Here is a 230,686-nt window from a genome sequence, read left to right on the forward strand (position 1 = left end):
GGATCTATGATCAGAACTTTGGTCAATTTACCGATGGCGGCGGCGGATTCTGGTTCAATGTAACTGAGTCGATCAATGTCAAATTAGAATCTAAAACGTCGGGTGCTAACGTTATTTACACGATTACTTTTAATGAACCGGTAAGAAACTCTTATGTAATAACACCCTATGAGGGGACAACATTTACAGCAGATGAGAGCGGCGCCATTGGCATTCCTCTTCCCAAGATCGATGGCGGAGCTGCTATAGGTAATGAGCTCGGTAATTTTGTATACCAGATCAACGTTGGCGGAGTATGGATAGACCTGGATCAATCTAGCCAGAGCGGATTTACATACGCCTCGAACGGATATAACAACATGTCGGATGCCAATCAGTGGGGCTATTGGGCGGATCACATCTATGGTCTCTGGTTTCAACCCATCCAAGAGGATATGCAGATTCGAATCGGCTATCCGCTGAATGGTCAAAAAGGCGGCAATATCGGCAATAATTACGTGGTCTATACCTTTATTGGCAATCCAGATGCCCCGCGTCCAGATGTAACTGATCAAGAAGATATTGCAATTGGCACGCCAAGTAATCCTGACATTCAAGGCATGAACCTCATCTGGCGGGATGAATTTAATGGATCCGCACTTGATACAAGCAAGTGGAGCTATGAAACAGGATATTATCTTAATGATGACCCGAACACCTGGGGCTGGGGTAACTCCGAGCTGCAGCATTACACGAATAGTACACAGAATGTCTTTGTACAAGATGGGAATCTAAACATCAAAGCCTTGAACGAGCCAAAATCCTTCCCGCAAGACCCAAGTCGGTATGCACAATACTCTTCCGGTAAGATTAATACAAAGAATAAGTTCTCTCTCGAATATGGCAGAGTGGATTTTCGTGCGAAGCTGCCGACGGGGAATGGCCTATGGCCAGCCTTGTGGATGCTCCCAGAGAACAGTACTTATGGGGTATGGGCATCATCCGGTGAGATCGATGTTATGGAAGCCAGAGGACGCCTGCCGGGCTCAACCAGCGGCGCTGTGCATTTTGGCGGACAATGGCCAGCTAACCGGCATCTCTCAGGAGAGTATCACTTCCCGGAAGGCCAGACGTTCGCAAATGATTATCACGTGTATTCTGTCGTATGGGAAGAAGACAACATTAAATGGTATGTGGACGGCAAGTTCTTCTTCAAAGTGACCAGAGAGCAGTGGTACTCCACTGCTGCACCGGATAATCCGAATGCACCATTCGATGAGCCTTTCTATCTCATTATGAATCTTGCGGTTGGCGGAAGCTTTGACGGTGGACAGACACCAAATCCCGGCGATATTCCTGCCTCCATGCAGGTGGATTATGTCCGTGTCTACAAGGAAGGCAGCTCGAATCCTGACCCTACCGATCCTACAGACCCTACTGAACCCGAACCGATCTCTGTCGTTGGAGATGAGGTTAAGGGGCTAAAAATCCTAGGAGATGATTTGCAGTTCTATGTGAATGGTGCAACTTTTGCGGATTTACACTATAAAGTGAACAACGGTGGTCAATTGAACGTCGCTATGAGCTCCACAGGGAATGGCAATTACACCTACAGCGTCAATAACCTTCAGCAAGGCGATACTATTGAGTACTTCTTCACCTATAATCCCGGTGGAGGGGCGTTAGATACTCCTTGGCTCACTTACACCCATGGCGTTACCCAAGGTGTGCCAGAATAACATATCGATTCTAAGCAGGTACAGCATCCGTCATCATCATTTCAGGTCAAAGCACCTCTATAAGCTCAAAAGAAAGAAGCAGGCTCAATTCACACTGGCCTGCTTCTTTCTGTATAGTCGATCTCCGTAATCAACCGTTCTTAATTCAATGTGCTCGGCTCATCTAAGGAAACGCCGTAAACTTCCTTGTACAGCTGTACCTTATACGAATGGAACTCCGTTTCTGTCAATCGCTGAGGATAGCTCATGATACACAGGGGCAGATCCGGCTGGCCTTCACGCAGTGGCGGCTGCATATATTTGTGATCCCCTAGCTGAAAACCGAGCCGTTCGTAGAATCCGATTCTTCTTCGCTTCAGCTCATCTTCGGGAGGCTCGACTTCTAGAATTACCGGCAGAGCCGATTCCTTCATGAATTGTTCCATTAACAGCCGTCCTCTTCCTCCCCCTCGAATGACCGGTGTTACGGCGATATGCTCCACAAATCGAAAGCTCTCGAATTCCCACCCTGCGAGAAAAGCAATGACCTTCCCTTGCTCATCCTGTTGTGTCAGCAGGCGATAATACGGATTAGACAATAGCCTCTTCTGCCCTTCATAGCTCCGAAACTCAATAATTGGAAAAGAATCCTCCATAATGCTATATATTTGATCAAACTTTTCTGGGTGAATCATTCTCTCACTTCCTCATGCCTCAATCTGCTTGATTTTGTAAGCTGCAGCCAATGTGCTGCCTTGTTCAGTCTAGCACTGATCTTCAAATAAACTCAAACATACAGCTCACCCTTGATGCAATGATCAATGATGCCCCGTTACGTACAATCTATCTTATCCAACTCTTCCCATAATGATGTGGACACAACAGAAAAGCCCGGGCCTTTTGGCCTGGACTTTTCCCTTCATATGAAGTATTGAATAAATAACAGCTGAGTGACTGTCAAGCAGGTATGCCTGCTGATAAGTGAGTGGGTAGGCTGTAGCCTATTTCAAATCCACACGCGGTACTTTTTTGCCTCCATGTGATGATCGCGAGCTTCTCATCATACTGGAAACGGATGTAAACAGCTTATCCCTCGCTTTTTTATTCCTCATCAAGTAAGTGACTCCAGCGCCAATCGCTGTCATAATAATTCCTCTTTTTTTAGACATGGTAACTTCCTCCTTATAGGATAGATTTCATCGTGTCTTGCTTGAAATTTACCCTCTGCGGCGAAAACGAAACGCTAACGCTGACGATTAACTGTAATTTGCATCGTTAACCTGCTCTAATTCATATCTGCGAGGATACCGATGTCTGTGTTTTCCAAATTATAAATTTCTGGTCATCCTTGGACTGTTCCCAGGCCGTATCATACACCACTTGCACATCGGGATGCGCTGTGAAATACTCCTCTTTCACTTCAAACCTCACTTCATAAGTGCTTGTCTCTTCATTACTGGTGGCCATACTAACCTCAGGTTCAGTGAAGACCTTCTCTGCCTCGTCAGGTAATACGAACTGGACTTGATAATCCGGATTATTCGTAATTTCTGCAGTAATCCGAACTTCGCGTCCTGCGTCATTGTAGTGGGAATATTCCATATGCATCTGATCTGGTTCTGGTATCTCTTCGTATTGGGGAGTACCTGCTCCGTCCAGAAGATAATAAACTTTCTCTAATTTCGGCGCAGCTTCTTCGACCACGGCTGGTTCTGAGCAGCCTGCTGCCAGCAAGCCTGTTAAAACGGTAAATAGCATAAGTTTTGTTAGACGATTCATAGATAAAAATACTCCATTTCTTAAATGATAATTTTTTCTTATGCGAAGGAATTACATATCGATTCAGCAATAGTAACTGCTCTTAACTACCCCCATCAAAAGGAGGAGTGAAATTACCCGCCCTCTTTGTCCCGATCTGTCTTGATTGCTTGACTGTTCGTCGCTGCTTTGGCTTCGGCATCCAAATCCCGAACCGTCTTTGTCAGCCGGGTTATGGAATTGTCCAGCTTATCTAAACGCGTCCCAATCGTGCTCAGAATATACCGGAGCAAAATGACACAAACCGCCATAGGAAAGCCGATATTCGTCACTAGATAAATGATCTCTTCCAAATTAATTAACTCCATTGTAAATCCCTCCCTTATATATGGAAAGGTAATGGAATCGGACATTTTACAACCACGATCCGTATTTTTCGTGAAAAACGGTTCTTAACCGAACTCATCGCAACGCAAAGAACCGCCCGGAATTCCTGCCGGACGGTCTAAGTTCACTTCACTGAAAAGTGAATTCTCTATATCCTGTTACATTGATGTCGCTTTATTTCTGACCTTCGGAAGCCGTATCCGAAGACTTCTTAGTGCCTTTACTCTTATAAGGCTTGGGTGCACTCTTGGCGCGTCGCTCACTGGCTTGCCAGCGATTCCAGCCTTTTTTGCCTGTCCCTCTGCCTGTTCCGCCTTTACCTTTTGCCATGCTATCCTTCACCACTTTATATTCATTTCCATACTTATGGGTTAGCCTATCACTATACAGGAATGAGAGCTCAATGTACAGTATCCGCGGTTTAGGAAGAAGCTTTAAGATGCTCCTCCATGTACCTGTTTATCGAATTTTGGATAGAATCCGCATTTGTCATGTCATATTAAGAGAGCAACTGCCCCATGACTTGTGCTGCTGTCTTCTCCCCATTCAGCATACAATCAGGAATCCCTACTCCATAGTAGGAGCAGCCCGCCAGCCAAATTCCCGGGAAATAAAGTGCCATATTATGCTCCAGCGACTGAACCAGCTCATGATGCTTCATATGGTAATTTGGCATTTGCTCATGCCATTTGCGGACGTGATGTGTGATCGGCTTCGCCGAAATTCCCATTGCCTCGCGAATGTCCGTCAGCGCAACTTCGATGAGCTCCTCCTCGGATAACGGAAGAAGAGAGTCATATACCGGCTTCGTGCTTTTATAAAAAAGTCTGACCAGCAGACGGCTGTGATCCGAGGTATGCTTCCACTTTCGGCTTGTCCATGTGCAAGCATTGCACTTCAGGGCACTCGCATCCGTCGTGATGAACCCCGTCCCGTTAGCCGGCAGCTCACTGTCCGGCACATCAAAGCCCAAATAGACGCTGATCAAGGAGCTGCTCTTCAGCTGGTCAAAATCCTCCGTAAGCTCAGGCTTAGCCAGCATGCTTCCCGCTGCGGTATGAGGAACGCTGAGCACGACATAATCGGCTTCTAATACATCATCGGTCGACAGACTCAGCGCATACTTTCCATTCACAGGCTCAATGCGGGTAACGGATGTAGCTGTGCGAATATCCACCTCCGAGAGCTCCCTCTCAAACGCCTCAATGAGATCCGACATCCCTCCGGCAAAGGAGAGGAATTTCTTCTCTCCAGAGGACTTCAGCTTGGCTCGCTGCTCAGACAGTCCACGAATCAGACTTCCATATTCGTTTTTGTAGTCCAAGAGATAGGACAGTGTCGATGCCAGCGTAAGGTCATATATATTCCCCGAATATACTCCGGATATAACAGGTGCAATCTGCTTCTCTACAAATTCCTTGCCGAGAAAGGCCTCCAGAAATTCACCCAATGAATCATTTTGGGTAAACCGGTCATTCGGTGTATAAAAATCCTTAAGTGCCTCGACCTTTCCTTCAGCTGACACAAGCGTCGTGCTGGCCAGAGATTCGATGCTCATCGGTATCCCGAACATGGAATCATCCGGTATCTGCTTCAGCGCCCCATCACTGTGGACAAAAGAAGTCCCTGTCTCGTTGTAAACGACTCGATCGGTCAGCCCAAGCTGCTCAATGTATTGGAACGTATTCTTCTTGCGCGTCACAATGGAATCGGCTCCCGTCTCCATCGTAAACTCTCCATCATGCACGGTGCTGATCTTCCCGCCCAGCGCAGACTCCGCTTCTAATAACACAATTCGCACGTCTTGACCGCTTGTTCTTATTTCTTTTTGCAAATGATAGGCACAGGACAGACCTGTAATGCCTCCGCCGACGATAGCCACTGTCTTCAATGGAATCACACCTTCTATATCTATAAGTTGTTATTCTTCTTTGTGCCATACAAAATATGATACTCAAAAGTAATATTCTGCTGCCTGATAACTTCCTTCAGCTTATGTTCTGCAATCCCCCAGGTCAGGGGTGTCATATGAACCAAATGAGCCATTTCCTCCGCGTCAAGCTGAAGTGTGTAGCTCACCTTCTCCTCACGAATGATGTGGTAATGATGGGAAAAATGCTCGATTGTGCGCTTATTATCGTACGACTGCTGCGCCGTATGCTCATAGAATCGGCTTCTCAGCTCCTGCAAATACCCGCTGCCCGGAATAACCTTAATGATGATGCCATCATCTGTAAGCAGTCTGTGAAACTCTTCATAATTGGAGGGGGACAGGATATTCAGAATATAAGGAAAGCTGCTGCTCCTAAACGGCATTCTGGCCAAATCTCCGACGCACCAGAGGTTATCTGCTTCTTGCTTGGCCGCAAGCAGAATTCCTTCCTTGGAAATATCGAGCCCAGCACCGAACCATTCATGTCTCGTCAGGGAGACAAGCTTCTGCTGAATCTGAATTAATAATGATCCTTCGCCGCATCCGGCATCCAGCAGCATATTCGGTGTGGAGGTATTATTGTACCGAAATTGATCCGGTAAATGCTTCATTATTCCTACCGCGATTGCCTCAATCAGTGGTTCAAGCTTACCAGCGGAGATCAGCTGCTTGCGTGCACGGAATAATGTGCGACCATATGGGGTTTTAACCGCACGCAGCAGCAAATTAATGTAACCAAATTTCGATATATCAAAAGTATGTCCTTGTGGACAAAACAGGCTTTTTCCAGACCTTGAATCCATTACTCCGTGACACATGGGACAACGAAGCAAATGCAACATATGAGAATTCAACACGTAGTACACCCCGTTCATTCATTTATCGTAAGAATGAAAAAGGCACAGAAAAATAAACCCCTGGCTTGTAGTTTTAAAAAAAACGCCTGGGCTTACTTATAATCTGTACCTCTCATTAACGATAGCGAATGAACTGAATTATCATACGTCGTTCTCCTTAAAATAGAAAAGTGAGAACAGAAACCTCTGTTCTCACTTTATTTTACCGTGGCATGAAGCTGTAGTAAACCTTACGCCATGATTTTGCAAATATCATTCGTGAACGCGACGGGATCTTCCACCTGAAGTCCTTCAATCAGCAGCGCCTGGTTGTATAGAACACTGGTGTACACCGCGAATTTATCTTGATCGTTCTCAAACGCCTGCTTCAATGCACTGAACACATCATGATTCGCATTAATCTCCAGCACTTTGTCGGCTTTGACCTGCTGGCCGTCTGCATTCGGCATCGCATTCAGCACTTTCTCCATCTCGATGGTGATTTCACCGTCGGCGGATAGGCAAACCGGATGGGATTTGAGACGCTTGGAAGCCTTGACACTCTTCACTTTACCGCCCAAGAGCTCCTGCATTTTCTCAAACAATTCCTTGTTCTCGGATTCCTTCGCTTCCGCTTCCTCTTCGCTGCTATCTGCTTCAAATCCAAGATCACCGCTCGATACAGAACGGAACTCTTTCTCCTGGTAGCTCATCAGCATCTTGATGGCGAACTCATCCACATCGTCAGTGAAATAGAGAATTTCATAGCCTTTATCCGCCACGAGCTCGGTTTGCGGCAGACGTTCAATACGCTGCACGGACTCACCTGTTGCATAGTAAATATATTTCTGATCTTCCGGCATACGGGAGACGTATTCAGCCAGGCTGACCAGCTTCTGCTCCTTGGAGGAATAGAACAGCAGGAGATCCTGAAGATCGCCCTTGTTCATGCCATAATCGTTGTATACTCCAAATTTAAGCTGTCTGCCAAACGATTCGTAGAATTTCTCATAATTCTCACGCTCATCCTTCATCATGGATTGCAGCGCAGATTTGATCTTGTTCTTGATGTTCTTCGCGATCAGCTTCAATTGACGATCATGCTGCAGCAGCTCGCGGGAAATGTTCAAGGACAGATCCTCGGAATCGACCATCCCTTTGACAAAGCTGAAGTAATCCGGCAGCAGGTCTCCGCATTTATCCATGATCAATACGCCGTTAGAGTAGAGCTCAAGGCCTTTCTCATATTCCTTGGTGTAATAGTCGAACGGCGTTTTCTCCGGAATAAACAGAATGGCATTGTACACAACAGCACCGTCAGCACTGATATGTACGTGCTTCAGCGGCTTGTCGAAGCCGTAGCGTTTCTCGAAATAGAAGTTCTCATAGTCTTCATCTGTCAGCTCACTCTTGTTCTTGCGCCAGATCGGAACCATGCTGTTTACGGTCTGCTCTTCGGTAACTTCCTCAAACTCGTTCTCCGCATCTTCCTTCGGCTTCTGCGTCTTCACGTCCATCTTGATCGGATAACGAATGAAATCGGAATATTTCTTAATAATCGTTCTAAGACGATACTCCTCCAGGAATTCATCGTAAGAATCTTCTTCTGTATTCTCTCTAATGTGAAGAATGATATCAGTTCCTACGCTGTCTTTGTCAGCTGGATCAATCGTGTATCCATCTGCGCCTTGAGACTGCCATTTATAGGCCTGCTCGCTGCCCCAAGCCTTCGTAATCACCGTAATCTCATCTGCAACCATGAACGCAGAATAGAAGCCCACCCCGAATTGTCCAATAATGTTATGGCCGTCCTTCAGCTCATTCTCGTTCTTGAACGCAAAAGATCCGCTGTTCGCGATGATCCCCAGGTTGTTCTCCAGCTCCTCCTGCGTCATCCCGATCCCTGTGTCTGAAATGGTGAGTGTGCGGTTTTCTTTATCTGCGGTAATCTTAATGAAATAATCTTCGTTATTAAAAGTCAGCTGATCCTCAACCAATGCCTTATAGTACATCTTGTCAATCGCATCGCTGGCGTTGGAGATAAGCTCTCTTAGAAAAATTTCCTTTTGCGTGTAAATAGAGTTAACCATCATCTCCAGCAAGCGCTTGGATTCGGCCTTAAATTGCTTTGTTGCCATGATTAGTCTCCCTTCTATTCTATGAGCATCCTTGCTCAAATTTTTAGCACTCTAAAGCTTAGAGTGCTAACTCTTCTACTTATATATCATATTGGAAAAATTGATGTCAAGTTTGGATTTGAAATCAACCCAATCCGCTATAACTTCGATTAAAATAGGCTCGATCCTTCATGTAGGAGGTAAATTCATGTGAGCAATATTGAACTTGTCCTCATATATATTTTAGAAGGTGGAAGCTTCATGACCTATAAACGAGTCGACTGCCGAAGGTAACAAGCCAGCTGCAAGTGAAGAAGATGCTCCTGATTATTAAAGGACATGCCTAATATCTCTTCAATCTTATGGATGCGCTGATACAGTGTGTTGATATGAATATGAAGCTCACTTGCCGCTTGTGCCGCAGATCCGCCGCAGGCCATATAGGTAATCAGCGTTTCCTCAAGACCCCCGGCTTGCCCTTTGGCTGTTCTGAGCGGCTCAAACACCTCTGCTATAAAATCATTCAGATCCTCAGCAGGCTGCCGGATAAACAATCGATTTACTCCGATATCCATATAGCGAATTACCCCTTGCACACCACGAGCCTTTTGGTAGGCCAGCGCCTTATCCGCCTCCTGATAGCTCGTATTAATGGCATCCAGCCCTAGGCGCATTGAACCTAAGCCCCCGAACAGCTTTGTATTATTTTTGCTCTCCCATTTCGGCAAGGAGGTAATAAACTTCTCTTCAATTTCTCCAGGCCTATGGGCTTCCGATGGAACAAGCATGACGGTGATACGTCTTTCACTGCCAAATGCGATGGGCATGTTCCCCGAGGGCAGCTTCTCCCGCAAATAGGACACAAGCTGAAGTGAAAGAGTGCTGAGCATAACCGGACTTACCAGCTCCGTGAATTCAAGTAGACCAACGATAATTTGTGTACTGGGAGTAATACCGATCTCTGCAGATCTCACCCAGTATTCCTCCGAATCTTTGCTGAGCCTGAGGTCATTAAAGAATTGCTGTGTTCTTTTGAAATAAAATTCAGCGAGAGACTGCTTTCTCATCAGCTCCAGCGCGAGTACAGAGCTACCCTGCTCAAGTGCAACCAGCTGCAGCGGTGAGAGTCTTTCGTTCATACGGATAATGAGGTAGCCGAGGCATTGATTTGCGGAAGCAATGGGATATAGATACTGATTCATCTCCCCTTCTACTCCTGCAACAAAGGTCAAGTAATCAGAAGGATTCAATGATCGATATAGTTCTCTCAGACTCTCAATGCTCCATTTACTTATCGCATTTCCCCGCTTAGGAAACCATTCATTATCAATAAAGTCCACAAAGGTCAGCGGTATGCCGATAATACGCGTCAGCTCACTGACGATGGACACCACACCTTTATTTTGCAGCGATAGACGCATCAAAGAAGAATGGATCTCATCCCGTCTGACAAGTGTTTCGTTCTGTCTGCTTAAGTTGTCATACAGCCTCGCATTCGTCAGTGCAATAGATACCTGATCCGCGAAGCTCTGTAGAAGCCTCACATCTGATTCCGTAAACAGCGGCACATTTCCCCTTTGATATACAATGAGCACACATTCCGTTTGACCTTCAACCTTGATGGGAACGGAAATAATACCACAAATATCTTCAAAATCATAAGCCGTATTCAAATGACGCCTATTTTCGAGCGTCATATTGCCGAAATCATCCTCCAGCATCAGCATATTGCTATACAATTTAGGTGTGCCTCTGCTGAATGTATGCCCAATGATTCCTTCTCCTGGCTTCAGCTTCATTTGAAGCATCCCCTCGCCAAGCCCCCCTGCTCTTGCCTTAACCGTCAAGGCATCGATTTCAGGATCATATTGCCACAGAACACCAATGCATTCATAAGGAATAACAGACAGCGCACTTACAAGAATTCGGCTGAGCAGTTCATTCAGATCGAGCAGCTGAGTCACGTCCCGAATGCTGTTCATGACTTCATTCAACGCACGCTCATGCTTTGCAGCTACCGCTTCTGCATAATACGGATACAAGAGAGATGAAATCTCCACCAGTTCTTCTGCAGAAAAATCACATTTTGAAAACAGTCGGACAGATATACACACGTTGTTGTTATATGGAAGAAAAGCTAACGTAATATTTTCTTTTTCCAGCCGATACTCCGGATGATGAAGAGGGGAATTGCATCGAAATTCAGGAGCAGCTGTCTTCCTATCCCCAATCGAAGTAATTAGCCGCCAATCCGACCAATTCTCACTCATCCAGATCTCATAATCCCAATTACCTAAACGTTCATGTAAGATTTCATGCAGCACTCCGTTCAATAGCTCCGCCCCCATGTCAATGTAGGTTTTCACATAATAATAGAGCTAATTATACAAAGATATACATTGTATTAAAACCCCTTCATCCTGTAACTTTAATATAACAAACGCATAAATATAACAATTGATGAGAAAGAAGGTAACACAATGTCGAAGGTCGTACAAAGCAAAAACTTTAAGTACATTGTACTCGCTCTTTTATTTCTCGGCTGGTGTCTAGGCAATCTCGATCGGTTTGTGATGAACTATGCCATTGTAGGGATCACACAAGATCTGGGTCTCAGCGCGTCCGCCCAAGGAATCATTCTGAGCAGTTTTTTCCTCGGCTACGCTATTATGCAAATTCCGGGCGGGGCACTCGCTGACCGTTTCGGCTATCGGAAAGTCATTCTCGTCTCTGTCTTCGCCTGGTCCATCTTCACCATCTTGACCGGCTCAGCCTGGTCTCTGTTCTCACTCATCTTCGTCCGCTTCCTGTTCGGGATTGGAGAAGGCAGCTTTTTTCCATCTGGATCAAAGGCCATTGCTACCACTTTCCCGATAAATCAGAGAAGCAGTGCGATGTCAATTATGCTCGCCTCCGGTGCAATTATGGGTGTTGTAACTCCGATCCTTACGAGTCAGGCGCTTGAAACCATCGGCTGGCGGACCCTGTTCTATATCATCGGTGCCGTAGGAATTCTGGTTACAATCCTTATGTTCTTCCTATTAAAAGAGCCGGCTCAGCCTCTGCAATCGGAGGCAGTTCCTGCGCCTAAAGAAAAGGTGCCATTTAAGGTTGTTCTTAAAACCCCTATGATCTGGAACCTGTTTATCGGTTACTTCAGCATTTATGCCGTGAACTGGGGGCTGCAATCCTGGATGCCTACTTATATGGTCAATGTCAGAGGGCTGGATATGACGCAAATGGGTCTACTTTCTGCTATTCCGGCTGTCATCAGCATTTTCACCATGCTGCTCAGCGGCTATATACTTGACCGCATTCCCGCAGGTAAAGATCGGATTATTGCTTCCGTATTCGGCATATTCGTGGCCCTTTTCCTGTACTTGATGAGCACTGCCGGCAGTATCGCCATGTTCATTACCCATCAAACTATCGTTACAGCACTCGCTGGTTTCATTTCAACACTCATTATTTCAAAGTCCCTTAAAACGATGCCGGAAACGGTAGTAGCAACTGCAAATGGATTCATCAATACCGGTGCTCAGCTTGCCGGCTTCCTTACGCCAATGCTTATAGGCTTCCTGGTTGAAGCTTCAGGCGGATCTTATACTGCAGCCTTCGTGATGCTGATCGCATTTGCTGTAATCTGCTCCGCTTCACTTATGCTGTCACGCCGTTCTGACAAGATCAAACCAACCGATATTCAGCCAACCACTGTGTAAGTTGAATCATGCGGTTATGATTCAATAACCTGCTTACAATAATCAATTACTGCCAATAGAGAGGTGTATTCCTATGACAACAACGATCGATTTAAGCAAGTATGTATCTGACGCCATCGAAGGAAAAAGCGAGCTGTTCACTAATGCAAGCGACCAGGTATGGTCTTTTGCAGAAACCAGATTCGATGAATTCCAATCAGCCAAGCTTCTCATTGAAATTCTAGAAGCCGAAGGCTTCTCAATAGAGAGAGAAGTCGCTGGGCTTGAAACCGGATTTATCGCCTCCTATGGGACAGGCAGTCCAGTCATCGCCCTGTTAGGTGAATATGATGCACTGACAGATTTGAGCCAGGAGGCCGGGATTGCTGCGTTTAGTCCTGTCACTGTTCGCGGAAACGGTCATGGATGCGGGCATAATCTGCTTGGTGTCGGGGCACTTGCAGCAGCTGTCGCTGTGAAAGACTACCTTCAGGATCATCCCGGTACAAGCGGAACAGTCCGCTTCTACGGCTGTCCTGCCGAGGAAAGCGGATATGGCAAAACCTATCTTGCCCGTGAAGGTTACTTCAAGGATGTGGATGCGGCGCTGTCCTGGCATCCCCACTCCATGAACGCGGTTATGCATGGCAGCTCGAATGCTGTTATTCATGGTACTTTTACTTTCAAGGGGATCAGTGCCCATGCAGCTGCAGCCCCTCATCAAGGACGAAGCGCCTTGGATGCTGTTGAGCTCATGAACATCGGGGCGAACTATATGCGCGAGCATATGATTGACCAGGCGAGACTGCACTACGCAATAACAAATTCAGGCGGATTTTCACCAAATGTGGTACAGGCAGAGGCCGAGGTGACCTACCTGGTCCGCGCTCCTAAGACACATCAAGTACGCAGCCTGTTCGAACGGCTAATCAAAATTGCTGAGGGGGCTTCCCTCATGACCGAAACACAAATGGAATTTAAATATGAAGGTGCCTGTGCCAACCTCATTCCGAACAGTACGCTCGAAAAAGTGCTGCATAAGAATTTGACTCAATTTGGAGTCCCTGAATATGAAGAGGAAGAATATGCCTACGCCAAGGCTATTTATGAAACTTTGCCCCTTCAAAATAAACAGGAAGCAGAAGCTATGGTTGGGCCCCAGCTTGCAGGTGTGCTAACCGAGCGGCCGCTCCCCGGCTTTATCGCACCATTCTCTGACGATAAAGAAACGTTTATGAGCGGGTCAACGGATGTGGCTGATGTCAGCTGGAACGTACCGACCGCACAGTGTGTAACAACAACAATGGCGTTCGGAACCCCCCTTCATGCATGGCAGACAGTAGCGCAGGGCAAGAGCACTTATGCTCACAAAGGAATGCTGCTCGCGGCTAAAGCGATGGCGGCAACAGCGATTGAATCCATACTTGATCCAAGTATCGTCGCCGAAGCAAATAAGGAATTTAAAGAAAGATTGGGCGGCGAAGTGTACGACTGTCTTGTTCCACAGGATGTGCAGCCCCCAAAACGAGGAGCTTGATCGAATTGAGATTTAAAGACGTTTTTTCCATCATAGGTCCGGCCATGGTCGGACCGTCCAGCTCCCATACTGCGGGTGCGGCACGTATCGGACGTACAGCAAGACAACTGTTTGGAGAATGCCCGGCACATGCTGAGATCAAGATGTTCGGCTCGTTTGCGGCAACATACCGCGGGCACGGCACGGATACAGCTATCGTTGGAGGACTACTGGACATGAATACGGATGACCCAAGACTTCCTGATGCCTTTGTTCATGCAGAAGCGGCTGGAATGGACACTACCATTGGCCCCGGAACCGGACTCTATCCTCATCCCAATACAGCTGAGATTATCCTGACAAATAAAGGGGGAGACCGCCTGCTTAACTTGGTGGGTACTTCGATCGGAGGCGGGAATATCGAAATCGTTCGGATCAACGGCTATCACCTAAAGATGACGGGGCTGTATCCAACACTGATCCTTCGCCATATTGACGAGCCAGGCGTTATCGCCGTAGTTACCAGAATGCTGGTTGATGCCGGCATTAATATTGGTCATATGTCTGTCGATCGAAAAAACCGCCGCGGTGAAGCCATGATGGTCATGGAATGCGACGGTAAGATCCATTCACCCTTGGTTGAACGAATAAAGACTTTACCTGAGATTCAGGAAGTTAATCTTCTCATCTTGTAAGCAAGCCCCATTTTTCTGTATCTCATGTATAAAGGAGTCTTACGCTTATGAACTTTCGAACATTAAAACAACTGGCAGAGCTGGCGGAATCCAGAGAGCTCTCCCTTGGCAGACTCATGCTGGAGGAACAATGTCTGGAATCAGGCGAGGACCAGGATGCCGTATTTGCTCAAATGAAGGAATACTACGAAATTATGAAAAAAGCGGTCCATCAGGGACTGCATACCGATACAACCTCCAAGAGCGGGCTAACCGGAGGAGACGCTAGAAAAATGCTAAGTTATCGTGAGAACGGACAATCCATGCTCGGAGATCATGCAAGCTTGTCGATGACTTACGCTCTTGCGGTATCCGAGGTCAACGCTTCCATGGGACGGATCATTGCGACACCGACGGCCGGCTCCTGCGGCATTATTCCCGGCGTGTTCATCAGCAGCCAGGAAAGGTTCGGGTGGACGGATGAACAAATGGTTTACGGCTTGTTCGCTTCCGGAGCCATAGGTTATGTGATCGCAAATAACTCCTTTATCTCTGGAGCAGAAGGCGGTTGCCAGGCGGAAGTGGGATCCGCCATCGGTATGGCAGCAGGTGCCCTCGTCGATATTCGAGGAGGATCACCTGCTCAGGCGATTCATGCTGTAGGACTTGCCTTGAAAAATACGCTTGGCTTGATCTGCGATCCAGTGGCAGGCCTGGTCGAGATCCCATGCATCGTTCGCAACGGATTCGGCGCCATTACGGCACTCGGAGCAGCCGACATGGCACTGGCCGGGGTTCGAAGTATCATCCCTTCGGACGAAGTGGTTCAGGTCATGCTCGAAGTGGGATCGGCCATGCCTGAATCGCTGCGGGAAACAGCTGGCGGCGGCTTGGCTCAGACCCCGACAGGTCGTAAGATAACAAGAGATTTGCAGCATAACCCATATTAATTCTCACAGCTCAAGTATTAGTTTCTTGAATAATGAAATGAATAATCAACAAGTAAATGAAATTCCTTTGCATAAAAGAGGCATCTTTCCCAAGGTCTATAGACCTGAGAAGGATGCCTTTTGTTCATGATCTTTTGTTATAATCTTCCTGCGGCCTTCACCTTAACCAGCAGTGCATTCCCTGGCAGGTAAGCGAGTGGAATATCCTCGGTAAAGACGATTTGGACAGTCTCCCGGTCTGCTCCTGCCCGAACCGCCTGCTCTACCGCATAACTGCGGGCATCTTCCATTACTTCATCATAGGTCAGTTCATCGAGTGAATAGATGCGTTCCGTTTCCCCGCTCACTTCGCCAAGAGCTGCACCAATTGCATTCGCCGCACCATAATATTCTGGGCGAATAATGCGGGCCACACCCTCAAGCTCCTCCGGCACCAATATACTTCCACCGCCAACCAGAATGACATCGACTGGCGCACTACTCGACTTCATTCGGTCAATAGCATCCTCAATATCGGTCTTCATGATTTCATCTGCTTGGATACAGATTGCCTCGTCAATCCCCTCGATTTGAGCGCCTTCCCACTGTGTCCTGCCGAGCTTCACCACGACATCCGTCGCCGTCAGCGTATCTCCACCGAAGAGGGTACCCCGCTTCGTCAGCTCATAACCGACACTGTCAGGCCCTACGGTAACAATGAGCCCACTCTCGCTATCGCTTGATTTCTCCGTACGGACAATCGTTCCTCCCCCAATACCAATGGATAGAATATCCGGCATTCGGAAGTTCGTTCTTACACCACCCAGTGTTACAGCAGCAGAGGACTGCCGTGGGAAGCCTTGGCTGAGAACGCCAATGTCCGTTGTCGTACCGCCGATATCCACGACCAGTGCGTCACTCAGTCCAGATAAATGTGCAGCTCCACGGATCGAGTTGGTCGGTCCGCACGCAATCGTCAATATGGGATAACGAAGTGCATAATCACTGCGCATCAGCGTTCCGTCATTTTGACAGATATAGACACCGGCTTGAATGCCGAAGCTCTCAAGCGCTGCTTCGAATCCCTGGACTACACCCGAAATGACACCAAGAAGAGCGCCGTTCAATATAGAGGCATTCTCCCGTTCCAGGAGACCGATGCTGCCAATTTCGTGGGAGAGGGTTACTACCATGTCCTCACCGAGCACTTCTCGAACAATCTCCGCGGCCCGCTTCTCCTGTGAAGTGTTCACTGGAGAGAAGATACCGCAAATAGCAACGGATGCTACCTCACCCTTCATTCGCTCACACAGATTTCGAATTTCCTCCTCATCCATATCAACAATGGTGCGCCCGTCATATTCATAACCACCTCTGGCCATATAGGCATGATTGCCGATCACAGAGGCAAGAGTTTCATCCCAGCCCGTTAGTGGAGGAATGGTCGTTGCCGCAGGTGCTCCGATCCGAATGAGTCCGACTTTGCCCAGATTCTTTCTTTCCACGATCGCATTCGTACAGTGTGTCGTTCCCAGCATGGCATACTTGATGAATGCAGGGTTCACCGTGCTTTCTTCCAGCAGCTTGCGAACGGCTTCAACTATACCCTCATTCACATCCTTCGTGGTATGCACCTTCACCGTATGAATCGTATTCAGCCTGGAATCAAGCAGTGCCGCATCGGTATTCGTACCGCCTACATCAATACCTATGCGATATAATTCCGCACCAGTCAGCTGCACTTCTCTCTTTAAATTCATAGCTGATCCGCTCCTTTCTTCGCTGCCAGCTCTTCAATTGGCACATAAGGAACGTCATAGCCGAAATACTTCGGTCCAACGGTATCAAGGCCCTTCGGCGTTCGCCACTTCGGATCGCAAGGGAAACCGACAGCCGTGATCCGGGCACCATACTTCAGGTTCTCTGTCGTAATTGGCATACCCGTATCTTGGTCTAATAGAGATATCAAATCTGGGGTTACAGCAAGAGATTGCTCTCCTTCTACCGCCAGCAGGAATTCATTCTGGAAAAACAGCTTCATCGTCCGGCCTTTATGCTCGCCAGTACCTTCAAAGGTCGCTTCACCACGCGTGAAGCCTCCCTCCATCCGGCGGCGGATATCTGACGCCTTGCCATGGAACAAGGCATACCCGTTCAACTGCTTAAGCAGTGCTTCGATGGGATGCTGCTTCTGCTCCTTCGATTCAAACAACGTTTTGCCAATCTCATATGCAAGAGATAACGTATGTGGAATCACACTTTTCTTCATCTGTGCACCGGTTGCCGGGTAATCGCAGATCGATGCGGAGCCGCCCATCTGGATCGTGACCGCCCGGGCCATCCGTTCCTCCCATATGCCGTCAATTGCATGCATCAGCACCGCATTTCCCCGTTCATCCGCCATCGTAATCGGACTCGGGTCCATACCATCGAGATAAAAGGTAACCATTTGTGATTCCGGGAAAGCCCGGCCCATCGCATCCGCATCGAGCACAGGAATGCCCCGCTCTGCTGCCGCAATGACCGGAATAAGTGAATTGCCTCCTCCAACCTCAATCGGCATAAGAGCGGTAATCTTTCTGCCAAGCTCTTTTTCAATCAGATCTAATGGCTTACTCATCTGCTCGTGCGCCGGAATTTTCTCATTCATCACCGTTGGCGCACCAATCATAGAGAACGGCACTACTAGATCATCATCTCCGAGCTCCTCAGGAGAGACCACTGTTACCGGCCCGTATTTCTTAATGGCTCCTATAGCCATCAGTTTGCCGATATGCGGATCGCCGCCGCCCCCTGTACCGAGGACAGCTGCACCTACTGCAATATATTCAATCGCTTCTTCTGTAAGCTCTGTAAGTCTATTCATACGATTTATGCTTGTCATGTTGTCATCCTTTCTTGCTGAACACCTTAGCGACCAGCCACTGCACTACAAAAGCGAAGAGGAAGCCGTCAAGTGCAGGAACCTGCGTAAGCTGGAATAGGCCGAGCCCGTCCGGCGCTGCTGTCGTCATGTATGCAAACAGGCTGGATACGGCCCATACAATGAGTGATCGCACCATCCAATTCTTGTTCTTATCCAGACCCTCAAACGTAAATTTTGATCTGTCCACGAGTAAATATTCCGCTGTGTAAATACCGCCGATCGGGGCGATCAGCATCGTAATCAAAGTGAGAAACGAGAGAAAGCTGTCATAAATGCCGAACACCCCGAGCAGGGTTGCAACCAGACCTGCCACAATGGTAATAACGAATTTGGGTACTTTGGAGAACACAACCGAGAATCCAAGCGAAGCCGAATACAGGTTGTTCGTGTTCGTCGTCCACTGGGCCAGTGTCAGCACAATAATGGCGGGAAGTCCAAGACCGATCGTAAGGAATATCCCTGTAAGATCACTTGAATCCATCACTCGGGAGAGGAAGATTGCAATGACGGTCATGAAGCTGTTCCCTACAAAAAAACCGACAAATGCGGCCATTATCGCATGCTTTGGCGTTCTTGCCCAGCGCGCAATATCCGGTGAGAGCACCGTTCCCAGCATAAATATACCGATAACGAGTGAGATCGCTGTACCCATAGGTATTGGCTGTGCGCTGATCGGCGCCCAGATGGCAGTTGTTCCATTCATATGAAACGCCATATACAAGGCAATTAAAATAAAAATCACCAGCAGTGGCACGGACCACACGCTGAGCTTCTCAATCGCACGGTAGCCCCAGATCGCCGTAGACATCATCAGCATGCCGCCGATGAAGGACAACAGGCCAAGTGACAGGTTGACTCCCCATATTTCATGAAGTGCTGTTTGCATATTGCTGGCAAAAAATCCGGTCTGAACACCAAACCAGCCGAGCGAGGAAATACCAAGCACTACAGATATAATCCGTGCTCCCCTATTTCCAAACAAGAACCGGCTTATCATGGCTGTGGAGAGCCCCGTCTTTGCCCCTACATAAGCACACAGCGCGCCGATGAGACCCAAAATTAAGGACCCTATAAAGGTTGCGGTCAGCGAGCTGGACAATTTCATCCCTGCTCCGAGCTCTGCACCTAGAAACATAGCAGACAGGTCGATTCCAATCGCAATCCATACGAAGGCCATGGTCAGCCATTTCTTACGCAGATGCTGCGGCACCGGCTCCCGTTCAAAGTCTTCTAATATTTTTGCTTCGTTGCTGTTCTCAATTACGCTTTTTGCCTCATTCATGTCAAGATCCCCCTTGGTTGAACCGGCTCTTAAGTTGTCGTCACGTACTCTGCACTTCTCCAGAACACGTCAAAGGCATGTTCCAGCTTACGTTCAAAAACTTCCTTGGAGCCGTAATAGAAATACTGCATAGCAAGTCCGTCCATCAAAGTTAAGAAAGCATCCACCAGCGGCTGTATCTTCTGATCCGGAATGAGATTCTCCTCCATACCCTGTACCATAATGCTCTCCAGTACCTGAGTTAGCAGCTGATCTGAGTCCGCAAATGCCGCCTCCACTTCCTGTTTGAGAAATAAAGGAGGAAACAGGAGTGTCCGAATGACGAATAGATTGGTTTCCGTGCTCTCCACGTAGAACTCATACTGTCTTGCAAGTACGTTACGAAGGGTGGTCTTGGCATCCGCCCGTACCTTCGAAGTATGCAGTTCCTGAATAAACTGGTTATATGCTTGCATAGCCTCCTTAAAGGCCGAGATGAACAGATCCTCTTTATTGGCATAAAAAGCATAAATGGCCGGTGTTTTCACTCCGACTGCCTTTGCGATTTCAGATAGTGCTGTTCCGTCGTAGCCCTTCTCTCCGAACAGCCTGATGGCGGTATCTCTCAACTTATTTCTGGTCGTCAACAATGTCACATCCTAGTTTTAATTAACGTTAATTAAGTGAATTATACGTCTACGTGTATAAAAATACAACAGGTATTATTTTTATTGTATTCTCTATACCCCTTTGCGCATTTTACGTCCCAATCCTTATATTGAAGTGTTAAATCTCGAAGAAATTTGAATTTCAATTAAAAATAACGGTAATATTAGCCCTAGCAAGACATGATGCTTAATATGAAATGAATGAAGAAAGAAGGAGATAACATGAAGGGTTGGGAATTTACGACGACAAATGTGCCGCTAAAATTGGTAGAGAAGCCAGATCCCGTAGCAACTGAGGGCCGCGTTGTTATTGAAGTTAAGGCAGCGGGTCTATGTCACTCCGATGTGGGTGCATTACGTGATGAGAAGTGGCTTAATATCATTGAAAAGAAACCCATCATTATGGGCCATGAAGTGGCAGGCATTATCACTGAGGTTGGTGAAGGGGTTACGGATTTCAAGGTGGGTGATCGCGTCGGCGTCTGTCCAGTGAGTCTTGTAGGCATGGGTCCTGGATACGGATATGACGGCGGTTATGCAGATAAAGTATCCGCACCGGCAATTGACCTTGTTCCTATTCCTGACGGAGTAACCTTTGCACAAGCAGCGGCAGGAACCGACGCTGGCATGACATCCTATCATGCGATGTTTAAACGTGGCGGAGCGAAGCCAGGCATGAAAGTAGCTGTGATCGGGATCGGCGGACTTGGACAGATTGCAGCACGTGCAGCTGTTGTAGCCGGCATTGAGGTACATGCCGTAGATGTAAGTCCTAAAGCACGTGAATTGGCTGAATCCATCGGCGTGAAGGCCGTTTATCAGGATATTAAAGAGCTGGCTGACATTGCTCCTGATTTAATCGTAGACTACGCTGGTTTCGGCACAACTACAGCTGGAGCCATTGATGTGGTAGCCCCTGGTGGCACCGTTGTTCTTGTCGGTATGGGCAAACTGGAATCCACGATTAACACGGACCCATTGATTCTGAAAGCAGCGAGCCTATTAGGCAGCGTGGGCGGCGATAAGTATGATATTGCTGAAGTGTATAAGCTGATGGCATCTGGAGACATATCTCCTGCAATTACCGAAATTACCTTTGATGAGATTGGCGAAGGACTCGGCCGTCTGGAACGTCATGAAGTAACAGGGCGTCTCGTTGCCATTATGTAATAGTCAATATATAAATAGGCCTCCAAGCGTAAGGCTGAGAGGTCTATTTATATTGATATTGATATCTCATTTTCATCGGCTGGCTATAAGCCTATCCCCCTTTAAGTGAAGCACTCCGATATTCGGAAGGTGACATGCCAACCATCTTCTTGAAGACACGGCTGAAGTAATTCGGGTCCCTGTATCCGATCCTCTGACTAATATCCTTCAAAATATGGCGGGGATCACTGAGCAGCTCCCGAGCTCTTTCGATTCGAATTCCTGTCAAATAATCAATGAAGGTTATACCGCATCTCTCATGAAAAATCTTACTGAAATAATGAGGATTCAGTCCCGCATAATCAGCAACTTCCTCCAGTGACAGCTCCGTTCCGTAGTGTTCAGCAATATATACCTTTGCTTTTTCGATACTGCCTCTGTATTCATCCGCATACCATGTGTCCAGTGCATCCAGCACAAGATCCAATTGAAATAGAGCATGCCTGCGTATATCTTCGGCGTCATTCAGATCGTGAAATCCACCAAGCTTAGGAAGAGATATCCCCTTCTCCTTCAACTTGCTCAGCATTTGAGCAAACAGCTTGTTCAGATCATGCTGAACCCTTGCCGCCTGATATCTTGTCATCTCAAGCAGCTCGTTCATGTACTGGGAAAACACGACCCTTGCCTCCTCCACGTTCCCGCGTCCCACCATAAGCAGCAGCCGCTGCTCACAAGCATGAGGATAAGGGTATGATTCCTCCGTCCCAGCGGGCAGATCCTCATAGAAACAGCTGCAGAAGGCACGCGGTTCACCAGATGCGAGCACAGCCTCTTGATAAGATCTCATCCAGCCTGCCCTGCTGAGCCTCAGCATTCCGATTCCTGCCGTCATCCCGCTTGAAGGAAACATACGCTGCGCTTCCTGCAGCAGGCTTCTCGTTAGATGAGCTGCTCTTGCACGAACAGAGAGGCCGCTTCCATTATTCATCCGATCAGGAAACATCAGCAGCGGAAGATGCTGTCCGATGAACGGTCCTGCAAGACAGAAGCCATATGCCGACGTGCGTTTACGTATCCAATCCTGAATTTGAAATAAACCTTCCTGCCCCTGCTCCTGATTCAAAACAACCCTCAGTACACAGGCATATCCGGCTGAATCTGCTGAAATACCTGCTTCTTGCTGCCAACTCATAAGTTCTACACCGAGCGTTCGTGATTGACAGATGGAGGATACCCAATCGGTTTCGAGCAGTGCCTTTGTCTGTTCCGCCTGATGTCTTAGCGCATTGATGTGTGAAAGCTCTCGTCTGTCTTCATCAATATCCTTCATCACCGCTTGAATTGCGCTCACAATTTGATCTTTCTTACAAGGCTTTAGCAGGTATTCCTTCACCCCGTACTTCATCACGCTCCGCGCATACTCAAATTCATCAAATGCCGAAACCATGATCACCTTGGTGTTAGGCAGACTGCTGTACAGAACGGATACAGCTTCAATACCATCTGTCCCTGGCATTTTAATGTCCATCGTAACCAGATCAGGCAGCAGCCTTTCCGCCATCTCGATGGCCATTCTCCCATTCTCCGCTTCGCCCACGACCTCAACATCGGGCAGATTTCTCTCTACTATCATTCGGAGAGCACTGCGTTCAATCAGTTCGTCATCCACGATAAGCATCTTAAACATAGGCGGCTTTCTCCTCCTTCGTGCAGGGCAGCTTCAATCGAATAATCGTCCCCTGTCCCGGGGACGATTCAATATCCATGATGTCTTCACGCTGGTAGTACAGCCTGAGACGCTTCAGCACATTTGTAAGTCCAATACCGTTTGCAGAAGGCGGCGAGGGTACGTTCTCCGTCCACCGCTGCTCTTCCCTTCCTGCACTATATCCTTCAGTCGTTTCATGCCCAAGGGTTACTGCGGTTGTTCCATCAGGGGGCACAGATTGTCTGAGCAGCTTCGATATTTGTTCTTCTTTCATACCTATACCATTATCACGAATTTCAACAATGACAAGGTCATCCTGTCTATAGATATGCAGTGACAGCTCACCACCATCCTCATAAGACTCAATTCCATGCACAAAGCTGTTTTCGATGAGCGGCTGAATGGTCAGTGAAGGTACTACATAGCTAAGACAGGACTCATCAATCGTCTCGGAGAAGCGAATCCGCTCACCGAATCGCATTTGTTGAATGTAAAAATACTCCCTTACAATGGCGATCTCGTCCCGCAGCACAACGTCGTTATGCATTTTCTTCAAGTTATACCTCAGCAGCGCCGAAATAGAGTCCACCAGATCACTTGTCTTCTCTGCCCCTTCTACATAGGCCATTTTGGATACCATATTGAGCGTATTGAACAGAAAGTGAGGGTTGATCTGATTTTGCAGACTCCGAATCTCCATTTTCTTGACAAGGGCATCCAGCTCTGATTTCTGCTTCATTTCTGCCACGAGCTGGCGGATATTCGCACACATTCCATTAAACGTCTCCGCCAGAAACTGCAGCTCATCCCGGCTGTTCACCTTCACTTCGCTTACCGCCAGATTCCCGCGCGAGATTTGCCTTGCTGCCGCCGATAACCGGCGAATGGGATTCGTTATCCCTTCCGAGAACCAGAACGTAAACAGGGTGCATAATAGGGCAGCAGCCAAAAAAGCATACACGGCCATATTTTGCAGATGCTCATTCTTCGCGTTCATCAGGTCATAAAAGGTCTGGTAATTGGACAGCTCGCTGTTAATCAGCTTCAGCGTCGTATCCTGGATGAACCCGGCAGTCCGATCTGTTTGTGTCATTCGTTCATAGTAAGCCGCCAGATCAGTACCTCTTGCCTGATCGATGGTCTGTCTGCCCTGTTCTAAAAAGCTCGAGATCATATTGCTGTAATTCTTAACGAGCACGTAATTCATGTCATTTTCAATTTCGGGCAGTATTGTGGAGTTCAGCTGCCCCAGCTCATCTGCCTGGCGTTCATAATTCTCAAGCAGCTCAGGGTCAGAAGCAGAGCTTTGAACAAAAGCCTGAATGGAGCCGCTGACCTGCACCGTACGCTGATTGATTTCGTTGAGCAGAAAAAAGCGTTTCAATATCTGGTCATACTGAGTGAGAGAGTTGCTGTTATTTTGATACAAATACAAGGCAAGGGCGGAAATAAGAACGATCAGCACGGTGAAGAACAGCATCAGCTTTGTTTTGATGTGGATCATAGACCTCCGTCCCCTCCCTTGTACATCGGCAGATCGTCCTTTCGAATAATGCGGGCATCCGTGTTATACACACTGACAATCCGCTTGCCGCCAAGATAATCCAGCATCAGCTCCACGCCCTCCGCTCCCATTTGATAGGGCTTCTGTACAATGGATGCAGTAACAATGCCCTGGTTAATGAGCTCTATCGTTTCCGGAAGGTCATCAAATCCGAATACTCGAATATTCATTTGCTCGCTGGCTTGGGAATCCTGACTCCTGTCACTGAGCATTTGAGCGATCCCCATCGCATCCAGGGCACTGGTACCAAAAAAAGTATCCAGCGCTTCATGCTCCCTGGACATCGTATAAGCGGCGGACGCGGAACCGATCCGGTCGATATTCGATTCTTTCATGTCGAGGATACGAATGCCATCCTCCCGCTTCACCGCATCCAGAAATCCACGGACACGATCTTTTAGATTAGCCGCATGGAAGCTTCCGGTTACGATGCCGACGTTCGCATTACCGCCAGTATCCTGAATCAGTGCTTTTCCAGCCATGAACCCTGCTGCGTAATTATCAGTCCCCACATAAGCAAGACGACGGCTGTCCGGGGCATCGGAATCAATGGTGATCACCGGAATCCCCATATCCATGGCCTGACTTACAATGGAAATAAACTGCTCATCATCAAGCCCTTGGGTCAGGATGCCGTCGATTTTGGAGGCTACCGCCATTTCAATCAGTCGGATCTGCTCACTGACGCTGGCTTCCACAGGACCAATATATTCAAGTGTGGCGTTGTTTTGCTCTGCTGCACTTCTTGCGCCATGCTCAATCAGGCGCCAATAGGGATTATCGAGCTCCTGCGAAATCAGAACCAGATGGACCTCAGGATCATGTGAATGAGTGATGGAAGACATGCCGGACTCATAGTGAAGCGCTTTCAATAGATGGAACAAAGATATCGACACCGTCAATAGAAGCAGCAAGACAATCAGTATATAATGCGGCCGTATCCGTGGCTTGAACAAGCGGGAGCCCCCCTCTTAACCTGGCTAGGTATGGAATGATAAATGTAAAAAAGCCCTTATAGAGAGCCGGTTTGAGGCGGCTCCCTATGCTGAGCTTAATCATTTCCATCACAAATCGCAATCCTTGTTTTATATGAGCAAACTAACCTTTGACAGAACCAGCAAGCAGTCCCCTGATAAAATATCTTCCGAGCAAAATATAGACGATCAGCGTCGGCAATGCCGCCAGAACCGCTCCTGCCATCTGTACATTCCAGTGGACAACCTGACTACCGGACAGATTCTGCAGTGCCACCATGATCGGCTGCTGGCTCTGCGTCGTCAGTGTGACCGCAAACAGGAACTCATTCCAGATGTTCGTAAACTGCCAGATGCCGACGACGACAAAGCTCGTCACTGACAGAGGAAGAATAATATGCCTGTAAATACCGAGGAACCCCGTCCCGTCGATCTGTGCCGATTCTATAATTTCATTCGGGATACTTACATAGAAGTTGCGGAAGATCAGCGTGGATATAGGCAGACCATATATGACATGCACCAATATGAGTCCTGGCAGTGTATTGTACAGCTGAATCTGCTGCATGAATTGAATGAGCGGAATCAGAATGCTCTGGTAAGGAATAAACATGCCGAACAGAATCAGCGTAAAGATCATTTCCGAGCCTTTGAACCGCCATTTGGCGAATACATAACCGTTCAGCGACCCAAGAAGAGCGGACAGTATCGTTGCCGGAATGACGAGCAGCATACTGTTCCACAAATGCGGAGCCAGTCTTTCAAAAGCTTGGCTGTAGCCGGACAAGTCGATTCTTTTGGGAAAAGACCACATTTGATTCAGTGTGATCGCATCAATGGATTTAAAGCTGGTGATAAGTACGACATAAACCGGAACCAGAAACAGGACGGCAAACACAGCGAGCAGCGCATATACGAAAAAGCGGGAAAGTCTTCTCTGTGCCACGCTCTAATCCCCCTTTCGGCTGGAAATGAGGTAAGGTACGATGAGGAACGAGACGAACAGCAGCAGCAGAATGGCAATCGCGGACCCATTTCCGTAGAAGTTGCCGCGGAATGTCGTTTCAAACATATAAACGCCTGGCATATCGGTGACAAACATCGCTCCAGGGCCCGTCATCGAATAGACAAGGTCAAAGATTTTCAAGGAAATATGTCCAAGAATGATAACAGCACTGACGATAACAGGCTTCAACAGCGGCAAAATAATGGAGGTGAAAATCTTGCGCTCTGTAGCTCCATCTACGCGTGCAGCTTCGAATAAATCCTCCCCGATTGCCCGAAGACCGGCGAGCAGCATCGCCATGGTATAACCCGCCATCTGCCATACAGCTGCAATAATGACTGCAACCAATGCGACAGGAAAACCGAATTCAATCTGTCCCATTTTGAAAAAAGATATAATCTCTGTACTGACATACCATTTGGGAGGACTGGATACACCAAGATTTTGCAGCAAAATATTGATTCCCGAGGAAGGATTCAGCAGCCATTGCCAGACCACCCCGGTTACGATAAAGGAAACGGCCATCGGAAAAATGAAAATGTTGCGAAAAAAGCCTTCACCTTTAATTTTCGAATTCACCAGCATCGCGAGCAGCAGCCCGATCGCCAAGCACGCGAAGATGAAGAGCACGGTAAACATGATCGTATTGCGGATGTCGGATTGAAACCGGAAATCCTGGAATAGAAAAGCGAAGTTCTTGAGTCCGGCAAAGGATAAATCCTTCACAAGACTGTTCCAGTTACTAAGTGATACATATCCCGTCCAGCTGATGAAACCGTATACAAAGATGCCGATTGCAATCAGAGAGGGCATGAGCAGCAAGATCGCCCATACGGTATCAGGTATTCTTTTTTTGCGAAGAGTCGATGGTGTTCCCATTGTATTCGCTCCTTTCTATCCTGATTATAGAATCAGGGAGCTGACTGCAATGCTGGACTATCTTCAGATGATCTGGACATTTATGAGCTTACGCGATTGGCCAGATGATACAGATGGGTAGCTCCATTTGAAAAAAAACAGCCTCCCCGGATCATATGGCCGGGAGGCTGCCTGGTAGTCAATTACAATCCTTGGGAGGCTGCTGACTTCAATCCCTGCACTGCCTGCTCTACGTCTCCGCCGGTAACGAAAATATTGATGACCTGATTCGCCTGTGTCAGGAATCCTTCAGAAGCTGCAGATCCGTGCGCAAGACTTGGTGTAAGCGCACTGTTCTTGAAATCCTCTATCGTTTCCTTGCCGTACACGTCGTACTTCTCTACATCAGCATCAATACGGGCAGGAATGGATCCTTTCTCCGGATTAAATGCATCCTGTCCTTCCACAGAGCCCAGTACCTTCAGAAATTCCTTCACCGACTCGGGATCCTTCACTCCAGTTGGTAATCCGAACGTATCCGTGATCACCATGAAGCTGCCGTCTGTACCCGGTGTAGGCGCGTATCCAAAATCAACACCTACCTCAAGCTTCAGGTCCCCCGTGAAATAACCCTTTGCCCAGTCTCCCATCACGTTCATGGCAGCCTCTCCGCTGGATACGAGCTGAGAAGCGTCCTGCCAGTTGCGGGCAGCATGGTCTTCGTTGACATATGTCAGCATTCTCTTGAAGGTTTCGAGCGCTTCCTTCACCTTCGGATCGTCAAAGCTGAGGTCTCCTGTCCACAGCTGTCTGTAACCGTCAGCACCGAGTGTACCGAGAAGCACCGTCTCAAATAAATGCGTTGCCGCCCAAGGCTCCTTGTCTCCAAGTGCCAGCGGTGTAATGCCTTTTGCCTTCAATGCATCCGCTGCCGCAAAGAACTCATCGAACGTTGTCGGCACGGTTAGTCCGTTATCATCGAACACTTTCTTGTTATACCACAGCACATTGCCCCGATGGATATTAACCGGTACAGACCAGATGCTGCCATCACTGCTGACGAGATCGATCAAATCCTGAGGGAACTTATCGTTCCACCCTTCCGCTTCATACAGCTCATTCAGCGGCTCCATCTTGCCAGCCGCCACCCAGCCCGAATTGAGCTCCGAACCGCCGTGAACCTGGAATGTCCACGGAGGATCTCCCCCTTGCATCCGGCTGGCCAGCACGGCCTTCGCATTCGTTCCTGCCCCGCCGGCAACAGCAGCATTAATAACCTCAATGCTCGGTTGTTTATCCTTAAATACTTGAATCAGTGCTTTGAGGCCTGCTTCTTCTCCGGCACCCGTCCACCAGCTGAAAATTTCAACCTGCTTACTGTCCGTCGAAGCAGGCGGTGCCGTTCCTTCTCCTCCGGTGGCTTCGTCCCCGGCAGGCGCCGAGGTTGAACCCGAACTGCATGCGGATAAAGCCAGTGAACCTAGTAGTGTCAGCGTTAGCCATACTGGTGATTTCTTCACATCAACACTTCCTTTTCATTTCGTTAGGATAGATGGTTATACTTACACTCACTTGCTTGCACCTCAGATTATAAGCCTCAAAATGTAAGCGCTATACTGGATTATGTTCAGGTCATCTGGACTTTATTTAGGGGGATATCCTTGATTGCTCAATAGCTGCCACAGAAGGCAGGCCTACAATCTGCAGCCCAGTTAATCGCTAATAATAAAAAAAAAGAAGCTCCAGGCATGGGTTATCATGCATGAAGCTTCTCTAATTACGAACGACCTCTTATTCATTTAGAGAGACAGAGAGACTATTATGTTACTCAAGCTGCAAAGAACCTCACAATCTCTGGACAAGTCCCTCCAGCTTGACGGTCCAGCTGCCATCCTGCGGGAAGCCGGGAGCATCACCGTAAGGTCCGTCAATCCAGCCTGCCGCCATCAGGGCGACGGCTGCAAGGAGTCCTCCATTGCCCGGTAAATAGGCCAGCAGATCATCCCGCTGATAATTGTGCCCATTTTTCAAATACGTATTTTTCACCTGATCCATGAGCAGCATGTCTACGGCGAGGTCACCTTCGCCCAGTCTCGCCGCTGTCATCGCGGCCGTTGGGAAATCCCATCCCCATGAAGTTTCCCACCGCCACGCTTCTCTAACTCGGTGCAGAGTAGAGAGCATAACCGACCGGTCGATCAGCTTGCCGGGCAGCACACCAAGCGCTGCCAGCATGGACGGGTGATCTATATTCGCCCTTGTATACGTATCGGTGCATAACTCATGCGCCTCATATACTCCATTCACCGGCTCAGGTACCGATAAATGCTCCAAGACATGACGCCACTTGGGCTCGTCTGGCAGCCCAAGTCTCTCCCGCCACAAGAGTGCAATCTCAAGACCATGCCGCCAATATTCTAGTTCATATACGGGATTCATCGTCTCGCTGCCCCTGTGGTTCTCTTGTGCCGGGATAACGGGCGGACCGAGCACGTAACGCTGCCCCGGCTCATCCCATACCGCGAAGGAAGCCATAAATTCTGCAGTTTCCATTACCATTTCCTTGTACCGTTCGAGCACCGTTTCACTCGGATCTGCCTGATAGCAGAGATAAGCGAGATCAATCGGATGCGGCTGCTGCCAGATCAGCAGCGTAGCGACGCTGGACGGGCTCTGATTCCCTTCCGGTCCCACCATCTTCGGCCATCGGGCACCGGTATATCCTTGTGACCCTGCCAGTTCTCGTGCCTTAGGCAGAATCCTCTGGTACCAGGACAGGCTGCGCTCCAGCAGATGAATTCTTCCCCACTGGGCAAAGTGTGCGGCATGCCACCAGTGCATTTCGAGGTGGGGCTTACCAAACCAGCTGTTGTACATCAGTCCGGTCTCCTGTGGGGGAATTGTGCCTGCGGAATGCAGCGCTGTCTGATATTGAGACAAGATGATTCTGCGCTCCAGCTCGGCAGCCCGCGGATCACGGCTGCCCGCGAGCTCAATGGCCCCGCCGCTCTTCCAGAATTGCTCCCAATGTACGGTAGAGAAAGAACGGATAGCTTCGGCGTTAGCCAGTTCCTTGACCTCGTCTGCTGAAAGTGCATAACTGAACGTCAAATCGAGCTTCGATAAGGAGCTGTTCGGAACCAGGCGATAGGCATGCCGGCCGAGCTGAACAAGTTCGCCGTCAGTCCATGCGAGCTTCACTACATACTTGTCTTCGTCCATGATTCTCCGGATCTCAGCTCCATGCTGATCTGCATGATACAGCTCGCTCTTATGCCCTTCTTCGGTCTCCCAGTTCAGACCTATACTGCTGCCCCAGCCGCGGGACTGCGGGTGGGGAGCAGGAAACCGGACGGATACAAACAACCTGCCTTGCTCGATGAGCTCTGACTCTACGGTCAACCCGATCTGATCCAGCCGGTCATGGCAGCTGGTGAGAACGGTAACAGGTACTCCCTCTACACGGAACCGGCTCGTGATGATTCCGGTCCACAAATCAAGCTCTTGTTCAATGTCGCCAATGTCCTGGAGCCGGATTCGGCTCCCTTCCGAGGATAGCAGTTCAAGCCCGATGACACCGAGCTGGACTCGGTGCGGATTCTGTCTCAGCCAGTGGAACACCTCCTCCTGACCGGCAGCATCGGTTGCATATCCCACTTGGCGTCCGTGCGTTTCAAATGAACGGAGCTTTACATCCTCGTACCGATACAGATCATGCCCGCCCGTACTGTGCCATCCCCAATTGGACTGGGTTCCTAACGGAAACTTATACTCTTCAGGGAAGCTTTGCATACCGGTAATATCTACGGTGTAGGCAAACTCCCCATTCCCTACAGACAGGGGTGATAGGGTCTCGGCCTGCCGCAGCACCGGATTATGCCGGGTGACAAGCGATTTGCGATCAATTTTTTGCATAGGGCTAAAAGTCCTCCTGCTATTTTTTTGATGCCCAGCATGTTTTGCGAACCAATCAATGAGGCGGTACCTTCTCGAATCATATTAAGCGGTAAGTACTGTGCTTATGGCGGACGGCCTCATTGAATGTGAACCTGGTTGCTCCGTTATTGCTGGTAGCTCTGTACCTTCTCATACCATTCCTGTGCCCGCTTCGTGACCTCTGCTCCGCCGGAGCTGTTCCAGCGCTCCACGAACTCATCGAATTTCTCCAGCGGCCATTCACCGATTACGATCTTGGACAAATATTCCTGGAACAGCTTATGAGACTGAATATCCGGATATCCTTGGTATACAGACGAAGGCAATCCGTCTCCCGCAATACGGCGGGCATCGGCTGTTGCCACTTCGAAGATGTCCTTGACCATCTGAACCTGATCCTCCGGGAAGGTCTGTTCAATACGAACATCCATGGTCTCCTTCGTATTGTAATTCAGCATACCCAGCCCAATCGGCGTATTGTCATCCGCAGGGAGCAGCTGTTTCTTGCCGTCTACCACTTCATGGTGCACGCCTTCAATACCGAAGCGAATAAAATCCTCGTTCGCCGGATCGTAGAAGAAGTCAAGCAGCCTCAGTGATGCCTCTGCCTTGTCCTCGGATACCTTCGGAATCATCCACTCCGGCTCGCCTACACTTTTTTGGGTGACATAGCCTTCGTATCCTTCCACGGTCGGGATCGGCATTCCTTTGACGACGGCTTCTGGGGCAAGCGTCTGGATCGCGGCCAGCCGCTCCTTCAAGTTCCCGGGCAGATGATACCAGCTGCCGACCAGATTGTTGTTAATCTTCGCTGTCCAGATTTCACCTTTGTTCAGGAAGGTCTCATTATCGAGCAGCTTCTGTTCGTACAGATCACGTACAAAGACAATGGCATCCTTCATGTTCTGTGTAACACCTGCATACTGCAGCTTGCCGTCGTAAATATCCCATTCCGGCTTCCCTTCCCACATTGCCACGCCGTACATGGCGAACAGATGATCCATCCAGGTTCCGAACTCCCGGCCTGTCGTTGGAATCTCATCAGCCTGACCATTGCCGTTAGGATCCTCGTTCAGAAAAGCCTTCAATACTTCGACGTATTCTTCCTGTGTTGTCGGCATTTCGAGCCCTACAGCGTCCAGCCAGTCCTGCCGAATCATCGGTGCACGCTCTGGAATCATATAGATCTTGGGAACATAATAAATCTTACCGTCCGGTGAAGCTGAACGTACAATATCCCAAGCTTCCTGAGGAATGCGCTTCCATAAGTTCGGAGCATGCTTCGGCAGCAAATCGTCGAGCGCAAGAGCGCCATTCTGCGAGATCAGCGTCTGCTCTACGCCACCCACCGGTCTCATAATATCCGGCAGATCACCGGAAGCGATCATCACGTTCATGCTTTCCACCGGATCACCGCCTGACGAGGTTGTCTGCAGATTATACTGCACTCCCGTCCTCTCTGCGATATACTGCACATGCGCATCATCCGGCGTTGGCAGCTTGCCCTTGCTCAGGTGTGTCTTATAGACATCCACTACTACATAATCCGGATTGGTCGGCGCAGCCGAGCTGCCTGTGTCCGTATTGCCGCTGCAGCCAGCCAGCACGGTCGTCATCCCTAGCGTCAATGCCAGAACAGACCGAGTCCATCCTTTATGAGTCCACTGATTACGATTCCACAAGTGAGATCTCCCCTTTATTAATAGGTTATATGACCCGCCATTTACACCATTCGCGTAGTTCCAAATCATAAATTCATCACATGCAGTGATTCGGCCGGATGGGCTAGCCCTTTAATGAACCCAGCATCGCTCCTTTGACAAAATATTTTTGCAGGAAGGGATATACCAGAATGATCGGTGTCGCCGCAAATATAATGGTGGCCGCCTTCAGCGTTGTAATGTTGTAATCGAAGCTGCCGAGCATATCTGTCACACTCAGCATTTCCGGCGATACAATATATTCCCTCAGCTTCACTTGAAGCGGATGGAGATTCGGATCTCGGATGAACAGAATGGCCCGCTGGAATGTGTTCCAATACCCTACGGCATAGAATAAGCTGACCGTCGCAAGTACGGGCTTCGATAACGGCAGGAAGATCTGGAACAATACTCTGAAATCATGGCAGCCGTCGATCTGTGCCGAGTCAGACAATTCAGCAGGTATACCCATGAAGAAGGTACGAATAATGACCATGTTGAACGTGCCGATCAGTCCCGGAATAATCAGCGCCCAGATGGAATCCAGCATTCCGAGCGATTTGACTGTCAGATAGAACGGGATGAGCGGTGCATTGAATATCATCGTGATTACAATCCCGAACATGACATGTCTCTTGATCATGAACTTCGGATGCGCCAGCGGATAGGCGGTGAGCACGGAGAATAGGACACTAAGCAGCGTACCCACCACGGTAATGAAGATCGTGACGGCAAACGAATTCCATAAATCCTGCCGGTTCAGAATGTACTCCCACGCTCCGAATGTAAATTCGACCGGGAACAAGAATACTTTCTTAGAATCCGCCGCAATCGGCGAACTGAAGGACATGGCCAGCATTTGCACGAGCGGTGCGAGCATCGTAAAAGCAGCCAACGTCAAGAAGGTGTAATTGACGACCTTGAACACTTTTTCTCCAAATGTACTTTTCATCACCACAACCCCTGCTCTGTTTTTCTCGCAAGCCGATTAAAGATATAGAGCAAAACAAACCCAATGACGGACTGGAACAGACCAATGGCTGTTGTCATGCTGTACTGCCCCTGAAGCACCCCTGCCCTATACACATAAGTCTCGATAATATCTCCCACCGAATACGTCATGGGTGTCAGCAGGTTAAATATTTGATCAAATCCAAGCTCCAGGAAGTTACCGATATTCAGCAGGAACAGTACTGTAATGGTCGGCAGCAGAGACGGCAGCGTAATATAGATGGCCTGCTTCCATTTGCCGGCACCGTCGACGACGGCTGCTTCGTATAGATTAGGATTAATCGCCGTGAGTGCTGCAAGATAAATAATCGTTCCCCAGCCCACTTCTTTCCAAATCCCCGACAGGATGACGATTGTGCGGAAAGCTCCTTCCTGCTGCATAAACAGAACAGGCTCATACCCGAACCAGCCACGGATTACGTTCACAAGTCCGCCAGTAGCCAGCAGCTCGAATACAATACCGCCCACAACAACCCAGGACAAGAAATGCGGAAGATAAAAAATACTCTGATACGTGCGCTTCATGATTCTCCCAGCAACCTCATTGAATAACAGGGCGAGAATAATGGGCGCCGGGAAGCTGAACACAAGCTGGTAGAGCGCAATGAGCGCCGTATTACGGAGCACGTTCCAGAAATCCGGATACGTAAAGATGAACTTGAAATTATCGAAGCCGACCCAGGGACTGCCCCAGATCCCATTCATAATCTGATAATCCTGAAAGGTAATGATGCTGCCAGCCAACGGAACATATTTAAATAAGATGTAATACACAATTCCCGGCAGGATCATGAGGTAGAGCATCCAGTACTTGCGGACATTATGCAGGTAAGGACGAATGGATCCTCGTTTTGGTGTGGAATGAGACACCTCCGGTTTCGCTGTGATGTCAGCCATGTGTGTGTTCGCCCGCCTTTCCTCTTCTATAGTCGTAATGCCACGAGGGACACCCTCAATTTACGACTGAAGGGACAGATCGGCAATCGACCATTCCGCCAAAATATGGACATAAAGAGAAAAATCCACCCTTCTGCAGTATTTGCTCATAGGGTGGAGCTTCGGTTCATCATGTTTTGATCAAACAGAATATTTTTTGTATTTCATATGCTCTCTGTATTTACCGGGCGTAATATCCTTCAGCTTGCGGAATACACGGATGAAGCTGTTCTCATGCTGATAGCCGACCATTCTTGCAATCTCCGCCAGCTTGTAGTCGGTCTCGATCAGCAGCTCGCCGGCTTTTTCCACACGCAGCTTGGTAAAATAATCGTGAATCGTCTCTCCCGTCTCTTGCTTGAACAGCTGGCTCGCCAGACTGACACTGATATGAACAGAGGAAGCAATCTCCTGTACCCCTACATTCCCGTCCAAATGCCGTGTCATAAAATCAATCATCTGCTGCACCATCACAGCTTCCCTGCTGACAGCAAGCGATGCAAAATGATCTGCCAGCCTGCTCGTATATTCATAGAGAAGCTCCATCATATCCGGCAGATCAAGCGTATACAGCTGGCGAATCTGAATGACTTCCTCCGGATCGGCCCCTTCCTTGGACACCTCCAGCTTCATCAATCGCTGACGAATATGGGTGAGCATGCCCGTCACCTCCGAAGGATACCATCCTTCTGTCCTCATCTGTTCCTCCAGCTTGCTTAACATTCGAGTAGCCTGCTCCTTCGAGCCTGACTCTACCGCCTGGAGTAATCCCGAAATGATGGATTCATCCTCTACGGAATCGGTCCGCTCATGGGAGGCTACTTCTTCAAAGGTAATGACCGTCCCATACCCTTTATATAAACGGTAGCTTAGTGCATTCTCTGCTTCATAATACGCACGCTGCAGCTTCATGACGTTTTCTGCCTGATGGCTGATCCCGATCGACACTTTGGTCTGCAGAATATCCTGCAGTATCGGAAGAATCTGGCCGAGCTCTGATTCGATCGGCTCCTCCTTATCCACACTGGACTGGAGCACGAGGGCCAGCTTATCCTTGCCTAGATCCACACTGACACTGCGGTAGGATGGAGCAAGCAGCTCCTCTGCGATATTATTCATTGCATATTTATATAGAAACTGATCATTGTCACTCCATTTATCCGCCCATTCCGAATATCGATCAATGGATATCAGCACGACACGAAGCGGTCTGTTCGTCCATTCCTTAAAATATTGACTCCACCTTGCTTCCATCTCTCTCCGCCCGGACAAATTACCCATGAAAATATCCTGTACGAACTTCGATGAGGCTTCTGCCTTCGTATGACGGATCTGCTGAGACAGGTCTTCATGTGCCCGCAGCAGTCGGACGGTAATATTCTCAAGCTTGCCTAGATCGAGACTGTTCTCTTCACGTTCATAATTTTTGAGAAGGGAATGCAGCCGGCGAATGGGCTTGAAGGTCACCGCATGAAGCTGAATGATCAGCCAGGCTCCAAGCACCAGCATAATGAGGGAGACCAGCAGCACGACGCTGCGGATCTTCTTGGAATTTGCCAATATATCGTCCTGAGAAGCAACGGAAACATATCTCCAGTCGGTCAGAGGAGAAGGATTGTAGGTCAGCAGCAATGACTCCCCGTTCAGCTTAACATCATCGTATCTTTGATCTCCCAGCTGCTGTGTGTGCACATAGATATCGGAGGGCTCAGCATGGGCATCCCCGATCTGATACACCAGATTCCCTTCGCTGTCTAGAATATACTGGGCACTCTCGATCTTCGAAACAGCACTTGGTCTCATCTGCGCGAACAGCTCTGACTTGTTGAAATTCAGAGCAAGTATGCCCTTCATCTCGCCTTGGACGACAATTTTTCGAAAATAGGTAATTTCGTTCGTTCCGTTCTTGCCGCTCCCGCCTGCTGCCGTTCTCGATTTGACAAGCATGGTCTTCTCCTCAAGCTCGCTCCCTACGCTCACCCAGTCGGAATCCGGGAATGTGCTGAACCGGGAGCTGTAGCCCATGGGATACGATACAAAGCTCTCTTCATCTGCATTAAAAATGTATGCGCTTTCTATAATGGGTGAATTAATGACCACATATTTCAAATACTCAATGAGCTGCCGGATTTCCGTTTGCGTGATCTGCTCCCCCTTGGAGAGGTAGCCATATACACCCGAATGCAGTGCCATCTTGATGGCTGTGCTGTCCGTATCCTTGATATAATCCTCGATAAAATTCATCTTATCGCTGAGCAGCTGGTGATGCATCTCGCTCAGTTCACTTTGGAGCACCGACTTGGATGTGTAATAGGAAGTCAGGCTGACCGCAAGTATAATGACGAACACCGCAATGGTCAGCGCAAAAACAAGTCTCGTCTGAGTCGTTGAGAGTAATGCGCGGAGCGAGTTTGACACTTTGGACATCATTCGCCTTCCCCCATCCTTTATTCGCTTGGATATCCGTATCGTCTAATTAACATATTCTTTCCATATGTTATCACAACTTGTATGGCTGTCGTTCACAAAAATTTAAATTTTTACCTATTTGAATCCATTTCATCATACCTTTAGCCGCTTCAATTGAATCCATCTTTTAATGATTTATGAAATGGATTCGTGTGAAAAAGAAATAACCGGACTTCATAGCCCGGTTATTTAGCGAATTCGTATAGGCGGCTCCAGCATACCTCCCGTTATTGGCTGTGGACCACCGATGATTTTGCCCAATCTGTACGACGCCCCTTCAAATATTCGCGCAGCCTTAAGGACTCGATCCCCGCTAACAGCACAATACCGATGCCGTGGGTGTCATTCAGCAGCCAAGACAAACGCTCCTTGTAGTAATTCGGAGAGAAGGAGTACCCCGAGCCTCGGCAGACCCCGTATACATTCCCGTCCCGATCAATACAATGGCGTATAATGCCCTCATAGCCACGGAAGACCGCATCGGCGTATAGGTGCTGTATTCCCTCTGGAAGCCAGCCATACCTTATCCCGCGGGAAAAAGCATAGATAAACATGGAAGAGCAGGACGTCTCGCTGTAGGATTCATGATCGGTCAGCACCTGATGCCACAAGCCCTGCTCATCCTGAACTGCCAGATAGCCCTCGCACAGCTCCCTATAGAAATGAAGCAGCTCGTCATAATCCGAATGCGTTTCGGGAAGAACAGCCAGCAGCTCCGTTAGAGAAAATAATACCCAGCCGTTACCCCGTCCCCACGGCACGGTACAGCCTTTATCAAAATTCAAATTGTACACATGATGCATCATTTTCTGCTCAGGCATATACAATCTTTTCTTATACAGCAGAAACTGGGCAGCGGCATCGTCCAAATACCGGGTCTCTCCGGTAAGCTTGTAATATTGGCTAAGAAACGGGGTGCTCATGTACAGGTCATCGCACCATATCGTATTAACCATCAGCTCGCTGAAGCTGCGGTAGCGGTATAACGTACCATCAGGCAGTCGATCCTGCTCACGTGTAATATAGTCCGCAATACGATGCGCTGCCTCCTCGGCTCCTCTCAGTTTCTTCAGCTCATGAGCTCTGAGCATGGTGGCGCCGAAGGAACCACAGTCATCCAGACTATCGATCAGCGCAAGCTGATGATTTATCCCTGGGGCACCATGCCGCTTGCTATCCCACATGACCAGCTCATCCAGAGACGTACACTGTTCAATATGATCCGCAGCATATTCAATATAATCCGGGCGGGACAGCTCTCTTCCCGTCTCCAGAATGCCATACAGCGTCACACCTAGAGGATAATTCCATTTGCCATATAAACGCGATTCCAGATAAGGACGAATCCGGGCGGCCGGCTGGTCAGCTCTATAATAAGTCCGTTCTTCTCCTTCTCCAAACAGGCGGTCCATATGAGGGACGTCTTGAGGCGGAGGCACATGATCCTTAGAAAAAGGACCCAGATACAGCCAGTGTCCTGTTAAACCTTCAACCGGGTATGGCCTGGCCCAGGTTAGAGCTTCGCCTGTTTCATCCTCGGTCAGTACTTCCAGATCAAAGCCCCAGGCTTTACGGGTACGCGCTGACACAATGACAATATCATGTACACCGTAGTCCAGCTCCTTCTCCACCTCGAAGTAGCCCTGCTCCTGATCACTGGTGTACAGCAAATTCCCGTCCACATATAGCTTGAATGTTCCTTCGTGCAGCCCTTTCCATGTCACTTTCCGTTCGCTTGCGGTGCTCCGGTGATCCAGCTTGGACCATGCCAGCGCAACGGCCCCAAAGGGACATCGTACTCCATATCCATCGGATGTGACGAGTGTATCGGCGCTAGCATCGGCATCGTCACTTCTCTTGGCATCGGCGCTAACCGTCGCTTTCTCTCCAATCCCTGTCCCTGGATCAAACACTCTCCCGAAGGCACCAAGCTGCTGCTCCTCCTCGCTCCATTCTCTTCGGGGATACCATGTTAGACCTGTAGCTGCCTCTGATGCAGAGGTTTCTCCCTCAAAGATACTTGCTAGCTTAGAGTCGATCTCGTGAGAGAACACCTCCTTGGCATTGCCTGGTATCCAGCGTGTATGCTGAGGTTCGCTGTACACCCAGCCTTCCTGCCCATCACGCTCCATGGTTGGAGCAAGAAAATGGACGGGCGCGCCTTTAACAGAACCTGTGCCGAATTTGGCACCGCAGCCAGTGGGTGTTTTTTCAAAATCCAGAACAAAGAAGTTCCAGCCCTGACGCAGCTTGCCACGCAGTCCAGCCTTGCTCTCCGGCATGACGTCATCCCGATGATTCGACTCAAAGGCCAGCTGCCCGTTAATAAACACCCGTGTATGACTGTAGCAGCTGATCCGGTAGGCCTGTGTCGTTTCTTCATCAGCCCAAATTTTGGCCCAGGCATAGACGAACTGTCCATCCTGCAGCTGAGGAAGCTTCTCCACAAGGTTCATATCGTAACGGTATTCGTGATCTCTAATAAAGCCTTCCACATTAAGCACCCGGTACGTCGGCAAGGTCTTCGGGTTCGCACCGATATATCGGTTTACTACAGCCCTGAGCACATCCTCTGTTCTGTCCAGTGAAGCTCCAAAAGAACGTTCTTTGGTTACATATGGCATCGCATGCAGCGCCTCCTAACGAAGAATTGATAGGGTTAGAATAAATTCCAGTCCATGGGCAGAACAATGGCGCAAATCTCCAAACCGTATCCCAAAGCATCACATTCCTGCAAAAACGATTCGGTTTGTTCCGTGTACATTTGGTTGATTGAACCCTTATACAGCTTGTGGGCCGCCTACGGGTCTTTGAGAAAAAGAGAATTACACTGAAATAAACTGCAGCTCATTAGCTTAGTTAGTGTGTAACAAATGGGATGCAGCTCAGTGCGGATGTTTTTTTATTCATGGCAAATGTGTACAATAAAGGAGATAAAGCCGAAAGAATGGGCAGGTGCTATATATGGAAGAATTAATACATAAACTTCAGCATAGGGTTGTTGAATTAACTCAGGCACAGAGAAGAATTGCAGATTATATTGTACAAAATCCGATGGAGGTCGCTTTTTTAACCGTTGATAAATTGGCTTCAAAAGTAGGTACAAGTACGGCTACCATTATGAGATTCTCGGCTGCTGTTGGATATTCAGGTTTCTCTGAGCTTCAAAAAGAGCTTCAATTAAATATGAAGCATAAGGCTGCACCACAAACCAGACTGGAAGCTAACTTGAAGCATTCAAATAAGAGTAAGCTCCTGCATAATCATGTAGAGCTACAATTCAATAATATCCAGTATTCACTGGACAATATCACAGAGGAAACATTTCAGCACATTGTTGAGAAAATAGCGGATTCCAGGCAGGTTCTCTGTACAAGTGTCCGAAGCGGGAGGCCTGTTGGAGAGTATCTATCACTAGGAATCAATCGGCTACTCGGGAACTGTCAATATATTGATGCGGATCAGAGTGATTGGGTGGATGAATTGGTTCACTTGAACTCATCTGACCTCATTATAGCGGTCAGCTATCCACGCTATGCAAAACGTATTAAAGACATGCTGGAGGTAGCTAAGTCCTATGATGTTGAGGTTCTCTTGATTACGGATAGCTACAGCTCTCCATTAACCAAATATGCAAATTATGTATTGCCATGTTCCTCAGCGAGTATCGGCTCTCATAACTCCATCGTAGCAGCTATCTTTATTGTAGATTTCATTTTAAGTGCTTTAGCGATTAATGATCCTGAAAGGACCAAACCACGTTTAGATAAAATAAATAATATCCTAACTAAAATGAGTTATCACACGACACATTAGTGGTGTGGTCACTCATTTTTTTATTTTATATTTCATGAAAGCGATTTACTAAGTATTGGTGAGGTGATATGATCGTATAAAAGTAATAAATGTTACTTTTATATATTTAAATGTAACAAACATAACCTAAAGGGATGGTGGAGACGATGAATGCAGTTCATATATTGCCAAATGATCTAATGGATCGGGCGAAAAAATTAAACTCTTCATTATTGGCAGACGTGATGGGTGGGACTGGTGCTATGGATCATCAGATCAAACCTGTTGCAAAGGACATGAATGTGGTAGGCACTGCTTATACCGTTAGCTTACGTCCAGGGGATAATTTATTCCTTCATCAAGCCATTTATTCTGCTAAAGAAGGAGATGTCCTCATCGTTGATGGGAAAGATTATAAGAGTCATGCCTATTTAGGGATATTGATGGCTAGCGCAGCTAAGGCTGCTGGAATAGCAGGTATCGTTATTGACGGGCTTGTTCGAGATAAGGTCGATTTAGAGGAGTTAGGCTTTCCGGTATATAGTAAGGGCTTTACCCCAAATGGACCTTTTAAGGATGGACCTGGTGATTTGAATCAGATCATTTCATGCGGGGGCGTCACAGTCACACCTGGAGATCTAGTCATTGCCGATGATGACGGAGTGGTAATCGTTCCGAAGGAGGAGGCAAATACCCTGCTGACACTTGCGGAAGAGAAATTAGCGTATGAGAAGCAAAGACTACAAACCATTCAAGATTACATGAGAGAAGGAAAAAAAGACATTAGTCTGATCGCACCTGCTTGGTTGGAGAGCAAAATCAAAAAATTTCAAGAATAGGAGAATGTAATATGAAGCTAGGTTTTATCGGATATGGAGAAGCGGCATATGAGTTGTCAACAGGCTTGAAAATGGAAGGTTTAGATCAGTTTTATGCGTATGATGTGCTCTTGCAGAATGAGAAATTTGCTGGAATTATTAGAGACAAAGCAGCCAATACAGGAGTGGAATTGACAGGTAGTGCCAATGAAGTCATTGAGAAATCTGATATTGTGATTGCAGCTGTACCCGCCAGTAGAACGCTAGAAGTGGCCCAATCATTGCTCGGAAGTTTGCGAAAGAATCAATTGTACGTTGATGTATCCGCATCAACCCCAGAGATCAAAAAACAAGTAGCAAAAGAAATTGCTAAGCAAGATGCTCTTTTTGTGGATGCAGCTATGCTAGGATCTCTACCCGTAAACAAACATAAGGTACCGATTACGGCAAGCGGTAGTGGAACAGATCGGTTCATTGAAGATATGCAACAGTATGGGATGAATATCACCAAAATTAGTGACCAGCCAGGAGATGCATCCGCGTTAAAACTCATTAGAAGCATTTATATGAAAGGGATCGTTGGCTTACTGATTGAATTCTTGGAAGCTTCCAAAATATATGGAGTCGAGGATCAAGCTATATCTTCTCTAAGCCAAACGCTGGATAGCAAGAGCTTTGAAGAAACCATGAATCGCCTTGTTACAGGTAGTGCACTCCATGCCAAAAGACGGGCGGGTGAGCTGCTTGGCTCTATTGAGATGCTTGATTCCGTTCATATTGATGCCAGTATGTCTCGGGCAGCACAACAGAAGCTAGAGAAGCTGGCTGATCTCAATTTCTTCGAACGATTTGACGGAACAAAACCAGCCAGTTGGAAAGAGGTTATTGAAGTGATGCATCAAGGTTGAGTTATTTGTAAGCGTTTTACTTCATCATGAGGAGGCCAAGATATCCATGGGTTTTATTGCGTTGATTGTATTCATTGCTGTCATCATTATATGGAATGTCGTAGTGAAACGTAATATGGGAGAAGCCATGCTATTAGGTTTTATTGCAACCACATTGTTTGGCGGAGCGGAAGCATTAACACTGTTCTGGGATGGTTTATTATTTGCTTTCAATTACGAGGTGCTCTACGCAGCGGTTGCATTTGTTTTTATGGCCTATCTAATCGAGAAGCTTGAATTGATTCATGCACTCTTGCGAATCTTGAACTCCCTTGTAGGAAAGCTTCCTGGTGGAGCTGCTTATATGAGTACGTTAGGTTCCACCGTTTTAGGTGCCCTTTCAGGTTCGAACTCTGCAAATACAGCCGCTACTGGTTCCATTACTGCCTCTTGGATGATTAAATCAGGCTGGAGTCCAACACATACAGCGACAATTCTGGCAGGTAATGGCGGGCTTGGAGCCGCAATGCCTCCAAACGCTTCGATGTTTATTATGCTGGGATTTGCACCCGTTGCAGCGCTTGTATCTGAGGGTGATTTATATATTGCACTTTTAATAGGTGGACTTTATCAGGTGGTCTATCGCTTTATTCTTGTTTTTCTTCTCGTGAAGAAAAATAAGATTCAAGCTATGCCGCCAGATGATATTATCTCCTTTAAACAAGCTGTAAAAGAAGGATGGAAATCGATTTTCATTTTCTTCGGTGCCTTAATCCCTATCCTTGTTACGATCGGTCCACTCGCCAACTACTTACAGAGCAATCCAAACATTGGACCAGAAGCAATGGATCAAATTTCATTAATAACATGGATTCCGATTCTCATGATCTTAATTAGTTTAGCCATTGGAAGAAAGAAGGCGTCTGCCTTAGATTGGTCCAAGTTTTTCAAATCAGCTATTCCTAAGTTTACGACAATCGGCGCATTGATGCTGTTTGCTGTTGCTTCTAGTCAGGTGCTGGCTGATTTAGGCTTAGCAGAAGATTTAACACAAATAACGTCAGCGCTTACAATTCCCAAATGGCTCATGGTCCTCATTGTCGGGGTGCTAGTAACATTGGTTGCTGGACCATTATCTTCAACAGCTACGTTAACAGCTGTTGGACTTGTCTCCTTTTCCGCCTTAATTTCAGTCGGAGTTGATCCCGTTGTGGCTGTTGTCGCCATTCTTGCATTCTCCTCCACAGAAGGCGCTTCTCCACCGGCATCAGGTTCTATCTTTATTGCTTCTGGTCTTGCAGGGGCCAAACCGGAACAGACATTTATACCGCTGATCATTTATTATATGATTCCAATTGTAATGATTGGCTGGCTAATAGGGATGGAGCTACTTCCCGTATAGAAAGGAGAAACTTATGAGAACATTCTTGGAATTTCTATTTAAAGTGCTACTTGTCCTATTCTTAACGGCAGGAACCTTGTTGGTATTTGGTCAGATCTTAGGTATCCTTCTTCAAAAGGGGGACATCATCATTGCAAGTACGAACCTGTTCAAAACACCGACACTCGTGCTGAGCGCTGTGTTTAGTCTTGTTGGTTTCTCCCTATATTATATACCTGAAAAGAAAGACACCTCATTTGTCGATCATAATATCAGCACCAGTGGCTAATTCGCTAAAATAAGCTTTTGAAGCTAGTTTCAGTATACGGATCCAGCCGGTCCTCCTCGTCACAGAATATCCGGCAGATCATCAGAGGAGATTATCAGGTCGCTTCTATTTTCTATGCTAAATAGACCTGTTCATCCTTAATGAACCACTGATTATGATTCGAGTGCAATTTATAAAACATATCTACAAAAAAGGTATATTGCAAAAAATAATTTTGTGATACAATGCGGAGAAGCTTTAATACATTAAACTCATTTTACGAGAGAAAAAGGAGAAATCACCGTGTCCATTACTGATGTTATTGATGCACAGCTAGCCGCGTACAATGCGCGAAATATTGAAGATCTGCTCGCTACCTATCACGAGGACTGCGTCATTGAAGATGCTGTCGGCAACATTCAGAACTCTGGCAAAGAAGAAATCCGCGAGCGCTATACGGCTTTGTTCGAGATCAGCCCTGAGCTGAACGCAACCATTACGAACCGCATTGTGCACAATAACTATGTCATTGACCATGAATCCGTCACAGGACATCGCGGCAGAACAGACATACTGCTGGCTGTGCCAGTGTATCGTGTCGAGAATGGTCTGATTACACACGTAAGATTCATTGGATAATGAGGCAATATCCAAGGATTACAATTCGGAGTTATCCTATACAATAGAAGGTCTGTACCTCATAACTAGAGGGCAGGCCTTTTTTCATATTTTCGATCGATTTAGAGCTTTGACTTATCGTAAGCTTTTTTTGCGCTGTGCTTGAGAGAAAATCCATTATATACTAATATTCAGCTCGGAAAAGTAACATGCAGTGGCAGAAACATATCGTGGCAAAGCCATATTGCCCCTGTCTTGATGGAATGAGGAAGGAGAAAATTAAATGTCTATCCGCTTTCGGCTGCTGCTCTCCTTTACATCTGTTGTTGTCGTCTCCGTCATTCTGTTTGTTTCGGCCGCCTATTTATTGTCTGTAGCGGTTACGGGCGATTTTCGGAGCATCAGCAGCTTCTATAATATCCATTACTCACTCCATCCCTTGTCTGAGGAAGAAGAGAACTTGTTTCTGGATATGAAATATTTAGCTAAGCACGATCCCAAGCTGCTACTGGATAAAGAAAGACTTGAGGAATACGATCTGCAGCTGAAGATGGTCCAGGCACAGCTTGCAGTTCGACATAACGATGCCCTCATCTATTCAACGCCTACCTTGAATTCCAGAGAACTCAATCAGGTACTGCCGGATTACGAGATGGGCAATTACGCCATTCGCAGCACGCTTAATTCAGGGAACCAATTTTTCTCTTATGCCAAATTTGATTTCTACTTCGATGAAGCGAAGCAGGACATGGGAAGCATCTTTGTTCTCCGTGAGCGCAGCCCATTCGCCGAGATCGTTCGGACCCTGCTGCCGATTCTCATCATCGTATTCGTCTGTGTCCTGCTTCTGACCGGCTTTCTGCTGTACAGATACGTGACGCGCAAGATCATCTTTCCGCTGGACCGGCTTAGACAATCGGCAGAACAGATCAAGGGTGGTGATTTGAGCCAGGAGCTGAGTACGAATTCCGGCGATGAGGTGGGTCAGCTGGTTATGGCCTTTGAGGATATGCGGAGGAAACTTCACGACTCCATTCAGCTTCAGCTTCATTATGAGGACAATCGCAAGCAGCTGCTCTCGAACATATCTCATGATCTGAGGACACCCATCACGACCATCAAGGGCTATGCCGAAGGGATTCGGGACGGTGTAACGAATACGCCGGAGAAGCTTGGGCGCTATGTAGATGCTATTCATACCCGGGCTGCAGATATGGAGCATCTCGTTGACGAGCTCCTCTTCTACTCCAAGCTGGATATGAACAAAGAGCCTTTTTCCTTTGAACAGGTAGACCTTAACGGCTGTGTTCGGCAGGTTGTAAACGAGCTCACTCTTGAATTCGATAACCACGGAGTTGAGATTGTCTGGAATAACACCTTATCTGAGGAACAGCTGTATGTGCTTGCCGACCGCGAAAAGCTGAAGCGCGTCCTGCTCAATTTATTTGACAATTGCTTGAAATATATGGTGCAATCCCCGAAACAAATCACCATTCGCATAGACAAGCAGCATGAATTCGCTGTTGTGCGAATTTCCGATAACGGGCCGGGAATTCATCCGGACTCGCTGCCCCATATTTTTGAACGCTTTTATCGGGAAGAGCCTTCACGCAGTCAAGCGATTAGAGGCAGCGGCCTCGGCCTTGCCATTGCTAAGCAAATCATAGAAGGACATGGCGGACAGATTGGAGCAGACAGCGAGCCGGGTCAAGGACTCGCCTTACATTTCACACTTAAATTATTTGAGGATCGCAGGTGAAGCAGATGAAACGGATATTGATCGTAGAGGATGACCCATACATCGCCGAGTTGCAGCGCGATTATTTCCAGCTCCACGACTATGAAGCCGATTTGTCGCTTGACGGATCGGAAGGACTGAATAAAGCACTGCACGGTGGTTATGATCTTGTCATTCTGGATTTGCAGCTGCCGGGAATCGATGGCTTCGAGATATGCAGGCAGATTCGAGAGAAGCTCGATGTTCCCATCCTGATCGTATCTGCCAAAAAAGAAGAAATTGATAAAATTCGAGGATTTGGCCTCGGTGCCGATGACTTTATAACGAAGCCATTCAGCCCTAACGAACTGGTCGCAAGAGCAAAAGCCCATATGGCAAGGTACGAACGATTTACTCGTATGAAGCAGGAATTTCCGCAGGCAACGATTGATATTCGTGAGCTGTCCATCAATAAAGCTTCGCATCGTGTATTTCTTCGCGGTAAGGAAATCGGGCTGACCGTTAAGGAATTCGAAGTTCTGGTGTTTCTGGCAGAGCATCCAAACCGGGTATTTAAGAAGGAGGAGCTGTTTGAACGGATTTGGGGATTCGAATCAAACGGAGAAATTGCGACCGTTACCGTACATATTTCGCGTATTCGCGAGAAGATTGAAGCTGACCCGTCCAATCCCCAGTTTATTGAAACGGTATGGGGAGCAGGCTACCGCTTCGCCGTATAGCTATAACTATAGACGCCGGCCAATTTGCGAATTGTTATGACTCTGTTTAGAAATTGTTTATATTTCCTTATCAGCCGATTTAGAGTGGTCGTTTACCATAGAATTATCGCATAGGCGAACACCACATTAGATCGAGAGGAAGAGGAAATATGAGAAAAGCAAATCAAAAGGCGGTCATTCTAGGATTATCCACCATTATAGCCGGAGGAGCGCTGCTTCCCTATCAAGTAAGTGCAGCCTCTCTTCCTTCTGCGGTTAGACAGCAGGACGTAATCGCAAACTCGACCCAGCAGGCGATTCAGCATCTGATCGACAAAGCCGTGCTTCATGGGTATGGAAACGGTCAAATGATGGCCGATCAGCTCGTAACCAATGCAGAACTGGTAAAATTGATCGTGCTCACCTTGGAGCTGACTCCAAGCAGCCAGCCCGTTCAGCCGGGAGATAAGTGGTATGACCGATATTTGAACACGGCTTCTGAGCATGGATTGATTGATAGTGGTTCAAAGTTCTTGCCTAACAAGCCTGCAGATGGCACGCAGATGGCGAGTATGATCGCCAAGGCACTGCAGCGTGACATCAAATCGGTTCAGTACTGGATGGAACAGCTTCAGCTCGATACGTCCCATGTTACCCGCGGTGATGCAGCAAGTCTGCTCGTACAAGCAGAAAAAGCGATTCGCTCTGCATCAGCTCAGATCGTCTCGATCAAAGCACTGAATCAAATTACGTTTGAGGTTACATTCAATCAGCCGATGACCCTTGAAGATGAAGCAACAGCAGCAGCACAAGCGAATTTCAACTTTAACGAGGGCAATCTCAAGCTGGTCAACCAGCCAAGACTCAAGACCGGCTCGGTTGCTACCTATATCGTGCCCGTTCAAACGATGGAGCCTGGAGCAACCTATACGCTTCAATATAAAGGCGAGCAAACATTTGAGGTTCCAGCAAGCGATGAGAAGATCAGAATGAGCGGTACACGCCAAGTCGCGCAGGATACATTTGAAGTGGATTCGTTCCGTGAGAATGGTGTAATCGACTATGGTTACCTGATCTCCGCTTATTCAGGCGGACGGGGTGCGAACGCGATCGTGCTGGATGAGAATAACAGATGGGACGGAAATCCGATTCAGGTCATCTCTTCTCTCGCCACTCGTCAAGCAACGCTGACGCCAGAAGGCGGAGAGCCGATTACGGTAAGCTATGTAGGATTCACACAGTCGACAGACGGCAAACAGGAGCCGAAATTCCGTCTGCCGCAAGGGACTTTGCTTGAGCCAGGAGTGACATACACCGTCTCTTCCGACTGGTTCACACTGGAGAACGATTCATTTGTAGCGGATACGATTGCTCCGCTGGAGATCGCCTCCGTATCTCAAACAGATGAGATCACCTTAAAGGTGAAGCTTACTGCCGACCCGGGAGATGAGCTGTTCGCTTACCGCTCTATTCAGCTTGAGGGCTCTGACGGTACAACACTGACAGCACAATACAAGGTACAGACCCGCTTAGGAGCAGCCGGCGTATTCGAGCTGCAAAATGGAGCCAAGCTTGTACCTGGAGTCAGCTATGAAGTGTCTCCATTAGGCAATTGGGCGACTGCAGAAGCAGTACAGTTTGAAGCAAAATAAAGCGCTGGCATGCCAATCTCTTGATCAGAATTAACCTTCAAGCCTGATATCATCTCAGGTTTGGAGGTTTTTTTGAATTGGAAATTCGGATTACGTATTTAAATCCCTCCTGCTATGTTCTTCCCCACCTCTCTTATGTCATATTTTCTAACGCTTATTAATTATTTTTTACCTAAAATGGATTGTCATTTTCTCAATGCACTCACTCCATAAAACCGTATAAAAACTACGTTAAGTAAGATTTTATTCATATTTTCACTCTCGATCTCAGCTTAATTGTAACTATTTCACAATCATAAATAATATTTATTATGAAATATTTACAATGACTTCTGATTATTCATGTAATATAATATAACAAATCAGGTGATTATAATAACACGTTATGTAAGGTTTTGTTTTCTTTCATTTATCTTTAAAACATAAGAGGAGTGGGACAGCATGCATATTGAATCTAGGCCTTATCTTTTTCCGTTTGATGGTGATTTTAGAGCTGACAATACAGCACTCGTTATTATCGATATGCAGATCGATTTCTGTGGACCCGGCGGCTATGTTGACCAAATGGGCTACGATCTTTCCCTTACACGTCGTGCCATAGAACCTATACGGCAGCTCCTAGCAGAGGTCCGTGAGATCGCTGGGCTTACAGTTATCCATACAAGAGAAGGACACCGCGAGGATTTATCCGATCTCCCTGCGAACAAAAGATGGCGCAGTAAGCAGATCGGAGCAGAGATCGGCTCCGAAGGACCTGCCGGCAGAATCCTGGTACGAAATCAGCCTGGTTGGAACATCATTGAAGAGCTCGCTCCGCTTCCAGAAGAAATTGTGCTGGACAAGCCAGGCAAAGGCTGCTTCTATGCAACGGACTTGGATATGATTCTGCGGACCAAGGGGATCCGGAACCTGATTTTAACGGGGATTACAACAGATGTCTGTGTACATACGACGATGCGGGAAGCTAACGACCGTGGATATGAATGCGTCATTCTCGAAGACTGTACGGGAGCAACGGACCCTAACAACCATTTGGCGGCACTGCACATGGTCACGATGCAAGGCGGGGTATTCGGTGCCGTGTCTGATTCCAAATCTGTAATTGCTGCCCTTCAGCAACTTCGTAAATAAAGCTTACCGCAAGTGCTCTATTCATTGTGAAATCTACATTTCGAGGGGATGAAACCATATGAGTCAACATGAACATCAAATCTTAGAGGAAGAATACGAGAATTCAGCCGTCCCTGCAAAGGCTCGTAAGAGTCTGCTCTCTGTATCGCTGGTCTGGGTCGGGTTCCCCATGATTATGACAAGCGCGGTAACTGGTGCTGCAATCGTCGGCGGACTCGGCTTTTGGACAGGTATGCTGTCCATCCTGATCGGCAACCTGATCTTGTTCGGCTATGTAGGAGTTCTAGCCATGCTGTCTGCCAATAAAGGCTACAACTTCTCGCTGCAATCCGCGATCACCTTCGGCAGCAAAGGGGCACGTATCGTTTCCGGCTTGCTCTCTACTCTAGTTATCGGCTGGTTCGCGGTGCAAACCGGACTCACCGGCAGCAGCATGCATGAAGCATTTGGTACGAACGCTCTGGTTATTACACTCATCGCCGGCACCTTGTACATTGTTCTCACTCTTTTTGGCGTCAAAGCCCTCACTTATATCGGTGCTGTTTCCGCACCTTTCTTCTTTATCATTGGACTCTGGGCCGTCTACGATGCGGCTGCCGCCAGCGGCGTATCCTCCATTACCAGCTTCGAAGGTACAGGAGCGATCAGTATGGGAATCGCCATAACCATGGTTATCTCACTGTTCATCGATTCTGGAACGATGGCTGCTGACTTTAATAGGTGGTCCAAAAATAAAAAGCAGGCACTGGCCGCTACGTTTACTGCTTTTCCTCTAGCCTGCATGATCGCTATGGTATTTGGCGGACTTATCGCAGCAGCAGCCAGTCAGAATTCGGATCTATTCCAATACATCGCCAGCAAAGGCGGCGCTATTGCTCTAATCTCTATTCTTCTTCTATTCCTTAATCTAGGAAGTGTATGTGCTCATTGCTTATACAACGGTGCAGTAGGCTGGTCCAGTCTGACCGGACGCAAAATGCGGGAAACCGCCATCGTTCTCGGCGTCATCGGCACTATTTTTGCTGTATCAGGGGCTTGGAATCACTTCGCTGACTGGCTTAATCTATTAGGCATTATCGTCCCACCTATCGGCGCTGTCATTATCTGTGACCAGCTGTTCCTGCGTAAAGGAGCAGATATCAGCGAGTCAGTACGTATTCCTGCCTTTGCTGCCTGGATTATTGGCGCACTAATTGGTCTTGCCGTCGAGCAGTTCGCACCCTTCTTATCAACAGCCTTTGTATCCATGCTTGCAGGAGGAGCCGCTTATCTTCTGATCTCACTAAATACAGCCAAAGCCTCTGCAGTCAGCAGCTCGGGTGCAAGCAGATCCTGATTCACTTCAACTCTCTTTCGATAGCTCCAGAAGAAATGAGGAATGGCTATGACTTACCCGACGATCCCCCTGCTTGAAGATGCAGAATTCACTTGTGCCGATATTCTTGAGCTCTCCCATCTGAAGGGAATTCGACTCCGTGCGGGTGCGGACGGACTTCACCATCCGATTACCCGGGTCAATGTGATGGAAGTACCCGATATTACGGATTGGGTAAAAGCTGGCGAGTTCCTAATGACAACCGGCTACCCATTTCGGGATAACCCCTCCATGCTCACAGATATGATTCCACAGCTCGTCAACAAGGGTGTTGCCGCATTAGGGGTAAAGACTAAGCGCTTCCTAGATGATATACCCGAGGAGACATTAAAGCTTGGGGACGAGTATAACCTCCCTATCTTTGAGTTGCCGCCACATACCGTGTTCTCTGATGTGCAGCGGGAGACGATGGAAAGAGTGTTAGCACAGGAAACCAAGATGCTCATTAAACTCAACAACTATGTCCAGCAAATGTCCAAGCTCGTGTTGAATGGCAGCTCACTGCATGAGCTGATCGCTTACCTTGAAAGCATACTCCATAGACCTACGGTGCTGTTTGATGAAAGCAGACGGATGTATAGCTCAGACACGGCAGACGAAATGGCAGCAAATTCAGATATGGAGCCGTACACGTTCTGGATTAAGCAGCTTGAGTCTTTAACCAGCGCTTCCCGGGCGGACGCACAAGAAGCTCCCGTCCGATTAACGTCGGTTCATGGCAGCGGGAATAACCATTCCGCTTCTGTGCTGCTTACGGCAGAGAAACATGTTCCGCACTCAGAGCTCGATACTCTTATTCTTGAAAGAGCAGGCATGCTGATTGGCATGGAGCTCTCTACGATTCGCATGCGCGAAGAAATAGAGTACAAATATTTGGATCAATTTCTTCAGGACTGGCTTCTGGGTCGCATCCCACTAGAGTCGGACATCCGAATGCGAGCGGAAGCCAGCGGAATCATATTCCCGCCTTCCCAGAAGTTATCTGTTATATTAGCCCGTCCGCTAGGCAGCCATCCAGGTGAAGAGCAGCTGAAGCAGGCGGTCATGAAACTTCGGACTGCTGTTCGTTCCGAGGGACGCGGCAGAGATACCGTTGACATTCAAGCCGTGGTCATCCGCAATGAACTTCTGTTTATCGTCCCAGAATCATCAGAAGCTATTGCTGTACGACTTGTAACAGGCGAAATCAGTCGTTTGTTCCAAGGACATAACGACCCTCCATTTTCCCTATGTATCGGGAAGCCCGTATCATCGCTGGAGCTTATTCACGAGAGCTACAAAGAAGTCATTAAGATCGCCTTCATCTCAAGGCTTGTTGGAATTGATAAGCCAAGTGTCAGCATGGAGGAGCTCGGAATTTATCGCTTGTTGTATCTGCTATCCGATGAGAAGGATGCCTGCCTTTTTCGGGATACATATATCGCACCTTTGATAGAGTATGACAGCAAGCATTCTGCGTCTCTGCTTCTTACTGCCAGAACGTATCTGGAGCACAATATGAATGCCAAAAAAACAGCCTCGGCGCTCTACACACACTACAATACGATTACGCACCGGCTTGAACGAATAAAGGAGCTACTGAACATCGATTTTGATCATGCGGATGACCGGCTTCAACTGGAGATCGCGATTAAACTTCATTTCATGCGGCAGGATTAATAGAAAATATGATGATCAATCAGCTAACGGAATCAGACAACAGCAATGTATTTTTCACAGAAAGGAACGGGCGAACAATGCAATTAAACAAATACGGAGTTTCTAATGACGTTATTCCAGAGAGATTAACGATTTCTGGATTACAGCAATTATATAAAGACCAAGCCTTGACACCACGGGAAATTATGGAGACCATCACTTTACGTGCTGAGGAAGACCGTGACATGAATATATGGATTGTCCCGCCTTCCATGGAGCGTATTGCACCTTATCTAGAGAGACTCGAAACGATGGATAAGGAAGAATACCCGCTCTGGGGTATTCCCTTTGCTGTCAAAGATAATATTGATGTAAACGGGTATCCTACGACAGCCGCATGTCCTGACTTTGCCTACCCCCCTTCCGAACACGCTGCTGTTGTCCAGAAGCTGATTGATGCTGGCGCAGTCCCTGTCGGCAAAACAAATCTGGACCAGTTTGCCACAGGACTTGTCGGAACACGGAGTCCGTATGGTGACACGCATAATGCCTATAGACCGGAGCTGATCAGCGGAGGTTCAAGCTCCGGCTCCCCCGTTGCGGTAGCACGCGGTCAGGCTGCTTTTGCCTTAGGGACGGATACAGCTGGCTCCGGCAGGGTTCCTGCCGCACTTAACCGGCTGGTCGGCTGGAAGCCAAGCCTTGGCGCATGGTCCCTCCGGGGTGTTGTACCTGCGTCGGCAAGTTTGGATTGTGTTACCGTATTTACACACCGGCTGCAAGAGGCTCTTCTAATCGATGAAGTTGTACGATCTGCCGATGAGAAGGACCATTGGTCTCGATCGATCCCAATGCAGTCCTCAGCTGCACCCCTTAAGCTCCTCATTCCCGATCAGAAAGATTTATTCTACGGTCCTTTTGAAAAGGAGTACAAAGAAGCATGGGGACAAGCGAAGAACCGGCTCGCAGCACTCGGAATCCCAGTAGAACCCATAAACACCGACCTATTTATGGAAGCAGCAAAACTGCTGTATGACGATGCCTTGGTTGCTGAGCGCTGGGCAGGTCTTGGTCCGTTTATTGAAGCGCATCCCGGCAGCACCTTTCCTGTAACGGAAAAAGTTCTGCGTTCCGGGGCAGGAGATGCCTATAGTGCGAGCTCCGTATTCCAGGCCATGCACCGGCTGCAAAGCTACAAACGGCAGGCTGCTGTGCTCCTTGAGAATTCGGTCCTCGTTATGCCGACCTGCGGAGGTACATGGCGGCGTGAAGACGTAGCCCGGAATCCGATTGCAGCAAACAGGGATATGGGACGATATACCAATCACTGTAATCTGCTTGATTTATGCGCTGCTGCAGTGCCGGCTGACGATGCGGCAGACCTTCTTCCTTTTGGTATTACGTTCTTCGCCCTGTCAGGACAAGAGCACCTCATTGTTAATACAGCGGCCAAATATGAAAGCCAGACAGAGGAACCTATTGAGCATCTCCGTTCTCCCCTGACAAAAGAAGAAAGCCTTCCTGATAACTCCGGAACTACACAAGTTGCCGTATGCGGACTTCACATGAGGGGATATCCACTGGAAGTGCAAATGCAATCCGCGGGTGCAAAATTCATAAAAGAGGCACGGACCGCACCAAAGTATCAGCTAGTAAAGCTGAATACATCACCGGCTAAGCCCGGTCTGATCAAAGTGAATGAAGGAGGCGCCTCTATTCAGCTGGAAGTATGGGAAATACCGCTTGAAGCCTTTGGTGAATTTACGGCATCCATCCCTGCTCCCCTTGGTATTGGAAAGATCGAACTGGAGGACGGGACTGAAGTGCCAGGATTTATCTGCGAGGTTTATGCAGCAGAGGGTGCAGAAAATATCACCGAAGCCGGGGGCTGGCGAAAGGCGGTCCCTCTCCCATAAAGTGTTTCTTCTATTGTAAATTGACAATGAGCCCTACAACGATGAAGTTGTAGGGCTGTCTGTAGTTTTTATCACTTACTTTGTCATCGCAACAAACTCTTCAAAGGCATCCGCTTCCTCCACAAAAGGATTATGGTTGCTATATTCAAACGTTCGGAAGACTGAGCCTGGAATTAGATCTGCAATTTCCACACCATACTCGTAGGGACACTGTGCATCGTGGAGACCTGCATAAATATAGGAAGGGATCGAGAGCTCGCTTAATCGCTCACGAACGTCATAATTTCGGCAATCGACTTGTATAAAATAGTTCAAGCGAGCACCCACTGTTCTCCCACTATTCGGTATCTTTAAAGACTCTCTCAGTTTCTCTTCACGATAGTATGACATCATTGCCCATTCAAAACCAAGCGCTTGTCTTTGGTCCTGGGTCGTTTCAGGTGAATTTAAGGCGTTCATAATCTCACTAATGCGTCTAAAATTCATATTACCTTTACAGTAAATACTCTTTGGATTCTGTATGTACTCCTTACTTGCACACGTACCGCCAGCAATGATCTTCGTCAACGCTGCCGGATATTCAATAGCATAAGTTAACGCCAGCATCCCACCAGTTGAATGACCTGCAAAACCCCAGCGCTCTATTTGAAGTGATTTACGAATTGCTACCAGATCTTTAATACTCTCAAGCATTCCATATTCACTTTTTACTTTTGCTCGATCTGAGCCCCCACAGCCTTTAAGGTTCACTAAGTATACGCTGTAATGACTGGTGAAAGGATTGGCAAATGTATTTCCTCGCTCATCATATGCACTATACAAATGAGTGACGCACAATGCTGATCCCTTGCCCTTTTTAAAATATTCAAAGTATCCTCTCTCCGTTTGAATACTGCACTTCTCCCAATTCATATACGCCTGTCCCTCCTTGATTAAGAGTCGCTGCCATATCCTCTCCAAGCCTGATCTAAATCAATATATATATAGTAGAGAGTAAATTGAAGCCATATCGCAACAATAGGAGTAGTATTGAAACTAGTTTCATTTGATATAATGCTAGTAAGAAGAAGAGGGAAGGAACAATGCTCATGTTTAATCAAATTGATGCTCTTCGAACAGAAGTGGACAAGAAACGTCCCATCGACCCAAAGCTGATGAGTACCATCGCTCAGAAATTTCGTGAAGAGTGGACTTATCATACGAATGCAATTGAAGGAAATACTTTTACTTATCGTGAAACAGCATTCTTCTTAAGAGAAGGACTGACGGTCAAGGGGAAATCTTTAAGAGAGCATCTTGAAATAATAAACCATGCGGAAGCAATTGATTATCTTCACGAAGCCATTCAACAGAGAGATTTAACAGAGCGGATTATTAAAGATTTTCATGCCATTCTTTTTCAGGGAGTGAGAGATATTGACTTTTCTCCTGGTGACTACAAAGAGATGGATAATCATGTGCTCACGATTTCGGGGAATATCCATCAATATGTTCCTGCAGTCCAAGTACCTTATGAAATGGAACGCCTGATACAATGGTACACCGAAAATTCAGACATGCATCCCGTGAAGCTTGCATCATTACTTCATCATAAGCTCACAGCGATCCATCCATTTACAGATGGTAACGGGAGAGTCAGTCGGCTTGCGATGAACTTTGTGTTGCTAAAGCATGGTTATCCTCCTGCCATCATTCGTAATGAAAAGCGCCAAGATTATTACTCCGCACTGGAGCAGGCAGATAACGGGGAACTAGAACCCTTAATTGATCTCATCTCTGCTGAAGTTAAGTCTAATCTAGAACTAATGCTATCTGTCACTTAAACCTCACTTATACCATCTAGCAAAGGAGCGATACTTATGAAATATACATACCTCGGACGCAGCGGCATGCAGGTCTCTCTTCTCGGTCTTGGCACTAACTCCTTCGGCAAAAGAGCAGATGAACAGACTTCAGCCCGCATTCTTCATCATGCGATCGACAGCGGAATTAACTTTATCGATACCGCCAACATCTATGCCGGAACAGAATCCGAGCGCATTATCGGTCAAGCGCTAAAAGGAAAAAGAGACCAGGTTGTGCTTACGACCAAGGCCGGACTCGTCGCCAGAAATGACGCTCCGAATGGACGCGGCTCTTCCCGTTATCATCTGCAGCAGGAGCTGGAGAACAGCCTGAAGCGGCTGCAAACCGACTATGTGGATCTGTATCAGATTCATACATTCGATCCGAATACACCGCTGGAAGAAACACTGCGAACACTCGATGACATGGTTCGTGCAGGCAAGGTGCGCTATATCGGTGCCTCCAACTATGCGGCTTGGGAGCTGATGAAGGCACTCGGCATCAGCGATCTGAGAGGCTATGAGCGTTTTGTCTCCAATCAGGTCAGCTATTCACTGGCAGACCGAACGCCGGAGCGCGAGCTCGTTCCCATGTGCCTGGACCAAGGTGTCGGCATCATTCCTTATTTCCCACTAGCCGGCGGCATTCTTACTGGAAAATATACAGAGAAGTCCTCTGCTCCCGCCGGCTCCCGGGCAGAAACAGATCCGAATTTCAAGCGATTCTTGGAGGATCATAATGTAACACTTGGACAGCAGGTAGCTGATCTTGCCGCGGAGACCGGACATGCTCCAAGTGCATTGTCCATTGCCTGGCTCATGAACCAGCCTGCTGTATCCACCGTCATCGTCGGCGCTACTCGTACGGAGCAGCTGGATGACAACTTGAGAAGTCTCGACATCGAGATCAATACCGAGCTCGCAGAGAAGCTGGGTGAGATCAGCGAGCGATTTATCTATTCGAAACCTTTTGCCACCTACCGCATAGAATAATACAAAGGCTGGACCTTAAGCTTTACGCCCCCCGTAAGCTCATCGTCCAGCCTTCCTTATGTCTGCTTGCTCCCCAGCCTCACCGCTTGAAGCTTCAATAACGCTCAGCTTCACTCTCCACGTTCTGTGTCCATGCCTCCGAGCTGGCGATATTCATGCGGAGATACGCCCTCCAGCTCTTTAAATACACGGGAGAACTGCTTGCTGTTCTCAAAGCCCACCGCGAGGCTGATCTCCGCCATTTTCATGGTAGATTTGTTAAGCAGCAGCTCCTTGGCCCGCTGGATACGTACCTTTTTGAGATAAGACACAAAGTTGTCTCCCGTATATGCCTTGAACGCCTCGCTGAAATACGAATAATTAAGCGATACATGATTGCTGACCATCGCCATATTCAGAGGACGCTCGTAATGCTCCTGTATATAACGGATCGCCTCTTTCATATCCGCATGCTCACTATGCGCCAGCCGTATACGGGACACATAATCATTTACGCTGACCAGCAGGTATTCCAGCTTTCTGTAATACTCGTTAAAGCTCTGGAAATTGTTCAGGCTGCCGACCAGCCTATACATCTTCAGTACTTCCACCGAGGACTCCCCGTATTTCCTAAACACCTCATCGAACACATTCTCATTGATTAACCCGCTTACCTTCTCAAGATAAGTCATATCCATCTGCTTCAGATGATCCAGTTCAAAAATAGAGGCGAGCAGCCTCTTCATCTCATCCACCCTATCCGTTCCCAGCATATTTCCGAGCTTCCGCAGGCTGCCATACGGCAGTGGAGGATTCATCCGATTCGTGAGCGTTGCATCATATTCGATATAATAAGCGCTTGGATGCAAGAACGTATATCTCAGCGCAGCCTGTGCCTCAAGATATTGCTCCCGAACCTGTGCCAGATCGCTCTGCTCCGTGCTGATTCCGATCCGAAATCCGTTCCATCCCTTCTGTTCTGCCTGTCTCGCCAGTGCCTGATACCAGTCTGCGGTATTTCCTGCGAGAATAAGCCTTCCTTCTATATCCGTGAGGACAAGCTCTGGCCGAACATCCATCGAATGACTAAGCCGTTCGACCAGACGCTGAATTTCCCCTGTAGGCATAACGGACCCATCTACATATCTGCACAGCACCATCGCGACAGCATAAGAGCTTGCTGGTATAATATGAGCTGCCTGCTGGAGTTCTTCTTCCATCACAGGCCCTCTGCCAAATAGAAGCTGCCTTAAACAATTCTTGCGCTGCTCCATCTGCAGCTCATTTTTTTCCTGAGTTCGTTCCAGATTCGCGGCTTCTAATTCGCTCAGTTCCTTATCCACCCGATTCAGCATATCAAACAGCTCGGTTCGCTGAATCGGCTTCAGCAAATAATCCTTCACCTTGTACCGGATCGCCGTCTTCGCATATTCAAAATCATCATAGCCGCTCAGCAGCACGACGGCCGGCCTTCTTCCTCCCGGCTCCCGATCCAGCTCTTCCAGCAGCCGGATGCCATCGAGTACAGGCATGCGGATATCGGTTAATATCAGATCTGCACGAGATGCACGGTTCAGCTCAAGCGCCATTTGTCCATTCGAGGCCAGTTCAATATGATAGGCTGATGGATATTGCCGCTCAATCATCGTTTTAAGTCCCAGGCGAATATTCTTCTCATCATCCACGATTATGAGTTTCCTCACCTTCATCTCCCCCTGTCATGACCACTGTTGGCAAAGTAATGGTAACGATCGTACCCACACCCTGTGTACTATGGAGCATCAGACCGTATTGTGCTCCAAAAAAAAGCTGAATCCGCTGATGCACATTCATCAGCCCAATCCCAGCAGATCGATCCGATCGGCTGACCTCGTTCACTGCACTCGAAGCAGGAGCTTCTCCTGAATTCACCTTCTCGCAGCTTGAGCTGTGGAGCTGATTCCTTAGCAGCTTCAGCTCTTCCTCCGCCATGCCCGTTCCGTTATCCTGGATCCAGATTTGGCATTTGCCGCGGACTGCCTCTGCCCGGATGATAATCGTCTTATCCTTGGATCCGGTCACCTCGGCTTCCTCATACCAGCCATGCTTGACGCTGTTCTCCACAATGGGCTGAAGCGACATCTTCAGCACTTCGGCTTCCAGCATTACATTCGGTACATCTACAATCAGCGTAATCGGTGTATCGAACCGGATATTCATGACTTCAATATAATTTCGGATATGCCTCAGCTCATCTCTCAGCTTCACATAATCCCCTGACCACTTAAAGTTATATCGCATCATCCCCCCAAGTGAGGTGAGCGAATCCGCAATTTCCCGCTGATCCTCCATCTCGGCCAGCATTCGGATATTCTCCAGCGTATTGTACAGAAAATGAGAGTCAATCTGATTATGGAGTGTTCTGAGCTCGGCTTCCTTGGACATCGCTTCTTTACGGACAGCCACAGCGACCAGCTCGTTAATCTTGTTCATCAGCTTATTGAAATGAAAAGCCAGCTCGCCAATCTCCCCGCCGCCCCGGATGACGACTCCTGTATACAGCTCGCCCCGGCGTGCCTTTTTCATCGCATCCGTAAGTCTGACGAGATTCTTCAGAATGAAGGAGTTCAGTACATAAGCAATAATTGTAAAGATCACAATAAACAAAATATTGATCCCGATCGTCGTGTTACGGATCTTGGATATTTGGGCCAGCACGTCCTCCATGGACAGCACATTCAGCAAATGGGCGTTCAATCCCTCTAGCGGGACGCTCAGAAAAATATAGGATTTGCCCGCCTCCTTGTACTCCATCTGCCAAGGTTCGCCATCAGACAACGCTTGGAATTTAGCCTGAATCGCCTGCTCCATCATGGGAGCATTGCTGAGCAGTGACTGTTTCGCGCGCGAGAAGATCTCTCCTTCCTCATCAACCAGAAACAGCTGGGACTGCTCATCCTGGACCGTAAAGGTTCGGGGTGAGAATTCCGAGAGCAGCATATCAACCTGAATAATGCCGGAATGCTCTCCACTAATGACACTGATCTCACGCAGCAAAGATACCTTCGGCTCCTGCTCTACCGTTCGTTTAATAAGATCTCGGTCGGTGTGCTGAAATGACCACATCTGCAGATCGCCAAGACCATACGTATCCTTGTACCAGATCTCGTCCTTAATTCGTCGTTCATTGTAAATAATCGGCCATATTTCATAGGCATACGGATTGTCCGTGAACAGATGCAAATGCTCGATGTTCGGATTGTTGAACTGGATTCTTGTCAGATTTACAAAAGCGCTCATATTAAAATCGACCAGCTCTCCCAGAGGAGGCTCTGTCTTCCTCGTTAAATAATTCAGCACCTCTTTGTCTGAAACAGCAAGCTGCGCCGAACGCTCCATGGACTCAATCTGGTTCATGATATGCAGCTTCTCCATATCGAGAATATAGGCACTCTTGTCTACCGCATCCTTCATATAAGTCTCATTAATCGCACGAAAAGAAACGATGGATACGAGCAGGCTCGGCACCAGTATTATGGCAATATACGCTGCAATCAGACGACTCTGCAGGGATCGGTGCTCCCACCAGGAGACAAAGCCCTGCACCAGATTGCTTCCTCTTCTCATCACAATAAATCCATCCCATTTCTGCTTGTATTTGCAGGTAAAAGCTCGAAAAACCCGCAGTCTGCGGGTCATTCGAACCATCTCATTACATATTTATTCAGCTAGTCTGGACTTGTCAGCCTATTTCAAGAACTCAGCCAGCTTCGTAACGTTCTCTTCGTATTTCTTCTGCTGGAAGGCCAGAACCTCGGCAAGTCCTTCCTTCTCGCGCTTCTCTTGATATTCCGTCCAGACGGAATCAAACTCCGCTTCGGATTCTGCCATCAGGAGCTTCGGCAGCGTCTTGCCCCACAGCTGAGCAAGCTTCGTATTAATAATCCCTTCCGGCGAGTTCCCTGTCGGATTGAGCAATTCAAACTCGGAAGCGCTTACTGTTTTGCCCTTGGTCCAATCTTCCATTTGCTTGAACGGCTCAACGGACGGCGGAGTCCACTGTGCAGTAATATTCGTGTTCATCAGCATCCAGAAGGTAAATGAAGCACCGTACTCTTTGTCGAAGGCGGAACGATCCTTATTCAGCAGTTCTAAGGCTTCCGGCTTAAACTGATCCTTGCCGTCAATCGTATCGTAGGTGACACCTTTCTCACCTAGGTAGAGATCCTTGTTGCCTTCTTCACTGTTCAAGTAGCTCAGGAAGCGGATCGCACGTGCCTTATCCTTTACATTCTTGGAGATCAATGTCACCGTCCAGCCTGAAATTCCCGGTCCATCCAAGGTCGGTGTATCCAAGTTGGTGTTGGATGGTCCATCTACCGCGATGTATACAGAATTTGGATCGTTTGCATACAGCGTATTTTGCTGGGCAGCAAGGTCACTGCGCTGATAAATCATAGCAAAGTATCTTCCTTGAGCAATTTTCTCTTCCATCTGCGGACGTTTATCGATGAAGATATCCTTGGATAACAGCCCTTTTTCATTTGCCGTACGCAAGGTCTTAAGCCATCTCACATACTCAGGATCCGTTGCCCGGTCGTAGAGCTTGCCGTCCTTCTCCTTCGGAATCGCAAGGAGATTCTGAATATAACCTTCGAGAGAGTAGTTGCCGTTCTCTGTAAATTCATGCATACCGAGTGGAATGAGCGGCTGACCATTTACATCAGGGAACTTCTCTTTGGCCGCCTCAAGTGCGGCAAGGAAGCCTTCCGGAGTTCGCATATCCGGACTGCCGATCGCTTCATACATGTCTTTTCTCACGAGAAAGACCTGGTTAGATACATAAGTGTCACCATACTGCTCATAATCCTTCGGTGAGGAAGAAGCATTCGGATAAGCATATACTTTACCGTCCGGCTGTGTATACCAGGACAGCTTTGCTGCATCCGATGCAGTAAAGAAGTATGGATCATATTCTTCTGCGAGCTCATTCAGCGGAAGCACCAGCCCTCCGTCAATCATCTTCTGAACGGCATCGTCGCCTTTATCGAGCGTAATGAAATCCGGGAGTTTACCGGATGCTATTAAAGTATTCATTTTCTCGCTTTCATTTCCTGCTGGTACGATAAAATTAAGACTGACACCTGTTTTTTCTGTAATATATTTCGTGGTAGGATCTACGCCCCACTGGTTTGGAAACCAGGAGAAATTCAAGTACCAATCAAATGTAATCGGTGAAGTATCCACCTTCCAACCCGGATCATCCTTCGTCAGCTGAACGGCTGGCGTCTCTGTGTCCGGTGTCTCTGTATCGGTCTCTTCTGCTCCTCCCGAGGAAGAACATGCCGTGGTAAAGATAAGTACGAGTGAAGCCAGTAACATCAGAACTCTTTTCATGCCCCATGTTTGGTTCATGCATTTTACCCCTTTTCGGCTTATTTGTATACCGTTCCTATACTGTGCGTTACGCTTAACCCTTGATTGATCCGATCATCATCCCCTTTACGAAGTACTTTTGCAGAAATGGATATACGAACACAATCGGAAGCGTCGTGACGACCATGGTCGCCAGTTTAATCGACTGTGAAGTCACCGTCTTGGTTGCTGCCGTTCCCTGCACAGCCGCCACCATCTGATTAGAGCTCGACTGGGCAACGACTCGGTACAGATAAGTCTGTATCGGCTGCAGATCGGTATTATTGATATAGATCATCCCGGTAAAATAATCATTCCACTGATAAACACCATGGAAGAGAGAAATCGTCGCAATGACAGGCAGGGATACCGGGAGCACAATTCTCAGGAAGATCGACCAGTCATTGGCACCATCAATACGTGCAGCTTCCTCCAGTCCTTCGGGAATTTCCCGGAAGAAGGTCATAAAGATAATGAGATCGAAGAAGCTGAACATCACAGGGATGATGTAGACGAGAAAATTGTCCAGCAAATGCAAATCCCGAATGAGCAGGAAGGTCGGAATGAGTCCTCCCCCGAAGAATAAAGTGACGGTTCCCATCAGAATGTACAGCTTGCCTCCGATCAAATCCTTGCGAGAGAAGGCGTAAGCCACCATGGCGGTAAAAAAGACGTGCACTGCGGTACCAACCACGGTCTTTGCAACGGTAATCCCCATTGCTGTCATAATGCCAGGGCTGTCAAACACCGCCTTGAAATTATCGAGACTGAATTCACGAGGCCACCAGTAAATCCCGCCGCGCATGGCATCCGTTCCATCGTTGAAGGCATTTACAAGAACATACCAGATGGGATACATCGTCAGAAAACAAACAATCAGCATAATCAGGGTATTAATCGTATCAAAAGCGAACTCCCCTTTGGTTCTGCGATTAAGCGTCCACAAGGCTATAGACCCCTCCTTTCTCCTTAATAAAGGGATGTTCCGTTAATCTTCTTCGATACCTTGTTAGCAAGCAGCAGGAGAATAAGTGCGATGACCGATTTGATCAAGCCGACTGCCGTCGAATAGGAATAACGTCCGGACAAAATTCCGGTCTGGTACACATAGTAGTCGATGACATTACTTGCACTGTCGTTCAGGGAGTTGCGCAGTACGAGAATCTGGTCAAAGTTAGAATTCAGCACACCGCTCACCGCGAGAATAAACAGAATGGTAATCGTCGATTTGATGGATGGCAGCGTAACGTACCACATCTTCTGGAATCGTCCAGCGCCATCTATCGTTGCTGCCTCATACATTTCAGGTGATACGCTGGATATAGCTGCCAGATAGATAATCGCAGACCACCCAAGCTCCTTCCATATATCAGAGGCAATAATGATCGACCAGAAATATTTGGGCTCGGCCAGATAGCTGATCGGCTCTTCAATGATATTCAGTGCCATCAAAATGTTATTGATTATCCCGATATCCGACAGCCATGTCGCGAGGATCCCTCCAAGAACAACCCATGATAGAAAGTGAGGCAGGTAGGAGATCGTCTGCACCGTGCGTTTGAATTTAATGCTTCTCAGCTCATTGAGGAACAAGGCGAACAGGATCGGAAGCGGAAAACCGATGATGAGCTTGAGCAAGCTCATCCCGAGCGTGTTTCGAATCACATTGCCGAGACTATCATCATCCAGGAACTCTCTAAAGTGCTCCAGCCCTACCCAGGGCGCTTCAGATATGGAGCCGATAATGTCGTACTCCTTGAATGCGATAATAATGCCGTACATCGGGATGTAGTTGAATATGAACATCCAGACTACACCAAGCAGAGCCATTGTCTGTATGTGCTTCTGTCTAAGAAATTTCTTCCCCAGCTGGAGTGCTGCTGAAGCTCGGGGAGCCTTGGCATTCTTAGCAGAAACGGATGGTGCTTGGCGAGGTTCCATGTCCATAGAGGAGCCCCCTTCATTTTGTAATATTCATGTGTAAGCACTTACATTTGATAAATACATCATACTTTCAATTCAAGAGGTTGATAAGGTGTCAAATTTCGTTTTTGGTGCTCATTTTTCGGGTTGATCATCGTCATGTACCATGTTATGTTTATTAGAAAAATTTTCTAGGAGGAGCTGCTATGAGCAACACCAATTTCAATCCGATTCTGCTCAATTTCCCGGACAGTATAGATAGTGAAAGGCTGATCATTCGTGCACCGAGACCGGGTGACGGTACGCTAACGAACCAGGCCGTTAAAGAAAGCCTCGCCGAGCTGGCACCATGGATGCCTTGGGCCCAGACGGCCCCGACGATAGAGGAATCAGAGACACAGATCAGACAGTCCGCAATTCGCTTCGCAGAGCGCACGGATCTGCAGCTCCTGCTGTTTAAGAGGGATACCGGCAGTCTCATCGGCAGCAGCGGACTGCACCGGATCAACTGGGAGACCCGGAAGTTCGAGATCGGCTACTGGGTTCACAGCGCCTATGCCGGACAAGGCTATATCACGGAAGCGGTGCATGCCGTTACCCAGTTTGCAGTGAAGGAGTTCGGTGCGAACCGAATTGAGATCCGCTGTGATGCCCGGAATACGAACAGCGCTAATGTAGCCAAACGCGCAGGGTTTGTACTGGAAGGGACACTTCGGGGAGACAGCATTGGGGTAGACGGCACAATTCGTGATACCTGTGTGTTCTCGAAGGTTCGGGGGCAAGAGTTTTAACAAGGGTTCAAATCCTAAGAACCTTACAATAAACAGGCCGGGTCACTTCACAGCGACCCGGCCTGTTTTACTGAAATTAGTCATCATCTAAATGCTAAAAAGAGAGGAGCGTCAGCTCCCCTCTGCATGCAGCAGGCTTCGAGCCTGGTTGTTCGAGGTTGGAATTTCAATAATTACACCTGTTCCTTTTCCTACTTCACTTTCAATGTGTATGGTTCCTTGGTGATTCTGGATAATCTTATAGCTGACCATGAGACCCAGACCCGTTCCCTTATCCTTCGTTGAGTAGAACGGTTCTCCAATTCGAGCCAGCTTGGCTTCCGGTATACCTGCACCGTTATCCACGAAAGAGATTATGATATTGCCATTATCGTTCAACTTGACGGCAATATTAATTTTCCCGCCGCCCGGCATGGCTTCAATCGCATTTTTCAAGACATTAATGAATACCTGCTTCAGCTGATTCTCCACACACATGACTTTGAGATTCTGTTCATACATTACAGTGATCTCCACATTATTCATGATGGCCTGTGTCTCCAGCAGCATGATGACATCCTGAATGATCGGTTCCAGCTCATGCTCTGTGAACTCTACGGCCTGAGGCTTCGCGAGCACAAGCAGCTCGCTTACAATCTGCTCAATCCGGTTGAGTTCGGTCAGCATAATTTCGATGTAGGCATTCCCATCCTCTTTTTTAGAGAGCAGCTTGGTGAAGCCTTTCAAGGCAGTCAGCGGATTACGGATTTCATGGGCAATGCCGGCTGCAAGCTGTCCTACCGCCGAGAGCATTTCCGTCTTGCGCAGCATCTCCTCCGCATTTTTGCGTTCGCTGATGTCCTCGGATAACTTCACGAAGTGAATAATTTGGCCCTGCTTATCTGTAATCGGAATGATCTTGACCGATTCCCAGAATTCCTCTCCGTTCTTGCGGTAGCTTAAGATTTCCCCTTTCCACGTTTCACCGTCCAGAGAAGTCTTGAACACATCCTTCATTGAAAAATCACTATAGCTGTAGCAGCCTAGATCATGCCCCTTCGCTTCCTGCAAAGAGTACCCTGTCACTTCTGTGAACTTCGGATTCGCATATTCAATCTTACCTACGACATCGGTAATGATCGTCATGCTCGGACTCTGTTCAATGGCGTAAGAGAGCTTCGTCAGCTCTTCATTCACAGCCTTTAAATCTGTAATATTGACAAAAGTAAGCACGACACCGCTGGTGAAGTTATCCTCTGTCCGATAAGGCAATATTCTCATGCTGTACCAGGTGCCGTCTGTGCTTTGAATTTCCTTCTCCAGAGGCTCTAATGTCTTCAGCACATGCTGCGCATCATCCACAAGTCTCTCATATCGAAAGTGATGTGAAATATGCTGAATAGGACGTCCATAGTCCACATCCATCAGATTAATCTCCTTCGTAATTGCAGGCGTAAATCGCCGGATACACATTCGCTTGTCCAGGAAAATGGTACCGATTCGGGTGCTCCCCAGGAAATTATTCATATCATTGTTGACATCCGTAAGCTCTTGGATCTTGAATTGAAACTCGGTATTCACCGTTACCAGCTCTTCATTAACCGATTGCAGCTCTTCGTTTGCACTCTGCAGCTCCTCATTTGCAGCCACCAGCTCTTCATTAGTAGCCTGCAGCTCCTCATTGGAAGTCTCGAGCTCCTCTACCGTCGCCTGCAGCGTTTCCTCGGATCGCTGCAGCTCCTGCTCCAGCTCAAAGATACGCATCTTCAGTGTATTATCAATATGCACAGGCTCCATGACGACATCTTCAGCCTGCTTTAAATGCTGCGGATCCTCAAACAGGAGCAGTACATATTTCTCGTATGCCTTGTTCTTTCGCGAAAAAGGACGGATATGCAGATCGATCAAACGGTCCCCCTGGTTCGTCTGGATACGGAGTGCAGGGTATACCACATTTTGCATTGAATCACGCACCTTCTGAATTCCAGTGGATACGGTCACCGCGACATTCTGATCAATCATTTTGTACAGATTCCAGCTGGGTTTACCTTGAGACAGCACTAAATACTCATTTATGGCTCCAACCAAATGAATAACATCATTATGATGATTAACGACCATCCCGGGGGAGATATGCTCCTCTGCAAGCATGGTATACAGATCGCCAGATCGTTTAACATGGACCTGTTCTCTTGGCTGAACCGCAGCTGCGGCTGTTCTTCGATAGGAATGCTGGCTGGAGCTTCTTTCTTCCATAGAGAAAGACTGAGCTTCGGATTCGGGATCAGAGGACATTTTACCACTCTTGTGACAGAAGATATTCCATCTCCGGTCAAAGGCATCGAATTGATTCGCAAATCTCCCCAATGTTTCACTCGGACCCAGGAAGAGAAAGCCCTCCGGATTAAGTGCGAAATGAAATAACGATAACACCTTCACTTGCATCTCCGGCTGCAAATAAATGAGCATATTCCGGCAAGTAACCATATCTAAATTACGGAAAGGCGGGTCTTTAATAATATTTTGAGGCGCAAAAATAATCATCTTTCGAATATCCTTGCTCACATGGAACATATCATCATCTTTGATAAAGAACCGCTCAACATCCTCTTCCGACAAATGATGAATGTTGCTCTCCGAGTATATCCCTTGACTCGCATACTCTATGGATTCCTTGTCCAGATCAGTTGCAAAAATCTTTATATTATAATCATCGTCCAGCTGCTCCTCGTACTTCTTGAGAAGGATAGCCATAGAGTAAGCCTCTTCTCCAGTTGAACATCCAGCCACCCATACCCTGATTTCCTTAGAATAGCTCTTCTTCTCAAAGATACGGGGCAGCACCTGGTCATAAATAATTTGAAAGGCCTCTGCATCCCGGAAAAAGTTCGTAACGCCTATAAGCAGATCCTTTCTTAACGAAGTAAGCTCATCCCGATGCTCTTCAAGATAGGTCATGTACTCCTGAATGGAGCTGACATTGTTCATCGTCATCCGGCGTTCAATCCGGCGCAGCACACTGTTTCGCTTGTAATATGTGAAGTCAATGCCGCTCTCTTCTTTTATTTTCTCAAAAATAAGTTGAATAAATTGCTCCGTACTCATTCTTTCCTGCTCTCCTACAAGCGGGTATACTCCAAATGTGCGTATATGCTGGAGAAGCTTCTCCGACATGTCCTTGGGATTTAATATATCATCGACCTTGCCGGTCATTTTGGCAGAGCTTGGCATGCCGTCAAATTTGGCTGACTGCCTGTCCTGGACGATGACAAGACCACCTGCTTTTTTAATTTCTATGACGCCCTTGGAGCCGTCAGTTCCGGTCCCGGACAGAATAACACCAACAGCTCTGTTGCCGTATTCGGCAGCCAGAGAGACGAAGAAATCATCAATGGACAAATGAATAGCGGATTGCTTAACTGCGTCTGCCAGCTGCAATCTACCATTCCTGATGGTCATCGTCTTACGAGGAGGAATCAAGTAGACATGATTAGGCAGGATCTCCATTTCATGCTCTGCGACCCGTATGGGCATCGTCGTATACTTTGACAAAATCTCTGACATTAAGCTCTTGTAGTCCGGCGATAAATGCTGGACCACGACAAAGGACATGCCCGAATCCGGAAGCATATGATCAAAAAACACTTCTAATGCTTCAAGTCCGCCTGCAGAAGCACCAATGCCTACTACACATACCGGAGAGGAGGATTCCAATTGCTTGTGATCCCCCCCTTCATTCATCGAGATGTTCCAAGACTCTCGTTCCATGCGCTTACTCCCCTTCCATGTCCTTTCATAAGTTACGTTGTTTACGAACTGTTACGGACTATTCAATACCGGGCTCAAGCTGGGCGATTGCTGCGATCAGACAATAGCGATAGAAATCTAATGTAGGTTCGTCCAGATCTTCAAGCAAATAAAGAGACTCGGAGATATAACGAAAGTTATCTGTTAAGTGACGTGTTTGCATCCCATGAATGACAAGTATCCCGTTTAGCCATACGGCATAATCAATAAATAAGTTAGGATTACGCAGTGCAGATGCGGTATGAAGATGCTTCATATGATGGAGATTATCTTCTCTGCATTTCATGATTCCCTGTTCCCCATATCTATCCGCCAGCTCAGGCGCATTTGCATAGATCTTTGAAATGACCTCAGCTACAAGATGTTCATAGTAACGTGTTCCATCAGTCATCAATCATCACCTTATTATTTGATTAAACCGGAAGAATTTGATGTAATTAATTAGAAGTGTCATTATTCTCATATAAACGACGATATCTATCAGTATATCAGTGAGTCCCTCCATCATATAGGATATTTTTGAATATGGGTCAATTTCGACAAAAGCTTCTACCAGTCCCTTTCTTTCTCGCTAGTTCTTTCTATTCATTTATACTAAAATGAGTTACATTATACCCAATATCCGAAGAAGGTGTCATGTCATGCATATGGAAGCAGAACAATTTGCAGAAAATATGTTGCAAGGAAACACAGAGACTTGCTGGGAAAACTTACTTCAACATGTCGAGTCCGGCCGAAACAGTCTCTTCATATTTGAACAATTGCTTGCACCCGCCATGCGTTACGTGGGTTCCTTATGGGAAACGAATCAGATTACTGTAGCTGATGAACATCTAGCTTCTGGGGTATGTGACGTTCTCCTGTCCAGATATGCAGCACTCAAAAAAAAGCCTGCCACCCATGGATACCGTGCTATGCTGCTATGTGTGAAGGGTGAAGCTCATTATTTCGGGCTTAAGATGGTGAATACCATGTTCGAAGAGAACGGGTTCGATACACGCTTCTACGGACCTAATCTGCCCTTGGAATATGCGACTCTAAGCGCACTCAGCTGGAAGCCGGATGTTGTTGCTCTATCCGTCTCAATCGTCTATCATCTGCCAGCCTTGCTGGAGTACGTTGAAGCTTTTGAGAAGCTCATCCCCCAGCCTGTCATAATGATTGGCGGTCGCATCATTGAAAAATACAGTGTCCATGAGGCTGTAGATGGCAGAGCGGTCTTTCTGTCCGATATCTACGAGCTTGAGCAGTGGATCATGTCTTACAACAGATCCAATCAGCAGCAGTACGTGAGGTGAGTCTTCTTCTTGAATCTATTCAATCTATTTAATATCCCCGTCCCTTATATCGTGATCGACGCAGAGCTGAGCATCCTTTCCTGCTCCGACTCGGCATCACATATATACGAGCAAGCAGTACATTTCACAGATTGGCTGGACGAAGGTTCCATCAGCAAAGCTAAACGTTACATTTCACCCGTTCACTCTGGCACAAGAGTCGAACTCATTATGAACACCAGGAAGCAGCCCTTCTCCCTATACGATATTTATCAACAGTGGGATGAGCAAGGCAACGGGCATCTCATCTGTATAGAACAGCTCCAGAACATACAGCTCCTATCCGACAAGCTTCAGCTTCTTCATGAGGACCTGCAGCAGCTCCCATCTCCTATCCATCAGGAGGCGGACAGACCGCAGGCATCCAAGACCAGCAGGCGATCTGCCAGAGAGCGGGAGCTCCGATCCACGCTGGAAACGATCCGCGATCTGGTCGACATGCTCTACCCCAGCTTAATTGAGATCGATCGGACCATCTATGCTGACATTATCAAGAACCAGATTGAGGAGGCACTCGCTGAGCCAGCAGCAGACAATGTACACCCTATTTCCAGCAAATTCAATGATGACCGTCCGCGAAGCAAGAATTGATCAATAGAAATAGCGATGTCATATGTCAGATCTACCTACCGGTACTGCTGCTGAAGCGGTCCGGTTTTTTCGTATGATTCAACGATTTGCCTTGTTTTTCGCTTGCCGTCTTACTTTTACTCCTTCCGTTAGAGGGTAATAAAGTGTAAACCACTCTAACACAAAAGGAGGAAGGCGCATGAAGAAGCAGATAAATATCATGATATTAGTGACGGCCGCCCTTGCATTAACTTCATGCGGGAATGATCCGTCATATCGCCAGACCGGAAGCAGCAGTGCCGTAGAGCAGCAGGCCACGCTCAGTCAGAGCCCTGCATCATCAGTTAGAGAACAGAAACGTACCGGTTCAGATCATGAAGGTCAGCCGCAGCATATAACACAGACGCAGGAAGTGGATGCCACGGACATTCGTTCTATACGGATGGCAGAAGGTTTTGAGGGTAATATTTTCGTCAAGATGGAACCGAATGCAGATCGCATCACCGCTACACTTAACATTGAGCATGGGTCACAGGAGGAGCAGCCACTGCTGTTCGTTAACACGGTGGATCAGACCTTGACCACGGGAATTCGATATCCGGAAGGAACGACGAGTGAGCAATTGAATCATACTAGCGGCAATGCAGCAGTTCAAAAGAGTGCGACACTCTCCATTATTGTGCCTGAGAAGCTGTATGAAGAAATGTCACTCACGACGAAGAGCGGCTACATCACCGTGGAGCGAATGAACGCTGCATTCATGCAGGCAAAGACCGGAGCAGGAAATCTGGATATGAAGCAGGTCAATGCCGAGGAGCTGGATGTTGAGACGGGAACCGGCGATGTGTTCTTCAAGATCAGCGAGCCGAAGCATTATCAATTCATGGCCAAGACCGGGAGCGGCAAGGTCGAATTGCTGGGGGAAGTTTACGAGGATGACGGCCGCATGATCGCCAAGGGAAACGGCTTTAATGAAGCCCAATTAGTAACAAGTAAGGGAAACGTGAGGGTCTATGAGTAAACTGAGATTTGATGCTGTTAGCCCGCACAGCTCGTTAATTATTCTTTCCTTAATAGATTTAGCTGTAACCGAATGTTTTCTCCAACGTTCCAAAAAAGCAAGAAACCAGAACCTTCTGGTTTCTTGACCTATCCAATGCACTTTTGTCTGGATCGACTTTCGTTTACCCTTTACTTCCACGAATCAGATCACTGATCCTTCACAGTCGGAATGCAGACAGTCTAACACAACCTCAGGGTTTGGGAAACTCCACTAATTTGGCAAGCATTGAGCTGTATGCTCATGTAAGAAGATAAGGTTTACCGAAAGTTCAGCGTGGATTAATCCACGCATCCACATGGGATGCGACTCGTTGGTATTTCATCACCTAATGAAATCTCAATCTTTATTTCAATCCACGCATCCACGTGGGATGCGACCTCTCCGATATTGCTCATATAACGCTCTACTGTAAGATTTCAATCCACGCATCCACGTGGGATGCGACTTGAGGAGGAATCTAAAATGAGCACAATCATAAATATTTCAATCCACGCATCCACGTGGGATGCGACGCTGACCTAAACGCCACAGCCATTATGCTACTGCAATTTCAATCCACGCATCCACGTGGGATGCGCCCCCCTCAAAATGGGATGTTCTTCCTGTAATATATCATTTCAATCCACGCATCCACGTGGGATGCGACAAGCAGCCAAGTATGCCACTGATCCAGAATATGCAGAATTTCAATCCACGCATCCACGTGGGATGCGACTTAAAATGCCTCTGAGATTCGCCTGCTCGTCCAATTTCAATCCACGCATCCACGTGGGATGCGACGGTGTCAACATAAGTATTTTGGTCTTTCCACTCTTATTTCAATCCACGCATCCACGTGGGATGCGACTGTTCCGTATCGTGACCGACTCTTGAAGGAGTTGGACATTTCAATCCACGCATCCACGTGGGATGCGACGTCGAAACCTTTCGGATCGACCGCGACGTCACCGTCATTTCAATCCACGCATCCACGTGGGATGCGACTTAACATGGCAGCGGAAAATGTCCTAAAGTACACAATTTCAATCCACGCATCCACGTGGGATGCGACATAAATTCGTAAAGAATGTCCAGGTAGCTTGTAATTTCAATCCACGCATCCACGTGGGATGCGACCAGAAGATCAACCACATAGACACAAGATTTGAATAGACAATTTCAATCCACGCATCCACGTGGGATGCGACCCGTACAATCGGCGGCCTTCTTACGCACGTATTTTACATTTCAATCCACGCATCCACGTGGGATGCGACACTATCGCCTTGCCGCGTTTATACTTCGCCAGTCGCGATTTCAATCCACGCATCCACGTGGGATGCGACTTTAATAAATGTTCCATCAGCATTCTTGCTAATATTTCAATCCACGCATCCACGTGGGATGCGACGTCCATCGCCTGCTCACCTCTATAGTAATCATCAATTTCAATCCACGCATCCACGTGGGATGCGACGATAGTCCACATCATAAGAATCAACGGAGATTACTTATTTCAATCCACGCATCCACGTGGGATGCGACGAACTGCCGTAGGATCAATGACATTATTAGTAGTATTTCAATCCACGCATCCACGTGGGATGCGACGGGGATTCTTCAAACGATGAAGCAGTTAATCCTAATTTCAATCCACGCATCCACGTGGGATGCGACTCCGATTTTGGACAGAATCCTGTCGAATAATCGGGGTTTTAAAAGCATTCGGTTAAATAATTACTCGTATAACTAATATTAAATCTATAATTTGTAAAAATACCCTTTATCAGATTGATTATTACGGTGCGAATCTCCCTGTAAAATTATGTCCACTTCAGGTTCGCACTAAAAAATAATAGGACCTTCGAGATCAATCGAACTTTTGATACCAAAATGCTCTATCTTATGTTTATAACTGTTCCCTAATTGATATATTCGCAAACTATCTGTTTCATCATCAATAATTTTAAGTAATTTCTGTTTAAGAATAGTTAGTTGTGTAGCATCTAAGATGCACTCGAATACTGAATTCTGCACACGTTGCCCATAATCCTGGCAGGTCTTAGAAACTCTTCGCAATCTAGCCTGACCATTAGTCGTCTGTGTACTGACATCATAAGTAATGATAACCATCACTCGCAGCACCTACTTCCACAAAAATGGTGGATACTCATCCAGATCATTTCTCAAATAACGAGAAAGCAATAGAGAATGTACATGAGGAACCAGCCCCCAATTGATTTTCTCCCCTAGATAGGGGTGGGTTATCTTATCCTGCTTCTTGCTCTGCCAAGCAGACAAAAACTTCTTTCTGCCCTCATTCGTCATTAGAACCGCACCATTTTCTTTACGATGAAAATCAGCTGCATTCATCACTTGTTTGTTTATCAGTGAAAGAACAAACCTGTCTGCATAAATTCCGCGCAACTCCTCCATTAAATCTAAAGCAAGAGATGCTCGTCCAGGACGGTCTCGATGCAGAAATCCAACATATGCATCGAGACCTACCCCTTCCAGAGCAGACGCCGTATCGTTAGCCAATAAGGTATAGGCAAGTGATAACATCGCATTCACGTTGTCCAGTGGCGGCCTGCGTGACCGGCCATGAAAGTAGAAGTAATCTTTCTGCTGTAATATCATATCATTGAACAATTGATTATAGCTTAATGCTGCTTGCCCTTCTAATCCTCTTAATCTTTCAAGATCATCGCAATCTCTTATAACAAGCATTATAGCGGATAAGTTCAATGAAACTTCCTTAAACCTTGTGACATCGATACGAAGTGGATAATCCCTTGTCATTCGCTCAATCATCCACTTTTGGTTGTATATCTTCCCAAGAATGAAATTTCTGGCTATCTGTGCGGATTCAGTCTCATTTTCAGATCGTCGATATTGATTCTTACGCAGAATAACATTCCCTCTGCTCTCTCCTGATACTCTTGCTAGGAATCTTCCATTCATGGTCATAAACACAATTGAAATATTTCGCTCTGCACAGTATCCCATTAATGCAGGACTTGCACCGGTGTATCCGAAAGCTACAATCGAATCTAAATTGTGAAGTGGTAACCTCCCTAGTCGCTCCTGATCTTTTAACAAAACAATGTTATCACCATCCAGTGACATATACACCTCAGGTTGAGTAACATATAGGGAATTTAATAGTTTTTTCATTCTTTTAATTTCCCTTCTATGTAGCTGTGTACAGACCGCTTCGTCATCATTTCAGGAAGACATACCGTTTGAAGCGAACAATTTTTACAGAAAGAACCTGTCTTCACTTTGGGTGTATATTTTCTGTAGTAATAGTCATACATCTCTTTAACAATGAGATTTACATCAGCTTTTAGGTCTTGCGTTATCGGTATTTCAAGCCTGTGCTTAATCTCATGATAGTAGATATATCCTTTAGATATTGAACAAAGAAGCATCTCTTCCAAACAAATGGCTTGTGCAGCTAGCTGTAATACATCCGCGTCATTTAATTTCGGTTTTCCCCTCTTGTACTCTACCGGGTATGCCATATACTTGCCATTCATTCCGTTGATTTCCACACCATTATAATCCTGAATAAATTCAACGACATCACAGATACCAGATATTTTCAGCATCTCTGATTTTACAGGCATTGCTCTGACAGTAAGTTTATTGTTTCTTTTTTCGCGAATAAACGGTTGATCGGCTTTCTGATGCAAATACTGACCTTCTACGGTCTTCACATTATCTTCCCACTGCTGTTCGATATGAATTAGAGCCCACTGTCTTTTGCAAAACTTAAAATGCTGAATACCAGACAACATGAGGTAATCTTCTGTACTAGTGTCCATCAATGATCTGTACGTTAAGACCATTCAGCTCATATAATTCAATGGAATAGTCTTCAAAGGCTTGAGGATTTTCACGTTTCTTCTTGATATCTAGTGAGCGATGAACCTTAGCGGAAGAGTATTGACCTAGCATGGAACTATGTTCCCACCAGTAAACTTTATGTACTTCCATACTGCCATCAGGTCGGGCAGCAGAAGCATCATTTTCAAATAGCGTAGCTAAGGCTTCTTTTATTTTCTCTGCATCCTCATTCGTAAATCCTGTTTTTGCTGCAAGCTGAGTGTTAATGCTTCCGTAAAATACATAAAGTCCAAAATCAACACGATGCTTCATCCCCATTGTATCACTGCCCCTGTCAGCTCCTGGTTCAGAATTTACACTTTTGGTAATTTGCAGACTAGTGATATCAATCGGGTCGACACTCTTAGCAGTGTGTAACGAAACAGGACCTCGCACTCCTACAGAGACTCCTTTTCCTCCTGACGCCTTAAACGCAAACACCTGTCCGAAACTGCGGACATCGAGCCATGTCTCACACGCTACTCTTGCGAACTCTTCTTCGGAAATATTTTTGGATTTCATAATGCTGTTTAGCGCTTCATTCGCATCAGCACGTTCTCGCAAGCTGCCATATTCATCATTCTTGCGATCGTTTGACTGTACAAATATAGCCTCGCCCAAATCCTGAAGCCTGTTTCTTATTTTTCTCTTAATCGCTACATCCGAAATCTCACCGTAACCATCATAGTTTTGCCTCGGGCGATTCCCATTAAGCGGATCACCATTAGGATTTGCATTTCGAACAGATAAAACAACCGCAAAATCAATCTTATGAGTTAATGTTGACATTCTATACCACTCCTTCTTCGTCATTTTTATCTGGTGTTTCTGCTGCTTGATTTTTATCTTTTTTCTGATAAAGCTCATGTCGTTGACTGGAGAAACCTAACAAATATTTTCCTGACAGCGGCTGATTATTAAAATCTTCCAGTTTAAACTTGCTGCTAATCTCATCTATGATTCGGGTCCAAATTACAGCTTCTCTGCCGAGGCGAACTTGATAAGGCTGTAAAGCTGCATGTATTACTTTCCAGGTTCTTTCAGGGTGATTGGCAAAAGCGTTCATATAACGTATCGCATTCGTCGCCCTCTTCTCGTCACCTAACGCCCGCCGCTCCAATACATCCGCCACCGCAAGCATACGACCAAACAAATAGCTCCGGTCTTCACAATTGATATCCAGTCCCAATTGAAAACCCTCCCCTTGCTCCATTAGCATTTTATTTATCAAAGCACACGCGATACTAAGTGTCTTTTCCCATTCCCACTTGTCCATGGCTGCAGGATTTGATGCTCTTTGATAAACACTTGTCACAATGTCCCTCGGCAGCTTCATCCCATCCACAATACAAGGAAGAAGGCGTTCAATCAGTCCTTTTACGACCTTCTCACTTGCTCTCGGTCCGTACGCAGCAAACGCAATGTCTTTAGTAGCCGGTGCGCCAAAAAATTGTACAAATTCCCCATCCTCATTTTTACGATAACGATGGAGCCACGCACAAGTGGTATGCCATTTTTCGATCTTATCCAGATATAGCTCTTTCTGAAAATTTCGATAATACAGAACAGCCATACGTCCAGTCGTCGCTGAGTCCAAGACCATAATATTTACTTCGGTTCTCATAGATAGATTATATCTGTACCCATCCATTGCTTTAGCAAATTCTTTTGCGTAAGTTACATTCGTATTGGATTGTTTTCTAACCGTGACAGAACCTGGCGCAATATCAAAGCTGTCCTCCATGGGATCAGGAATATTTGAAGTTTCCTCATTCGTCCACACGAGGAATACCCGCTGATCTACCGATTTCCCTTGACGCTGAATAAGCCACTTCAGTGCATTATGTGCCTTCTGCGAGACTTCATAGCTTATACTCGCAGCATCCTTACTGTCTGTGAATCTGCCTCTAAACGTAAATCCGCTGGTGTCGTTAGCTGATATCAATTTTGCCTTATCTGCTGCATTCCTGATCTTATTCGCATGTCTCTCGGTACTGGGAAGTAATTTACCTGTCACATAACAAAGATCTTCACTGCCTAAAAGACCTTGATAATATTGAATGAAAGATTCATACACTTCAGGATCTTCCCAAACCTTTGTGAGTATGTTATTTGGTGAATACACCGTAAATCGAATAAAAGCACTCTCTAGTCCTCCAGCGATGACCCCATAGATCGGTGGTCTTTCTGAAGATAGCGCTTCATACTTCTTATCCCACTTCACAATTAGACGGTGGTTATTATCAACAAATAGTTTCTTATCTTCAATTAAATCTTGTATTAGCCTTCCTTTACTTAAATACGCGTAAATACTCTTTACCTTAGGATGACCATATGGGGAATTTGCCCAATTTCTAAGTTCTTGAATATACGTTGCAAAAGGCTCCTCACCCTTTACCTCTCCTCCATATTTCAAAAAATCACCTGCAACATAGCTCAGCTTATCGTGTAGGGGGTACGGCGCAATTACCGACCCTGCACGACTAGATGATTTCTCAGTACAAGGAATTAAAGTGCTAGCATTGGGCTTATCAATTACATGTGCAGAATGAAATTTCCCATCTTCCGTAATGTATACTTCGATATGAGCGTTTTGAGTGGTATGTGAGATGGGAAGGAGTGTATATTCCCGATTGCTGCGATTGGTTTCGGTCACACCAATCCGATCTGAATTTGATTCATACGTTTCATATAATTTAAGCATCCAGCTCATGGAGTTCCCTCCTCTTCCATCTGTTCATGCAGCACATCTACTGATACTACATTTGATTTGTCAAACAGCTTTAACTCCATATTCCGAATGACACGGACTTGTGTGCAGCTCTCTGGTCTAATAAATTTAATTACTCCTTTTTTCATCACTGGATTCCACAACCTGACCTCTAGCTGATTCCTTCCTGTTTCATCTGGATAGTTCAATCCATGCACCATATTTCCAAAATGAATTTCTCCATCATAGCTATCATAGTGGCTATCCCCGGATCCAAATTCGCATGGCTCTACATAACCTTGACATTCCCGTGTCCCCAGAAAAATATCTCTGCGTCCTCCTGCAGCCAAAGCGCGCTTTAAGATATTGTGATGCTTATGTTCATTATGATCATGCTTTAAATCCGGACGGTGCATATTAAATTCAAAATGCGCCCGTACTTGATACCGGACATTTTTCAGATACGTATAATTTGCAAGCGTATTGCCACCGCTGTAATCTATAGGACGTATCCCCTTGGACTCCATACTGATCGGATTCATTACTCTGATCTCATCTACATACATAATCAATGTAGGCTTCCAGTAAATGCTTTCGACAATCCCTTTAATAGCTTGATAAGTCGGTATTTGATAAGTGAGCTTCTCTCCCCCCAATTTGGTCAGCGGATCCGTAAAGAGAGCGTAGTCACCATATACTTCAAATTCAATGGAGTTTCTCATTTTCCTCACCTCCTTTCCCGTCAATAAAAGTTCAGTTCCAAGTTGCTTTCATTTTGCAAATTCAGACCATACTCTTCGTCATAAGCACTCTCACTCAGAATCAACACTTTACCATCTAGCAAACTTTTAAGTCCTTCATTTCTAGCGAGTATCTGCAATTCATGGTGGAATAACTGGATGGTATACTGCTGGGATTTCCTTAATAATCGTGTGAGATCACCTATTTGGGTATCACCATTCAGATCAGCAATAATATCTTTGCCTTCTTGCCCATATGGAACTATGACTGATGTTGTCATATTGTCAATTACTTCAAAATGAGCTGCTGCTGTATTGTAGCTATTGGCTAAGTACAGAGGCAGGGCTGTCTGATGTCTGGTAGCGTAATCATGAAAAAACGGGCTGTTCTTTCTAGCGGCGGTCAAAAGTCGGGAGATGGTAATGTCCGGTCCCAGTTGTGGTAAGCGGTAATTGAGATCTGAGCGAAAATGACCATACAGTTCCTCAAAATATCTCTTCATTGCTTCTGTGGATAGCAATTGACCACCATGAGCTGAAGGATCTTTCAACATATCGATAAGGATCCACTTGGTTATCTGTTTGCCTGCCTTAATTTCTGGTAATTTGTCCAATTTCTCTTCCATATGGTCGATTACATATACCTGTCTCACTCCATACTCACCGTGACGGTTACATCTTCCTGCTGCTTGAGCAATAGAGTCAAGACCTGCCAATGATCGGATTACACATTCAAAACTCACATCCACCCCAGCCTCAATTAACTGAGTACTGATACAGACAACTCTCTCTTTGTTTTTCAGATGAGTGCGTACCTTATTTAAAACGTCCTTGCGATGGGCAGCACACATGGAAGTACTCAAATGGTATATAGATACATCTTCTCTTCTATCGGAAATTAATTGTGTATATAGCCTCTTAGCCACCGTTTTGGTATTTAGAATAATCAGTACACTATTGAGTTCTTCCATCTTCTCGGTGACAAATTCTGAAAGCTGATTATTATTCATTGTTATATTTGTTGCTTTGTCTATAATCTCTACTCTTTTGAAAGCGCTAATGACTTCATTCAGGTTATCAATGATTTCACCATCTGGATTCACTTCCAGCTTATTCTCAACATAATGAAGTGCAGGCTGAGTTGCGGTACAGAGCACTATACTTGTGGAACAGTAAGTTTTCATGAAATTCAAAGCCTGATTAAATAACGACACGCATGAAACAGGGACCTTCTGCACTTCGTCAAATATGATGATAGATTCACTTAAGTTATGAAATCTTCGAATATTTCTGGACCCTTTAGCATAGATGACATTAAGAAATTGAACCATCGTCGAAAAAATAATGGGAGAATCCCAGTTATCCTTTGCCAGTTTCCATTTCTGCCGCTTATTAATCAGTCCATCCTCGAGTTCATCGTCATCATTAGAATCTTCTATAATGTTGGAATGATGCTCCAATATATTCTCATCGTCCATTAGTATCTGTCTGATTTCAGCTGTGTTTTGTTCAATAATAGTGGTATAAGGAAGGATATAAATGATTCGTTTCTTGTCATAATTCAATGCATGCCTCAGGGCATAGCGCAGACTCGCTAACGTTTTGCCCCCGCCTGTTGGTATAGATAAGGTGTAGATACCTGAGGGTTTGTCAGCAAACATCTCACATTGCTCAGACATTTGCCTTCGTAGAAGGTTAACAGGGTTATTATTTGACTCGGTTCGAAAGGATTCGATCTTCTTCATGAGGAGATCATAATAAGAAAAAAACAGGCTGCTTCTCTCAACTTCATTGATTTGTTCATTTTCTATGCCCTCTTCAAACAATCGCGTATTTGTTCGGTCAGCATCAATAAGTGCACTGAAAATAAACTTGGTTAAAAACATCAGCTTCGTCTCCAATGCGTAAGATGCTTCTTGTGCCATAAATTGGTCCAATTCTTTTGCTGCCTGAGAGACGTACTTTGAAAATTCCTCCTTTCTCATTACGATTTCAAAAAAGGCTTTTTTCGCCTGTTCATATTCAAGAAGCTCTTTGTCCCGGACGCGGTCTAAAAATCTGGATTCCAAATTAGCATCCAGGTAGTCCTGCAGATAGGAATGATGGGAAATAATCGCATTGCCAACAATTTCGGCAAGTAGGGCAGTATTCAGTTGGCGTCCTTCTTGGTGATACAACTCATATAAGAGCTTTCCACCGGCAGTCGAATGATCAACGCTGCCTCTTTTAGGTGGATGATCTGGATTTTGTACCGCTTCTAGTATGTATGTCCGAAAACGATCTGTAAATTTCCCCATGTCATGCAGTAATCCGGCCAATCCAGCAATATGAGCTACTCCTATCTTACTTCCAATAGATTCTGCCAACTTTTTTACTTCTAGAAGATGTGATTCTACCCGTTGCTGCGCTTGATCTCTCTCTCGAATATGCGCAATGAAATTCATTCGGGCCCTCCTCATTTTTATATTGTCTACATTTGGATTTCTAATCTAGTATTAATATATAGATTAAATTTGTCCACAGTCTGTCACCAAACATATGTTTCTAAAAAATGGGATATATCTTTTGACAAACTACGTTGATCTCGTAAGAGATCTTTCCCCTTATTAATTAACTCCGCCATCTCATACGGTACCATTGAAACAGTCTCTCCTCTCCGCAATCTAATTTGTTCCATATGGTTTAGATTCTCACGAGTGCAATCAAAAGAATTTTTACAAAATGGGGTGAGAGAAGTCGAAGTCGTTTCATAAAGCAATTTCTGATTACTTCGTCTTTTCCCACATGCCTTACAGACACATGTTAGGGGCTTGTTCATCGGGGAGCACTCCTCATCCATATATTCTTTAGTAAATAAATTGACCTTTAATTACATTATTATTGAAGTCCAAATTTTCCGAAAAAAATTTAGAGAATATCTTTGGAAATAAAGATAGTCACTTTAGGAAAATTCATTTTGTTTAAGAGTGGGCTAATTATAATCCATTAAAAGAAAAACTTTTGAAGTGATAATCATGGGGTAGATTACATTTTAGTACAACCAAAACGAATGTAATTCTGAGAAGAAAATATCGTGTTCCTTAATCGGGGAATAAGTCTGTAAAAAATAAGGGGCAGCTCTCACATAACTGCCCTTGATTAGTACTAATTACATTTTTATTTTTTAAATCCACGCTGACTAACCGCGACGAATATATCCTATCATATAAAATTCCTTTTTTCAATAAAAATTACAAATTATGAGAGATTCAGCTTCAGTGAATTAGGGTTATTATGCTGCATGTCTATGGTGCAGGTTGCAATCCACAAATTTCGATCCGATGAGGCTGTCAAGGATTTAATGCTCACCTTCACGTAGGATGCGACACCTACCACCTTCAAAATGATATACTTTCGGCTTAGGTTTCAATCCACACACCCACGTAGGATGCGACGCTATTATTTGGGGAGGAATACATAGTGCCTTACAGCATTTCAATCCACGCATCCACGTAGGATGCGACGGAGGAAGCCAGCGTAGCCCCACAGCCCATTGAAATTTCAATCCACGCATCCACGTAGGATGCGACATTTGAACGCGAATACGTTGGGTCAATCTTGTCTTCGATTTCAATCCACGCATCCACGTAGGATGCGACGTCCAACTATGCAGCTTATTTGCATATTGCAAGCGAATTTCAATCCACGCATCCACGTACGATGCGACTACAATATCACGCATTAGGATTGTACCCCTTTCAAATTTCAATCCACGCATCCACGTAGGATGCGACCGCCGTTAAGGACGGCAGTAAATGGTGGTAGACCACGATTTCAATCCACGCATCCACGTAGGATGCGACGTTGTGCGAACGAAAATGATGCGCGCGCAGATAGACGATTTCAATCCACGCATCCACGTAGGATGCGACTCCGATATTCTAGCAAGTATTGTCGAAATATCGATAAAAAAAGGGATGTATATGAATATTAACTACTTCCATCTCATATCACATAACATATATTATCAATAATACAAAAAAATCGTGAATAATAAAGTGCGAATCTCCCTACAAATTTATGTTCACTATACATTCGCACTTTAAATTTCTAGTACCTGTAATTAACATTACTTCTTCTTCCGATTAACTAGATAGAGTCCTAATGCACAAATTATGATCGCTGTGATGGACAGCATAACGTTGCTTGACGACATATCGGTGATGAGCAAGCCCAAGATGGCGATAAGGATCAGCACCGAATACATCATATTAATAATTGCCTTCATTAAACTCCTCTCCTCCTGCTCTAAGGTAATTTCTTACAAGTCATAAAAAGCCCTAAGCTATGTATAGATTTTGGACGATATATTTAAAGATTGAATCCATTTCATTGCTGCATAGAACGATGAATGTGATTTGGCCGATAATGTTTATCTTAACATTTTTACAAGATACCAGGCCATTATTGGAGCAACATTCTTTTGTGAACAGATAAACGCCCGAAATATTTATTTTCAATTACAGGAGGAACATGAATGACGCAAGATTTACTCGAACTACACAAAAGAAACGGTCTGCTGGTATTGCTGCTGTGGATATGCACCGTCCTTGGTATCGTATCGACAATCGATTCGCTGGATGGGGTATTGTCAATCGCCTATCCTGCCATTCCTATTTGTTTATTAAGCACCTTCCTGTATTGGAAAAAACTCTTCATACCGCAAATTAGATACTTAATGGTAATCGGTATTAACATTATCAGCTTCTCAATTATGTCGATGGGCTCAGCTGTGACCAATTCTCTCGTATTATACTTGGGACTGGCCTTCTGCTCCCTCTATATGGATCGATTCATTATGATTGTAAATGGAATCATTGGGCTGGCCTTGTTGAATTATTTTGCCGCTACTGCCTATATCAATGTGGATGTCATCAGCCTCAACACGTTCTATATCGTCGTTCTCCTGACCTTAATTGGACAGAGTACGGTCGGAACCCGAATGCTGAAAAATATGGACGTCAGCATGAAAGAGGCGAACGATGCCAAAGAACGGGTTGAAGTGCTCATTAATGAAGCAAGAACGGTTTCTACAACGCTGAATACCTCAGGCAAGGAACTGAATGAAAATGCCGTCATGGCAGGAAAGATCAACGCTGAGGTTCTGGCTGCATTTCACGAGATGTCTGCAGGTATCGAATCCCAGGCAAGCAGCGTTTCGGACATCAGCTCTGCGATGGAGAGTCTGAATGATTCGGTGCAGCGCACCTTTGCGGCCTCAGAGACAACAAGTGAAAAGGCCAACAAGGCTGCCGAGCTGACAAAGGAAGGCCAAGACCAGATTACCGATCTTGCAGCCAAAATGCATCAGGTCTCTGAGCTCGTTGATAATACAGCCGTGATCATGGATAAGGTCAATTCGGAAAATGTTAAAATTGGCGGCATCCTCTCTTCCATTGAGGAGATCGCCAAGCAGACCAATCTCCTGTCCTTCAACGCTTCGATTGAAGCGGCTCGTGCAGGAGAACACGGGAGAGGCTTCGCTGTTGTCGCCGAGGAGATCCGCCAGCTTGCTCAGCTGACACACCGTGCTTCATCAGATATTGCAGGTATTCTATCTTCGATTCAGAATAATATCAGCTCAGCTGCGGTCCGCATTTCAGAGGGCCAGACCGCTTCCCGCTCTGGTGCGGAATCAGCGGATATCATCACCGCTTTATTTCAGGAGATCAATGCAAATACGAAGGAAGTTATGGATCAGGCAGATCATCTGCTCGATCTGAATATGCAGCTCCAGTCTGCATCCACTCAAATTACGGATGAGATCGCCTCCGTATCCTCCGTTACAGAACAATCTGCCGCTTCCGTCGAGGAAGTGCTGGCAAGTGCCGAGCTGCAGCAGTATCGGGTGAACGAAATTGTGGCAAGTATTCAGAAGCTCAATGAAATCGCTCAAGCTATCGACAAGACCTTGCAGTAACGGTCACAGTAACATTGATTCTTCAGACTAACCATGCCCATTTCAGTGAACCACTCATATAAAAGGAAGCCTCCCTGCGTATTAAACGATGACCCAGATTGTGAGTCGTTTTAATGAACAGCCAGAGAAGCTTCCTTTTTCTCGTTTATGGATAGAGGGGTGCTTCCTCGTGTCAGCCTTCCTCTTGGTGAAACACAGCCCAATTCCAGCGACTTATCAAAAAAAGCTGCCGGCTCATCTCCTCGAAGGTCCAGTCCTTCCTTCCAGATCGCACATAGAATGTATAAATGATCAGGAAGAAGTGAATGGACATGATCCTGCAAGAAATTCAAGGTGCCTATGATTGCTACGTAAGCCTAGGAAGCTCATGCGAGCCGGCAGCCCACTTGCGGCGGAAAGGGCTTCGCACCTTCTCTGCCCCGCTCGACTGGTCGGTCTCCTTATCACTGACTGATGTAAATCGGCTGCTGCAGAATCGTTTCCAGGGATACATGGAGCTACCCAACATGGGACTGATCGACGGATACGCCACCTTTGTGGACAATGAGAAGGTGACACCGCTGAAATCCTATTTTGTGAAAGACCACTATTATAATGTCATATCGGTTCATGATTTCCCCGTCGTCGAGGGGCAGGCATGGACAGCAGTCTATCCCGAGTTCAAGCAAAAAATCGACATGCGCAGCCAGCGTCTTCTGGAAGTATTAAGCACGAGCAGAAGAGTGCTGTTCATCCGCTGGGGCAGCACATATGAGGAAGCGCTTCAGCTGCAAAATATACTCCGCCCCCTTACTGGCGGCAGCTATAACATTCTGATCGTGAATGGTATGGATGGACTGACATCCGTCGTCGATAACGGCTGGGCGCTTCCTGGCATCTGCTCTCTTGGCATTCCGAACCGGGCTGGCGATGATGCAACATGGGATGTTTTGCTGAACGGGTTTAGTTTGCAGACATAATGCGCCGCTGTTGTTTCCGACTGTTGTATTCATTATTTATTGTTCTTTTCCAATGGAGGGACAAATCTTCATTACCAAAAAAATAAAGGCAGCTATAGGTGAGATGATTCTCCACTATTGCTGCCTTTATGAATTGAAGGAAATTGAAAAATGGTTAAGCGCCGAAGGCGAGAGTTACAGCGCTTTTGGCTTCCATTTGGAAGCTTAGAGCTTCTTCTGTACCTGGCATCTGGACCTGTACATTATTCGCTTCCTCACTGTCATTGAAGATTACGACGGCGATGGAGCCGTCCGTATTCCTGAACGCCACGGAACGAACCGTTTCATTGCTGCTGGAGCCGATGCGCACCGCCTTCGGGCGAATATGCTTGCTGAAATGGGCAAGCGCATAATAATCAAGCGTATACGTCAGCTCGCGGGTCTCCTGATGAACCGTCACAATTCCGCGGCAGGTGCTCTTGCCAAAGCCCGGCACTGCCGGTCCATTGTTCTCATCGAGTGCCATATTCCACAGCACAAACGATTTGCTGTAATTGCGCAGAATTTCAATGCCTGTACGCATGACATTGGAGAAGGCCTGCTCAAATGGCGGAATCCATTCCCCGCCGGAGCCTTCCGTGAAATGCACCTCTTTGTCCGGGAAGGCCTGAAATACATCGGTCTGTGCGCCAGGACGGCCCCCATACCAATGCCATGCAACACCGTCCACAGCTTCCAGCGCCTGGTCAAGCACGGTCAGCGGGTACTCTGGCTTATCCCAGTTGTGATCGTAGCACAATATCTTGGTATCTATTCCATTTCTGATGAAGCTTGGCTTCAGATGCTCCTTAATGAACCGTGCCTGATCCTCCGCCGGAAATATCATTCCCGGGTAGTGACCGGGCGAATACAAGGATTCATTCTGCGGTGTAATCGCATAGACTGACAAGCCATGCTCCGCATATGCCTTAATATACCGTACAAAATATTCAGCATATACCGGATAGTATTGCTCGATCAGCTCGCCGCCGATCATGGAGCCGCTTGTCTTCATCCAGCCCGGCGGGCTCCAGGGGGAGCCCATCAGCTTGAGCTGAGGATTCAGCCGCACCGCTTCTTTCATGAGCGGAATAATGTCCGCCTCATCATGCCGGGTAGAGAATTTTTCAAGCTCTGGGTCAGTGTCTCCCTCCGGCAGATCATTATAGCTGTAGAAGTCCCGGGCATAATCCGAAGCTCCCATCGGATTCCGTATAACGGACAACCCGATCCCTTCTGCAGCGTCAAACAGCCGGCGCATCAGCTCCTCACGCTGCTCAGGCGAGAGCACCTGATGAATTAGATAGGCAGCCGAATCGGTGAAGGATGCTCCGAAGCCATCCATCTCCTGATACTGCTCGCTGTCATCGATAATAATGCTGTACGTTTGTGCCTCAGCGTCCGGCGGTGTAAGCTCTGCTCTCGTTTTGTTTACAAACAACGATTGTTCTCCATTTGATTCGTAGATGTTCAGGTCCTTCAAGTTCTGCATGCTGTTCTCCTCCGTGTCCCCGTACTTTATTCGTTCTTCGCTGTATGCTCTAAGTTCAAACTCCATTAAAGTCCAAGCTTTTCTTTATTCGCTTTCATCTTCTCACTACGGATTTCTACGATCTTCTCCCAGCTGTTCGCATCGAGGAACTGCTTGTATTCATTCAGTACGGCTTCGAATTGGGCATCGTCCTTCGACCGGATCATGCTGACCATGGAAGTGTTCCATTTCGTATTGATTGCTGTAAGAGCACGTGCTTCCGGTGTCCCTTGATCCGGGTCGATATTTTCAAGGATAAAATGCGGTACGAGCTTACCTTCACCCCATGCCTGCATCTGCTTGATCGACTCAGGGAATGCATCCTCACTCAGTGTCTTGTGCTTGTCATGTCCGAAGAACATGAATTCACCCATCCGGTATTCCTTCTTGAACTGATCTGCATTGTTCTGCTGGATTTCTTTGACCTCTGGTGTAAACTGTACGGTTCCATCCGCGTTCTTCACATAGGTCTCGCCTTCAATGCCGTAATTCATCAGCATTTGCCCTTCCTCACTGAGGAGGTAGGTGAACAGCTGCATAGATTTGGCAGGATCGGCGTTTTGCTTCGTAATGAAGCTGACCATCCAGCCGGAGATCCCGGATTGATTCAGCTTCGGCGCGTTGCCGACGGTGCTCTGCGGTCCGTCAATGGCGATATACTCCTTGCCCGGATTGGCCGTCATGAAGATCTGGAGATTGCCTCCCTGCTGCGGTGTGCCATCCAGCATAATCGTTGCATACTTGCCGGATTTTACTTTTTCCTCAAATGCCGTTCCATCATCGGCAAAGCTGTCATCGCTAATGTTGCCGTCACGATATACCAAGTTGAATGTTTTCAACCAAGTGAGATAATCCTCATCCAAATTACGGTTGTAGAAGCCGCCGTTCTCATCCTCCAGCGGTACGCCGATGAAGTCCTGCAGCACGTCGCCCAGAGATCCAGTACCTTCGCCAATCGAGTTAAAGCCGAGTGGAATAAGCTCAGGGAACTGTGCCTTAATGTCCTTCATAACAGACTGGAATTCCTCCGGTGTGCCTATGCTCGGACTGCCGAGCGCTTCATACACATCCTTGCGGATAATGAAGGCGGTCTTGGCCGGAATCGTTCCTTGATCGTAGTCCTCCTGCGTATTGGAGTAGTTCGGGTAGCCATATGTCTTGCCGTCTGCGAGCTGGAACCAGTTCAATGTATCCTGCGCAGCCACGGTGTTGAAATAAGGATCGTATTTCTCAGCGAGATCATTCAGCGGAAGCGCCCAAGTCGAAGCCTTCTGCACGACGGGGGAATTGATGCCGAAGGTCGTAATGAGATCCGGCATATCGCCGCCCGCAAAGAATGTATTCAGCTTCGTATCATCTCCTGTGATGAATTTGATGTTAATGTTCAGGTCTTCCTTGATCTTCTTCGTTACGACATCATTGCCATAATCGGTGTTCCACCAATCCGCATTCACGTACCAGGTCAGCTCTGTAGTCTCTTCCTTGGTATCAAGCTGCCAGGCCGGCTTGCTTGCATCCGGTGTATAACGATCCTCAATCGAGATCCAGTTGGCTTCCTTGGAGCCGGAGCCTCCCCCGCCGCAAGCACTGACCAGAAGCATGACGGACAGCAGCAGCGCTGTCAGCGCAAATCCTTTTTTGCCATAACCCAACGTTCTCTTTGACATATTTCATACCCTCCTCTTGATATTGAAGCGCTTACCAAAAACAGATCTTTTCAAATCTATGTTGTGCTACTTGTGATGCCGTTGTTTTGTGGTACAGGTTGCTGTAGTAATGGCAGAATGACTTGCGCTGCCGGATACCTTAAGCTTTCAAAATGTCTTAGCTGAAAAATGTCTTATAACTGAGCGGCTATTCCTTATTCCTTGACTGCCCCGAGCATCATGCCGGAGATGAAATAGCGCTGCAACAGTGGATAGATAATGACAATTGGCAGCGTGGTGATGACGATCGTCGCCAGCTGAACGCCTTTGGTCGCCGTCTCGATGACCACCGATCCTCCGATATTTTGCATGGACTGTGTCTGCGACTGCACAATAATCTCATACAGCTTCATCTGCAAGGGATACAGCGCTTCATTCGTGACATACAGCTTGGTTGTCATAAAGTCATTCCACTGCCCGACTCCGTTAAACAGCGCAATCGTCGCCATGGCCGGCATGGACAGTGGGATGAAGATTTTGAGAAACACCTTCCAGTCACCGGCTCCGTCGATCTTGGCCGATTCCTCCAGCGCTTCCGGCACACCCCGGAAGAAGTTCATCAGAATGACGACATCATAATAGCTGAGCAGCGCCGGAATGATGTACACCCAGAAGCTGTCGAGCAGGCCGAGGTCCTTGATGAGCAGGTAGGTAGGGATCATGCCGCCGGAGAAGAACATCGTAATGACACCCATGGAGACGTAGAGCTTGCGGCCGCGTACATATTTTTTACTAAGACCATAAGCGACCATCGCACAGAAGAATACATGAGTGACCACCCCAATGACGGTCTTGGAGATCGATATGAAAAATGCCTGCCAAATTGATGAATCCCGGAACACCGCCTGATAATTCTCCAGTGAGAGCTCGGACGGCCAGAAGATGAAGCCCCCCTCTGCCAACGCTCTGCTGGAAGCAAACGATGAAACGAGGACATTCCAGAGCGGAACAATGATCACTATCATCGTAATCACAAGCAGCGTGGTATTCACCGCATTAAAGATCCGGCTGTCGATGTCTCCTTTAATTGCTTTTGAGTTCACAAGTATTGCCCCCCTTATATAAAACCTTAAAGCACGGATTGATTATCGTTCAGCCTGCTCGTGATCTTGTTCGCCGTCAGCAGCAAAATAACCGAAACGATCGATACGCCAAGACCCACTGCTGTCGCGTAGGAGAAGTCCCCCTGCGTCATCCCCATCCGGTATACATAGGAGTTAATGACCTCTGCAGTTTCGCGGTTCTGTGAGTTCATGAGCACAAGTGTCTGATCCAGATTCGATCCGAGCAGTCCGCTCACGGTTAGAATCAGGTTCAAGCTGATGATCATCTTCATGTTCGGAATCGTGATGTTCCATATTTGGCGAAGCCGGTTGGCTCCATCGATCTTGGCAGCCTCATAATAGGTAGGATCGATCTTCGACATGACTGCCAGGTACAGAATCGTCCCCCAGCCCGCTTCTTTCCAGATGTCAGACAGAACGGCGATCCACCAGTACTTGCTTGGGTCGAGCAGGATGTTCTGCGGCTGTGAGATCAGACCGAGAGAGAGCAGAATCTGATTGAACAGACCTGTCGTTGACACCCAGGTGATGAGCATCCCGCCCAGCACGATCCAGGAGAGAAAGTGAGGGAGATAGGATACGGTCTGGACGAACTTTTTGAATCGACTCCCGCTTAGTTCATAGATCATGATCGCTAGAATGATAGGTACAACAAACCCGATGGCCAGCTTCAGGAAGCTGATGCCAAGTGTATTGATGACCGATTCCCAGAAATACTGATCCGTCATTATAATCTTGAAGTTGTCGAGCCCTACCCATGGTGCGCTGTCGATCGTGTCAATGACCGTGTAGCTCTTGAAGGCGATCGTGAGTCCATAGATCGGTATAAAATTGAAGATAATCATAAATAGTACGCCCGGAAGAATCATGGACTGAAGCTCCCACTGCTTCACGTAATCCACGCAGAATTCCTTGATCCGCTGCCCCATGGGCTTCTTGGCTGGCGTCTTCCTCATACGGGACGAGGCATCCGCAGGCTGGATCAGAGCTGGTTTGCTCATGTGCTTCTCTCCTTTTTGCTCCTATACTCTGGATCAGAGCAACAAAATAGTGTTCATGAAATGGATTCAGTCAATGCAGAAATTTGATATTTTCACCGAAAAATAAAAACGTTTTTATTTTTGGTCAAAAAAATATGGTTCTTTTTTAGAAGAATGACTGCTGAAATTCTGGATGTCTGCCTCAGCTAGACTGACGATCCTAATGGGCAGATAATGAACAGAGTGCAGCCCAATTTAACTGAATCCTAATTTTGTAAGCGTTTACTATTAAGCTGGACGGGAACTCCCCCTTTTATAGTAAAGCGTAAAAGGTTAGTCCCGCACCATTTTGATCTGCGTCGAGCCTCTAACGATGAGCTCTCCTGGCAGCTTCTCATGCCTTCCTTCTTCCTTCTCCTGGATCATGCGAATCAAATGGTTGACGACCAGGATTCCCTGCCTAGCAATTTGGTTGCGCACGGTAGTCAGCGAAGGTGAGAAATACTGCGCAATGTCAATATCGTCAAAGCCAACGACACTTGTATCCTGGGGAATCTCGTATCCGAGGGATTTGAGTGCCCGCATGGCCCCGATCGCACTAAGGTCATTCCCTGCGAGGAATGCATCCGGCAGCTTGCTGCCATGTACATTCACAAATGATTTGACTGCGCCGTACGAGCCTTCCTCTTCAAAATAACCTTGCAGAATATAGTCCTCGTCTGCCTTCAGCCCGTAATCCCTCAATGCCGCCAGATATCCGGCCTTCCGCTGCTCGCTGTCGAACATCGTCTCCACACCGGCGATATAGGCGATGTTCTTGTGGCCCAGACTGATCAGGTATTTCGTTGCTTCGTACGCATCCACATAGGAATCGAAGATAATACTGCCCATGTTTTCGTTCTGTATCTCGCGGTCCAGAAATACGGCCTTAATGTTGTTCTGCTCCATAATGGCGATGTCATTCTCGTCTATTCGCAGCTCTTCATAGACAATGACCCCATCGACCCTTCCGCCGAGAATGTTGCTCATAATGACCTGCTTATCCTTGGTTACGAAGATGTTCAGACCGTAGCCGTGGCGGTCACATTCCCGTGACATCGTCTCGACCAGCGTATAGAAGTACGGTCCTGACACGCTTGTGGTGAAGAAGCCCAGCATCTTCGATTTGCCCGATTTCAGCAGCTTGCCGTTGATGTTCGGGACATAGTTCAGGCGCTTCGCGATGTCTAGAATATGCGACTTCGTCTCCGGATTCAGTACGTCCACATCGTTCAGCGCATTGGAGACCGTCGAGATCGACACCCCCGCCTCCCTTGCTACATCCTTGATCGTTACCTTTCTCATCTGCTGTCTTCCTTTTTATAAAAACGTTTTTATGAACTGAATATACTATACGTGTGATTTTATGGCAACTGTTTTTTTGCAGCTTTATTTTTCTTCAGTATTGAACTTGTAGTTGTGAACCCTATATTATACAAGTAATTACACTTAGGAGAGTATACAGCTATGAAGCAATGCAACCAAGTACCAGCCTATGATCTTAAAGATTACGGTAAATCACTTACACTATTTGTTGATGCAGATACCATCTACATATGCTCCCATCATCCAACGGAATCACCGAACGGCACCTACCTTGGATCATTTCTAGATGGACCTGTTACTGAGATTTCTATCCATTCTTCTGCCGATGAGCTGCAATCTGCCTTAATGGAGGGTTTTGATCGCTGTAATCAATACTTTCTTGAGGAATTCCCCAAACAAACGGGGTTTGAGAAGCATCTGCGGGTAAGATCATGGAAAAAGGCAACCGATGAGAAGAAGTGTATTTCCGTATTGTCTAATATAGAAGGCTATCATATTGGAGCTACGGAAAGAATGAAATCAGGACGTTATTTGGGAATTCAGCAATTCTACTTAGATATCAATGAGGGAAATGAAGGCAATCAGTTAGCAGAAGAAGTCCTTAAAGCAGTCAAGATCTCATCAACTACTCTGCTGGATCGCAAAACGAAGCGTCAGCTGAAGGAAAAAGAGGATACAAAAAGCCTTTAAGGTGGTTGCTTCTACCTTAAAGGCTACATAAAGAATTTATTTAATCAATTTGTTCTACTCTTTGTCTTATTATTATACACTCATTTTCCTTGGGTTGTTCTAATACTAATAACTCCTAGACCGCTGTATAAAAATAAGAACCTTAGTGAAGCCAATGCTCCACTAAGGTTCTTTGTTTATAACATGCAATTCTTATTACCTGTTGTTCTTCGGATCAAGCGCGTCACGCAACGCGTCGCCAATGAAATTGATCGACAGTACGGTCAAAATAATGAGCACACCCGGTGGAATCCACAGCCAAGGCTGTGAAGTCAAGATGGTAAGCGACTGGGCGCTTGTCAGCATATTGCCCCAGCTTGCCGTCGGCGGTTGTACGCCGAGTCCCAGGAAGCTGAGTGCAGCTTCATCAAGAATGGCAAGTGCAACACCCGATGTCGCATAGATCAGCACCGGCGCCACTGTCACAGACATGATATGTCCGAACAGAATACGCGGCGTGCGGTAGCCGAGCGCAACAGCGGCCTTGACGTAATCCATCTGCTTCACTGCGAGTACATTTCCCCGTACAAGTCTCGTCACACCCGGCCAGCCCAGGAAGCCTAGAATTAAGATAATGTTCAGCAGGCCTGGACCAACAATGCTCGACACAACAAGAATCAGCATGATGTAAGGAAATGACATAAAGATATCGGTTATTTTCATAATCAGACTATCAATCCAGCCGCCAAAATAACCGGAAACGAGACCGAGCACGGTACCGATAATGGACGAGATCAGCACGGAAAATATACCAACCGCAAGCGATACTCTGGCTGCGTAGAGCAGCCGTGTCAGCTGATCGCGTCCGATCTGGTCTGTGCCCAGCGGATGCTGCCAGGACGGCCCTGCGCCAAAGGCATCCGTAACCGTCGTTGGCTCATACGGGGTCAGCCATGGCGCTAATATCGCACTGAGCGTCAGCAGCAGCATGAATATGACTCCTGCTACGGCGAGCTTATGCCTGCGAAAGCGCCGGAAGAACATCACCGGCCCGCTTGACGGCAGGCTTGCCGCCAGCTGCTCTGCATCCAACGTCTCCGGATCAACGGAACGTCTTCCAAAATAATGTCTCAGCAGTTTCATGATCTTGCCTCTCCCTGGTAGCTGTTTTTGATCCGAGGATCGACAAGCGCGTACACGATATCCGTCAGCAGGTTGGCCGCAATGACCACGACCGCCGCCAATAGGTTAAGCCCCATAATCGTGGAATAATCCCGGCTCATAATGGAGGACATCGTCAGCTGACCGATACCCGGCCAAGAGAAGATCTGCTCGATGACGACCGCTCCGCCGAACAGAATTGGAATTTCAAGTCCGATCACCGTAACGATGGGAATCAGTGCGTTCCGCATCGCATGGCGATTGACAACAAGTGCTTCCCTCAGCCCTTTCGCTCTGGCGGTCCGCAGAAAGTCCTGATTCAATATCTCAAGCATGCTGGAGCGGACATACCGGATATTCCGACCTGCGACCGTCAGAGTCAGTACGATCCCCGGCAGGATCATGTGCTTCAGCACATCGAGGAACCCGCCTTCGCCGCCCAGCTCCGTCATCCCGCCGGAAGGCAGCAGATTCCATTTTATCGAGAAGAAATAAATAAGAACCATCCCCAGGAAAAAGCCTGGAATCGAAATTCCGAGAAAGGAACCGGTAACCGCAATATAATCCAGCTTGGAATACTGCTTGACTGCACTAAGCACCCCGATTGGAATTGCAATGGCAATGCCGAGGATTAGTGCCGTGCCCATCAGGAGCACCGTTGGCCCGACATGCTCCCAGATCAGCTGGCCGACAGGCTCATACGTAATCATAGAGAAGCCCAGGTCGCCGTGAAGCACCAGATTCTTCAGCCAATTCCAGTATTGAATATAGACTGGATCGTTAAGTCCCAGCTCCAGCCGCTTCGCTTCCTGTGCAGCCTCCGGCAGCTTCGGACTAACGAGCATGTCCACAGGATTACCCGGTGCCATTCTCATAATGATGAAATTAATAATCGTTACGCCAAACAGAACGGGGATGGTCGTCCAGATCCGGCGCAGTATATAGTTAAACAATGTAAGCACCTCACATCAAGATGAGTAGAGAACGCCGAATGAAGAAAGTAGTTCGAAATTTAGGAATTTAGGAATGTACAAATTTACAGATTCGTCGGATTCGTCTGATCTGCTGAATTCATCGGATTTGCTGGGTTCACCGAATCCAGCACCTCATCCGTCAGTTCAATACGTTCCCTGTTTCGCCTGCGCGGGTCTGGAACCGGAAATGCATCCAGCAGCACCTTCGTATAAGGATGCTTCGGACTCCGCAGCAATTCCTTCGTATCTCCGATCTCGACGATCTTGCCTGCGTTCATGACAGCAATCCGGTCACTGATATATCTTACCGCCCCTAAACCATGGGCGATGAATAAATACGTGAGTCCCAGCTCCTTCTGCAGCTCCTTCAGCAGATTAAGCACTTGGGCTTGGATCGACACGTCCAGCGCAGAGACAGGCTCATCACATACAATGAGCTGCGGCTTCAGCGCGAGCGCTCTGGCAATCCCGATCCGCTGGCGCTGTCCGCCGGAGAATTCATGCGGGTAGCGTGATTTGCTCGTGGAAGGCAGACCTACCGTTTCGAGCAGCCGGTCCACCTCCTTCTGTACCTCCTGTCTCGGTACAATCCGGTGTACATACAGCGGCTCAGCAATCTGATCGCCGACCGTCTTGCGGGGATGCAGGGAAGAATACGGATCCTGGAACACGATCTGGAGCTTGGTTCTCAGCTGGACCATGTCCTTAGCCGATCTCCCCGCTATGTTGTCTCCTGCAAACAGGATCCTGCCATCTGTCGGCTGCTCCAGTCCAACAATACATCTGCCGAGCGTTGATTTACCGCAGCCGGACTCGCCGACGAGACCCAGCGTCTCTCCCGGATAAATGGTCAAGTCCACACCGTCCACCGCTTTGACATGGCCGGTAACACGGTTTAAGATCCCACCGTGAACCGGGTAATGCTTCTTCAGCTGGTCCAGCACGAGCAGCGGAGAGGCCGTAGCTGTATCAGGAATCTGTTCATGGTTACTCATACACGACCTCTCCTTCTCTCATATTCTCTGGACCTACTTCCCAGCAGCGTGCCAGATGCCCTTCCACCTTCGGCTCCAGCACCGGGGTTACTTCCCTGCAATGCTCTGTCGCGAGCGGGCAGCGGTTATGAAACCGGCAGCCGTTCATGAATTGATACCGGGCCGGAACGGAGCCGGGTATGGAGGCCAGCTTCGCATCATCATCCGGGTCAAGACTAGGCACCGATTGCAGCAGTCCCCGGGTGTATGGATGCATCGGCTTCTCAAACAAAGTATATACATCCGCCTCTTCAACAACTTGACCGGCGTACATGACCAGTACCCGGTCTGCCATCTCCGCTACTACACCCAAATCATGGGTGATCAGAATAATAGCGGTGCCTGCTTCCTCGCACAGCTCCTTCATTAATCGCATAATTTGCGCCTGCACGGTTACATCGAGCGCGGTTGTCGGCTCATCTGCGATCAGCACCTTCGGCTTGCAGGCGAGCGCCATCGCGATCATCACACGCTGTCTCATCCCGCCTGACAGAGCGAATGGATAAGACTTCATGATTTGCTCTGGACGGGGAAGCCCGACCTTGCGCAGCATTTCGATGGCTGCCTCACGCGCTTCCTTCTTGCCGAGCTTCACATGCAGCCGAATTGCCTCCATCAGCTGATATCCAATCGTAAATACCGGATTCAGTGAAGTCATCGGCTCTTGAAAAATCATTGAAATCTGATTGCCCCGTACTTCCCTCATTCGGGATTCATCCAGTTCAAGCAGATTTGTTCCATCAAGCACAACCGTTCCATGATCAATACGGCTGCTCTTACCGAGCAGCCGCATAATGGAGAGAGCTGTTACACTTTTGCCTGAGCCGGATTCGCCCACAATCGCGAGCGTCTCCCCGGCCTTCAGCTCAAAGCTGACGTCATCGACACTGACGACCTTCCCCTGATCCGTATCGAAAGCGGTTTGCAGATGGCTGACCTTCAGTAAGCTATTCACTTTTATCAACCATCCTTTATCTCACCAAAATTGTTCATCCTATATAAACTCTTACTGTAGCTCTGCTGTTACTCTTACTGTACGTCCCACTCATGCACGTTAATAAACATGCCAAAGTCTTGAGGTGTTGCTCCTGTTACACGCTTATTTACCGCCCCAAGCGCCTTGGTTGCATAGATCGACGGCATGGGCGCATCTTCCTTCAGGATCGCCTGAAGCTGGCTGTAGTCGTCCATAATCTTCTCTTCATCCACCTCAGCGGACAGCGAGTTCAGCAGATTGTCTACTTCTTCATTCTTATAAGCATTCGGATTGCCTTCGGACAAGAAGTATGCGATATCCGGCAGCGGATTGACCGGTGTTAGGGATACCGTCAGAATACCAAGGTCATACTCCATCTTCACGATACGATCGAGCAGTGTCGCCAGATCCAGCATTTGAATCTGAACCTTCACACCGACTGCATTCAGGTTCTCTGCCACAATGTTTGCCGCTTGCTCCAGCGTTGCATCACCGGACAGAACAGACAGAGTTAATGTCTTGCCGGAATCCCAGCCGGATTCAGCAAGCAGACTTTTTGCTTTTTCCGGATCGTATGCGACTGGCTGCTGGCTCTCATCCTTATAAGGACTGTAGCTTGTAAAGAAATCATCAACCACTTCACCAGAGCCCTTCAGCAGATTGTTCACAATCATCTCACGGTTCATTGCATACGAGATGGCTTGTCTTTGCTTCGCGTCAGGTACGGAATTCTCGTTAATGTACATAAACTGTGTAGCAATCGGTGGTCCATCTACGGTTGTCACATGCTCCAGCGCCTTCACATTCTCATAGTCGCTGATCGGAATAACACCAGCCGAAGGAATGTTCATGTCGATCTCACCGCTTTGCAGCTGTGCAGCCACTGCCGTTCCTTGAAGTACCTTAAAGTTCAATTGCTCAATCTTAGGAGCGCCCTTGAAATAGTCCGGGTTTGCTTCCATTTCTACAAAGTGATCACGGTTATAATTCACCATTTTGTAGGGACCGCTAGTAACTGTAGGTTTTTGCATAAAATCACTTGTATTAATATCCTCTGGTGCAATATCCTTCAGTGCCGCCTGTGGCAGCGTCATCAGATTACGTCCAATGGTGTCTTTAAAAATATCAAGCGTCGTCGGTGCTTTGGTCTTGATCGTTAGTGTATGGTCATCCACCTTGCTGACACCGGATATTTCATCTTCACCTTCAGGGAGATATCCTGCATCATCCAGGCCTTCAATCGTTGCAAAAATATAGGCGTAGTTGGAAGCAACCTTTACATTACTCATCAGCTTCAGCGTAAAAATAACATCGTCTGCCGTAACCGGAGTTCCGTCTGTCCACTTCGCATTTTCATTCAGTTGAATAGTAAAGGTTGTATTGTCCTCGGTCTCAATGGAATCCGCCAGCATCGGCTGATATTCCAGATTTGAATCCAGCTCGACCAGCGGCGGGAACATCAGACCTGCTACATATGTAGAAACAAGTCCCACCGGGGACAGCGGATTAATACCGCTTGGTGCATAAGTTACTCCGATATTGACGGCCTTCTTGCCGCCGTTATCCGTACTGCTGGTACCGCCTTCATTATTGTCGCCGCCACCACTGCTTCCACATGCGGATATAATGACCAGCAATGCAGTAAGCATAAACGCTAAAGCTCTTCTGTGTGTCTTCTTGATCGCCATTTGTGCACCCCTTATTCTAATTCCTATTATTCTACTCTGTTTTAATTAACTATCAGATTTTTCGAAAGTTTTGTCAATGCACAGTTTTTGTATGTTGTATAATTATTAATCTCTCCAGCTAACAGTTAATGACAAAGAGAATACTCAACAAATCATATTACTATCATTTAACGCGTCATTCAAATAAAATCTGACGTTTTTCAACGTTATTTTTTATTTTTCGATATTTAACCTCTTGATTTAGACATAAAGCGACATTTATTTGGTGGGTTGTACAAAAAAAGAAGACAGTTTTCGCTGTCTCCTTCTTCTTTATATACTAAAGAATGAGAACAGCTGGCTGTCTCCCTCTTTCTTTATATATTAAAGATTGAGAACAGCTCGCTGTCTCCTTCTTTCTTTATACATTAAAGATTGAGAACAGCTCGCTGTCTCCTTCTTTCTTTATACATTAAAGATTGAGAACAGCTCGCTGTCTCCTTCTTTCTTTATACATTAAAGATTGAGAACAGCTCGCTGTCTCCTTCTTTCATTTATACATTAAAGATTGAGAACAGCTCGCTGTCTCCTTCTTTCTTTATACATTAAAGATTGAGAACAGCTCGCTGTCTCCTTCTTTCTTTATACATTAAAGATTGAGAACAGCTCGCTGTCTCCTTCTTTCATTTATACATTAAAGATTGAGAACAGCTCGCTGTCTCCTTCTTTCTTTATACATTAAAGATTGAGAACAGCTCGCTGTCTCCTTCTTTCTTTATACATTAAAGATTGAGAACAGCTGGCTGTCTCCCTCTTCTTTTTATTATTACATTCATTTACGAAACCGCACTTGCTTCTCTCCTGCTGTAATTCGAAATGGCAAGCGGTTATGCGAAGGCGGCATAGGGCAGTTGAAATGAGGTGAAAAAGCGCACGGAGGCAGGTAAGCATAATTGAAATCCAGCTGTACCGTACCGTTCGCCTCCGGTATAACATTAACCATGCGCCCCATACCATAGGTCTCCTGCCCATTCGTCCGGTCGCCGAATACGATAACCAGCGTATCTCCAGAGGCAAACGGCGTCAGGCGATATGCTGCTCCCTCATACTCGAAGTGGATGTCACCGGGGGACTGATGCATACGCCCTGCGCCTTCCTGATCCGACACATGCGCGAAGGCTGCGGTGCGGCCTTCCTCTTCCTGAATATAGGTTCCTGTCATACACCAGCTTGGGTCATAAGGGAATACGGAGAGCCCCTCATACTGCTGCACGGCATCAGCCTTCGCATCATATACGGCCAGCAGATGATCGGAGCCCGGCTGGGACGTAGCAACAAGCGTGATCCGCTCAGACAGGCGAACAAGCGTATGATCTGCTTCGAGAATAACGGTACCGTCTACCGGCTTCCCCTCGATCGTCAATCCGTCTGCTGCGGCAGCGGTCAGCTTGAGACCCGGGGTTCCAGAAGTGAGCGGCTCCCATACCCCTGGAATGTCTTCGAAGGTCGTCGTACCTTGCACGAAATGCAGCTTAACGAGCGCTAAATCCCCTTGAAATTCAGCAACTGAACGTTCCCGCTCCGCTCTCCAAGTCAAGATATCAATCATTGCTGTTCTCCCTCGATGTTCAGAAAGGCAAGCACACGCTTCAGGAACGCTTCATTCTCTTCTACATACGGACTGTGCCCGCTGTGCTCAAATATAACGAGCTCCGAGTTCGGAATGAGCCGATGCATCTCTTCCGCCTGGGATACGGGCGTAATCCAGTCATATTTTGCCCCAACGATTAAGGTCGGCATTGTAAATGCTGGCAGCTTGTCCCGTACATCGTACTGAGGAATCAGATGCTTAAAGGTATAGTTCGCCACTTCCATGGAACCGATGGGACGGTTTCCTGTCTCACGCATGATCTTCTCGTCCTTCACATGGAAATACAGATCGTAGTTCAGATCCCACCAGCGAATAGCGTGCTCCTCATCCTCAATCCTGCCCTCGAACAGCTCCGGAATCATAGCCATTTGTTCTGGTGTCGCGATGTGGCTGGCGAATTCCAGGGCAGCGGGATAGAATTCCTTGCTTGGTGCCGTATCCACCAGCAGCAGCTTGTCCAGCGAATCCGGGTAACGGCTTGCAAATACCTGTGATACAAAGCCGCCAAAGGAATGGCCCAGCAGATTGATCCGGTCAAAGCCCAGATACACCCGTAGTGCCTCAATATCATCAGCCAGCTGCTCCAGCGTACACGTCGCCGGATCTACCCGCTCCGACTGTCCATTGCAGCGCTGATCCAGGTACACAATCTGCATATGATCAGCCAGCGGCGTAAGCCATGGCTTAAAATCCGAATGATCACTGCCCGGGCCGCCATGAATAGCGAACAGCACGGGGCGTTTTACCATTTTCTCTCCTTGTGGAACATATGCCGAACCCTCAATATCGAAATAGAGACGCGTTCCATTGATCGATGCAAACATGATATACACTTCGCTTTCTGTTAAGTCTAATGATGCTGTTAATTTCTAATTATCTCTGCTCAAAAAGATGAAGTCAAACCAAGCTTGTCCAGTGCTGTATGATTAAATGTAGAGAAACATCAAAACAGCCCAGTTTCCTGTAACAGGAGCTGAGCTGTTTTTCTTCACTATATATAGCTTATGCAGGCTCCGACTTGCTCATTCGATCCGTGATGATCGCAATCGCACCGTCACCCGTAACATTCGTTGCTGTCCCGAAGCTGTCCTGGGCAATATATAGCGCAATCATCAGAGAAGTAAGCGTCGTATCGAAGCCGAGCATGGACTCCAAGAGACCGAGTGCGGCCATGACCGCACCACCGGGAACGCCAGGCGCAGCCACCATCGTCACACCCAGCATTAAGATAAACGGAAACATAGAACCGAAGGTAATCGGCATCCCTGTCAGCACCATAACGGCCATCGAGCAGCTAACGAGCGTAATCGTACTGCCGGATAAGTGGATCGTCGCGCACAGCGGAATAACGAAATCAGCTACCTTCCCCTTGACCCCATTCAGCTTCGTCTGACGAAGCGTCACCGGAATCGTTGCAGCCGAGGACTGTGTCCCTATCGCTGTAAAGTATGCGGGAATCATATTTTTAAGCAGAGTGAATGGATTCTTACGCCCAATCTGTCCTGCCACCACATACTGTATGACCAAATATAGAATGTGCAGAACGATAATCATAACGAACACTTTCACAAATACAGACAGAATCATCGTCACTTGTCCACCATACGTCAAATTGGCAAACACACAGAAGATATGGTAAGGAAGCAGCGGAATGATCACCGAAGCGATTAACTTCTCGACAATGGCTCTAAAGTCAATCATGACATTTTGCAGAGCTTGTCCCTTAATGACCGCAGCCCCAAGCCCCAATGTGAAGGCCAGCAGCAAGGCAGTCATGACCCCGAATACAGGCGGCATATCTACGGTGAAGTAAGGCGCAAGCAGTGCCTCTTCCGGATTGCTGAATGACTGGGTAAGGCTTCCCGCCTCCAGTATATACGGGTATAGCAAGGTTGCAGCAAGAAAGGCCAGCAAGCCCCCTATAATGGAAGAAACATAAGCAAGTCCTGTCGTCATTCCAAGCAGGCGTCCTGCTCCTCTCCCCAGCTCGCCGATTCCCGGCGCTATGAATCCGATAATAATTAAAGGTATGGCAAAGCCTAAAAAATTACCAAACAATCCGCTAAAAGTGGCAAGTCCAGCAACAAGCCACTCCGGCGAGAACGAGCCCACCGCAATCCCGAGCAGAATGGCAATCAATATCTTCGGCAGCAGGCCGAGCTTCATCTTATTCATGATGTCATCACCTATTAATGTCATATTTTAATGTCCACTGCACAAGGACACTAGTCCTCTTAACGCGGAATTCTCAAAAATATATCACATAATAGTATAATTGTCATGCCCTAAATGTATGAAATTTGAGTATTATTAAATAATTTCCCTAATTTATATTTCTTTGTCTTGTGTGAAGGTATCCTTGGACCAACAGCGTCCGCTAAAAAAAGAAACCTTGACGGCAGCATGCCATTCAAGGTTATTTGTTTCTCTGGGATTATCTGATGTTTATACATTAAAAATGCCGTTTAATGATGCTGCTCAATCCACCACTAAACTTTCAGCAAACCGCGGAAGCCTCTGGCTCCATAATAGGAATCTGCCCCATTGTGGTACACAAACACCGTATCATATCGGTAATCACAAAATATCGCCCCACCCAGTTTACGAATATTCGGTGGCGTAAGGACCCAGCTTGATGTTTTGTTATCAATCTTTCCAAGCTTCTGCTGAAGCTCCCGGAATTGTTCTTCTGTCAGCATTTCAATGCCCATCTCAGCTGCCATGTTCACCGCACTGTTCTCTGGCTTATGCTGCTTCCTTGACTCCAGTGCTTCATGATCGTAACATATACTTCTACGGCCTTTTGGGCTCTCTGCGGAACAATCACAGAATGTGTATTCCCCAAGCTCTGCGTCATAACCAATTACGTCCGGTTCACCGCCGGTTCTCTCCATTTCAGATAGCGACCACAGTTTTTCCGGCTGGGTGTGCAGCCTATCTTCTATTGCGCTCCATTCGATTCCCTCATGGCGATCCATATGTTTCTCAAAACGCTTTTTTAATATCGACAGGATTTCTTCCTGCTGCTCCGGTGTTAATGTCCTCTGTTTATTTTCCATTTAAATATAACCTCCAGTGCTTGTTTTAAAATGATGGCTATCACGTACCGTCCTCGGGGATCTTTATCTGCATGTTCTATATTCTATCTTCTTATTTCTTTCCATTTCTATCAAGAGTAAGCATCATTTCGTATTGATGTCCAATCGTTTCAAATCCTACTTTATCCAAAAACAGTTTCATACCCTCACACGCATCATCTACATTAATCACTCGCAGTTGTTTGCCGTTCGAATGATTCATCAATGTGTCTACTATACTCGTCGCGATCCCTTTGCGCCTGTATACAGGATGCACCGCAATTTGCGGGACATCGCCTGTTACAGGGTCTACGATGCCGTAACCGATAATCTTCTTCTCCAGCCGTACGACTGCATAGACAAACTGCTTCTGCACAGCGCGAATGGAATCGATTGAATTTTGCCAGGAGGGGCTGAAATCCCACAACATTTGCAGTTGTTCCCATGTATCTGAATCTACTTCTGTCAGGTACTCGATGGCATAAGTCAGCTCTTTTGCATGGTAACGGCTCTGCTCCAGCTTATGGAACGAGAAGTTTCTTGTAATGGACAGCCCTTGCTTTTTGTATAGCTCAAAGGCAGCTTCATTGTTTTGAAGAACCTCGAGCAAATACTTCTCCACCTGATTCCGCTTCAGCTCTTCCCGTACCGATTGGAACATGCGGCTCGAAATCCCTTGCTGTCTATGTAAAGGTGTAACGCCGGTGCCAAGGTCGTATGCGGTTCGTGCCCCATTCCAATTTCTCAATCCATTCAGGATAAAGCCAACAAGCTCATGTCCAGGTTCTGTAAATGCACCGATCGAAATCTCCGGAGAATATCCTCTTCTTACAAGCATCTTCTGAAACGCTTCAAGTGATAGATTGATATTCACCTGATAATCGGAAAAAGCCTCTAGAAACGCGTGGTGCAAGGTTTGAGTATCTATGTTATCTAGTGTTTCGTATGTGTACATCAGCTCAGTCCTCCTATTAAATAGACACAGATAATGCAGCAGTCTTTATGTAGGCACACTGGATCAATAAACTCATAGATCATATAAAGCAAGATTTAATTTTGGCTTCAATATCTTTGTTCATTCCGTAAACTTCAAAGTATGAAGTATCAAATGGACGAATTTCCAATTCTGCTTCGTGGTTTTGTAATCCTTCACTTTCTTCTGTTTCCGGTAATAAATGAGTGTCCCAGTCTATTTTTTTACCTTTTTCAATTCCAATGAACACTCCGGAATGGAATTGCACTATTTTTTCCACTTTTTTGATGAGTTCATCTGTACTCAGGATTTCAGAGTAAGGCTTCGGAAACAACACCTCTGAGGGCTGAGTACTGCTACCAAACACATCAAAAGCAAACCAAGTAAGATTGGAAGTTTCATGCTGAATACAGGTTAATATTTGAGCAAGTTGTTTTCCTAAACAACCTATTTCATTTTCAAAGTACTCCCCACTTAATCTAAGTGTAAATGTAGGTTCCTTTAGATAAGTATCTTCCATCCCTCCTACCTCCATTCGCGATTATTCGTATACTCAGAATGCCGAAATCCTTATACGGTCATAGCTTACCAAATTCTAAAATTCAGAATCGTCGGCTACAACAGGGATTAATGGAGACAAAAATGGATCGTCTTTTTCTTGAATGCTTCCCCTCGCAAGAACGTAAACTTTAAATTCATTAAAATGTTTAGGGTGCTCATCATTAAAAACATAGAGCATTCCATATGAGCCAGGTGCAAGATCCCCTATGTTCCGCATTATTTCCACTGGATTATAATTTGAAGAAGGCTCTCGATTCCACAACCCCGTCATCCAAAGATGATATTGTCCATTTATTGCCTTCATTTCTATAACATCTACATTAGGTTGTAAACCCTCAATATACACTTTAATTGATTCCAAAATGTTTATTTCTTTTTCCTTATTCGTCTCATCGTTAGTATTTTCTAATACAACTGCCCATCCATGATATTGATACATGTTTAGCTCCTCTCTAGTCCTTTATTTTAATGAAGAGATATCGATAACAATTTCAACATTATACCTCTTTTCATATTCCTTTAATTGTCTAATTACTTTATCTGCAGGTGCAGTCTCAAAATGAAAATATGCCTTCCCACCTGTTTCAATAGAAGCTTCAATGGTAGCCTTTGCCTGTTCCCTAAATTGTGAACTCAAACTATTCATTGAAGTTTTGGTCTGACCAATATACTGTTCAGAAATCACATCAAACTCTCGACCTTTTGGATCATTATTGAATATCATTCGAGACTGTCCACCAATTTTTTTTGCAAGCAAATCTGCATTTACATCTTCCTTATTCGCTTGTTTTAGTCCACCTGAATACTGGGTATAGATACCTTTACCGCTAATGAAGTTAGAAGCAGTGTCACCCTTCCCTACAGCACTATTCTTAGAACTTCCTCCGTCACCACCTGTATCCGCTTTATGATTCGGTCCTCCCTTAATCCCAATCCTACTAACCAGGAAGGAGCCTAACATTACACCTGCCTGTTCACCAACAAAGTTAGCTTTTCCGGACTCGTTCGCTTTCATCTGAATCTCTTTTAGAAAGGCTTCACGTTCTCCTTCATCCATAACCATGTTTTTGCCCCATGCAGCGAAACCAATTACATCTTCGGCGGTCCCTACAGTTGCATTGTAAGCCATGTCCCCTAAAGCACCGATAGGATTCTTAACTATGGCTGTTCCCGTATCCTTTAATGATTCGACTACGCTTCCCAGCCCTTTTTTGAGTCCTCCTGCCAGATCCTTTGCGGTGTCTCCCACTTGATCTATGAATGATTTAGGCGGCTCGCTAATGTGATTTGTCGTACTTAGTTTAGCGAAGAGCTCCATCCGCTGTTCTCCCATAAAATCCTGCAGCTGATCCGCATCCATGAAGCGAACGGCAATTCCTTTGAGTTCTTGGCTGATCACATAAATACGCTCTATGGTTACATTCATCTGTTCATACGCTGTCTTAAAATCCGTTTGAAACGCCGTCCCTCTCTGACCATACCAATTGGACATCAGCATAAAAATTTGCCGGAGAAGGTTCTCATTGATCATCTTAAGCTGGTTCGATGCATTGTCGAATTGATCAGATACCGATAACAGCACATCGATGGGAACTTTGATTCTTGTCATAAACTACCTCTCCATTTGATAGATAGGTATAATTTTACTTATATATCACCCTGTGGAAAAGGTACGCATGTCCCTTCAATAAACACGTCGATTCGACCTTCATTAATGAGCATGAATGACAATGCGTGGTGCACGGCGGACGGAGTCAGTCAGTATACAAAAAAGAAACCTTGAAAAGCCCGCAGCCAGTCAAGGTTCAAACAATTTTAGTCCATCAGAAATTCCACATTAATTCGGTCAACCTGGAATTCTACAGCTTTGCCAATTAAATCAGGATAGTTAGCAAAATATTCGTCATCGTCGGAAATAATGATCCCTGCATCAATTGAATCTTCATTAAGAACACCACGAATATAATAATTATAGCTTGTACCGATTCGTTCAAGTTCTTTTTTACTATCACATAATTCACGAATTTCTAATCCATCTAATATCGTAAATCCTATGGAAACAGGGTATTTTTTTCCCACTTCAACTTCATAAGGGCAGATAAACGCAAAACCCGTAAACTCTATTCCTTGTACTTCGAGTGTAACTTCCTCTTCAATATGTGGGTCTAATCCTTTAACTAGAGCTATATACCTCATTATTGTTACCTCATTTCGCTAGAGTCCGTTTCGAAGAGAGCTTCTCTTTGGCCGAACCAATGCGACATGAGTAATGAAAATTCCCCGGAGCAGGCTCTCATTCACATTTCCAAGTTATGTACTATTCAGGTACTCCGATCGTAGTCATAACCAACCTCTCACGTCCTACAATGCCAAGACTTAACTTGTTAGAACTTTTCTATCTGAACATGAGATCTACTGCATCCTCTAAATTAAATTCTTCCTCACCAAGCTCTACTAAACAAGTATCATCATCTGTTGCAGGCTCAAACCCAAATCTAATTTTAGGTATGTTGAATTTATCTTTTATGACTGTAAGATATTCTAGTATTTTTTCAGCTTTTTGTCTTACCTCTAATCTTTCACCTTCGTATAGTTCATTTTCCGAAAAATTAAATGTTACATCTCCTACATCTTCATTAAAGGAGAATATAATCATTACATCATTTACTTGGCTCCCTATTTCTAACTGTTTAAGATATAAATTTCCCGTTCCAATCGGTGAGAGTACATCTGAGAAACTTTTAATTTGATAAAATTCAATATCTGAACCACTATTGTGGTCATAGAAATGGGATGACTTAACTTCAGATGAGCTAACTTTAAGTTCATTATATACTAACTTGTCTAACTCAATTTTTGGAAAGTCTTCTATAATAATCTCCAGATTCTCCAAACTATCACTCCTTTTATTGATCGATGAACCCCTTAAATGTTCCGTCTTGATTAAACCTTATTCCACGTCCTTCAGCTAATTTCTTTTCTAGGAATGTGATTCCCCTACCGTTTGTAACTTCAACGAAATCTCCTGGGGCATCATGCCTTATCCTTTTCCGTTTCTTCATCACTCATAATATATTCTATATCTTCATCTGTGAATTCGTTCCCCTCCGATACTGGATGTCCATTAGCATCTAACATACCCATTACTGCCTTATCTGGGTCTGATACTATTAGAGTATAGTCCTCAAATAAAAATGGATTAGGTTCAAGATCAACCGTTACTCTCCAAGCTGGCCGTATATCATCATTCTCTCTATCATCTGGGTTTATCTTAAATGTATAGGCTTCATCAAAGAGTAAGCTTTCTATTCGTTCATCAACCGTTCCATCTAATCCATGCTCTTGATGATATCTTTTAGCGAGATCAATGGCTTCTCTTGGGGTTAATACTGTATCTACCGTGATTTCTTCTACTTTACGATGATGTCTTGGAAAATCTTCTTCTACAAATTCAATTATCTTATCAAGCTCTTCTTTAGTTCGATTGTATTTTCTCATTTCGGTTTCTCCTTTCATCTAAAAAGGATAATTGAGCTACTGAAGAAAATGAGCTCATCCGTCAGCGAGTTCAGCGGCTTGAATAGGAGATGACATTTCAAAGGCTCACGATTCGATCCACAAACCCATTATTTAAAGAGATATATTCCAATGATTCTTAATCCAATAGAGCAAAAACATGATCTCCCGTTCTAATCTTTGAGAAATTATCTGAATCATATACGGTTACTCCAATATTTATCATCCCAGATATAGAAGTTGAGAGATCCATATTTTTCACTTTAAATTCTAATTCTTCATTTGTAGTTCTAACCATAATATGTTTTTCAGTGAGATTTGGTATATTTGTATGGCCAGAGGAGAATGATGAATCAACCCCCCCTACAATAATACAGCCTAATTTTTCATGGTTTATACTGTATCCTACTTGCATAATATGTGTATAACTCATTGTTAGATCTCCTTATCTTTCAAAAATATCAAGTGATTGTTTGACATCTCTCAATTTTATTCCTTCATTCCGTAATCGCTGAATAGCATCTCTTGCAAGCATCATTCTTTCGGCTTGGCTTAACTCGGGTGCAAAGCGTGCTGCTCTAATACTAGCTTGTGCTTCATCTAGGGCAGTATTTATTGGATTTGGAATCATTTCATTGTTAATCAAGTCAAATTAATCAAAAGCTGTTCCTTTCTTTACTGTCTCATAGTGTCCGACAATTTCATGTGCAATAGTACCTTTACCACTAATTAAAGAGTTTGGATTTCTAGTTGGTAAATTGGTTGGTAAAACATCATTGTTAATAAACAGTATTTCTCCATATGCTATGCTTGTTTGAGTGGTAGTTATCTGATCGGCGATAATAATTTGATTCTCTGGAAACCCCAATTGTTTAGCATAACTAACTACTTCATTTATTTGTTCCTGAGTAAGTGGAGTATCATTCCTAAATCCTTTTGTATCAATAAAATTTTTAGCAAGATCAGTCTTATTAAAGCTCTCTTCATAACTACTTCCATTTCTACCTGATTCAGTCTTTAACTTCGAACCTCCCTTAATTCCAACTCTACTAATTGCTGCAGAACCTAAAATAACCGCTGCCTGTTCACCTAAATAGTTAGGAACCCCCCCGGATTCCTGGATTTTGGCCTGTGTGCCGTCCCAGAATGCTTCTCGCTTCTCATCATCCATGACCATATCTTTGCCCCATACAACAGCACCTTTTATGTCTTCTGCCGTTCCTATAGTAGCGTTATATGCCATGTCACCCAGTGTCCCTATCGGATCCTCGTATAAGTTAGTTGCTGTGTCTTTTAATGAATCCCCCAGATCTCCAAGGCCCTTTTTAACCCCACTGCCAAAATCCGCTGCGACGTCTCCCGCTTTTTCCAAGAATGATCTAGGAGGCTCACTGCTGCTTGTTGTACTAAGTTTATCGAATAACTCTAACCGCTGATCACCCATAAAATCCTGCAGCTGATCCGCATCCATGAATCGAACAGCAATTCCCTTCAGTTCCTGGCTGATCACAAACATATGCTCTATGGTCACATTCATCTGCTCATAAGCTGTTTTAAAATCCGTTTGGAAGAGATCCCCTCTCTGACCATACCAATTGGACATAAGCATAAAAATTTGCCGGAGAAGGTTTTCATTGATCATCTTAAGCTGGTTCGATGCATTGTCGAATTGATCAGATACCGATAGCAGCACATCGATAGGAACTTTGATTCTTGTCATAAGCTACCTCTCCATTTGATAGATAGGTATAATTTTACTTATATATCACCCTATGGAAAAGGTACCCATGTCCCTTCAATGAACACGTCGATTCATACGGAAGACCTTCATTAATGAGCAGGATGGCAAATAACCCACAAATCTGCCCCTCGCCTGAATGGCAATGCGTGGTGCGCGACGGACGGAATCAGTCAGTAATACAAAAAAGAAACCTTGAAAAGCACCAAGGCTATCAAGGTTAGATAAATTAGTCTTCACTACATGGATAATCTGTTTAGGAACTGTTTCAACAACCAGCACTTCCGAGAGATATAACTTAAGAAGCGTATGACGTTGTGTCAGGAAAAACTCCATCTCCTTCTTTGAGTATTCTAATTAGTTTTGATGCCGCTGAAAAATAATAGAAATTACTAGTCGTGCCCGGTACTTTTTCAATCTCCTCAGGTTCTGCACTAATTTTGTTTAGCCGTAACCTCCCCAAATTATTTTTATCAGGGCCAAATTTATACACTACAAACTCTTCAGTTTCTTCTTCTTTCACCAGCAAAACGTACGTAGCCAAACCTATCTCCTCCTCAATCTTCATATATACTATCCGACCAATTATAATACTTTTGAGCTTCCGCATGTCCTTTTTCATAGGTAGCCCCATGCTTTTTCATGTAATTAGATTCAAACAATTCGTGATTGAGCAAAAGGATGTCATTCTTATTGTAGTTTCCTTGCACCATTCTTTCCCATGCCATAGCTTGTTGATAATTTGGGTCAAACAATTTTACTTGTCCATTGTCAAACTTATGTTTTTCTATGAACAAATGATTCTTAATCTGCTGAATATCAGCTTCTTTCCAACCTGTATTCTTTGCAATATCACTGATATCATTCTTCATAGTTCTAAAGCTTGCATATTTATTATTTGCAATATCTTCTTGTTTCATATACTCAGGTATAGAAGTGAGTTTCACTTTAGGTATGTCTACATTATCAATCCGTTCACCTTTAGCATTATGTGTTGGGTTTGGCGTCCCATTTGGATGAAGATCACCTGTCCCCTCATTACTGTCCTTACGGCTACCACCATCTCCACCTGTATCAGGTTTACGATTAGGGCCTCCTCCCTTAATCCCAAGCTTTCCTACCAGAATCGAACCCAACATTACTCCTGCTTGTTCGCCAACAAAGTTAGCTTTTCCGGATGCGTTGACCTCCTCCTGTATTCCTTCCAAGAATGCTTCACGTTCTCCTTCATCCATAACCATGTTTTTGCCCCATGCAGCGAAACCAATTACATCTTCGGCGGTCCCTACAGTTGCATTGTAAGCCATGTCCCCTAACGTCCCGATGGGATTCTTTACAATGGCTGTTCCTGTATCTTTTAATGATTCGACTACGCTTCCTAGACCTTTTTTGAGTCCTCCTGCCAGATCCTTTGCGGTGTCCCCGACTTGATCCATAAACGATCTAGGAGGCTCACTGCTGCTTGTTGTGCTGAGTTTAGCGAACAACTCCATCCGCTGTTCACCCATAAACTCTTGCAGCTGATCCGCATTCATAAAGCGAACAGCAATACCCTTCAGTTCCTGACTGATCACATGCATACGCTCTATGGTTACATTCATCTGTTCATACGCTGTCTTAAAATCCGTTTGAAAAGCCGTCCCTCTCTGACCATACCAATTGGACATCAGCATAAAAATTTGCCGGAGAAGGTTCTCATTGATCATCTTTAGCTGGTTAGATGCATTGTCGAATTGATCAGATACCGATAGCAGCACATCTATAGGAACTTTGATTCTTGTCATAAGCTACCTCTCCATTTGATAGATAGTTATAATTTTACTTATATATCACCCTATGGAAAAGGTACCCATGTCCTTTCATTAATCACGTCGATTCATACGGAAGACCTTCATTAATGAGCAGGATGGCAAAATAACCCACGAAGCGTGGTGCGCGACGGACGGAGTTAGTAATACAAAAAAGAAACCTTGAAAAGCCCGCAGCCAGTCAAGGTTCAAATAATTTTAGATCTTCAAAAATTCCACACTAATTCGGTCAACCTGGAACTCTACAGCTTTGCCAATTAAATCAGGATAGTTAGCAAAATATTCGTCATCGTCGGAAATAACGATCCCTGCATCAATTGAATCTTCATTAAGAATACCACGAATATAATAATTATAGCTTGTACCGATTCGTTTAAGTTCTTTTTTACTATTACATATTTCACGAATTTCTAATCCATCTAATATCATAAATCCTATGGTAACAGGGTATTCTTTTCCTACTTCAATTTCATAAGGGCATATAAACGCAAATCCCGTAAACTCTATTCCTTGTACTTCGAGTGTAACTTCCTCTTCAATATGTGGGTCTAATCCTTTAACTAGAGCTATATACCTCATTATTGTTACCTCATTTCGCTAGAGTCCGTTTCGAAGAGAGCTTCCCTTTGGCCGAACCAATGCGACATGAGTAATGAAAATTCCCCGGAGCAGGCTCTCATTCACATTTCCAAGTTATGTACTATTCAGGTACTCCGATCGTAGTCATAACCAACCTCTCACGTCCTACAATGCCAAGTCTTAACATGTTAGAACTTTTCTATCTGAACATGAGATCTACTTTATCCTCTAAATTAAATTCTTCCTCACCAAGCTCTACTAAATAAGTATCATCATCTGTTGCAGGCTCAAACCCAAATCTGATTTTTGGTATGTTGAATTTATCTTTTATGACTGCAAGATATTCTAGTGTTTTTTAACTTTTTGTCTTACCTCTAAACTTTTACCTTCGTATAGTTCATTTTCCGAAAAATTAAATGTAACACCTCCTACATCCTCATTAAAGGAGAATATAATCATTACATCATTTAATTGGCTCCCTATTTCTAACTGTTTAAGATATACATTTCCCGTTCCAATCGGTGAGAGTACATCCGAGAAACTTTTAATTTGATAAAATTTAATATCTGAACCACTATTGTGGTCATAGAAATGGGATGACTTAACTTCAGACGAGCTAACTTCAAGTTCATTATATACTAACTTGTCTAACTCAACTTTTGGAAAGTCTTCTAGTATAATCTCCATATTTTCCAAAAATATCACTCCTCTTATTGATCAATAAAACCCTTAAATGTTCCGTCTTGATTAAGCCTTACTCCACGTCCATCAGCTAACTTCTTTTCTAGGAATGTGATTCCCCTACCGTTTGTAACTTCAATGAAATCTCCTGGGGCATCATGCCTTATCCTTTTCCGCTTCTTCGCCACTCGTAATATATTCTATATCTTCGTCTGTGATTTCGTTACCATCCGATACTGGATGTCCATTAGCATCTAACATACCCATCACTGTCTTATCTGGGTCTGATACTATTAGAGTATAATCCTCAAATAAAAATGGATTAGGCTCAAGATCAACCGTCACTCTCCAAGCTGGCCGTATATCATCATTCTCTCTATCATCCGGGTTTATCCTAAATGTATAGGCTTCATCAAAGAGTAAGCTTTCTGTTCGTTCATCAACCGTTCCATCTAATCCATGCTCTTGATGATATCTTTTAGCGAGATCAATGGCTTCTCTTGGGGTTAATACGGTATTTACCGTGATTTCTTCTAGTTTACGATGATGTCTTGGAAAATCTTCTTCTACAAATTCAATTATCTTATCAAGCTCTTCTTTAGTTCGATTGTATTTTCTCATTTCGGTTTCTCCTTTCATCTAAAAAGGATAATTGAGCTACTGAAGAAAATGAGCTCATCCGTCAGCGAGTTCAGCGGCTTGAATAGGAGATGACATTTCAAAGGTTCACGATTCGATCCACAAACCCATTATTTAAAGAGATATATTCCAATGATTCTTAATCCAATAGAGCAAAAACATGATCTCCCGTTCTAATCTTTGAGAAATTATCTGAATCATATACGGTTACTCCGATATTTATCATCCCAGATATATAAGTAGAGAGATTCATATTTTTCACTTTAAATTTTAATTCTTCATTTGTAGTTCTAACCATAATATGTTTTTCAGTGAGATTCGGTATATTTGAATGGTCAGAGGAGAATGATGAATCAGCGCCCCTCCAATAATACAGCCTAATTTTTCATGGTTTATACTGTATCCTACTTGCATAATATGTGTATAACTCATTGTTAGATCTCCTTATCTTTCAAAAATATCAAGTGATTCTTTGACATCTCTCAATTTTATTCCTTCATTCCGTAATCGCTGAATAGCATCTCTTGCAAGCATCATTCTTTCGGCTTGGCTTAACTCGGGTGCAAAGCGTGCTGCTCTCAACCTGGAACTTTACAGCTTTGCCAATTAAATCAGGATAGTTAGCAAAATATTCGTCATCGTCAGAAATAACGGTCCCTGCATCAATTGAATCTTCATTAAGAACACCACGAATATAATAATTATAGCTTGTACCGATTCGTTCAAGTTCTTTTTTACTATCACATAATTCACGAATTTCTAATCCTCTTGTGGGTCTAATCCTTTAACTCGAGCTATATACCTCATTTGTATTACCTCTTTTCATATTCCGCAAGTTAATTACAGTAAATAGAGTTAATGACGAGGGAAAGAGGTTCATTTAACACTAGGTCAGCTCTTCATCAACGCTGTTGTTTGAATCGATCTCTCAACGAAGCAATCTTATCAATTTCATATTGATAATTACATTTACCTTTAAAATACTCCTCCATACTTTTAAAAAATTCCTCTGCTCCATCTAATAAGGCTACAATCAATTCATTTTTGGGAAGTACAACTTTAAAGTGGTGCCTACCCTCTAACTCATACTGCACTTTATCCCTAGATATTGATTTAATCGTAGCTTTACAGGTTGATCGGGAAAGTAAGTCTCCCCTTCTCCTAAATTCATCAAATTTTCTATAACATTTAAAATATACGCCCATAATTGGTCAACTAAATCCCATAAGGTAACATCAAGTAAAGACTCTTGGAAATACTTTAAAGTAATTGCTCCATTCAAATATTTAAAATCTAATAAATCTTCGAGATTCAATATCTCAGGAGCATTTTTAATCTGGACAAAATATTCTTCGATATTAGATTCCAAAAGTGATAGGTCGTTAATTTTTCTGTCAGGTCTACTAATAAAGGTATTTACATGAAACAATTTGCTCACCTACTATTCAGGATAAAATTGACCAACTCTGCCTTTGTTAAAACCAACTACATACTCCACTCCATGATAACATTCCTTCCAGAAAAGTTTCTCGTTCTCCTTCATCCATATGCTGCTGATATACATCGAAAATTCTACATTTATAGAAAACATTCGTTTCACCACCTTTTATCCATTCCAGCATTTTTCTGTATTCTCGCAGTTGTTGAATTGTATCTCTGGTCTCAGTTTTCGGGCCATATGCTTTTTTGAATTTAATTAGCTTTTCTTTAGCCTCAATTCCCATCTCTATCATAAAACTAATAATACTCGTCAGATTTAAATTCCTAAAATTCCTATACTGAAATTTTATATACAATGCTATTCTATGATTAGGCTGAACAATACAAAATCAAATGTAATAATCTCAATAAAACGATATAATAATAAAAAACAAATATCTTTGCTATCAAAGAAGTAACCTCTAGTGATAGAGTTCTTAAACTATAAGGAGCAATAATTTATGAATACTTCTACACAATCATTTGATCATCTGATTAGAATAATCAATAAATCTGCAGGTACTATCCAACGTAATCGTGGTACTTACTTTGAACAGTTAGTACAGATATATTTGCAAAATGAACCAATTTACAAGAATCTATATTCTGATGTTTGGCAACTAAAAGATGTACCAGAAGAATATTGTATACCTAAGAAAGATACTGGCGTGGACTTGGTTGCCAAAAACCGTAATACAGGTGAACTAACTGCAATTCAAGCCAAATTTTATCAAGGAAAAGTCGGCAAGGCTGAAATCAATTCATTCATTGCAGAACTTGGTAAAAGTTATTATAGTGCGGGCATGATTGTTTCTACTACTGATGAGTGGAATCAAAATGCACTTGATACAGTTGATTCGCAAACCAAGCAAGTACAAAAAATTGGATTGTCTGACTTACGACACTCAAAAGTTGATTGGTCTTCTGTCGATTTTGAAAAACCAAAGGAAATTATTATAAAATGTCACAAAAAAACACGTGACTATCAAGACAAAGCAATTGACCTTGCGAAAGAATACTTTAAGACTCATGATCGAGGAATGCTTGTTATGGCACCAGGAACAGGCAAAACCTTTACCTCACTGAAAATGGTAGAGCAGTTTGCTAAAAATAGTAATCAAAAAGTTTATAACGTCTTGTATCTTGTACCGAGTATTCAACTCTTAACACAAACACTGTTTGGTTGGAATGCTGATAGTTCTGACGATTTCAATCTTAATTCATTTGCTGTTACATCCGATAGGAAAGCAACAAAGAAAAAAGCGAATGACGATGATGCTGATATCTTAGCAACCGATATTGGTTTCCCAGCTACTACGAATGCGGTTGAAGTTGTAAAAAATTATCATTCTTTGAAATACAAAGGAGACAAAGTGACGTTGAACGTCATCTTCAGTACTTATCAATCAATAGATGTCATTCATCAAGCGCAAGAACTTGGCTATCCTGAATTTGACTTTATTGTGTCAGATGAAGCACACAGAACAACAGGTTTTAAGGAACAAGGTCAAGAAGATAGTACTTTTACAAAAGTTCATAGCAACGCTATCGTTCAAGGTAAACTTAGACTTTACCAAACAGCAACACCAAAAATTTATTCAGATAATGCCAAATCAAAAGGCGTTGAAAAGTCTGTTGTTATCTCCTCTATGGATGATGAATCTATTTTTGGCAAAGAAATTTTCCGTCTAGGTTTTGGTGAAGCGGTTGGACGTGGCTATCTGACTGATTACAAAGTAATGGTCTTGACTGTTGAAGAAGAAGCTATGACCAAAAATTTGCAACAAACCCTTGCTGATTCTGAGAACGGATTAAATATAGACGATGTCGGACGTATTGTAGGAGTTTGGAATGGAATGATTAAACGCGAAGGTGCCACTGGTAAAGTTAGTGGTCAACCGATGAAACGTGCCATTTCATTCATTGATACCATCGCGAACTCGAAGAAAATTGCTGAAAAATTTAATTCCGTAGTGAATGAATATCTTGGTGATAGTGCTGAAGAAAGTTTCCAAATTGATGTTCGCCACGTTGATGGTAGTTTGAATGCTTTACAAAAGAAAGAAGCACTTGATTGGCTTGCTGGTGAAATTGATAATAATGAAGCTCGTGTCTTGTCCAATGTAAAATTTTTGACTGAAGGAATTGATGTTCCAAACCTCGATGGAGTTATCTTCTTTGCACCAAAAAAATCACAAGTTGATATTGTTCAAGCTGTTGGGCGCATCATGCGTAAATTTGATGGTAAGGAATACGGCTACATCATCTTACCAATCGTTATCCCTGCTGGTGTGACGCCTGAGAATGTTCTTGATGACAATAAGACTTATGCAGCTGTTTGGCAGGTATTAAATGCTTTGCGTGCTACTGATGAACGTTTTAACGCTATTGTTAATCAGTTACAGCTTAATAAAAAGAAACCAGGAAATATCAATATCATCAATCCAGGTAAAGGACGTCCAAGAAAACCGTATGTAGAGGGTGAGGATGGACAAGGTGTCGACGTAGAGCAACCAGTTCAAACAGAGTTACAACTTTGGGATGAGATTGAAGATGCAATTTTCGGTAAAATAGTCCAGAAAGTTGGAGATAGACGCTACCTTGAAGATTGGTCAAAAGACGTTAATGAAATTGCTAAACGTTATATCAGATGGATAAATGAACGACTTATTGATAAAGACAATCCTATCAAAACTGAATTTACTAAGTTTGTTCATGGCCTACAACATAATATCAACGAAAGTATTACACAAGATTCTGCTGTTGAAATGCTGGCCCAACATTTAATTACAAAACCAGTGTTTGAAGCTCTTTTTGACGAATATAGCTTTGTCAATAATAACCCTGTATCGCAAGCGATGGAAACCATTGTTATTGAATTGCAAAAAGCTGGCTTTGAGAAAGAACAAGAAAAACTCGCACCATTTTATGAATCTGTTAAATTACGTGCGAGTGGTGTTGATAATGCAGAGGGTAAACAAAAAATCATTATCACGCTTTACGATAAATTCTTCTCAACTGGTTTCAAATCAACTACTGATCGATTAGGAATTGTCTTCACGCCGATTGAAGTGGTGGACTTCATTGTTAAATCTGTTGATGACGTACTAAAAAAACATTTTAGCAAGTCTCTTGCCAGTCAAGGTGTCCATATCTTAGACCCGTTTACTGGAACAGGAACATTTATTGTCCGCACGCTATCTTATCTCAAAACACAAATGGATAAAGGCAACATTACACTTCCGGATATTACGCGTAAATACACGCGAGAACTTCACGCCAATGAAATTGTGCTTTTGAGTTATTACATTGCAGCTATTAATATTGAAGCAACTTTTGATGATATTAAAGGGGATGAACAAGGTTATGCACCGTTTGAAGGTATTGTTTTGACCGATACTTTTGAATCGACCGAAAAAGAAGACACGCTAGATGATAGCTTTTTTGGAATTAATGATGAGCGCTTGAAACGTCAACAGGAAGTACCAATAACAGCAATTATTGGTAACCCTCCATATTCTGCTGGTCAGAATTCTGGAAATGATGATGCTCAAAATTTGAAATATCCTAAATTAGATACAGCTGTTGAACGTACTTATGCAAAAAACTCAACGGCAGTAAATAAGACATCACTATATGATTCATATATTAAAGCAATTCGATGGTCATCTGATCGATTGAATCAGAATGGTGTTATTGGCTTTGTAACCAATGGACAATTTATTGATAGTCGTGCAGCTGATGGCCTCCGTAAATCACTTTACGAAGAATTCAATCATCTGTATATCTTTAATTTACGTGGTGACCAACGTACACAAGGTGAAACCTCACGCCGTGAGGGAGGTAAAATATTTGGGTCTGGTAGTCGTACGCCAATTGCGATCAGTATCCTTGTTAAAGATGGTAGTGGTGACCATAAATTACATTATCATGATATTGGGGACTATCTTAGCCGTGATGAGAAGCTTGCTATCTTGCGTAATAACCAATCTATTTTAGGTATTGATTGGCAGACAATTGTCCCTGATAAGAATAATGACTGGATTAACCAACGCGATGAGAATTATGACAAGTATTTGTCTATTGAAGAATTTTTCATAAATCGAGCAGCTGGTATAAAGACAAACCGTGATAGTTGGACATACAATTTTTCAGACAATGCGGTTAAGTCTAACTCTGAAAAGATGATTGCAAGGTATAATTCTGAAATAGATCGTTTATCAAATATTGCTAACATTGCCGAACGTCAAAGGAAAACAAACAAAGATGAATCTTATATTAAGTGGACTCGTGCACTGTTCCAACGCTTTGATAGGTCGGAGAAAATTGTAGCTGATGGTAAAGTAGTTGTAAGTATGTATCGTCCCTTTACTAAGAAATGGTTGTACTATAAGCGAGAGATCATTGAAAGTACTGGAAATATGAATAATATATTCAATAGGGAAAATATAGGAATTATTATTCAAGGTGCCGGAGAAAAATCAAGCTTTTCTGCTTTAATTACCAATGAAATCCCAAATTTTCATTATGTTGCTACAGGCAAAGGTTTTTATCTTAAGAATAATGATTTCGCTGGTTTGATTTCGGATGAATACAACGTCAGACATAAATTCGAATTGAACTCAGAAGATACTTTTTATTATATTTATGGTGTTTTCCACTCAACAGAATATCGTAAAAAGTACGCTAATGATTTACAAAAGGCATTACCTCGTATCCCTTTACTCAAAAATAAAGAAAAATATGTTGAAATCGGACGCAAACTTGCAAATTTGCATTTAAACTATGAAAACCAACCAAGTTGGGACGGCGTTGAAGTTCAAATCACAGGTCCCGAACTAAATTATCGTGTAAAGAAAATGAAACATCCAAGGAAAGGTATTTTGGATACGATTATTTTTAATGAAAATATCACGATTAAAAATATTCCTGAGGAAGCCTATGAGTATGTCAGCAACGGCCGTCCTGCGATTGAATGGATTATTGACCAGTATCAAGTGAAGAAAGATAATAAGTCAGGTATCACTGATGATCCGAATGAATTCAGTGATGATCCAAAGTATATTTTGAATTTGTTGCTGTCTGTGATTACGGTTAGTATGAAGACGATTGATTTAGTTGATCAGTTACCTAAGTTTGAGGTGGTTGATTATAATCAAACCAATCGTGCTGAAATTTATCCAATTGGGAATAATAATGATTTACCAATGGTCGCAGAAAAAAGTGAAAAGAAATATAAATAATTTAAAAACTGACCTGCCATAATTTTGGCAGGTCAGTTTTTATAATTAAATTGGGTGAAATTGGATAATTATTAATCCAATTTCACCCAATTTTACGTTAATTTTTCGACTTTGAATCACCGTTAAGGTTTCAAAGCACTTTTTTTACCTTTTGGAATTATAGATGATTATAGTTTTTAATTTATGTTTGATATAGAATTTTCATTTTTTCTTTTGGCTCTGATTCTGTTCTCATTAAAAAATTGCAATTCTATCCGAAATTATAAAACTAAGCATTTAATTGAATGGCTAGTCGTTATATTTATTTCAACTATTTCCTAAAATACTACATATCCATTCCTTTCCGAACATATAAAAATAAATCTTTTATATTAAAGGAACTTTCAGAAAAAATTTGCTATTAACAGTGCCGGAGAAGGTCCTCATTGATCATCTTGAGCTGGTTAGATGCATTGTCGAATTGATCAGATACCGATAGCAGCACATCTATAGGAACTTTGATTCTTGTCATAAGCTACCTCTCCATTTGATAGATAGTTATAATTTTACTTATATATCACCCTATGGAAAAGGTACCCATGTCCTTTCATTAATCATGTCGATTCATACGGAAGACCTTCATTAATGAGCAGATAATTGTTCGACAAAAGGGATATCCGCTGGAGCAAATGAATATCCCCCCATCTCTCCTACTTGGATCCATCTATATTCATCATGATCTGATAACTCAATCGTCCCTCCTCGCATGTTTGCCTTATATGCAACAAGTCGTATCGTCACCGTTTCATATGCATGCTCATTTACTGCAAAAAAAGCATATGGCTCAATTTCAATCTTCATCTCTTCCTGCAGCTCTCTTACTAAGCAATCCTCGGGCGATTCACCCGCTTCAATCTTGCCACCTGGGAACTCCCATAAACCCGCTTGAGACTTCCCTTCTCGTCTACGTGCGATGAGGATACGACCATCCATGTCTTCAATTATGGCTGCAGCTACTTCGATCATGTTGATCACCGTCCTAAAATTTTAGTACTACTGATATTTTACGGTACATTAATATTCTTCGCCAAATCCTCTACCTTCCGATACTACATCTCCATTAGCATTTAATAAATTCTTTACCAACTTATAATGGCCTGCCCAGTAAAAAAACACCTTGAAAGGCACGATGCCTATCAAGGTGTTGTAATGATCAAGTCCTTACCTTGGAAGCTAAAATGGCTTCCCCTGCCTATTCATCCACCCGAATGTCTTTAACCTGCTGGGCTAAGTCCACCTGTGTATGATCCAGTTCCACCTTCACTGTACCCAGACGTCTCTTCTCCCGCCATTCTCTTAACTGTTCTTCTGTTTCCAGTCTCAGTTCAGCAATTTCGGTTGCCCGGTCAAAGATGTACTTGGAGGTATACAATAGCCTGTAGATTCCAAGTCCACCGGATACAATCGGCTCTGGTCGCTTCGTCCATTCCTCGATCATGAACTTTACATACAGCTGATTCTCCGTACCTTTGCGGGCAGGACGTTCCTTGATCTCGCCTCTTCTCAGCACTTTCCAATCCTTCACTTTTCCAACGTAATGAATCCCGGTTTCACCCGTGTCCGCAAATTTTCCTTTGGATTGATATACAGCTACGTATTCAATCTGCGTAAGGATTTTGTGATCTGAGATATTTTCTAGAGGGAGGTGGTAGTACTTGTACTTTAATGAACTCTCTAATTGAGCCACTTCTCTTAACGATCCAACGAGTACATTTTTGCCCGCAAGCTTGTTTTTATAGTACCCCTGCGTACCACGAGGTCTTGTAGACCTCTCATATGCTTTTTCCGGGCTATCCATAATAATCTCTTCCAAGAACTTATCCATCAGCTCCGTCGCATTCGGCAAGAAGGGAAAGGCCCCGACGTTTACCATTTCTATGCTCTTATAGAATTTATGCTCTTGGTAATTCTGCTCATCATGATATGGAAAAAGCACATAAGCACCAAACATACTACGCTCTAGCTCCTGCCCACCCTCACTGTAGACAATCGCATCCCGATAGCGGTGCATCGTATTAATATCCTCCTCCACCGGCCCGGGCTGCTTATACTTCTCATAATAATAGGAGCCTTCATAGGCAGGATCGATCCGGTACTTGGCATCAAAGATATACTTATACTCCATCGCGGAATCATTCTTCTTCAACGTAAGTACATTATCCGGTCTTTGGCCTAACGTCGCACTCCGGTCCCCACTTGGCAGCCTATTATAATAGAGCGTGAAGATTTCGCCATTCCTTGGGTTGCGGTACACCATCCTTGCGGACTGTGATTTGTCGAGTGTAAAAAACACGCCCGTCCGATTCACCTTAATCATGTCCTGCTTCAATAGCTCATACTTCTGACCAAGGAGCTCGTTCATCTTCAGGAAGCACCAATACTCATATAGCTGGGCTAAATCCTTCATCGACAAACGGAATAGATCACTTTGCACGCTCAGTCCCTTCATTAGCATTAGATAACTCCGATATACCTCGCGATATCCCGGCGCCATCTGTAGTACTAATGAGACCGATAGCTGCTTCATCTCACCGACCTTCAAGAAATCAAGCTGTAATAGACGCTGCAGCTGATTTTGAATCGATGTAATCTTCTTATCCAGTACGGGGTCCTGCAGTTTACCTGATCCGCTCAGCTTTCTCTTCATCTCCTGCAGCTTCTTCGATACCCGGATCAGCACCCATCTCACAAATCGATTCTCGATTGTATCGAACTCAACCTGACGCTTCGTCTCAAGTGCATGGGATGGATGCAGGCGCTGCCCCTGATGTGGGATAAATCCATGCGCTTCATGATGCGTCAACAGGTACGGACGTTTGGCGAGAAACGCGATATTTTCTTTCCCCGCCTTTTTAACCTTAGCTGCATCCACGATTTTTTGCTCTTTAACTAGGCTGTAATGAGGGCTCATGTGAATTCGTTCTACGGCTTGTCTTAGTTGATCAAACACATGCTGCAATATCGTAAAGAACTCCGTTAGACTCTGATTGCGTGTCTCCTTTAACCCTGTCAGATGATAGGTCTTTCTTAAAAAATCAAAGGATAAATTATATATCTGCCGATTAATGTCACTCAGAATCATTTGGTAATCCCTTTTGTAATCCATCTTGGAAGGATAGATCTCGATTTGCAGCTGGAATACAGGCTGCCCCTGCTGACGAAGCTCAAGCTCGGTTAACCCTACCTCGTTCTGAAAATTCAAAATACCAGAAAGAATTGATTGCCCGAGTGGCTTAACGGCTTGCCGTATATATAAGTTGTCATGGTAGAACGTTAGATCTGTTCCTTGTTTCTTCTCCACAACAAGCTCATATGACTGTGTTTCATAGAATAATGGATAGCTCTTCTCTCCCGTCTGCCATGGAACCAGCTGTCCCTGCTCAGGCGAAAAAACAAATAGGTTCTCCACCACAAGTTCACTAGAAGAGATACTCACCTGTAGCGTGTTCGAATCCATCCAAGCTCCAGCATTATCCCGATGAAGCTGTAAGGATTCTACCGTCGGATGATAGGGCTTGCCCTGAATATAGAGGTTAAAAAGATTCGTCTCAATCCGGATCAGCTCTACACTCTGATTAAGAAAGCCAATAGGAGGTGAACCCATCTTCCTCTAACCTCCGTATCATGAAGGCAAGCTTCCGTGCAGACTGTGGATACTTCACTTCCTCGGCCTGCTGCTTACTGCCATATTTTATATATAAATCAGAAGCGTCATCCAAGAGATCCCTAACAGAAATGGACTTGCCAATGGCTTCCTGCATTAAGAGGAGCAATACCTTTTTGACGGATAAGCTACTTCCTTGAATGCGAGGCAGGATCTTCTGGAGTAGCTGTCCATCAAACGCATTGTCCTCTGGTAATAGCTCAAAGCGCTGGTTATATGCCATGTAAAAGCAGATGGAGTCCCGAATCCGGAAGCCGACATGTGAATGAATCTCCTCTAAAATGTTGTTGATCTTCACCAGTTTATCTGTCGTCGAACCCACAAGCTCTGGATAGGCGCTATACATATCGGTTAGCTGCAAATATTCGCTCCGCAAGAAAGCATTATTTGTACTTGAAGATTCAAAGTCGTCTATCTCTACTCCATCAGATGGAAATTGCTCTAGATTAATATAGTTGAATTCAATCGTGTTCGCGCGATCCAGCACCTTTTTGCTAAAAGGATGTGTTGTCTCGTCCATGTTGACCGTTCCAATTACATACACATTATCCGGCAGAGTCAGGCCACCATATAGAGACTGGTCTTCATCTCTTAATGACTCCGGTCCAATGAGTGCAGAAGTAACGATTCGACTTCCCTGCCATTCTTGGGTTTCCATTACACTCAGCAGATCACTGAAATAATATTCCACGCGCGCTAGGTTCATCTCATCCAGACAGATAAAATACGGCTTGTTCTTATTCTCTGGTTTAGATGCCTCTACTAACACTTCCGTTAAACGCCCAGGTCTAAACACACCCGAAAGATCCTTATACCCTAACAGATCCGATGGATCACTCCAGTCTGGTCTTACCGGGATTAAAGTGAACTGTCCGTTCGCCATTGTTGCTCCCAAAGCTTCTGCAAAGAGCTTCACCAGCTTCGTCTTCCCTGTTCCTGATACCCCGGCTAGAATGACGAAAGGCTTGGTCTTGAGGGACAAATAGAAGTTCTCCATGAGGCTATCTGGGTAAAGAAAACCTTTATGGTGAATATATTGCTTCACTTGTTCTAGTTGCTCTCCGACATTGATGCTCACTGGAGTTATTTCCTCCTCTGGAGTAGTTTCATCTGCTCTATCTTGTAACACGATATCTACATATTGCTTGTAGTTAGACACGAGGCTCTCAAGGTCTTGTAGGAGTACTTCATCCTCCGGCAGCGAGTCTCTGTTGTATTTGATATAAGCAACCGTAGAGACTTGGTAATCTCGGCCCAGGCCGCTTTTTTCCATGAGATAAATATCCTCGTCCTTATGTAGTCCGTCTAGTGGGATAAGGCTACGGATTTCTTGAGTTTTTTGCTTGAGGTACTCGTATCCTCTGAGCTTGCCTTGCTTTAAGGGTTCAGTAACACCTTGTATGAATGTAAGGTACACTGACTGCATATCCTCGGAGAACAGGTATACGATATATTCACCCTGCTGGGTTGTCTGCGTGATTCGCTTGTCCATGAGTGCAATCCAAGGGATCGTGGCCCAGTTCCCCTGCCCAACGGAACCTTGAACCTTGTATTGCTCATTTAAAGATAATAGGTCCTTCAACTGGCTCGGTATAGAGTTTCTAACTAAGGTACCTAGCGGGTGCTGAGCAAAAGGCTCTGTTTTTGCTTGAAGATACGTATTCATGATCTGAGATAAAGCATCGTGTAAGGAAAAAGAAGACTGCGTAGTTCTATTCAGTTCTAGTTTCCTATTGTAATTGTCCAGTTCTTGCATGGCGTATTCTTTAAGCTCCTTAAGTGTTTCTTCGTTGAACCATTCTGGATTTGAGAAGGTAATCGTTTGATTAGCTGGGTCGAATGTGAGAACGGAAGATAGGGCGTCGATTGGTGTTTTTAGTAGGGATTTTGTTTGGTTTAAGGAGAATTCATTCCATCCCGAAGCACGTTGTTCTGGTGGCGAATCTACTATATTTCCTAGCTCGCTTGCGTCTCGATAGTATTTCAGGAACTTCTGGGCTAATTGATCTATTGGAGCTTGGATGGATTGGAACTCTTCATAGAAATCAATGATGGATAGGATAAGGACCATTTTGTATGATTTTTGTTTGGAACGGAATATAGTTGAAAGTGATTCTGGTAGCATGGTAACCTCCGTGAAAAAGACTAGGTAATTATAGTATAAAGAAATAAAAGCAGTTTCCAAATTGAAACTAAAGGAAACTGCTCGTTTTAATATTCGATCATACGAAACTTTTTTATTCCTCACCAGCTAGAAGCCATGCTCTTTTCAAAGGAATTTCTGCCTTTATATCTGCATCCAATGAGTCGTATGTTTCTAACAACTCATTAATGATCGCCTTTTGATCCCACAATCTCACATTAAAAAACTGTGCTGCAATTTCTTTATCAACAGAGCTTTTGAATCCGCCCCAAGATACTAGTAATCCATGACTTGCTTTATGGTTATGCATTGTTCCAATCAATTGATCTAAGGTTGGTCTGTCTACTGGAGTATCAGATGTCTTCACTTGCACACAAATTTTTGGAGTTCCAAAACCTAAACTTCCTGGAGCAGCCAAAATATCCACACCTTTGTCCGGTCCTTCTGGACTTATATAGGTGGTGAAACCTTTTGCCCTAAGAATGGCATCAATAATTCTAACCATACCGTGGCCCTTAAATTTACGAATAATATATTTAGCAATGGCATCATTTGCATATTCTTCGAGATCAAACATATTCTCGGTATCTTCTTGCGGATCTTGGCTAGGAATATTGATTTGAACTTTTGAACTGCTGGTCATCCAGTTATTCTTATGCATTGCTTTAATTCTTTCTTCTGCATCGTTTCTTGATATCCGGCAGACTGTCATAAAGGCTCCGAGTGAATATAGCAGATCTTGGTCAAAATTAGTTCTTGGGATATCTGTGGCAAACCAATTCACTTTTCGGCTGTGATAATAAGGGTTGCTATGATCCGGGTGGAACTCATAGTCTCCCATAATCTCACCGATATGGATCGCAGATTTGAGTTTACTAGGTAAAATAACCCAGTCCCCTTTTTTCATCTCGCTTACAATCTGCATTATTTGACTTGCCCAATTCCTAGCTCGGGCTAGCTTCTCTGCTTCATAATCATTCATTAGATATTCAACTAGATCAGATCTTTCTTCAAAACTTCTTAAATCGATATTTAGTTCGTCCCAAGTCAAATAGATCCTTTGATCGCTAAGAAACTTGGATTCATACTCCCCAGACCGACCTGCACGAAATAACCACAACGCCATGTTCATATCCCCCTAGGAATTGCTTGTTAGCTTCTTATTGATAGCATTCATTATAAAAAATTATTTATATAGATGAAGGGAGTTTCTTTGCCCCTATTACATGCTGCTCACGCAGTAGTGAATCTGTAATGTTCAACTCTTTCAGCTTCTCTACTATTTCTAAAATCTCAGTCTCAGAAAGGATTGGACTCTTTCCTTCCATTTTTAATCTATTAATCTTCCTCTGAATAAACTCCGAAAGCTCAACGTCATATATAATCAGCTCATTCGACTGGATCTTCCTCAGCTCCGGATCGACATTAAATCTGCAACGCATTGTAAATGAAATTATCGAAACGTAGGGAACCTTAACATCTGGGACATGTGCTTGTATCGCTTTAATATGCCCATAGTTCTGTCTCAGTGGATTATAGAGCTTAAACCGGTTGCTGACGCTCCATTCCCTGTCTTCCTTCTTCCCCTTGATCTCTCCGTTATAATTCTTCGTTTCTATTACGAAAAGAGCATACGGAGACACGACAACATGATCAATCTGAGAGTATCCAGAGCGCGACTTGGGATTCACAAGCATTAGGTCACTGATATACCTGCATTCTTGCGGAAGCTGATCCAGCTGAATATTGATCTTGTGCTCCCCAAGCTCACCAATACGCGTGGGGGCTACTTTCGGCTTTGCTTTTACTGATGTGCTCTTCTTTTCCTTCTTAACTTCGTTCTTTACTGTCTTCTTAACTTCTTGCTTCTTCTCACTCTTAAACCAGCTTAATATCTGCTTGAGAATTTTCTTCTCCTCCTCAGCTCGTGTACAACCGACTCCACTTCTCAAGCCGTTCCCTCATCACGTCCCGGTAACTCACCGGCTCCAGGATCTCGGCATCTGGACCGTACTGGCTCAGCCAGTTTAGAAACTCTCGATCGTGATTCAGCGTTACCTCGAACAAGAGACTTCCATCATTCATATCTTTCATCTTCGGACTGATAAAGAGTTCTTCTTCCTTTATGTATCTTGCTACATCGGCCGAGAACTTTACTTTGAAATGAATCTGCTGCTCTCCGCGCTCGATGGACCATGTGTTCTTCATATAACTCTTTAGATTGAAATCCCTGCGGTCGAAGTGTGTCTCTGTCATCTCCATGGAGCGAAAACGGCTTAACCGAAATGTACGGATCTCCTCCGCCTGATGACAATATCCAATGAGATAAAATCGCTGATCCCGTGGGACCAGATAATACGGAGCGATCTCTCGTTCCGTCAGCTCGTTTCGGCTCTGGGTATGGTATTGCACCTTAATCCTTTTTTCCTCCAAAATCGCCTGAATGACCTGCAGCAAATAATTCGGAGAATTCTCTCTATACGCAGGTGACCCCATCTGGATGATATCCGTGACATTCTGGAGCAGCTCTGCATCTTTTCGTTTCTTCCGATAATGAGAGGACATCACTTTGTCGTAAGCACTGTCGAATCCCGGCGGCAGGTTGGTCTGATCCACGAACGAAGGAAGCATCCTGAATACAAGTTCCTCCTCATCGGTCCAATTAAATGGAAACATTGCGAAATTGCCCGTAAAAGCATATCCCTTGCCATACCCGATATTCGTAATAGGGACCAGTGTATCCAGTGCCCGCAAATCACGGTATATCGTTCGTTCATTCGACTCGCATTTCTCAGCCAGCTCTGGTGCCGTAATACCCGGCCTGGCCTGAATCGCATGTATAATCTTAAACCAGCGAAATAACTTGTCAGACATAGAACTATACTCCCAGTCATAATAGATTTATCCAAACCACGTAATTCAAAAGATTCATTTATAGTTCATACTTCAGAACTATACTCACTATTATATAGAACAATATGGGGATATGTCATATATTTTTGCAATTAAATGAAAAAAAAGGATGAATTTTTGGTGTAGATCCTAATTTTCTTCCATTCATCCCTTCGTTATTATGAAAAAGATTACCCTCTAGGAGGTTGAACTTGTCGACATTCTTCTCTGGCTGGTCGGCTTGATCTCTTGTCAGCGTCCATTTTGTTCCTGGTTATGTCTTTTTCTTTCATTCAGCATCATGATCAGATAGCTAAGGACAATGACTGCCATAAGAATATCTATGAACAGTTTATAGTACTCCAAGCTGAAATCCAGGATCAGAAACAGGGAATTCAGGCCCGTATACCCGACTAATAGAAAAGAAAAAGCCATATTTAATGGATTTACGATAATCTGATTCCATCTCTCACTTCGTCCTCTCCCTTCCTTGAAAAATAATAAGATATTAATCAGTAAACACACGATAATCGTTATATTGGCTGAAATAAATGGTACCTCTTGCATAATCATCTCTCTCCTCTTCAATCCGTTAATTTCTGCCCATTATGGCATGACCATGTGGCATAGTTCTGTCAGCAAACAAGTGTTCTTTTTATAAAAATAAAAAAAACAGAGCTTGAGGCTCCGCTTCATTCTATAACTGTTTTTCAACTCTGTTTGATATTGAACCGTCTTGCACGAACGTATATTCTCTGACAGAATACGGACATTTCCTTCTGCTATACTCGTGCACATCATAGAAGGAGGCGTAGTGCAGCATGGTAAATTACATCGTATTGGATCTCGAGTTCATGTGCCTAAGGGGACGAAGCGGAGGGGATATTATTGAAATCGGTGCAATCAAGATGACAACAAACGAAGCCAACCAAGGTATAATCATGACGGACCTCTTTCATTCGTACGTTAAGCCTGAGCGCAACCCAAAGGTCAACGCTATGACCACGACACTGACCGGAATAACACAGGAGGATGTTGACGGAGCGCCTGGATTTAAAGATATATTGTCTGCCTTCACGAATTGGATAGGAGATGAGCCATATTATTTCATTGCATGGGGGCCTGATGATAAGTATCAGCTGGTAAGACACTGTCGTGAACGTGACCTTTCCTTGTCCTGGCTCATGAACTATAACGACTTGCAGCTGCAGTTTACGATGCTGCACGGGGAGAACTCAGGTAACCGTTTTGGACTAAAGCGAGCGCTCGAGCATTTGAACCTAGTCTTCATGGGACGTCCTCACCAAGCATTGGATGATGCCCTTAACACGGGAAGAATCTTTGCTCATGTCTATCCTAAGCTGACGCTTACAAACAATAATGCAGCGGAGGAACCTTTATATACGAGTGAACTTGTCTATTCATCTGGCAGCGGAGAAGAGAAGAATATGCCTTTCAGTGATCTCGCAAACATGTTGGGAATGGTCCTGTAGGATCATTCCTATTATTTATTTTAGATAATAGTGATTGAATTAATTGGCTCTCGCCTAATTCCGAATTTAACGATTTTACTTCATCCACAAAAGATTTTGTTTGGTTTATAATCTCATCTCTAAAGTCAGCAAAAGGGATTTCTATGTCCCTCCATCGAGGATATTCGAATCTTTTCTCATCTATAAAAAGGATATACTCGCTGTTATGCAGTGTATCCATCGCAGCACTGATTTGAACCTGGTTATCTTTCATTCTGAATTCTAACCAGCTGTCTAATGTACCTGCCTCTCTAAAGGCAGCATAGCCAAATTCATATAGCCCCTCTAAAGCAGTTAAATAAAGTTCGAACCAAGCAGTCAGCATCTCATGTCCCGTTTCACCATCTCTTAGTTCTCTATCATGATAAAATCCTTCTATTTCATTACCAATTCGGATCGAAAAAAATCCAAATATATCCGCATATTCATCGTCAAACTCTTTGCGACTAACCTTCTTAAGTTCATCCATATCATCAACTATTCTATAATAGATTTTAAACATATAATTTACTCTCCTTTCTCCGATATCTCAATGCATCTTGAGCCGCAGCTTTTTTAATCAGATAGATTCCTGACCCTTAAGAAAAATGCAAGAAAAAAGCCCTGATTTCTCAGGGCACATGGTATAATATGGGTTGTACGATACGCCTAGGTGGGCGGGTCTTCCTCCGGAAAGGAGGTGAGGCTCATGCACTTCTCTTTTGCCGATATGTTACTGTTCGCTGGCTTTATCATAGCGCTACTGACATACATCGATTCAAAAAAGAAGTGACCCCTTAGGTTTGGCAACCGGGTCACTTCTTCGCGATATAACACACATGGAGGAGTGCCCACCAAGCTATTGTGCTGAGGACGGACCGCCATCCGTCCTTATTTCTATTGTTATGATAACATAATTGGATTATACAGGCAATTTCTTTAGGGTTACATCCTACCGATTGAAGACCACAAAATGCACTGATCCATCAGATCATATGGTCTAATATGGGTTGTACAGTACGCCTAGGTGGGTGAGTCTTCCTCCAGAGAGGAGGTGAGGCTCATGCACTTCTCCTTTTCAGATATAATTATCTTCGCTGGCTTTATCATAGCGTTGCTAACATATATCGAACAAAAGAGAAAGTGACCCTCTAGGTTCGCGCCTGGGTCACTTCTTCGATACTTAGTAACACACTCGGAGGAGTTCCCACCAAGCTATTGTGCTGAGGACGGTTTAGCGGACCGTCCTTATTTCTATTGTTATGATAACATAACTGGATTATACAGGCAATTTCTTAATGCCATCGGATCTCCATGGCTACACCATCAAATCCCGCTTACGGAAGGCCGTATAGGTGATGACCAACAGGACTCCAATGAGTAGCACGGACAGAAGGACATAGATGAGATCGAATCCTCCCCCGTACATCATCTCCTTCGCCTCAAAATACTTGAACGGCGTGAAATACTTCAGACTTTCAAGTCTCTCATTCAGATCAATAGCAATCGATAAGATGAACGCAGCGAGCAAAATGCCCGAAGAGATAGAAGCCGCCTGCTTTACATGCTTGGATACGGAGGCGAGCGCCGTTCCGACGAGGAGGAAGATGATCTGTAGAATAAGCATCCCGATCATCAGAACGGCAATATCATCATTTACCTGCTCTCCGTTATTGTACAAGCTGACAATCATAACGCTCGATGCCCAAGTGACCAGGTTAAGGATGAGGATCTGCAGCAGAGCAGCTGTTATTTTGGCGGTGATGACCGCGTCTCTGGTCAAGGGCTTGGTGAATAGGAATTCTGCCGTTCTGTCCTGCTCTTCTTTGGCAATCATGCTGGCCCCGAGCGTTACGGCATGAATGGTGACGGCGAAGAACAAGTACAACATGAGCACTCCATAATACCCGCTGGCCTTCGACAGATCAAAGGCTCCCGCCCCCATCAAAGCCTGAAGGGATTCGGGCATATCCGCAATCACCTGGTTCAGCTCCCCTCCGGCAGCCGTCGCTTCGTATTTGTTCATCCCGCTCACCAATAGAAGCACAATGCCGATACACCAGAACAGCAGGGACTTCCGATAGCTCTTCATTTCTCTCCGAAATATGTTCATGAACTTCCCCTCCCGTAACGCTAGGCAGAAATATCTCTTCTTATATAAATGTAATAACAGACAGCGGTACATATCACCATGATCCCTGCTGCGGCCGTCATGTAGGGTACTTCATAGCTTGCCGTCTCCAGGACCTTTTTTGTGTCAAAATACTTGAACGGAGACAAATACCGCTTCATTCCTCCCTCGTCTCCAGCCACAAGCATCCCGAGTATATAAAAAACAAGCACGGTCGTCAGCGATACAGGAAGAATGGCTTTGATTCTCGGCAGCAGTACGGAAACGAGGAGACCGATCCCAACAAACATCAGCTGGACGAACAGAAGGGTCATCGAGAGCATAAAGTACAATTTGACATCATACGCACCCGTTTGAAGCTGTTCCGCCATAAGCCAGGCCCCCGCAAGATACAGCGCATTGGTCAGCAGAATAGATGCGACCGCAGCCAGCAGCTTGGAGGTAAGTACCTTGGTTCGCGTCACAGGCTTGGTTAGGAGAAAATCGGCGGTTCTCTCCCGGGTTTCCCGGGATACGACCGACATGCCAAGCAGCATGGCCTGGATGGCTCCGCACAGCGTAATGTACATCAATATATAAGTGTAGAACCCGAGAAACGTGCCCATACTTTCAATCTGAATACCGAACGCCTGCCTGAACGGTTCCGGATATCCCTCAAGAATGCGCGCAAAGGCATCAAACTCTCTGGTGATGGATGGAAATAAGGACAGCAGAAATACCATGATACCAATGATGGACAAGGACCAGATCAGCAGTGATTTTCGGTAAGATTTCAGTTCAAAAAGAAACATGTTCACCCCGAATCAAGCCTCCCTGTCATAGTAATGCATGAAGATTTCTTCGAGATTCGGCTCCTCGATCCATAGATTATCCATCTCAATATGGGCCAGCCTCTGCAGAATCTGATTCAAATTCCCCTTGAACAAAAACCGGGTAATGCTCCCCTCCGCCGTAATATGACTAACACCGTCTATATCCAGCTGCTGCGGGTCTAGAGGAACGGCCGTTTCAATCGCAAACTTTTTATAATTGGACTCCTTCAGTGCGCTGATCTTCTCCACGGTGACGATTCGTCCTTCTTTAATAATCGCAACCCTGTTACACAGCCGCTGAACTTCGCTCAAGATATGGGAGGAAAATAAGATCGCTGCCCCCCGTTCATTCTCCTCCTTCAGCAATTCAAAGAACGTATGCTGCATCAGCGGATCGAGTCCGCTCGTCGGCTCATCGAGAATAAGCAGCTGGGGACTATGGAGAAGCCCTTGCACGATGCCCACCTTCTTCTTGTTGCCCAGTGACAGGCTCTCAATCTTCTTGCTCAAGTCCAGGTCCATCCGCTCCGAGAGCTCCTTCATGCGTTTCGTACAATCCTTCTTGTAGAAGCTGGCCGAATATTTGAGCAGATCCACAACCCTCATATGATCGTAATAAAAGACCTCCGCAGGCAGATATCCGATCTCCTTCTTAATCTCCGCGCTGTGACGAATGCAGTCCTTGCCGAAGATGGAGGCCGTGCCGCTCGTGGGATAGATGAGAGCAAGCAGTGTCCGGATCGTTGTTGATTTGCCTGCCCCGTTTGGCCCGATAAAGCCAAAGATTTCACCTTCCTCAATCGAGAAGCTCACATCAATAATCCCTCTAGCCTTGCCGTACTGCTTGGTCAGATGCTCAATCTCCACGGCATTCATGCGCCATCCCCTCCGCTCTATTCCTGCAACTTGGTTTCTGATCAAATCATACGGGATTGCCGCAGCAGGGTAAAATCAGACAGTCAGCAAATTTGCATTGATTTTCGCCATTAGAGTAGATTTACACCTGAATTATACAGAAGGTACTGATGAATGAAAGCTATGCTTCATCTTGCTCTACTTCTCACAGGGGAATGAGATTTATTTACCTCTATCCATCCGATTCTACTTCTCTTATTCATACCGAAGCTGAGTTGTCATCTGCTTCAGTACCGATGCCACCTTCTGGTTCCCTTGCTTCTCTGCGATCTGCAGAGCCGTCTCTCCATCGGCTGTAGGACGGCTCACCTCTGCACCTTGATCGAGCAGCAGCTGAAGGATCTCTGTGCGATCCGTATGATATGCAGCCGAATGCAGTGCCGTATGGCCATCGCTGTCCACTATGTTCGGATCTGCCCCATGAGACAGGAGAAGCTTAATGACGTTAAGACTTCGTTCACCGGCAATCGTCGCATGCAGAGCCGTGTTAGACGGGATGTAAGCAATTTTGGAATGGGTCACAGCGTTGACCTCTGCCCCATGATCTAGTAATGTCTGAACTATGTCTTCAAATCCCAGATGTCCTGCATAAGCCAGTGGGATTAATCCATCTTCATTCTCAGTATTCGCGAGCTGAGGCTGCTCTGTCAGCAGTTCGGATACACGTTCCTTATCTCCTGCGATCAAAGCTTCAAATAGTGCTGTTACTTGTAGTTTAGCATTCTCCATTTCTTATCCTCCTCAGGTATTATAATCCGTGCTTTTTGCTCCATTCTTTTTCCATGACTTTCCTCGCCATCTGCTATATGATGAATACAGAATTCACTCATAAAAACCCTTACATAAGGAGTGTCCTGACATGATGTACTTCGGGAGGAATCTCTTGCTGCCTCTACTTGTTCTAATCACGAGCATACTATATATCTTCTTTATTCCGGAAGAGCCATTTGAAATTAAATTGCTCTTCAAGCTGATTCCGATGGCACTTATTATATTGTACGCCTTCCTGCGCATGCGAACTGGCCGGCGTTCGGCGCACGCTCTGCTGCTGGCCGGCTTGTTCTTCTGTATGCTGGGTGACGGCCTGCTGCCGATATGGTTCGTATACGGCCTGCTTGCTTTTCTGATCGGTCATCTATTCTATCTGACTGCATTTCTGAATCAATGGCGCTTCTCTTGGATTCGGCTGTTGAGCATCATCCCCATCGGCATCTACGCCTGGATTATGGGCGGCAAGCTTGCACAACATATTGCAATGTCAGCCGATTTGAAAGGACTGGTCATTCCCGTTATTGCGTATGTCACCGTCATTTCACTTATGCTCTGGTCTGCAGTTATGACAGGGAATGTGTGGGCCAGTATCGGAAGCCTGCTCTTTGTCATTTCGGATTCGATCCTGGCATGGAACAGGTTTGTCGAAGCTATACCTTACGCGGGTGTCCTTATTATGACAACGTACTACGCTGCCCAGTTTCTAATTGCATGCAGCATCGGTGCTGCTGCACATAGAAGAAGCTCGCTTCTCAAGGTGAACATCAAATATTAATCGAGACACCTGATGCATAAAAAATACACCTCTCCATGACTTCCATGAAGAGGTGTATTTTTCTTAGGATAACTTCAATATTATTGAGCTGTAAAGCCGCCATCGATGGGAACAACGACCCCGTTAATATATTTGGCTTGTCCATTCAGCAGGAATGCAACCAGTTCAGCAATTTCCTCCGGTTGTCCAATTCTGCGCTGCGGAATTCCGGCCACGACGTTCTCAAATACTTCCGGATGATTCTCACGATACGACTTCACCATTGGTGTTTCCGTTGTACCCGGAGCGATTGCATTAATCTGGATCCCTTCGCGTGCATATTCTGCCGCAATAGTCTTGGTGATTCCCACAATACCATGCTTCGTTGCAGAATATGTACCCACGGTTTCTTGTCCAACCACACCGGCAGTCGAGGACGTATTCACAATAGAACCGCCGCCATTTTTCAGCATGACTTCCAGCACATATTTTACACCGTAGAGCGCGCCGAGCAGGTTAATGCCCACCACCTGGTTAATTTGTTCAATTGTATTTTCCGCAAAGCGTGTGCCTGGCCCGGAAATACCAGCGTTATTGAAGAACATGTCAATGGTGCCAAAGGCTTCGACTGTCTTGTCTACGTAATTCTTCACATCTTCGGCTTTACTGACATCTGCTTTGACGAAGATGGCTTTTACACCTTTTTCCTCCACTAGCTTCACGGTTTCGTTACCCGCTGCTTCAGAAATATCAATGACACTAATGTTGACTCCCTGCTCTGCCAGCTTTAGTGCCGCCGCACGGCCCAATCCACTGCCGCCGCCTGTAATAACTGCAACTTTGCTCATGTTGATGTCTCCTCCTCTGGATGTAACTATCTAAAATTCAGTAACCATATTTTATTCTACATCTATATGTAGATGCATTCAATATTTGATAAGATCTCCAGCATCTCATCCAGCACCCGCTCGATCTTTTTGGTATCTGATCTTTCAACCAACAAGTCCAGTGCTTCCTCCTCATACCTGATTGTTGTAAACCACATGGAAGCCGCGACTGCATAAATATCATTTGCCAATTCTTGCTCTTGGATACGAAGCTGTCTTGTCTCTGTATATCCATTTAAGAAGGCATGAAATAACCGTGGACGGTCATAATCGCTTAGTCCTTCTGCCAGATCCATTTCATTTGCGACGAGAAGACCTTCTACGATCAGGTCCCCAACAAGTGTTTCGTCACCCGCAATATTGTAGTCAAAAATACCGATCTCAATGATTTCTCCGATATTTCATAAGATTCAGTTGTCCTGCCTCACCTAACTCTCTGAACCGCTCGTATCCACTCACTTCGTTATATCCGACAACATTAAAAATAGAGTCCACCCTAATATGAGCACCTTCTTTTTCCGAAATAGCATGCATCCTTCCCATTAATTGCCCCGCTTTACCTGCGATCTCTATATCTATCGTTTTAATTTCTTCCCCTAGATATTCCTCGACCGTAACATCCAGCGATAGATCATTAATTACATAAGAAATACAGTAGTGCTCTCCAGCTATGTACCTCTTGGGTGTTAAAATGCCATTCCTTCTCATAAGCTCTGAAAAAATACTTTGCTGTTCTATTATTAACCTTGGATGCTCCTCCTGCTGTACTAACTTCATGACGACGGATTTGTGATCTAGAAAATCAACACGGAGGATAAACTTGGCACGAAAAGTCGGATGATCTCTGTATTGCTCGATATAATGATGTGTATCTACGATCCGTGCGCTAATTCGATATTCAGACAAGATTTCTTGGATATGCTGTAGAGTGATTTTCATATGTTAGCCCCCAATACTCGTTATACGGATTCCCCATTAAATCAATACAAAATGAATTATCATTAGAAATCGTGCTTTTCTAAATTTTTAACAAAACATGAGGCGGATGTATACATTAGGAAGAACAATATAAAAGGTGTGAACTATAATCATGATTTGCTGGGCAACGGGACCGATCGAGAATAGGATATCCCTAGTCACAAATGAAAGAAGTACACAACGGATCACGGTACAAATTGAGAATCAAAGCACCATAAGCAGCTCTATTATTGAAATTCAAGGATATTACCTAAATGCTACACGGACTCTTTATGTCAATGATATATTCAGTATTCAGCCAAACCAAGTGATAACAAGAGATTATTTTGCTAATTTGGACGGTTTGGAGTTTATTCTTCAAGTTAATGGACCTGATGAAAAGTTGGTACAAGTTTCTATGTGGGGCAAAAATTCTTTCGGTCAAATCGTAGCTGCCCATCGGCTTGTATCATCTGAATTACTTAGAAATACAAATGAATTCAATGGCGTGACTGGAGCTGCCGGGGCAACTGGTGCCACTGGAGTTACGGGCGTCACCGGAGCTACTGGGGTGACTGGTTCCACTGGTACTACCGGAGTTACTGGTGTTACTGGTGTTACTGGTGTTACTGGAATTACCGGAACTACTGGCGATACTGGAGTCACCGGAGCTACAGGTGAAATTAGAGTTACTGGTGCCACTGGAGCTACAGGTGTCACCGGAACTACTGGCATCACCGGAGCTACGGGTGACACTGGAACATCCGGAATCACTGGTGTTACTGGTGTTACTGGAATTACCGGAACTACTGGCGATACTGGAATTACCGGAGATACTGGAGTCACCGGTGAGACTGGAGCTACGGGCGACACTGGAGCTACGGGCGACACTGGAGCTACAGGTGAAACGGGAACTACTGGTGCCACTGGAATTACTGGTGCCACTGGAGATACTGGCGTTACTGGAGATACTGGCTTTACTGGCGATACTGGTGCTACCGGAGATACTGGCGCTACCGGAGTTACCGGATCTACTGGCATCACCGGAGCTACAGGTGAGATTGGAGCTACTGGAGTCACTGGTGCCACTGGAGATACGGGCGTCACCGGAGCTACTGGAGTCACCGGAGCTACTGGAGTCACTGGTGCCGCTGGAGATACGGGCGTCACCGGAGCTACAGGTGAGATTGGAGCTACTGGAGTCACTGGTGCCACTGGCGTTACTGGTGCTACCGGAGATACTGGAGCTACTGGCGATACTGGAGTCACCGGAGCTACTGGAGTTACCGGTGAGACTGGAGCTACGGGTGACACTGGAACGACCGGAGACACTGGAATTACTGGAACCACCGGAGTTACTGGAGTTACCGGAGCTACCGGAACTACCGGAACTACTGGCATCACTGGAGCTACAGGTGCCACTGGAACAACCGGAGCTACTGGAGCCACCGGAACTGGAGCTACTGGCATCACTGGAACAACTGGAGCTACTGGAGCTACTGGAGTCACCGGCGTTACCGGTACTACTGGCACAACCGGTACTTCTCAACCTGCGATCTCTTCTTTCTTTTTCAGTAACCAAACTGCTGCAATTCCAATCCCCCTAACAGGAGAAACTACAATTCAAACGCTGAACGTACCTGTAACTGCTGGTCAAGTTTTAAAGATCGATAACAGTACCCAGATAGCCATCGTCACTACTGCGAACTGGAATGTCTCCTATTTTGTCCGGTTGCGGAATAATGGTGTGCTGATTAATGAGATTAATTTGACGAGATCTGGCAATACCGCAGGAACTGTACGTTTCTTATCCGCGAATACCTTTGCAGATACAGCAGCTGCTACAGGAACGAATGTCTATACGGTAAATATAGCATTTGCTACTGCCACTAGCGTAACAAGTGCTTCCGCTGAAGTCAGGGGTATTAATATAATCCGATTTAGTTAATTACAGAATATAAGCAGTCATCATCGAAACCTTCATATACAAAAAATTACTAACTCAAACTCAAAAGAACCTGAATTAGGAACGTTCCTAATCCAGGTTCTTCTTACTAAATATTAAATCAGCTTCCGGCTGTACCACTTCTCGCCCCGGAACCTGAGCCAGAAGATAAGGCCCCGTACGCCCCATTCAACCACCATCGCGATCCACACGCCCATGATACCGTAGCCTAGCGTAATGCCAAGCACATAGCCAAGAGCGATGCGCAGCAGCCACATGGATAGAAGTGATGTCATGGATGTAAAATTGGAATCCCCTGCCGCACGAAGCGCAGAAGGTAGAATAAAGCTTGTAGACCACAGAAATGGCTGCGCAATAGCAATCAGCAGCGTCAGGCCGAATATAATCGGCACAATCTCCTCAGGCGGCGAGAACAGCTGCACCACAAACGGGAACAACGGCAGCAAGATGGCTGCAATGACAACGAAGAAGATGCTCGACAGCCAGAGCAAAGATCTAATAAATTTGCGGGCATCCTCAGTATTCTTGTTGCCGATACATTGCCCGACGATCGTGACGATCGCGATGCTCAGCGCGCTGCCGCCGATCTGGAACACAAGTGATATCGAGCCGGCAATGGCATTCGCTGTAATGGCGAACGTCCCGAGCTGAACAATAAAGGTCTGCGTTAGCAGCTTCCCACCATTGAAGAACATCTGCTCTGCGGCGAACGGAATGCCGACGGTCATAATTTTCTTAAGAATGGAAAAATTAAGCTTCAATAAGTTCTTGATACGGAACAGCAAGGACTGATTGATCTTCACGAGATAATACAGCGAGGCTGCTGCCCCGATCACTCTTGCCGTCAGCATGGATATAATGAGGCCCATTACACCCATATCCAGCACGGTGATGAACAGAATGTTCAGCCCGAGAAAGGTCAGGTTCATGATGAGCGATAGAATAAGACACGGTCTTGTCTCCGCCACACCTCGCAGCACGCCGGTAACTGCCTGAAATATGGCTATGAAAGGATAGGACAAGCAGCTTCCGATCAGGTACAGCCTCGCATTATCAAATACAGCGGCTTCTGCTCCGCCAAATAACAGATTTAAGATGGGCGTATGAAAAGCGATCACGAGCACACATAGGAATATGGAAAGAATAGCGACAGCGGATATAGCCTGTGATGCGGATTTGGCTGCCATCTGGGAATTGCCGCTGCCCTTGTACTGGGCAACAATGACGGTTCCTCCCGTCGCAACGGCGACAAATACGTTAATGAGGAAAATATTCAGGGAATCGACCATGCTCACCGCACTGACGGCAGCGACTCCAGAGGAGCTGATCATGGCCGTATTTAACAGACTCATCAAAATAATAAAAGCTTGATCCACAAATATCGGAATAATAATCGCGATCATTTGCTTATAATCAAGCGTGTTACCAGTAAAATATTTATTCAGCAAGCCTGCTGAGGTCGATTTGGGTCGTATATAGGGTTCGGGTGAATTCAAAGCTCATCATCTCTTTTTCAGTGTATTAGAATCAATTGCCACACTATTATAGCACCTTCACAGCTCTTGCATAGTGATAACGGTCCTTTTTCTCATTTAATCTTTCTGATTGAATCAATTAATGGAATGAAGGAAATATAAATTGATTCTTGTAAATCGGTTTCCACTCCTCTATACTAATACCATCATCTTAATAGTAAACAGGTGTTCATTAATGCAAACATTAAAAGAAGAGATCAAAGACCGCATTCTTGCCGCGGCCCTCTCTGAATTCGAGCAGTATGGCTATGCTCAATCCTCGATGCGGCGAATCGCCAGCTCGGCAGGTATTACCACTGGTAATATATATCGGTATTTTAAGAATAAAGACGACCTCTTTCATGCTGTGCTTGAACCGACCTACGTCCAGTTCATCAAGTATACGATGGATATTAAGAAAGCCATTGATGGTACAAATACAATTGATGCGTTTGAAACACTCAACTGTATTCAGCTCGTAGACGATACGATCGTCGAACTGCTGAAGGAGTCGAGCATTGAGATCAAAATCTTGCTGACCCTAAGCCAGGGTTCTGCCTATGAACAGGCCAAGCAGGATTTGATCGAGATTGTTGCACAGATCCTGGAGAAGGTCATGCTGATTGCAAAGGACATTCCGGCCCTGCATGACCCGAAGGATCCATTGTCTATTCAGATGTTTGCGACGACGCTGATCGAAGGCATATGCATCATTCTGCGTGATTATGAGGACGGCAGCACCATCAAATACCTGGTAGATGAACAACTGTACGTATTCGGGGAAGGATTCGCGAAAAAATTAAACCGGTGATGTCATCATTGGTTTTTTTTGCTCGTAAAATGAACATGTGTTTACTAATCTATCTATAGAAAAAAGGAGTCAGAGAGAATGCAAAGAATCGTCAAATGGCGGGTGCTCATTCTAGTTGTGTGGCTGGCACTGGCAGGTCTATTGACCGTATTTCAGCCCGATGTGAATGCCATTCTGCATGAGAGAGGACAGGATCCGCTGACAGAGGACAGTCCTTCCAAAGTCGCCAGCGAAATGCTGAAAAAGATTGACGGCGATAAGGGAACGAGCAATATTATTGTTTTTCATAACGAAAACAAATTATCAGACACCGAGCTTACAGACATTGAAACCGGCATTAACAACATCCGTGATAACATGTCTGGCCTTGGCATTACCGAGCTCCTGGATCCGTTTGGAACACCGGAAGCGAAGTCCTCGCTCATCTCGGAGAACGAAACCACACTTATGGTCAGCTTCAGCATTGATAAGGGCGACCGTGAGGTGAAGGACATCAAGCAGGAGCTTGAATCCGAGCTGTCCGGCGTGGATACGGATTTCTACTTAAGCGGTGAAGATTTCATTCAGAACGACTACCTGGAAGCAACGATGATCGGGGTAGAAAAAAGTGCAGCCCTGACCGTCGCATTTATTCTCATCGTCCTCATTGTGATGTTCCGGTCTGCACTGATTCCGTTCATCTCTCTGCTGACCGTCGGGATTACTTATCTCGTCTCGATGGGAATCGCGGCGCAGATTATCGACAAGCTCGATTTCCCGGTGACCAGTGTAACGCAGATGCTGCTTGTTCTTATCCTCTTTGGGATTGGAACGGACTACAACATTCTCTTGTTTAATCGTTTTAAAGAAGAACTGTCACATGGGGCAGGCGTCGATGAGGCGATATCGACAACGTATCGTACAGCAGGCAAGACGATTTTTTACAGTACGCTTACGGTGTTCATTGCCTTCGCGGCACTCAGCTTCTCCAACTTTGGTATTTACCAATCTGCCAATGTCGTAGCGATCGGTACCGTGATTTTGATCGCTCAAATTTATACATTAACACCGTTCTTCATGAAGACGCTAGGACCAAAGCTGTTCTGGCCTTCGAAGCAGGATACAGGTCATAAGGACAGCAAGTTCTGGGGCAAGCTGACGTCCATTTCCGTACGTTTTCCGGTCCTTACGACCGTTCTCATCATTCTCGTGATGATCCCTGTGCTGATGTTCAGCAAGCAGACCTTGTCGTTTGACCAGCTGAAAGAGCTTGGCAATGGCTATCCATCAACCAAAGGCTTCAGCCTTGTTGCTGACAATTTCAGCAAAGGTCAGGCGCTGCCAACCAATGTCGTCATTGAATCGGATGAGCCGATGGATAACAACGAAGCGCTCGCTGCGCTGGATCAGGTCACGAATACTTTGAAGAGTCTACCGGGTGTAGAACAGGTATCCAGCGTGACACAGCCTCAATTTGAACCGATCGAGGACTTCTATGTTTCGAGTCAAGCCGAAACCATTACGGGAGGGATTTCAGCCTCCAAAGACGGAGTAGACCAGATCAGGGATGGTCTGAATCAGATGGAAGAAGGCTTGTCTACGCCTGACTTCTCTCAGGTCGATGAGCTTGTATCCGGATCAAGCGAGATTGAGTCCGGCTACCGCCAGCTGACTGATGCAGTAGGACAGCTTGGAAGCGGGCTTGATGAAGGCGCCGCTGGTGCTGACGGTCTTGCCGCAGGTATTGCGGAGATCAAGAATGGACTCGGTGCCATCGTATCCAGTACTGGTGAGCTGTCGAGTGGACTGACGGAGATTCACAGCCAGTACGAAGCCCTTCGCAGCGGATATACTGCACTCTCGGAGCAGCTTCCAGGCATTCAAACCGGTATGGCAGGCATCAATACTTTAGTCTCGGCTCTTGGCGACAGTCACACGGAACTGCAGCAAGACGAGACATACAATCAGCTCAAAGCCCAAGGCGCTGCGCTCGAAGGCGGACTTGCTCAGATTACAGGCGGGTTAAATGAATTGAATGAGAATTACGGCAAGCTGAACAGCGGCTTCGATACCGCTGCAGGCGGCTTGTCTCAAGTGAACAGCGGCCAAGAGCAAATTCTGGCTGGCCTGAATGAATTGGAGCAAGGAGCGAAGCAGCTCTCTTCCGGTCTATCCGAAGGTGCTGACGGCTCATCTGTCATTACATCAAACATGGATCAGCTGAATGATGCGCTTGCTCAGGTCAATGCGGGACAACAAGAGCTCACCAGCGGATTATCCCAGCTGTCAAACGGTATGGGCAGCCTGAAGGACGGCCTTGGTCAGAGCGGCAATGGTCTTAGCGACATTTCCGAAGGTCTTGATCAGACAGGTGACTTCTTGTCGCAATACGAATCGGCGAAGACCTTCTTCATTCCGAAGGAAGCCTTGGAAGCAGAAGAATTCAAGACATCACTCGATACTTTCATGTCCGATGACCGCAAGGTCACGAAGATGATGGTTATTCTCAAGGAAGACCCTTATTCTATGGGAGCAATGGACACGATTGAGGACATTAACGAAACACTGGCTGCAAGTCTTAAGGGTACGGTGCTTGACGGGGCTGCTTATGGGGCTGCCGGACCAAGCTCCTTCACTTATGACACGAACAAGGCACAGCTTGAGTCCTTCAACAGTACAGCCATTCTCGTTATTCTCGGGGTATTTATCGTACTGCTGTTCGTCATTAGATCACTGCTGCCATCCATCTACATTATTTTGGCGCTGATTGCTTCCTATTACACGGCCATGGCTGCAACGAATTTTGTAACGTATCAGATCTTGGGGGCTGACGGGGTATCCTCTTTCGTTCCATTCTTCTCCTTCATCATCATCGTCGCCGTCGGCGTCGATTACAGCATCTTCTTCATGATGCGCTATAAGGAGTATGGAGATCTTAACCCGACTGCAGCACTTGTTCAGTCCGCGAAAAATATCGGCGGAGTCATCATCTCGGCGATGATTATTCTCGGCGGTACGTTCGCTACACTGATCCCATCCGGACTTGTTCTGCTGATTGAGCTGGCAACGGCCGTAATGGCCGGACTGATCGTGCTGTGCTTCATTCTTCTGCCTATGCTTGTACCGGCACTCATTGTGCTGCCACAGAAATGGGGTAAGAAAAATAAAGCTGCTGCTGATCAAGTATCCCATCAAACGTTTGATTCATAAGGATTGCTGAATCATACCAGTAGGATAATCGTAACCAAAAAACAACCCCGATTCTTCATGGATAAGAATCGGGGTTGTTTATGTCTATATGCTAGCCTTGCGCTGCAATCCTATCTGCCTGTTACACAAACAGACCGGCGATGATACTTGTAATAATGGATGCAAGTGTCGCAACAAGCAGTACCTTGAGGCCAAATTTGGCAACCACGGCTGCTTTTTCACCACTGATCGCTTGAATCGATCCACTAATAATTCCGATGGAGCTGAAATTCGCGAATGACACCAGGAAAGTAGATACGATCGCAACCGTCTTGGGACTAAGCTGCTCGATCAGCGGCTGAAACTCGAGCATGGCTACAAATTCATTCGTCGCCAGCTTCATTCCCATAATGGAGCCCGCCGTTACCATTTCACTTGCCGGAATTCCCATAATCCAAGCAACAGGACTAAAGATGTAGCCTAAAATCTGTGTAAATGAGATACCGAATATTCCGCTGAGTGCCCCGTCCAGCAAAGCAATTAGACCGACGTATGCAATCAGCATCGCACCTACAATGAGGGCAACTCTACCACCATCCAGTGCACCCGCCGAAATGGCCTCGAAGATCGATTTGGTCTGGGAGACTTCCCGTACATCAATCTTCTCATCCTCACTCGGCTTCGAAGGAGCGACCATCGTTGCTATGATCAGGGCAGACATCGCGTTCAAGATCATGGCTACAAGGACATATTGAGGCGGAATCATCGTCATATATGATCCCATGATGGATGCGGACACCGAACCCATGGCAGAGGCACATACAACAAACAGTTTGTTATCATTCATCTTCTGCAGATGATGCTTGATTGCAATCAGTGACTCGGATTGACCGAAGAAGATCGAGTTCACTGCATTAAAGGTAAGTACATTCGACAGTCCCGTAATCTTCGCAAGGGCCCCTCCGATATACTTGATTGCCAGCGGCAGCACCCGAATATGTGTCAGTATGGACAACAGCGTTGCCGTAAAGATAATGAGCAGCAGCACGTTGATAAAGAACACGCTTGCTTCTGGCGGAGCCCATCCCCCAACGACAAATTCAATTCCTTGATATCCGTAGGACAGCACCTTCGTTACAAAATTCGATACCGTCTCGACAATGCCCACACCAATGCTCGTCTTGAACATAAATAGGGCAAGCAATATTTGAAGAACGAACAGCACTCCAATGGCTTTGAAGTTGATATTCTTCTTATCGTTACTAAGCAGGAATCCAAGTCCCAGGGTCAGTACAAGCCCAAGAATTCCAATTACAATTGACATCACACACATAAACTCCCTTTTACTTATGATTAATGCGCATTTACGCAAAATTGCGCGCCTTGTCTACATTACACAGTTGCGTAACCTATTGCAAGTCAGCTTTTTCCTCTGGCGAAAGCCAGTCCTGTTTTGCGCATATACTCCGAACTTCTATTTATAAAAGCAATTTCTTAAACTTTACCCCTTTTTGCAACGTTTATTCATATAATGGAAAATAAGCGTTACTATTACTCCCAAGTCATAGTAAAGGAAAGGATACTGATGAAAATGAAGAGTAAACGGTTCAAACTGATCGCAGGCTTCACCCTATCCGCCCTGTTGACAGCCGCTGTACTATGGCGAATTCTGTCACTGCATTATGCCTCGTTCGATGAACTGGTACTGGATTACGTCAAAGAAACAGATACATATTATATGATTGATATTACCAAGCGAACCGAGGACTATGAGGATTGGGAACGTGTTGAGATTATAGATCCATCAGAGATTCAGGGGCTCATCTCTCATTTCTCCAAGATGAAATTGGAATCATCCCGTGACGGCGGCCTCCCATGGGAATACTATACTGTCCGGATCCAGCTGAAGACCGGAGCCCATTTTGATATGCACCTCTATAATGATCAATATATTCGCATCGAAAATTCACGCAGACCAAGGGATAAATATAACGGAGGCGAATTTAAAATTTCTAACGGATTTGATACCGCGATTCTGGAACAATATTTCAAGTAGCATGCAATGGAATTAAGGAGAACCCATTTAGATGTTTAAGAATGACGAGAGAACTGGTTACAATCTTCGATATATCAACTAAGAAGTGATGTAAGGAGGTTACCAAATGTTTTACTATGATGTACGTTGCTATAATTGTAAGAATACATTCAGGGTATACGAAGGTTCACAAAAATATAAACAAGCTAAGGAAAGAAAGGATAAGCTTTTTTGTTGCGAAGATTGTGCTGATAAAATACGCATTGAAGCAATCATGAATTTTATGCGCGAAATGAATCGTTAGTAATTTGGAAAAAAAAGAGTCTGGCCAACCGAATTAATCGTTAGCCCAGACTCTTTTTTTTCATTCCATCATTTTAGTTTAAGGGGAATCCTGAAAGCCAGACTACATTTACAGCTGCAGCCCCATCGCTCTGTACATAAAGGCGGCAAATTCACCGCGCGTAACGGTATCCTGTGGTCTATAATTGTCCAGCTCGACCGTTATTCCGTGCTGAGCCAGGATCATAACATCCTCTTTGTGTGCGGTCTTCACATTCGTCATCACTACCGTGTGCGGACTGTTGGACAGCTTGGGCAGATCAAAGGCTCTTACCAATACAGACGCCATCTGTTCTCTCGTCAGTGACTGCCCACCCATAAACAAATCTGATCCGCCTAGGAGAATTCCTTCACGGTATACTGCAGCTATTACCCCCGCATACTCATCCTCGGATGAAATATCCTCAAAGCCATCAAGTAGGGTACCCGCATTGTCCGGAATATTCAGATGCAAGCCCTTTGCTATAATATCAGCTGTTTCCGCACGGCTAATCGGCTCATTCGGCAGAAATTCGGATTGATCCGCATCGATCGCTCCGGCAGCTGCCAATGACATCACAGCAGGGAAATAGGGGCTATTGGGTTTAACATCGGTATAATCTGCAGACTTCTCAATTAATACGGGCTGCTCCCGATGATGGGTTGCCTGTTCGTAATCATATGCCATTGCAATAAGCTCGGCTTCTCCCCACATCTCTCCAAAGAACGCGAGGCCAAAGGGTGAGCCATTCTCGTAATAGCCTGCAGGCACCGTAATTAATGGCAGGCCGCTGATATTAATCTCGGGCACCGTTGTCGCGCCAATATCGCCTTCGCCCAGCTTCGGAATCCGGTTAGACATTTGTGGATACACAAACCCATCCAGATCATGCTCTTCCATGACACTGTCCAAGATTCGCAGATACTCTTCTCTAACTTCATTGAACTCCGTTAAATCTGGCGTCTTCTTCGCGTCGGTAATTGCCGTATCGATATCCTCAAATCTTCCTTCCATAAAACTGAGCGGTCCGCCTTTGACCCAAGGAAGCTCACCGGCTTCTTCAAATACACGCGGAATGGACAAGGAGTCATCTTCGGGATTCAAGTTCTTCAAATAGCTCTCCAGATCGTAGAAGAACGTCTCCATACCGACATTTCCCGTCTTCTTCACATACTCTTTAAATCCTGATCCGGCAAAAGGATCCTCTACTACAACGGCCCCTTCTTTCTCCAGTTCCTTCACGGCTTGCTCATACAGCGCTGCTGTTTCTGCCGACAGCTCACTATCACGCCAGCCCGGTCCATACAGACCTAACCTCTTGCCCTTCAGTGCCTGATCACTCACGGCTGCTGCGTAGCCTTCTTCAGGAATATGGCCAATGGCAGCCTCTGTCTTCTCATCCTTCTCTGAATAACCGGCCATGACATCGAGCATCACTGCCGCATCCAGCACAGTACGGGCATGCGGTCCGAGAACGTCCCGTGTGCTTCCGGCAAGCGGTGTAACTCCCGTTGTCGGAATAAGTCCGAACGAGGGCTTGATACCGACAATCGCCTGCGCTGCCGCCGGATTCTGGATCGAGCCTCCCGTCTCCTCGGCAATTCCAAGGACGGCCAAATTCCCCGAGATCGCCATTGCTGTCCCGCTGCTGCTGCCGCCCGGTGCAATTGAGGGATCAACTGCATTATACGTAGGTCCAGCCCAGCTCGTATTCGCATGCGTTCCTGTTGCGCTGAAGGCCGGAATATTCGTCTTCCCGATGATGATGGCCCCTGCTTCCTTCAGCCGTGACACGACCGGAGCATCCTCAGCAGGCATCAGTTCAATGCCACCCGCTGATTTACTAAGGGGTGCCCAGCCAAATGTGCTTGGGAATCCAGCGACATCCACCGCTTCCTTGATAACAACGGGTATACCCGCAAGCGGACCCAGCTCCGCTCCTTCACCCCGAAGACGGTCAATCTCCTCCGCCTCTTGCAGGGCGTTATCATTCATGAAGGTGAACGCGTTATATGTATCCTCATACTTCTCAATTCGATCCAAATAAGCTTGGACGATCTGCTTAGCTGTATATTTTCCACTGTTGTATCCCTCAGTCAATTCACTGACTGTCATCTCTTCCAATCGAATCTGTTCCTGCGCATGCACGGTTGAAGGCGTTCCCGCCAGCTCAGGTATAGCTCCGATCAACATTCCGGAAATGACGAAGGACATGGTTCTTTTTGCTAGAATGGTCATTCTCATGATCATAACTCCTTTCTCTCTCGTAGTTAGTAACTCTCGAAACCTATTTTATACTTCATTTGCTAGATTTCAATTTTTTGTCATATGATCTGACATTACAATTTTTTATAAGTCTTATGCCTTGTATATCTTCAGCTTCTATTCATTGACTTCGCAGCAATATATATATCTAGATTTTCAACGTTTTTTTTGATAGGTTGAAGTCAAGTATGATGAGGAGGAATGCAGATGCTGCAGCTTATCGCCCAATCTGGATCTGTAGAAGACTATTTATGCGAAACAAAGGAAGTGAATTACTCACATCCTTCCATTCAACAACTGGCAAATGAGTTGTACAGCTCTTCGGTAAGTGAAACCGAATTCGTAAAAATCGCCTTTGAATATGTCCGTGATCAGATTGCTCACTCCTGGGATATTCAGAGCTCACGCATTACGTGTATCGCATCGGATGTATTGCTATATCAGGAAGGTATATGTTATGCCAAGTCCAATTTACTCTGTGCCATATTGCGGTGCAAAGGAATTCCGACAGGATTTTGTTATCAGCGTTTAACGCTTGGAGATACCCCGGAAATGGGGTACTGCATCCATGCATTAAACAGTGTTTATCTTTCGTCCATCGGCAGATGGATCAGACTTGATGCGAGAGGGAATAAGCCGGGTGTGAATGCGAAGTTCTCATTAGATGAAGAGCATCTTGCATTTCAGATACGCGATTACTATGAAGAAATGGATTATCCTGTGATGTACACAGCTCCTCATCCCAAAACAATCGATGTACTACGCCGACATTCCGATTGTATTCAGATGTATCTTCACGGCTTACCGACAGAAATTTAGTTCCATATACAGCAAGAGGTGCATTGATGAGGCAAGATTCGGCAGCAGGATTAGTTCTACATACAATTTATACCCACACATTCAGCACAGAAGAGGACCCTTCTTATACTTCTCAGAAGGGTCCTCTTCGTAATGTATTTATGGCAGAATCCTAGATTTTAAATTGCTGAACCAATTCCTGCAGCTCTTCAGCAAGCTTGGACAAGGAAGCCGAAGCTGCACTGATTTCCTCCATGGATGCCAGCTGTTCTTGTGTTGAGCTTGCCATATCTTCGGATAAGGATGCATTCTCCGTGGACAGCGTCAGCAGGTTCTGAGCGGTAGATGTGACCTGCCCCGCACTTGCTGCAATCTGTTCAGACAGGGTCGCGACCTCTTCTACCTGGACAGGAATTTCCTGAATATTTTGAATGATGGAAGAGAAGGTTTCTGTCGTATTGAAGGAAATGGTGAGTCCACTCTCTACTTTTTCTGCAGCCAGCTTCATGCTCTCCGCTGTGGTCTCCGTTTCCTTAAGGATGTGCCCGATCAGTTCGATAATTTGCTTCGCAGCCTCCTCCGACTGCTTGGCCAGATGACCGACTTCCTCAGCTACCACGGCAAATCCTCTGCCGTGCTCACCCGCTCTTGCCGCCTCAATGGAAGCGTTAAGGGATAGCAGCTTCGTCTGCCCAGCGATACCGCCGATCAGATCGACAATGACAGCGATCTCTTGAGAACGCTGCTGCAGCGATTGCAGCTGTTCATTAGATTTATTCACTGATTTGTATATCGCATTCATCTGATCCATCGTCTTCAGCACGGAATCATTCCCGTCCGCTGCCTGCTCTGCTGCATGCTTCGTCAAATCCGAGACATGAACCGCATTCCCGGCTACCTTCTGAATACCCATGCTGATCTGAGTAAGAGCTTCTACCGTTTGGTTCAACTGATCGTTCTGCGTTTCCGCCCGGCTTGCCACTTCCTGAAGCGAAGAAGCTACATATTCTGAAGCCGTGGCTGTTTGCATTGAGCTTGCGGTAAGCTCCTCTGATGATGCAGCAACATGCTCTGATTTGGAGCCGATTTCCTGGATCAGCGTTCGCAGGTTGTGAGACATTTGATTAAATGAGCCTGCGAGGTCTCCAAGCTCGTCGTTATTTTTCAGCTGAATCTTCTCCGTCAAATCTCCTTCACTAATCCGGGCTGCTGATGTGCGCAGCGCTTGAAGCGGCTTCGTAATAGAGGCAATAAGATAGAATACGAGAGACAAGCCGAGCACAATGGCAACAACAATAACGATACTGGTTGCAATAAGAATAGGCTGGGTAATGCCTTCAATCTCGGTATCAAACACAATACCGCCGACCTTCCAGCCCGTCAGCTCATTCGTGGTGAATTCCATGCGTTTCGAATCCCCTTCATAAGTGAAATCGAACTCACCTTGATCAGATGCGAACATCTGATCAAAGAAATCCTCACCTGCTCTTATACCTAGCTCCATCGTAGGATGAACCACAATATTCCTTTGCTGGTCCAGTACGATCGCATAACCCTCAGTACCGATGTTTACCTGGCCTGCAACTTGGCTCAAATTCTGCAGGTTTATGTCCATGCCGACAACGCCCGAGCCATCCTCGGTCATTTTTGCTACCGCGACGACCAGATTGCCGGTTGCTGCGGATACATAGGGATCGGTAACGACGACCTGTCCCTTGTTCTCCATCGCCTTTTTATACCAAGGTCTCTGCCGTGGATCGTAATCCTCAGTAAGCTGCTTTCTCGGAACCTGAATCATGACACCCTCTTCTGTTCCGACATACATGCTGTCTAAATCTCTATGGAATTGTATGTAGTTATCGAACTCGGCTCTAATATCAGGACTATCGACTCCATCATACCGCGTTGCGTTGACATGGTTGGCGAAGATTACAACATCTTCTCGTTTAGGAGCAATGACATCTGTGATGACTGCATTGATGACGTCCACGCTCTCGCCCGCACTGCGCATGAATTCCTTATCCAGCACATGCTTCGCGGATTGGTACGATAGGGTCCCAATAAGAGAAGATGGGATAATTAGTACGATAAGAAATACGATCATCAGCTTATACTTCACGGTTAATCTCAGCTTGTTTTTGTTGGGCCACTTCAGCTTGCTCTTGTCGAACCACTTTAGCTTCTTACTTAACTTGCTCACTCAAAAAAACCTCCAGTTCATTGGTTAAGCCTTGCTCATTTACTGCATTTTTAATTGCCTATACTCCGCATAAAGTTAAAAGATTTACATTTATTCATCGGTCAAGCGGGATGATTTATTTAACATCACATGTAAAATAATTATTACTGCTGTGTTATATGTCACACTTTTTCTCAAGCAGCAGGCAATAAAAAAAAGCCCAATCCGGACCTTATTCGCAGGATTTATTGGGCTTACGCACATATTTACACTCTTTTCTATCCGTGTCAGATGCCCCATTATCCCTAGCTAGACTAGTGCACTAACGGACTTCATCAACCATCATATCCTAAGGTAGAAAGGGGATGAGAACCTGTGAAGAAGAAAATGCACTATACAAGCACAACCATCAAGAGCAAATGGACCAAGACCAAATGGCTCGACAAAAGCCCTGAAGTACAAGATTATCTTCCAAAAACGATGCCGTTCAGCCGAAGTAATCTGAGCAGCATGCTGTCACAGTACTCGACGGTCTTTTTTAAGCCGGAGAACGGTACTGGAGGCTACAACATTATAAGAATCAAGAAGCGCGATAATGGATACCAGTACCAGCACAACTCGGCCAAGAAGCAATTCACTACGCTTGATAATTTATATAATGAATTAAAAAAACGAAATAACCGTGAGCCGTACCTGCTTCAGCAAGGCATTCAGCTTAAGAAAACCAGCGGCAAACCGTTCGATATTCGGGTGATGGTTCAGAAATCGAGCAGCGGAAGCTGGAAATCATCTGGTATTTTTACCAAGATCGGTACGCCGGGTAAAGTAGCTACCAACTATCAGCAAGGCGGAAGCATCGGATTTATTCGCCCCACCCTATTAAATGCTGGCTTCTCTAACACCACAGCAGAAGAGATTGAAGCAGAACTCAAAAAGCTCGGAAAGTCTGTCGGCAAAGTATTTGATTCCCACAAGAATGGCTTCCATGAGCTGGGTCTCGATGTTGCGCTGGATAAGAATGGCGGGATCTGGATTCTGGAGGTCAACACAAGACCTCAGTTCTATCCGCTGAAGAATATGAAGGATAAGAGTCTATATCAGCACATTCTGACTAACGCCAAGAAATATGGACGTAAGAGATAGTAACAGATTAGAGGATTTAGGCACCTTGTAATTGTCCCAATGCCTGATATTGACGAAGTCCAAAGGAGACGTCCACATGATAGTTCAGCTCGATTTCCCGTTCCGTAAATGCTAAGTGATATGTCACCATATAAGGTGTTTCGATATAGAACAGTGTCAGCTGCAGAGTATCACTGCTCATCCACGAAGCACAAGCTACAACCTCCTGTAAATGAAGGGATAGATCCTTAAGGAATATTCCTTGCTGTGTCACCGGTCTGTTGAGGTCGAAGGCAAGCAGCTGATCCCGCTCATCTCCATATTGCATTTGAAGCTCCAATCTGTCCCCTATGGAACGAAATTGGATCGAGCGCAGTCCTTCAGGATGCTCGTCAAACCTATAACATCTCCCATCTATCTCTCGAATGCCCGTCGGTACCTTCATAGGCTCCACTCGCTCCGGAAGCCTGGAACTTAGGTGAAGCTTCCTCTCCATCTGATTTAACTTATTGTCGTTTTTCACGAAAGGGCTCAGCACATACGTATAGATCAAATCCAGCAGCGTTTGCAGCGGCTCCATGCTCTTGAAGCTGGAATTTACCGCAAGCACAATGCCTGCGGAAGGTGCAACGAAGCACAACTGTCCAAAAGATCCATCTCCTCTATAGCAGCCTTGCCTGCACATATGAAACTGGTATCCATATCCTTGCTGCCAGTCTATCCGATCCTTTCGATCCGCTGTGTCGCTATGCTTCGTCGTCGCCAGTTCAATATATTGTTCGGATACAATGCGCTTGTCTGCATACATTCCTTTATCCAGCAGCATTTGACCGAATCTTGCCACGCTGTCTGTCGTCAGACTGAGCCCCATGCCTCCTGCAGTGATACCCATGGGACAGGTCTCCCATATTGGGCGCGGGATATGCAGCGGATCAAACAATGTCGGCATCAGGAAATCTACCAGATTACGTCCTGTGACACGCTCAAGGATTGCAGAGAGCATATAGGTGGCATGTGTGTTGTACAGATGATGGGTTCCCGGTTCATACTTTACTTCTAAGGAGAGGAAGGCTCTTACCCAGTCCTGCTCCCTGGCGATTTCTGCATAAATATCATCGTGATGCCCCGTGTTCATAGACAGCAGGTGATGAATCGACATCTTGGCCAGGTTAGGAGAGATCACGGGAGGAAGTTTATCAGGAAAAAAGGAAATGACCGGATCATCTAGACGAATGAGCCCTTGATCCCAAGCAATGCCTATCGCGATGGAAGTAAAGCTCTTGCTTAATGAATACAGCAGCTGAGGGCATCCCTTACGATAAGGCTCCCGGTAGATCTCAGCCTTTATCACTCCATCCTTCATAAGCACAAGACTATTTACCTCTAGTTGTAATTCTTCAATTTTGGCCAGCCTTCTCCTTGTTCTCCATCACCCTATACTTCACGATCCTGCTGATTAGGTCATACGGAAGGGGCTGGTCCATTGGAAATTGCACAGAGCCCTTGGCCCCCTTGTACTTCGATAATTCATCCTTAAATACAGCGATACCACTTGCGCCCGGATAAAAACCGATATGATGCTTGAATGCTGAATAGTGAACCAGATTGCCTGCCAGTACAAACGTCGGCATCTGGTAGCTTATCTTCTCCTTCGCCTCAGGTGCAGCTTCTCTAATGACCTGTCTCAACGTCTGTAATTTACTCTGAACCTCAGGCGGGAATTGTGAAATGAAGGTGTCAATTAATTCACTCTCTGATTTATCCGTTGATTGGTTTGTCCCTTCATTATTTTTCATATGCTCGCTCCTTTAACGTTGAGATCTATAAATGATTTGAGTAAGGAATGGTTTACATAGGAACCTTAACAGGTTAATCTTCTATACAATAGCCTCGGCAATGAAATGATATGTGAAATTAATTTATAGCCGATGAGGAGTGATTTTATTGGAATCTGCAAAGTTTAAAACATTCTATAATCTCTCTATAATTTTAGGAGTTATATTAATTGCTAGTGGTCTCATTCTTTTTATACCTAGAAGTGTTAGATCCGATACTCCCGATATTTATTTTTATAATATATATATTTTACGCTATGTACTACCAATTTCGGGAATTCTTCTTATCATCATCGGGTCATCTATGTATTCCATATATCGAACGCTAAAAGAAGAAATAAATGCACTCACAGAGAAACAGAACAGGTTAGAAAAAGAATTAAGGAAATAGAAAGTTAAGCGTACAAGCCAATTCATTAAGTATTAAAAAGAGGGGGTACCCTGCCTCAATATCATTAAGTTCAGACTTCACTCGATGATATTGGGCATCTGCCCCCTCTTTTCTGCATTCAATTTATAATTTTCTTCGAATAAACTTACTTCTCAAACTTAAACCAGCCAAAGTCAAAGTTACTGCCCGGCAGGAAGATGAATGTCACCTTCTGCTTACCTGTTACTGTCTCCAGCTCAAATACCTGTTCTTCGTATCCATTGGACTGCACAAACTCCACAAGCTGATTGCTCTCGCCATCAGGACCCGCAAACCGGATATGAATCGTATTCTTGTCAATAGGTGAGCTGCCGTAGAATACAATTCTTGAAGTACCTTCCACTGTAAAGTCCATATCACTAAATTCCAGTGATACGTTATTACCGATACCCTCTACTTGATCTCCCGAGACTGTGAAGGTGTCACCATAGATGTGATCGCACTGTGCAGCTGCATTCTGCTCGAAGGCTCTATTCTTCTTCTCGAACGTAAAGCCCTTGACGTGAATCTTCTGATTCAGCACGAAATAGATGGACGTGATCCCATTCAAGCGTTTCGACAGGCGGTACGTCTCCTCTTGATACACATTCCATTTGGATTCCTTCTGGTACACTACATCCGCTAGCAGGGTACTGCCTTCTTCCTCCGGCAGGCCCTCCCAGATCTGAATGAAGTATTCCTCATTCGAGAGTGCAAAGATCGGAATCGTCATCGTGTCCGAACCGTAAGCACCAAAGTCGATGTTCTGGAAGCCAACAACGGTCTTCCCGTCGCGGCTCGTAGCGAACCCTTTCTCATTCCCGTTGCTGACATCACCTATCGCATCATCGTACAGACCTCCGGTAATAAAGCCATACGGATCTTTGAAGGCGGTGCCAAGCCCTTCGGCTCTGAATTCCAAGTGGGAGATCAGCTTGGTCTTGTCGGTTCCGTTCTTGCTTGTGGCGCGTACCAGGAATTCACCATCACCAAGTGCGCTGATCGTAGCGGTATGCCCGTCCGCCTCAATCTTCGCGATGTTGGACTCAATACCGGCATCGTTAACGACAGACCACTCAAGATCCGTGTAAGACGTATTCGCCGGATACAGATTCGCTGTCACCGTTAACATGGTATTGGACGGATTCAGCACCTGACCTTTACTACTAATGAGCTCGATTTTGCGCAGCGGAACCTCAGCCGCGCTTCCCATCACAATCGCCATTGCCTCGTTCTTCGTGTTTGCATCGATGCTGCCCAGCTGTGCTTCATCCGCTGCAGGAACAGACTGGAATTCAGCGGATTGTCCTATAAGACCCTCAGAGGTCACCTCAATCTTGATCGCTCCCGGCTCCTTCGTCGCACCAATAATCGCCATCAGCTTGCCGCTGAACAGTCGTTTGCTCTGTCCTTTGTATTGATCATAATCTGTGCTGTCCCCGCTATCCAGACCAATCAGTCGTCCCGCTCCGCTTACGCTGACATTCGCACGATTATTTGCATTCTGTACCACGTTCCCTGCTTCGTCTTCCACATTAATCTCTACGAAAATAAGGTCTGTGCCGTCGGCAATAAGCACGCGCTTATCCGGCAGCAGGCGAATCTTCGCTGCATCCGCATAGGATTTTTGCACATCTGTCGCAATCACATGGCCATTCTCGTCATACGCGATCGCCTTAAGCTCACCTGGCTCGTAAGGCACCTTCCACCAGCCGACCAGCTGCTTACCGTTCTCATGATCAATGTCATATGTTCCGATAGTGCTTCCGTTCAGCTGCAGCTCAATCTTCGGAGCATTGGAGCACACGCGTACATCAATCATTTGACCAGGGCTGAAATCCCAATAAGGGAAAATGTGAACCATTGGTGCTTTCTTGTAATCCGTCCACGCGGATTGATAGATGTAATAGGAATCTTTCTTGAATGTGGCTGTATCCAGCTGTCCAAAATAAGAGTTCTTCGTATGATACGGCGTCGGCTCACCAATATAATCGAAGCCGGTCCACAAGTATTGTCCAAGGGAGTACGGCGTGTCTCTTTCAGCCAAAATACATGCCTCTGCCGACTTCGCTCCCCAGCTGGTCGTACTGTTGCCAAGCGCAGAGCACTGCTCGTCATCGTCGGCCAGGATCGCTTTTTCAAACGGGAAATGATAGATTCCCCGGCTCTGTACGACCGAAGCCGTTTCGCTTCCGTAGATGATCCAGTCCGGATGCTCTGCATGATGCTTGTCATAATACTTCTCCGCATAGTTGTAGCCCGCCACTTTCACGATGTCGGCACATTTCTGCGCATTCTCCCATGGCATGTAGTTAGAGCCGATCGTAACGCGTCCATTCTGCTTCGGATCAAATTCCAGCACATAGTCCATCAGCATTTGAGTCACTTCTTGCCCGCGCTCATCTGCATGTGTATCATAAATCTCGTTCCCGATACTCCACATAATAAGGCTTGGATGATTGCGGTCCCGCATCACCCAGCTCTTCACGTCCGTATGCGCCCATTCCGGGAAGAACCTCGCATAGTCATAAGGCGTCTTGGATCTCTCCCACATATCAAACGCTTCGGAGACAATCAGCATTCCCATCTCATCCGCCAGCTCCATGAACGCCTTCGCCGGCATGTTGTGAGCTGTACGAATCGAGTTCACGCCCATCTCCTTCAGCAGCTCGAATCTTCTGCGCAGGGCAGTCACATTAAATGCAGCTCCGAGAGCTCCCAAGTCATGATGCTCGCACACGCCGTTCAGCTTCATCTTCACACCGTTCAAGCGGAAGCCGTCGTTCGGGTCCATACTGACCGTGCGGAAGCCTATACTCTGAGTCACCTTCTCAACCGTTTCCCCAGCCATCTTCAGTTCAGTGACCAGCTGGTACAGATGCGGCTCATCGGTACTCCACAGTAGAGGATTCTCGGCCGTTATCTGCTGACGGCTTGTCACTGTGGATTCCGTCCCTGCCGTAAGCCGATCTGAGGAAGCAGCGATAACCTTCCCCTGATCCATGATGGTGTGAACAAGCTCACCGTCCTGCTGGATATGTGCATCTGTCTCCACTTCAACCAGCCAGTCCTGTCCCTGCGGAGTCGTAGATACATAGATCCCGTTCGTCACGATATGATCGTTCGCTCTTGTCTTAAGCCATACGTCCCGGTAAATTCCGGCTCCAGAATACCATCTGCTGTTCGGGCTTTGGTGTACGACCTTGACGATAATTTCGTTCTCACCGGGTACCAGTGCCTGCGTGATCTCATGCTCAAAGGCAGAATATCCATACTTCCATTCGCCCACGAGCTGTCCATTTACATAGACAGAGGAATCCATATAAACACCGTCAAAAGCGAGGAGAACCTGCTTCTCACCCTCGTTGTATGTAAATTTCTTGCGGTACCAGCCAATGCTGTTCTCATACAAGTCCAGCGAGTTATAGATTAACCAGTCATGCGGAAGATCCACCGGCTCATAAGAAAGCCCAGCCGCTGCCGCTGTATTCAGTTCACTCGGATCTTGTCCTGCTGCCCCGGCATCCTTTGCTTCAAGGTGCATCTTCGCAAATTCCCAGCCGTCATTAAACAATATTTGTTGATTCATGGGTCACCTCTCACATTTACATATTTGATCATTATGATTGCGTTTACATATATAGGTACTGGCAGGCAAAAAAAAGAAGAAGCAAAAAAGGTTCCGCCTCCGTACCTCATTCACTTCCCCATTGTATCATGAAAACGTTTGATTTCTTACCCGATTTCTTCGCAACAAAAAACCGCAATAATTCGACATTTACTCTATTTCACGAAGCAAATCCCGTGTATCTTCTCCCAGTTCACCAAGCCGCCATATAGCATATTTATGAATCCCCTCACGGCCTGCTTCCTCCATCCAGCCTTGAAGTGTCTCGTGATTGGCGTACCACACCGTATGGGGTGCTCCATCCTCATCCGTGTAATTAAAATACAAGCTGCCGCTCTTCGTATCTCGTTCAGGAGTGATCTCATATCTATCCAGCAAATCAGCAGCTGCCTTCTCCGTAAGAGAGACCGTGCTGCTGCCTTCGGACCAATCAAATCCACCCGCCGAGAAAGCCATGATGGGATCACCTGGTAGATGACTCATCCTCGCAGCAAGCTCCTTAATAAATACCATATCTGCTTTGGGACCTGGACCGCTGTGCCCCCCGTACAAATTGTAGGCCATCATAACATACTCCGGTCCCTCAGGCAGCTTCAGCTCCTCAATAGGTGCCTTGGGTTCAAGTACAATACGCAGAGACACATTCATCTCGTCAAGCTCAAGAGCCAGCTCCTCATAAAACCGGATCATATTCGGCCAATCCTGATCTTTTATCTGCTCGTAATCAATCTCGATTTGATCCAGGCCGTATCGCTCTACGATCTTCGTAATGCTCTCCATATGCCGTGCTCGCGATTCGTTCGTTGAGGTAAGTCGTGTCAGCAGCTCAGGGTCCTTCTGGACCGTACTTCCATCGTCATGAATGATATCATTGACCAGCGTGAGTCCAATCCGTGCATCAGAATCTGCTTCAACACCCGTCAGCTCATGCAGCCGGGGAAGAGCATTCGACATCGTCTCTGTAAAATACAGCTCATCCCGCTCATCAAAATAAGCTGCAAACAGCTGTAAATCAACGGTCCCCTTGTGCAGGGCAGACCAATCCTCAATGCCCGCTTCCCACTGCCAGTCGGTAATCCAGACAGACAGCTCCTGAGCGGGCAGCTCTGAGGCCTGCCCTGGAGCTTTAACTGGAGCCTGAGCATTCTTGTTCTGCAGCAGGAAGAACAGCAGGGCAGCGAGTAATCCGATCACCAGGAGGACAACAAATACAAATGCCGGCTTCCCATACCGTCCACGTCGCCCACGATTTCCAGATTTCCCGCGCTTTCCATAGCTTGTCCTAACCACATCGTATCTCCATTCTATAGCTCGTCATGATTGATCGCAGCTCATCAAAATGTTTCGACAGCCCAATCAATGGCTGAATTGAAAGCATTTCTTACCGTGTAGGATACTCTCTCCCAGCCTGTTGGAATATTGCTGTACAGCTTGGAAGGCTCCTCAGCATCCGGTTCACTTACATATACTTCAATCTCTTTGAAGATCCCATCATAGATCGTGTCCTTCTTGTTCTGCTTGTGATAAGCAGCATAGAGCATGAGCTTACCTTCATCTATGGAAGGATCAACAGGCAGTTGCTTAATCCATTCTGCATCATCAACAGTGACACTAAGCTTGTCCTTCTTCAGCGATATCTGAATTTGACGTTGATCCGCAATATTAATCGGATATTCCTCATCTCCATCCCGATCTCCCGCCGTTGTCTGCTCCTTGGTATACACAGAGGCCTTATCATACGCCAGGTCTTCATGGGACCAGATCACCGGATCCAGCTTCTCTTCATAGATGGTTTCTTCCTCATGACCGGCTGTCTTCTGTACAACACGCAGACTGTTATTTACAAGATCGACCCGCAGGTAACTCCCCTTCTCTTCATCGCTGCGTACATACACTCCCTGACGACCCACTACATTGCCTGCAGCCTGGAAACGAATCGAAACGTCGTTAGAGCCAATCGAATCAAGCAGCGCAAGTCTGCCCATCCCCCCGGCGGGCGAAGTGAGAATGATCTCGCCTTCTTTAAATTCAGCGGCCCCTGTTATTAGACGCCAGTTCTCTGCTTCGCGCTCATCTCCTTGGACGAACTCCAGAGACTGAACCGAATCCTGCACGATCTTCATCAGCAGATGATTGGTCGACCAATAGGGTGCGGGCTGAACCCGGCTTAGATTATACACCTGATCTGCCTGAGTATTCAGCGCATTGCCCTCCCGGTTAAAGTGAAGGTCATACAGCGCTCTGATCTGCTGCTCATTGGCATTCGTCACCAGCCTGTTCATCCCGTTTCCCAGTGCATTGGCGTGCATAATCATATATACGCCGGGAACATAACCAAGCGAATCCGTATATATATTTTTCATCAGATCATAATCGGCCTTAATTCTGGCTTCCATCTGCGTTCGGTCTTCAACAGGGATCATATTCTTGTCCCTTATAAAATCCATCAAGTAATGATTGTAGTATTCGATATCTGATTTATCAGACAGCTCGCTCTCATCCTTCTCTCCGATGAACCGGCCTTCCTCATCAAATACGTTAATATAACTCAGCCGGTAGCCGTTTGACCCCAGTTCCCAATATCCCGTCTCCGTCATCTTCAGCATTTCCTTCGGTTGAACAAATTTCCGTTCGCTGTTGCCGACCTTGTTGGCATAGGAGAGAAACGTTGCCTTGTAATTAAACCTCTCTAGCAGAGGCTGAGCGAATAAGCTGGAATCGTTCCGACCATCTTCGAAGGACAGAAACAGCGCCTTCTCCGGCAGAGACTTCCCTTCATGGTAATAATCAAGGATGTCCTGCTGCGATATCGTTACATACCCCTGATGATACAGTGCCTCCAGCTGATCCTTCAGCTGATCCTTATCCACAAGCTTGGATGTACCTGATCGTCCGACTCCAAAATAGGATATCGCTATAAAACCGTCAGTCCCCGTCCAAGCAGCCCGGTCAGGCTCCTCGTACTTATCCATATTAAACAACGTTTTTATGAGCAGCAGGGCCAATAGAATTAGAACAATGAACTGGATAATCGACTTGCGCAGCTTCCGTGCATTCTTCCGGTGAACATCCATAGCGGCAGTCTTATGCTTATTGATCATCTAGGCCTGCCATCCTTTTTTCATTTTTCGTTTGTTCTTGCGCTCTTCCTTCTTCTTCCTTGCCTCAATGTCCTGTGGTGTCTCCCGCGTACCCCAAGTGGACTTCCAGAAGGTGAACCAGGCCACAGGCATCTGCCACAAGAGAATGAACTCATAGAATACGCAGAACACAAATCCGAACACCCACAGCTTGCTCTTCCTGAACAAGAGGTGTGCAAGACTCATCAGCAGTGCCATCATGAACAGTCCCATCAGGAAGGTAAAAGGAAAGACATGATGAACAACCGGTACATAGACGAGGTTATAGAGAACGATAACAGGCGCCGCAATCGGAACAATGACTCCAATATAAAAGAATAATGCCATGAACGGTTCCTTGCGCCATATAAAGGTTCCTGCACGCAAGGACTCACGCAGCCACGAGCGCTTCCATCGCATCTGCTGCTTCAGGAAGACATCCATTTTAGACGGAACGATCGTCGAGCATATGGCCGTATCCTGATAACCTGTTCGATGGGTTTTTAGAATATAGTTCGTCATGCTTCGATCATCGCCAAAGGTCGCAGGCTGCCCCAGGAACTTCTGTGTCAGCCAAGCATCCGCGTGCTGTAGCACCAATTCCTTGCGATAGCAGGACAACGGACCGGACAAGCAGGTTACACTATCGAACCAGGATTCCGCTGCCTTCATAATACGAAAAGCGATAAAATAGCGAACGGTCTGCAGCTTGGTGATCGTGTTCGTATACGTATTCTCCACATCCGTTCGACCAGCAACGCCGCCCATCTTCGGATCCTGGAAAGGCTGCACCAGATGGCGAATAGCCGTTGGCTCAAGAAAGCTGTCCGAGTCAACAAAGACGACAAGGTTATGCTTCGCCATCTTTACTCCTCTGACCAGAGCTTCCCGCTTGCCCCCATTCTCTTCAAGCACGACATAAGAGAGTCTCTCTGCGGTCCCATACCGTTCCGCCTCTTGATGGATCATCTCAATGGTCTCCTGGATGCGTTCTACCGACCGATCGGTAGAGCGGTCATCTACCACAATGACCTCCAGCTTGTTCACCGGGTAATCCTGATTGATACAGCTAAGGATCGTTCGATGAATCCATTCCTCTTCATTGAAGCATGGGATAATAATAGACACACCCGGCGTATACAGCGGGTCCACCTTGACATCCCTGTACATCGCGCCGAACAAGTACCGGGTCAGCAAGAAGGCTGCCGCAATCAGACTATATAAATAAAGAACTATATTATATTTGAAATAGATGATACTCTCTGCGCGCATCAGCATGATCAGCAGCACCGCGAATAGGAGGATGGCACTGGCTGAATAGACAGAGTATCCCCAGCGCTTTTTCTGAAGATAAGAGGTCAGCGGCTTCTCAAAATCAAAGGCGATCTGCACACTGCCTTCTGAATCCTCGGTTTGCTCCTGTGTGACAATACGGACCACCTTGGCATCCATATTGACTGTCGATTCGAACCCCTCCGGCATAGCTCCCGGCGGGATCTTGAATCTGGCATTCACTCGGCTCCCCACCTGTAAATGATGCTTCGGATGGGACAGCTTCATTAACAGTCCGGTCGACGAAATATCGATTGACTTGCCTCTAACCGCATGCCTGCTCTTTCGGCCTTTTGGTGTGACGTTCACTTCAAATTCGGCCAAATAACGCAGGCTGAGCTTACGCAGCCGGTTAATGTAATCAACATCTATTCCTTCCGTTCCCTCAGCCGCCGCAATACCTCTCCGATCTGTTGAGCCCCGAACCTTCTCAGGATCCGGCACATAGGACAGCTTCCGCCTGTCTGGGCGGGTCTTGGTCAGCTTTTCTCTTGTCAGCTTTTCTTTTTCCTCTTTGATCCTGTCTTTTCTACTTATCATAAAGAAGCTCCTATCTGTGGACTACAAGCTCCAGTAGAGAAATCCGCTCTGCTCATACATGTGTCTGTCATATATCCCCTTGATATCAAACATGATCTTCGGCTGTGTATGGCTGTATAGCTGCTGCACCTGGTTGAAGCTCATTGCTCTAAAAGATTCGTGGGCTACAGCTACCACTGCGATGTTTAAATCTACTAGATGCGCAGGATCGGTAAGCTCCACTCCGTATTCCTGATAGGCAGTAGCCGCATCGACATACGGATCGGCTACCAGCGGGGTAATCCCATATTCGCTTAGCTCATTCAGGATATCCATCACCTTGGAATTGCGGATATCACTGCAATTCTCTTTGAAAGCAAGTCCGAATATGCCGATGCGCGTATTTCTCAAGTCCATCTGCTGCTTGACCATCATCTTGATCATATTCTGGGCAATATACTTGCCCATCCCGTCATTAATCTGCCGTCCGGCCAAAATAATTCGCGAATGATAGCCGCTGTCTTCCGCTTTGTATGTCAAATAATAAGGGTCAATACTGATACAATGGCCGCCGACCAGGCCCGGACGAAACGGGAGAAAATTCCACTTGGTCCCTGCGGCTCTGAGAACGGCATTCGTATCGATATCCATCTCATGAAACAGCATGGACAGCTCGTTCATGAAGGCAATATTAATATCCCGCTGTGCATTTTCGATGACCTTCGCTGCCTCGGCTACCTTGATGCTCTCGGCACGATGAACCCCGGCCTCGACGATCAGCTCATACAGGCTGGCCACGGTCTCCAGTGCCTCCTCATCATTGCCGGATACAATCTTCATAATGTTCTCCAGCCGGTGGACTTTATCTCCCGGATTAATCCGCTCCGGTGAATATCCCACCTTGAAATCCCTTCCGCACGTTAGTCCCGAAGCTTCCTCGAGAATGGGTATGCATACCTCTTCCGTGACCCCGGGATACACCGTAGATTCATAGACAACGAGCGAGCCTGGTGTCAACCGCTCAGCTACAAGCCGGCTGGCCTTCTGCACCGCCTCCAGGTCAGGGACGTTGCCGCTCTTGACGGGTGTTGGCACGGCAACAATATAGCAGCGCACCCCGGCAAGCTGGTCTCTATCTGACGTAAAGTCCACGCCGCAATGCCGCACGGCTTCATCCCCGATCTCACCGGTCAGGTCCATTCCATCCTGATAGGCTTTTATTTTTTGACGATTCACATCAAATCCAATAACATTCAACTTTCTGGCAAAAGCAGCTGCAATTGGCAGCCCGACATAACCAAGTCCAATCACTGCGAGCTTCTCGTTCCCAGCAGCCAGTTCCTCAAACAATCCCATTATTTTACCTCATCACTGTTTATCCATGTTTTGTTCTGTTCCATTAAATCTACCAAGCTGACAAATGTGTACCCTTTGGCTCGCAGCTGATCAATAATCCTTGGAAGAGCTTCGACAGAGTGAATACCATCGAGAATGTGAAGCAGAATAATGCTGCCATTTTCCGTTTGGTCCATAACCATATTCACAATGTCGTCAGCAGAATGGGATACGTCCCAATCCATTGCTGTCACATCATACATCGCAATGTGCTCATATCCCGTCGCAGCAATCACCTTGGCACTCTGAGCATCAATCGCTCCCGTAGGCGGCCGGAAGAGCATCAGCGGCTGCTGTTGAATCGCTTCCGTCATCACTTCATGAGCTGTCACGATTTCCTTCTGCAATTCCTCTGCTGTCAGCGAGGTAACAACCGGATGGGTATACGTATGATTGGCAACATCATGTCCCTCTTCAATGATTGCACGAGCCAGATTGGGATTATCTACTACGCCTCTGGCTCGAAGAAAAAAGGTAGCATGTACTTTTTTCTCGGCCAGGATATCCAGAAATTGGGTTACTGTCTTGTCGGTTGCCCAGTCATCCAGTGTCAGAGCCACCTGCTTCTTGTTGGTCTTGACCTTATATATCAGCTCGTATTCGGCATTCTCGTAATCCGGATTGATCTTAACTGCATCATAGCCGGGTATCTCCTCAAGCGGCTTACGGACTCCGCCATTCTCTGCCAGTTCTCTAAGTGGAATCAACTTGTAGCCGATATCCTCCGCTGCTGCCGCAATATACTTAATCGATTCAACAATCTCAGGATTAATATCGGTATTTAAAGAAATAATCCCGCCTCGATGAATATAACGCTCTACATATTCACCAATCTCCTCTGCGCTCTTCATATCCCGATCCTTCGGATTAATACTGTAGCTTACCACTGCCTTCATCCCCAGATGAGCCGCAGCCAGAGCGAGATCGTCAGGAACATCTCCGGATCTGGTACGAACGTAGACGGGCTCAGCACCCGTGTGCTCCTTAATCACCTCATTCGCGAGCTTAACCTCCTGATAAATATCGTTGTAATTCATATCGGTGATATCTAGCTGATTCAGCAGATTATTCTCAATTTCATGTCCCCTGTCCAAGATCGACTGTGCAATGTCCGGCTCCTCTGCTACCCGCATGCCGGGCAGGAAGAAGGTAGCCTTAATCTTGTACTTGTCCAGCTCATCCAGCAGGCGATCCATCGTTTCCCTGTCACCCATTCCATTAAAGGTCAGTGAGAGCTCTCTGCGTCCTGTATATACATAGGGAATCTCCTGACTCTTCTCTCCTTCATAACGCTGCACGACAGGATCCGGATCTACATTCGGATCGTTCGTAATCGTCTCTGCCTCGTTCGCAGCACTGCATCCTGTCAGCAGAACCAGCAGGGACAGAATGATCAGTCCGACCTGCCTGTAATATTTAGCTGTACTTGGCATCTTGCTTTGCTCCTTTTCATTATTCGACACGCTTGTCTAGCATATATAGAATACAATTACCCACTTACATTTCCATGAAATTCTATTCTTCTATTAACCAGACTTGAAGCCTATGCTTACTTGCTAACTAAGTACATTGGATTAATTATTTTCTAAAAAATGCCACTACTTCAGAACTATTATAAAACAAAATCACGCATGATATATTAACAATTTTGCGATTTTTGGACATGAAATTAGTGGATTCATCATTATTTTTGTCACCTGTAATATATTAACATTTTAATATTAATATAATTAGTCCTTTATTTTAATATTGCGATGATGTTCGTTCTATACAGTAGGCATATTCTGATCTCAATGGATGGACAACAGGGAGGACTAGAGATGATGGTAGATCAAATTTTGAGAGAAGTACTTGATAGAAGATCTCAGGAAATTGTGGAGATTTGTGAAAGGGAGCATCTCGAGCTCTATAAGCTTTTTAGCGAAACACTGGAAAATATGAGGGAGCACATGCCCGAGCATTTATATCATAAAACAGGACTGCTGGAGGATCTCTTTCTTCACAGCAATATTCAGCTGATTAAGACTGCGCACAAGCTTGGTTATCAAGATGCGCAGTCGCTCAAACAATGGAATGATCATCTTGATTCTACTGCTATATAAAAAGAGCCGATACACGTGATCTGGAAGCTACGCAGCCCAAAAGCTATTGTGAATGCTCCTCTCGAAGTGCTCCGTTCGATATGATATGATGATTACCATTGAAACGCATATAGACGGGACAGGTGAAATTATGGAGCATTTAATTAGACCGGAGGTTCGCAGCATTGAAGTATCCGGTATACGAAAAATGGCCAACATGGTCAGTCAATATGAAGATGTATTGTCACTCACGCTCGGGCAGCCGGATTTTCCAACGCCACAGCATATTCTGGAGGCAGCCAAGCAAGCCATTGACAGTGGAGAAACGGTGTACACGCCGAATGCGGGGACACTCAAACTGCGTACAGCGGCAGCCGAGTTCATGGCACAGAAGTACGGACTTACATATGATCCTGCGGATGAGATCATCGTAACCACTGGCGCGAGCGAGGCAATTGATGTAACTTTCCGGACGATTCTTACGGAAGGCTGCGAGGTACTACTGCCAGGCCCGATCTATCCGGGATATGAACCCATTATTCGTATGTGCGGTGCACAGCCGGTACATATGGATACGACTGGCAGCGGCTTTAAGCTGACCGCCGATTTGATTCGTCAGCATTTGACAGAGCGTACTCGCTGTATCGTGCTGGCCTCCCCTTCCAATCCGACAGGCTGTACACTGAGCTCCGAGGAGCTTAACGAGATCGCAGACCTGGTTCGGGAGCGTGAGCTGTTCGTCCTGTCAGACGAGATCTACAGCGAGCTTGTATTTGACGATACGCACACTTCCATTGCGGCTCTGCCGGGCATGCGTGAGAAGACCATTGTAATCAACGGCTTGTCGAAGTCGCACTCGATGACTGGATGGCGCATCGGGCTGCTGTTCGCTCCGGCTTATCTTGCACGTCATATTGTGAAAGTTCATCAGTATAATGTCACATGCGCCAGCTCTGTCAGCCAAGCAGCCGCGGCCGAAGCGCTGACTGTGGGCATAGATGACGCCCTGCCGATGCGTGAGGAGTACGCACGACGCCGTGATTATGCCTATGAGCGGCTGGTCAGTGCAGGCTTTGAGGTCACACAGCCAAACGGGGCCTTCTACATCTTCCCTTCTGTAGCTAAATTCGGACTCGATTCCACCACGTTCGCCCATCGTCTGCTTGAAGAGAAACGGGTTGCGGTCGTGCCTGGAGCCGCGTTCGCTCCCTTCGGCGACAACTATATCCGCATCTCCTATGCCTGCTCCATGGAGGTGCTTCGTGAGGCGCTGGATCGAATCGAGTCCTTCGTACAAGGATTGTCCAGCTAAACTCGGATGAATGCCGCAAAAAAAACTGCTTCTGCGCATGAGCGCAGAAGCAGTTTTTTGGTATGGTGACCTCTTTTATGAAGAACGATGACGCAAATAGTTAGATACAACGTCAATGGCCACGCCAATCGCTTCTTCCTGTGGCTCCAGCTTCGCATGATGCAGTCCATAGGGCGTATCAACCCCAAGCCAAAACATCAAGCCAGGAATATCGCGGAGGAAGTATCCGAAATCTTCGCCTGTCATGGCTTCCGTACATTCAATCAGTTCCACACCTTCAACATGTTGAACGAAGTTCATAAATCGCTCGGCTTCTTCTTCATGGTTGTACACTTGATAATAATTGGAGCCATAATCCAGCTCGGTCTTACAGTTAAAGCCAGCCTCTATGCCTGTCAGCAGCGCTTCAATCCGGGCTTTTACATCTGCCATAGAATCGGCTGACAAGGACCGGATCGTGCCTTCCAGACGAACCCGTTCTGCAATAATGTTCTGTTTGGTTCCACCTGTAATTTTGCCAAGTGTCACAACCACAGAATCTAATGGATCGACATTGCGTGAGACGATAGACTGCATCTGCATGACCAGACTCGACGTCGCAACGATCATATCAATGGCCCGATGCGGATAAGCGGCATGGCCGCCTTTACCTGTCAGATCAATAAACAGCTCTGATGTGTTCGCGAACAGGATGCCCGGCTTTGTAGCAATCGTTCCTACCGGGTATTCGGGAGCAATATGCAGCCCCATCATGAAATCAGGCTTCCACGCCTTAAATTCCTCGCTGTCCAGCATCGGTAATGCGCCGCCCGGCCCCTCTTCCGCCGGCTGAAACACGAACAGCACATCATCATTAATGGGCTCTCTCACGATTTCTGTGAGCACCCCAAGACCGATAGCCATATGCAGATCATGCCCGCAAGCATGCATGTAACCCGGATGCGTTGAACGGAATTCATAGCTCGTCTCTTCATCGATGGGCAGCCCGTCCATATCCGCCCGGTATCCCAAGCACCGCTCACCAATCAAACCCTTCACTCGAACCAAAATACCTGTACGCCAGGTTTTGACCTCCAGCCGCTCCTGCGGTAGTCCGCTGATGTATTCCAGCAGCAAAGCCTGTGTCTTGAACTCTTCAAAGCCCGGCTCGGGAATTTGGTGCAGCCTACGTCTTAACTCTACAAACTCGCTCATTCGATCACTCCTCAAGTCACTCATTAAGCCTTTTCGTATTCGGTTATATGCGCCTGCTAACTTAAGCTCACGCTCAAGCCGCTCATAAACAAACACGCGCCACTGTTGATGGCGCGCGCTTGGATTACTTTTAACTTGCTTATTTCAGATTGCGAAGACCTTCAATAATTGTAGTCTTGGACTTGGTCTTGTCGTCAACCATTTTGATTACACGAGCTGGAATACCCGCAACGACTGCGTTCTCAGGCACATCTTCAATCACGACTGCACCCGCAGCGATTACAGCGCCTTTGCCTACACGCACACCTTCGAGAACGACAACGTTTGCACCGATGACAACATCATCCTCAATAACAACCGGTTGTGCAGAAGGAGGCTCGATAACGCCAGCGAGTACCGCACCTGCGCCAACGTGGCACATCTTGCCGACTTGAACGCGTCCGCCAAGCGTTGCATTCATATCAATCATCGTGCCTTCACCGATCGAGACGCCGATATTGATAACCGCACCCATCATGATAACGGCATTGTTGCCGATCTCTACTTTGTCACGAATGATCGCGCCAGGCTCGATACGTGCATTGATTCCTTTCAGGTCAAGCATCGGAATTGCAGAGTTACGACGATCATGCTCCACCTCGTAAGACTCAATTCCTTTGTCGTTCGCAAGCAGCTCTTGAACTTCTGCCCAATCGCCAAACAGCACGCCGCCGTCACCGTAATCAAATACTTTAACGCCTTCTACTGGAGAAGTGATTTTACCGTTGAAATACACCTTTACAGGGGTAACCTTTTTGCTATCTTTGATGTAATTAATGACTTCCATTGTTTTATCCATGGCTGGTATGTTTTTCTCCTTTTTCTTCAAGCTTATTTTCCTTGCGAACATTGTAGCATACGCGCTCGAACAGAGTCTACTTTTCACACCACAGGTCTCGACCACACATTCGCTTCAAACTTACTTCTCAGACTAGATCCACCTGGTGTATGTACTACTGAATTGGCAATGTCAAAAAGTAAGAATAAAATTCGTCATCGATAACATATCCGTGCTTCTCATAAAGCGTGCGTGCTGCCTTATTGTCCGGCGCTGTAGATAACGCAACTCCTTTAGCCTGTGTGGTCATCCCAAACTCCCGTACCTGCTGCAGCAGCAAGTCCGCAACTCCTTCTCTGCGATGTGCTTCCATTACATATAGATCATTAAGGATCCATGAACGCAGCATAGAGATGGATGAGAAAGTGGGGTACAGCTGAGCAAACCCAGCGGCTTGTCCATCAGAAGCTGCACGCACGATAAATATGACCGACTCTGCATGATTAAAGCGGTTGAACAAGAACTCCCTTGCACCCTCAGGATTGGATGCTTGCCCATAAAACACACGATAAGAATCAAATAGTGGAACCAGATCATCTAAATCATGTATCGTTGCCTGGACGGCAGAATACTTCATCGTCATTTTAAGAAAGGCTCCTTTTCTAAAAATTCATCTATACCGGCAGCCCTCTGTTCACTTTACTTCGTTAATGGAGCGCATTATCAAATTATATCTGGATTTTTAATTTTCAGCCATGGTCTTTTTCAGTTTAAATCACCCGAATCACGAACCAGAACAGGCCAAACAGCATGATCACTCCAGATATCAGGGCATTGCTGTAGGTGTAGACTTTCTGAAATCTTCTCAGCCACAGGAGCAGCGGAATAACCACAGCCAATACTGACAGCTGACCGATCTCCACACCGACATTGAACGAGATCAATGCAAGCACAATGGAATCCACAGGCGATTCCTGCAGCACCTGGGCAAACCCGAATCCATGGATCAGACCGAACAGCAGCGCAATAAGCCAGCGCCGATTCACTTGCTTGCGGAAGATGTTCTCTATAGCTACGTAGGCAATACTGAGGGCTATGAACGGCTCCACGAAGCTTGATGGCAGACGCACTATGTCCAGTGCAGCCAGTGCAATGGTCAAGCTGTGCCCGATGGTAAAAGCCGTCAGAACCTTCACATAGTCCCATGGCCGCAGCTTAGCCAACACGAGCGCAAGGATAAACAGCAGATGGTCAATCCCAAACCAGATGTGCTTGACTCCGATCACCAAGTAGTTCCAAGCCGTGACGGCCCAGCCCGGCAGCTCAACCGTCGTGCTGCTGCTTCCTTCGGCTGTAATTTCACCGGCAGCCACTTGCTGTCCATTGGTAAATACAATATCCTTTGAGGCCTCTCCCATTCGAATTGCAGCGAAATTCTGATGATTGGCGTCCATATCAAAGAAAAAATTATAGTTAATGGAATAATCATCCGCCGCTTCTGCAAAATCATATCCGAGCAGCATATGCAGATAGCCGGTGTCATTTCGTTCCACAATCCTGATATCATCTATGGTTGCAAGCTCGGCAGCCTGGCCTTCTCCTTCTACAATTAAGGATTCCTCAATCAAGGATCTGAGCTCGTCCTGTGTCCATGCAACCTCGCCCTCGGGAGGCTCATTGTCTCCACCCAGTATGAACACCCCCCCAGATCGGACATCCATCCACTGGGCTACCTCCTGCAGATCAAGCTCTATTTCGTATATCAATCCGCTCTGCTCCACCTGGATATTGGAATATCCCAATGTATTCATGTGTGCACTTGCCGGTTGAGCAAAAATAGTTGATGTCATTACAAAGAGGATGAGGGCCGCAAGCCACTTGGTATATCCTCTCAAATCAACGAAGGGCAAGCTTCTGCGCAAACTCGAAGCACCCGATTCATCCTCTGTCCTGCCGCATTGATCATATAATTGCATACCATATCCTCCTGTAGCGATCTCTTGTACCTCAAATGCAATCAATATAGCATCCTATGTTTATGCGATGATGAAATCATTGTTTAACAATGTAAAATATTCATCTCTTAAAAATAGAAAGGGAGAAAGCCCTTCGTGCAGGCCTTCTCCCTAACCGTGTTATTGCATTTGCTCCAGCATCAGAGCGAGAACCTTCGCTGTCTCAGAACGCAATGCCATGCCTTTAGGATCAAAGCTGTTGTTTCCTTTACCTGCAATGAATCCCAATGCCGTTGCCTTCTTGACTGCTTCCTTGGCCCAATCGCTGATCTGATTGTCATCGGTATAGGCCGTTCCGTTTCCGGTCTCGAGCTCCTTACCGCTCATATGCTCCAGGGCACGCACAATCATGACAACCATTTCTTCCCGGCTTATCGACTTGCCTGGTTCAAATTGGTCTGCACTTGTGCCATAAACAATGCCCGCCTCATAAGCTGCTTGTACAGCTTCTGCATACCAGCTTCCAGCCTTAACATCGCTGAAAGTATCGACGCCTGTGGATGCTGTAAGACCAAATGCTCTTGCCAGCAGCGTTACGAATTCGGCTCTTGTCGTCGATTTTGCAGCGCCAAATGTAGTGTCGTTAATGCCGTTCGCGATACCTTGGAAGCTGAGCAGTTGTACATAAGGGTGAGCCCAATGCCCCTCGGTTACGTCCGTATAGAGCTTGTTAAATTCCAGTACGACATACGTACCCGCCTCTTCTACTGATGCTGTATAGCTTCCGTCTGCATAACTTCCGCCAACCCATGTTACTGTACCGTCTGCCGCAATCTGATAAATACCGGCCAGAGCAGTATTCTTCACGTTATCGGCCGTAAGCTTAATCGTTACCGAAGCATCCAGCGGCTCCGCTGCGCCATTCACACCGCGTTTGCCAATCTCCACCTTAGCTGGATTGCCGACCACCTTAAAGCTTGCTTTTTGTTCTCTGCTGTAATCTCGGACTGCTCCGTCGACAGCTTCTTCCGAAGCTGATTCAGTAGAAACATACAGTTGTTCATTCGCACCAAGCTCAGCAGCCAATGCCGTTCGTTCTTCTGCACTCAAGGTGATCACGGCCCCGTCTGCAAGCGTAATCGTCAAGCTGCGGTTTCCAATACGGGTAAGCGCTGCTGAGGTGAAGATCAAGCCTGTCGTATCATCCTCTGCTCTCAGGCTTACACTGTCACCATCTGCTGAGATATCTTCCGGCGTAATTTCGGTCCACCCTCTGTCTGTCGATGTACCATCACCAGAGCCGTTGTTATTATTACCATTACCATTGCTATTTCCGTTACCGTTACCGTTACCATTACCATTTCCGTTGCCATTTCCATTGCCATTTCCATTGCCATTTCCGTTTCCATCTCCATTACCACCGGTTCCCGTGGAGAATTTCCAGATAGGCGAGAGTGTTGAGCTGCCGGATGGATCCGTTGCTTTGGCATACCAGAAATAATCCTGATTTGCGTTAAGTGAAGACCAGGTCGTGCTCGCCCTGCTTCCACTTTCGACGGCTTGCTGTGCCCCGATCTCGTTTGTACTATAGAGATTCACTCCGATATAATCCGTTGCTACCCGCTTGAGAGGATCCTGTGTCTCAAAAGGAATGTAGAAATCGTCGGAACCGTCCTCAAAATAATTCCAGTCATCGAGATAAGATGAATAGGTCTTCACATGAATTTGTTCTTCCGCTGGATCAAATTCCAGGAAGCGCATGTATCCTAAACCGCCCATCGGTCCGGATTGATAATCTGCCAGCATCTCTACGACAACGCGGCCGTCTTCCAAATGCTTGACGTTATAGCCTACGCCATGAATATGACCGCAAAGGACCATTTTTACATTCGGATTCTTCGCTACAATTTCATCCCAGATCATTTGACCTTGACCAGAGTAGGCCCCGGATGGAGAGATGTATTCATGCGTTCCGATAATAGCGTAACGATCCGGGTATTTCTTCAATACTTCATTTGCCCACTCCACTGTATCCTCCTGGATGCTCCAGCCCAGATACAAAATGATGAAATCCTGACCGTTGGCAGATACAAGATCATAGTGGTCACGGTTGTTGTTCAAATCGTCTCCGTAAGTCGGCTGATTCTCAAACCGATCACGTCCAAAATATTTCCAGTACTCCGTATAATCGGCAGCATTGAAGTTAACATCATGATTCCCTGCAACGACACCATATGGAAGACCGGCTTCTTCAATAATCTTAAAGCTCTCATCGGCTATCGCCCATTCGTCCGGTCGATACCAGTCGTCAACAATATCCCCGGTATGAATGAGATAGCGAATATCCATTTCTTCCTTCATATCAGCGATGTACTGCATCTGTGACCGGAAAATATCCGGATAGGAATCTGCATAGTACTGCGTATCTGTAGAGAAAGCAAAGGTGAATTTGCCATCCCCGTCCGGATCTTCGGAAGCGGAGGCATCTTCAGCTACAATCAAATCCTGAATAAGCACTTGAATCTTCTCGTCTCTTACCATGTCCGCAGCGTTTACGGCAGCTCTCAGTTCGAAGTCTTCGGCACCTACGCCTCTCGCTGCAGCTTCCCATTTGCCCGTGTTATAGTTCCACGTATACATGGTCACCTGACGGCCTTCAACCGAGTGCCCCTGCCACACGACTTCAACGGATTCAATTCCACTTGCATCTTCGTCCAGCTTGAATTCATAGCGCTGATAAGGGAACAGGCCGCTCGCATCTGTGACGTAATATTCCCCGTCCTGCTTCGCGACAAGTGCTTCTGCTTCCGCTGTAAATACTTCCTCACCTTCTGGATTCAGCTCAATTGGCGGCTCACGGTCAACGGCATTGGAATAGGCTTCAATATCCGACTGCTCGTTGAAATCATAACGATAGCCTTGACCAAAGGAAACATCCACTGCATCTCCATTCGGATCACTTGCAGTTACGCTGAGCACTGCATCACGGCTCACACCTGCTGCACCATCTGCTGGAGTCGGATCCTCAGGAGCGTTCGGTGCCGTTTCATCCGTAGTAAACACACCTTTACGCGTCACCGTATTTCCTGCTGCATCCGTTGCCACAACTTCGAAGATATGCTCTCCTACTGTAAGTTCTGAAGCATGGATGACAGATGGCAGCTCTATCGCTGAGCCGTCAAGAGCAGCTGTTACCGAAGCTACACCTGATACAGCATCCACAATATTCGCATTTAGCTCAAATTCACCAGTGTACAGCTTGCCGACCTCAATAGAGAAGCTCTCAAATACAGGCGCGGTATTGTCAACAACAGCGGTTACCTCAGCTGAGTTACCCGAATCCGAAGACAATGTAAATAGATGATCTCCATCAGTTAATGCTGTTGTGTCTACCTCCGCGTAGATGCTGTGGAATACATCTGCCGGTATGTTAAATGTAATCTCGATATATTCGACATATCCGCCGCTATCACCAATCTTGTGGCGGTCAGCCGGATCAATATCGGTAAAGCTGTCTGCATTTAATGTCTTGGCACGTGCTGAGGTCCAATCGGCTGAAGTACCGTCTGGCAGCAGCAGCTCCACTCCTTCAATTCGATAGTCATCGTTGTTGTTCGAGGTACCGAACTCCAGCGGGTCATCTTTCGTTCCGGCCGTAATTTTAATCGTATTTTCTCCTGGCTGCAGAACGTGCTTCGGAATATCAACGTACTTTTGCTGATAGTAAGTACTCACTGGCAACAGCGTAACCAGCTCATCATTGATGAATAAACCATTCTGGAAGCCGCTGTTTATATCGTCAACCCGATAGGTTAGTGTTGGCGCTGTATGCATCGCCGGACTAGTGCTGAGCTCATTTCCATCGACCGAGAGGGTCAACGTCTCGCCCGCAGCTTCCGTATTGCCCTGAACAACAGCTGTTCCACTTAAAAATTCGACATTTGCAAAATCAATCCACAAAGGTCCATGATTCACAAAACCGAGGCTGTAGTTGTCAGATTGGACGATATTCTGCCCATCCGTTGCTTCAAAGTAATAATCAACATGCGCTGCCCCAAGCAGAAGTGCCTTGTTCACTTCAGCGGACATGAATACATCCGAGCCTTCCGCTGTGCGCTTCATATTGACTTCAGTATAATCCGTATCCATATCCCGTTTGAAGAACAAGGATACCCGTTTTGCCATTTCATCATCTGTCACCGTTGCTTCAAATGTCTGCGAGCCAAAAAGCGTATCTTCTACTTGTTCTTCATGAATAATGACCGGCTGGTTCGTATCATTCGGCACTTCGACAAGCTGTTCAGGTACCTGTGCCTCAATAAGCTGGCCTGGTGTAGCTGTCATGCGTGCAGAACGCTTCACCATTTTGGTAGAACCGTCCTTAGGATATTCATATACGACACTCGTACCGTCATTCTCTACCTCATCGATACCGACGCTGAACCACGCTTGTACGATCGGATTACGGGCATGGTCGACTGCATAATGCGAATCCTCGGCAAGAATGATCCGGCCTTCATTCGTATTGTTCATACCGATGGAGTAGATCGACATGACCCGATCCTCCGGCAGGTTGACGCCCCAGTGGCTGTTAAAGCTGCTCACCGGCTCGTCCTTGCTCAGATCAGACTGCACCCAGATGATTGCCGTTTCTCCAGCCGGAAGCTCCAGGTTATGCGGCAGATCCCAAGCATCCGTTCCGCCATGATAATAGCCATAAACAATCTGATAATCTTTGAGATTCACCGTTTGGGTCGAATTGTTGTACACCTCAATGTACTCATACATGTCGTTTCCCGTACTGTCCGGCACGAGCTCTGTAATAAGCAGCTCTGGAACTACAGAGGATATGGACTCGAGCACTTTGATTTCAAAGGGCTCATTCTTCACATCCTTTTTCACTGTAGTATGAACTCCGTCCGTTGCTTCGAAATAATAGTATAGTCGGCTTGCGCCTGTCAGTACTTCTTCCGGAACAACAGCTTCGTATGAATTTCCTGTTTGCTGATTCATCGCCACAGAAGTGAAGTCTGACATCACATCTGTCTTATAATAGAGCTGCGCTTCTGATACGACGGCATTATCCGTGATCTGAGCGGAGATTGTATAGTCGTGCATCCCGATACTTCCTGCCCCGCGAGTGTGTTCAATGACTGGAGGCAGATAATCATCCGGGAGTGTAACCGTTGTTGAAGGCTTCTGTTCATCCAGTACATAGCCTGGTGTCGGCGTTACTTTAACGCCCCATTTAACCATATCCTCGCTTACATAATTCGGTAAATACGTAACAGAGGTATCCGTCAAATTATCAGGCGCTGGATTATCTGGAGTTGCATTGTCGTTATAAGCCGCGGATACAACCTTATGTCCTGATTTGGTTACAACGTTAACAATTCTTGAGGATGTATTCGCAAGGCTGCTGTCCCCTCTGAGATTAACGAGATCCGCTTCCTCAATCTGCCGATCGCCTGTCAGCTTGTAAGCAGCGTTGAATTTGTCCACCGTGCCGTTCGCATCTGTCGGCTCCATCCGCAGCACCAGTGCTCTGCCTGGCTCCATCTGAACGTTGTCAGTGAACTGCCAAGTATATTGGGTAACACCGCTTAGATCTGTGTAATCAATGTAGTAATCCTGCAGAGAAATGACCTGATCACTGTTATTGTACAGTTCAATATATTCCCATGCAGGGACATCGGCACCGTTAATATTCGGTCCGTTGAACACCATTTCCGTAATCAGTAAATATGGAGGCTCTCCATCAAGCTCGACCTGAAGCTCATAGATTTCGTCTGCCACAGACGGACTCCGTGAAGTACCATATTCATTCTGAATCGTGAAATAATATTGAATTTGCTGTGTGCTTGCCATCGCCTTAGCCGGAATAACACCTGCTACGGAATAATTCCCTTCGGCGCCCTCTGTAATGGTCATCTCCACACTGCTGTACAAGGTCTCGTAGTCGGCCTTGTAATACAGCTTGGCAGCAATCACAGCCGTATCACTTGTCACCTCAGCTTCAATGGATACGTCCTGAGGATTCGTGGTCGTCACCGATGGCTCGTAGCTGATTTGAGGCAGCTGTTCAGGGTCCTCTACCTGTGGTAGAGGAACTTGTCCTTCCCGAATACTTCCCGGTGTCGGGATCTGCTTGGTTACCAGCTTGTCCATCAGAGCACCGCTCGCCGGATATTTATAGACGACGCTGGTTTTGTCTCCGCTATCCGTCACATCCTTCGGTCCAATGACAATATCGTTATATCTTGCAGATGATACAACCTGGTTATCACTGCTCTTTTTGATGGAAGCAGTATAAGTTCCTGTATTAACTAGGTTGCCTGAGGGTTGATTCATGATCAGAATTTGATCCTGGGTAAGGGATACTCCATATTCGCTGTTGACGAGCGCAAGGCTGCTGTCTTTTCTGAGCAGAACAACTGTTTTCCATGGCTGCAGCTCCTGATCGCCCAACGTCCAGTTATATGCGGTTGTACCATTGTAGTTCTCGTAAGATACGTAATAATCTGATAAATTAATCGTCTCGGAGCTGTTATTGTAAACTTCAATATATTCCGAGTATTCATCATTCGGAGCGTTAAACACAATCTCAGTGATCAGCAGCTCCGGAATTTCTCGGTCAACAGTAAGTCCATATATCTCTGTGCGGCTCAGCCCTTCTTCATTCCGGGCCGTTATGTAATAATCGATGCTGCCTGAATAGCCAATAGAGATAAGTCCAATCGTTCCTGAGAGGCTGTAATTCCCTGCTTCACCTGTTTCTACAGACATTTCAACAGCTGTATAAGTTGTCGCTGAGCTGTCTTTGAAATACAGCGTAGCCGATTCCAGAGGGGATGGGCTGTGTACGGAAGAAGTGACCACAACATCCTGCAGAGGCACCGTGCCGGCAGATTGATGGCTGATCACCGGAAGCAGAGACGGATTCTCAGCCGATGGATCCGGCACTTGACCATCCAGCAGTGTTCCTGGGGTAGGGATACCGAAGCTAAACCATTTTTCCATCATGGCGCTGTTCGTGTTAAATTTATAAACCACGCTCGTTTTATCCTGATCGTCACCGTTCTCCGAGCTGTTCACTGCTGCATCGTTGTAACGAACCGACGATAAGGTCTCGTTATCTGCAACCGTCTTAATAGATGCGGTGTACGTACCTGTGTTCACCAGGTTGCCGCTAGGCTGGGTCATGACTGCAATCTGATGCTCGGCCAGTGAAACACCGTAATCACTGTTCACTTGGGATAGACTGCTGTTCTTGCCAAGCAAGACTACTGTCTCCCAGACTCCTACTTCCTGGTCTGGAAGCGTCCAATCCCGAACTGTGCTTCCATCATGATTCTCGTAATGCACATAATAGTCGGATAAATTAATGCGCTGTGGACTGTTATTGTAAACTTCAATATATTCGGATACCTCTCCAGAGCCCGGAGCATTAAATACAATCTCCGTAATCAGAAGACTCGGCGTCTCTTCTGCAGGTGGCTGCTCAATCAAAAGATCATATACCGCCCCGTCTTCAGCTGGACTCCGAGTTGTTCCGTTCTCGCTTGTTACCTCAAAGTAATAATTCACCATTTCGGCATCGTGCATGACGGACTCGGGAATCATTCCGGATAATTCCGTGGATCCCTGAGCGGGATCGCCGATGTTCATGGGCGCAGCTTCGAATGTTTCATCATTGCTATCCTTATAGTATAGTGTCCCTGTAGTAATCGCAGTTTCACTATATACAGACAATGTAACCGACATGTCCATAGGTACTGTTGACTCCGCTTGCTGCTCATAAATAACCACCGGTGCTGCACCAGGAGCTTCAGTTGGAGCTTCAACTGGAGTCTCAGCAGGTGCTTCAGCTGGAGCATCAGCAGGGGTCTCGGCTGGTGCTTCGGCAGGAGTCTCAGCAAGGACTTCAGCATATGCTGACTGTACGCCAAGCCATGGGACCACTCCTCCAGCCGTGCCTGTCACAACCAATACGGCTGTCATACATACGGCTGTCCATCGCTTCATTTGGTTCAAACTAAACATTCCCTCATCTTCATCTCCTCATAATTGTATAATGATGAACCTTTTAAAGGGTACCCGAAGAGGAAGGAGTACGACAATAAACATTTGATTTGAACCTATGCATTTTTTTAGCTGTTTACCGCGAAAAAGCATGAAAAGAAAAAAATGCACAAATTCTGAAATATCGACAATAAATTTCTTAACATTCCCATTACATTTCATACACATATATGAAACAATTCTCTATTAGTATTTTGTAAGATACAGCTTGTTTTCGGGGGAGGTTCTTTGAGATGAGAATGAGGTGGGACGGCAAATCCATAATGACCATGGCGACGATATTTGCACTTATTGCTATCCTACACCTGTTAACCACCTCCCTGCTGAATAGAGCAACGACTAATGAATCGATCAAAGAACACTTATTCCAGCTGGAGCATACCGCCGAACGGATAAGTGCCTCGCTATCTTCATCGACACATATAGACCCTTCTCATCAACTTACAGAAGCAGCCCGTCATGGATTTCTTCCTGATCACCTGATCGTGCTCGCTGCAGATGGAAAGGAACTGTACCGTTCAGACAATGCAGCACTCTCCCTGTCTATCCCTACATTCCAGCCTGGCCAAAATATAGCCCAAATGAATAACCAATACTATTTTTATACGGACACAATAAATGGATTGAAATGGATAAGTACCGTTGATAATAAGGGAATACAAGGTTTATCCCTCTTTTTCAAAGTGATCTTAGCCATTTTGTACTTTTTACTCGCTGTATGCATCTCAGGGCTGTTCCTGTTCTATACTCAAATTCGTAATCCGATCAAAGCGATCGGACAAGCAGTAGCTATTCATATGCCAATGAACAGGGATTCCCGGCTTCAACTCCATTCTGCTGCACTTGAAGTGACCCGCCTGCTAGAAGAACGCGACCATTATTTGAAATGGAAAGCCAAGATCATGCCTTCCATCATCACCTTAGATCATATCAATGAAATCAAGCAGCTAAATCCTGATTTGGAAAGAGCCGGAGTCCATCCCTCTACCAGCAGCACTATTATGGTTGTGTATAACGTCCTCACGGATATAGAGGCAGAACCAAATGACAGAGACCGAATATGTAATGCTTCATACAGCGATACCGTGCACCATTTGATCCTTACGATGCGCCAATTCGCCGAAGCATGCGGTCCTTCTACCCATACGTTTCAGATCGAACCGATGCACATTATCTCGATATTCTATAACATAGATCGGGATGTCCTCATTGCCAATCTAGAAAAACAAATTCCTGCATGGGAGCAAGAGCTGCGTCATGACGGGAAACTGCAAATCGGTGTCAGTGAGCTGTATCCTGAACCGTTCCAGCTCAGCGAGATCTACGAGCAGACCCTGCACCGGATTGAGCAGGCCTCCAGATCTCCGTTGGTTCGGTTGATTCAGTTGATCACCGAAACGGTCGAAGGCCCGTCAACCGATCTAATTCTGTCAGAGCAGCATTCAACGGTTCCTGTTCAAGCCTCAGATAAGGTAGACGAGCTGGGCGAACCAACGGTTGAAATTAAAGACACGCTTGCCGTATATGTGCTTGATATTATTCAGCAGAAGTATCACCAGGACCTGTCACTTAACTATCTGTCTGATCTGCTCAATATGTCCGGTACTTACTTATCAACCTATATCAAAGAAAAAACCGGCAGTACCTTCAGCGAGCATCTGCATCGTGTCCGAGTGGAAAAAGCACAGGAGCTGTTAATAACGACCGACATGACGATCAACCGGATTGCCGCTCAGGTGGGATATGTCAATTTCTCTTCCTTCAATCGAATGTTCAAGAAAGAAACCGGCATGACACCTGGACAATACCGCAAACAAGAGATTATATATATTCATAAAAGCATTTGAAGCAAATTCATAACTTAATAAAGGCAAGATAAGGTATTCTGAAGCGGGATCGTTTATGAAAATATTACCTAAGCCTAATTCGACATAAGGCGACAAAATTATCAACTCTGAGAAGGTATGATGTATACGAGAATGTTAATTTTTGATTTATATGAAAAACCGATGAAGAACCCCTAAGCAATAACGAACTTAGAATAATGGACATCAACTGGAGGGCTTAGCGATGGTAGAACAAATGATGAAGGATGCTTTTGAAAAAAGATCACAGGATATGGTAGAGATCTGCGAGAAGGAACACAATAACCTTTATATGCTCTTCCGCGAGAATTTGGAAGCGATTAAAAATCAAACCCCCGATCAATTGGACAACAGCATCGGATTGCTAGAGGATATCTTCTTGCAGAGCAACACCCGTGTAATGAAGACCGCATATAAAATCGGATTCAAAGATGCTCAAGCGATAAATAAAGAGTTCATTAACTTTCAAGGATAATCCTATCCCCTAAGTGAAGAACGGACTTCACTACGGCCCATATTCCTGCATTGGAGTTTGGGCTGTTTTGTTATGTCATGCTTGATTCTATATTTCATTTCTTTATACCCCATTGTATATTTATACAATATTAATTATAATAATTCATTATACATATGAAAGGATTAAGGATATGAATCATAAACATATTGAAGAGCTCTCTCTGAATCATTGGCCGTCCTTATCCACCCTTCTCTACGACGGCTGGCTGCTGCGCTTTGCGAACGGCTTCACGAAGCGGGCAAACTCCATTCATGCCCTATATCATTCAACGGGTGAAACAGTCCGTAAAATTACAGAATGCGAGAAGATATATTCAGCTAATGGTCTCCCTGCTGTTTTTAAAATTACACCCTTTATTCATCCTGAGGATCTGGATTCCGCATTAGATCAAGCCGGTTATTCCGTGGTTGATGCAACAAGTGTTCAAACCGTAGATCTGGCGCATATCCGTAAGCCTCGGCTAACTTCAGTCCAAATCTATGAACGTCCCCACGATGAATGGTTAAACAATTACTATAAGCTGAATCAGGTAAAGGCAGCAGATCGGATCACCATGGAACGCATGTTATCCAACATTAAAACCCGAACAGGATTCATATCCTTATATGACGATGAACAAGTGGTTGCCTGCGGACTTGGCGTGGTGGAGAGAGAATATATCGGGCTGTATGATATTGTGACGGATGTCAGATATCGCAATCGCGGCTTCGGTGAACAGATGATATTAAATCTTCTGAGTTGGGGTAAGGAGCATGGAGCCCGGTTCAGCTATTTGGCAGTTGTTGCGAACAATGCACCTGCACTGAGACTTTATTCTAAGATCGGTTATACGGAGAATTATAAGTATTGGTACCGGGTAAAAGCTTTGATCCCATCCTGACTGAAGACTAAAAGGCATGAACCGAAAAGGAGCATCGATCCATGCCTTACATATTTCATATTCGTAGTGGTCTGACTATAAAGACTAAGTCCGTTCTTCCGTAAGGTAAGTCTTAACTGACGGAGCCCTGTAGGCTGCGAACTGCTGGAGAATACCTTCCGGGGTATGGTCAGTAAGAACCATCGAGCGATATTTCGGCTGCATGAATTGCTCACGCTCCATCACATCAAACATAGATACCAGCGAATTGAAATATCCATTGATATTCAGCAACCCGCATGGCTTTTGGTGTAAACCAAGCTGTCCCCAAGTAAATATTTCAAAATATTCCTCCATCGTTCCGGGTCCACCCGGAAGAGCAATAAATCCGTCCGCCAATTCAGCCATCTTGGCTTTACGCTCATGCATGGAATCTACCATAATGAGCTCGGTTAATCCCTTATGTGCAATTTCACGAGCTTGCAGAAAATGAGGCAGTACACCAATTACCCGTCCGCCATGTTCCAAGACCGCATCAGCAACGGCTCCCATCAGACCTACATTAGAACCGCCGTAAATCAGAGTGATCTGTTGCTCGGCCAACACCTTACCCAGCTGTGCAGCACTTTCTTTGTATATCGAAGAGCTTCCTTCACTGGAGCCGCAGAATACAGCGATTGATTTCATTATCCCACTCTCCATTCCTATTATTTAGATGCGTAACGGGCTTGAAGCTTCTCTTTATGCGCTTCTAGTATATCTTCGAGAGATATATCGTATTTGTTGGCGATCACAATTAGATTCCCCAGCACATCGCCCAGCTCTTCTGTCAGTTCCTTTTTATTCTGCTCATATGAGCCTTCCATCTCATCGGGACGATCTCGTCCGATCTCTAGTGCACGAATGGCGCGAGCTACTTCTCCCGTCTCCTCAGCAAGAAACCCGATTCGAACAAAAATATTTAGATCTGACCACTGCCGCTGTTGATAATAATCCTTCACCCAATGCTGAAATTCAGTAATATTCATGTTGTTCCCCCATATGCTATCGAAGATGTGAGCAGACATTTCTTTTAAAATTTTATCATACCCGCGATCCCCAATCCATGCACGATCACCATTTGCGTCTGAAAAACCATACCAAAAACCTAGAGCTCTCTCTTAGGAGGTGTACTCTAGGTTTTTTATTATTCCGCCTTACCAAATTTAATGCGCTGTATATCCTCCGTCCACAAGAAGGGTCGTACCGTTAACGAAGCTGGCGTCGTCACTAGCCAGGAACAATACAGCCTTGGCAACCTCTTCCGGTCTTCCAAGTCTGCCCTGCGGATGAAGTGAAGCCAAATATTGTTTCGTCTTCGCATCCACTTCTTTTAGCAGAGGAGTTTCAATGTATCCGGGACATACAGCATTAATGCGAATGCCCTCCTTGGCATAGGCGGTACATAAATTTTGAGTTAACAGCTTAACTCCGCCTTTGGCAGAAGAATAGGCTGTTGGATTAGGTAGAGACACAAAGCTGTGAATAGATCCTGCGTTCACGATCGCTCCACCCCCGCCTTGTTTAAGAAACTGCTCAATTGCATATTTATCGGATAAGAAGACGCCTGACAAGTTAATATCAATGGTGCGCTTCCATTTCTCGTAAGACAGCTCGTGAGCAGGGGCATCGTCCGCCACACCGGCGTTGGCATACATAATATCCAGCCTGCCATATTTCTCCACCGTTTGATTGATCATGTTCTTGATCTCTTCTTCCTTCGTTACATCGGTCTTCACGAACAACGTTTCATGCCCGCTCGCATTCAACTCAGCAGACAACTCCCCGCCTCGCTCCGAGAAGTCTGCAATGACCACTTTCGCTCCTTCCTCTACAAAAAGACGCACGGTTGCTTCACCAATACCGCTCGCACCACCCGTGATAATCGCTGCTTTATCCTTCAGCTTCATTATTGTCTCTCCATTCCATACTAGAATATGATGCAATTGCCGATCCATACAACAAAGCGCCTGCTTCCATTAGGAGAACGAGGCGCGAAATCTTCATGGCTCATCTTTATTATTGTTGCCTTAACTCGTGAAAAATTAACATTTTGGTGGATATTATTCCGGGATATTTCCGCCAAGCACACGCCCGCCGGAATCACCCGATGGATCAGTCATGTGATCATCCTCTCCGGCATGAATAATGAGTGAGCGCCCGAGTACAGAATGGGCTTCTTCTTTTTCAAGCGTAGCCTCCGGCAGCAGCATCTCTGCTTCTACCGTCCCATCTTGTCCTACTTCAAGATTGTGCATATCTCCAACATGACTTCCTTCTTGATGCTCCAGGCCATGATGCTTGTCTGTTGGGTTAAAATGTCCGCCTGCCGTCTCAAAATCTGTTCCCTGTACGGGATTCTCATGTACATGGAATCCATGCTTTCCTGGCGTAAGCCCTGTTGCGGTCACATTTACGATGACTCCCTCATCCGTCTGCTCTAATGTGGCAAAGCCTGCCTCTTCTCCCTCCGCATTAAATAACGGAACCGCTGGCACGCCTAATGATATAGAATGAGACTCCTCGTCCCAATATACTGGCTGATTGACAATCTCAGATACCATCCGAACGGGTACATAGGTTGTGTCGTTATGAAGGATGTACTCCGGTGCGGCTGTTCCTGCATTATCGTACTCTCCATTTGCAGAGGATTTGTCCTCTCCATTAACGTATACACTTAGCTTCGCTGCCGACTGCTTCAGGCTGTCCAAGGTAAGATCTGGACTTGCTGCGGCCAGAGAAAATCCCGAAAACAATACAGCTCCGGCTAGAAATGCCCCTGCCATATGCTTGGTTTCGTACTTTCTTTTTTTCATTTCAGCGCCTCCTGTCCCTGTAGTCTCACCACCCCTTACCCTTATTTTCCAGTCATCAAACTGTTCATCTATGAGCTGACATTACTCATCCGCACGAAAAAAAGACACCCGAGGGATACCCTCGAATGTCTTATGGGAATGGGATGTCTAACATCTCACATATTTGCGTTTGAAGCCAAGCTGATTCTTGTCCACCGCTTTTTGAATATTATCGGCTGCGAGCAAGATCGCCGGCTTCTTATTGTCCCGTTTCATTTCAACAGGGCCTATGGCCTGTGCAGTGAGGACCGCCTTATCGTGAAGCGCGACATAGGACACAGCCGTTGTGTAAACAAAATTGTTCATCGAGGACTTGGTCCGCTCAGGAGATTCGTGAATCGTCTCTTTCACCATGTCCAGCATACGGGCAATCTTGCTTTCCTCAAACTGAACGTCTGGGCGACTGCCGAGCAGCCAGCAATAGCAGCTCCATCCTGCTGACATTCTCAGCTCATCTCCACTTGCGATCCACTTATCAGCCACCTCTTGTGCAATATCGGTCTCAGCGAGGGTGACTGCAACGACGTAATCAGACAGCATGTAAAAATAAGCTCCATCGATCCAGCGCTCAAAGTCCGCTTCTGTCATCGATTTTGCATCTGCAATGATGCCCGCAAAGTACATCGCGTCATAGTTTCCTGTCGCATACAGCTGCTCAGCCAAAGGCTGATCGATCTTGATCTTCTTCGCCATGGGCTTCATCGCGCCTGTCGCCACACCAAACAATGGTTCATGGGCGCCATTGGACATGTACATCTTCTTGAGCCGTTCCTTGCCGAGAGCTTCAAGCTCCTGCATGACAGATTCAAAATTCATCGTTTACACTGCCTTCCTGTTCATCTTACTCTATCAAATTCTCCGTAGCCAGGGTAAATCCTTCGATAACGGCATCTTCGTCAACTTCAATGAGGATGCATCTTTTTCCGCGATAACTCACCTGTTTCAAATACTTTAGATCCTGCGGGCTCACTGAAATGGTAGCTACCTTCGTATCAATCTTAATGGATTTCGAGGTGAATTTCGGCATGACACTGCTCGCTTTAAGCTCATAATTTTTATCGTCAACGACCGTTTCGAACGCAAGCTCTACCTTTTCTGCTGTCACATTCTCCACACCGCTCGAAGTCAGCATCCGTTCTACATCTTTATAATCCAGCCTTGGCGGCTCTTCCTGATCGCTTGTCTCAATGACCTGATGAATCTCCTCATAGACATGAGCAATCGTGGCGGCATCGAGCTGTTCTCCTGCGACTTCCTTCACGATATCCTCAAAGATCGTCCGTTCCTCTTGTGCCGTCACCGTTCTCTCCGCCTTCAAGACTTCCTCGATGAATTGGTAGTTTGGCTCGTTGGCTCTCCCTGAGGAATACAGAACACGGTTCACGTCAGAATAATTATCGGTCACGCTTGGATAGAAAAAGCCTTGCTCCGGCGTGTTCAATTTGATAATGGGATCAACGAAGACATTATACTTATATTCCCGCTCGACATAATCAAACATGAGTGTTTTCTTTTGCTGCTCGGTGGAGTTCACACTGCATAAAATAAATGAATTCGCAAAAACCTCATTCTTCTCGCTCTCTTCGACCTCTTCATTTCTTTCCTTCGTCGGTCGATAGTACTGCCCCCGAACAAAAGTAATCACTGTATCTTGCTTATAATGGGTATCGGCCATCATTCTCTCCACGAGCAGGATCATCAGATCCGTCCATTCATCGGGATCCCCGGTCACCAGCGCTTGATGAAGGAGCTCACGTGTCGGTTCCTCCGCTTCCTCCTGGAACTTTAACTCGAACAGCTTCTGATCCAGTTCACCGGTCAGCAGCTTCTTGAAGTTAGCCATATGCAGCTCCTGCTTCTCCCGATCCAGCAGCTCAAACGGCTGACGCTCGTAATGATAGATCTCGTTGCTCTCCTTCATAATATACACGTTAAGAATTTCGTATAGCTTCAGCATTTCGTGGTCCATTTTAAACTGCTTGCGTATGTGTGCGAGTTCTTTTTTTATCATAATTGATCAGACATCTCCTATAATAGATTACCCCTGCCAAAATAAACGTTACAGAAGCCCTTCATCCAGAAGGGCTCCTCACTTGATATATCTAAATACGTTTGTTGTTCAACTAACTTATCATACCATAATACCTTGTATAGGGGGCCCGTAATCATCGTATCGTTCTAGTCACCACAGCCACTGATTACGGCAAAATATTCATCAGGGAAGTCCTACTCTTGCTCGGCCTCATCATGCTGCTTACTTGCAAAATCATCAAGCAATGCTCGCGCTTCATTTGTTGACTTCGTGTTCATAAGGTTGTTTCTTAATTCACTTGCTCCTCGAAATCCACGAACATAAATCTTAAAGAAACGAGGAAGGGGCTTGAACGAACGGGGCTCCATAGCAGAATACTGATCATGGAGATCCAGATGCAGCCGCAACAGGTTAAGCAGCTCCTCACTGCTATGCTCTCTTGGTTCCTTCTCAAAGGCAAAGGGATTGTGGAAAATACCACGTCCAATCATAATACCATCCACCCCGTATTGCTCAGCGAGCTGTAAGCCTACTTGACGGTTCGGGATATCTCCGTTAATCGTCAGAAGCGTACCCGGTGCCACTTCATCACGAAGCTTTTTAATCTCTGGAATGAGCTCCCAGTGGGCGTCTACTTTGCTCATTTCCTCTCTTGTCCGCAGATGAATGGATAGATTAACAATGTCTTGCTTCAGGATGTGAGTCAGCCAATCACGCCATTCGTCAACCTTACTGAAACCGAGCCTTGTTTTTACAGATACGGGCAGTCCCCCGGCTTTGGCCGCCTGAATGATGTCAGCTGCAATTTCGGGACGACAGATCAGACCGCTTCCCTTCCCATTCTCGGCTACATTCGCTACAGGACAACCCATATTAATATCGATCCCCTTAAAGCCTTCTTTCGCCATACCGATACTCATTTGACGAAAATATTCCGGTTTATCTCCCCAGATATGGGCTACAATCGGCTGTTCATCCTCCGTAAAAGTAAGCCGCCCACGCACACTGTGGTTCCCCTCCGGGTGACAATAGCTCTCGGTGTTCGCAAACTCGGTAAAAAATACATCCGGTCTTGCCGCTTCACTTACGACATGGCGGAAAACAACATCCGTCACATCCTCCATCGGTGCCAGAATAAAAAAAGGACGTGGCAAATCACGCCAAAAATTCGTTGTCATATCTAAAACCTCTCTATAGTAACAGGACAAATCTTTATCCCTATATTAAAAAGCAAGCTGTTCGTGCTTCTTCTACACTTATAGCATGTTTGAGCACTTTTTATCAAACGATCGCATCCATTGATTTTACAGTAAATGTTTAACAAATCAAATGATCAGGTCCTGGAAGTTCCACAGCAGAATAATCGCAGACCTCTCATCACAAGAATCGCAGGCCCCTCATCACAAGAAAAAGACTGCCTGCAATTACCTCGCCGACAGTCTGAATGGGATCTTCGCTTCCCTCTTTGCTTAATATTATTTCAAATATTAATTCGCCCAATATTGCTCCGCTATACGCTGACCTTGCTTAATCTTCGCCCATTGCTCATCTTCAGTCAATTCATTTCCTCCATCGCAGGACGCAAATCCGCATTGGTGAGATAAGAGCAGTCTGTCCTTATCAATAATTTTGGACGCTTCATCCAGCATTCTCAAGACACGCTCTTCATCATCCAGCGTATTCGTCTTGGAGGACAACAGGCCAAGTACAATCTCCGTATTCGGCTTATCTTGGAATACCGCAAGTGCCTCAAGTGAGCCTGCACGCTCATCATCCCACTCCAGGAAGAAGCGGTCGTATTTGAGCTGCTTCAAGAACAGATTCGCAATCTTGGCATAGGAGCCGCCGCCCATGTTACGGGAGTCGTAGTTACCGCGGCAGTTATGCGTCCACATTTTGAGGCCCAGGCTATGACCGAAGTCAATGACCGTGTTGTTGATATCAATGAACTCAGCAGCGAGAGCCTGCACTTCCTCCTGATTGATGTTCTCACCCGTGTAAGGAGAGTTCGGATTGTCATCAGCGAAGAGCTCCCACAAGCAATCGTCGAATTGCAGAATTTTACCGCCAGCGGCAGCAAACTCCTCAACAAATTCCTTATAAGCCTTCACCAATCCGTTCTTAAGCTCCTGTCTGTCTTTATACACGGATTCCGTTCCACCAATGTTATCCGACCAGGACAGCTCACCAAAGATATGGGATGGAGAGGGTACGCACAGCTTCGTTTCTCGATCGCCAGCCTGCGCTTGAAGCTTCTTATAAATATCAATAAAATGATGGTTCTTAGCGCTCAGTTCACCCGTAATGCGGAGTCCAATATCTCTGCGTGTCTCATATTTCGAAGATCCATCGGTATCTCTGAAGAAATACCCGTGATCTGCGATGTAACGTTTGATGCCTTGGAAGCCCCAGACGAAATCCAGATGCCACATCGATTTGGAGTATTCTCCATCCGTAATAACAGAAATATTGTTAGCAATCTCCTTATCGACTACAGCTTGAATCGCTGCGGACTCAGACTGCTCATATCCCTCGAAGTCTTGGTAAAAGGGATACGTTATATCATCGCGATGCTCGATTTGATGCTTATATTCTAATAAGTCCTTCGGACGAAGCAAACTGCCTACGATTTGAAATCTATTGCACATGATAAAAGTCCCCCTCTAGATCGCCTATGTCGTTTTTGATTCCTTTGATTCTAGCATGGAGGTTTATATCCTGTATAAGACTTAAAAGCAATATCTAGTTATAGCTAAAAGCTATAGCGAACTCAGAAATTTATCTTTTGGTTATTATGGAGGGAAGAGCTGCTCCGATTCATCAGCTTCTGTCTAATCCTTTTCGTTCTCGATAGATGAGTCTTCTCATTAAAGCATCGATAGGGCCGTTCCACCCCCGTTTTTCCAGCCAGACTGCAAGACAGACACCCGAGAACCAGATCAACACTGCAATAACAAACACCCCCGCACTATCCAGCACACCTCCTAGTCCCAGAGCGACTGGGGATAGCAAGAGGACAAGCAGCGCTTCCTGGTAGATGTAAAATGTAAGCGATCGTCGGCCTACGGATGCAAGTGCCTGCGTTATCCTAGGAGCAGTGCCGCGGGCTGATATGCTGAACAGCGCAATAAGAGCGGTATATCCTAACCCGCCTGCAACACCCGTCATGATGTGAACGATTACAAACCAGCTGATTAGTCCAGATTCCGGATGCCACATGTTCGCGCCAGTCAGAGCGTAAGGAAGTGCCCCGATCAGCGATATACTGATTCCTCCGATGGTGATTCGTTTCAACTGGGTACGGAAGCGCTCAGGATGATCCAGCCACCGTTTGTGGGCAGACCAAACTCCTATGGTGATGATGAACAGCATCGGATAGAGCAGCAGATTGATCCATATCATCACGGGAAAAGCAATGAAGTGCTCCGAGACGAGAAGCAGATAAGTATGGGAAGGCGTGTATCCCATGCCCAGCTCTTCCCCTGTCAATATCGGATATACCGTTACCCAGGCCATCGGAATGATAACCATATACACTAGACCGATCACGATTATAGCCCTTCGTTGTATCCGCTCCGGCTTAAACAGCAGCCATCCTAGAATAAGACCAGAGACGCCATATACGGCAAGGATATCCGCTCCTCCAATAAAGACAAGATGTATAAATCCAAAAACAATGAGCAGCCACGAACGACGTCGTAACAAGCGCTTCACTTCTGTTACAGGTACACCTTTCTCCTGTTGGCGTGCTGCCATACTAGCCATTCCGTAACCGAACAATGCGGCAAACATCGGATATGCACGGTTATCCACGAACAGCAATCCAACCAAATTCACGATGTCATCCAGCCAATGCTCTCCGAGTGGACGAGTCAGCGTAAATGGCTTCGCCATAAATAAAAATACGGGGGCATGAGCAATCACGATCAGCAGCAGCATAAATCCTCGGCCTAAATCTGGAGCAAGCGATCTCAATCCGTCAAACACCTCACTTTTGGAGTGTATAATTATTGATTGACTTGATCAGTCAATAATTATACTAAGATGTATTCCAATAATTGTCAATCAAATTTTCTGAAGGAACAAAAAGACCCTTCCGCTTTCCTCTCGGATCGCAGAAGGGCTTCGTTCGTTTATAATCAGGTTATGTAGCGAATATTGTTATTTTTGAATCACTCTGAGCAGCATACGTATATTCCAGTCCAAATTTTGATGAAGCCAATTCACATCGTCAGCAATCAGTCCAGACAATATGGTCAAATAAAGATTAGCCAGCATCTCAGGATCTTCTTTAATCATCTCTTCGCGATTCTGTCCTTCAATAACGATAGGTACTAATAACGATACATATTTCTCACTCGTCTGGCTGATCAGATTCTTTGTCTCTTCATCAAGATCAGGATGCTTCATACAGCTTTGGATCATACGAAATACATCATGACTTCCTGCGGAGATGGCTGAACGGGTAAAATGCGCTATTTTGTCCAGCGGATTCGCTGACGAAGCCCGGACCTCCTCGATCAATTGATCAGCACCTTCCATTGCCCAGAGGAGGCTATGTGTAAGCAGTTCTTCTTTAGACTCGAAATAATGATACATCAGACCGTGACTTAGATCAGCAGCCTTAGCGATCATGCTCATCTTCGTGCCCTCTACCCCGTACTCCGCAAAAACCCTCAGCGCGGCATTCAGGATTTGAATCCTGCGCGCTTCCCGAATATGCTTGGATTGCTCTTCCTTGTAACGTGCCATGATTGGGGACCTCTTTTTTTGAATTATGATCCAGTATAGCATATATTACAGGCAGGTTAATCTGGCAGTGATAAAAAAACAGCCAAGTGTTATTGAACTGCACCCCATTTGTTAGACACGACTTACAATGGAAGTCCAGTCCATATCATTGGCTGCTCTTCGTGTTACGAAGCTGACTTACTATCTTTCTTTTCTTATAACGTACTGCGCCGCAGCTCATAAAAATACTGAACTATAGGATGCTTTAACTTGATCTTCTCGGCCATGTTTAAGATTCGTTTCTTGCCAAGACGCCGATCCACTAAGGCTAGTACATTCAATAAGATATCATTACTCTCCAGGCTGTCTTCAATAGAAGTAGATAAGAACTTATTCGCTGTAACGACAAAATTGGATTTACTTAATGAGGTCTGTGCTGACAATAGCTCTTTCGCAAGCACCGTGATTTTTCTGCTTCGTGCAATGACGACGAGACGATCCTCCGGGACGGTTCCTTTGGTATCTGTTCTTACTCCTTCAATTTCTTCATTGCTGATTGGAATTTGCACTTCTGGGTCACTCTTTATTTCCTGCTCTGTTTGATACCATCGGATGGAGCTGGTTGTATCACTCATATTGAAGACATTCTTTTTATCTACAGCGATATAGCAATCTCCAGATTTATTAGATGAATAACGGTAGCTGGTCGCACGGTACTCCACTCTTCCAACTAACGCAGGTGAGAGGAAACTTTCTAGCTGCTGCTTCAATTTACTCCAGGACATGTCCATGTTCCTCCTATATTCTCTTAACAAAAGCATCCCATCAATAGGCGGCCTTGATTCTGCTCTTAGGCTTCAATCATACCGTAATGTGATGAAGTCTTCAAAGCATCAAATAACCCGTACATGAACTACTCCTGGAGGGTTCTTTTTTCAATGAATCTATTTATTCAAACAAATCCGGTAAGATGTTATAAATATACTGGTTCACCCAATACCAAGCATGCGTGCCGCCGTCAGCTGCGATAAAGTAGAAATTCCCCTTTTCCTTATCCGAGGAATAGATGAAGGTATCGGTTAACTGCTTCATGGCATCGATCTGAGGCTTCAAGTTTGGATACGCCGTATCTGCACTGCCTGTAGCGCTGAATACGTAGAAATCCTTCGGTCCATATCCAGCATCTGTCGCAGCCTTCGCCAAATATTCTGCCGTTTCCATGGGTTTAATGCCCCCGCCTCTCTGTTCCACGACCCAGCTGTCACCACTTAAAGGCATGAAATATTTGAAATAATCAAGCGCATGCACAAAAGTATTCCAGGTCGTCACAGAACCCATGGAGAATCCACCGAATGCCCGGTGCGCTCTGGAAGCTTTTAAATCATCCAAACTGGCTGATTCCGAATAGGTATTATACTCGGTCTCCACCAAAGGAAGCACAATGTTAATCAATTCCTCGTGGAATGTAGCCGTGTCATTGGTCCCGCCATAGAAGGAAGGTGTCACTACAATAAGAGGCTCAATATCTCCTTTGGCAATCATGTTATCGATAATAATCTTCAGCTCTTTCGTCTGGCCAGGTCCTCCAAAGATCGTATCTACATTCTCCCCGCCGCCGTGCATTAAATATAGGACGTTATATTTCTTCGTTGTATTCGCAGGATCGTATCCATGAGGAAGGTATACATTCACTCGCTTGTCGTCTGTGCCGTTCTCTACATTAGGTGCTTTGTACGTTAAACTTTGAATCGTTCCCGGTTCTTCACTCTGCACCCGATATTCATCTGGAACTCTTTCGAAATATTTCTCGTTTGCCGCTTCTTCTGTCATTTCCAATTTACTGATTGCATGCTTGAGAGCAGCATACTGATCATTGATTTGATCTTGATTTAGCTTACTGTTGTCTAGAACATTTTCTGAAACGACCTTCATTATGGCATCTTGTACGACACTAGCATTTCTATATCGTTTAAAATCCATCTCTATCGTGCTCTTCACCAAATTCAGGAGGTCATACGGATTCACACCGCTGATATCCTCCTTGGTCTTGCCAGTAAGCAAAACTTCTCCAAACCTTCCTGTATCATTCCATGCGTTGCCTGATGAATCAAAGACATTGATGCTGCCGATTCGTTCGGATCCTTTAGCATCATTCACTTGCAGTTCAATGCCCATCACGGTTCCATTTTCCGGTTTCGATCGGAGTGCAATTCTTGTTTCGACTATATATCCGCCTTCCACCTTTTTCGCAGAAGAATAAATCTGCTCGCGATTGCCATTATCAATAGACTGAAAATTTTCATAATTCACCCGATAGTGCAAATCGTCCATACCATACTCTTGTGTCTTATTGTTGTACTCATCAAGGAATACCTCTACGGAATCCTGCATATAAGGTGTTTCCGATTGTACCGATAAATCTTTGTCCTTCACTTCAGCAAGAATATACAGCGCATGATCATCCCATAACGCCTTAAACTCGGCAGAAGTGTCGAGATTGTCTGATACATGTTTTGGCGTAATCGCTTGCGCTCTGCTCCATACTTTATCCATATTGCTGCCGTCAATAACAGGCGATCCGAAATAAGCTACCATTCTTCCGTTAGAATCGAATCCATTCTCGTCAACAGTGACCTTTCCCGGTTCTGGAGATGGTTTCTTGGATGCGTTATTCACCACAATCTTGGTTTGTAGAACCGTCGTTTTCCCATTATTAGTAATTAAGCAAGTAATCGTTGCCGAACCAGGTGAGAGTGCTGTAACAACTCCGTTTTGATCGACGGATGCCACAGCACTACGGTCACTGCTCCATTGATAACTTGCACCTGATTGTTTGTGCCCCATATTCACAGTATAGGTTTCTCCAACATACATCACTTTATGGCCCTCCTTTTGAGTTAGAGCTGCAGAAACATCCGACCACGAACCGAAACCACTTGTAAATACGACAGGCAGAACAGCCATTGTCACCAAAATAGGCTTTAATAACATTCTTGCTCTTGTCATCTGATCTCCCCTCCTCAGTACCTATAGCAAGGCGAATTTAGGTATAGCCTGGCAGCGGTTCACCTGACTTAAATAGAAGAACTCCCCCGTCAGATCATCTCTACGGGGGAAGTCTTCTTTTGAAAATCAACTGAAATCATTCAACTTCTCATTTACATGTTCCAAATCCGGTAGAGAACCACCGCTGCTTCAGCACGTGTCAAGGTTTCGGATGGGGCAATCTTGCCATCTTTGCCGTTGATAATTCCACTGCCTACAAGGGAAGCTACGCTATCCATGGCGTAACCGGAAATACTAGCTGCATCAGAATAAGGAGCGAGATTTCCGTTGCTCGTAACCGGCTTACCTACTGCTTTCAGGGCTTTTGCTGTAAGCACCATCATATCTTGACGGGAAATGCTGCTGCTTGGTTTGAATGTGTTATCTTCAAATCCAGCTGTGATACCCAGTTCTTTGGCAATAGCCACGGCCTGGGCATAATATGCGGCAGGCTGTACATCGCTGAAGGATGCCGTGTTGGTACCCGGACTCTTCAATTCAAGTGCTCTAACGAGCAAGGTGATAAAATCTGCTCTCGTGATCGAAGCTGCAGGAGCGAAGCTGTCATCAGAGATTCCTTTAATCATATCGCGTGCAGCCATCGCTTCAACGGCTTGTTTTGCCCACAGGACCTTTTGCATATTGGCAAAAGATTTGGTTACATTGGCTGCAGCATAGGTTCCGAATTGTGCTGTTTTAAACACAACGGAGCCGGATTTAGCATCATACCGTCCACTCGGTACGACAGTTGACTGTCCTTGATTGTCAATGTTTAGAATAACGATTTGATGTGCATTGACAAGTTCCTGTGCGGCAGGTGTGTACGGGATAGATACTGTTACTGGCGCAGCAGGATTGTTCCAGGCAAGGACACGATTACCAGCTGTTACGCTTAGGTCGATCACCGGACGGCTGCCTACATTAGCACGATCACCTGCACTCAAGCGATCTGCTGAGCCTTTGTTTATTTGAATAGCGACTTGTTCTGCTTGTTCTGTGGTATTCGACAGCATGTTGGACGGAATTTGAAGTGTTGCATGGTCCGTCTTAAGGACATACTCCACATTATTGCTGCTGTGCAGGTGTGAAGTCGGGAATTGTACAACATAAGATTGTACATTTGCCTGCTTCGGCACTTCGATCGTCACCTGCTTCTTGCCATTTGCACCTGAAGAGGCATTTTCAATAGCTTTATTCAGGCTGTCGCTTGAAAGGATTGCTGTGGCTGTTCCATTCTCGACTTTGATTACCGGTACAACAACAGAGCCATTCCCCGGTTGAGGCTGTGGCTGCGGCTGCGGAGTGGTACCTGAGTTGGATCCACCGTTGCCCCCGTCACTGTTGCCTCCTCCATTGTTACCTCCTCCATTGTTACCTCCGCCATTGTCGCCGCCGGGAGAAGGCTTCCCTGTCAGTGTCAACTCACCGAATACGGACGTATCCTGGTAACCTTGCCCGGATGGGTCATTCCATGCGTTCACGCTGATTCTATTGCCGTCTTTTGCATCATTGATCTGCGCATCGAAGCCAATTTTAGCATTGTTCGCAGGCGTTACCTTTTTGAATGGAATCTTCATTTCAACCGTGTAGTTGGTACCCGATACAGAGACTTCGGATTCAAAACCTTCAGCGATCTCTGCAGGATTAAAGGAGGCTAAGTTCTCGAAGTTCACTCTGTATTGTCCATCATCCTCTTGGTAGCTCGCTGTTTTGCCGTTATTCTCATCGACGAATATTTCTACAGAGTCCTGCTCCCATACATTCGGGTTCGACTTGTTCAGTTGATCGTCTTTGACCTGAACAAGCACATACAGGTTGTTGTCATCCCAGAGTGCCTTGGCTGTGCCTGTAGCACCTGACCATGCCATTTGCTTCGTATCCAGCTTCAATTCTGGAGCATTGCTCCATACGCTGTCTACGGAACCATCCATCACGGGTGTTCCATAAGAAGCACTTGATTTCTTGTATTCAATCTCTTCCGGTGCATTGTCCGCCAAGTACTTTTCAGGATCATTTACTGCGTAGTAAGCCTCTTTGGCTTGAAAGTCCTTGTCGAACAAGGTTGGATTCTGCTCAGCTCTCCAGCTCGTACTGTCATTCAATCCCCAGAAGGTAACACGTGGAATATGCTCACTGTTCTTCTTGTAGAGATCCATCAATTGAGCATACAAATAGGCCTGCTGCTTCTCTTCGCTTTCAGTCATGACTGAGTTGGTGCCTGCCATAATGTCCAGCTCGGTGACACTCACTTCTACACCCAAAGAACTGAAACGCTCAAGTGACATTCTGACATTGTCGATCCGAGTACCCAAATTGTAGTGGGCTTGCATGCCGATGCCATCAATCAGTTTCTCACCAGGGTGATCTGCCGCGTACTTCTCATTCAGCTCTTTAACCATGCTGTAGATGGCGGTAGATTTATTCTGGTTGTCATCATTGTAGTCATTGTAGTAGAGCTTGATATCCCAGCCATTTTCGTCAATGACTTCTTTTGCCGCAAGGAATGCCTCCTCAATAAAGTCAGGGCCGATGGCTTGAAGCCAGCCGGAATTACGTAGTGCATTCTTCCAGTCGGTTGGATTTGCTGGGTTATCGTTCATCGCTTCGTTGACAACGTCCCAGGAAATCACTTGGTCCCCAAAATGCTCAACGACCGTCTTCACATGTGTTCTTAAATTCGTTAGCGCCTCTTCACGGCTTAACGGCTCACCACTCGCTGCCGTATGCAGCCATGTAGGTGACTGTGCATGCCATACAAGCACGTGACCATGGATATCAAGGCCTGCATCTTGTACTCGCTTAACAAGCGCATCTTCAGCGGTGAAATCGAATGCTCTGTTTGTATCATAGGCATAATCCGGCTTCATATCATTCTCGAACGTGACGACATTGTAATGCTTCGTCAGAAGCTTGAGCCGAGTCTCGTCGAAGGTAGCAGGATTCACAATGTTGCCCATCAGGAATTCATCGGTGTAGGTATCTTTGAGGTTAGGGAGATTATCTTGAATCGGAGGTGCAGCAGCTACAGGCCCCAAATATTTTAGAGAAAAGTCATCTAAATAGAAGGTCCGGTTGCCGCCGTCGTCGTTTGCTGTTTCGATATAAGCATTGAGTACGCTTGGGGTCGTGGTGAGCGTATACTTACCTGTTAAGTGTACCCATTCTTGATCGGTAACGGTTGCATCTTGTGATACATTCGCATAGCCGCTGTCGGCATATTGAACACTGATACGAAGTGTTGTGGGTGCCTCACCAGGGGCCATTTTCACCCAAGCAGACAGCTCGTATTCGTGATTCTTTGCCATTTTGCCAGCCGCATCAACTAAGGCTGCGTCATATTGTGTCGTCGTCGTAACAAGCAGGCTTTGCTTGCCATCCGGTGTATGATTATCATCCTCAGAGAGAACTACCGTTTCACGGCCGTTCCGTGCTTTGAATCCATCCAAACCATTCTCAAAGTCAGCGGAAATACCCGTTTGATCGACAACCTCAGGTGCAGTTTGACCCGGGGTCACATCCGTAATCAGGACTTCATCAATGTAAATATCCGAGGTTAAAGTATTGCTGGAGGGTTCAACATAGATGATGACCTCATTTGTTCTAGAAGGAACTTCATAGCCCTTGGTTTCAAACAGTGTCCAATCGGAAGCGGTTACAAGCTTGTTTCCGATAATCCAAGGATATTTATCATTATCCGCTAAGATTTCAGAATCAATCTTGGAAGCCAGATGGAACTGACCTTCTCCTGAACCGAGTCTAACCTTGAGGGATATATCATACTTACGATCGGATTTCATCATGTCCGTAAGTACGAGCGCAGGAACCGCCTTCTCATCAACTCGGTTAAAGAATTTCAGAGATTTCGTACCTTCAGAGGCTGCATCTTCTACGACCGCAGTATCCCCGTTCGATCCCCAGGACAGCTTGCCCCAGCCTCCCGTATTTCCATCTTCAAAGCTTTGGTTAAGGACTACTGTAGGCTCGGCAGGTGTTTCTTCTTGGGTGATCGTGATATCCCCAATATAGAATGAAACTTCCTTACCGGCTTCATCAGACTTGATTCGCAGAGCAGTCTTGTCCACACTAGTAACGGAGAGATCGGCAGATAGTGTAATGCCTTGTCCTGCCTTAAAGTTGGAAGAATTAATCCCTGTGTATCCTTCTCCTTCAGCGCCCTTATTGCTTACAACCTCCAGAACAGCCTGCCCCGCCGCCGGTGGGTTAGCATCCGCATCCACATAGACGGAAGCAGTTACCGTATATTCTTCGCCAACTTCCAAGCCAAGGTCACCGAATGCAAGGTCCACGCCATCCCAGTTATTGGATCGGGCACTAACTTTCAGAGCTGCTCCATCCTCATTGCCATCAAACGGCTTGCCTGTTACAGCTTCCAGCTGGGCACCACCTGATTGAGTTGCCTTGCCTTGGCCATTCTGGAATGTTTCTTGATATACAACTGGTGAATCAGATGCCGCTAGTTCCGCCGCATTGACTGCTGGAGTAAACAAGCCGACCGGAAGAAGCAGAGCCGCTGCGAGTAACCCGGAAATGCCCTGCTTTAATGATTTTTTCATTCGAAGCCTTCCCCCCACAATAAATTTTTATCATTCATGTGAAGCGCTTACATAGTTAGATGTGATCAACCTCCTTCCAACCCAGATAATACCATTTTGTGACAAGGAATTCTTACTCCAAATTAAAGGTGAAACTTAGTTTTTTTCAGATATACTTCAAGGTAACTCGAAAACAACTTTGCTTGAGCGGGAAATGGAGGCATACTCCCCAAAAAAAAGACAGCCCGCATACATGCAGTACTGTCTTCGCAGATATGTTGTTATATCCATTAACAATTATGCCTTAATAACTTCAACCTTTTTATCTCCTGCGGTCTTCTTCCTTCTTCTCTATATCCAATCTTCATAATGTTCTTTTATAAATCGAATCTCATTCTCGTAGTGTGCCAGATGTCCCTCATCCATCATTTTTTGAAAGGCTTGATTTCCATTAGCTGCAAAGTTTCTTATCATATCACATAGTACAACCAATCGATCAATAATCCACTCCTTCATATTGTTAGGAACGGGTAATCCATAAGCTTCAAAAAACAATTGTATTCGGCGCCGGCGCTCTTGCGCATCTTTTTCACGCTGATACCGTATTAATTCCATCGTTTCAGAAGAACAGTCAGCCGTAAAACGACCAGGCGGTACGGACGTGTAAAGGGTATATGCAATATCCCACAGGCGCGGACCTGGGCCAGCCATGTCAAAATCAATGAGTGCTGCGGCCTTCTCATTCTGAAAGACAAGGTTATAGAACGCGGCATCGTTATGACATATGACTTCGTGTTCGGCACCGTCAGGGCCTGTAAGCTGCCATTTGGCTTCAGGACTTGGAACAAAGGATTGGGTCGCATCATGAAATTGTCGTAACAGGTGGGCAAAGTCCACAAGCGTCTCGTCCATCCACCAAGTATGCGATTCTAACTCCGGCTTATTCATATCACCAGTCACAAATGTTAATATTTCGCGGCCAAATTCATCAATGCCAAGAAATTTTGGTGCTCCCTCGAATCCTTGTCTTTCTAAATGCGTAAGCAATTCATGAACACTTGTGCTCCAATATCCTGTAGGACGTCGAACGGTGTCTCCTATACGAACGATATGATTTACGTTTCCGCCGCTTAATACCTCTTCTTGAGTCATAAGGTTTCACTCCTCGCTTTTATCATGTGCTATTCCCCAACAAAAAGAGTCAAATAAACTGTTTTTCAGTCTTATTTCAAATGTATAAACGTATACTCACTATGAAGCACACTGGAAAAGGAGGATCTAAATGACAAATAACAACCTGTTAAGCTTTTATGATCCCTATGTTTATCAGACCTTATCAACGATCGTTGGTAATGTGGTTACCGTTCAAACCATAAGAGGCAGCGTTCGTGGGTTATTGAAAAATGTATTGCCAGATCACATTGTCGTCGAATCTAACGGAACTCCCTTTTTTATTCGTACCCAGCAAATTATTTGGGTGTTTCCTGGTTAACAAAAGGAAAGTGGAGGGGAAATCATGTTTAAAAGAATCAATAAATTAGCAATTGAACTTCCTGTACCCGCACACGGCGATATGAATGCTGCAGCCGCAGTACAAGAGCTCTTGGGCGGCAAGTTTGGGGAGATGTCCACCCTAAATAACTATATGTTTCAGTCTTTTAACTTCAGAAATAAAAAAAAGCTAAAACCCTTCTATGATTTAGTGGCAAGCATTACAGCCGAAGAATTTGGTCATGTAGAGCTTGTTTCTAATGCGATTAATTTGTTATCGGTGGGTAATACTTTTCCAGGTGATCCGGATATCACTCCACTTCAAAATGGGAAGGATGCAAGAAATACCTACCATTTTATTTCTACAGCTCAAACCGCAATACCTGGTGATTCCATGGGAAGACCTTGGACAGGTGATAATGTTTTTAACAGTGGAAATTTGGTTTTAGATTTAACACATAACTTTTTTCTTGAGGTTGGTGCACGTACACATAAAATGAGAGTTTATGAGATGACGGATCACCCAGTGGCTAGAACCATGATTGGGTATTTACTCGTTCGTGGAGGGACACATATCCTCGCCTATGCGAAAGCGATCGAAATTGCTACAGGAGTAGATTTGACGAAAATGCTTCCCGTTCCTAATCTCGATAACTCTAAATTCGATTATTCCAAACCATTCATTGAAAAAGGCTTGAGCAATGTGCTATACACATGGAGCGAAACAGATTATAGGGATATCGGAATGATCTGGAAAGGAACAAATCCCGAAAACGGGCAGCCGCTTGAAGTGAAGATTGGTACTCCGGAAGGCGCACCCATTCCAGACTTAGAGGAATTACCTGAAGAATTTGCTCCTGGTATTACTAAGGATGATTATGAATTAATTAAAAAGCGTCTCATGGCAAATTTATAGCCTAAAATAGGAGGACACTAAATCGCAATGGATTTAGCGTCCTTTTTTTGTTGAGATCTAACCAACAAATGTTTTATTTTAGTCTATCATCGTACATGAGTTGAATTTGAATACCGAACGGATCCTCAATAATGCCATATGCTTTGCTAAATACATTGCTGGACAAAGGAACAATGATTCTTACCCTATCATCTGTAGTCAAGCTGTTGTAAAAATGTTCGATTTCATCTAAATCAGCACTTTGAATACACAATGAGGTGTTGTTGCCAACTACATATTTCTCTGTGGCATCCATTGGATCTTCTGCGATCATGACTTTTGTTTTCCCAATGGATAAGACGGAGTGACTAACATAATGCTTATTTTCATCCGTAAGCTGCATCGAGCTGTCACGTTTTGCTAGGTCTTCATAGGTTACCAGCAACAATTCCTCTGCATTTAAATGTTGTTTGTAAAAATCAATCGCTTCTTTTGATTTCCCATTCATAGATAAGAAAATAGCTACTTCTAGCGTTGCACTCATGGTACCATCTCCTTTTTAGATCATAACGTAAGGCCATTTGATGTTTACCTCGAGCTTATTATAAAATATAAAGGTATCAACGATTGACACCTTTATAAGGAGATTTACGGTGAATAAATCAGAAAGATTAAATGACATGATTAGATACTTGAATGGCCGAGAGTTCTTTAATCTAAGTGACTTAATGAATCAATACGATATCTCAAAAAGTACGGCATTGCGTGATATTAGCTCATTAGAGCAATTGGGTATGCCCATTTATTCGGAGCAAGGCAGACATGGACGATATGGTATTTTAAAAAACAGATTATTATCCCCTATTCTTTTTACGATGGATGAAGTGTATGCTCTGTATTTTGCCATGCTGACGTTAGAAGCGTATGAATCTACTCCATTTCATTTAAGTATCAATCAACTAAACGAAAAGTTTGAGAATTGTCTTTCTAGTGAACAAATCAAGCAGATTCACAAAATGAAAAAAATCCTGCAATTTGAGATGTATAGGCATCATCATGAGAGTCGTTTCTTAGACAAAATACTAAAAAGCATACTTCACGAGAACAGCTGCCGTATTCAGTACACAAAAAACAATCAGGAAAAAAGTTACCATGTTCAGTTTTTCAAAATTTCCGCCAAGTTTGGTCAATGGTATGCTGCTGGTATAGAGTTAGAGACGAATCAATATAGAGTATTCAGATGCGACAGAATAACTTCTATTGAAGAAGAGAACATCGAAACTCCCTTTTCCATAGAAGAGCTCGTCAGTCGCTCATTAGAAATTTATCGTGCGGAGAACAGTATTGAATTCGAAGTCGAGATTTCAGAAGAAGCTCGAGATATCTTTTATAAAGAACATTATCCTTCGATGAGAATAGAGAGTGACAATAACACAGTTATACGGGGTTTCTATCAACCAGGAGAAGAGTCATTTATAGCCGACTATTTTATGAGATTTGGACCTTATGTAAGATCCATACAGCCTGTTTCATTGAAACAAATGATCCAAGATCGAATCGAGAATCTTTCAAATCACTATAAAAAAATATAGAATTAATTATCCCTTCAAGAACTAACACCGCTACACTCTCCACATGTGTGGGTTATGTTAGCATTGTTTCCTCAACTTCGGGGAAAACCAGTCAATTTATAAATTTCACTCACTGATAAAATTAAGGAAAACTCTGCCGCGAGCAGGAGATGGGGTCTATGGAACACCCGTGTAACTAAAGCTAAGAGCTTCTAACCAATCAGGACCACCCGCCCAACGGGTGGTCCTGATTTTGCGCGTTTCACGCACTCAATTGACGAAAGCCATAAATAAACCAACCAGGTTGAACTTCATCAATTCAGAACTGCTCATTTCCACAATCAGACCACCACGAGGGTGAGAATCCGCTCCGAGAATGAAACTGCGCTATCCAGTTGCAGAGGCTGCAGCTATTAAAATACGCTTCTAATCCTTTCAATCGCCCAATCCAGCTGCTCCTTCGTGATGTTGAGCGGAGGAGCCAGGCGGATCGTCGTCTCGTGCGTTTCCTTGCAGAGCAGCCCCAGCTCCTTCAGTCTCTCGCAGTAGGGCCGGGCGAGCTCCGTCAATTCGATTCCGATAAACAACCCTCGGCCCCGAACCTCCTTGATAACCGGATTCCGAATCTCTCTCAATACCTCAAGCAAGTAGCTTCCCATCGCCTCCGAATGATCAGCCAGATTCTCTTCCTGGAGAACGTCTATCGCGGCGACGGCAACCGCGCAAGCGAGCGGGTTCCCTCCGAAGGTGGATCCGTGCGAACCCGGATTGAATACCCCGAGGACAGAACGGTCCGCTACGACCGCCGAGATCGGCATAACGCCGCCTCCCAGCGCTTTGCCCAGAATATAGACGTCCGGCGTTACTTCTTCCCAGTCACAGGCGAACAGCTTACCGGTTCTTCCCAAGCCGGTCTGGATCTCGTCCGCGATGAACAGCACCTCGTTATCCTGGCATAACCGGAAAGCTTCTTGCAGAAAACCGTCCCGCGGTATAACGATTCCCGCTTCTCCTTGAATTGGTTCCACCAGGAACGCGGCCGTGTAAGGCGTAATCGCCTTCCTTAGCGCCTCCTCGTCGCCATAAGGGATGCTCCTGAAGCCCGGAGTGAATGGACCGAACCCGGCTTTATATTCGTCGGAGGAGGAGAATGAGGTAATGCTGATGGTGCGGCCGTGGAAATTGTTCTCGCAGACGATGATCTCCGCTTGGTCCATCGGCACCTGCTTCGCTTCGTAAGCCCAGCGGCGTGCTGCCTTTAAGGCGGTTTCGACCGCTTCGGCCCCCGTGTTCATCGGCAGCACCGTGTTCTTGCCGGTTAACGCAGACAGCTTCTCGTAAAATTCCCCCAGCCGGTCATTGTGGAACGCTCTCGAGGTCAGCGTCACCCGGTCTGCCTGATCCTTAAGCGCCTGGATGATTCTCGGATGTCGGTGCCCGTGATTGAGCGCAGAGTAGGCGCTTAGCATATCCATATAACGATTGCCTTCCGGATCGGTTACCCAGACCCCTTCGGCGCTAGAGATGACGATCGGAAGCGGCTTATAATTGGCGGCCCCATAGCGCTCCGTCCGTTCGATGATTGGATTCGTCAGGCTCATAGCTAGTCTCCTTTGTACTTTATGATCGGTTACGTCCATTGTAACATGGCCGCTGCCGGCTCAATCATTGGGATGGATAATAGTAATGATTGCAACTCCTAATGACTTTGGAAAGTCGGCATGTGCTATATTTTATCTTAACGAAGTCCAGTACAGATCATAAGGAGGAACTCTCATGTCATCTTTCCTTACCTTGACACAAACTATCGATTTGATTAGCGTCCCGTTTGATTTAGGGGCATCGCGGCAAGGCGCACGATCCGCGCCTCATATGATCAGCTCCATGCTTGCCCGCAAGCTTAACGCTCAAGGACTTCTATTTACAGAACAAGCTATCGCCTGTCCGGAGTCGTTGACAACCCAAATTCATGATCTCAAGCTGAAGTATCTCGATGAGGTCGTCGCCGTAAATGAGGGCTTGGCCTCCGTCGCGGCGAACAGCGTGCGGAACGGTCATTTCCCGCTAGTTCTCGGAGGCGATCACAGCATCGCCATCGGCTCGATCGCCGGCATTGCGTCTCATCGCCCTAATCTGGGAGTCATCTGGTTCGACGCGCACGCGGATCTGAACACGAACGTGACGACGCCAAGCGGCAATATCCACGGCATGTCCCTCGCCGCCTCGCTTGGTCACGGCGATAGAAGGCTAACAGAAATCGGCGGCTTAGTCGGCAAAATCAAACCCGAGAACGTCGTCATTATCGGAGCCCGGGATCTAGACCCGGGAGAGAAAAGCTTTATCCGCGACCAAGGGATCAAATGCTATACGATGTACGATATCGACCGCAAGGGCATGATGACCGTCATTCAAGAGGCGATCCGCATCGTCACGAAGGGAACCGACGGCGTTCATTTAAGCTTTGACCTGGACAGCCTCGATCCGTCCGAGGCTCCGGGAATCAGCACTCCCGTTCGAGGAGGAGTTACGTATCGGGAAGCTCATCTTGCGGTCGAACTTCTGAGCGAGGCGGGTATCGTCACTTCAGCGGACATCGTGGAGTTGAACCCAAGGATGGACAAGAACAACAAAACAGTGACGCTTGCGGTCGAACTGATCTGCTCCTTGTTCGGCAGCCGGATCTTATAACACGCCAATACAAGTCATCACAGGAATTAAGCAGGCCCATACGCATATGTATGGGTCTCTCTCCTATCTGGAGGCGCGGTCGATTGCGCCGCCAATCGCACACGAAGCAGCCCCTGGAACAAGTCAATCGACTTGTTCCAGGGGCCGCAGGTCATCGCTATTGCTAAGGTTCGGCTATTAGAGCACCTTCTCCAGAAAGCTTCTCGCCCGTTCGCTCTTCGGGTTAGAGAAAAATTGCTGTGGCGACGCCTCCTCGATTAACCGCCCATCCTCCAGGAAGCAGATCCTGTCCGCGACCTCGCGAGCGAAGCCCATCTCATGCGTGACGATCATCATCGTTATCTTCGTCTGCGCCAACGACTTGATAACTTCGAGTACCTCCTTGACCATCTCCGGGTCCAGAGCCGACGTCGGTTCGTCGAACAGCATGATATCCGGCTCCATCGCCAGCGACCTCGCAATTGCCACCCGCTGCTTCTGTCCTCCCGACAGCTTCGAAGGATAGATATCTTTCTTGTCCGTTAATCCGACTCTCTCAAGCAGTTCCATTGCCTTACGCGCAGCTTCAGCTGTCGGAATTCCCTTCACCGTTATCGGGGCATAGGTAATATTCTCAAAGACCGTCTTGTTGGGGAAGAGATGAAAATGCTGGAACACCATTCCGATATTTTGCCGCATCTTCATAATATCCGTGCGAGGCGAAGTCATGTCTTGGCTTCCGATATAGATTCGTCCATCGGTTGGCATCTCCAGGCAATTGATACAACGCAGCAAGGTGGATTTCCCCGAGCCCGAGGGCCCGATTAGAGCAACGACCTCTCCCTGCTGAACTTCCATCGATATGTCCTTCAGCACTTCAAGCTTCCCGAACGACTTATGTACATTCTCGATTCTAATCACTGCTGCGAAGCCTCCTCTCCAGCCGGCGTGCCAGCCACGTCATGGTCATCACCATTGTGTAGTAGATGAGACCGACGATGATCAATGGCTCAAAATACAAATATTTCTCCGCTGCTACAATGTTCGCCCGACGCATCAGATCGGCCGCGCCGATGATGGAGACAAGAGCCGAATCCTTAAGCAGGGCGATCCCTTCATTAACAAGGGCGGGCAAAATATTTTTCAAGGCTTGCGGAAGTATGATGTCCTGCATCATCTTTCGATAGGGGATTCCAAGTGACAAGGCGGCTTCTCTTTGCCCTTTGTCCACCGCCATGATGCCGGCACGAATAATCTCTGAGGTATATGCTGCCGAATTCAGCGAGAACGCGATAACTCCCGCCTGCAGCGCGGAAATGTCATATCCCAGCAGTTGCGGGGTGGCGAAGTAGATCATCGTTAGCTGTAAGATTAGCGGAGTTCCCCGGAAGATGGACGTATAGAAGTCCGCAAATATCTTCAAAGCTTTAATTGAGGATATTTTGAGCAAGGAAAGCACGGTTCCCCCGATAAATCCAAATAGAATCGACAACAAAGAAAACTTGATCGTTACACCAATCCCCTGCAAGAGATATGGAAGGGAAGGAATAATTCTATCAAACTGCAAATCCATGCTAGTACCTACCCCCTTTGGAGCAACGAATTTGTATGTGTTATTTCAGCTTCAACCACTTATCCTTCAGCTTATCAACCTCTCCTTTATCGATCAGCGTCTTGATTGCTTCATTGATCTCGCCGGTCAATTCCGAATCCTTCGGAAGCGCGACCGCTATATCAAGTCCCGCGATTTCGGGCACAATCTTGTAATCCAGAGCTGTATCCGATCCGATGGACTCCGCCGCAACGGTATCTTCAACCAATACGGCATCGATACGGCCCGACTTTAATTCCTGGATCAAGTCCGGATATTTATCCAGAGACACCGTTTCAAGACCGGCATCCTTCGCCGCCTGCTCCTGGGTTGTGCCGAGCTGCACCCCTATCTTCTTTCCCTTAAGGTCTGCGAACTGTGTAACCGGCTTCTCCTTCATGTACACGGCGGCGAATTCTGTCGTCAGGTATTTGTCGGAGAAGTCCACGCTCTGCTTCCGTTCATCCGTGGGGTTCATCCCTGCGAGGACGATATCCACGCGCTTGGACTGTAGGGCTGGAATCAAGCCTGAAAAGCCGATATCTTGAATTTCCAGCTCCCTGCCCATTTCCTTCGCAATCGCTTTCGCCAAATCGATGTCGAATCCGACGATTTCGTCATTGCCGTTGGACGTCTCGTGATACTCGAAAGGCGGGTAGTCAGCGGAAGTGCCCCTAACCAGTTTATTGCCCGAGCCTGCCTTGTCTTCTTCAGTCCCCGCTTCTGTGCTCGCTTCGTTATTGCCGCATCCGAATACAAACGCTAGACTAATAATAGTAAGAACGAACAGCATCTTTTTCAATTGGTTTTCCTCCCCATTACAATTATATAATAGTCATGTTAGTATTTATAACATTAATTCTAGCATTTAAGCTATCTATCGAATCATTACGGTTTTTAATGATTACCATAAAATTAAACTATGATTCGCGTACAGCAATAGCAGACAGGAGAAAGAGGGATATAATGGAGCTTCGAAATTTAAAAACCTTTCACGTGGTGGCAGAAGAACTTAATTTAACGAAAGCGGCAGCGATTCTTAGCTATACTCAGCCGACTATTACGTTGCAGATCCAGGTGCTGGAGAGAGAAATCGGACATGCGCTGTTCAATCGGGTAGGTAAGAAAACTTTCCTCACATCAGCGGGCAAACAGTTGAAGCATCATACGGACAAATTGTTCGCGGTTATGGAGGAGCTGGAGAATACGGTCCGACGCTTGAACCATCCACAAGGCATCTTGAATATCGCGGCTCCCGAATATTATTGGACTCATCATCTCTCGCTCTTCATCGGATCTTTCCTCCGGCTGCATCCCGGCGTGAACATGCAGCTGATCTCGTCGGACAGCAAGGAGACGATCCGCTTGATCTGCGAAAACCAGGCCGACGTGGGCGTCATTGCGGGCGGTTGCAGCAACTCCGTCTTGGAGGTCGTTCCGTTAGACAAGGAGAGAATGGTTCTGGTAGCGGCAAGCGAGAGCCTGGAGAGCAGCAGCCGGGAACAACTATTCGTGGATTATCCCTTTATTACCTATAAGGACAGCGGCATCTTCGGCGAAGAAGTGAAATACTGCCTGTCCCAGATCGACTACACGCCGAAATCCATAATCGAGAGCGAGAGCGAAGAGTTGATACGCCGCGCCGTCTTGCATAAGACGGGCATCGGTCTGATCAGCGAAAGTTTTATTAAGGAAGATCTGGAGAATGGCGATATGATTCCGCTCTATTATTCCGATCACGATATTCAAACCTCGCTGATCTTCCTGAAGCAGCGGGTGTCGGAGGTTACGCTCCAGTCCTTCTGCCAACAGCTGCAGCAATCCTGGAATTCGCGCAGTCCTTCCTAGAACGCGTACTCGTGCTTATGCATGATGTCCGTGAACAGCTTGCTGTCCACGTTGCTTCCGGTCACCACGGTCAAAATCTTCTTGCCTCTAAGGTTCGGCACGGCATCCGACAGCAGCGCAGCGATGCCGACCGCCGCCGCGCCTTCTATCATGGCATGGTGCTCTCGCGCCATCCAATAAATCGCCTTTGACAGCTGATCTTCCTGAACAAGAGCGAAATCATCCACCAGCTGCAGCGCCATCTCCAGATTTGCCTGCGTGATTCCGCCATACAGACCGTCCGCGATGCTCGTACCGAATTCGACATTGATCATTTGTTTAGCCTTAAAGGAATGATAGAACGGTGCAGAGGTGTCGGTTTGCACTCCGATAACTTGAATGCGGGGGTTGATCGCTTTGGCAGCAGCCGCCGTCCCACACAAAATCCCCCCTCCGCCTGCGGGAACCAGGATCGCGTCGAAGTCCTGCATCTGCATTAATGCCTCCAACGCGACCGTCCCTTGCCCGGCAATAATCTCGTTATCCTCGGAGCCGTGGATGAGCGTTCTTCCCGTCGTACGCGATAATTCCAATGCATACGCTTCGGCATCGTCATATTTGTCGCCATATACGATCAATTCCCCGCCGTATCGAAGGATGCCGGCTTTCTTCGTCTCCGGTGTAATCCCGGGCACAATAATTAAAGCCGATATATTCAGCCTGGAAGCCACATAGGCAATCGCTTGAGCATGATTTCCGGAGGAAGCCGTAACGACCCCCCGTCTCCTCTCTTCATTCGTTAACGACAGTATTTTGTTGTACGCTCCGCGCAGCTTGAAAGAGCCTGTCGTCTGCAGCCCTTCCATTTTGAGCCATATATCGGCTCCCGCATGAGCAGATAATACCTCCGAACGGATCAACGGAGTTTCCCTCACCAGGTCGCGAATTCGACGATGGGCTTGAAGGATATCGAGTAAGGAAACCTGAAGCAAGATAACACCACCCTTGTTGGATTACGCTTAAATGTTGCTTCAAGCGTAACACACTCCCGAATCCGGAATTCATTGCAAAGATTAATGATATCCATTAGATACCTTAATCATCGCATGACCGTTCGCTACATGACAGATTTTGCGGATCGGAGGGATCCAGGGTAGAAACAACATCGTTTATCACACCTCTGAGGACTATGGGCTGAGAGAGAGATTTAAGATTAGGGCTACTTTCTAAGCAGTTTATCTAACGGCTCTGTGAAACTTTATTGTAAGACTTACTTTTTGAACGAACGGACAGGATAGCGAAAGAAGATTTATTTGTATAGACTAAAAGGAGAGCAAGTATACGGTATAAAAAGGAGAGCATCATTATGACCCAACAAAAAAATCCATACCAAATAATAGATACATCCAATTGGAAAAGACGGCTTCATTGTGAAATTTTTAGGAATGCACTTCAACCGCAATATAATGTTTGTTTAGAATTGGATATTACGAACTTTTTATCAAAAGTAAAAGAAAATGAATGGTCGTTTTCATTGGCTTTTATACATACTGTCACTAGGTGTGCAAATGATATTGAAGAATTTCGGTATCGATTTTTAGATAATGAAGTTGTTCTCTACGACACCATTCATACATCTTTTACTTACTTGAATGCTGAGACAGAACTGTTTAAGGTAGTAAATGTTCCTATGACGGCTGATATTGAAGAATATATTACGATTGCAAAAGAAGCTATCCAGAATCAAAAAGAGTATATTACAGGGCCCGTTGCAAATGATGTTTATCAATTTTCATCTTTACCGTGGGTCCAATTCACACATTTTTCGCATACACTTGCTGGTAAAAGCGATAAATCCAATCCGATGTTTGATTGGGGAAAATATCATGAAAAAGACGGAAAAGTTTATATACCATTTTCCATTCAAGTGCATCACTCTTTTATAGATGGTTTTCATGTGGGAAAATTTGTTGAGTATTTACAGAAAAATCTTTAACAGAGTAGAGAACTAAGTATCGTAGCAGACATCATGTTAATAATAGAATCATCACGCTACTTACTTTGCCCCGCCGATCTGGTTGGGGCTTTCTTTGTGCGTACAGATGATATTCGCAAAAATTTCAGGCACTCGTTGGGGTACGACAAAGGGCGACTATCAATAGCCGCCCCAAATCGAACTTATAGTCAAAAAAAGAAGCGGGAATTCTCCCGCTCCGTCTGTATACGCCAATACACCTCAATTATTAGTGTTTCCGAACCAACACCGCCACACTCTCCACATGCACCGTATGCGGGAACATGTCCACCGGCGTAACCTCCACCGTCTTGAACCCGCCGTCCTCCAGGACGCGCAGATCGCGGGCCAGGGTCGATGGATTACAGGACACATACACCACACGCTCTGGTCGCATCTCCAGAATCGTATCCAGAAGTCTTGAATCGCAGCCCTTGCGCGGGGGATCGACGACGATCACGTCAGGAGTGATGCCCTGCTCCTTCCACTTCGGAATGACATCCTCGGATGGGCCGGCCTCGAAGGTGGCGTTCGTGATCTCGTTCAGATCTGCATTCTTCTTCGCATCCTCAATCGCTTCCTTCACGATCTCGACCCCGTACACATGCTCAGCATGCTGGGCAAGGAACAGTGAGATCGTCCCGATTCCGCAGTAGGCGTCGATGACGGTCTCTTTCCCCGTCAACCCGGCATACTCTACCGTCTTGCCATACAGCACCTCAGTCTGTACCGGATTGACTTGATAGAAGGAACGTGCAGAGATGGCAAACTTGATATCTCCGATATAGTCATAGATGACCTCACTGCCCCATAACACGCGGGTAACGTCACCGAAGATAACGTTGGTCTTCTTCGTATTCACGTTCTGACAAATGCTCGTCACTTGAGGAATCTGCTCTCGGATTCCATGAATCCAAGCTTCCACATGGGGAATACTGTCTCCATTCGTGACGAGCACAAGCATGATCTCGCCGGTACGGAATGCCTTCTTCACGACCACATGGCGAAGCAGTCCTTTGCCTGTTTCTTCATTATATGCTCTAATTCCGACACTGCGGCCAATCTGCTTAACCTGCTCAACGACCTCGTCATTGTGCTCATGCTGAATCATACAGCGCTCCATGTCCACGATGCGGTGGCTGCCCTTGGCATAGAAGCCGCCGATCAGGCCACCGTCGATTTCACCCATCGGCACCTGTGCCTTGTTCCGGTAACGCCATGGCTCCTGCATCCCTAATGTCTCAAGCACTTGAATGCCTTCATACACAGGTTTGTCCCCAGCACTGTGAGTATCTTCCATAACTGCAGCGGAGTTATCCACTTGTGGATAATCGGGTTGTCCAGTGATCACATTCAGCTTGCCAATCCGCGTCAAGTTATCCACGACGATCTGGCGCTTCCATGCCAGCTGTCCTTCGTAGCTCATATGCTGCAGCTGGCAGCCGCCGCATTGATCATAGATCGGACACGGTGCAGCGACACGGTCCTTGCTTGCGGTAATAATCTCAAGCAGCTTCGCATAACCATACTGCTTTTTCGTCTTCAGTACCTTTACACGAACCTTCTCACCCGGGAGTGCTCCCGCAACGAATAAGGTATAACCGTCTGCACGACCGACACCTTCACCATCATGATTCATCCCGATGATATCAATAACCGTTTCATCATTCTTCGCGATCGGAAGCCCTAACTCTGCCGCAATATCTCGTGATGCCTGCTGATGTCTTCCCGAGCCGCGGTCGCTGTTCTTCCCTCTGCTTCTTCTAGAAGTACCGCTTCCGTTCTTCTCCGAACTTCGAGAGCTACCTGCAGCTTCTCCGCGTCCCATCTCCGAACGTCGCGAACTCCCACCGGACTGTCCATAGTCAGCAGAAAAAGATGCCTCGCCTTGCGGCCGCACCCCTGTTCTTGACATTACTCCAGTCTGCTTGTTATCTGTCTTCCCGGCACGATGATCCTTCCCTTGAAGACGTCCTCCACTTGCCTTACCTGCTCCTGCATTCGCTGCTCCAGCCTTTACTTCACTGCTCCGGCGGTTTTTTCCACGACCGCTGCGGTTGTTGTTCATCTTTGCGTAATTCCTCTCATTTGTTGATTTTCTCGATTTAAAATGTAATTGAATTCCAGTTGTTACTCCATTAACAATTCAGCTGTATACTGAATCAGATTTCACATTACTCGAAGTACCTGCCTCCGTCTATCTGTAGATTTGGATATGATGGGGCATATTTCTGAAGCTTGCCGGAAGGGACCCGCCCAGCTCTCCGTCCAGATTAAGCAGCACTTCACCCGGTGAGGTAACCTCCATATAGTCTGTTTGGAAGTGAATGACCTTCTTGTCACCCAGATGCTCTCCGCGGAGCGCCATCGTTACAAGGCGAATCATCTCCGCCAGATTACATTTCTTCAGAGCAATGACGTCGAACAATCCGTCATCAATCGTCGCACCCGGTGCCAGCTTCTCGAAACCACCGACCGAGTTCGTATTGGCGATCAGGAACAGCATGAATTCATCATGAATGTCCTCCTGCCCCCTGGCCTTGATGTAGAGCTCCTGCGGGGTAAGATTAATCATCTTCTCCATGCCCTTCATGTAATAAGCTAGCTGACCAATCATGGTCTTCAGACGGCTTGGTACTTCATAGGTCAGCTCTGTCAGCGTTCCACCACCGGCAATGTTGATAAAATAACGATTATTCACAAGACCCAGATCGACAGGACGTGTCTCCTGGCGGATCACCATATCGCAGTAATCCTCCCAATGCCTTGGGATTCCGAGCGCTCTTGCAAAATCATTGGTCGTCCCCAGCGGAAAAATGCCCAGCGGCGGCCGATTTTCTTTACCTGCCATCCCATTAATGACTTCATACAGCGTTCCGTCTCCACCTGCAGCAATGATCATATCGTATCCGCGATCAATCGCTTCCGATGCTTCCCTAGTCGCATCCCCTTCGCCCGTCGTTGCGTGACAGGATGCTTCAATTCCGCCCTCATCCAAACGCTGCAATATTGACGCGAGTCTTCGCTTCGCCTCTTCCCGACCTGACGTCGGATTATAGATTAATCTCGCCTTTTTCATAGTCATGATCCTTACGCCACCCACTTTTAGCAAATATCCCAATGATCCCATACAACCAGCCTTGGGCACTTATCTTATAATTTCACTCCAGTTCGTAATACCCTGAATACCGCGTTATAAAATGAATCCGAGCAAACGATAGAAATAGTATCATAGCGACAGCGATTATGAAATGAATTCATCTTCTTACTATTCCCAAAAACACGGCCGCTTAATGTCTAACTCAACCTGTTTCTTACATCCAATAGTTTATTATACAACAAAAAACCGGCCGTCGTCTTTATTTCAGTTCGCATCATACCACTGTTTTTAGGACAAACGGCCAGGCCTCTATTCCTTATTCTATTGTATTCCATATGCATTTCCAATAATAACCGAATATAAATAACAATCACGATAGAATTATGTCCTGCTATGCGTCCGCCAAGGCTCTCAGCATATCGTCCACTTGCTCCTCAATCCACTGATGCAGCAAAGGATGCGGCAAGAGCGTACGATCCCCACTGTACTCGACATGAATTCCATCCAGCCGCTTCGGTATCTCTACATTCGTAAAATACCCTGCACTCAAAAACAGCGGCATCGCCAGAACCCGGTACCCTTGTTCTATGTAGCCAGCAGCCGTATCCTTGATATGATCTGGATTCAATAGTGCGTAATCCGCTTGAGAAACTCCACTGATGTCCTTAACCAGACGAGCGAGCGTAGAGAAGCCCTGCTCCCATCGCTGCCGAAATCCGTCGTGACGGCTGCCGTGTCCAATCAGCAGAATAACTTCCTCAGAAGGCTCCTGCGAATAGGGTTTCAGCTTGTCCCAGATCATCGTAGCAAGCAGCGGATCATCATGCAGCGGATGTCCATAATGGACACGTGACTTCACCCGAAAAGGTTCAAGATCCGTTTCCTTCTCTGGAACAGGCTTGGCTCCAAGGGCATATTCAATCTCATCTACATGCGTACTTCCCGCTGAAATAAACAAAGGAACAGCGAGTATATCTGTTACACCCTTCTGTTCAAGTTCATCAATTCCATCCTGAATAAGCCTTCCCTCTACATTCTCCAGAAAAGAAGCATATACAGGCACTCCTTCAGGCAGTGACAGCTGCATGACGGCATGATCCACAAGCTCAGTCCAGCCCGAATCCTTGGATCCATGGCTGATGATCAGAACTCCCGGCTTCATCATCATTTAGCGTCCCAGGCGCTCCAGCGCCATCTTATAGCCGTCATTTCCGTAATTTAAGCAGCGCTTAACACGAGAAATGGTGGCCGTACTTGCCCCCGTCTCCGACTCAATCTGATTGTACGTATTGCCTTTACCCAGCATACGGGCCACTTCCAGACGCTGAGACAAGGATTGAATCTCGTTCACCGTGCACAGGTCGTCAAAGAATACATAGCACTCCTCGATGTCCTTAAGTGTCAAAATGGCTTCAAATAATTGATCTATACTTTTATCATTTAGCTTCTTCAGCTGCATGTTATCATCCCCTAAGGTTACTATGAATACTATTTCATTGTAACTACACGTTATTGGTATTTCAAGCATTACCGTTTTCACGCGATGCAGAATAAAATCATCCCGAGCCTTCATCGTTATACACAGCTGGTAAGATCAGCACACCGACGCCAAACTACATTATACCATAATGCACAGGTTTGCAATGAAATGTGATACCTTTTGCTCCTGTTATATAAGAAGTCATGGACATATCGATACCCCGACTTCATGTTAATTCGTTCCCCTGTGGATGGAATCCTGTTGACTCACTCTATTTATCGGTAAATATCCGTACTTTTTTATCCGTAGGTTTTCTCTGTTCTTATGTGGTACAACCGCTTGGGCCGGAGCCCAAATCCGCCAATATCCCGTAAAATCTCGCATTTTCTTAAACGCAGAGCACCTCATCAACATACACTATACTAAACCATGCGCAAAGGAATGTGATCTACCGATGTCTCAACAACACTACAGAAGACGCAGCCGGCAAGCTCGGGCATTCACGGACCCTAATCAGTATTCACCCTATCCTGGGATTCCACACTATAACCAGCCGTCTGCGCCTGCGCCGGCTCCCACTGCACAACCCTATGCATTAGTACCTGCTCAGCCGCAAGCACCTTATGCAATGCCTCAGCAGCAGGCTCCTGTATATCCTGCGAATCAGGTGACACAGCAGGCAGCCGAAACCGAGGCAGCGGCCACAACGGGAGGTCTGCTCGGCAATTTAGGCGGAATTGGGAATAACCTGAGCAATCTGAAAGGTCTGTTTGACCGAATTGGCGGCATTGACGGGATCGTTAATGGGATGGGGAAGGTTCAGCAGGTTGTCAACGGAGTCCAGCAGATGGCCCCGATGATGAAGCTGTTTGCAGGTCTACTCCCCTTTGGAGCTGCTGCAGCAGCAAATAAAGCAGCAGAGTCCACATCACCCACTTACGACGATTCTTACTACCGTCCGAGGAAGAAGCGTAAACGCAGGAAGACGACTTCCACGGGCAAAAAACGCCGCAAAACTTCGTCCTCCAAGCCCTACTCTCCCTCATCCTCCAAAAAGAGAAGGAGATAATTCAAGCCGGCTGATGCAGAACACCTCATAAAGCACCCTTCGCAGCTGGATCTTCAGCGCGGGGTGCTTCTATTTAGGTTAAGGCGCCTTTTGAATGGAGCAAGATTTACTTATTTAAACCAGCCTCTCTTCTTAAACCAAATCATCATTCCACTGCCCAGCAGGAGCATCACCACGATGACCGCTGTATATCCATATCGATAGCCGAGCTCCGGCATATAATGAAAATTCATCCCATAGATGCCGGCAATCAGTGTAAGGGGCATGAACAAGGTCGTAATGACCGTCAGCGTCTTCATAATGCTGTTCATTCGATTCGAGTTCAGCGAAATATAGCTGTCCCGCAGATCTGCCGTCATCTCCCGGTCAGCGTCCAGCATATCTGTCAGCTTCAGCAGATGATCGTAGATATCAATAAAATACAGCTTATGATCACTTCGGCTCTGCCCCTGTATATGCTGTGAGTTGACAATTCGATACAAGAGATCTCGCATGGGCACGATCGTATTGCGCAAACGAAGCAGCTTGCTTCGAATGAGAAATACGTGATTGACCAGCTCATCCATCGGGGCGTTACCGCTCCTTCCTTCCAGCTCGGCCAGCTCATCCTCAATGGCAAACAAGACCGGGAAGTAACCATCGACCAGCTTATCCATCACTGTATAGGCGGCCGCAATGGGCGCTCTGCTCCAGATGGTACGCCTCTCCGCCTCTCCCCCGATACGCTCCCAGGCCTGATTCAGTTCGTCAAGCGGCTCATGATGATAGGATACCAGCAGGTTCGGGCCAAGAAACAGATCCACCTCGTGCGGTTTCTCCTCCTGCTGACGGATCGCATGAAGCACCATGAATTGAATATCCCCATAGTAATCCAGCTTAGGGCGCTGAAGGACGTGCAGGCAATCCTCAACAGCCAGTGGATGAAAGTGAAAATAATCCTGTAGCAGCCGGGACTCCTCTTCTGTCGGAGCACTGAAATCTGTCCACACAAAATCATAATCCTCAATCCGAATATCGAGTAGATGTAACTCTTTGATCACTTTATGATCATGGGTTATTGCCATCGTCCGAATAATGGGGCATCACGCCTTTCCCTCTCTATCACAAATATTACGGAACAAAAAAGCCCTGCTTCCTCATCTCTGTTCAAACCCACATCGTTGAAAGAGAAGCAAGCACGGACTGTATAATTATAGCTGATTTATCTATCCACAAGTGGATAACTTTTTTATATGACTTTTATTACCCTTAGATGTCCCCATATTCACAGAGTTATAAACATTTTCCACATGGAGCAAACGGAAAACCCGGCAACAACGCGAAATGAATCCACAGCTTCGCGGTGATCCGGGTTCTGTTTATTGTACATCTATTTAAAAAACGAAGTGCTTAGAAGAATAACCACATAATCAGGCCGGCAAGAAAACCGCAAATCGGAATGGTGATAAACCAGGTTACCACAATACGTCCTGCCAGCGACCATTTCACGGATTTGAAGCGTTTAGCTGAGCCTACACCGAGGATCGCCGAGGTGATCGCATGTGTGGTGCTGACCGGAAGGTGCAGCAGCGTTGCACCGAAGATGACGGATGCCGCTGAGAAATCCGCTGCAAAACCGTTGATCGGCTCAATTTTGAATATTTTAGTACCCATAGTCTTGATAATCTTCCAGCCGCCCACTGCTGTACCTGCGGCCATCGCTGTTGCTGCCGCGATCTTAACCCACAGTGGAACCTCCATCGTATCCTGAACTTTACCTGCAACGAGAGCGAATGTAATAATCCCCATCGCTTTCTGCGCATCATTCGTACCGTGTGTGAAGGATTGGAGTGCAGCTGTGAAGATCTGCATGGTACGGAAGCCCTTGTTGACCGTATGCGGACTGCGCTTGGCGAAGATCCATTTCAGAATGGTCATCACAACATAACCGATGACGAAGGCAATGATTGGAGAGAAGATCAGACCTTTTACAATATCCGCAAATCCTGCCCAATTCAGCTCACTTCTTTCACCGATAAACACGGCACCCGCAAGCGCTCCAATCAGTGCATGGGATGAAGAGGACGGGAGTCCGAACCACCAGGTGATCAAATTCCATGCAATCGCAGCGATAAGCGTCGCAATTACGATATTGATCCCGTTATCCAGCTTGGTGGGGTCTGCTACACTGCCCCCGATCGTTTTCGCAACCCCTGTAAACATCAGCGCACCGATAAAGTTCATGCTGGCTGCAAGAATAATAGCCCGGCGCGGTGTCAGAGCTCTCGTCGATACCGATGTTGCAATGGCATTCGCCGTATCGTGGAACCCGTTAATGAAATCGAAGGCCAGCGCAAGGAAGATGACAATCCCTAATACCCATATCGTAGTTTCCATAATCAGTATGCTCCTTACGAGTTCCGCATGATGATCGATTCAAGACGGTTAGCCACATGCTCGCAAGCATCGGTTGTCGTCTCAAGACGCTCGTAAGTTTCTTTGCGTTTAATCAGTTCAATGGGATCTGTGACCGTGTCGAACAGGTTCTTGATACAAATACGAAGAAGCTCGTCCCCTTGATTCTCCAGATCGTTCAAACGAATCGTATACTCACGGATGGCAAGCAGCTTCTTCTGAGAGAGCAAATGTACCGCTTTTTGAATTTCGTAAGCAGATTCGCGGATGATCTCAGCAAACTGCACAATATATTGATCCGGATCTGTCAGATTGTACATGTAGAATCGGGATGCGGTTGCTTCGATACCGTCCATCACATCATCAAGCGTCGTAGCGAGCGCCATGATATCATCACGTTCAATCGGTGTAATAAACGTCTTGTTCAGTTCTTTGATAATCGTATGTGTGTAGTTGTCACACTCGGACTCATACTTCTTCAATTGATTCGTAAACTCGGCCATGTTGTTCAGGCTTCCGACATGCTGGGCAAAATAATCCGCAGCGTGTACGACCGTATCGGCCATACTCTCCAGTGACTCAAAAAATATATCCTTCTTCTTCTTCAAAGCCATTCTTATATCCCCTTCACAGAAAGATTGCGTGAAATGTAATGTAATGAAATGAAATGACAACATTTGATATCTTAACATACTTTACACCGCGTTTACACAAAAACCGAACAATTTTCATAATTCTACGTTGCCATCTTCATGTAGAGTGACCTGATCATGTCTCAATTATCCAAATGACTCACATAGCTTCCATCTATATCCTTGATATTCCTAGATATAACCATTAGATGTGTAAAAAGAATCATATTCTATCGAGCATGGATGAACTCTGAACTGTGTCATATGTACAACAAAAAAAGCCTCAGCTTGAATTCCGGTTATAACTAAACCATAAATTCAAGCCTCAGGCTCCTAATATGCATATTGAATTATACTGAAAACCCAGCTTTCTTGCGGATCAATCTTGCCGAATTCATCACTACGAATAGTGACGCAACATTATGAATGGCTGCACCCATAACCGGGTCAATCCATCCTGACGCTGCAAGCAGGATACCAATGACATTAAACGCCACGGCAAAGATCCAGATGTTCTGCCTTACGATAAACATCGTTGAACGGCTGATTCGCATGACCTCAGGCAGCTTCTCAAGCCGGTCGCCCATCAAGGCCACCTGTGACGACTGAATCGCCAGATCGGTCCCTGCCGCTCCCATCGCAATCCCTACATCGGCTGCGGCCAGGGCGGGCGCATCATTAATGCCTTCACCTACCATGGCTACAACGTAGCCCTCTCGCTGATAGCGGCGAATAACAGCCAGCTTGTCGTGCGGAAGCAGTCTTGTATGAACATCATCCAGCTTCAGCTCCCGCTGTAACGATGCGGCGGCTCCTTCACTGTCTCCGGTCAGAAGCACAATCCTTGAAACGCCAAGCTTTCGAATATGGGCAAGTGCTTGATCCGCCTCATCCCGCACTTGATCTCCAATGATGAGACCTCCCGCCAATTCTTCTTCTACTATAATGAGGAGGGCTGTCTCATGCTGATGCTCCGCCAGAAACTGCACAGCCGCCTCCGCGTCTGCAGCGCTGCCCGTCCACTGCTCTACGAGACGTTCATTCCCCACCCTAACCCGCTTGCCCGACACGACTGCACTAACACCCATGCCGATTTCCTGCTTGAAGTCCCTCGGCTCTTCGGCAATCCTGAGCTCACGTTCCTCCGCATATTCCCTGATCGCGAGACCGATCGGATGCTCGGAATATCGCTCTGCCCCTTCCACGCAGCATAGCAGCTCTGCTTCCGTCATGCTTCCAAATGACTTGATCTGCTTCAGCACGGGCTTGCCCTCCGTAAGCGTTCCGGTCTTGTCGAAGCAAACCAGATTAACCCGGGAGAGTGCCTCCATAGCACGCCCGCCTTTTACGAGCACACCCCGCTTGGCAACGTTGCCCACACTGGCAACCACAGCGGTAGGCGTAGCGAGTACAAGTGCACATGGACAGGCAATAACCAGCACGGTCATCGTACGTACAAGATCGTCCGTGAACAGCCAGGTAACTGCAGCAGTTCCGAGAATGATCGGTGTAAAATAACCGGCAATCCGGTCGGCAAGCCTTTGCATGGGGCCCTTCGTTTCCTGTGCATCCAGCACAGAGGCAATAATTCGGCCCATCGTTGTTTCTTCTCCGGTTTTTGCCACGGTCATCTCAATTGAGCCAAACTCAGCAACAGTCCCCTGGTATACTTGGCTGCCTGCGGCCTTGTCCTGTGGCATCGGTTCTCCCGTCAGAGCAGCTTCGCTGATGGAAGCCTTGCCTCTCGTCACGGTCCCATCGGCAGGTATACGTTCTCCTGGCCTTACCAGCACGCGGTCACCCGGAGCAAGCTCCGAGGTAGACACCCGCATCCATGATCCGTCTCGCCATACGGAGGCTTCCTCCGGTACAAGTGCCAGCAGCTCCTCGAAAGACTGCCGGGTCCGGTACAGTGTAATTTCCTCAAGCAGCTCACCCACAAGCATCATCAGTGCCACAAGTGCGGCAGCCTTGTAAAACCCGAGGTAGGCACAGCCTGCCATCGTAATAACGACCAGAGTGCCTGCAGTCAGCCTGTGTGTATCCAATACAGCCAGAAGTGCGCGGTATGCGATAACCCCGCCTCCAAGCAGCATGGCATAGAATGCGGGTGGAAATCCCGCGACTTCGTCCAGCATCGGAATATAAGAGACGAGTAAGGCGAGCCCGACAGCCAGCGGCAGAAACCATATATACACGTTCCTCAGCTGCACTGTATTCATAATTGACTAAACTCCCAAATGACATAGGCCGTTAAGCCGGCGATAACTACACATGCCGAAATGAGCTTATGACGGGTATTTGCACGCTCTTTACTCAGCTGCCGCTGCTCCGAATCCTGGGATTCATAGCTGTCTTCCTCGTCCGGGTCAGGGCCTCCGGTCCTGCTGTTCCGATTCCGGTTATGATGATGCCGGGTCAATATTCCGTGATAGCCTTCATGCATAACGACTTCCATCGTATAGACACACTCCTCTATTTATACTTGGAAGGGCTGCTGTACCATGCCAGCTCCCTCTAACCAAGACTAAAGTTCAGGCTGAATCTCATGCTGCGCTGTAGTCAGTGATCCGTTCCCTTCCATGGCAGCGGATTCATCCGGCTTCACCGTCTGGCCCGGACGCGGCTTGATGTCTTCACAGGAGGTGTGTCCGGCCAAGAGGGTATAAGCTGCGATAAGTGCAGCTATTCTTATCCATTTCTTCATCTCAGCTCACCGCCAATTCTTATTTTTGATAGGTTGTAAAATCTATCACCCGAGTACAGATCCGATTCAGAAGATGACGGTCATGGCTGACAATGACAAGCCCCATCTTCCGCTTTTCTGCCAAGCCAAGCACCGCCTTCCATATTCGAGCCTGGGTAATGGCATCCAGCATCGTTGTCATCTCATCTGCTATGAAAAACCGGGTCTGCGGAGCCAAAGCACGAGCAATGCAAATTCGCTGCAGCTCCCCGCCGGAGAGCTCCGCCGGCCACCTCTCCAGCCAATCTGGATGGATATCGAGCGCTGCAAGCAGCTCCTCGTCGGGCTGCCAGCCTTCACTTAATATCCGGCCCACCTTCCAGCGAGGATTAACCGCACGTTCTGGATGCTGGAATATGAGCTGGATTGGTCTGTAGCCAGTGCTTGGCAACGGTCTTCCGTCCAGCAGAACCTTGCCCTCAAACTCCTTGTCATAGCCTGACATAATTCGGCATAAAGTGGACTTCCCACAGCCGCTGGGGCCTAGCAATCCTACAGCCTCCCCTTGTTTCACCTGGACATTTGCTTCCCGGAACAGCCACTGCTCCCTGCCATACCGCTTGCTTATGTTGTGAGCTTCAAGCATCATGAGCTTATCTCCCTACCCTCGGGTTATGTTCGTATCTTCTGCGTTTAACACTGCCCTGGCAGTGAATCAGATCAGCTGCCCTTCTCTTGCTGCGGCTGCCATGGCATAGTCAATTTCCTCCGGCACGGCAAAATCGTTCTGAGGCAGCGCTCGCCATAATGCCTGTGTATACGGGTGACGAAGACGCTCGCCCTTCCCAGTAAAATCAGCAGCCTCCGCCATTTCAAGTACCGTCCCGGAATAGAACACGGCAACCCGGTCCGCAATGGACAAAGCCGCTTCCAAATCATGTGTTATAAACACAACAGCTGTGCCGGCATCCGCAAACTGCCTGAACATATTCAGCGTCTCCTGTACAACCCCCTCATCGAGTCCCGGCGTAGGCTCATCAGCAATGAGCAGTCTGGCGCCGCTGACCGATGCAATGGATACAAGCACACGCCGGGCCATCCCGCCCGACAGCTGAAACGGGTAGCGCTTCGCCGCCTTCGGACCAAGCCGCATTTTTCGAAAGGCTTTGATCTGCTCCTCGACAGGATCTCCAACCCGCACAGCTTGTCTGACCTGCATGCCAACTCTCATCAGTGGATCAAGGAAGTCAACAGATTGTGGCACAATTGCGATTTCTCTGCCTCTCAGCTTCTTAATCAGCTTTGGAGTAAGGGACTGTCCATCGAAGGTGAGACTTCCATTCCATTTAGCGTTTCTTGGTAAAATTCCTAGTATAGCGTGGGCCAGCAGGCTTTTACCTGAACCGCTGGCTCCAACGACCGCTACAATTTCACCTGGATCAATGGTCATGGAAAGATTACGGATCATGGGCATATCCATCTGCCTGAGTCCCTTGTCATATCGGGTAAACGAAATATTTAAATCGTGGATTTCCAATAAAGATGTTGTCATAGGCTCTCCCTTCTACTCCTGTGAACGATGCGGACTGATCAGCGCATGCAAATTCTCGGCCAGCACATCAAACGCACGTACGACAATAAGCAGGCATAGTCCCGGGAAGAATGCCAGCCACCACATGCCTGTGGACAAATACCTCATCGATTCCGACAAAATGATGCCGATTGCCGGCTGATGCGGTGACAACCCCATGCCGAGGAAGGTTATAGAGGCCTCATGCAGAATCGCGTGCGGGAACAGCAGGAGTGTCCCAACAATAAACTGGGGGAGCAGATGAGGCAGCAGATGCCTCGTCGCAATCCACCATTTGGACCTGCCCATCTGCTCGGATATAAGCACGAACTCGCTCGTTTTCAAATACATTATTTCTGCACGAATCAAACGGGCAAGGCTCGGCCAATGCGTCAGTCCTACCGCAATAATGACTCCCTTGACGCCGCCGCCCATGACAAATGCGAGCAATATAAGCAGAACCAGATGCGGTACACTCAGGAACAGGTCAATCAGCCATGTAATGATTCGGTCGACGGTTCTGCCAAGGCTAGCTGCCATCAGTCCAAGTACAGCCGCAATCATTCCACTTGCCAGAGCTGCTGTCAGGCCGACACCAAGACTGAGAACAAGTCCTTTCATCGTTCTGGCGAGCATATCACGTCCCAGCCAGTCTGTTCCGAACGGATGTGCAAGAGATGGTGCCTGGTTCCGCTCAGTCAAATGAGTATCTAACATGGAGCTGCTCTGCAAGAGTGCAAGCAGTACCGGAATAACTAGCAGAACGATCGCAATGACTGAATAGATCACCGTTCTCGTTCTGCGATTAAGCGTGGTCATCATAGCGATTGTCCCTCCCTGATTCGAGGGTCAATCCAGCGGTATACAAGCTCTGATAGGAGATTACCTGTGAAAACAAACAGCGTACTGAACAGCACAATGCCCATCAATAGCGGAACGTCGCCGCGCGTGCTCGCCTCCACCGTTGCTTGTCCCAGTCCGGGGTAAGAAAATACCTGTTCGACCAATACGGCACCACCAAACAGCTCGCTGAAGGAAGCGAACTGCAGCGTCACTGCGGGCAGGAGGATGTTGCGAAGTCCATGCCGGCGGAACAGGATGAAGCCGGCTTCGCCTCTTGCCTTCGCAAACAGTACATATTCGCTATCCAGCACCTCGACCAGCTTCTCTCGGGTATGCAGAGCAATATTGGATATTCCTACAATGCTGAGCGTGAGAGCTGGCAGGATCAT

The 230,686-nt window shown here is 46.2% G+C and carries 189 protein-coding genes and 2 CRISPR repeat arrays (2 of these 191 cut by a window edge); of the genes, 51 read left to right on the forward strand and 138 right to left on the reverse strand.

Annotated features, from left to right (window positions below):
- Positions 1–1,718: the 3' portion of a glycoside hydrolase family 16 protein gene (locus tag BK126_RS09465; protein WP_076312285.1), read on the forward strand. Its footprint begins 679 nt before the window's first position; only the last 1,718 of its 2,397 coding nucleotides appear in the window; its start codon lies off the left edge, out of view; its stop codon occupies positions 1,716–1,718.
- A gap of 140 nt (positions 1,719–1,858) precedes the next feature.
- On the opposite strand, the gene BK126_RS09470 is transcribed toward BK126_RS09465, so the two are convergent.
- From BK126_RS09470 to BK126_RS09505, 9 genes are all read right to left on the reverse strand, one after another.
- Positions 1,859–2,392: a GNAT family N-acetyltransferase gene (locus BK126_RS09470; RefSeq protein ID WP_076312286.1), complete on the reverse strand. Its 534-nt coding sequence runs from the start codon at positions 2,390–2,392 to the stop codon at positions 1,859–1,861.
- 306 nt (positions 2,393–2,698) lie between these two features.
- Positions 2,699–2,866, reverse strand: coding sequence for a hypothetical protein (locus BK126_RS29370; protein ID WP_177178814.1), 168 nt, complete (start codon positions 2,864–2,866; stop codon positions 2,699–2,701).
- A 121-nt stretch (positions 2,867–2,987) separates the two neighbouring features.
- The gene (locus BK126_RS09475) at positions 2,988–3,476 is read right to left on the reverse strand and encodes a hypothetical protein (RefSeq protein ID WP_076312287.1); all 489 of its coding nucleotides are present in this window, start codon (positions 3,474–3,476) and stop codon (positions 2,988–2,990) included.
- A gap of 113 nt (positions 3,477–3,589) precedes the next feature.
- Positions 3,590–3,823, reverse strand: coding sequence for a YvrJ family protein (locus BK126_RS09480; protein ID WP_076312288.1), 234 nt, complete (start codon positions 3,821–3,823; stop codon positions 3,590–3,592).
- Between the two features lie 193 nt (positions 3,824–4,016).
- The gene (locus BK126_RS09485; RefSeq protein WP_076312289.1) at positions 4,017–4,172 is read right to left on the reverse strand and encodes a DUF3934 family protein; all 156 of its coding nucleotides are present in this window, start codon (positions 4,170–4,172) and stop codon (positions 4,017–4,019) included.
- A 169-nt stretch (positions 4,173–4,341) separates the two neighbouring features.
- Positions 4,342–5,733: a protoporphyrinogen oxidase gene (hemG, locus tag BK126_RS09490; RefSeq protein WP_076312290.1), complete on the reverse strand. Its 1,392-nt coding sequence runs from the start codon at positions 5,731–5,733 to the stop codon at positions 4,342–4,344.
- Positions 5,734–5,753: 20 nt separating this feature from the next.
- Positions 5,754–6,650, reverse strand: coding sequence for a putative RNA methyltransferase (locus BK126_RS09495; RefSeq protein ID WP_076312291.1), 897 nt, complete (start codon positions 6,648–6,650; stop codon positions 5,754–5,756).
- A 212-nt stretch (positions 6,651–6,862) separates the two neighbouring features.
- Positions 6,863–8,749 carry a molecular chaperone HtpG gene (gene htpG, locus BK126_RS09500; protein ID WP_076312292.1) on the reverse strand — a complete coding sequence of 629 codons (1,887 nt, stop codon included), beginning with the start codon at positions 8,747–8,749 and terminating at the stop codon, positions 6,863–6,865.
- Positions 8,750–8,994: 245 nt separating this feature from the next.
- Entirely contained in the window at positions 8,995–11,052 is a 2,058-nt protein-coding gene (locus BK126_RS09505) for a helix-turn-helix domain-containing protein (protein WP_256702795.1), read from the reverse strand.
- A gap of 156 nt (positions 11,053–11,208) precedes the next feature.
- On the opposite strand from BK126_RS09505, the gene BK126_RS09510 reads away from it, so the two are divergent.
- From BK126_RS09510 to sdaAA, 4 genes are all read left to right on the forward strand, one after another.
- Entirely contained in the window at positions 11,209–12,447 is a 1,239-nt protein-coding gene (locus BK126_RS09510; protein WP_076312294.1) for an MFS transporter, read from the forward strand.
- 73 nt (positions 12,448–12,520) lie between these two features.
- Positions 12,521–13,963, forward strand: a complete 1,443-nt coding sequence (locus BK126_RS09515) for an amidohydrolase (protein ID WP_090726651.1) — start codon at positions 12,521–12,523, stop codon at positions 13,961–13,963.
- A 5-nt stretch (positions 13,964–13,968) separates the two neighbouring features.
- Positions 13,969–14,637: an L-serine ammonia-lyase, iron-sulfur-dependent subunit beta gene (gene sdaAB / locus BK126_RS09520; protein ID WP_076312295.1), complete on the forward strand. Its 669-nt coding sequence runs from the start codon at positions 13,969–13,971 to the stop codon at positions 14,635–14,637.
- A gap of 47 nt (positions 14,638–14,684) precedes the next feature.
- Complete coding sequence (sdaAA, locus tag BK126_RS09525) at positions 14,685–15,566, forward strand: L-serine ammonia-lyase, iron-sulfur-dependent, subunit alpha (protein ID WP_076312296.1); 882 nt, start codon at positions 14,685–14,687, stop codon at positions 15,564–15,566.
- A 137-nt stretch (positions 15,567–15,703) separates the two neighbouring features.
- Here sdaAA and BK126_RS09530 read toward each other — a convergent pair whose 3' ends face one another.
- The 4 genes from BK126_RS09530 to BK126_RS09545 are packed head-to-tail and all read right to left on the reverse strand — an operon-like array spanning position 15,704 to position 20,379.
- Positions 15,704–17,305 carry an ROK family protein gene (locus BK126_RS09530; RefSeq protein WP_076312297.1) on the reverse strand — a complete coding sequence of 534 codons (1,602 nt, stop codon included), beginning with the start codon at positions 17,303–17,305 and terminating at the stop codon, positions 15,704–15,706.
- A complete protein-coding gene (locus tag BK126_RS09535) occupies positions 17,302–18,429 on the reverse strand; it encodes an S-methyl thiohydantoin desulfurase family protein (protein WP_179085529.1) in 1,128 nt (375 codons plus the stop codon). The genes BK126_RS09530 and BK126_RS09535 overlap by 4 nt, the downstream gene beginning before the upstream one ends.
- A 4-nt stretch (positions 18,430–18,433) precedes the next feature.
- Entirely contained in the window at positions 18,434–19,753 is a 1,320-nt protein-coding gene (locus BK126_RS09540; RefSeq protein WP_076312298.1) for a cytosine permease, read from the reverse strand.
- Positions 19,754–19,782: 29 nt separating this feature from the next.
- The gene (locus BK126_RS09545) at positions 19,783–20,379 is read right to left on the reverse strand and encodes a TetR/AcrR family transcriptional regulator (RefSeq protein WP_076312299.1); all 597 of its coding nucleotides are present in this window, start codon (positions 20,377–20,379) and stop codon (positions 19,783–19,785) included.
- A 243-nt stretch (positions 20,380–20,622) separates the two neighbouring features.
- On the opposite strand from BK126_RS09545, the gene BK126_RS09550 reads away from it, so the two are divergent.
- Positions 20,623–21,570 carry a zinc-binding dehydrogenase gene (locus BK126_RS09550; protein WP_076312300.1) on the forward strand — a complete coding sequence of 316 codons (948 nt, stop codon included), beginning with the start codon at positions 20,623–20,625 and terminating at the stop codon, positions 21,568–21,570.
- A gap of 91 nt (positions 21,571–21,661) precedes the next feature.
- Here the strand turns inward: BK126_RS09550 and BK126_RS09555 are convergent, their stop codons facing one another.
- From BK126_RS09555 to BK126_RS09610, 12 genes are all read right to left on the reverse strand, one after another.
- A complete protein-coding gene (locus BK126_RS09555; protein WP_076312301.1) occupies positions 21,662–23,239 on the reverse strand; it encodes a response regulator in 1,578 nt (525 codons plus the stop codon).
- Positions 23,232–24,764, reverse strand: a complete 1,533-nt coding sequence (locus tag BK126_RS09560; protein ID WP_083655785.1) for a sensor histidine kinase — start codon at positions 24,762–24,764, stop codon at positions 23,232–23,234. The genes BK126_RS09555 and BK126_RS09560 overlap by 8 nt, the downstream gene beginning before the upstream one ends.
- Complete coding sequence (locus tag BK126_RS09565) at positions 24,761–25,780, reverse strand: sugar-binding protein (RefSeq protein ID WP_076312302.1); 1,020 nt, start codon at positions 25,778–25,780, stop codon at positions 24,761–24,763. Before BK126_RS09565 ends, BK126_RS09560 begins: the two co-directional genes overlap by 4 nt.
- Before the next feature lie 142 nt (positions 25,781–25,922).
- Positions 25,923–26,744, reverse strand: coding sequence for a carbohydrate ABC transporter permease (locus BK126_RS09570; protein WP_076312303.1), 822 nt, complete (start codon positions 26,742–26,744; stop codon positions 25,923–25,925).
- A 3-nt stretch (positions 26,745–26,747) separates the two neighbouring features.
- Positions 26,748–27,683: a carbohydrate ABC transporter permease gene (locus BK126_RS09575; protein ID WP_076312304.1), complete on the reverse strand. Its 936-nt coding sequence runs from the start codon at positions 27,681–27,683 to the stop codon at positions 26,748–26,750.
- Positions 27,684–27,865: 182 nt separating this feature from the next.
- Positions 27,866–29,182, reverse strand: a complete 1,317-nt coding sequence (locus BK126_RS09580; RefSeq protein WP_076312305.1) for an ABC transporter substrate-binding protein — start codon at positions 29,180–29,182, stop codon at positions 27,866–27,868.
- Positions 29,183–29,507: 325 nt separating this feature from the next.
- Positions 29,508–31,577 carry a glycoside hydrolase family 65 gene (locus tag BK126_RS09585; RefSeq protein WP_076312306.1) on the reverse strand — a complete coding sequence of 690 codons (2,070 nt, stop codon included), beginning with the start codon at positions 31,575–31,577 and terminating at the stop codon, positions 29,508–29,510.
- Between the two features lie 146 nt (positions 31,578–31,723).
- Positions 31,724–33,214 carry an extracellular solute-binding protein gene (locus tag BK126_RS09590; protein WP_076312640.1) on the reverse strand — a complete coding sequence of 497 codons (1,491 nt, stop codon included), beginning with the start codon at positions 33,212–33,214 and terminating at the stop codon, positions 31,724–31,726.
- A 169-nt stretch (positions 33,215–33,383) separates the two neighbouring features.
- Entirely contained in the window at positions 33,384–34,250 is an 867-nt protein-coding gene (locus BK126_RS09595; protein ID WP_076312307.1) for a carbohydrate ABC transporter permease, read from the reverse strand.
- Complete coding sequence (locus BK126_RS09600) at positions 34,250–35,113, reverse strand: ABC transporter permease (RefSeq protein WP_256209881.1); 864 nt, start codon at positions 35,111–35,113, stop codon at positions 34,250–34,252. Before BK126_RS09600 ends, BK126_RS09595 begins: the two co-directional genes overlap by 1 nt.
- 273 nt (positions 35,114–35,386) lie before the next feature.
- On the reverse strand, positions 35,387–37,675 hold the full coding sequence (locus BK126_RS09605) for a helix-turn-helix domain-containing protein (RefSeq protein WP_076312309.1): 2,289 nt from the start codon (positions 37,673–37,675) through the stop codon (positions 35,387–35,389).
- Positions 37,676–37,941: 266 nt separating this feature from the next.
- Positions 37,942–40,338, reverse strand: coding sequence for a glycoside hydrolase family 88/105 protein (locus BK126_RS09610; RefSeq protein WP_076312310.1), 2,397 nt, complete (start codon positions 40,336–40,338; stop codon positions 37,942–37,944).
- A gap of 340 nt (positions 40,339–40,678) precedes the next feature.
- Between BK126_RS09610 and BK126_RS09615 the strand changes: the two genes are divergently transcribed.
- The 13 genes from BK126_RS09615 (at position 40,679) to atzF (ending at position 55,629) form a co-directional block, all read left to right on the forward strand.
- The gene (locus BK126_RS09615; RefSeq protein ID WP_076312311.1) at positions 40,679–41,530 is read left to right on the forward strand and encodes a MurR/RpiR family transcriptional regulator; all 852 of its coding nucleotides are present in this window, start codon (positions 40,679–40,681) and stop codon (positions 41,528–41,530) included.
- 146 nt (positions 41,531–41,676) lie between these two features.
- Positions 41,677–42,348 carry an RraA family protein gene (locus BK126_RS09620; RefSeq protein WP_076312312.1) on the forward strand — a complete coding sequence of 224 codons (672 nt, stop codon included), beginning with the start codon at positions 41,677–41,679 and terminating at the stop codon, positions 42,346–42,348.
- An 11-nt stretch (positions 42,349–42,359) separates the two neighbouring features.
- Positions 42,360–43,235, forward strand: coding sequence for a DUF1932 domain-containing protein (locus BK126_RS09625; RefSeq protein WP_076312313.1), 876 nt, complete (start codon positions 42,360–42,362; stop codon positions 43,233–43,235).
- A 46-nt stretch (positions 43,236–43,281) separates the two neighbouring features.
- Positions 43,282–44,616 (forward strand): TRAP transporter large permease subunit, encoded by a 1,335-nt coding sequence (locus tag BK126_RS09630; RefSeq protein WP_076312314.1) that lies wholly within the window; start codon positions 43,282–43,284, stop codon positions 44,614–44,616.
- Between the two features lie 13 nt (positions 44,617–44,629).
- The gene (locus BK126_RS09635) at positions 44,630–44,884 is read left to right on the forward strand and encodes a hypothetical protein (RefSeq protein ID WP_076312315.1); all 255 of its coding nucleotides are present in this window, start codon (positions 44,630–44,632) and stop codon (positions 44,882–44,884) included.
- Positions 44,885–45,166: 282 nt separating this feature from the next.
- The gene (locus tag BK126_RS09640) at positions 45,167–45,502 is read left to right on the forward strand and encodes a nuclear transport factor 2 family protein (RefSeq protein ID WP_076312316.1); all 336 of its coding nucleotides are present in this window, start codon (positions 45,167–45,169) and stop codon (positions 45,500–45,502) included.
- Between the two features lie 262 nt (positions 45,503–45,764).
- Positions 45,765–47,240 carry a sensor histidine kinase gene (locus BK126_RS09645; protein ID WP_076312317.1) on the forward strand — a complete coding sequence of 492 codons (1,476 nt, stop codon included), beginning with the start codon at positions 45,765–45,767 and terminating at the stop codon, positions 47,238–47,240.
- Between the two features lie 5 nt (positions 47,241–47,245).
- Complete coding sequence (locus BK126_RS09650; RefSeq protein WP_076312641.1) at positions 47,246–47,938, forward strand: response regulator transcription factor; 693 nt, start codon at positions 47,246–47,248, stop codon at positions 47,936–47,938.
- Positions 47,939–48,087: 149 nt separating this feature from the next.
- Positions 48,088–49,569: a hypothetical protein gene (locus BK126_RS09655; RefSeq protein ID WP_076312318.1), complete on the forward strand. Its 1,482-nt coding sequence runs from the start codon at positions 48,088–48,090 to the stop codon at positions 49,567–49,569.
- A gap of 441 nt (positions 49,570–50,010) precedes the next feature.
- Positions 50,011–50,700 (forward strand): biuret amidohydrolase, encoded by a 690-nt coding sequence (gene biuH, locus BK126_RS09660; protein ID WP_076312319.1) that lies wholly within the window; start codon positions 50,011–50,013, stop codon positions 50,698–50,700.
- A gap of 58 nt (positions 50,701–50,758) precedes the next feature.
- Positions 50,759–52,036 carry a cytosine permease gene (locus BK126_RS09665; protein WP_076312320.1) on the forward strand — a complete coding sequence of 426 codons (1,278 nt, stop codon included), beginning with the start codon at positions 50,759–50,761 and terminating at the stop codon, positions 52,034–52,036.
- 42 nt (positions 52,037–52,078) lie between these two features.
- Positions 52,079–53,734, forward strand: coding sequence for a PucR family transcriptional regulator (locus BK126_RS09670; RefSeq protein ID WP_076312321.1), 1,656 nt, complete (start codon positions 52,079–52,081; stop codon positions 53,732–53,734).
- A gap of 77 nt (positions 53,735–53,811) precedes the next feature.
- Positions 53,812–55,629 carry an allophanate hydrolase gene (atzF, locus tag BK126_RS09675; protein WP_076312642.1) on the forward strand — a complete coding sequence of 606 codons (1,818 nt, stop codon included), beginning with the start codon at positions 53,812–53,814 and terminating at the stop codon, positions 55,627–55,629.
- 75 nt (positions 55,630–55,704) lie between these two features.
- On the opposite strand, the gene BK126_RS09680 is transcribed toward atzF, so the two are convergent.
- Positions 55,705–56,541 carry an alpha/beta fold hydrolase gene (locus BK126_RS09680; protein WP_076312322.1) on the reverse strand — a complete coding sequence of 279 codons (837 nt, stop codon included), beginning with the start codon at positions 56,539–56,541 and terminating at the stop codon, positions 55,705–55,707.
- Between the two features lie 176 nt (positions 56,542–56,717).
- Here BK126_RS09680 and BK126_RS09685 point away from each other — a divergent pair, with 176 nt between their 5' ends.
- Positions 56,718–57,452: a Fic family protein gene (locus BK126_RS09685; RefSeq protein WP_076312643.1), complete on the forward strand. Its 735-nt coding sequence runs from the start codon at positions 56,718–56,720 to the stop codon at positions 57,450–57,452.
- 36 nt (positions 57,453–57,488) lie between these two features.
- Complete coding sequence (locus BK126_RS09690; protein ID WP_076312323.1) at positions 57,489–58,466, forward strand: aldo/keto reductase; 978 nt, start codon at positions 57,489–57,491, stop codon at positions 58,464–58,466.
- A 110-nt stretch (positions 58,467–58,576) separates the two neighbouring features.
- On the opposite strand, the gene BK126_RS09695 is transcribed toward BK126_RS09690, so the two are convergent.
- From BK126_RS09695 to BK126_RS09715, 5 genes are read right to left on the reverse strand one after another with little or no spacing between them, the layout of a single operon-like run.
- Positions 58,577–60,154: a response regulator gene (locus tag BK126_RS09695; RefSeq protein WP_256209871.1), complete on the reverse strand. Its 1,578-nt coding sequence runs from the start codon at positions 60,152–60,154 to the stop codon at positions 58,577–58,579.
- A complete protein-coding gene (locus BK126_RS09700; protein ID WP_256702764.1) occupies positions 60,123–62,123 on the reverse strand; it encodes a cache domain-containing sensor histidine kinase in 2,001 nt (666 codons plus the stop codon). The genes BK126_RS09695 and BK126_RS09700 overlap by 32 nt, the downstream gene beginning before the upstream one ends.
- A gap of 48 nt (positions 62,124–62,171) precedes the next feature.
- Positions 62,172–63,839 (reverse strand): extracellular solute-binding protein, encoded by a 1,668-nt coding sequence (locus BK126_RS09705; protein WP_076312326.1) that lies wholly within the window; start codon positions 63,837–63,839, stop codon positions 62,172–62,174.
- A gap of 55 nt (positions 63,840–63,894) precedes the next feature.
- Positions 63,895–64,785 carry a carbohydrate ABC transporter permease gene (locus BK126_RS09710; RefSeq protein WP_076312327.1) on the reverse strand — a complete coding sequence of 297 codons (891 nt, stop codon included), beginning with the start codon at positions 64,783–64,785 and terminating at the stop codon, positions 63,895–63,897.
- A gap of 23 nt (positions 64,786–64,808) precedes the next feature.
- Positions 64,809–65,786, reverse strand: coding sequence for an ABC transporter permease (locus tag BK126_RS09715; protein WP_076312328.1), 978 nt, complete (start codon positions 65,784–65,786; stop codon positions 64,809–64,811).
- A gap of 182 nt (positions 65,787–65,968) precedes the next feature.
- Here BK126_RS09715 and BK126_RS09720 point away from each other — a divergent pair, with 182 nt between their 5' ends.
- Positions 65,969–66,553 carry a GNAT family N-acetyltransferase gene (locus BK126_RS09720; RefSeq protein ID WP_076312329.1) on the forward strand — a complete coding sequence of 195 codons (585 nt, stop codon included), beginning with the start codon at positions 65,969–65,971 and terminating at the stop codon, positions 66,551–66,553.
- Between the two features lie 111 nt (positions 66,554–66,664).
- Here BK126_RS09720 and BK126_RS09725 read toward each other — a convergent pair whose 3' ends face one another.
- Both BK126_RS09725 and BK126_RS09730 read right to left on the reverse strand, forming a co-directional pair.
- Positions 66,665–70,300: a chemotaxis protein CheB gene (locus tag BK126_RS09725; protein ID WP_256209866.1), complete on the reverse strand. Its 3,636-nt coding sequence runs from the start codon at positions 70,298–70,300 to the stop codon at positions 66,665–66,667.
- 58 nt (positions 70,301–70,358) lie between these two features.
- The gene (locus BK126_RS09730) at positions 70,359–70,730 is read right to left on the reverse strand and encodes a hypothetical protein (protein ID WP_076312330.1); all 372 of its coding nucleotides are present in this window, start codon (positions 70,728–70,730) and stop codon (positions 70,359–70,361) included.
- 250 nt (positions 70,731–70,980) lie between these two features.
- Between BK126_RS09730 and BK126_RS09735 the strand changes: the two genes are divergently transcribed.
- The 3 genes from BK126_RS09735 to BK126_RS09745 all read left to right on the forward strand — a co-directional run bounded on the left by BK126_RS09735 (position 70,981) and on the right by BK126_RS09745 (position 73,267).
- Positions 70,981–71,637 (forward strand): cobalamin B12-binding domain-containing protein, encoded by a 657-nt coding sequence (locus BK126_RS09735; RefSeq protein WP_076312331.1) that lies wholly within the window; start codon positions 70,981–70,983, stop codon positions 71,635–71,637.
- Positions 71,638–71,646: 9 nt separating this feature from the next.
- Positions 71,647–72,267 carry a hypothetical protein gene (locus BK126_RS09740; protein ID WP_076312332.1) on the forward strand — a complete coding sequence of 207 codons (621 nt, stop codon included), beginning with the start codon at positions 71,647–71,649 and terminating at the stop codon, positions 72,265–72,267.
- Positions 72,268–72,445: 178 nt separating this feature from the next.
- Positions 72,446–73,267, forward strand: a complete 822-nt coding sequence (locus BK126_RS09745; RefSeq protein ID WP_076312333.1) for a DUF4097 family beta strand repeat-containing protein — start codon at positions 72,446–72,448, stop codon at positions 73,265–73,267.
- A 317-nt stretch (positions 73,268–73,584) separates the two neighbouring features.
- Positions 73,585–74,965: direct repeats of the CRISPR family, unit length 32 nt; unit sequence ATTTCAATCCACGCATCCACGTGGGATGCGAC.
- A gap of 168 nt (positions 74,966–75,133) precedes the next feature.
- Here BK126_RS09745 and cas2 read toward each other — a convergent pair.
- From cas2 to BK126_RS29375, 8 genes are all read right to left on the reverse strand, one after another.
- Positions 75,134–75,424, reverse strand: a complete 291-nt coding sequence (gene cas2, locus BK126_RS09750) for a CRISPR-associated endonuclease Cas2 (RefSeq protein ID WP_076312334.1) — start codon at positions 75,422–75,424, stop codon at positions 75,134–75,136.
- Positions 75,425–75,433: 9 nt separating this feature from the next.
- Positions 75,434–76,465: a type I-C CRISPR-associated endonuclease Cas1c gene (gene cas1c / locus BK126_RS09755; protein ID WP_076312335.1), complete on the reverse strand. Its 1,032-nt coding sequence runs from the start codon at positions 76,463–76,465 to the stop codon at positions 75,434–75,436.
- A complete protein-coding gene (gene cas4, locus BK126_RS09760; RefSeq protein ID WP_076312336.1) occupies positions 76,462–77,118 on the reverse strand; it encodes a CRISPR-associated protein Cas4 in 657 nt (218 codons plus the stop codon). The genes cas1c and cas4 overlap by 4 nt, the downstream gene beginning before the upstream one ends.
- On the reverse strand, positions 77,108–77,968 hold the full coding sequence (cas7c, locus tag BK126_RS09765) for a type I-C CRISPR-associated protein Cas7/Csd2 (RefSeq protein ID WP_076312337.1): 861 nt from the start codon (positions 77,966–77,968) through the stop codon (positions 77,108–77,110). Before cas7c ends, cas4 begins: the two co-directional genes overlap by 11 nt.
- A 1-nt stretch (position 77,969) precedes the next feature.
- Complete coding sequence (gene cas8c, locus BK126_RS09770) at positions 77,970–79,892, reverse strand: type I-C CRISPR-associated protein Cas8c/Csd1 (protein WP_076312338.1); 1,923 nt, start codon at positions 79,890–79,892, stop codon at positions 77,970–77,972.
- Positions 79,889–80,611 carry a type I-C CRISPR-associated protein Cas5c gene (gene cas5c, locus BK126_RS09775; protein ID WP_076312339.1) on the reverse strand — a complete coding sequence of 241 codons (723 nt, stop codon included), beginning with the start codon at positions 80,609–80,611 and terminating at the stop codon, positions 79,889–79,891. Before cas5c ends, cas8c begins: the two co-directional genes overlap by 4 nt.
- 20 nt (positions 80,612–80,631) lie before the next feature.
- Positions 80,632–83,073 (reverse strand): CRISPR-associated helicase/endonuclease Cas3, encoded by a 2,442-nt coding sequence (locus BK126_RS09780; protein WP_076312340.1) that lies wholly within the window; start codon positions 83,071–83,073, stop codon positions 80,632–80,634.
- A gap of 958 nt (positions 83,074–84,031) precedes the next feature.
- Positions 84,032–84,540: direct repeats of the CRISPR family, unit length 32 nt; unit sequence ATTTCAATCCACGCATCCACGTAGGATGCGAC.
- Positions 84,541–84,737: 197 nt separating this feature from the next.
- Positions 84,738–84,896: a hypothetical protein gene (locus BK126_RS29375; protein WP_177178810.1), complete on the reverse strand. Its 159-nt coding sequence runs from the start codon at positions 84,894–84,896 to the stop codon at positions 84,738–84,740.
- Positions 84,897–85,145: 249 nt separating this feature from the next.
- On the opposite strand from BK126_RS29375, the gene BK126_RS09785 reads away from it, so the two are divergent.
- Complete coding sequence (locus BK126_RS09785) at positions 85,146–86,588, forward strand: methyl-accepting chemotaxis protein (RefSeq protein WP_076312341.1); 1,443 nt, start codon at positions 85,146–85,148, stop codon at positions 86,586–86,588.
- Positions 86,589–86,893: 305 nt separating this feature from the next.
- On the forward strand, positions 86,894–87,547 hold the full coding sequence (locus BK126_RS09790) for a DUF1796 family putative cysteine peptidase (RefSeq protein WP_083655789.1): 654 nt from the start codon (positions 86,894–86,896) through the stop codon (positions 87,545–87,547).
- A gap of 154 nt (positions 87,548–87,701) precedes the next feature.
- Here the strand turns inward: BK126_RS09790 and BK126_RS09795 are convergent, their stop codons facing one another.
- The 5 genes from BK126_RS09795 to BK126_RS09815 form a co-directional block, all read right to left on the reverse strand.
- On the reverse strand, positions 87,702–89,057 hold the full coding sequence (locus BK126_RS09795; protein ID WP_371264598.1) for a glycoside hydrolase family 30 protein: 1,356 nt from the start codon (positions 89,055–89,057) through the stop codon (positions 87,702–87,704).
- A gap of 65 nt (positions 89,058–89,122) precedes the next feature.
- Complete coding sequence (locus BK126_RS09800) at positions 89,123–90,763, reverse strand: type 2 periplasmic-binding domain-containing protein (protein WP_076312342.1); 1,641 nt, start codon at positions 90,761–90,763, stop codon at positions 89,123–89,125.
- A gap of 194 nt (positions 90,764–90,957) precedes the next feature.
- Complete coding sequence (locus tag BK126_RS09805) at positions 90,958–91,845, reverse strand: carbohydrate ABC transporter permease (protein WP_083655790.1); 888 nt, start codon at positions 91,843–91,845, stop codon at positions 90,958–90,960.
- A gap of 26 nt (positions 91,846–91,871) precedes the next feature.
- Positions 91,872–92,822, reverse strand: coding sequence for an ABC transporter permease (locus BK126_RS09810; protein ID WP_076312647.1), 951 nt, complete (start codon positions 92,820–92,822; stop codon positions 91,872–91,874).
- Positions 92,823–93,179: 357 nt separating this feature from the next.
- Entirely contained in the window at positions 93,180–94,190 is a 1,011-nt protein-coding gene (locus tag BK126_RS09815; protein WP_076312344.1) for a LacI family DNA-binding transcriptional regulator, read from the reverse strand.
- A gap of 162 nt (positions 94,191–94,352) precedes the next feature.
- Between BK126_RS09815 and BK126_RS09820 the strand changes: the two genes are divergently transcribed.
- Positions 94,353–94,901 (forward strand): hypothetical protein, encoded by a 549-nt coding sequence (locus BK126_RS09820; RefSeq protein ID WP_076312345.1) that lies wholly within the window; start codon positions 94,353–94,355, stop codon positions 94,899–94,901.
- Positions 94,902–95,096: 195 nt separating this feature from the next.
- Here BK126_RS09820 and opp4C read toward each other — a convergent pair whose 3' ends face one another.
- From opp4C to BK126_RS09950, 26 genes are all read right to left on the reverse strand, one after another.
- Positions 95,097–96,023, reverse strand: a complete 927-nt coding sequence (gene opp4C / locus BK126_RS09825; protein WP_076312346.1) for an oligopeptide ABC transporter permease — start codon at positions 96,021–96,023, stop codon at positions 95,097–95,099.
- Positions 96,020–96,994, reverse strand: a complete 975-nt coding sequence (locus tag BK126_RS09830; protein ID WP_076312347.1) for an ABC transporter permease — start codon at positions 96,992–96,994, stop codon at positions 96,020–96,022. Before BK126_RS09830 ends, opp4C begins: the two co-directional genes overlap by 4 nt.
- 83 nt (positions 96,995–97,077) lie before the next feature.
- Positions 97,078–98,010 carry an ABC transporter ATP-binding protein gene (locus tag BK126_RS09835; protein ID WP_076312348.1) on the reverse strand — a complete coding sequence of 311 codons (933 nt, stop codon included), beginning with the start codon at positions 98,008–98,010 and terminating at the stop codon, positions 97,078–97,080.
- Positions 98,003–99,004 carry an ABC transporter ATP-binding protein gene (locus BK126_RS09840; protein ID WP_076312349.1) on the reverse strand — a complete coding sequence of 334 codons (1,002 nt, stop codon included), beginning with the start codon at positions 99,002–99,004 and terminating at the stop codon, positions 98,003–98,005. Before BK126_RS09840 ends, BK126_RS09835 begins: the two co-directional genes overlap by 8 nt.
- A 74-nt stretch (positions 99,005–99,078) precedes the next feature.
- The gene (locus BK126_RS09845) at positions 99,079–100,713 is read right to left on the reverse strand and encodes an ABC transporter substrate-binding protein (RefSeq protein ID WP_076312350.1); all 1,635 of its coding nucleotides are present in this window, start codon (positions 100,711–100,713) and stop codon (positions 99,079–99,081) included.
- Positions 100,714–101,524: 811 nt separating this feature from the next.
- Positions 101,525–102,301 carry a DUF1684 domain-containing protein gene (locus tag BK126_RS09850; RefSeq protein WP_076312351.1) on the reverse strand — a complete coding sequence of 259 codons (777 nt, stop codon included), beginning with the start codon at positions 102,299–102,301 and terminating at the stop codon, positions 101,525–101,527.
- Positions 102,298–103,167, reverse strand: coding sequence for an alpha/beta fold hydrolase (locus BK126_RS09855; protein ID WP_076312352.1), 870 nt, complete (start codon positions 103,165–103,167; stop codon positions 102,298–102,300). The genes BK126_RS09850 and BK126_RS09855 overlap by 4 nt, the downstream gene beginning before the upstream one ends.
- Positions 103,168–103,345: 178 nt before the next feature.
- Complete coding sequence (locus BK126_RS09860) at positions 103,346–104,518, reverse strand: dicarboxylate/amino acid:cation symporter (protein ID WP_445321914.1); 1,173 nt, start codon at positions 104,516–104,518, stop codon at positions 103,346–103,348.
- Between the two features lie 314 nt (positions 104,519–104,832).
- Entirely contained in the window at positions 104,833–105,402 is a 570-nt protein-coding gene (locus BK126_RS09865) for a DUF4256 domain-containing protein (RefSeq protein WP_076312353.1), read from the reverse strand.
- Positions 105,403–105,493: 91 nt separating this feature from the next.
- On the reverse strand, positions 105,494–106,375 hold the full coding sequence (locus BK126_RS09870) for a GNAT family N-acetyltransferase (protein ID WP_076312354.1): 882 nt from the start codon (positions 106,373–106,375) through the stop codon (positions 105,494–105,496).
- A gap of 79 nt (positions 106,376–106,454) precedes the next feature.
- Positions 106,455–106,913 carry a hypothetical protein gene (locus BK126_RS09875; protein WP_076312355.1) on the reverse strand — a complete coding sequence of 153 codons (459 nt, stop codon included), beginning with the start codon at positions 106,911–106,913 and terminating at the stop codon, positions 106,455–106,457.
- A 75-nt stretch (positions 106,914–106,988) separates the two neighbouring features.
- Positions 106,989–107,393: an Imm7 family immunity protein gene (locus BK126_RS09880; protein ID WP_076312356.1), complete on the reverse strand. Its 405-nt coding sequence runs from the start codon at positions 107,391–107,393 to the stop codon at positions 106,989–106,991.
- Between the two features lie 21 nt (positions 107,394–107,414).
- On the reverse strand, positions 107,415–108,563 hold the full coding sequence (locus BK126_RS09885) for a WXG100 family type VII secretion target (RefSeq protein ID WP_076312357.1): 1,149 nt from the start codon (positions 108,561–108,563) through the stop codon (positions 107,415–107,417).
- A gap of 206 nt (positions 108,564–108,769) precedes the next feature.
- On the reverse strand, positions 108,770–109,150 hold the full coding sequence (locus BK126_RS09890) for a hypothetical protein (RefSeq protein WP_076312358.1): 381 nt from the start codon (positions 109,148–109,150) through the stop codon (positions 108,770–108,772).
- A 199-nt stretch (positions 109,151–109,349) separates the two neighbouring features.
- Entirely contained in the window at positions 109,350–109,847 is a 498-nt protein-coding gene (locus BK126_RS09895) for a hypothetical protein (protein ID WP_076312359.1), read from the reverse strand.
- 140 nt (positions 109,848–109,987) lie between these two features.
- Positions 109,988–110,452, reverse strand: coding sequence for a hypothetical protein (locus BK126_RS09900; protein ID WP_076312360.1), 465 nt, complete (start codon positions 110,450–110,452; stop codon positions 109,988–109,990).
- Between the two features lie 157 nt (positions 110,453–110,609).
- Positions 110,610–110,903: a hypothetical protein gene (locus tag BK126_RS09905; RefSeq protein WP_076312361.1), complete on the reverse strand. Its 294-nt coding sequence runs from the start codon at positions 110,901–110,903 to the stop codon at positions 110,610–110,612.
- A gap of 12 nt (positions 110,904–110,915) precedes the next feature.
- A complete protein-coding gene (locus tag BK126_RS09910; RefSeq protein ID WP_218639244.1) occupies positions 110,916–111,116 on the reverse strand; it encodes a hypothetical protein in 201 nt (66 codons plus the stop codon).
- 6 nt (positions 111,117–111,122) lie between these two features.
- Positions 111,123–112,190 carry a WXG100 family type VII secretion target gene (locus tag BK126_RS09915; RefSeq protein WP_076312363.1) on the reverse strand — a complete coding sequence of 356 codons (1,068 nt, stop codon included), beginning with the start codon at positions 112,188–112,190 and terminating at the stop codon, positions 111,123–111,125.
- A gap of 316 nt (positions 112,191–112,506) precedes the next feature.
- Entirely contained in the window at positions 112,507–112,752 is a 246-nt protein-coding gene (locus BK126_RS09920) for a hypothetical protein (protein WP_076312364.1), read from the reverse strand.
- 13 nt (positions 112,753–112,765) lie between these two features.
- On the reverse strand, positions 112,766–113,992 hold the full coding sequence (locus BK126_RS09925; protein WP_076312365.1) for a WXG100 family type VII secretion target: 1,227 nt from the start codon (positions 113,990–113,992) through the stop codon (positions 112,766–112,768).
- A 222-nt stretch (positions 113,993–114,214) separates the two neighbouring features.
- Positions 114,215–114,595 (reverse strand): hypothetical protein, encoded by a 381-nt coding sequence (locus BK126_RS09930; RefSeq protein ID WP_076312366.1) that lies wholly within the window; start codon positions 114,593–114,595, stop codon positions 114,215–114,217.
- Between the two features lie 345 nt (positions 114,596–114,940).
- Positions 114,941–115,291 carry a hypothetical protein gene (locus BK126_RS09935; protein ID WP_256702765.1) on the reverse strand — a complete coding sequence of 117 codons (351 nt, stop codon included), beginning with the start codon at positions 115,289–115,291 and terminating at the stop codon, positions 114,941–114,943.
- Between the two features lie 141 nt (positions 115,292–115,432).
- A complete protein-coding gene (locus tag BK126_RS09940; protein ID WP_076312367.1) occupies positions 115,433–115,897 on the reverse strand; it encodes a hypothetical protein in 465 nt (154 codons plus the stop codon).
- Between the two features lie 1,096 nt (positions 115,898–116,993).
- Positions 116,994–117,344: a hypothetical protein gene (locus BK126_RS09945; protein ID WP_083655791.1), complete on the reverse strand. Its 351-nt coding sequence runs from the start codon at positions 117,342–117,344 to the stop codon at positions 116,994–116,996.
- Between the two features lie 46 nt (positions 117,345–117,390).
- Positions 117,391–117,648 carry a hypothetical protein gene (locus BK126_RS09950; protein ID WP_076312368.1) on the reverse strand — a complete coding sequence of 86 codons (258 nt, stop codon included), beginning with the start codon at positions 117,646–117,648 and terminating at the stop codon, positions 117,391–117,393.
- A 207-nt stretch (positions 117,649–117,855) separates the two neighbouring features.
- Here BK126_RS09950 and BK126_RS09955 point away from each other — a divergent pair, with 207 nt between their 5' ends.
- On the forward strand, positions 117,856–122,637 hold the full coding sequence (locus BK126_RS09955) for a DEAD/DEAH box helicase (protein WP_083655792.1): 4,782 nt from the start codon (positions 117,856–117,858) through the stop codon (positions 122,635–122,637).
- Between the two features lie 621 nt (positions 122,638–123,258).
- Here BK126_RS09955 and mutT read toward each other — a convergent pair.
- The 7 genes from mutT to BK126_RS09990 all read right to left on the reverse strand — a co-directional run bounded on the left by mutT (position 123,259) and on the right by BK126_RS09990 (position 131,942).
- The gene (gene mutT / locus BK126_RS09960) at positions 123,259–123,642 is read right to left on the reverse strand and encodes an 8-oxo-dGTP diphosphatase MutT (protein WP_076312369.1); all 384 of its coding nucleotides are present in this window, start codon (positions 123,640–123,642) and stop codon (positions 123,259–123,261) included.
- Between the two features lie 226 nt (positions 123,643–123,868).
- Complete coding sequence (locus tag BK126_RS09965) at positions 123,869–126,280, reverse strand: DUF2357 domain-containing protein (protein ID WP_076312370.1); 2,412 nt, start codon at positions 126,278–126,280, stop codon at positions 123,869–123,871.
- On the reverse strand, positions 126,252–128,465 hold the full coding sequence (locus BK126_RS09970) for an MrcB family domain-containing protein (protein WP_076312371.1): 2,214 nt from the start codon (positions 128,463–128,465) through the stop codon (positions 126,252–126,254). The genes BK126_RS09965 and BK126_RS09970 overlap by 29 nt, the downstream gene beginning before the upstream one ends.
- A 112-nt stretch (positions 128,466–128,577) precedes the next feature.
- Positions 128,578–129,609, reverse strand: a complete 1,032-nt coding sequence (locus BK126_RS09975; RefSeq protein WP_076312372.1) for a restriction endonuclease — start codon at positions 129,607–129,609, stop codon at positions 128,578–128,580.
- Positions 129,610–129,673: 64 nt separating this feature from the next.
- Positions 129,674–130,435 (reverse strand): nuclease-related domain-containing protein, encoded by a 762-nt coding sequence (locus BK126_RS09980; protein WP_256702766.1) that lies wholly within the window; start codon positions 130,433–130,435, stop codon positions 129,674–129,676.
- Positions 130,404–131,357: a helix-turn-helix transcriptional regulator gene (locus tag BK126_RS09985; protein ID WP_076312373.1), complete on the reverse strand. Its 954-nt coding sequence runs from the start codon at positions 131,355–131,357 to the stop codon at positions 130,404–130,406. The genes BK126_RS09980 and BK126_RS09985 overlap by 32 nt, the downstream gene beginning before the upstream one ends.
- Positions 131,358–131,627: 270 nt before the next feature.
- Positions 131,628–131,942: a hypothetical protein gene (locus BK126_RS09990; RefSeq protein ID WP_076312374.1), complete on the reverse strand. Its 315-nt coding sequence runs from the start codon at positions 131,940–131,942 to the stop codon at positions 131,628–131,630.
- Positions 131,943–132,196: 254 nt separating this feature from the next.
- Between BK126_RS09990 and BK126_RS09995 the strand changes: the two genes are divergently transcribed.
- The gene (locus BK126_RS09995; protein WP_076312375.1) at positions 132,197–132,868 is read left to right on the forward strand and encodes a 3'-5' exonuclease; all 672 of its coding nucleotides are present in this window, start codon (positions 132,197–132,199) and stop codon (positions 132,866–132,868) included.
- Here BK126_RS09995 and BK126_RS10000 read toward each other — a convergent pair.
- On the reverse strand, positions 132,831–133,409 hold the full coding sequence (locus BK126_RS10000) for a hypothetical protein (protein WP_076312376.1): 579 nt from the start codon (positions 133,407–133,409) through the stop codon (positions 132,831–132,833). The genes BK126_RS09995 and BK126_RS10000 overlap by 38 nt on opposite strands.
- Positions 133,410–133,616: 207 nt before the next feature.
- Here BK126_RS10000 and BK126_RS30230 point away from each other — a divergent pair, with 207 nt between their 5' ends.
- The gene (locus BK126_RS30230; RefSeq protein WP_368665071.1) at positions 133,617–133,679 is read left to right on the forward strand and encodes a putative holin-like toxin; all 63 of its coding nucleotides are present in this window, start codon (positions 133,617–133,619) and stop codon (positions 133,677–133,679) included.
- Positions 133,680–134,204: 525 nt separating this feature from the next.
- On the opposite strand, the gene BK126_RS10005 is transcribed toward BK126_RS30230, so the two are convergent.
- From BK126_RS10005 to BK126_RS10020, 4 genes are all read right to left on the reverse strand, one after another.
- Positions 134,205–134,999 (reverse strand): ABC transporter permease subunit, encoded by a 795-nt coding sequence (locus tag BK126_RS10005; RefSeq protein WP_076312377.1) that lies wholly within the window; start codon positions 134,997–134,999, stop codon positions 134,205–134,207.
- Between the two features lie 20 nt (positions 135,000–135,019).
- Positions 135,020–135,808: an ABC transporter permease subunit gene (locus BK126_RS10010; RefSeq protein WP_256702796.1), complete on the reverse strand. Its 789-nt coding sequence runs from the start codon at positions 135,806–135,808 to the stop codon at positions 135,020–135,022.
- A 12-nt stretch (positions 135,809–135,820) separates the two neighbouring features.
- Positions 135,821–136,705 (reverse strand): ABC transporter ATP-binding protein, encoded by an 885-nt coding sequence (locus BK126_RS10015; protein WP_076312379.1) that lies wholly within the window; start codon positions 136,703–136,705, stop codon positions 135,821–135,823.
- 234 nt (positions 136,706–136,939) lie between these two features.
- Positions 136,940–137,473, reverse strand: coding sequence for an ankyrin repeat domain-containing protein (locus BK126_RS10020; protein WP_076312380.1), 534 nt, complete (start codon positions 137,471–137,473; stop codon positions 136,940–136,942).
- Between the two features lie 130 nt (positions 137,474–137,603).
- On the opposite strand from BK126_RS10020, the gene BK126_RS10025 reads away from it, so the two are divergent.
- Positions 137,604–138,290: a lysoplasmalogenase gene (locus BK126_RS10025; RefSeq protein WP_083655793.1), complete on the forward strand. Its 687-nt coding sequence runs from the start codon at positions 137,604–137,606 to the stop codon at positions 138,288–138,290.
- A gap of 80 nt (positions 138,291–138,370) precedes the next feature.
- Here BK126_RS10025 and BK126_RS10030 read toward each other — a convergent pair whose 3' ends face one another.
- The 3 genes from BK126_RS10030 to BK126_RS10040 all read right to left on the reverse strand — a co-directional run bounded on the left by BK126_RS10030 (position 138,371) and on the right by BK126_RS10040 (position 140,095).
- Complete coding sequence (locus tag BK126_RS10030; protein WP_076312381.1) at positions 138,371–139,117, reverse strand: SDR family NAD(P)-dependent oxidoreductase; 747 nt, start codon at positions 139,115–139,117, stop codon at positions 138,371–138,373.
- Between the two features lie 62 nt (positions 139,118–139,179).
- Positions 139,180–139,452: a protein kinase family protein gene (locus BK126_RS10035; protein WP_076312382.1), complete on the reverse strand. Its 273-nt coding sequence runs from the start codon at positions 139,450–139,452 to the stop codon at positions 139,180–139,182.
- Between the two features lie 85 nt (positions 139,453–139,537).
- The gene (locus tag BK126_RS10040) at positions 139,538–140,095 is read right to left on the reverse strand and encodes a hypothetical protein (protein WP_076312383.1); all 558 of its coding nucleotides are present in this window, start codon (positions 140,093–140,095) and stop codon (positions 139,538–139,540) included.
- A gap of 151 nt (positions 140,096–140,246) precedes the next feature.
- Between BK126_RS10040 and BK126_RS10045 the strand changes: the two genes are divergently transcribed.
- Entirely contained in the window at positions 140,247–142,061 is a 1,815-nt protein-coding gene (locus BK126_RS10045) for a collagen-like triple helix repeat-containing protein (RefSeq protein ID WP_076312384.1), read from the forward strand.
- 113 nt (positions 142,062–142,174) lie between these two features.
- On the opposite strand, the gene BK126_RS10050 is transcribed toward BK126_RS10045, so the two are convergent.
- Entirely contained in the window at positions 142,175–143,482 is a 1,308-nt protein-coding gene (locus BK126_RS10050; protein ID WP_083655844.1) for an MATE family efflux transporter, read from the reverse strand.
- Positions 143,483–143,789: 307 nt separating this feature from the next.
- Between BK126_RS10050 and BK126_RS10055 the strand changes: the two genes are divergently transcribed.
- Together BK126_RS10055 and BK126_RS10060 are read left to right on the forward strand one after the other, a co-directional pair.
- Positions 143,790–144,404, forward strand: a complete 615-nt coding sequence (locus BK126_RS10055) for a TetR/AcrR family transcriptional regulator (RefSeq protein ID WP_076312386.1) — start codon at positions 143,790–143,792, stop codon at positions 144,402–144,404.
- Positions 144,405–144,482: 78 nt separating this feature from the next.
- Positions 144,483–147,593, forward strand: coding sequence for an MMPL family transporter (locus BK126_RS10060; protein ID WP_076312387.1), 3,111 nt, complete (start codon positions 144,483–144,485; stop codon positions 147,591–147,593).
- A 121-nt stretch (positions 147,594–147,714) separates the two neighbouring features.
- Here the strand turns inward: BK126_RS10060 and BK126_RS10065 are convergent, their stop codons facing one another.
- Positions 147,715–148,896, reverse strand: coding sequence for a NupC/NupG family nucleoside CNT transporter (locus BK126_RS10065; protein ID WP_076312388.1), 1,182 nt, complete (start codon positions 148,894–148,896; stop codon positions 147,715–147,717).
- Positions 148,897–149,163: 267 nt separating this feature from the next.
- Between BK126_RS10065 and BK126_RS10070 the strand changes: the two genes are divergently transcribed.
- Positions 149,164–149,628: a hypothetical protein gene (locus BK126_RS10070; RefSeq protein ID WP_143042144.1), complete on the forward strand. Its 465-nt coding sequence runs from the start codon at positions 149,164–149,166 to the stop codon at positions 149,626–149,628.
- A gap of 106 nt (positions 149,629–149,734) precedes the next feature.
- Positions 149,735–149,911 carry a DUF2197 domain-containing protein gene (locus BK126_RS29825; RefSeq protein ID WP_076312390.1) on the forward strand — a complete coding sequence of 59 codons (177 nt, stop codon included), beginning with the start codon at positions 149,735–149,737 and terminating at the stop codon, positions 149,909–149,911.
- 108 nt (positions 149,912–150,019) lie between these two features.
- Here BK126_RS29825 and BK126_RS10080 read toward each other — a convergent pair whose 3' ends face one another.
- Positions 150,020–152,173 carry an amidase family protein gene (locus tag BK126_RS10080; protein ID WP_076312391.1) on the reverse strand — a complete coding sequence of 718 codons (2,154 nt, stop codon included), beginning with the start codon at positions 152,171–152,173 and terminating at the stop codon, positions 150,020–150,022.
- Between the two features lie 231 nt (positions 152,174–152,404).
- On the opposite strand from BK126_RS10080, the gene BK126_RS10085 reads away from it, so the two are divergent.
- Positions 152,405–153,013, forward strand: coding sequence for a transglutaminase-like domain-containing protein (locus BK126_RS10085; RefSeq protein ID WP_179085538.1), 609 nt, complete (start codon positions 152,405–152,407; stop codon positions 153,011–153,013).
- A 151-nt stretch (positions 153,014–153,164) separates the two neighbouring features.
- On the opposite strand, the gene BK126_RS10090 is transcribed toward BK126_RS10085, so the two are convergent.
- Entirely contained in the window at positions 153,165–155,192 is a 2,028-nt protein-coding gene (locus BK126_RS10090) for a methyl-accepting chemotaxis protein (RefSeq protein WP_083655795.1), read from the reverse strand.
- A gap of 354 nt (positions 155,193–155,546) precedes the next feature.
- Between BK126_RS10090 and BK126_RS10095 the strand changes: the two genes are divergently transcribed.
- Positions 155,547–156,314 carry a YheC/YheD family protein gene (locus BK126_RS10095; RefSeq protein ID WP_256702768.1) on the forward strand — a complete coding sequence of 256 codons (768 nt, stop codon included), beginning with the start codon at positions 155,547–155,549 and terminating at the stop codon, positions 156,312–156,314.
- A gap of 16 nt (positions 156,315–156,330) precedes the next feature.
- On the opposite strand, the gene BK126_RS10100 is transcribed toward BK126_RS10095, so the two are convergent.
- The 8 genes from BK126_RS10100 to BK126_RS10140 form a co-directional block, all read right to left on the reverse strand.
- Positions 156,331–157,656: a serine hydrolase domain-containing protein gene (locus tag BK126_RS10100; RefSeq protein ID WP_143757720.1), complete on the reverse strand. Its 1,326-nt coding sequence runs from the start codon at positions 157,654–157,656 to the stop codon at positions 156,331–156,333.
- Between the two features lie 34 nt (positions 157,657–157,690).
- Positions 157,691–158,089, reverse strand: coding sequence for an iron chaperone (locus BK126_RS10105; protein WP_076312394.1), 399 nt, complete (start codon positions 158,087–158,089; stop codon positions 157,691–157,693).
- Positions 158,090–158,664: 575 nt separating this feature from the next.
- Positions 158,665–162,126, reverse strand: coding sequence for a glycoside hydrolase family 2 (locus BK126_RS10115; protein WP_076312396.1), 3,462 nt, complete (start codon positions 162,124–162,126; stop codon positions 158,665–158,667).
- Between the two features lie 189 nt (positions 162,127–162,315).
- On the reverse strand, positions 162,316–163,455 hold the full coding sequence (locus BK126_RS10120; protein WP_256702770.1) for a glycosyl hydrolase family 18 protein: 1,140 nt from the start codon (positions 163,453–163,455) through the stop codon (positions 162,316–162,318).
- A gap of 44 nt (positions 163,456–163,499) precedes the next feature.
- The gene (locus tag BK126_RS10125) at positions 163,500–165,266 is read right to left on the reverse strand and encodes a polysaccharide deacetylase family protein (protein ID WP_076312397.1); all 1,767 of its coding nucleotides are present in this window, start codon (positions 165,264–165,266) and stop codon (positions 163,500–163,502) included.
- On the reverse strand, positions 165,267–167,156 hold the full coding sequence (locus BK126_RS10130) for a glycosyltransferase (RefSeq protein ID WP_076312398.1): 1,890 nt from the start codon (positions 167,154–167,156) through the stop codon (positions 165,267–165,269).
- Between the two features lie 21 nt (positions 167,157–167,177).
- On the reverse strand, positions 167,178–168,491 hold the full coding sequence (locus BK126_RS10135; RefSeq protein ID WP_076312399.1) for a nucleotide sugar dehydrogenase: 1,314 nt from the start codon (positions 168,489–168,491) through the stop codon (positions 167,178–167,180).
- On the reverse strand, positions 168,491–169,963 hold the full coding sequence (locus tag BK126_RS10140) for a polysaccharide deacetylase family protein (protein WP_076312400.1): 1,473 nt from the start codon (positions 169,961–169,963) through the stop codon (positions 168,491–168,493). Before BK126_RS10140 ends, BK126_RS10135 begins: the two co-directional genes overlap by 1 nt.
- A gap of 387 nt (positions 169,964–170,350) precedes the next feature.
- On the opposite strand from BK126_RS10140, the gene BK126_RS10145 reads away from it, so the two are divergent.
- Both BK126_RS10145 and BK126_RS10150 read left to right on the forward strand, forming a co-directional pair.
- On the forward strand, positions 170,351–170,632 hold the full coding sequence (locus tag BK126_RS10145; RefSeq protein ID WP_076312401.1) for a hypothetical protein: 282 nt from the start codon (positions 170,351–170,353) through the stop codon (positions 170,630–170,632).
- A gap of 130 nt (positions 170,633–170,762) precedes the next feature.
- Positions 170,763–171,923: an aminotransferase A gene (locus tag BK126_RS10150; RefSeq protein ID WP_076312654.1), complete on the forward strand. Its 1,161-nt coding sequence runs from the start codon at positions 170,763–170,765 to the stop codon at positions 171,921–171,923.
- Between the two features lie 75 nt (positions 171,924–171,998).
- Here BK126_RS10150 and BK126_RS10155 read toward each other — a convergent pair whose 3' ends face one another.
- The 5 genes from BK126_RS10155 to BK126_RS10175 form a co-directional block, all read right to left on the reverse strand.
- Positions 171,999–173,117, reverse strand: a complete 1,119-nt coding sequence (locus BK126_RS10155; protein WP_143757702.1) for an N-acetyldiaminopimelate deacetylase — start codon at positions 173,115–173,117, stop codon at positions 171,999–172,001.
- A 139-nt stretch (positions 173,118–173,256) separates the two neighbouring features.
- Complete coding sequence (gene dapD / locus BK126_RS10160; protein WP_047912844.1) at positions 173,257–173,955, reverse strand: 2,3,4,5-tetrahydropyridine-2,6-dicarboxylate N-acetyltransferase; 699 nt, start codon at positions 173,953–173,955, stop codon at positions 173,257–173,259.
- A 154-nt stretch (positions 173,956–174,109) separates the two neighbouring features.
- Positions 174,110–174,577 (reverse strand): GNAT family N-acetyltransferase, encoded by a 468-nt coding sequence (locus tag BK126_RS10165; RefSeq protein ID WP_143757703.1) that lies wholly within the window; start codon positions 174,575–174,577, stop codon positions 174,110–174,112.
- Positions 174,578–174,704: 127 nt separating this feature from the next.
- Positions 174,705–175,910, reverse strand: a complete 1,206-nt coding sequence (locus tag BK126_RS10170; RefSeq protein WP_076312403.1) for a HupE/UreJ family protein — start codon at positions 175,908–175,910, stop codon at positions 174,705–174,707.
- Positions 175,911–176,069: 159 nt separating this feature from the next.
- Positions 176,070–183,932 (reverse strand): lamin tail domain-containing protein, encoded by a 7,863-nt coding sequence (locus BK126_RS10175; RefSeq protein WP_076312404.1) that lies wholly within the window; start codon positions 183,930–183,932, stop codon positions 176,070–176,072.
- Positions 183,933–184,204: 272 nt separating this feature from the next.
- Here BK126_RS10175 and BK126_RS10185 point away from each other — a divergent pair, with 272 nt between their 5' ends.
- The 3 genes from BK126_RS10185 to BK126_RS10195 all read left to right on the forward strand — a co-directional run bounded on the left by BK126_RS10185 (position 184,205) and on the right by BK126_RS10195 (position 187,233).
- Positions 184,205–185,818, forward strand: coding sequence for a helix-turn-helix domain-containing protein (locus tag BK126_RS10185; RefSeq protein WP_076312406.1), 1,614 nt, complete (start codon positions 184,205–184,207; stop codon positions 185,816–185,818).
- Between the two features lie 223 nt (positions 185,819–186,041).
- On the forward strand, positions 186,042–186,311 hold the full coding sequence (locus tag BK126_RS10190) for a hypothetical protein (protein WP_076312407.1): 270 nt from the start codon (positions 186,042–186,044) through the stop codon (positions 186,309–186,311).
- A 172-nt stretch (positions 186,312–186,483) separates the two neighbouring features.
- Positions 186,484–187,233, forward strand: a complete 750-nt coding sequence (locus BK126_RS10195) for a GNAT family N-acetyltransferase (RefSeq protein ID WP_076312408.1) — start codon at positions 186,484–186,486, stop codon at positions 187,231–187,233.
- 84 nt (positions 187,234–187,317) lie between these two features.
- On the opposite strand, the gene BK126_RS10200 is transcribed toward BK126_RS10195, so the two are convergent.
- The 14 genes from BK126_RS10200 to BK126_RS10265 form a co-directional block, all read right to left on the reverse strand.
- A complete protein-coding gene (locus BK126_RS10200) occupies positions 187,318–187,899 on the reverse strand; it encodes an LOG family protein (protein ID WP_076312409.1) in 582 nt (193 codons plus the stop codon).
- 20 nt (positions 187,900–187,919) lie between these two features.
- Positions 187,920–188,240, reverse strand: a complete 321-nt coding sequence (locus BK126_RS10205; RefSeq protein WP_076312410.1) for a MazG nucleotide pyrophosphohydrolase domain-containing protein — start codon at positions 188,238–188,240, stop codon at positions 187,920–187,922.
- A 177-nt stretch (positions 188,241–188,417) separates the two neighbouring features.
- Entirely contained in the window at positions 188,418–189,161 is a 744-nt protein-coding gene (locus tag BK126_RS10210; protein WP_076312411.1) for an SDR family NAD(P)-dependent oxidoreductase, read from the reverse strand.
- 153 nt (positions 189,162–189,314) lie between these two features.
- Positions 189,315–190,067, reverse strand: coding sequence for a superoxide dismutase family protein (locus BK126_RS10215; protein WP_076312412.1), 753 nt, complete (start codon positions 190,065–190,067; stop codon positions 189,315–189,317).
- 147 nt (positions 190,068–190,214) lie between these two features.
- Positions 190,215–190,922, reverse strand: coding sequence for a DNA alkylation repair protein (locus BK126_RS10220; RefSeq protein WP_076312413.1), 708 nt, complete (start codon positions 190,920–190,922; stop codon positions 190,215–190,217).
- 25 nt (positions 190,923–190,947) lie between these two features.
- The gene (locus BK126_RS10225; RefSeq protein ID WP_076312414.1) at positions 190,948–192,117 is read right to left on the reverse strand and encodes a DUF4317 domain-containing protein; all 1,170 of its coding nucleotides are present in this window, start codon (positions 192,115–192,117) and stop codon (positions 190,948–190,950) included.
- Between the two features lie 215 nt (positions 192,118–192,332).
- On the reverse strand, positions 192,333–193,316 hold the full coding sequence (locus BK126_RS10230; RefSeq protein ID WP_076312415.1) for a tRNA dihydrouridine synthase: 984 nt from the start codon (positions 193,314–193,316) through the stop codon (positions 192,333–192,335).
- A 309-nt stretch (positions 193,317–193,625) separates the two neighbouring features.
- Complete coding sequence (locus BK126_RS10235; RefSeq protein ID WP_076312416.1) at positions 193,626–194,786, reverse strand: cobalamin-independent methionine synthase II family protein; 1,161 nt, start codon at positions 194,784–194,786, stop codon at positions 193,626–193,628.
- Between the two features lie 172 nt (positions 194,787–194,958).
- The gene (locus BK126_RS10240) at positions 194,959–196,113 is read right to left on the reverse strand and encodes a DUF418 domain-containing protein (RefSeq protein ID WP_083655796.1); all 1,155 of its coding nucleotides are present in this window, start codon (positions 196,111–196,113) and stop codon (positions 194,959–194,961) included.
- A gap of 186 nt (positions 196,114–196,299) precedes the next feature.
- Positions 196,300–196,890: a TetR/AcrR family transcriptional regulator gene (locus BK126_RS10245; protein WP_076312418.1), complete on the reverse strand. Its 591-nt coding sequence runs from the start codon at positions 196,888–196,890 to the stop codon at positions 196,300–196,302.
- Positions 196,891–197,084: 194 nt separating this feature from the next.
- Positions 197,085–197,654 (reverse strand): SF0329 family protein, encoded by a 570-nt coding sequence (locus BK126_RS10250; protein WP_076312419.1) that lies wholly within the window; start codon positions 197,652–197,654, stop codon positions 197,085–197,087.
- A gap of 163 nt (positions 197,655–197,817) precedes the next feature.
- The gene (locus tag BK126_RS10255; protein ID WP_218639245.1) at positions 197,818–199,875 is read right to left on the reverse strand and encodes a sugar-binding protein; all 2,058 of its coding nucleotides are present in this window, start codon (positions 199,873–199,875) and stop codon (positions 197,818–197,820) included.
- Positions 199,876–200,027: 152 nt separating this feature from the next.
- Entirely contained in the window at positions 200,028–204,488 is a 4,461-nt protein-coding gene (locus BK126_RS10260) for an endo-1,4-beta-xylanase (RefSeq protein ID WP_076312420.1), read from the reverse strand.
- Positions 204,489–204,818: 330 nt separating this feature from the next.
- A complete protein-coding gene (locus BK126_RS10265; protein WP_076312421.1) occupies positions 204,819–205,619 on the reverse strand; it encodes an aminoglycoside phosphotransferase family protein in 801 nt (266 codons plus the stop codon).
- Positions 205,620–205,749: 130 nt separating this feature from the next.
- Here BK126_RS10265 and BK126_RS10270 point away from each other — a divergent pair, with 130 nt between their 5' ends.
- Positions 205,750–205,959: a YuzF family protein gene (locus BK126_RS10270; RefSeq protein ID WP_047912829.1), complete on the forward strand. Its 210-nt coding sequence runs from the start codon at positions 205,750–205,752 to the stop codon at positions 205,957–205,959.
- A gap of 24 nt (positions 205,960–205,983) precedes the next feature.
- A complete protein-coding gene (locus tag BK126_RS10275; protein ID WP_076312422.1) occupies positions 205,984–206,874 on the forward strand; it encodes a manganese catalase family protein in 891 nt (296 codons plus the stop codon).
- A gap of 73 nt (positions 206,875–206,947) precedes the next feature.
- On the opposite strand, the gene BK126_RS10280 is transcribed toward BK126_RS10275, so the two are convergent.
- Entirely contained in the window at positions 206,948–207,397 is a 450-nt protein-coding gene (locus tag BK126_RS10280; protein WP_076312423.1) for a VOC family protein, read from the reverse strand.
- A gap of 109 nt (positions 207,398–207,506) precedes the next feature.
- Here BK126_RS10280 and BK126_RS10285 point away from each other — a divergent pair, with 109 nt between their 5' ends.
- Positions 207,507–208,445, forward strand: a complete 939-nt coding sequence (locus tag BK126_RS10285; RefSeq protein WP_076312424.1) for a helix-turn-helix transcriptional regulator — start codon at positions 207,507–207,509, stop codon at positions 208,443–208,445.
- A gap of 392 nt (positions 208,446–208,837) precedes the next feature.
- Here the strand turns inward: BK126_RS10285 and BK126_RS10290 are convergent, their stop codons facing one another.
- Positions 208,838–210,025, reverse strand: a complete 1,188-nt coding sequence (locus BK126_RS10290; protein WP_076312425.1) for an ornithine--oxo-acid transaminase — start codon at positions 210,023–210,025, stop codon at positions 208,838–208,840.
- Between the two features lie 175 nt (positions 210,026–210,200).
- Between BK126_RS10290 and rocF the strand changes: the two genes are divergently transcribed.
- Positions 210,201–211,112: an arginase gene (rocF, locus tag BK126_RS10295; RefSeq protein ID WP_076312426.1), complete on the forward strand. Its 912-nt coding sequence runs from the start codon at positions 210,201–210,203 to the stop codon at positions 211,110–211,112.
- Between the two features lie 177 nt (positions 211,113–211,289).
- On the opposite strand, the gene BK126_RS10300 is transcribed toward rocF, so the two are convergent.
- The 3 genes from BK126_RS10300 to BK126_RS10310 are packed head-to-tail and all read right to left on the reverse strand — an operon-like array spanning position 211,290 to position 213,475.
- Positions 211,290–212,012, reverse strand: a complete 723-nt coding sequence (locus BK126_RS10300; protein WP_076312427.1) for an amino acid ABC transporter ATP-binding protein — start codon at positions 212,010–212,012, stop codon at positions 211,290–211,292.
- The gene (locus BK126_RS10305; RefSeq protein ID WP_076312428.1) at positions 212,005–212,664 is read right to left on the reverse strand and encodes an amino acid ABC transporter permease; all 660 of its coding nucleotides are present in this window, start codon (positions 212,662–212,664) and stop codon (positions 212,005–212,007) included. The genes BK126_RS10300 and BK126_RS10305 overlap by 8 nt, the downstream gene beginning before the upstream one ends.
- A 40-nt stretch (positions 212,665–212,704) precedes the next feature.
- Entirely contained in the window at positions 212,705–213,475 is a 771-nt protein-coding gene (locus BK126_RS10310; protein ID WP_076312657.1) for a transporter substrate-binding domain-containing protein, read from the reverse strand.
- 173 nt (positions 213,476–213,648) lie between these two features.
- Here BK126_RS10310 and BK126_RS10315 point away from each other — a divergent pair, with 173 nt between their 5' ends.
- Positions 213,649–214,530 carry a LysR family transcriptional regulator gene (locus tag BK126_RS10315; protein WP_076312429.1) on the forward strand — a complete coding sequence of 294 codons (882 nt, stop codon included), beginning with the start codon at positions 213,649–213,651 and terminating at the stop codon, positions 214,528–214,530.
- Here BK126_RS10315 and BK126_RS10320 read toward each other — a convergent pair.
- On the reverse strand, positions 214,527–215,501 hold the full coding sequence (locus BK126_RS10320) for a threonine ammonia-lyase (RefSeq protein WP_256702771.1): 975 nt from the start codon (positions 215,499–215,501) through the stop codon (positions 214,527–214,529). The two genes, BK126_RS10315 and BK126_RS10320, sit on opposite strands and share 4 nt — an antisense overlap.
- 374 nt (positions 215,502–215,875) lie before the next feature.
- Here BK126_RS10320 and BK126_RS10325 point away from each other — a divergent pair, with 374 nt between their 5' ends.
- Positions 215,876–216,505: a chloramphenicol acetyltransferase gene (locus BK126_RS10325; RefSeq protein ID WP_076312431.1), complete on the forward strand. Its 630-nt coding sequence runs from the start codon at positions 215,876–215,878 to the stop codon at positions 216,503–216,505.
- 247 nt (positions 216,506–216,752) lie between these two features.
- Here the strand turns inward: BK126_RS10325 and rlmD are convergent, their stop codons facing one another.
- The 4 genes from rlmD to BK126_RS10345 all read right to left on the reverse strand — a co-directional run bounded on the left by rlmD (position 216,753) and on the right by BK126_RS10345 (position 221,082).
- Entirely contained in the window at positions 216,753–218,591 is a 1,839-nt protein-coding gene (gene rlmD / locus BK126_RS10330; RefSeq protein ID WP_076312432.1) for a 23S rRNA (uracil(1939)-C(5))-methyltransferase RlmD, read from the reverse strand.
- Positions 218,592–218,720: 129 nt separating this feature from the next.
- Positions 218,721–219,602, reverse strand: coding sequence for a diacylglycerol kinase (locus tag BK126_RS10335; RefSeq protein ID WP_047912947.1), 882 nt, complete (start codon positions 219,600–219,602; stop codon positions 218,721–218,723).
- A gap of 412 nt (positions 219,603–220,014) precedes the next feature.
- Positions 220,015–220,788 carry a sirohydrochlorin chelatase gene (locus BK126_RS10340; protein WP_076312658.1) on the reverse strand — a complete coding sequence of 258 codons (774 nt, stop codon included), beginning with the start codon at positions 220,786–220,788 and terminating at the stop codon, positions 220,015–220,017.
- A gap of 3 nt (positions 220,789–220,791) precedes the next feature.
- Entirely contained in the window at positions 220,792–221,082 is a 291-nt protein-coding gene (locus BK126_RS10345; RefSeq protein ID WP_047912825.1) for a YerC/YecD family TrpR-related protein, read from the reverse strand.
- Positions 221,083–221,557: 475 nt separating this feature from the next.
- Between BK126_RS10345 and BK126_RS10350 the strand changes: the two genes are divergently transcribed.
- Entirely contained in the window at positions 221,558–222,172 is a 615-nt protein-coding gene (locus BK126_RS10350) for a hypothetical protein (RefSeq protein WP_047912824.1), read from the forward strand.
- A 110-nt stretch (positions 222,173–222,282) separates the two neighbouring features.
- Here the strand turns inward: BK126_RS10350 and corA are convergent, their stop codons facing one another.
- From corA to BK126_RS10400, 10 genes are all read right to left on the reverse strand, one after another.
- Entirely contained in the window at positions 222,283–223,248 is a 966-nt protein-coding gene (corA, locus tag BK126_RS10355) for a magnesium/cobalt transporter CorA (protein WP_076312433.1), read from the reverse strand.
- A gap of 313 nt (positions 223,249–223,561) precedes the next feature.
- Positions 223,562–224,548 (reverse strand): inorganic phosphate transporter, encoded by a 987-nt coding sequence (locus BK126_RS10360; RefSeq protein ID WP_076312434.1) that lies wholly within the window; start codon positions 224,546–224,548, stop codon positions 223,562–223,564.
- A 14-nt stretch (positions 224,549–224,562) separates the two neighbouring features.
- Entirely contained in the window at positions 224,563–225,180 is a 618-nt protein-coding gene (locus tag BK126_RS10365; RefSeq protein WP_076312435.1) for a DUF47 domain-containing protein, read from the reverse strand.
- A gap of 368 nt (positions 225,181–225,548) precedes the next feature.
- Positions 225,549–227,420, reverse strand: coding sequence for a heavy metal translocating P-type ATPase (locus BK126_RS10370; protein WP_076312436.1), 1,872 nt, complete (start codon positions 227,418–227,420; stop codon positions 225,549–225,551).
- Entirely contained in the window at positions 227,417–227,656 is a 240-nt protein-coding gene (locus BK126_RS10375; protein WP_047912819.1) for a hypothetical protein, read from the reverse strand. The genes BK126_RS10370 and BK126_RS10375 overlap by 4 nt, the downstream gene beginning before the upstream one ends.
- A gap of 69 nt (positions 227,657–227,725) precedes the next feature.
- Positions 227,726–227,905, reverse strand: coding sequence for a hypothetical protein (locus BK126_RS10380; RefSeq protein ID WP_047912818.1), 180 nt, complete (start codon positions 227,903–227,905; stop codon positions 227,726–227,728).
- A 19-nt stretch (positions 227,906–227,924) separates the two neighbouring features.
- The gene (locus BK126_RS10385) at positions 227,925–228,533 is read right to left on the reverse strand and encodes an ABC transporter ATP-binding protein (protein WP_076312437.1); all 609 of its coding nucleotides are present in this window, start codon (positions 228,531–228,533) and stop codon (positions 227,925–227,927) included.
- A gap of 66 nt (positions 228,534–228,599) precedes the next feature.
- Positions 228,600–229,436 (reverse strand): ATP-binding cassette domain-containing protein, encoded by an 837-nt coding sequence (locus tag BK126_RS10390; RefSeq protein WP_052512113.1) that lies wholly within the window; start codon positions 229,434–229,436, stop codon positions 228,600–228,602.
- 12 nt (positions 229,437–229,448) lie between these two features.
- On the reverse strand, positions 229,449–230,276 hold the full coding sequence (locus BK126_RS10395; protein WP_076312438.1) for an ABC transporter permease: 828 nt from the start codon (positions 230,274–230,276) through the stop codon (positions 229,449–229,451).
- Positions 230,273–230,686, reverse strand: the end of a protein-coding gene (locus BK126_RS10400) for an ABC transporter permease (protein ID WP_076312659.1). It continues 573 nt past the right edge of the window; only the last 414 of its 987 coding nucleotides appear in the window; its start codon lies off the right edge, out of view — the gene reads right to left on this strand; its stop codon occupies positions 230,273–230,275. The genes BK126_RS10395 and BK126_RS10400 overlap by 4 nt, the downstream gene beginning before the upstream one ends.

The sequence above is a fragment of the Paenibacillus sp. FSL H7-0326 genome, from assembly GCF_001955535.1.
In the GTDB taxonomy this organism is placed as follows: Bacteria; Bacillota; Bacilli; order Paenibacillales; family Paenibacillaceae; genus Paenibacillus; species Paenibacillus shunpengii.

Bases quoted from the DNA above. Each gene is read 5' to 3' on its own strand.
- BK126_RS09745 (WP_076312333.1), top strand. From the start codon at position 72,446: ATGAAGAAGCAGATAAATATCATGATATTAGTGACGGCCGCCCTTGCA.
- BK126_RS10105 (WP_076312394.1), bottom strand. From the start codon at position 158,089: ATGAAAAATAATGAAGGGACAAACCAATCAACGGATAAATCAGAGAGT.
- mutT (WP_076312369.1), bottom strand. From the start codon at position 123,642: ATGATCGAAGTAGCTGCAGCCATAATTGAAGACATGGATGGTCGTATC.
- BK126_RS09880 (WP_076312356.1), bottom strand. From the start codon at position 107,393: ATGTATCAATATCATGGATGGGCAGTTGTATTAGAAAATACTAACGAT.
- BK126_RS09645 (WP_076312317.1), top strand. From the start codon at position 45,765: ATGTCTATCCGCTTTCGGCTGCTGCTCTCCTTTACATCTGTTGTTGTC.
- BK126_RS10235 (WP_076312416.1), bottom strand. From the start codon at position 194,786: ATGTGCAATAGATTTCAAATCGTAGGCAGTTTGCTTCGTCCGAAGGAC.
- BK126_RS09470 (WP_076312286.1), bottom strand. From the start codon at position 2,392: ATGATTCACCCAGAAAAGTTTGATCAAATATATAGCATTATGGAGGAT.
- BK126_RS09915 (WP_076312363.1), bottom strand. From the start codon at position 112,190: ATGACAAGAATCAAAGTTCCTATCGATGTGCTGCTATCGGTATCTGAT.
- BK126_RS09555 (WP_076312301.1), bottom strand. From the start codon at position 23,239: ATGTTTAAGATGCTTATCGTGGATGACGAACTGATTGAACGCAGTGCT.
- BK126_RS10315 (WP_076312429.1), top strand. From the start codon at position 213,649: ATGGAGCTTCGAAATTTAAAAACCTTTCACGTGGTGGCAGAAGAACTT.
- BK126_RS09600 (WP_256209881.1), bottom strand. From the start codon at position 35,113: ATGCTCTACCTCATGATCCTGCCGGGAATTGTGTATTACATCTTATTT.
- BK126_RS09870 (WP_076312354.1), bottom strand. From the start codon at position 106,375: ATGTACACATACGAAACACTAGATAACATAGATACTCAAACCTTGCAC.
- BK126_RS09715 (WP_076312328.1), bottom strand. From the start codon at position 65,786: ATGGACATGGAACCTCGCCAAGCACCATCCGTTTCTGCTAAGAATGCC.
- BK126_RS09975 (WP_076312372.1), bottom strand. From the start codon at position 129,609: ATGGCGTTGTGGTTATTTCGTGCAGGTCGGTCTGGGGAGTATGAATCC.
- BK126_RS09690 (WP_076312323.1), top strand. From the start codon at position 57,489: ATGAAATATACATACCTCGGACGCAGCGGCATGCAGGTCTCTCTTCTC.
- BK126_RS09590 (WP_076312640.1), bottom strand. From the start codon at position 33,214: ATGACGACCGTGCTGGCTGGCTGCAGCGGCAATACGGACACAGGCAGC.
- BK126_RS10185 (WP_076312406.1), top strand. From the start codon at position 184,205: ATGAGAATGAGGTGGGACGGCAAATCCATAATGACCATGGCGACGATA.
- BK126_RS10210 (WP_076312411.1), bottom strand. From the start codon at position 189,161: ATGAAGCTGAAGGATAAAGCAGCGATTATCACGGGTGGTGCGAGCGGT.
- BK126_RS10395 (WP_076312438.1), bottom strand. From the start codon at position 230,276: ATGATGACCACGCTTAATCGCAGAACGAGAACGGTGATCTATTCAGTC.
- BK126_RS10170 (WP_076312403.1), bottom strand. From the start codon at position 175,910: ATGCAATTATATGATCAATGCGGCAGGACAGAGGATGAATCGGGTGCT.
- BK126_RS09725 (WP_256209866.1), bottom strand. From the start codon at position 70,300: ATGGAACGAGAGTCTTGGAACATCTCGATGAATGAAGGGGGGGATCAC.
- BK126_RS09795 (WP_371264598.1), bottom strand. From the start codon at position 89,057: ATGCAGAACTTGAAGGACCTGAACATCTACGAATCAAATGGAGAACAA.
- BK126_RS09480 (WP_076312288.1), bottom strand. From the start codon at position 3,823: ATGGAGTTAATTAATTTGGAAGAGATCATTTATCTAGTGACGAATATC.
- BK126_RS10345 (WP_047912825.1), bottom strand. From the start codon at position 221,082: ATGCAGCTGAAGAAGCTAAATGATAAAAGTATAGATCAATTATTTGAA.
- BK126_RS10030 (WP_076312381.1), bottom strand. From the start codon at position 139,117: ATGAGCAAAGTTGCAGTTATTACAGGCGGCGGCAGTGGATTGGGCCGT.
- BK126_RS10055 (WP_076312386.1), top strand. From the start codon at position 143,790: ATGCAAACATTAAAAGAAGAGATCAAAGACCGCATTCTTGCCGCGGCC.
- BK126_RS10225 (WP_076312414.1), bottom strand. From the start codon at position 192,117: ATGATAAAAAAAGAACTCGCACACATACGCAAGCAGTTTAAAATGGAC.
- BK126_RS10115 (WP_076312396.1), bottom strand. From the start codon at position 162,126: ATGAATCAACAAATATTGTTTAATGACGGCTGGGAATTTGCGAAGATG.
- BK126_RS10280 (WP_076312423.1), bottom strand. From the start codon at position 207,397: ATGAGTGCAACGCTAGAAGTAGCTATTTTCTTATCTATGAATGGGAAA.
- BK126_RS10220 (WP_076312413.1), bottom strand. From the start codon at position 190,922: ATGAATTTTGAATCTGTCATGCAGGAGCTTGAAGCTCTCGGCAAGGAA.
- BK126_RS09695 (WP_256209871.1), bottom strand. From the start codon at position 60,154: ATGAAGGTGAGGAAACTCATAATCGTGGATGATGAGAAGAATATTCGC.
- BK126_RS09665 (WP_076312320.1), top strand. From the start codon at position 50,759: ATGAGTCAACATGAACATCAAATCTTAGAGGAAGAATACGAGAATTCA.
- BK126_RS09735 (WP_076312331.1), top strand. From the start codon at position 70,981: ATGCATATGGAAGCAGAACAATTTGCAGAAAATATGTTGCAAGGAAAC.
- BK126_RS09820 (WP_076312345.1), top strand. From the start codon at position 94,353: ATGAAGCAATGCAACCAAGTACCAGCCTATGATCTTAAAGATTACGGT.
- BK126_RS29370 (WP_177178814.1), bottom strand. From the start codon at position 2,866: ATGTCTAAAAAAAGAGGAATTATTATGACAGCGATTGGCGCTGGAGTC.
- BK126_RS10060 (WP_076312387.1), top strand. From the start codon at position 144,483: ATGCAAAGAATCGTCAAATGGCGGGTGCTCATTCTAGTTGTGTGGCTG.
- cas4 (WP_076312336.1), bottom strand. From the start codon at position 77,118: ATGGACACTAGTACAGAAGATTACCTCATGTTGTCTGGTATTCAGCAT.
- sdaAA (WP_076312296.1), top strand. From the start codon at position 14,685: ATGAACTTTCGAACATTAAAACAACTGGCAGAGCTGGCGGAATCCAGA.
- BK126_RS10040 (WP_076312383.1), bottom strand. From the start codon at position 140,095: ATGAAAATCACTCTACAGCATATCCAAGAAATCTTGTCTGAATATCGA.
- BK126_RS10100 (WP_143757720.1), bottom strand. From the start codon at position 157,656: ATGAAGGATGGAGTGATAAAGGCTGAGATCTACCGGGAGCCTTATCGT.
- BK126_RS09620 (WP_076312312.1), top strand. From the start codon at position 41,677: ATGAATGCAGTTCATATATTGCCAAATGATCTAATGGATCGGGCGAAA.
- BK126_RS10200 (WP_076312409.1), bottom strand. From the start codon at position 187,899: ATGAAATCAATCGCTGTATTCTGCGGCTCCAGTGAAGGAAGCTCTTCG.
- BK126_RS09550 (WP_076312300.1), top strand. From the start codon at position 20,623: ATGAAGGGTTGGGAATTTACGACGACAAATGTGCCGCTAAAATTGGTA.
- BK126_RS10005 (WP_076312377.1), bottom strand. From the start codon at position 134,999: ATGAACATATTTCGGAGAGAAATGAAGAGCTATCGGAAGTCCCTGCTG.
- BK126_RS10340 (WP_076312658.1), bottom strand. From the start codon at position 220,788: ATGATGAAGCCGGGAGTTCTGATCATCAGCCATGGATCCAAGGATTCG.
- BK126_RS10275 (WP_076312422.1), top strand. From the start codon at position 205,984: ATGTTTAAAAGAATCAATAAATTAGCAATTGAACTTCCTGTACCCGCA.
- BK126_RS10125 (WP_076312397.1), bottom strand. From the start codon at position 165,266: ATGATCAATAAGCATAAGACTGCCGCTATGGATGTTCACCGGAAGAAT.
- BK126_RS09905 (WP_076312361.1), bottom strand. From the start codon at position 110,903: ATGAGTTATACACATATTATGCAAGTAGGATACAGTATAAACCATGAA.
- BK126_RS10360 (WP_076312434.1), bottom strand. From the start codon at position 224,548: ATGGAAACTACGATATGGGTATTAGGGATTGTCATCTTCCTTGCGCTG.
- BK126_RS09655 (WP_076312318.1), top strand. From the start codon at position 48,088: ATGAGAAAAGCAAATCAAAAGGCGGTCATTCTAGGATTATCCACCATT.
- BK126_RS09925 (WP_076312365.1), bottom strand. From the start codon at position 113,992: ATGACAAGAATCAAAGTTCCTATAGATGTGCTGCTATCGGTATCTGAT.
- cas7c (WP_076312337.1), bottom strand. From the start codon at position 77,968: ATGTCAACATTAACTCATAAGATTGATTTTGCGGTTGTTTTATCTGTT.
- BK126_RS09705 (WP_076312326.1), bottom strand. From the start codon at position 63,839: ATGAACCAAACATGGGGCATGAAAAGAGTTCTGATGTTACTGGCTTCA.
- BK126_RS09850 (WP_076312351.1), bottom strand. From the start codon at position 102,301: ATGATTGATATCTTGACTTGGAGAGCGGAGCGGGAACGTTCAGTTGCT.
- BK126_RS09885 (WP_076312357.1), bottom strand. From the start codon at position 108,563: ATGACAAGAATCAAAGTTCCCATCGATGTGCTGTTATCGGTATCTGAT.
- BK126_RS10130 (WP_076312398.1), bottom strand. From the start codon at position 167,156: ATGATAAGTAGAAAAGACAGGATCAAAGAGGAAAAAGAAAAGCTGACA.
- BK126_RS09540 (WP_076312298.1), bottom strand. From the start codon at position 19,753: ATGAATGAGGCAAAAAGCGTAATTGAGAACAGCAACGAAGCAAAAATA.
- BK126_RS10385 (WP_076312437.1), bottom strand. From the start codon at position 228,533: ATGATGCTTGAAGCTCACAACATAAGCAAGCGGTATGGCAGGGAGCAG.
- BK126_RS09510 (WP_076312294.1), top strand. From the start codon at position 11,209: ATGTCGAAGGTCGTACAAAGCAAAAACTTTAAGTACATTGTACTCGCT.
- BK126_RS09965 (WP_076312370.1), bottom strand. From the start codon at position 126,280: ATGGGTTCACCTCCTATTGGCTTTCTTAATCAGAGTGTAGAGCTGATC.
- BK126_RS10310 (WP_076312657.1), bottom strand. From the start codon at position 213,475: ATGCTGTTCGTTCTTACTATTATTAGTCTAGCGTTTGTATTCGGATGC.
- BK126_RS09810 (WP_076312647.1), bottom strand. From the start codon at position 92,822: ATGAGGAAGACGCCAGCCAAGAAGCCCATGGGGCAGCGGATCAAGGAA.
- BK126_RS10010 (WP_256702796.1), bottom strand. From the start codon at position 135,808: ATGTTTCTTTTTGAACTGAAATCTTACCGAAAATCACTGCTGATCTGG.
- BK126_RS10205 (WP_076312410.1), bottom strand. From the start codon at position 188,240: ATGAATATTACTGAATTTCAGCATTGGGTGAAGGATTATTATCAACAG.
- BK126_RS09685 (WP_076312643.1), top strand. From the start codon at position 56,718: ATGTTTAATCAAATTGATGCTCTTCGAACAGAAGTGGACAAGAAACGT.
- BK126_RS10065 (WP_076312388.1), bottom strand. From the start codon at position 148,896: ATGTCAATTGTAATTGGAATTCTTGGGCTTGTACTGACCCTGGGACTT.
- BK126_RS10255 (WP_218639245.1), bottom strand. From the start codon at position 199,875: ATGACAAGAGCAAGAATGTTATTAAAGCCTATTTTGGTGACAATGGCT.
- BK126_RS10145 (WP_076312401.1), top strand. From the start codon at position 170,351: ATGATGGTAGATCAAATTTTGAGAGAAGTACTTGATAGAAGATCTCAG.
- cas8c (WP_076312338.1), bottom strand. From the start codon at position 79,892: ATGAGCTGGATGCTTAAATTATATGAAACGTATGAATCAAATTCAGAT.
- BK126_RS09780 (WP_076312340.1), bottom strand. From the start codon at position 83,073: ATGAATTTCATTGCGCATATTCGAGAGAGAGATCAAGCGCAGCAACGG.
- BK126_RS09635 (WP_076312315.1), top strand. From the start codon at position 44,630: ATGAGAACATTCTTGGAATTTCTATTTAAAGTGCTACTTGTCCTATTC.
- BK126_RS10025 (WP_083655793.1), top strand. From the start codon at position 137,604: ATGATGTACTTCGGGAGGAATCTCTTGCTGCCTCTACTTGTTCTAATC.
- BK126_RS10265 (WP_076312421.1), bottom strand. From the start codon at position 205,619: ATGACTCAAGAAGAGGTATTAAGCGGCGGAAACGTAAATCATATCGTT.
- BK126_RS09790 (WP_083655789.1), top strand. From the start codon at position 86,894: ATGGACATGATCCTGCAAGAAATTCAAGGTGCCTATGATTGCTACGTA.
- BK126_RS09670 (WP_076312321.1), top strand. From the start codon at position 52,079: ATGGCTATGACTTACCCGACGATCCCCCTGCTTGAAGATGCAGAATTC.
- BK126_RS09955 (WP_083655792.1), top strand. From the start codon at position 117,856: ATGAATACTTCTACACAATCATTTGATCATCTGATTAGAATAATCAAT.
- BK126_RS09730 (WP_076312330.1), bottom strand. From the start codon at position 70,730: ATGACTGATGGAACACGTTACTATGAACATCTTGTAGCTGAGGTCATT.
- BK126_RS10015 (WP_076312379.1), bottom strand. From the start codon at position 136,705: ATGAATGCCGTGGAGATTGAGCATCTGACCAAGCAGTACGGCAAGGCT.
- BK126_RS10230 (WP_076312415.1), bottom strand. From the start codon at position 193,316: ATGACAACGAATTTTTGGCGTGATTTGCCACGTCCTTTTTTTATTCTG.
- BK126_RS10150 (WP_076312654.1), top strand. From the start codon at position 170,763: ATGGAGCATTTAATTAGACCGGAGGTTCGCAGCATTGAAGTATCCGGT.
- BK126_RS10070 (WP_143042144.1), top strand. From the start codon at position 149,164: ATGAAGAGTAAACGGTTCAAACTGATCGCAGGCTTCACCCTATCCGCC.
- BK126_RS09495 (WP_076312291.1), bottom strand. From the start codon at position 6,650: ATGAACGGGGTGTACTACGTGTTGAATTCTCATATGTTGCATTTGCTT.
- BK126_RS10290 (WP_076312425.1), bottom strand. From the start codon at position 210,025: ATGAGCCTGACGAATCCAATCATCGAACGGACGGAGCGCTATGGGGCC.
- BK126_RS09485 (WP_076312289.1), bottom strand. From the start codon at position 4,172: ATGGCAAAAGGTAAAGGCGGAACAGGCAGAGGGACAGGCAAAAAAGGC.
- BK126_RS09515 (WP_090726651.1), top strand. From the start codon at position 12,521: ATGACAACAACGATCGATTTAAGCAAGTATGTATCTGACGCCATCGAA.
- rocF (WP_076312426.1), top strand. From the start codon at position 210,201: ATGTCATCTTTCCTTACCTTGACACAAACTATCGATTTGATTAGCGTC.
- BK126_RS09875 (WP_076312355.1), bottom strand. From the start codon at position 106,913: ATGGAAGATACTTATCTAAAGGAACCTACATTTACACTTAGATTAAGT.
- BK126_RS09700 (WP_256702764.1), bottom strand. From the start codon at position 62,123: ATGACCCGCAGACTGCGGGTTTTTCGAGCTTTTACCTGCAAATACAAG.
- BK126_RS09605 (WP_076312309.1), bottom strand. From the start codon at position 37,675: ATGATGTCCAAAGTGTCAAACTCGCTCCGCGCATTACTCTCAACGACT.
- BK126_RS09985 (WP_076312373.1), bottom strand. From the start codon at position 131,357: ATGTCTGACAAGTTATTTCGCTGGTTTAAGATTATACATGCGATTCAG.
- BK126_RS09630 (WP_076312314.1), top strand. From the start codon at position 43,282: ATGGGTTTTATTGCGTTGATTGTATTCATTGCTGTCATCATTATATGG.
- BK126_RS10375 (WP_047912819.1), bottom strand. From the start codon at position 227,656: ATGGAAGTCGTTATGCATGAAGGCTATCACGGAATATTGACCCGGCAT.
- BK126_RS09560 (WP_083655785.1), bottom strand. From the start codon at position 24,764: ATGATCCACATCAAAACAAAGCTGATGCTGTTCTTCACCGTGCTGATC.
- dapD (WP_047912844.1), bottom strand. From the start codon at position 173,955: ATGGATAAAACAATGGAAGTCATTAATTACATCAAAGATAGCAAAAAG.
- BK126_RS09900 (WP_076312360.1), bottom strand. From the start codon at position 110,452: ATGAGAAAATACAATCGAACTAAAGAAGAGCTTGATAAGATAATTGAA.
- BK126_RS09575 (WP_076312304.1), bottom strand. From the start codon at position 27,683: ATGGGAACACCATCGACTCTTCGCAAAAAAAGAATACCTGATACCGTA.
- cas1c (WP_076312335.1), bottom strand. From the start codon at position 76,465: ATGAAAAAACTATTAAATTCCCTATATGTTACTCAACCTGAGGTGTAT.
- BK126_RS09800 (WP_076312342.1), bottom strand. From the start codon at position 90,763: ATGTCAAAGAGAACGTTGGGTTATGGCAAAAAAGGATTTGCGCTGACA.
- BK126_RS10350 (WP_047912824.1), top strand. From the start codon at position 221,558: ATGTCTCAACAACACTACAGAAGACGCAGCCGGCAAGCTCGGGCATTC.
- BK126_RS09845 (WP_076312350.1), bottom strand. From the start codon at position 100,713: ATGGCGATCAAGAAGACACACAGAAGAGCTTTAGCGTTTATGCTTACT.
- BK126_RS09950 (WP_076312368.1), bottom strand. From the start codon at position 117,648: ATGATAGAGATGGGAATTGAGGCTAAAGAAAAGCTAATTAAATTCAAA.
- BK126_RS09720 (WP_076312329.1), top strand. From the start codon at position 65,969: ATGAGCAACACCAATTTCAATCCGATTCTGCTCAATTTCCCGGACAGT.
- BK126_RS10135 (WP_076312399.1), bottom strand. From the start codon at position 168,491: ATGGGATTGTTTGAGGAACTGGCTGCTGGGAACGAGAAGCTCGCAGTG.
- BK126_RS10250 (WP_076312419.1), bottom strand. From the start codon at position 197,654: ATGTCCTGGAGTAAATTGAAGCAGCAGCTAGAAAGTTTCCTCTCACCT.
- BK126_RS10335 (WP_047912947.1), bottom strand. From the start codon at position 219,602: ATGAAAAAGGCGAGATTAATCTATAATCCGACGTCAGGTCGGGAAGAG.
- BK126_RS09940 (WP_076312367.1), bottom strand. From the start codon at position 115,897: ATGAGAAAATACAATCGAACTAAAGAAGAGCTTGATAAGATAATTGAA.
- cas5c (WP_076312339.1), bottom strand. From the start codon at position 80,611: ATGAGAAACTCCATTGAATTTGAAGTATATGGTGACTACGCTCTCTTT.
- BK126_RS09835 (WP_076312348.1), bottom strand. From the start codon at position 98,010: ATGAGTAACCATGAACAGATTCCTGATACAGCTACGGCCTCTCCGCTG.
- BK126_RS10215 (WP_076312412.1), bottom strand. From the start codon at position 190,067: ATGAAAAAAAGAAAGTACGAAACCAAGCATATGGCAGGGGCATTTCTA.
- BK126_RS10155 (WP_143757702.1), bottom strand. From the start codon at position 173,117: ATGAGCGAGTTTGTAGAGTTAAGACGTAGGCTGCACCAAATTCCCGAG.
- BK126_RS09970 (WP_076312371.1), bottom strand. From the start codon at position 128,465: ATGCTACCAGAATCACTTTCAACTATATTCCGTTCCAAACAAAAATCA.
- htpG (WP_076312292.1), bottom strand. From the start codon at position 8,749: ATGGCAACAAAGCAATTTAAGGCCGAATCCAAGCGCTTGCTGGAGATG.
- BK126_RS09785 (WP_076312341.1), top strand. From the start codon at position 85,146: ATGACGCAAGATTTACTCGAACTACACAAAAGAAACGGTCTGCTGGTA.
- BK126_RS10380 (WP_047912818.1), bottom strand. From the start codon at position 227,905: ATGAAGAAATGGATAAGAATAGCTGCACTTATCGCAGCTTATACCCTC.
- BK126_RS09860 (WP_445321914.1), bottom strand. From the start codon at position 104,518: ATGAATAAGATGAAGCTCGGCCTGCTGCCGAAGATATTGATTGCCATT.
- BK126_RS09615 (WP_076312311.1), top strand. From the start codon at position 40,679: ATGGAAGAATTAATACATAAACTTCAGCATAGGGTTGTTGAATTAACT.
- BK126_RS09990 (WP_076312374.1), bottom strand. From the start codon at position 131,942: ATGCAAGAGGTACCATTTATTTCAGCCAATATAACGATTATCGTGTGT.
- BK126_RS29375 (WP_177178810.1), bottom strand. From the start codon at position 84,896: ATGAAGGCAATTATTAATATGATGTATTCGGTGCTGATCCTTATCGCC.
- BK126_RS10080 (WP_076312391.1), bottom strand. From the start codon at position 152,173: ATGAGAATGACCATTCTAGCAAAAAGAACCATGTCCTTCGTCATTTCC.
- BK126_RS29825 (WP_076312390.1), top strand. From the start codon at position 149,735: ATGTTTTACTATGATGTACGTTGCTATAATTGTAAGAATACATTCAGG.
- BK126_RS09610 (WP_076312310.1), bottom strand. From the start codon at position 40,338: ATGCCATATGTAACCAAAGAACGTTCTTTTGGAGCTTCACTGGACAGA.
- BK126_RS10390 (WP_052512113.1), bottom strand. From the start codon at position 229,436: ATGACAACATCTTTATTGGAAATCCACGATTTAAATATTTCGTTTACC.
- BK126_RS09650 (WP_076312641.1), top strand. From the start codon at position 47,246: ATGAAACGGATATTGATCGTAGAGGATGACCCATACATCGCCGAGTTG.
- BK126_RS10020 (WP_076312380.1), bottom strand. From the start codon at position 137,473: ATGGAGAATGCTAAACTACAAGTAACAGCACTATTTGAAGCTTTGATC.
- BK126_RS09625 (WP_076312313.1), top strand. From the start codon at position 42,360: ATGAAGCTAGGTTTTATCGGATATGGAGAAGCGGCATATGAGTTGTCA.
- BK126_RS10045 (WP_076312384.1), top strand. From the start codon at position 140,247: ATGATTTGCTGGGCAACGGGACCGATCGAGAATAGGATATCCCTAGTC.
- BK126_RS09475 (WP_076312287.1), bottom strand. From the start codon at position 3,476: ATGAATCGTCTAACAAAACTTATGCTATTTACCGTTTTAACAGGCTTG.
- BK126_RS10140 (WP_076312400.1), bottom strand. From the start codon at position 169,963: ATGCCAAGTACAGCTAAATATTACAGGCAGGTCGGACTGATCATTCTG.
- BK126_RS10190 (WP_076312407.1), top strand. From the start codon at position 186,042: ATGGTAGAACAAATGATGAAGGATGCTTTTGAAAAAAGATCACAGGAT.
- biuH (WP_076312319.1), top strand. From the start codon at position 50,011: ATGCATATTGAATCTAGGCCTTATCTTTTTCCGTTTGATGGTGATTTT.
- BK126_RS10000 (WP_076312376.1), bottom strand. From the start codon at position 133,409: ATGTTTAAAATCTATTATAGAATAGTTGATGATATGGATGAACTTAAG.
- BK126_RS10305 (WP_076312428.1), bottom strand. From the start codon at position 212,664: ATGGATTTGCAGTTTGATAGAATTATTCCTTCCCTTCCATATCTCTTG.
- rlmD (WP_076312432.1), bottom strand. From the start codon at position 218,591: ATGAACAACAACCGCAGCGGTCGTGGAAAAAACCGCCGGAGCAGTGAA.
- BK126_RS09815 (WP_076312344.1), bottom strand. From the start codon at position 94,190: ATGAGAAAGGTAACGATCAAGGATGTAGCAAGGGAGGCGGGGGTGTCG.
- BK126_RS10050 (WP_083655844.1), bottom strand. From the start codon at position 143,482: ATGATCGCGATTATTATTCCGATATTTGTGGATCAAGCTTTTATTATT.
- BK126_RS09535 (WP_179085529.1), bottom strand. From the start codon at position 18,429: ATGACAAGCATAAATCGTATGAATAGACTTACAGAGCTTACAGAAGAA.
- BK126_RS10245 (WP_076312418.1), bottom strand. From the start codon at position 196,890: ATGGCACGTTACAAGGAAGAGCAATCCAAGCATATTCGGGAAGCGCGC.
- BK126_RS10165 (WP_143757703.1), bottom strand. From the start codon at position 174,577: ATGACGATGAAGTATTCTGCCGTCCAGGCAACGATACATGATTTAGAT.
- BK126_RS09530 (WP_076312297.1), bottom strand. From the start codon at position 17,305: ATGAATTTAAAGAGAGAAGTGCAGCTGACTGGTGCGGAATTATATCGC.
- BK126_RS09855 (WP_076312352.1), bottom strand. From the start codon at position 103,167: ATGTTTGCATCGATCAATGGAACGCGTCTCTATTTCGATATTGAGGGT.
- BK126_RS10365 (WP_076312435.1), bottom strand. From the start codon at position 225,180: ATGGCTTTGAAGAAGAAGAAGGATATATTTTTTGAGTCACTGGAGAGT.
- BK126_RS09595 (WP_076312307.1), bottom strand. From the start codon at position 34,250: ATGAAAAGTACATTTGGAGAAAAAGTGTTCAAGGTCGTCAATTACACC.
- opp4C (WP_076312346.1), bottom strand. From the start codon at position 96,023: ATGAAACTGCTGAGACATTATTTTGGAAGACGTTCCGTTGATCCGGAG.
- BK126_RS09680 (WP_076312322.1), bottom strand. From the start codon at position 56,541: ATGAATTGGGAGAAGTGCAGTATTCAAACGGAGAGAGGATACTTTGAA.
- BK126_RS10260 (WP_076312420.1), bottom strand. From the start codon at position 204,488: ATGAAAAAATCATTAAAGCAGGGCATTTCCGGGTTACTCGCAGCGGCT.
- BK126_RS09890 (WP_076312358.1), bottom strand. From the start codon at position 109,150: ATGAGGTATATAGCTCTAGTTAAAGGATTAGACCCACATATTGAAGAG.
- BK126_RS09585 (WP_076312306.1), bottom strand. From the start codon at position 31,577: ATGCAAAAAATTGATCGCAAATCGCTTGTCACCCGGCATAATCCGGTG.
- BK126_RS09995 (WP_076312375.1), top strand. From the start codon at position 132,197: ATGGTAAATTACATCGTATTGGATCTCGAGTTCATGTGCCTAAGGGGA.
- atzF (WP_076312642.1), top strand. From the start codon at position 53,812: ATGCAATTAAACAAATACGGAGTTTCTAATGACGTTATTCCAGAGAGA.
- BK126_RS10270 (WP_047912829.1), top strand. From the start codon at position 205,750: ATGACAAATAACAACCTGTTAAGCTTTTATGATCCCTATGTTTATCAG.
- BK126_RS10195 (WP_076312408.1), top strand. From the start codon at position 186,484: ATGAATCATAAACATATTGAAGAGCTCTCTCTGAATCATTGGCCGTCC.
- BK126_RS10175 (WP_076312404.1), bottom strand. From the start codon at position 183,932: ATGTTTAGTTTGAACCAAATGAAGCGATGGACAGCCGTATGTATGACA.
- BK126_RS09865 (WP_076312353.1), bottom strand. From the start codon at position 105,402: ATGGAAAATAAACAGAGGACATTAACACCGGAGCAGCAGGAAGAAATC.
- BK126_RS10325 (WP_076312431.1), top strand. From the start codon at position 215,876: ATGACCCAACAAAAAAATCCATACCAAATAATAGATACATCCAATTGG.
- BK126_RS09930 (WP_076312366.1), bottom strand. From the start codon at position 114,595: ATGAGGTATATAGCTCTAGTTAAAGGATTAGACCCACATATTGAAGAG.
- BK126_RS10370 (WP_076312436.1), bottom strand. From the start codon at position 227,420: ATGAATACAGTGCAGCTGAGGAACGTGTATATATGGTTTCTGCCGCTG.
- BK126_RS10035 (WP_076312382.1), bottom strand. From the start codon at position 139,452: ATGGATCTGGCAGAAGGACTAAGCGATTATGACCGTCCACGGTTATTT.